Origin of the sequence: Sphingobium sp. SYK-6, assembly GCF_000283515.1 — a bacterium.
Classification (GTDB): Bacteria; Pseudomonadota; Alphaproteobacteria; order Sphingomonadales; family Sphingomonadaceae; genus Sphingobium; species Sphingobium lignivorans.
On sequence record NC_015976.1, the window covers coordinates 2590934 to 2821619 of the forward strand.

Genomic DNA, 230686 nt, shown 5'->3' on the forward strand with positions numbered 1-230686 from the left:
ATCTCATATTCCTTCCAGCCGAGCAGCGATTCCTCGATCAGCACTTCGGTGGTCGGCGAGGCATCGAGACCGGAGGTGACGATGCGGACGAACTCTTCCCGGTTATAGGCGACGCCGCCGCCGGTGCCGCCCATGGTGAAGCTGGGCCGGATGATCGCCGGCAGGCCGATGAACTCCAGCGCCGCCATCGCCTCGTCCATCGTGTGCGCGATGCGCGAACGGGCGCTTTCGAGGCCGATCTTGTCCATCGCGTCGCGGAACTTGAGCCGGTCTTCCGCCTTGTCGATCGCCTCGGCATCCGCGCCGATCATCTTTACGCCGTATTTCTCCAGCGTGCCGTCGTTGAACAGCGCGAGCGCGGTGTTGAGCGCGGTCTGGCCGCCCATGGTCGGCAGGATCGCGTCGGGGCGCTCCTTCTCGATGATCTTGGCGACGATCTCCGGCGTCACCGGCTCGACATAGGTCGCGTCCGCCATCTCCGGATCGGTCATGATCGTGGCCGGGTTCGAGTTCACCAGAATGATCCGGTAGCCCTCTTCCTTCAGCGCCTTGCAGGCCTGCGTGCCCGAATAATCGAACTCGCACGCCTGACCGATGATGATCGGGCCCGCGCCGACAATGAGGATGGAGGAGATGTCTGTTCTTTTGGGCATTAGTTTGCAAGCTTTTCGATTAGAACTGCCCAGTCTTCTGGGAGAATCTGCGACGTCTGAAAGGCAAAGTCCGCTCTCACTCTAAAGACATTGTTGAATGGCTGAGAGCTATGTTGAAAAGAAGGCAGGCTGGCTTTCGCATCTTCGATGGCCATTCTCTGATGGGGGTTGCCGAGCGGTTTTATCCTAAAGGGTAAAACCCATCTCTCCGGCCAAATATGTGTAACGCTCTCCACTTCATCGGGACGGGAATACACCACAAAAGGGACGGTCAACGCCTTGTCTTCGCTACTGTATAGAATACCCAACGCACCTATGGGCATCTTCCGTGCCTTAGTGATACGCCCTTTTTCCTGTGGTGAGCCTACTTCCATTGGACCAACCGCCCACGTCTCAGAACCCACGCCAGCCCAGATGTTGGTCATTGTTGAAGAAGCGAAGACGTAAATATCCATTACCTCAGCCCCTCCACGAACCGCTTGAACAGATAGAAGCTGTCCTGCGGCCCGGGCGATGCCTCGGGGTGGTACTGCACGCCGAAGACCGGCTTGTTCGTGAAGGCGATGCCGCAATTGGAGCCATCGAACAGGCTCACATGCGTCTGCACGACATTGGCCGGCAGGCTGTCGGCATCGATGGCGAAGCCGTGGTTCATGGAGGTGATCTCCACCACCCCGTCCTCCAGCCGCTTGACCGGATGATTGGCGCCGCGATGGCCCTGGTGCATCTTGCTGGTGTGCGCGCCCGCCGCGAGGCCGAGGAGCTGGTGGCCGAGGCAGATGCCGAAGATCGGCATGTCCTCGTCGATCAGCCGCCTGATGACGGGCACCGCATATTCGCCGGTCGCGGCGGGGTCGCCGGGGCCGTTCGACAGGAAGACGCCGGCGGGCCTGAGCGCCGTGATCTGCTCATAGGTCGCCGTCGCGGGCAGGACGGAGACCTTGGCGCCGGCCTTCACCAGATTGCGGAAGATATTGTCCTTGGCGCCATAATCGATGGCGACAACATGAGGCCTGTCTTCGACTGATCGCTCGCCCGTTTCCGTCGCCTCATAGCCGAAGCCAAGGCGCCAGGGCCCGCCGGTCCAGTCGCGCTGCTCGCCAGTGACTTCGACGGCCAGGTCCATGCCCTCGAGGCCAGGCCAGGCCTTCGCCTTCTCATGCAGGGCCTTGAGATCGAACTTGCCCTCGGGATCATGCGCGATCACCGCATTGGGCGCGCCGGCCATGCGGATGCGCCGGGTGAGCGCGCGCGTGTCGACACCCGCGAGACCGATGCGGCCATGCGCCTTCAGCCACTGGTTGAAGGGCTCGACATTGCGGAAGCTCGACGGCGCCGTCACGTCCTCGCGCACCACGCAGCCGAGCGCCCAGGGCGTATCGGCCTCCACATCCTCGGGATTGGTGCCGACATTGCCGATGTGCGGGAACGTGAAGGTGATGATCTGACCGGCGAAGCTCGGATCGGTCATGATCTCCTGATAGCCGGTCATGGCGGTGTGGAAGCAGAGCTCGCCCACCGCTTCCCCGCTCGCGCCGAAGCCGCGGCCGAAAATGACCGTGCCATCGGCAAGAACCAATACCCCCGTCGCTCCTTTGGGCACGGTCGGGTATCTGGCGTTCGCCATGGCACTGGGTTCCTTATGCTGTCGCTTGCAGGCCGGCGCCCGGAGCGCTGGCTAAACGGCCGGGTCACTAGGATTTCGGACCTGCATGGTCAATCCTATTAAAATTCATCGTGCCGCCTTATATGTCATCCTTTCCCACAAGGCGGAACGGAGGACGCGAAAATGATTCGCGACGGCATCAAGGCTGCGCAGATCCAGGCAATGAAGGGCGGCGACAAGGCCCGCCTCGCGGCCGTGCGCCTCATCCTCGCGAAGCTGAAGGATCGCGACATCGAGCTGCGCACCGCCACGCAGGTGCCGGATGACGACGTCATCGTGGTCGACGTCCTCCAGAAGATGGTGAAGCAGCGGCGCGAATCGATCGCCATGTACGAACAGGGCGGCCGCGCTGAACTCGCTGCGCAGGAGCAGGCGGAGCTGGACGTCATCGAGAGCTTCCTGCCCCGGCAGATGAGCGAGGACGAGACTCGCGCCGCGATCGAGGCGATCAAGACCGAGGTCGGCGCCTCGTCTGTGAAGGACATGGGCAAGGTCATGGCGGTGCTGAAGGATCGGCACGGCACCGTGCTCGACATGAGCAAGGCCAGCGCGATGGTGAAAGCCGCGCTGGCGAGTTAAACGCCACTTGGCTCATGCCGGGACATATAGCCTCGCGGTTTCGCGGATGCACAATTAACAGGTGCAATCATTCCTTAACCATGTTTCCTTGTTCCCGCGCCGCGCTCTTGCGGGGGCCGGCGCGTTCATCGTGGGACTGGACAGGGGATGATGATGAAACATGTGGGCGTGCTTGCCGCTGCAGCAGCGGCTCTTTTTTTCGCGGCGCCGGCACAGGCTGCGCTGCTCAACTTCACGCTGACCGGCGATTATTCGGCAAGCTTCCAGCTCGATTCGAGCCCGGTGCCGGACCTCTTCGACGAAAGCTCGTTCACGATCTGGGACGTCTCCGGCTTTCCGGACGCGGCGCTCGGTATCGTCGACCTCCAGTTCTGGACCGGCGACGAGGCGGGCGGCTTCTCGATCATCGACTTCTACGGAGACGCCTATCTGCTCGACGCCACGGGCAGCCAGCTCTTCTCGGGATCGACCGGTGCGCCGACCTTCCTGACCGGCACCTATGCCCTGGCGGACCTGTTCGGCCCGGGGAGCTACACGCTCGTCATCGCGGAAGCGGGCACGACGCCGGCCATTCCCGAACCCGCCACATGGGCCATGCTGATCGCCGGCTTCGCCATGGCCGGCGCAGCAATGCGCCAGAAACCGCGCAAGCTCGCCGTGGCTTTCCAGCAGGGCTGAACGACTGAAGACGGGCGGCAGGGGCACGCGCCCTTCCGCCCGCCCTCCAGCGGTGCTAGGGTGGCGGCTCAATGGTTCGCCTGGCGCCGTTTCCCCGTAGACTCCATGTTTTCCAGCCAGGGCAAGGCCCCCGGCGGGCGCATTCGTCATGAGCCTCTCGCCTCAATGGCTGGACGAGCTGCGCGCGCGCACAACGCTTTCGACCCTGATCGGCAAGACCATCAAGGTCCAGAAGGCCGGGCGGGAATACAAGGCCTGCTGCCCCTTCCACAACGAGAAGACGCCCAGCTTCACGATCAACGACGAGAAGGGCTTCTACCACTGCTTCGGCTGCGGTGCGCATGGCGACGCCATCCGCTGGATGACGGACCAGCGCGGCCTGCCCTTCCTCGATGCGGTGAAGGAACTGGCGGCGGCAGCGGGGATGGAGGTGCCGGCACCGGACCCGCGCGCGGCGAAACGGGCCGAGAAGGCGCGATCGCTGCACGACGTGACGGCGGCGGCGCAAGGCTGGTTCGAGGCGCAGCTCGCCGGCCAAGAGGGAACGCAGGCAACGGCCTATCTCGCCCGGCGCGGCATCTCGGACGCGACTCGCCGCAGCTTTGGCCTGGGCTACGCGCCGGATAGCCGGGGCAGGCTCAAGGCGGCCCTGCACGAGTTTCCCGAGGACATGCTGGTCGAAAGCGGCATGCTGATCCAGCCGGAAGACGGCAACCGCGACAGCTACGACCGTTTCCGCGGCCGGCTGATGATCCCGATTCGCGATCAGCGCGGCCGGGTCATCGCGTTCGGTGGCCGCATCCTGGGACCGGGCGAGCCCAAATATCTGAACTCGCCCGAGACGCCGCTGTTCGACAAGGGACGCACCCTCTACAATCTCGACAAGGCCGCACCGGCCGCGCGCAAGGCCGGCCGCGTGATCGTGGTCGAGGGCTATATGGACGTCATCATGATGGCGCAGGCCGGCATCTCCGAGACCGTCGCGCCGCTCGGGACCGCGCTGACCGAGCCCCAGATCGAGAAGCTCTGGACGATGGTCGAGACCCCGCTGCTCTGCTTCGACGGCGATGCCGCGGGCCAGCGCGCGGCCCTGCGCGCGGCCCATCGCGCGCTGCCGCTGCTGCGACCCGGCCACAGCCTCGCTTTCGCCACCCTGCCGGCCGGACAGGACCCGGACGACCTCATCCGGAGCGCGGGCACCCGGGCCCTGGAAGACGTGCTGTCCGGCGCTATCCCGCTCGTGGAGCTCATCTGGCGCCACGAGCATGAGGCGCTGCCGCTCGACACGCCGGAAGCGCGCGCCGGCTTCAAGCAGCGCCTCGCCGAGCTGTGCCGCACCATTTCGGACGGGGACATCCGCGCGCTTTACAGCCGGATGTTCAAGGAGCGCTACGACGCCCTGTTCTTCGCGCCGCGTCAGAATCCCTCCTTCAACGGACAGCCCGTCCGCAGGCCGGCGCGCGACCAGCGTGGCGGGCGGTGGACGCCCCCTCCCCCGCCGCCGACGGACGAAGCGCGGGCCATTGGCGCGAGCGGCAGCGACGCCATGCTGCTGCGCGCGGTGATTGCCGGCCTGCTGCGCTTTCCCGAGGAAATTGTCATCCATCGCGAGGCGCTGGCGAGCCTCACTCTTACCGACGAACGACTCGCGCGATTGCTCGACAGGCTGATTGAAGCGAGCGACATCCAAGAAACTGTTGAAACAGAGCGACTGCTTACCATATTGGGCGACAGTGAAGTGTATAATATGGCGAAGGGGTTGCTCCGCGCCGATGCGCTGCAGTTCACCTTCACCCGGGCCGAAACGGACAGGCAGCGCGCACAGCGTGACCTGGCGGAGGCTATCGCGGTGATTGTGGCGATGCCGCGAATCGACGCTGAGCTGGCGGCGGTCACAAGGGCGATGGCGGATCATCTGGACGAAGCGGGCTTTGCCCGTCAGCAGTCCCTGCGCAAGCTCAAGGCGGATTTGGCCGCGCGCGTGGCCGAACTGGCCCAACCCCCCGAAGAATGAACTTATGGCTGGTGCGTGATGCGACCGGCTTGGAGCAAGGCGACGCATGGCGAGCAAGATCAACCAGAATGAAGCAGGCACCGAAGAGAGCGGCGATGCACCGCTGCTCGACCTCAACGAGGCCTCGATCAAGAAGCTGATCGCCCGCGCCAAGAAGCGCGGCTACATCACTTATGACGAGCTGAACAACGCCCTGCCGCAGGACCAGATGTCTTCCGAGCAGATCGAGGACGTGATGTCCGCCCTCAACGACATGGGCGTCAATATCGTCGAGAACGACGAACAGGGCGATGACTCCGAGGATGGCGCCGAGCCCGAGGCTGACACGATCGACGGCGCAGCCGAGGACGAGGATGGCTCGGGCAATGTCGGCGAGAAGAAGAAGGAAACCGTCGACCGCACGGACGACCCCGTGCGCATGTACCTGCGCGAGATGGGCGCAGTCGAACTGCTCAGCCGCGAGGGCGAAATCGCCATCGCCAAGCGCATCGAGGCCGGTCGCGACACGATGATCCTGGGCCTGTGCGAGAGCCCGACCACGTTCAACGCGATCATCGAATGGTCCAACGCCCTCAACAATGGCGAGATGCAGCTGCGCGAGATTCTCGATCTCGACGCCATGCTCTCCAAGGACCCGGCGCCAGAATCGCTCTCCGAGGACGGCGAAGGCGACGATGACGGCGAGATCAGCGAGAAGACCGCCGGCCCCTCCTTCAAAGAGGAAGAGGACGTCGAGGAGGAATCCGCCGACGACGACGAGGAGTCCATGGTCGAGCGCCGTACGCCGCGCGCCGAGGAAGAGGACGAGGAGGACAACACGCTCTCCCTCGCCGCGATGGAAGAGCTGCTCAAGCCCGCCGCGCTCGAGAAATTCGCCAACATCACCCAGCTCTACAGCGCGTTCGGCAAGATCCAGCAGGCACGGCTGATCGCGCTGGGCAATGGCGTGGAATTCCCCGCCAAGGACGAAGCAAGCTACCACAAGCTGCGCGAGGACCTGACCGCGGAAGTGGAAAGCGTCCAGTTCCACCAGCAGAAGATCGAATATCTCGTCGATCAGCTCTATGCCTTCAATCGCCGGCTCACCACGCTGGGCGGCCAGATGCTGCGCCTCGCGGAGCGCCACAAAGTGCCCCGCAAGGACTTCCTGGACCAGTATGTCGGCCATGAGCTGGACGAGGCCTGGCTGGAGAAAGTCGGCAAGATCGACAAGAAATGGAGCGCCTTCGCGAGCGCGGAAGCAGGTGCCGTGGAGCGCATCCGTTCCGAGGTGGCCGAGATCGCGCAGGCAAGCGGCACCTCGCTGCCCGAGTTCCGCCGCATCGTGAACATGGTGCAGAAAGGCGAGCGCGAGGCACGCATCGCCAAGAAGGAGATGGTGGAAGCGAATCTGCGCCTCGTCATCTCCATCGCGAAGAAATACACGAACCGCGGCCTGCAGTTCCTCGACCTCATCCAGGAAGGCAATATCGGCCTGATGAAGGCAGTGGACAAGTTCGAGTATCGCCGCGGCTACAAGTTCTCGACCTATGCGACCTGGTGGATCCGGCAGGCGATCACGCGCTCCATCGCGGATCAGGCCCGCACGATCCGCATCCCGGTCCACATGATCGAGACCATCAACAAACTGGTGCGCACCAGCCGCCAGTTCCTCCACGAGCAGGGCCGCGAGCCTACGCCCGAGGAAATGGCCGAGCGGCTCTCCATGCCGCTGGAGAAGGTGCGCAAGGTGATGAAGATCGCCAAGGAGCCGATCTCCCTCGAAACGCCAATCGGCGACGAGGAGGATTCGCACCTGGGCGACTTCATCGAGGACAAGAACGCGATCATCCCCGTGGATGCGGCCATTCAGGCCAATCTCAAGGAGACGGTTACGCGGGTTCTGGCCTCGCTCACGCCGCGCGAGGAGCGCGTGCTGCGCATGCGCTTCGGCATCGGCATGAACACCGATCACACGCTCGAGGAAGTGGGCCAGCAGTTCAGCGTGACCCGCGAGCGCATCCGCCAGATCGAGGCGAAGGCGCTGCGCAAGCTCAAGCACCCGAGCCGCAGCCGCAAGATGCGCAGCTTCCTGGATCAATGAACGGGATTATGGGCCGGTCCTGAAAGGCCGGCCCTTTCCATCGCACTTCGGCTATCCACCACCGCGCGCCCGATGCGCGGCGACGCCTCTCGTCAGAAGCCGAAGTCCGGCCGGTCGGGTCGCTTGCCGGTAAGCCAGTCGTAGACCTCGACGACCTGCGCGGCCTTGCGTCCCCAACTGTAGAGCGCATCGATCCTCGCCCTGCCCCGTGCGGCCATCGCGGCGAGATCATGCTGCCCGGCCGCCATCTCCGCCAGCACCTGCGCCGCACGATCCCGCATGAGCTCCCGTGAGTCTATAGGCAGCCTGAAGCCCGTCTCGCCCGTTACGATCTCTGCAGGGCCGCCATAATCGGCGATGATCGGCACGAGCCCCAGCGCCATCGCCTCGATCACCGCGCCGCCACCGAATTCGCGCACGCTGGGGAACAGGAAAACGGACTTGTCCCGCGCGATCTCCGGCACTTTGCGATGTTCCACCCAGCCCGCGAAGGTGACGGCATCGGCCACGCCGAGCCGGGCGGCCAGCGCCTTGAGGTCGGCCATCATGGGGCCGTCGCCGATGATCGTGAGCCGAGCGGCGCCCGCCCGCAGCAGGTCCTGCGCCGCCTCGATCGCGACGTCCGGCCCCTTGTAGGGCACCAGCCGGCCGATGAAGCAGAGATCGAGCCGCGCGTAGCGGTCGGGCTGGCCATGGTCGGCGAAGCGCGCAGGATCGATCGCGTTTTCGGGGATATAGATGCACTTTCCGCGCGCGCCCTCTGGCAACTCCGAAGCGGTGTGCCGCGAGCCTGCGATGATCGCGGCCGACTGCCGCCACGTCCGCTTTATGCCGGGCATCGCCTTGTAGGCATTGCGGACATAAGACAGCCATTCCTTTTCCTGATGGCGCTCCCTGGTGAACGCACGCGGCCAGGGAATGCCGCCGTTCAGCGGACCGACGACGAACGGGACGCCGGCGCGGGCACAGCGGCCGGCAAGCAGGCTCGGCGCCGTGGGGCTGAGCGGCGTGATTCGGTGAACCACATCGAATTCGCCGACCCTGATCTGCTTGCCGAAGCGACGCCACACCATGCTCTCGAACAGCGGATAGAATAGGGACTGAAGCGCCGTCACCGTCGTCCACCCCTTGCCGGCCCCGCCGCGCAACTTGCCGATGATTGTCCAGAGCGGCTTCATGAGCGCTTCGGTATCAATAGCGGTGAAATCCCGGCCTTCGACGAGGCCGGCACGCTCGAAGGCGGCTTTGTTGCGAACCTGCGTCACGATATGGGCGTCCGCGACCGAGCGGATCGCATTTGCCAGCGACCAGCCGACCAGCGGCACGCTGACCCATTCCGGATTGGCCGCCTCGGCGATCAGCAGGACTCGATAGCGTGACGTCATCAGCGGGGAACTCCGTGCGGCCCGGGCCCTCAACAGGCCGACTCGCTCTCTCTATGGCACGGGATGGGAGGGCGCAAATCACGACTGAGATCGCCTCTCGCGCCGTAGCTGGCCCTTTGTCCAAGCGCGGTACAGGTCCCGTCTTGCCCGCTCAAAACGTCAGCCCGTGCCACAGGCCGGATGAGCCGTGGAACCAAATTTCCGCACCATTAACTGTGCCAATTCCGGCCGGTCCATGGTAGAATTTGGCTGGGCGCAGAGCACAATATCAATAGCTTGTTAACGTCCTCCGCTCTACTTCCGGTGTGGGGACGACGTCGATCCGGTAACGGACGACGCGATGAGGTTTGTCATGAACGAGCAGCCCCGCCAGTCGACCAATTCCAGCCTCGCTGCCGTGATCGCAGCCATAGTCGACCAGGACGGCTCCGCGGCTCACGGCTATTGCGCGCCCGCGGTGGCTGGAGAGCGCCATGCGTTCGTCCGCGACCTCGTCGACTTCGCCGACTTCGTCCATCTCGTCACGCTGCTCCATGGCCATGTGCCGGGCCTGGTCGATCATGCAGCCGCCCGGACGGTGGAAGTCTCGGCGCGCGGGTGGCTCATCAAGTCGATCGACGCGTTCGTGACCGAGCGGCAGTTCCTCAACCGGCTGAGCGTGGCGGTCGGACCGCTGCCAAGCACCGCCGGTCATAGCGAGACGAGCACCGTCGTCGCGCAGCAGCGGCACGCGATCGAGATGCTCGCACAATCCGACCGGCGGGGATGCGCCCTCGGAACAGCCGTGACGCTGACACTGGAATGGCACCCCATTCGCGCCATCCTCGATGCCGGTGCGGTTCGCCTCGGTATCGAGCCGTCGATCTGCACGGTGCCCAGCCGCGCGGAAACGCTGGCGCTACTGAACGATCTTCCCGACCCGGATCGCATCGCCCGGGCGGTGCAGTTCGGCGCGACACAGCTTGTCGGCCAGCATCGCGGCATGTGGGACCTGCTCCAGGCCCGCGCCGCCGTGCGCAAGATGCAGGACTGACAAACCGCCGACGACCCTTTAGGTGAGGCACCGGCGCGCCGCATCCGGCGGCGCGTGCCGGGTGGGAGCGCGTGCCGCGCAGGACTTCGATTCGATTCGATGCGGGCGGGCGCTACGCGCTTCGCGCGCATCCGCGCACGGTTGGAGGTCGCCCAGCCCGAGCGCGGACCGGCGGCATGGGTTTATGAGTTCCTGCTGTTCGGATGCGCGCGAAGGACTTGTCGTTACAGGTTCAGCAAAGCACGAATTTTCGCCTGAACCTCAACCAGCACACCCTGTGGCACCGCGCCTTTCCTGGAAGCGAGACGAGCCCGCCAGTCGAGACTCTTGATCTGATCGGCCAGCACCGCGCTTGGCGGAGTCTCGCTCACGACGACTTCGAACGGATATCCTTTTATCCTCGACGTCATCGGACAGCAGATCATCATCCCGCGCGCACGATTGTACGAAGCCGGCGACAGCACAACGGCCGGGCGATGGCCCGCTTGCTCATGGCCCGCCTGAGGGTCGAAATGAAGCCAGACAATATCGCCGAGCTCCGGAACATAAGCCCCCACTACCAGACTTCCTTGCCTGCCGGCGGACCAAAGTCGACTTCTTCCGGGAAGGTGTCAGGCGTCATGCCACTGAGCAGCGAGTCCAGGTCATAGGAAGGCGTGGAAACCGGCTCGATGATGATGCGTCCCTCTTCCTCGCGGACATCCACCTCCTGATCGATGCGCAGAGATGCCGATGCCATGATCGAGGCCGGGATTCTCACCGAGGCGCTATTGCCCCATTTCTTGACATGAACACGCATTGTCATTGCCCTTGATGTATCGACAATGATGATACGTGACTCGCGGGCAGAGTGTCAACAAATGTATCAACAGGGAATTGGCGCAAGGTTCTGAGTGGCAGCCCAGAGCGTCGTGACCAGCCCGTCTACGAAGGCGAACCGGATTGAGCAGTCCAGCAGACCACCCACTCAGTAAAGCAGATGCGCTGCCCTCGCCTGCGCCCAGGCGGCCTCGTCGGGCAGGGTCAGGGCGTCGAGATCGGCGGGGGTCGCAGCGGCATCGTCCACCCATTCGCGCAGCAGCGGCGAGCCATTGATCACGTCGATGGGCAACTTGCCAAGCTCATATTCGTAGGGGAAATCGCGCCAGAGGGGATAGTCCGGCAGCAGCTGCCGGATGGCTTTGAAGGCAAGCGCCTGCACGCGCCAGGGACGGAACGCATCATGGCGATAGGCAGGGCCCTCGGCATGGATATGGACGCCATTGCACAACGTGCCGACATGCTTGTGGAAGGTCGGCTCGAACCAGCAATCGCGCAGGATGCAGCCTTCCAGCCAGTGCGGCGCGAGCGCCCTCATGCGCGCGACCACGGCGCGGGCATCGATGTCCGGCGCGCCGAACAGTTCGAGCGGGCGCGTGGTCCCGCGCCCTTCCGAGAGCGTGGCGCCTTCCAGCATCACCGTGCCGGCGTAGCAGCGGGCCATGTTGAGATTGGGAGCATTGGGGCTGGGATTGACCCACAGCCGTCCGGACGGCCAGCCGAAGCCGGGCGCGGCATCCGGGTCATAGCCTTCCATCGCGATCACGCGATAGTCCAGGTCCAACCCGAAGTGATCGACGAACCAGTGGCCCAGTTCCCCCATGGTGAGGCCGTGGCGCATCGGCATCGGCCCCGCGCCGACGAAGCTCTCCCACCCGGCCCGCAGAGTCAGCCCCTCCACCGGACGCCCGGCGGGATTGGGGCGGTCCAGCACCCAGACCGCCTTGCCGAGCGGCGCTGCCGCTTCCAGCAGGTAAAGCAGGGTGGTGACAAAGGTGTAGATCCGGCAGCCCAGATCCTGAAGATCGACAAGGAAGATATCCGCGCTGTCCATCATCGCACGTGTCGGCCGGCGCACCTCCCCGTAGAGGCTGAACACCGGCACGCCATGGACCGGATCCTCATAATCCGGGGATTCCACCATATTGTCCTGCTTGTCGCCGCGCAGGCCGTGCTGCGGCCCCATGGCGGCGGCCAGCGTCACGTCGCCGCAGGCCGACAAGGCATCGAGCGCATGCGTGAGATCGGCTGTCACGGATGCGGGATGCGCCAGCAGGCAGACGCGCTTGCCGGCAAGGGGCCGGCGCAGGGCGGGATCGGCGAGAAGGCGGTCGAGACCGGTCTGGAAGCTCATGCGCTGCCCAGTGGCGGAAGCGCGAGCGCGAAGCAATCGCGATGATGAAAATCGGGCTTGCCCGGCGGATGCGCGAGCGCCCAGTAGCTGAGCCGCCCGCCCCGCTCCTCGATCACCGCCGAAATGCCGATCCTGCCGGTGCCGTCCCACGGCAGGCAATCCTCGCACAGGCGCGCCGTCATCACGAGCCGCTCCGTGCCGGCGGACATCGCGATTTCCGGCGCCGGCAAGTCGATGCGCGTCATGCCGGTGCGGTAATGATCGAAATGATAAGCGGCGAAAGCACCCGAGGGCGACAGGTTCAGCTCCGCATAGGCATCGCCCGGGCGAGCGAAGAACAATTCGAAGCAGGTCGTCTTCCACAGACCATCGCTATGCACCGGCGGCGCTGCCGGCGGCAGGCTGACCAGGGACGGATCGCCAGCCGCGATGAAGCTGATCTCCCACCCGAAATCCGCCGTCCGTGCGATCCGCGCGCCCAGCGCCACAATGGCCGCGCAGGGCGTCGCGGGATGGCATTGCAGGGCCCGCTCGGCCAAAATGCTACTCATGGTCCGGTTCCCATGCTAAGCGCGCCACCGTTTTCCTGACGGGCCGCCGCGAGAGAAGAAAATGGCAAGCTACAAGTCCGACCTGCTCAACCTGCTCGAAGAGCGGGGCTATATCCACCAGATCACCGATGCAAGCGGGCTCGACGCGCTTGCCTCCACGCAGGTCGTCCCGGGCTATATCGGCTTCGATCCCACCGCGCCCTCGCTGCATGTCGGCTCCATGGTGCAGATCATGCTCCTGCGCCGGCTGCAGCAGACCGGCCACAAGCCCATCGTGCTGATGGGTGGCGGCACGGGCAAGGTCGGCGACCCGAGCTTCAAGGACGAGGCACGCAAGCTGATGACCGTCGAGACGATCAACAGCAACATCGCCTCGATCAAGACGGTCTTCGAGAACTTCCTGACCTTCGGCGACGGGCCGACCGATGCCATCATGGTCGACAATGCGCAGTGGCTCGACGCGCTCGAATATCTGCCGTTCCTGCGCGATTACGGCCAGCATTTCTCGGTCAACCGGATGCTCAGCTTCGACTCGGTGAAGCTGAGGCTCGACCGCGAACAGTCGCTGAGCTTCCTAGAATTCAACTACATGATCCTCCAGGCCTATGACTTCCTGGAGCTCTCCCGTCGCGCCGGCTGCCGCCTGCAGATGGGCGGGTCGGACCAGTGGGGCAACATCGTCAACGGCATCGAGCTCTCGCGCCGCGTCGACGGCACCGAAGTCTATGGCGTCACCACGCCGCTCATCACCACGGCCGACGGCGGCAAGATGGGCAAGACGATGGCCGGCGCGGTCTGGCTGAACGAGGCGATGCTGCCGCATTTCGATTACTGGCAGTTCTGGCGGAACACGGACGATCGCGATGTCGGCCGCTTCCTGCGCCTGTTCACCGATCTCCCGCTCGATGAGATCGCGCGGCTCGAAGCGCTGGAGGGCGCGGAGATCAACGAGGCCAAGAAAATCCTCGCCAACGAGGCGACGGCGCTTTGCCGGGGCCGGGACGCAGCCGAGGGCGCCGCCGAGACGGCCCGGCTCACGTTCGAGGCAGGCGCGGCGGCGGCCGCCACCGACCTCCCCACGATCCAGGTATCCGGCGACAGCATCGGACTCGTCGCGGCCCTGACCGAGACCGGCCTTGCCGCGTCCAATGGCGAGGCGCGGCGCAAGATCGCCGAGGGCGCGGTGCGCGTGGATGACCAGCCGATCCGCGACGCCGCCCATCAGGTCGCGGTGGGCGAGGCGCCCGTCAAGCTGAGCCTGGGCAAGAAGCGCCACGCCCTGCTGACGCGCTGAGAGCCAACCGCGTCGCGCTCATCGTTTACGGCGCGCTAGGGATGATGATTGACCTCCGGTTCACGGATGGGGCGGACAATGGTCGGTCCTGAGCCGGAGGAATGTCGATGTCGCTTCCCTCAACCGAATATGAGCCCCGGCGCGCCGTTCGCGAGACCATCGCCTGCCCCGCGCGCATCTGGGGCCTCACGCTGCCGCCGAGCGACGTGGTCGTGGTCAATCTCTCCGCGAACGGATGCATGCTGCAGTCCGACATGCCGGCGTCGATCGGCGAGAGCCTGACGCTTGAGCTGCCGGACCTCGGCAGCCTGCGCGGCGTGGTCATATGGTCGACCGGCGCGCGCATCGGCCTCGAGTTCGAGGCCCTGATCCCGCAGGATGCCTATCTGGGCTTTCTTGAAAGACACCACGACGGGAGCGAGGGGTAAGCCCCTATTCTACCAAGAAAATGACAAAACGTCCGCACATATGACGGACGAGCTCATCTCAACCCATAAGTCGCAAGGAGAGAGAGAATGACCCAGGAGGCCCCTCGGATCGCACCGGACATGCCGCGCCAGCGTCGGGAGACGGCGCGCGATCTTGTCGATTTCCCCACCAGCATCGAACGAGGCGATACGCGGCTGGACGTCCGGCTGATCGATGTCTCGGCCCGGGGTTTCCATGCCCGTTGCAGCGACGCCCGCTTCGTCCGCGGGGAAGCGGTGAGCGTCTGGCTGCCCCAATGCGGCCTCGTCCAGGCGCGCGTGATGTGGGGATTGCGCGGCTGCTTCGGCGCCCAGTTCATGGTGCCGATCGATGCCCGGACCTATCCCGACATACTGGCGACGCTGCGCGGGCCTGCGCCTGCGAACAAGGCGCAAGGCGCGCTCCCGGACTGATCGATTTCGGGGCCGGCACGACCGCCCGCAATGCCGGTCCAGCACGGCGCTGCTGTCTGGAAGTTCACGAAGATGACGACCCGTCCGTCTCATCTTCCGCTCCCCGTGCGCTTTGCGGTGGACCGACGCGGCGGACGCCGGCGCCTGCTCCGGCAAGGCTGGACGGTCTCGCCGGATGATGGAAGGTCTCCAATGAACAAGAGCCGCGCATTGCCCTGTCTCCTTCGATGCGAAGAGGCGTTCGGCAGGGCTGCCACGGCGGAGGGGATGTAGGACAGGGAAAAACGAGGCTGAGGGGGGGGGAACCACCTCACGGCATACTTATCCCGGATGGCCAGCTCCTTCGGTGCCTTTGCCCCCTCCTGCACAGGCGGAGCCCCCTGGGGGGCGATGGCGTTGCCCCCTCTCCCAACCCTCTCCCCTGAAGGGGAGAGGGCTCTAATCCCTCCGTTGGGTCAGCCGCTCGAGAGGAGCGCGATGGCCGCGTCGCGCTCGAACAGGTAGAGGCAGGTGCGCGCAGCCTGCCCGCGCTCGGAATCGAGGCCTCCGTCCCGGTCCATCAGCAGTCGCGCATCGTCATGGGCGGCCGGCAGCAGGGCCTGGATCTGCTCCGGCGTGGCAAGGCGGAAGCGCTGCTCGCCGGACTGGCGCGTGCCGAGCAGCTCGCCCGCCCCGCGCAGGCGCAGGTCCTCCTCCGCGATGCGAAAGCCATCGCCGGTCTCGCGCATGAGGGACAGGCGGGCGCGCGCGGTTTCGGAGAGAGTCTGGCCATGCAGCAGCATGCAGAAGCTGCGCTGGTCGCCCCGGCCGACGCGCCCGCGAAGCTGGTGAAGCTGCGCGAGGCCGAAGCGCTCGGCGGCCTCGATGACCATCAAGGTCGCATTGGGCACGTCCACCCCGACCTCGATCACCGTGGTCGCGACGAGAAGGCTCAGCCTGCCCGACGCGAATGCCTCCATGACGGCATCCTTCTCCGCGCCCGGCATGCGGCCATGGACGACGCCGACCTTGTCCGCCCCGAACCGGGCCCTGAGCCCCGCCGCGCGCACCTCGGCCGCAGCTTCGTCGCCATCCTCGCTCTGCTCGACCAGCGGGCAGACCCAATAGGCCTGCCGCCCGGCATCGACATGCCGCCCGACCGCGGAGACGACCTCGTCGATGCGCGCATCCGAAATGACCCGCGTGTCGATCTGCTGCCGGCCCGGCGGCATCTCGTCCAGCCGCGAGACGTCCATGTCGCCATATTGCGTGAGAGTGAGCGTGCGGGGAATGGGCGTGGCGGTCATCACGAGGAGATGCGGCGTGCGCTCCGCCTTGGCAGTGAGCATGAGGCGCTGGGAGACGCCGAAGCGATGCTGCTCGTCGATGACGGTGAGGACGAGGTTACGATAGGTCACGGCCTCCTGGAAGATGGCGTGCGTGCCAACGAGGATGTGGATGCTGCCGTCCGCCAGCCCCATCAGCGTTGATTCGCGGGCCTTGCCCTTGTCCCGCCCGGTAAGCAGCGCGACATTCACCGGCAGGCCGGCGAGCATGGACTGGAGGCTCGCAAAATGCTGGCGCGCGAGAATCTCCGTCGGCGCGAGGAAAGCCGCCTGCCCGGACGCCTCCACCGCATTCAGAAGGGCCATGAGCGCGACAAGCGTCTTGCCCGATCCCACATCGCCCTGCAGCAGCCGCAGCATCGGGACGGGCTGGGCCATGTCCCCCTCAATCTCCGCGAAGGCGCGCCGCTGCGCACCGGTGGGCGAGAAGGGCAGCGCAAGCTTGTCCCGCAGGCGACGATCGCCGGCAACGGGCACGCCGCGCCGCCGCCGCGTCGAGGCCCGCAGCAGCATCAGGGCGAGCTGGCTGGCGAAGATCTCATCATAGGCAAGGCGTGTCCGCGCAGCCTGCGCGGCGGGATCATGATGCGCCGCCGCGAGCGCCTCGTGCCAGGCGGGCCATTGCTTGCGGGCGCGCAGCCCCGGCTCGATCCATTCCGGCAGCTGCGGCGCGCGGGCGAGCGCCTGCACCACCAGCTCGCGCATCCGCCCATTGGTGATGCCTTCGGACAGGCCGTAGACCGGCTCGCGATCAGCAATGCCGGCGGCTTCCTCGGGCGGCACGACATGATCGGGATGGACGATCTGCAGTTCATCGCCGAACCGGTCCAGCCGGCCGGAAACGAAGCGCGGCTCGCCGAGCGGAAAGAGCTTGCGCGGCCAGCCGGAATTCTTGCCGAAATAGACGATGCTCACCACATCGCCCGCCGCATCGACCGCGCGGATGCGGAACGGCGCACGCGCCGAGCCCGATGCGCGATAATCCTGGGCCGTGAGCACGACGCCCACCATGCGGCCGGTTTCCGCATCGGCGAGGCGATGGACGCGCTGCCGCTCGATCCAGCTCACGGGCAGATGGAAGGCGAGATCCACCGCGCGCGTGAGGCCGAGGCGCTCCAGCGGCCGGGCGAGCACATTCCCCACGCCCTTGAGGGCAGTGCTTTCCGTGAACAGCGGATTGAGAATATCGGGTCGCATGACTATGTGCGCCCTAGTCCAAGCCGACGGGACAGGAAAGCGCCCGCCGGCCTGCAAGCATGGCGGCCGGAACGGCGGCGGGCGGTAAGGGAGCCGTAAATGACTGACGAGAGCCGCCTGCGCAGGATGAAATTTCGCGCATGGCACCGGGGCACCAAGGAAGCCGACCTGATGATCGGCGGGTTCTTCGACACCCATGCCGCCGGCTGGAACAGCGACCAGATCGACTGGTTCGAGCAGATTCTCGAGGAAGATGACGTGGACATCATGGCCTGGGCGCTGGGAACCCTGCCCTGCCCTCCCGAGTTCGAAGGGTCGATGATGCAGGCCATGCGGGCACTCGACTATATCCCCATCGCAAAGTGACGACCGCGCCGCTGCCCGAATCCTCGCTGCGACCGCCCCCGGGCAGAAGCGCACGCGCGTGCCCGGCCGGCGGGCGCAAGCGCCACTCTCACCCGTCCCCGCAGGGGCATCAAGACCTGACATATGACTGACATCCAACGCATCCTTTCCGCCCGGGCGCCGCTCACCCTGTCCGGCGTCCCCAACGGCTTCCTGCCGGTGCTCCTCGCCGACCTCGCACGCGCGGCGAAGGGGCGGCTGTGCTTCATCGCACCCGACGCGCAGGCGATGGACGCCATCGAGCAGAGCGTGGGCTATTTCGCGCCGGAAATGGCCGTGGTGCGCATCCCGGCATGGGATTGCCTGCCTTATGACCGCGCCTCGCCCTCGCTGCGCGCCGCATCGGAAAGGCTGGCGGGACTGCAGGCGCTCCAGGCGCCGCTGAAAGGCCCACAGCTCGTCCTCACCACGATCAGCGCCATCACCCAGAAGACGCTGACGCCGTTCCGCATCCGCCAGATGGTGGCGCGGCTGGCGCCGGGCGAGCGCATCGCCATCGACCGGCTGGTCGCGCTGCTCCAGTCCAACGGCTATGTCCGCACCGACACCGTCCATGACGCGGGCGAATATGCGGTGCGCGGCGGCATCGTCGATCTCTTCCCCTCCGGCGAACCCGGCCCGCTGCGGCTCGACTTCTTCGGCGACGAGATCGAAACGCTGCGCCGCTTCGATCCTTCCACCCAGCGGACGATCGAGGCGGTGCCCGGCTTCATGCTGCTGCCGGCCTCCGAAGCGCTGCTGGACGAGGAAAGCATCAAGCGCTTCCGCAGCCGCTATCGCGAGATGTTCGGCGCCACGGCGACGGGCGACCCGCTCTATCAGGCCGTGAGCGACGGCCGCCGCCTCGCGGGCATGGAACACTGGCTGCCGCTGTTCGAGGAACGGCTGGTGCCGCTCTTCGAGCATCTCGCGGACGACACGCTCTGGCTGCGAGACGGCGGCGTTGCCAGTGCGGCGGACGCGCGGTTCGAGGCAATCCGCGATTATCATGCCAATCGGGTGAGCGCCGCCGGGGCGTCGCCGGGCAGCTACCGGCCGCTCCCGCCCGAGCAGCTCTATCTGGCCGGCGAGCAATGGGCGGACGCCATCACCGCTCTGCCGATCCATGCCACGTCATCCTTCCACGAACCGGAAAGTGCCAGCGTCCTCGACTTCGCGGTGGACAGCGCACGGGATTTCGCGCCCGAACGCGCACAGAACGCGAATGTCTACGAGGCCGTGGGACGGCATCTCGAACAGGCCGGGCGCAAAGGGCGCAAGCGCATCATCGCCAGCTATTCGGCCGGCGCGCGCGAGCGGCTGGCGGGCCTGCTCGCCGACCATGGCGTCAAGCGGCTGACGATAGTCGACAGCTGGCAGGAAGCGCAGGGCACGGCTGCCGGCGGCGCGGTGGCGCTCGCCGTGCTGCCGCTCGACCACGGCTTCGCCACCGCCGAGCTGGAAGTGCTGACCGAGCAGGACATGCTGGGCGACCGGCTGGTGCGCAGGGCCAAGCGCCGCAAGAGCGCCGATGCCTTCCTCGCCGAGCTGGCGACGCTCTCGCCGGGCGATCTCGTTGTCCATGCCGACCATGGCATCGGGCGCTACGAGGGCCTGACGAGCATCCCGGTCGGCAAGGAACCGCACGACTGCGTCGAGCTCCATTACGCGGGCGGTGACAAGCTCTACGTTCCGGTCGAGAATCTGGACGTGCTTTCCCGCTACGGATCGGGCGAGGAAGGTGTCTCGCTCGACAAGCTCGGCGGCGAGGCATGGCAGCGGCGCAAGGCGCGGATGAAGGAGCGCATCCGCGAGATCGCGGGTGAATTGCTGGCTACCGCCGCGCAGCGCGCATTGCGGCCCGCGCCCGTGTTCGAGCGGGAAAGCGCCGGCTACCCGGCCTTCGTCGATCGCTTCCCCTATGAAGAGACCGAGGATCAGGACCGGGCGATCGCCGATGTGCTGGAGGACCTGGCGGCGGGCAGGCCGATGGACCGGCTGGTGTGCGGCGATGTCGGCTTCGGCAAGACGGAAGTGGCGCTGCGCGCCGCGTTCGTGACGGCGATGGCGGGATCGCAGGTCGCGCTCATCTGCCCGACCACGCTGCTGGCGCGGCAGCATCATCTGAACTTCGAGGAGCGCTTCCGGGGCTTCCCCCTGAAGATCGGCCGGCTCTCGCGGCTCGTGGGCGCCAACGAGACCAAGGCGACGAAGGAAGGCCTCGCCGACGGATCGATCGACATCGTGATCGGCACTCATGCGCTGCTGGCCAAGGGGCTGACCTTCAAGCGGCTCGGGCTGGTCATCGTGGACGAGGAACAGCGCTTCGGCGTTACCCACAAGGAGCGGCTCAAGCAGCTCAAGGCGGACGTCCATGTGCTGACCCTGACGGCCACGCCGATCCCGCGCACGCTGCAGATGGCGATGAGCGGCCTGCGCGAGCTGAGCGTGATCCAGACGCCGCCGGTCGACCGGCTCGCGGTGCGCACCTACGTCATGCCATGGGATGACGTGGTGCTGCGCGAGGCCCTGCTGCGCGAGCATTATCGCGGCGGGCAGACCTATTTCGTGGTGCCGCGCATCTCCGATATGGCGGACATGGAAGACTTCCTGCGCGAGAAAGTGCCCGAGGTGCGCTTCATCTCCGCGCATGGGCAGATGTCCGCCAGCGAAGTCGAAGAGCGCATGTCTGCCTTCTACGAGCGCCGGTATGACGTGCTGCTCTCCACCACCATCGTGGAAAGCGGCCTCGACATCCCCAGCGCGAACACGATCATCATCCACCGCGCGGACCGGTTCGGCCTCGCCCAGCTCTATCAGCTGCGTGGCCGCGTGGGCCGGTCCAAGACGCGCGCTTATGCCTATATGACGACACCCGCCGACCGGGTGATGACCGAGACGGCGGACAAGCGGCTCAAGGTCCTCTCCGACCTCGACACGCTGGGCGCGGGCTTCCAGCTCGCCAGCCACGATCTCGACATTCGCGGCGCAGGCAATCTGGTGGGGGACGAACAATCCGGCCACATCAAGGAAGTCGGCTTCGAACTCTACCAGTCAATGCTGGAAGACGCGATCATGGAGGCCAAGGCGCAGGGCGCGAAGATGCCCCTCGCCCGGCAGGACTGGTCGCCCCAGATCAATGTCGAGGCGCCGATCCTGCTGCCCGAGGACTATGTGCCGGACCTCGACCTGCGCATGGGACTCTATCGCCGCATCAACGAGCTGGAGGACAAGGCCGAGATCGAGGCGTTCGCCGCCGAGCTCATCGATCGCTTCGGCCCGCTGCCGGACCCGACCCGCAATCTGCTCACATTGATCGAGGTGAAGCTCAATTGCCGCACCGCCGGCATCTCCCGCATGGACATCGGCCCGCGCGGCGCGCTGGTCTCGTTCCACAACGACCAGTGCCCTAATCTCGCCGGCCTGCTGGGCTATGTGCAGAAGATCGGCCAGATCGCGAAGCTCCGCCCGGACAGCAAGCTCGTCATCCAGCGGGCATGGGGCGATCCCAAGGCGCGCCTCAACGGGGCGCTGAAGCTCAGCCAGGGGCTGGCGAAGGCGATCGGCTGAGCAGTGGAGGGAGGATGGGCGCGATGATCTCCATGCCGGACATGCTCCCGTGATCGGCGCGATCGCGCTGCTCTGCCTGTGCCAGCTCGCGGGCGAGATCATCCATCGGCTGAGCGGCCTGCCCCTGCCCGGCCCGGTGATCGGCATGGTGCTGCTGCTCGTCTGGTTCGCCCTGATGCCGCGCGAGCGCCCGACGCTCAGCGCCGTCACGGGATGGCTCACTGCGCATCTCTCGATCATGTTCGTGCCGGCCGCGGTGGGCCTGGTCGAGCAAGGGCCGCTTCTCGCCCGCTACGGGCCCGCACTGGTCGTCGCGACAATGATCTCCACGCTGCTCACCCTCATCGTGGCGGTCACGGTCTTCCGCCTCGCCGCGCGGCGCATTCCGGCGGAGGACGAGGCCCCATGAGCGCCATCCTCGCGATCCCGATCTTCTGGCTCGTCGCCACGCTCATCATCTTCGAAGGCGCCGACATCCTCTCGCGGCGCAGCGGGCGGCATCCGCTCTGCCACCCCGTGCTGCTCGCGACTCCGGCGCTCATCGGCCTGCTGCTGGCGACCGGGACGCCTTATCCCGCCTATCGGGAATCCACTGCCCTGCTGAACTTCCTGCTCGGCCCGGCGGTGGTGGGCCTTGCCGTGCCGATCTGGCAACAGCGGCGCCTGATCCGGCGGCTCGCGAAGCCACTGGCCCTGGCGCTGCTCGCGGGCGCTGCGACGGCCATCACCAGCGTGGTGGGCATCCTGTGGCTGTTCGGAGCGCCATCGGAAATCCTCGCCTCCGCCGCGCCGCGCGCGACGACGACGCCGGTCGCGATCGAGATGGCGGCGCAGCTTGGCGGCGTGCCGGCCCTGGCGACCGCCATCGTCCTGTGTTCGGGCATCCTGGGTGCGATGATCGCAACGCCGATATTCGATGCGCTGAAGATCTCCGACTTCCGGGCGCGCGGCTTTTCGGTCGGCATTTCCGCGCATGGACTCGGGGCAGCGCGCGCCTTTCAGGTCAATTCCACGGCCGGCGCGTTCGCCAGCCTGGGCATGGCCCTGAACGCCGTCGCGACCTGCGTGATGCTGTCACTCATCGCCTTACTGGTCTGAACGCCTTGTTCCTGCGGCCCAAGGCTTTAAGAGCGGGCCCGTGAGCAATACCATCATCATCGGCAACGACCCTGCCGGCGCGCCGGTGCGCATCGACATCGAGGAACTGCTGGCGACCCGGCTGCTCGTGCAGGGCAATAGCGGCTCGGGCAAATCCCACCTGCTGCGGCGATTGCTGGAGCAGAGCGCCGCGCTCGTCCAGCAGGTGGTGATCGACCCGGAAGGCGATTTCGTCACGCTGGCCGCCCCTTTCGGGCATGTCGTGATCGACGGCGCGGCTTATGGCAGTGCCGAACTCGCTGAGCTGGCCGCGCGGATTCGCCGCCACCGCGCCTCGGTCGTGCTGGCGCTCGACGGGCTCGACCTGGAAGCGCAGATGCGCTGCGCGGCGCAGTTCCTCTCCGCGATGTTCGACGCGCCGCGCGACCAGTGGTTTCCCGCGCTCGTCGTGGTCGATGAAGCGCAGATGTTCGCGCCGGCCGCGGCCGGGGACGTGAGCGACGAGGCGCGCCGGCTTTCGCTGGCGGCCATGACCAACCTCATGTGCCGGGGCCGCAAGCGCGGGCTGGCCGGCGTCATCGCGACGCAGCGCCTCGCCAAGCTCGCCAAGAATGTCGCGGCCGAGGCCTCGAACTTCCTGATGGGGCGGACATTCCTGGACATCGACATGCTGCGCGCGGCGGACCTGCTCGGCATGGAGCGGCGGCAGGCCGAGCAGATCCGCGACCTGGAGCGCGGCCACTTCCTGGCGCTGGGCCCGGCCATCACCCGCCGCCCAATCTCCGCGCGGATCGGCCCGGCGCAGACGGCGCCGCGCACATCGATCAGCGGGCTCATCCCGCCGCCCGAGGCGCCGGCGCAGGACATGTTCGCGCTTCTCCACGCCGATCTGCAGGACGACACGCCGCCGCCCAACCGGCCCGCGCCGCCGCCACCGGAGAAGCTCGACAGCCTGATCGACCGCATATCATCGCCGCAGGCGCCGGACCTGCCCGCCGGCGCGCCGTCTGCCCCGGCCCCCGCCGAGACGCTCTCGAGGGAAGAGATGGACGCGGCGCTGGACGACATCCTTGCCGAGATGATCCAGGACGATGAAGCGCCCTATCGACCCGCGGCCGTGACTTATCAGGATTTCACCGTCCGCTGCCGCATGCTGCGCCTTCCCGCCAACAGCCTGAGCCTCGCCGGGTTCCGCCGCCGCTTCGCGATGGCGCTCGGCGGCTTCAACGTCTCGGGGGAGCAGAGCGAGGCAGAACAGGCGGTGCTCGACCTTGCCCGGGCCGTGCCGGACGATCTGCTGGCTCCCTTCCTGTGCATCGCGCGCGCCGCGATCGACCAGCAAAGCTGCCCCAACGACGAGCAGCTCGCCCATATCTACGGCACCCGCAGCCCCGGCCGCGTCCGCCGGATGCTGGAGCATCTCGAGAAAAGCGGGTTCATCGTGTTGCGGACCGACTTCGGCGGGCGCCGCTCGGTCGGCCTTCCCGGCCTCAACCTTTCCACCGCGCCGCAGGAGGCATGAGAGCGATGCTGGCCGATCCGGCGGCCCTGCTGCGAAGCGTCTTCGGGTTCGAGGGCTTCCGGGGCGTGCAGGCGCAGGTCGTCGAGCGCGTGCTGGCCGGCAACGCGACTCTGGCCATCATGCCCACCGGGGCAGGCAAGTCGCTCTGCTACCAGTTGCCGGCGGTGGCACTGCCGGGCTGCTGCGTGGTGATCTCGCCACTCATCGCCCTGATGCACGACCAGCTCCGCTCCGCCCGCGCGCTGGGCATTCGCGCCGCCAGCCTCACCTCGGTGGACAGCGACTGGCGCGAGACGCAGGAGCGGCTGCGCGCGGGCGATCTGGACCTGCTCTATGTCGCGCCCGAGCGCGCCTCTGGCACGGGCTTCCGCACCCTGCTGGAAAGCGCGCGCATCAGCCTGTTCGCCATCGACGAAGCGCATTGCGTCTCCGAATGGGGGCATGACTTCCGCCCGGACTATCGCCTGCTGCGGCCGCTGCTCGATGCTTTCCCGGACGTGCCGCGCCTCGCGCTCACCGCCACGGCGGACCGGCATACGCGCGAGGACATTCTCGCGCAGCTCGGCATCCCGCCCGAGGGCCTCATCATTTCCGGGTTCGACCGGCCCAATATCCGCTACGCCGTCCAGCCGCGCGACGGGCTGCAGCGCCAGCTCCAGGACGTGCTGGCGGCCAACAGCGGACCGGGCATCATCTATGCGCCGACCCGCGCCGCGACCGAACAGCTCGCGCAGGGACTGGCCCGGGGCGGACGCACGGTGCTGCCTTATCATGCCGGGCTCTCCAGCGAGGTTCGCGCCGCCAACCAGTCCGCCTTCCTCGCCAGCGAGGACATGGTGATGGTGGCCACGGTCGCGTTCGGCATGGGGATCGACAAGCCGGACGTGCGCTTCGTCGTCCATGCCGGCCTACCCAAGTCCATCGAGAGCTATTATCAGGAAAGCGGCCGCGCGGGCCGCGACGGGGAGCCCGCCATCGCGCTGCTGCTGTGGGGCGCGGAGGACTTCGTCCGGGCCCGCCAGCGGATCGCGGAAGTGGAGCCCGCCCGGCAATCAGGCGAGCGCGCCCGCATCGCCTCGCTTGGCGCGCTGGTCGAGACGGCAGGGTGCCGCCGCGCGGTCCTGCTGCGGCATTTCGGCGAGACGCCGCCGCCGCAGTGCGGCAACTGCGACAATTGCCTGGAGCCGCCCGCATGCATGGACGTGACGGAAACCGCCCAGAAGCTGCTCTCCGCCGTCCACCGCACGGGCCAGTCCTTCGGCCTGGGTCATCTCGAAGCCGTGCTCACCGGCAAGAGCAACGAGCGCATCGTCCAGCGCGGGCATGACGGCCTCTCGGTGTTCGGCATCGTCGGGCAGGAGGAAGCGCCGCTGCTCAAGCCGGTGGCCCGCGCCCTGCAGGTGCTCGACGCGCTCACGACCAATGACCATGGCGGGCTCGCCTTCGGCCCGGCCGCGCGCGATTATCTGCGCGGCGAGGAGAAAGTAAGCCTCGTCCTGCAACCGGCGAAATCCCGTGGCCGCAAGCGCGCCTCGGGCGGGCAGGACGTGAACGACCCCATTTTCGAGGCCCTGCGCGCCTGCCGGCGGGATCTGGCGAAGGAGGCCGGCGTCCCGCCCTATGTGATCTTCCACGACAGCACCCTGCACGAGATGGCACGCATCCGGCCGAAATCATTGCGGGACATGGGCCTGGTCAGCGGCGTAGGCGAGCGCAAGCTGGACGCCTATGGCGCAGCCTTCCTCGAGGCGATCCGCCGCTTCGGCTGAGCCGGGCGACCAACCGGCGCGTCCTTCGCGCGCATTGCCAGGCCTTAACCAATAATTTGCCGACGCCCCCCTATGTGCCGTGATCCCTTTCGATGTGGTGGGAACACGGATGAGGAAGACGATCGCACCCGGCGAGGTGAGGATGGGCATGAAGGTTCTCGGTTTCGAGGGCTCCTGGCTGCATCATCCCTTCTGGAAGAAGAACTTCCGCATCGATGATCCGGAAACGCTCCGCAAGGTGCAGGAAAGCGACGTTTCCGGCGTGGTCATCGAGATCGATATCGAGGACATCGCCGTGCCTGTGACAGCGCCCCGCCAGGCCCCTGCCCCGGCCAGCGCGCGTCCCCCGCGCCGGACGGAGGCGTTCGTGCCTGTCGCCCGCAGCGAGGCCCCGATCAATCAGGATCTGGAGCGCGCAAAAGCCGTGATGCAGCGCGCGCGGCGGATCATGTTCCGCGTCTTCGAGGAAGGACGCCTTGGCCGCGCGGTCAGGGGATCGGACGTCTCGGGACTGGTCGAGGAGATATCGGACGCCGTGATGCGCAACCCTGCCGCGATGCTGCACGTGGCGCGGATGAAGTCCAAGACCGAATATACCTACATGCATTCGGTCGCGGTGTGCACGCTGATGATCAACTTCGCCCGGACGCTCGACCTGCCCGAAGACAGCCATCGCAAGATCGGGATGGCGGGACTGTTGCATGACCTCGGCAAGGTCACCATGCCCATCGAGATCCTCAATAAGACCGGCCCCCTGACCGACGCCGAATTCGAGCAGATGAAGATGCACACCCTGAACGGGCGGGATCTCATCGCGGAAAGCACGGACATCCCGGAGATCGCGCTGGACGTCTGCGCGCACCATCACGAGAAGATGGATGGAACCGGCTATCCCTTCGGCCGGCAGGGCGCGCAGCTCAGCCTGCATGCCCGGATGGGCGCCATTTGCGACGTCTACGACGCGCTGACCTCCGATCGCCTCTACAAGCCGAGCTGGACGCCGCAACAGGCCCTCGCCGCCATGCAGGCGTGGGACGGGCATTTCGATGACCGGCTCTACTTCCAGTTTCTCCGTTCCGTCGGCATCTTTCCGCCCGGCATGCTGGTCGAACTCCGCTCGCAGCGGCTCGCGATGATCCTGCCGGGGGGGCGGCGCAACTCGCGGCCGCGCGCGCGCGCCTTCTACGACTTGCGGCAGCGGGATTTCATCGAGCCCGTCGATGTCCAGCTCGACGACAGCCTGCGGCACGATCAGGTCCTCCGGGAAGCGAGCCCGCTTACCCATGGCCTGCCGGACTGGGACCTGTTGAAGGCCGCGTTGCTGGGCGGCCGGGATCCAAGGCCAATGGTCGACAGGGCGGCCTGATCGGCGCGGGTGCCGGGCGCTCAGGGAAGGCGCGCGACCACTTCCCAGGCATAGCCCCGGAACAGCGCGCGCGCCTCCAGGCTGGCACCCTGCGCCGCCGCCACGCGCCGCGCTTCCTCGAAGAGATCCGCGCGCGGCGTGACGTGGAACCGATCGAGCCAGCCGCGCAGGGCCGAGCGGAACCAGCCCGGCAGCGCTTCCTGCTGGCCGAAATCCACGATGTGCAGCGATCCGCGCGGTTCGAGAAGCGTGATCGCCTGCGCCAGCGCCGCCTTCCAACCAGGGATCATCGACAAGGCGTAGCTGATATAGATGCGATCGAAGCCCGCTTCCCCGAACAGCGCCTGCGGATCGAACCGGGTGGCGTCAGCACGGGCCAGCAACGTCCGGCCATCAGCCCCGGCCCGGGCGAGATTCGCCTCCGCTGACTTCAGCATCTCAGCGGAGATATCGAGTCCGAACAGGCGGGCCTGGGGATAGCGCCGGGCGACGAGGGCAAGGTTCCTGCCGGTTCCCACCCCGATCTCCAGCACGCAGCCACCCGGCGGGACCGCCAGTCCACGGATGAGGCCGTCCCGGCCCAGCAGATAATATTTGCGCGTCAGGTCATAGAGATGCCGCTGCAGCGCATATTGCGCATCCATGGCGCGGGCATGATCCTCGCTGCCCGCGTCCATCCCCCGGCTGCCGGTCATCGCTCAGCCTTCCAGCGAATAGAGATGCACACCGCCATAGATGGACGAGCGATCCGCGCGCGTGAAGTCCAGCGATTCCGCCGCGTGATAGGTCCAGCGGTCGAGCAAGGCGGGCGAAAGGCGGCCGGGCAGCAGGCTGGGCTCGGCCGCGGTGCGGAAGAGCACACGGGCACCGGGCCGCGCGCAGCGGGTGATCTGCGTCCACAGCGCATCGAGCTGGGCATTGCTCATCCAGTCCTGCGCATCGAGCAGGACGTAGCGGTCGACGCTCTGGTCGGCCTGGGTCGCGAGCCAGTCGGTCATGTTGGCATGGCGGATGTCGACGCGGCCGGTGCGGCTGCGCACGGCGTCATAATGCCGTTCCTCCAGATATGGCGGCAAAGGCGCATCCTGATGGCGGCCATAAGCGCGGCCGAACGCCTGCCAGGCGAAATAGTTCGACTTGAGGTCATGGTCGCAGGCGAGTTTCTCCAGCCGCCGGCGCAGCACCGCCGCCATCTTCTCGTCCCCGGCGAGCGACTCATACTGGGCAGGCGGAATGCCGAGCCCGAACAGCGACGCGGGCTGGTCCGTCAGCCAGCGGACGAACTTCCGGTTGAACACCGGCGCGAGCTTCTCCTCGAAGATCCGCCGCTGCTCCTCCATGTTCCGCGCTTCGAGCAGGACGCGCGGATCGATGCGGTAAAGCTTCGCCACCAGATGCGCCGCGCCGATGAAGCCGCCGAGCAGCCCGCGCTTGTACGCGCCGCAGCGGAACATGCCGATGCGCCGGCGCCCGACCAGATCCCGCCCTTCCCAGTAGCGGCGCGAGGTCTCGTCGAGATAGGGGCGGATATAGGTCCGGTAGGCCGCGATGTTCGCGGCGCTGTCCGCATCGCCAAAGAAACGGCGGAAATGGGCGTAGTCAGGCAGGCTGACCGCCGCGACCTGCTTCAGGCGGTTGAGCGCGATATGCGCGGTGTTGAGATCGACCGCCGTGATCCGCGCGGGATTGGCGGTCAGATAGGAAAGGACGTTGCAGCCGCCGCTGGCGATGGTGACGACATGGCTCTGCGGCGTGATTGCCAGCGCCTCGATATCGACCACGGGGTCTTCCCAGATCTGGGCATAGACAAGGCCCCGGAACGCGAAGGCAAAGGCGCGCTCCAGCAGCCCTTCCCGGCTGAGCGCCTCGTGATTCACGACCGCCCGATCGATCACATGTCCCATGCCTTGCTCCACGTTTGACCCGTCTGGCCGGCCGCTAGCCTGCGCCGGTGTCGGGTTCGTGACGGTCCGATTGCAGATCGGTGACAGCCATCGCCCTCGCCGGATGGCGGCCCCATTGATACAAGGGCAGTCGATGGATCCGATGGTCTCCGATCTCGAACGTGCCTGGTATGCGCTGGAGTGGATCATCCGCATCGGCGCCCTGGCGATCGTGCCGCTGCGGCGCACGCCGGCCGCCGCGCGGGCCTGGCTGCTGCTGATCTTCTTCCTGCCCTTGCCGGGGCTGCTGCTGTTCCTCGCCATCGGCAGCCCGCGCTTCCCCGCCTGGCGGCGGGAGCGCTTCGCCGCTCTCACCCCCTTCCTGGCGCGGATCGCCGAGCGGCTGCGCACGCATGCGCCGGCACCGGGCGCCAGCGCGCCCGTCGCTGCGCTGGCCGAGACGCTGGGCCACATGCCGGCGACCGGCGGCAATCTGGTTGAGCTGATCGACGACTATGACGGGGTCATCGACCGGCTGATCGCCGACATCGACGGCGCGCGCAGGAGCGTCCACCTGCTTGTCTACATCTTCGCGGACGACGCGGTCGGCCGCAGGATCGCGGACGCGCTGGGCCGCGCCGTGCTGCGCGGGCTGGATGTACGCGTGCTGTTCGATCCGGTCGGCTCGCTGGCATGGCGGCGTGGCACGCAGAAGATGCTCCGGACGCGCGGCGTACGGGTCTGCGAGACGCTGCCGCTGCGTCTGCTGCGCGCCCGGACGCGGCGCGACATGCGCAATCACCGCAAGCTCTTCGTCATCGACGGGGAGATCGGCTATGCCGGCTCGCAGAACATCGTCGCCCGGGATTTCCGCCCCGGCGTCGTCAATCGCGAACTGGTGGCGCGGGTGCGGGGTCCGGTCGTCGCCAGCATGGACGCCATCGTGCGCGCGGACTGGAGCCTTGAATCGGGCGAACCCGCGGCGGCGCCCGAGGACCTGCCCGCGCCGGCAGGCGACGCCATCGTGCAGCTGCTCCCGAGCGGCGCGGACTATCCGCTTGCCGGGTTCGAGACCCTGCTGGTCTGGCAGCTCCACGAGGCACGGGAACGGGCCATCATCGTGACGCCCTACTTCATTCCTGACGAAAGCGTGCTGAACGCGATGATCTCGGCCGTGGCGCGAGGCGTGAGAGTGGACCTGATCGTCTCCGGCGTCATCGACCAGCGACTCGTCCATCTCTCCCAGAGTTCCTTCTACGACGAGCTGCTGGTCGCCGGAATCCACATCCACCTGTTCAACCGCTACCTGCTGCACGCCAAGAATGTCTCGATCGACCGCCAACTCGCCATTGTCGGATCAAGCAATGTCGACCTGCGCTCCTTCCAGCTCAATCAGGAAGCGAGCCTGCTTTTCCACGACGCGGAGTCGATCACCGCGGTTGCCGAGATCCAGCAGGATTATCTCGACAACAGCACGCCGCTGAAACTGGAAGTCTGGCGCAGCCGCTCGCGCCTGCGCCGGCCCGCCGAGAACATCGCGCGCATGATGAACTCACTGCTTTGATAGTACAGGCTATTCCCCGTTTTCCGATGAAGACTGTGCCGTCCCCAAACATCGCGGATGCAGAATGGTTTACAAATCATTAACCTTTATTTAGATTGCCGCCTGCTTCCTTCACCCGGAACCAGCCTCAAACGGTGGAGCTGCGGACGAACAGCGCGGACTGGATGGAGCATCAGATACCACGCAGCCCGTGGGAATCGAGCAGGATATTCGCCGGACGCAGCAGGGTCGTGGGCTGCATATGCGCAAGCGAATGTCCGTTGAGAGGAGCCGACCATCATAGGTCGGTATGTGGGAGACTATCATCATGAAGCGTTCAATCGCTGCGGCAGCCTGCGTGCTCGCCGCCTTTACGGCTGTCTCGGCCAATGCAGAGGTGATTTCGCTGAACTTCGCCGGCCTGGACGGCGACGCGCAGGAACTGGTTCTCGATTATTACAATGGCGGCACCGGCAGCCTCGGCTCCGGCCCCGGCACCAATTACGGCATCAGCTTTTCCGACAATGCCATCGCCTGCTCCGTGCAGCCCGGCGGCAGCTGCAACTCGGGCGGCCTGCCCACCGGCGGCAACCTGCTGTTCTTCCTGACCGGCGACGCGTCGACCATGAATGTTTCCGGCGGGTTCGATACCGGTTTCTCATTCTATTACAGCGCGATCAACAATCCCGCGTTCGTGAGCGTGTGGAGCGGCCTCGATGGGACCGGCGACCTGCTGGCGACCATCAACCTCGCGACCACGCCGAGCGATCCGGGCTCGGCTGCCTGCGCCGGTGGCGGATTCTGCCCGTTCGTCCCGATCGGCGTGGCCTTCGAGGGTATCGCGATGTCGGTGGACTTCGGCGGTTCGGCCAATCAGGTCGCTTTCGCCGCGATCACGCTGAACTCCGACGTGCCGGGACCGGCACCGGCCGTGCCGGAACCGGCGACCTGGGCAATGATGATCGGTGGCATGGGCCTCGTCGGCGCCTCGATGCGCCGTCGCCGCGTCAAGGTCGCTTTCGCAGCCTGATCGCCAAAGATCGAGAATGGAGAAGGGGTCGGCCATGCCGGCCCCTTTTTCGTTGCCCCCACGCGGCTCAGTCGGCGAGCAGGCGCAGAAAGGTCTCGCGGTCCACATTGCCGCCCGAGAGGGTGACGATGGTAGCGTCGGTCGCGTCCACCTTGCCGGCCAGCACGGCCGCCAGCGCAGCCGCGCCCCCGGGCTCGACCACGAGATGCAGCTTCTCGAACGCAAGGCGCATGGCGGCCGCCACGTCCGCCCGCGTCACGGCCGCGCCGCCGCTCACCCGCTCACGCAGCACCGCGAAGTTGATCGGGAATGTGCGCGGCGTCTGCAGCGCGTCGCAATCGGTGGGGTAAGTCATGTCCGCGACCGGCAGGATCTCGTCTGCGGCGAGCGAGCGCAGCACATCGTCCCATCCTTCCGGCTCGGCGATGTGGATCTCCGCGTCCGGGCAGGCGAGCGCGACGCCCGCCGTGAGCCCGCCGCCGCCGCAGCATGTGACGAACCGGTCCGGCTCGCGCCCGATGCGCGCGCGCAGCTGTGCCGCCGCCTCGATGGCCAGCGTCCCCTGCCCCTCGATGATCCACGGATCGCCATAGGCATGGACCAGCGTCGCGCCGGTCTGCGCCGTCATTTGCGCGGCGATGGCATCGCGATCCTCGCGTGCCCGGTCGTAGAGCACGACCTGCGCGCCCAGCGCCCGCGTCGCCTCCAGCTTCGCGCGGGGCGCATTGGAAGGCATGATGATCGTCGCGGCGATGCCGAGCCGGCGGGCCGACCAGGCGACGCCCTGGGCATGATTGCCGCTGGAGACGCCGACCACGCCGCAAGCGCGCTGCGCCTCGTCGAGATCGCTCAGCCGGTGCCATGCCCCCCTGATCTTGAAGGCGCCGACGGGTTGCAGAACCTCTGCCTTGCACCAGATCGTGCGTCCATCCAGCTCCAGCGGAAGCAGGGGCGTCGGCGGCAGCAGCGCCGCCACTTTCTCCGCCGCGCGCAACACGCCCTCGCGTCTTGGCGAACGGGTCGGGTCCAGCAATTCTTGTTCTGTCACAGAGCCCCCCTATATGCAGGCGCTTATCGATTCGATCTCACGGAGACTTACAGATGAGCAAGGTGCTGGTCATCGGCGCAGGCGGCGTCGGCTCGGTTGCCGTCCACAAGATGGCGATGAACCGGGACATCTTCAGCGATATTCACCTCGCAAGCCGTACCGTCTCCAAGTGCGACGCCATCGCGGCGTCCGTCAAGGAGCGCACGGGCGTCACGATCAGCACCTACGCGCTGGACGCCGACGATGTCGAGGCCACGACGGCGCTCATCCGGCAGATCGGCCCGAAGCTGGTCGTCAATCTCGCGCTGCCTTATCAGGACCTTGCCATCATGGACGCCTGCCTGGCGGCCGGCGTGCATTATATGGACACCGCGAATTACGAACCGCGCGACGAAGCGCATTTCGAATATTCCTGGCAATGGGCCTATCAGGACAAGTTCCGCGAGGCCGGGCTGATGGCGCTGCTCGGCTCGGGTTTCGACCCCGGCGTGACCAGTGTGTTCGCGACATGGCTGAAGAAGCATCATTTCGAGCGGATCGACACGCTCGATATCCTCGATTGCAACGGCGGCGACCATGGCCAGCATTTCGCCACCAACTTCAATCCCGAGATCAACATCCGCGAAGTGACCGCGCCGGCGCGGCACTGGGAGAATGGCGAATGGGTGACGACTCCGGCCCTCTCCTACAAGCAGACGTTCGACTTCGAGGCTGTCGGCCCCAAGAACATGTACCTCATGTATCATGAGGAGCTGGAGAGCCTCGCGAAGTTCTTCCCGGAGATCAAGCGCATCCGCTTCTGGATGACGTTCGGCGATGCTTATCTCAAGCATCTGGAAGTGCTGCAGAATGTCGGGATGACGCGGATCGACCCGGTCATCTACAATGGCGTGGAGATCATTCCGCTGCAGTTCCTCAAGGCCGTGCTGCCCGAGCCCGCCTCGCTCGGGCCGACGACCAAGGGCAAGACCAATATCGGCGACATCGCCACCGGCCTGGGCAAGGACGGCACCGAGAAGACGCTCTACGTCTACAATATCTGCGACCATGAGGACGCCTATGCTGAGACCGGCAATCAGGCGGTGAGCTACACCACCGGTGTGCCCGCGATGATCGGCGCAGCGCTGGTGCTGCAGGGCATCTGGTCCGGCGCGGGCGTGTTCAACATCGAGCAGCTCGATCCCGACCCGTTCATGGACATGCTGAACAAGCATGGCCTGCCCTGGCAAGTGAAGGAACTGGACGGCCCGCTGGGCTTCTGAGGCATGGCGCGGATCGGCACGCTCATCCTCGCTCTCGCGCTGGCGCCGCTCGCCGGCTGCTCGCCGCAGATCGGGCTGGTGGAAGGCGTGCCTTCGCCCGAGCTCAATGCCTGCGTCCGGCAGGGCGGGACACTGCAGGTGCGCGGCCGGGCGGGCACGGTGATGTGCGTCATCCCTTATGCGGATGCGGGCAAGAGCTGCGCGTCCAGCTCCGAATGCCGGGGCCGTTGCCTTGCCGCGCGGACCGACGGCGACCTGCCGAAGCGGGGCGAGGCAGCGCCCGGGCAATGCCAGCCCGAAAACCGGCTGTTCGGCTGCTTCGCCGAACTCAAGGACGGCAAGGTCGCCACCACCATGTGCATAGATTGAGCGAGCAGGATATGGAAACCAGAGCCGGCGACCCCGGAGCCTTCGCCCGTTTCGACCTCAACCGCGTGCCCTCGCCCGCTTTCGTGGTGGATGCGGCGGCCGTGCGGCGCAATCTCGCCATCCTGCGGGACGTGCGGGATCGCGGCGGCATCCGCATGCTTGCGGCGCTCAAGGCCTTCTCGATGTGGGCGCTCGGGCCGACCGTCTCCGCCTATCTCGACGGCGTATGCGCATCCGGCCTCTATGAAGCGCGCCTTGGCCGCGAGGAATATAGCGGGCTGGACGAAAAGGGCGAAGTGGCGACCTATTGCGCGGGATACAAGGCAGTCGACCTGCCGGAAATCTGCGCGCTTTCCGATCATATCATCTTCAACTCGCCCGGCCAGCACGACCGCTTCCGGCCGATCCTCGATGCCCAGCGCGCCAATGGCGGCCGGTTCGACATCGGCCTGCGAATCAATCCGCTCCACGCCGAGGGCGAGGTCGCCAAATATGACCCGTGCCAGCCACACAGCCGGCTCGGCTTCCCCATCGACCAGCTCCGGCCCGAGCATCTCGAAGGCGTGGAAGGCATTCACTTCCACTCGCTGTGCGAGCAGGACTTCGTGCCGCTGGCCCGCACCTGGGCAGCCGTCGAGCCCAGCCTGCGGCATTATTTCGGGCAACTCAAATGGCTGAACTTCGGCGGCGGGCACCACATCACGCGCGCCGACTATCAGCGCGAGGAGCTGATCGCCTTCCTCCAGCAAGTGCAGCAACAGACCGGGCTCGACGTCTATCTCGAGCCGGGCGAAGCCGTGGCGCTCGATGCGGGCATTCTGGTGGGCGAGCTTCTCGACGTGATTGACAATGGCATGCCGGTCGCGGTGACCGACATCTCGGCGACCTGCCATATGCCCGACGTGATCGAGGCGCCCTATCGCCCCGCCATGCTCGGCGAGCGCATCGCGGATCCGGCCGCACCGCTGGTGCGGCTGGGCGGCCCTTCGTGCCTCGCCGGCGACATCATCGGCGACTATGCGCTGCCGGTGCCGGCGGAACCGGGGCAGCGCATCGCCTTCCTCGATCAGGCGCATTATTCGATGGTGAAGACCAACAGTTTCAACGGCGTGCCGCTGCCCTCCATCTGGCTGTGGGACAGCGAGACGGACGAACTGCGCGAGGTGCGCAGCTTCGGCTATGAGGACTTCAAGAACCGGCTGAGCTGATCCGCCGCGGGTTCAGCGCAGCGCGGGACTGGCTTCGCGAAGCTGCTGCTCCTCCGCGCTCATCAGCGCCTGCGCGGCCAGCCGCTCGTTCTGGAAGGCGGTGAGCGAAGCAGCGGTCAGCGGGGTGGCGGTCATGTGCTGGATAAGGCTCTGCCGATCGCGCGCGCGCAGTTCCAGCTTCGCGGCGGCCGCCTCGGTCTTGCTGAACCCATTGCCCTCGCCCAGCGCGATGATGGCGAGGGCGCGGCCGCTGAGCGCCGTGAGGTCGGCCGTGTCCTTCCTGCCCGCGGCCCCATAGGCCTCGTCCAGCCCCTTGCGCATTTCGCCCGCAAGCGCCGCGCCGTCCTTGCCGGCATCGGCCTTCTCGGCCGCCGCGCGACGCGCCTGAATGGTGATGAGCACTTGCGAGGTTCCCGAGGCCCCGCTCGCTCCGCTCGCCCCGCTCTTGCCGGTGCCGGACGTCACGCGGGCGATGGTCTGCTGGACGGACAGCGCGGTGGGAGAAAGCGTGCCTGAGGACCCTGACGTGTCGGTCCCGAGATAGGCAATGAGCGACATGGACGCCTCCTGAAGATAACTGGCCGAACGCGACGTAAATGAAGAAGGTTAACGGGCGATAACCCTCCCCGCGTCCTGCGAACGGCTCGATTCGACCCATGCCGCCCGGCCGGGGGTTGATTGAGCCGGGAAGGCCGCCATTTCATGAAGTGCGCGGTAAAATCGCGGGAAATTCAGGATTTCCATCACGCGATTCTTTTGCCCCCGGTCTTTACAGACCCCCATGCAGGCCATATATGCGCACCCCTGCTGCCCCATGGGACTTCCACCGCAAGGCAGCTTTGTTTGGCTGATACCCACTGGAGGTCCCTTGAGTTGTACAAGCACCATAGCGCGCTGGGGGTAGCTCTTTCCCTCAAACCGGCAGCACCGGTAACGCTCATTCGCCCGCAGGCTGCGGCCCGCGCCGCCCGGTTCTTCTCGCAGAAGTTCCCGGGGCGCTCGCTCTATGCCGTCAAGGCCAATCCCTCGCCGGAACTCCTCAGGACGCTCTGGTCGGCGGGCATCACGCATTTCGACGTGGCGTCGATCACGGAAGTGCGGCTGGCCGCGCGGACCCTGCCCCGTGCGAAGCTCTGCTTCATGCACCCGGTGAAGGCCGAGGAGGCCATTCGCGAGGCCTATTTCCAGCACGGCGTGCGCACCTTCTCGCTCGATTCGATCGAGGAGCTGGAGAAGATCGTCCGCGCCACACGGGGCGCCACGGATCTTGAACTGTGCGTGCGCCTGCGCGTCTCCTCCGAGCACAGCAAGCTCAGCCTCGCGTCCAAGTTCGGTTGCGAGCTGGCCGATGCGCGCGACCTGCTGATGGCCACTCGCCAGGTGGCGGACGCTCTGGGCATCTGCTTCCATGTCGGCAGCCAGGCGATGTCGCCCCATGCCTACACGCAGGCCATCGAGCGCGTGCGCGCGGCGATCGTCGACGCGTCCGTCACGGTGGACATCGTGGATGTGGGCGGGGGCTTCCCCTCCAGCTATCCCGGCATGGAGCCGCCGCCGCTCGAGGACTATTTCCGCGCCATCCATCGCGCCTTCGAGAGCCTGCCGATTTCCTATTCGGCCGAGCTCTGGTGCGAGCCGGGCCGGGCCCTGAGCGCCGAGTACAGCTCCCTCCTCGTGCGGGTGGAGCGCCGTCGCGGCAATGAGCTCTACATCAACGACGGCGCTTATGGCGCGCTGTTCGACGCCGCGCATCTCGGATGGCGCTTCCCGGTGCAGCTGCTGCGGGCGGAAGCCAATGAGGCCGACATGGTGCCGTTCAGCTTCTACGGCCCGACCTGCGACGACATGGACCATATGGCCGGTCCCTTCATGCTGCCGGCCGACGTCAAGGCCGGCGACTTCGTGGAGATCGGCATGCTCGGCGCCTATGGCAGCGCCATGCGGACCGAGTTCAACGGCTTTGGCGCGGACACGATCTGCGAAGTCGCGGACGAGCCGATGGCGAGCCTCTATCGCGACGAGGTGCCGATGCCCTCGCTTTCCAACGTGGTGCAATTGCGCCGCTAATCAGTATCAATTGACAACTGAAATGCGTTGAGACAGCCTCCCCGGATCAACTCCGGGGAGGTTTTCCATGTCCACCAATCTGATCCCGCCGGTCCTCACGCTGGTGATCTGGTCGCTCATCATGCTGATCTGGATGGCGACGCTGCGAATGCCGGCACTGGCGCGGCTCAAGATTCCGCCGGATCAGGCGCGCGGGGGACGGGGGCAGGATCTCGACCGGGTGCTGCCGCGCGAGATCAACTGGCCCGCGCACAATTATGCGCATCTCATGGAACAGCCGACGATCTTCTATGCAACGGTGCTGGCGCTGGCTGTGCTGGGACAAGGCTCGCCCCTCAATGTCGGGCTCGCCTGGAGCTATGTCGCGCTCCGTGTCGTGCACAGCATCTGGCAGGCCACGGTGAACACTATCCCGGTGCGCGCGGGCCTGTTCTTTCTTTCCTCGCTGCTGCTGCTCGCACTCGCCGCCAACGGGCTGCTGGGGGCCCTCAACGCCTGAAGGTGCCGACCAGCTCGACATGCGTCGACCAGCGGAACTGCCCGACCGGCCGCGCCTGTTCAAGCACATAGCCGCTCTCGATCAGGGTGGCGGCATCGCGGGCGAAGCTTGCTGGATTGCATGAGACATAAGCAATGACCGGCACCTGGGCAGCCGCGAGCTGCAGCACCTGCTCGCGCGCGCCGGCGCGTGGCGGATCGAGGATCACGGCATCGAACCGGTCCAGCTCCTTCGGCGTGAGCGGACGGCGGAATAGATCGCGATGCTCGGGGAAGATGCGGCCGGGCAGACGATTTCCACCGGCCTGCAGCGCCAGCACCAGATCGCGCGCGGCCTCCGCGGCATAAACCTTGCGCCCGGGCACGTCATTCGCCAGCGACAGCGCGAACGTGCCGAGGCCGGCAAACAGGTCGGCCACCATGCGTGCATCGCCGATCGCGCTGCGGACCGCCGCGACCAGCGCGGCCTCACCGTCGCGCGTGGCCTGAAGGAAAGCGCGCGGCGGGAAGCCGACCGCGATCTCGCCGAAGCGGACGGTGACGGGATCGGGCTCCCACAAGGTCATGGGCGCGTCCCCATCGTCCAGCAGGAGCCGGGCCAGCTTGTTCTCGCGCGCGAAATCCAGCAGCGCCTCGGTCACGGCCAGCCCATCGACGGCAAGGCCGCTCAGCACCAGATCGACGCCCTGATCGACCAGCGCCATGTCTACCGTGGCGGGCTGGCGATCGCGCAGATGGCGGGCGAACAGGCTGCGCAGCGGCGCCACCAGCGCGAACAGGCGCGGCTCCAGAACCTCGCACTGCGCGAGATCGACCATGCGATGGCTGCCCTGTGCGCTGAACCCGACCTGCACTCGCTTGCCGAGTCGCAGCGCGCGCAGGCTGGCGCGTCGGCGGCTGCGCGGCGGCGAGACATAAGCGAGCGGGACGTCCCCCGCGCTCACGCCCTGCCCGGCCAGCGCGCCCGCGACGCGGCTACGCACATAATCGGCATAAGCCGCGTCAGAGAGGTGCTGGAGCTGGCAGCCGCCGCATTCCGGAAAGTGCCGGCAGACCGGGGCGACGTGATCGGGGCCCTTGATCAGCGTCCCATCCACGAGCAACCGGTCGCCCGGCGCGCTGCCCGCGACATGGCGCCCATCGGCCGTGACGCCGTCGCCCCGCGCCGCAATGCGCATGATGAGATCGGGATCGCTCACAGGGCACTCTCCAAAGCGGCGGGAAGATGGGCGAGAAGATCGTCCGCCACGAAGGCCGCGCCAGCGCGCCGTGCCGCCTCGCCCTGCAGCCAGACCGCCTCGCAAGCCGCGCGAAACGCATCGCCCGTGACCGCGAGGCGCCCGGCACACAGGCCTGCGAGCACGTCACCCGTGCCGGCCGTCGAAAGCCAGGCGGAGGCCGGGGGCGCAACGACGCAGCGGCCGTCCGGCGCGGCAATCACCGTGTCCGTTCCCTTGTGCACGATCACGGTCTCCATGTGCGTCGCGGCCTGCCGCGTACGATCGATCTTGTTGCCGGCGACTGTGCCGAACAGATGCGCGAACTCCCCCTCATGGGGCGTGAGGATCGCGGGGGACTGTGCCCATGCCGGCTTGCGCTCGCCGATCAGCCACAGGGCATCGGCGTCCGCCACAAGCGGGATGCCCGCCGCAAGCGCAGCAGACAGGCGCTGCCATGCCGTCTCCCCCCGGCCCAGTCCCGGCCCCACCAGCACGGCCCGCGCCCGATCGAATGCCAGCGCCTGGCTGCGCACGATCGCATGGCTGAGCACGGGCTCGGCCGCATCGCCGAGCAGACGGACATAGCCCGCGGCCGAGCGTGCCGCCGCTTCCGCCGACAGGCCCGACGCGCCGGGCATGTCACCGGCCACGACCGCCACCAGCCCGCGCGTATATTTGTGCGCATCCCGCGCCGGCGCATCAAAGCGTGGCGGCGCCAGCACCATCGCCCCCTCCGCCGGGGCCGCGATGCCGATGTCGACAAGCCAATGCTGCGCGGAGAGCGCGGCCGAGGGCATCAGCACATGGGCCGGCTTCCATGCGCCCAGCGAAATGCAATGCGTGAACGCCGGAACGGGAGACAAGGCGATCGCCGCATCGCTTTCCACACCGCTCGGCACGTCGATGGCATAGCTATGCTGCGCAGCATCGACGAGCTGGGCCAGCCTTTCCGCGAGATCGGGCGCGAGGCCGCGCGTCAGGCCGATGCCGAACAGCGCGTCGACCAGTTGCGCGGCAGGTGCCGCCTCTTCCAGCGTCTCCACAGAACCGCCCCATGCCGCGCGCGCCTTGCGGGCGCTGTCGGTCCCCGGCGCGGCCAGCGCGGCGACCCGGACCGGCACGCCCAGATCGCGCAGCGCACGCGCCACGACATAGCCATCCCCGCCATTGTTGCCCGGACCGCAGAGCACCAGCGTCTCGCGCAAATGGCCGGCGCGCCAGATCACCTCCGCCGCGCCTTCGCCTGCGCGGCACATCAGGGCGTAAGGATCGACGCCGGCATCGAACAGCGCCTGCTCCGCCGCCCGCATCTGCGCGACGGACAGGATGGGGCCGGCTCTCATGGCACGCGCCCGCCCTCGATCGCGCTCACCGGCAGCGCATAGCGCTCCTCGCCAAACAGGATCGCGACGGCGGAACCGCTCCGCGCGGTGCGCGGCTCGATGGCGCCATCCGCGGCGGCGAGCGTGCCATCGGCATCCAGTCGCACGCGGCGGAACCCGCCGTCGGGCCGCGACAGGATGAAGACCCGGCCCTGCGCATCCTCCACGGTTTCGATCCGGCAATCCTCCGCGAGGGGCGTATCCCGGTCCATGGCGCAGGGAATGCGAGTCCGCCCGTCAGTAGCGCCATCCACCCAGCGCTTCACAGCTTCAGCGGGAGAGACTGGGGGCGCGGCGGGATCGGCGTCGTTACCCGGTCCCGCCTGCCCGCACGCGCCGAGCAGCAGCGCAGTCGCGAAAACCAGCAAAGTGCCCGCCGACCGGGCGACGCTTGCCCCCGACCCGGACGGAGCCGGCGGAGCGGATCGTGCCAGACCAGTGCCGCTCCTAGATATCCGCATAGACATGCGTTTCGGCGCGAGCGCCGGGGTGCGTGACCGCGCCGGTGCGGGCCGGGCCGACATTGCGCGAATAACGCCACAGCGCGCCGGCCTGATAATCATTGGTGCGCGGCTGCCACTTCGCCCGGCGCTCGGCCAGCACGGCCTCGTCGACCAGCAGATCGATGGTGCCCGCTTCCGCGTCGATAGCGATGGTATCGCCATTTTCGATCAGCGCGATCGGGCCGCCATCCGCCGCTTCCGGCCCGACATGACCGATGCAGAAACCGCGCGTGCCGCCGGAGAAGCGGCCATCGGTGATGAGCGCGACCTTTTCGCCCAGCCCCTGCCCGTAAAGCGCCGCCGTGGTGGAGAGCATCTCGCGCATGCCGGGGCCACCCTTGGGCCCTTCATAGCGGATGACGACGACGTCGCCGTCCACGATCTGCTGCGCCTCGACCGCCGCGAACGCATCTTCCTCCCGCTCGAACACCTTGGCGGTGCCGGTGAACTGCAGGCGCTTCATGCCCGCCACCTTCACGATCGCGCCTTCCGGTGCGAGACTGCCCTTGAGGCCGACGACGCCCCCGGTCGGGGTGATCGGCGTCTTCGCGTCGTGGATCACTTTCTGGTCGGGGTTCCAGGTGACTTCGTCGATATTCTCGCCCAGCGTCTTGCCGGTCACGGTCATGCAGTCGAGATGCAGCAGGCCGGTCTGCGCCAGCGACTTCATCAGCATGTAGATGCCTCCGGCGGCATGCATGTCCTTCGCGACATAGCGGCCACCGGGCTTGAGATCCGCCATGTAGGGCGTGGTCTTGAAGATCTCCGCGACGTCGAACAGGTCGAACGCGATGCCGCATTCGTTCGCCATGGCGGGCAGGTGCAGCGCGCCGTTGGTGGAGCCGCCGGTCGCCGCGACGATGCGCGCGGCATTCTCGAACGCTTCGCGCGTGCAGATGTCGCGCGGGCGGATGTTGCGGGCCAGCACATCCATGATCTGCTTGCCGGCCGCCACGGCGATTTCCTGCCGGCTCTTGTAGGGCGCGGGCGCCATGTTGCTGTTGGGCAGCGAGAGGCCGATCGCCTCGGCCACGCAGGCCATGGTGTTGGCGGTATATTGCCCGCCGCACGCGCCATGACCGGGGCAGGCCGCCTTCTCGATAGCAACGACCTCGGCAAGCGGGCAATTACCGGCGGAATAGCGCCCGACGGCCTCGAACACGTCAATGACGGTGAGATCGTCGCGGTCCTTGTAGGTCCCCGGCAGGATCGAGCCGCCATAGACGAAGATGGCGGGCACATTGAGGCGCAGCATCGCCATCATCATGCCCGGGAGCGACTTGTCGCAGCCGGCGAAAGCGACCAGCGCGTCATAGCAGTGGCCGCGCACCGACAGCTCGACCGAATCCGCGATCACTTCCCGGCTCACCAGCGAGGACTTCATGCCCTGATGGCCCATGGCGATGCCGTCGGTCACGGTGATGGTATTGAAGCGGAACGGCGTGCCGCCCGCCGCCATCACGCCTTCCCGGGCCCAGTCGGCCTGCTGGTCGAGCGTGGTGTTGCAGGGAGCGGAATCATTGCCGGCAGAGGCGAGCGCCACGAAGGGCTTCGCAATATCCTCTTCCTTCCAGCCCATCGCATAATAATAGCTGCGGTGCGGGGCGCTCTCGACGCCGACCGAAACATGGCGGCTGGGGAGCTTCGACTTGTCGAACTGGTGGGTCATGGAGTCCTCTGCGTTTTGCGGGTCCCTTTCCACCTTTGGGCCCTTTCACGCAAGACTCTTGCGGCATTGCTCCAGAACCGGACCCAGAATTTCCGCGAAGCGCGCCTGCCCCGCCGCGTCGTTCACCAGGTCCTGCCGCATCTCCACGCCGAGATAAGGGCGACCATGCGCCTCGGCATGGCGGTTCATGGAGGCGTTGAGCAGCTTGCCCGAATAAGGCTGCTGGTCGCCCACCACGAGTCCGGCGGCCGAAAGCAGCGGAATAGCGATGCGCGCGGCGCGATCATCCTCATTGTAGAGAATGCCGATCTCCCACGGACGGGCTTCCTCCGGACGGCTGCGCAGGCCGGGCGTGAAGCTGTGCAGGGAAAGGATGAACGGCCGGTGCGCCTGCCCGGCGAGTCGCTCCACCTGCGCATGATAGGGGTCATAGAAACGCAGCAGCCGGTCGGCGACGTCAGCCGTGCCATTGCCCTCGACATGGTGGCCATCGCTGTGCACGGGAACAAGGCCGGCGGCATCGGGTTCGCGATTATAATCGATCACAAGGCGGGAGACGCCGCCCAGGATGGCGCAGCACCCGCCTCGCCGGACGAGCAGCGCGGCCACCTCGGCAACGCCGATATCCAGCGCGACATGCTCGTCCATGAGCGCCGGAGGCACGCCGAGATCGATACCCTCCGGCACCGCATTGGAGGCATGGTCCGCGACGATGAGGATCGGCGCGCCGCTGTCGCCGAGGATATGGAAGGGAGACGTCATCGGCCCATCCTAGAGGCAGGATCGCTTCGCCGGAAGAGGCTGTGCCGGCCGGAGAGTTGCCGCTCTTCAGCGCAGGCGCGTGGAGAGCGTCCACCAGTCGGGATGATCCCGGTCGATGCGCGTCGCGGCGGCATCCCGCTCGGCCGTGCTGGCGAACAGGCCGAAACAGGTGGCGCCCGAGCCGGACATCCGGGCGAGGCGTGGCAATTGCGCGCGCAGCACGGCCAGTACCTCGTCGATCTCCGGCACCAGGTCCATGGCGGGCGCGGCAAGATCGTTGCGCCCGCGCGCCCAGTCGCGCGGATCGAGCGGACCGCGATCCTCCCCGTCCCACGCCGCGAACACCGGGCCCGTCGGGCAGGCGACCAGCGGATTGACGAGCAGGACCGGCATGTCGGCCAGATCGAGCGCCACCGGCTCCAGCTTGTCGCCGATCCCCGCGCCGAACACAGTGTGCGAACCGAGGCAGGCCGGCACATCCGCGCCGAGCCCGGCGGCGATGCGCGCCAGATCAACATCAGCCGGGGAAATGCTCCACAGGCGCAGCAGGAGGCGCAGGGTCGCCGCCGCATCCGCCGAGCCGCCACCAATCCCGGACGCGACGGGAAGGCGCTTGTCGAGCATCAGATCGGCCCCGGACCGGATGCCCGCGGCCTCGCGCAGCGCCCGCGCCGCCCGCAGGACGAGATTGTCCTCCCCGGCGGACAGATCATCGGCGAACGGCCCCTCGATCGCCAGCGTCAGCGCGCCGTCCTCGCGCGCCGTCCCGCCCAGCACGTCGCCATCCGCGCAGAAGGCGAACAGGCTTTCCAGCTCATGATAGCCATCTGCCCGGCGCGCGCGGACATGGAGCGCCAGATTGACTTTCGCAAACGCTATTTCGGAAAGAGCCGGGACCTGCATGGACGCCCTCTTAGCGGCGCTCCCGGCCGCTTGTCTTGCGCTGATTGGGACAGGCGCGTCCACCGCTGGCGATCGGCTCGCGGAACTTTCCGGCGCCCGGACCGTCTCATGATGGTCTGTTCATCATTGATCGGGAGAATGCTCCATGCTCTGGACCATCATCGCCGTGCTGCTCGTGCTGTGGCTGCTCGGTTTCGTCGCTCAGGTCGGCGGCGGCCTCATTCACCTGCTGCTGCTGGTGGCAGGGGTGATTTTCGTGTTCCAGCTCATCACCGGACGCCGATCGCTATAATCGGCGCGCTGCCGGACGCGTGGAGAAGGTTCGCATCGCAACCTGCTCCACCGCCGGCTTGCCTTCGCCGCTCGCTCAGCCGAACGGCGCATCCATCGACGTTGGCGGCTCGGTAAACCATTTGGGACCCGTGGCCGTCATGTGGAAGCAATCTTCCAGCCGCATGCCGAACTGACCCGGCAGGTAGATGCCCGGTTCGTTCGAGAAGCACATGCCCTCGGCCAGCGGCGTTGTCTCGCCATGGACGAGATTGATCGGCTCATGCCCGTCCATGCCGATGCCATGGCCTGTGCGATGGGAGAGGCCGGGTAGCGTGTAGCGCGGCCCATAGCCCAGCGATTCATAGTAAGCGCGCACGGCATCGTCCACCTTGCCGGCAGGCGTGCCGATCTTTGCGGCCGCGTTTGCAACCTGCTGGCCGCGCGCCATCTCGCCCCACACCTTGCGCTGCAGTGCGCTGGGCGTCCCGTAGACGAATGTGCGCGAGATATCGGACGCATAGCCCTTCACCGAGCAGCCGCAATCGAACAGCACGACGCGCCCCTCGCCCACCGTTTCCGGCACGATGCTGCCATGCGGATAGGCTGTGCCTTCGCCAATGAGGATGAGCGAGCCCGGGGCTTCGCCGCCCAGCCTGATGCTCGCCGCCTCGATAAGCCCGGCAAGGTCCGCCTGGCTCATGCCTTTCTCGACACGCGGATAGACCCAGCGATAGGCCGCCATGGTCACGTCGTTCGCGCCCTGCATCAGCGCGATCTCGGCCGGCGTCTTGCGCATCCGGCAACCGCGCACCACGGGATTGGCCGACACCAGCTTCACGTCCGGCAAGGCGCGCTTCAATCCGTCGATGGCGAAATAGCGCACGGTCTCCTCGATGCCGACCGGCCGCCCGGCAAGGCCCCGATCCTTCAGGAACCCGGCGACAAGCTTGAGCGGATCCTCATCCTCCTGCCAGACGCGCACCTCCGCCTTGATGTCCAGCATCTGCTCGATGGAAGGCGCCTCGAAGAACGGCGTGACGATGCCTGCCTCGCCCTCGGCTGGTAGGATCACGGCGGTCAGCCGCTCGCTGCGCCACCATTTGATGCCGGTGAAATAGACGAGGCTCGAACCCGGCTCGATGAGCACCGCGCCGATCCCGTTCTCGCGCATGAGCGCCTGCGCCCGCTGCACGCGCGCAGCGCGCTCCGCCGTGCTGATGGGGGCAAGACCGCCGGTGAGGCTCTTGAGCTCCGCCAGATCCGGCTCGGCGGCCCGGACGACAGGGGAGCGCGCAAGGTTCGCTCCCAGGAAAAGCGCACCCCCCGCCCCGGCAAGCCACTGGCGGCGCGAAAGCCGCGGCAATTGTCCCATCATCGAGCCCCCTCAAGATCAAAAGATTGATCGTAGATCGTAGACGATCTGGATAACCGCATTATCCGTTCATCGGCAATGCCAATGTGCGGGGCCCGAAGCCATCGCTGACGAAAGCCGTCCCGGCGACGGTGCAGACCCTTCACATGTTCGGATAAGTCGGACCGCCGCCGCCCTCGGGCGCGACCCAATTGATGTTCTGCAACGGATCCTTGATGTCGCAGGTCTTGCAGTGGACGCAGTTCTGCGCGTTGATCTGGAACCGGGCCTCGCCTTCTTCGTCCGTCAGCACCTCATAGACGCCGGCCGGGCAGTAACGCTGGGCCGGCTCGTCATAGAGCGGCAGATTATAGCGGATCGGCACGTCCGGGTCCTTGAGCTGCAGATGGACCGGCTGGTCCTCCTCGTGATTCGTGCCCGAGAGAAACACCGACGAGAGGCGATCGAAGCTGATGACGCCATCGGGCCGGGGATAGTCGATCCTGTGGCACTGGTCCCTGCGCCAGAGCTTGGTGTGATCGGCCTTGTTGCGCAGCGTGATCGGCAGGCCGATGCGCAGCTGGCGCATCCACATGTCGATGCCCGCCGCCAGCGTGCCGAGCGTGTTGCCGAACCGGGCCAGCGCGGGCCCGGCATTGCGCACCATCTTGAGCTCGTCCGCCACCCAGCTCGTCTCGAGAGCAGCGGGATAGGCCTCCAGCGTGTCGCCGGAGCGATCCGCCGTGACCGCATCGAAAGCGGCGTCGGCCGCCAGCATCGCGGACTTCATGGCAGTATGCGTGCCCTTGATGCGCGGCACGTTCACGAAGCCGGCCGAGCAGCCGATGAGCGCCGCGCCGGGCATCACCAGACGGGGCACGGACTGCCAGCCGCCTTCATTGATGACGCGCGCGCCATAGGAAACGCGCTTGCCGCCTTCCAGGACCACGCGGATGGCGGGATGCTGCTTCCAGCGCTGGAATTCCTCGAACGGGCTGAGATGGGGATTGCGGTAACCCAGACCGACCACGAAGCCGAGCGCCACCTGCCCGTTCGCCTGATGATAAAGGAAGCCTCCGCCATAAGCGTCCGTCAGCGGCCAGCCCTGCGTGTGGATGACGCGGCCGGGCACATGCTTCGCCGGATCGATGTCCCACAGCTCCTTGCAGCCCAGCCCGTAGGTCTGGGGATCGCAATCCGCCTCCAGATCGAAGCGCGCCTTGAGCTGCTTGGTGAGATGGCCGCGCGCGCCCTCGGCAAAGAGCGTGTAGCGCGCGTGAAGCTCGAGACCGGGCTGATAATCGGGCTTGCGGCTGCCGTCGCGCGCGATGCCCATGTCGCCGGTGGCGACGCCCTTCACCGACCCGTCCTCATGATAGAGGATCTCGGCGGCCGGGAAGCCGGGGAAGATTTCCACGCCCATCCCTTCCGCCTGCTCCGCCAGCCAGCGGCACAGCGAACCCAGCGAACCTGTGTAGGTACCCTTGTTGTGCATGAAGGGCGGCGTGAAGATATGCGGGATCGCCACCTTGCCGGACGCACTGAGGAACCAGTGGACATTCTCGGTGACGGGCACCTGGGCGAGCGGGCAATCCGTGTTCCGCCAGTCCGGCAGAAGCTCGTCCAGCGCCCTGGGATCGATCACGGCGCCCGAGAGAATATGCGCGCCGATTTCCGAACCTTTTTCCAGCACGCAGACGCTGAGCTCGGCGCCGGTTTCGGCGGCGCGCTGCTTCAGGCGGATCGCGGCGCTCAGGCCCGCGGGCCCGCCGCCAACGATCACCACGTCATATGGCATGGATTCCCGTTCGGACATGATGGCTCTCCGTAGCATCGACCGGGGTCCGGTCGCCGCAATTCTCAAACGTCTTGCGGTCACCCGCGATGCGGCAGAGTTGACCGCGCCGTCAACCTCTGTCTCTTAGCAACGCGATGCGGGGTAGAGAACAAAGCAGTCTGGAGGAGGCGGTCCGGTCCTACGCGCTGTGGTGGCGCGATGCGGGACTGCACTGCGCGACCGAATCCGGCGCCCATGGCTGGCGGACGGCGCGTCCGGCGCCGTTCTGGCAGGAGACGCCGGGTGCCGATCGGGCGCAGCCGCCCGAAATATCGGCGGCGCCTGCCCTGACGACGAGCACGGTCGCGCACGCCCCTGCCCCGGCCGCCATTGCCACGCCGATGCCGGGCGATCTCCCCGCTTTCCTTGCCTGGCTCGCCAGTGATCCGGACCAGCCGGAAGCTACATGGAGCGGCCCGCAGATCCTGCCGCCGCTGCGCGAACAGATGCGCTTGCTGTTCATCGTCGAGATGCCATGGGCGCAGGCGAGCGACAGCGAGACGGTACTGGCGCCCGAGCAGCGGCATTTCGTCGAGGCGATGACGGCCAGCCTGGGGCTGAACGCCGATGACATGGCAATCGCCTCGCTCGCAACACGGCGCCCGCCCGGCTCCCTGCTCGACGAAGCGACGCTGGCGCAGCTCGCGGGGCGGATGACGCATTATCTGGGCCTTGCCCGGCCCGGCGGCGCCGTGATCCTGAGCGATCGCACCAGCCGCGCCCTGATCGGCGCGCCATGGCGGCCGGGCATGGACATCCTGCCCGAGATCGCCCATTCAGGCGGCGGGACGAGCGCGGTCGCGCTGCCCGGGCCGGATCTGCTGATGAACCGGCCGGCAGCGAAGGCCAGAAGCTGGCAGGCCCTGCGCCTGCTCCATGGGGTATTGAACGGATGACTCGCGCAAGGATGGCCGCGCTTCTCGCGGCGATAAGCTTCGGTGGACTCGCCGCTCCGGCAGCGGCGGCCCCGACGGCAGCGACGGCCATCGCGCAGAAAGGATCGGCGATCGTGCCGGTCAGCGCGGACGAGCGCGCGCGCTATGGCGTGGTGGTCGCCGCGCTCAATGACCAACGCTGGGCCGAGGCAAAGACCGCGATCCTCGCGCTCGACGAGACGGACAGCATGCGCGCGCACCTGCTCGCCGAACTCTATCTCGCCAAGGGCTCGCCGCGCGTCGAATTGTTCGACCTGCTCGACATTCTCGCCAAGGCGCCCACCCTGCCCCAGGCCGAGCGGCTCGCTGCCCTGGCCAAGAAGCGCGGCGCGCAGCTCCTGCCCGATCTGCCCGCGACCCGGCAGCTCATGTGGACCGGTACATCGCCCCAGCGGCGCATCCTGCGCGCGATCTCCGGCGATACCGCGGCCGACAAGCTGCGCGGCCAGCTTCTCCAGTATATCAAGGACGACAAGCCGGCGGACGGCGAATCCCTGCTCTCGATCGCCGAGGCGGACCTGACCATCGAGGGTCGCACCGAACTGCGCCAGCGGCTCGCCTGGTCCTATTATATCTGCGGTGACATCGCCAATGCCCGGCGCCTCGCCGACATGGCAGCGCAGGGCGGCAGCGGCGCCTTCCTTGCCCCGGCGCAATGGGTCGCCGGCCTCGCCGCCTGGCGCCAGAAGCAATGGAATGCCGCCGCCACCGCTTTCTACCAGGCCGCAGTCAACAGCGCCGACGCGGACATGCGCAGCGGCAGCTATTTCTGGGCGGCGCGCGCAGTGATGGCCGACCGGCGCCCCGAGCGCGTGAATGCCCTACTGCGCGCCGCCGCCCGCGACGAAGAGACCTTCTACGGGCTGCTCGCCCGCGAGACGCTGGGCCTCGGCCCGAGCGCCACGCTCGCGCGCGGGCATGTCTCGGCGGAGGAATGGGCCGCACTCTCGACACGCGCCAATGTCCGCAATGCCGTGATCCTCGCATCGCTCGGGCGCAGCGCGGAAGCCGACGAAGTGCTGCGTCACGAAGCGGCGCTGAGCGGTGATAGCCATTACACGGCGCTCGTCCATCTCGCGTCCGATCTCTCGCTGCCCACCACGCAGCTCTGGCTCGCGCAGCGATCGCCCAGCGGCCGCATGTCCGCCGCTTATGCACGCTATCCGCGCCCGGACTGGACTCCGGTGAATGGCTGGCAGGTCGACCGCGCGCTGGTCTATGCGCATGCCTTGCAGGAATCGCGCTTCCAGACCAACGCCCGCAGCCAGGCGGACGCACGCGGCGTGATGCAGGTGCGCCCCGGCACCGGCGGCGAACTGGCCGCCGACGCGGGCATGAGCTTCTCGGACGACCAGCTCTATGATCCCTCGGTCAGCCTCGCGCTGGGCCAGCTCTATCTCAAGAAGCTCAGCCGCATGCGCGCCACGGGCGGGCTGCTGCCCAAGGTCGTCGCCGCATACAATGCCGGGCCGGTGCCGATCGAGAAATGGAACGTCCAGGTGCGTGACGAGGGTGATCCGCTGCTCTTCATCGAATCCGTGCCTTATTACGAGACGCGGGCCTATCTGAACGCGGTGCTGCGCAATTACTGGATCTACCAGATGGACGAGAAAGGCACTTCGCCGGCGCTCGCGGCCATGGCGCAGGGCCTGTGGACCCGCTTCCCGGACAGCGGCCAGACCGTGGCGGTGCGCATGGAGCCCAGTGGGGTCGTCTTCGGTGCCCAATGATGACAGCCGGCCGTTTCTGCCGGTCAACATCGCGCTCCTGACCGTCTCGGACAGTCGCACTCGCCTCGACGACCGCTCCGGCGATCTCCTCGCCGAGCGCATCGCCACCGCCGGCCATGTGCTCAAGGCACGCGAGATCAGCCGGGACAGCGTCGAGGACATCCTCGCCCACATGCATCGCTGGATCGACGATCCGCAGATCGACGTCATCATCACCACGGGCGGCACCGGCGTGACCGGCCGCGACGTGACGCCCGAGGCGATCGAGAAGATCCAGGACAAGCCCATTCCCGGCTTCGGAGAGCTGTTCCGCTGGATCAGCTTCCAGTCGATCGGCACCTCGACCATCCAGTCCCGCGCCTGCGCCTGCGTCACGCGCGGCACTTATGTGTTCGCGCTCCCCGGTTCGACCGGCGCGGTGAAGGACGGCTGGGACCAGATCCTTGTGCACCAGCTCGACAGCCGGTTCCGGCCCTGCAACTTCGTGGAACTGATGCCGCGACTGCTAGAAAAATAAGGGCCCCCGCTGTCGCGGGAGCCCTTCGGACCGAGCCGTGCAGACCCGTGGCCCGGGAGCCCGGGGGCGAGCGCGGCCCGCCCCCAGGCGCTTACAAACCTTCGACGGCCTTGCTGACCAGAACGTTCACCGCGACGCGGCGGTTCTGCGCCTTGCCTTCTGGCGTCGTGTTGTCTGCCACCGGGTCCGCCATCGCCATACCGGTCGGCGTCAGCATGCGGTAGGGCTTCCAGCGGCAGGCCTGCTGCAGATAATTGACGACGCGCGCGGCGCGCTTCTCGCTCAGCACCTGATTGAAATCCTCGCTTCCGGTCGCATCGGTATATCCGATGACGAGCAGCAGGGCATTGTCCATGCCTTCGGCCGTCGCGGCGGCATTGCACAGATCGGCCTTCGCCTGCTCGGACAGGACGGCCTTGCCGGTATCGAAATTCACGTTGATCGTGTTCTTGACATTATACTGGTCAATATCGGCAACGCGGCCGCGCAGCGCTTCGGTGGCTGCGGTCTGCTCCTCGAAGCCCTGCGCCGTGCCGGTGCGGATCATCGCGGCGGTCTTGAAATCATTGTTCTTGAACGTGATCTGCCGTGCCACCAGCTCTCCGTTTTCCAGCTGGGCGGTCTTGATGGTCACCGGAAGACCATTGAGCAGCGATTCCGTCGTCGGCGTGGTGCGCCGGCCGAACAGGCCGCTGGTGGCCTTGAGCTTGGTCGCCTCGTCAAAGGCGACAACTGTCCGCGAGCCGTCCTCGGTCGTGACCTGCAGCCGGTTATCCTTGCGCGCGGAAATGAAGCCCTTGACCTCGGGTCCGTCGATCCGTTGCCCGTAGATATTGATGTCGTCGCCGGCGGCGACGTCGTCGCTGCCTGCAGCCTGCGTCTGCGCCATCAGGCCGCCGGAGACCGGCATGGCCAGCATGGCGAGCGCAAGAAGATGGTGACTGGGTTTTCCGGACATGAAACGCATAAAATTCTCCCTCGGACTCCCCTCCCTCGAACTGCCCCGGCTCAGGCTGTTCAGGGACACCTTTCTGCCAGATGAACCAACGAGGCGGAACGCGTGATCCTGCCGCCCATCAGAGTGGATCGTGCGACGACCTGATGCGAAACAGGGGCGCCGCTTCCGGATTCAGACCAGCAGAGTCCGCGCCCATGCCGCGATGCGCGCGGCCGGGATGGCTCCGGATCAGTAGCTCCGGCCGACGATCACCCGTTCCACCGCCGTCTCGCCGGTGAAGATGCAGGTGCCGGTGGCCGGCGCGGCGTCGAGCGGGGTGTTGCGCAGGGTGAGCTTCTCCCCCTTCAGCCACTCCTCGACCGCGTCGAGCGCGGCGCCGGTCGGCCTGGCCCATTCCACCTCGACCCAGCCGGGCTTGTCCCCTTCGAACGCGGCGGCGAGCGCGGCCTTGTCGGTCACGTCGCGGCGGATGTTCGCCTCGAGCCGGCTCTTCGCATCGGCGTGGAGCGTCGCCTGGATGTCCTTCAGCGTCTCGGCCGCGCGCGCGATGAAATCGTCCTTCGGGAGGATCGCGCTCGCGAGCTTGCCGGCGTCGTTGTAGAGCCGGTCGCGGCGCAGCACGGAGACGTTCCCCCCCGCGACATCACGCCCGCCCACCTCGACGATGATCGGTGCGCCCTTCTTCACCCAGGACCAGCGCTTGTTGGCGGCCTTGATCGGCTTGCGGTCCAGCAGCACGCGCAGCGGCTCGCGGAACACATCCACTTCGCCGAGCGCCTTCGCCAGCGCCGCGCAATAGGCAATCACCGCCTCGTCTTCCGGATTGTCGCGCAGCATCGGCACGATGACGACCTGCCACGGCGCGATCATCGGCGGGCAGCGCAGCCCGTCATCGTCGCCATGCACCATGATGACGCCGCCGATCATGCGGGTGGACGTGCCCCAGCTCGTGGTGTGCGCGAACTGCTGCTGCCCTTCCGCATCCTGATAGCGGATGTTCGCCGCTTCCGCGAAACCGGTGCCCAGATAATGGGACGTGCCGGCCTGCAGCGCCTTGCCGTCCTGCATCATCGCCTCGATGGAATAAGTGGCGACGGCGCCGGGGAAGCGCTCATTTTCCGGCTTCTCGCCCGCGATCACCGGCATGGCGAGCTCCGTCTCGGCGAAATCGCGATACATCTCCAGCGCGCGCATCGTCTCCTTGCGGGCATCCGCCTCGTCGACATGCGCAGTATGCCCTTCCTGCCAGAGGAACTCGCTGGTGCGCAGGAACATGCGGGTGCGCATTTCCCAGCGCACGACATTGGCCCACTGGTTGACCATGAGCGGCAGGTCCCGCCAGCTCTGCACCCAGCGGCTCATCGCCTGCCCGATCACCGTCTCCGATGTCGGCCGGACGACCAGCGGCTCCTCCAGCTTCGAATCCGGATCCGGCTGGAGCTTGCCGTCGATAGCCTTGAGCCGATGATGCGTGACGACCGCCATCTCCTTGGCAAAGCCATCGACATGGTCGGCCTCCTTCTCGAAAAAGGACAAGGGGATGAACAGCGGGAAGTAGCAGTTCTCAACCCCTGCCGCCTTGATGCGCGCATCCATCAGCTTCTGGATGCGCTCCCAGATGCCGTAGCCCCACGGGCGAATGACCATGCAGCCGCGCACGCCGCTTTCCTCGGCCAGATCGCCCTCGCTGATGACGGCCTGATACCAGGCGGCGAAATCCTTCTGGCGGGTGACGGGCAGGGCATGCTTGATATTGGGAATGCTCATCGCTGCGACTTCTTGGTGAGAAATGGACCGGAGACGGCCTTTAGAGCGGCCGGCCTCAAATAAAAAGCACTCGATAGGCCCGGGCTGCACGGGTGCAGCGATCGGGCAGTGGACCGCCGGCCGAGCGCGTCCCTCGGTGCAGCAAATGCATGTTTCGCAATCACCCGTGTCCTGCATGCAATAGCACGCGTCATAAAAGCAACAGGAGTTGGAAGATCGTCGATCTCCGGCGCCGTCAGCACGCCTTCCCGCTTGCATCGATCCACGCGCTTCGCTTGGGGGCAATCAGCCCGGGGCACCCACAACCTCGAGAGAAAGAGGAGAGAGACCATGAAGACATTGCTTGTTGCACCAGCGATTCTTCTCGCATCCACCAGCGCCTTCGCGCAGGGCACCCAGCCGCAAGGCTCCACCACCACCGCCGACACCTATGGCGACGAGATCATCGTCACGGCCCAGAAGCGCGAGCAGTCGCTTCAGGACGTGAGCGCCGCCGTGAGCGCGCTCAGCGCGGACCGCATCGTCAATGCGGGCGTGAGCAGCATCTCCGACCTGCAGACCATCGTCCCCTCCGTGAACTTCGGCAGCGACTTCAACCAGGCGAAGATCTTCATTCGCGGCGTGGGCGCCAACACGTCGACCACCGGCAGCTCGACCGGCGTCGCCTTCCATGTCGACGGCGCCTATGTGGCGCGCGCGGAAGCGCAGCTGACCTCGCTGTTCGACCTTGAGCGCCTCGAAGTGCTGCGCGGCCCCCAGGGCACGCTCTACGGCCGCAATGCCGTGGGCGGCTCGATCAACGTCATCACGGCCAAGCCCACCGCCACGCTGCAGGGCTATGGCCGCTTTTCCTACGGCAACTACAATGCCCTGACCGCGGAAGCGGCGGTGAGCGGACCGATCACCGACAGCATCCGCGCCCGCCTCGCGATCAAGACCGAGGATCGGGACGGCTTCGGCATGAATCCGGTCTCCGGCAAGGATGTCGACGATCTCAACCGGCGGATGGGCCGTGCGCAGATTGAGTTCGACCTCGGGCCGGAAGCCTCGCTGCTGCTCGCCGGCGAATATTTCCGCCAGAGCGACGCATCCGGCGCGATCCATTATCTGCGCGCGTCCTTCCCGGGCGTGGCGCGCCTCGCACCGCTCGGCGTGGGCGGCTATGCCACGCATCCGCGCGACCTCGCGACCGAATCCGATCCCGGCACCGAGACCGAGACCTATGCCTTCACCGGCACGCTCGAAGTGCCGCTGAACGATGCCCTCACGATCAGCAACATCGCGAATTACCGCTCGTTCAAGAGCTCGCTGTTCCAGGACCTCGACCTGTCCGCCGTCATCGACAGCCTGCCGACCAACGGCCAGGCAACGACCGTGCAGGAGCGCCGCATCGACAGCAAGCAGTGGAGCAACGAGCTGCGGCTGGGCCTGAGCTCGGAGTGGATCAACGGCACCATCGGCGTCTTCTACTTCCATGAGCGTCAGCGCCCGATCGACAATGTCGGCCTGCAGAACCGCAACGGCATGGCGCAGAACATCGCCGTGCTGGAAGCTGCCGGCATCAGTCTCGCTGAAGCCTATAATCTGTGCGGCTACTCGCCCGACGGCGTGACCGGCGGCAGCACGATCATCGCGCCCAAACGCGTGTGCACCAAGTCCAACCTGTCGACGGACGCCTTCTCCATCTTCGGCCAGTATGCCATCGGCCTTGGCATGTTCGGGGATGCGCTCTCCGCCTTCACGGTCAAGCTCGGCGGGCGCTGGAGCAGCGAGCATGTGGAATCGGAAAACCCGTCGATCATCATCACGCGCAATGGCCTTGGCCCCATCGTGCGCCACACGCCGGAAAGCACGCATGTCGAGAAGACGTTCCGCGACTTCACGCCGGAAGCGGGCATCGAGTGGAAGGCCAGCGACGACATCCTCGTCTATTACACCTACTCGGAAGGCTTCAAGGCGGGCTCCGGCGAGAATGCCTCGGGCAGCCGCACCATCGTGGACCCCGAGACGATCACCAACCACGAAGTCGGCATCAAGGCGAGCTTCGGCCGCATGCTCACGGTCAATCTCTCCGGCTACAGCTACACGCTGGACGGCCTGCAGCTGAACAAGACGATCGCCGGTGGCCCCAGCGGCTACACGACGATCTTCGAGAATGCGGCCAAGACCCGCGCCAAGGGCATCGAGATGGATGTGCTGCTGCGCCCTGCTCGCGGCCTGCGCCTGAGCGGCGCGGTGTCCTACACGGACGCCCACTTCGTCGACTATCTGACGCTCGATCCGCTCAATCCCGCCAACATCGCCGGCGGCACGCCCTATGATCCGGTGACCAATCCCGACCCGACCGCCTTCGGTGCGCCGGGCGGCGGCGAGATCCAGCTCGCGGGCAACGACACGCGCAACAGCCCGCGCTGGTCGTGGAACGTCCATGGGGAATATGACGTGGTTGCGCCGGTCGGCACCTTCACGCCGAGCGTCGACGTCTCGTACAAGAGCCGCACATATTTCAGCGAGTATATGCGGGAGATCGAGAGCAGCGCGGCTTATGCCATGGTCGACGCCTCGCTGGCCTATGAGACCAACGACGGGCGCATCCGGGCGCAGCTCTGGGCGAAGAACCTGTTCGACGTGTTCCGGCCGAGCAGCACCTTCGCGCTCGCAACGGGCCGCCTGATCGGCGTCACCTGGCTGCCGCCGCGCACTTATGGCGTGTCGATCGGCTACAAGTTCTGACGACGGAATTCCCGGGCGGCGTTCTTCGCGTCGCCCGGGAATGATTCATCCGGCGCTCTGCAGACGCCGTGGCCGACTACCGCCAGAAACCCCACGACTGGCGGCAGTGCCCTTTCACGCTTTCATGTGATGCTTCTCGCACGGGCGAGACAGGCTGTCGGTGCGCGCTTCCCCTTCGGATGAAGGCGCTCTTCCGGCAGCGATCAGCCGCCGGGCACCTCAGCGGCGATGGAAGGCTTCAGCCCCCGAGCTTGTCAATCTTGGCATTGAGCGCCGCCAGCTGCGCCTTGAGCTCGGCGACCTCGTCCGTGGCCGTCTCGGCCTTCGGCTTGACGGCGCCACCGGGCTTGAAGGCATTTGCGGCGGCATTCAGCATTTCCATGTTCCGCTTGGCAATCTCCGCGAAGGGGCCGCCGGCAAACGCGCCCTGCATGGCTTCCTGAAACTGCTGCTGGTTCTTGCGGAAGGCTTCCATGCTCGCTTCGAGATATTGCGGCACCATCGACTGCATGGAATCGCCATAGAGCGATATGAGCTGGCGCAGGAAGCTGACCGGCAGCAGGTTCTCGCCCCGCTGCTCTTCCTCCATGATGATCTGGGTCAGCACGCTGTGCGTGATGTCTTCCCCGGACTTGGCGTCCACGACGACGAAGTCGCGGCCTTCCCGGGTCATCTGCGAAAGAAGTTCTAGCGTGATATAACTGGAGGTTTCCGTGTCATAGAGGCGGCGGTTGGCGTACTTCTTGATGACAATGGTACCTGATTCGCCACCCGATTTCGTCCGCGCCATATCTGATCCTCCAACCTCCGGAGGCCGCAGCATAGCATCGATTCTTTCCGCATCGCAACATGGACCGCGTCCGCTCCCGCTGTTTCTTTCCATTTTGTGGTCCGTGACGGCACAGGATGCCGAATTGCGGCGACGCGCCTTCGCCGGCCTGCGGCGATATCAGAGCGCGCCGCGGCGGATCGAGCCCGATCCTCCAAGCCCCGTTGCGCAACATGGACGCGCCACCTTGCTCACGCGAAACGGCGATGCACAACAGGGCGCGAGGCCGGAAAGCGGGCGATCGCCGGTGATCCTCGTGCCCTCGCTCATCAATCCGCCCGATGTGCTGGACCTGACGCCGCGGCGGTCATTGCTGCGCTTCCTGCTGCGCGAAGGGCATGACGCCTATCTGCTGGACTGGGGACATCCCTCGCAGGCCGATGCACCAAGCGACTTGGCCGATCATGTCGAGGCGCTGCTGCTGCCGCTGGCCACGCGATGGGAACGGCCGCCGCTGCTCGTGGGCTATTGCCTGGGCGGCACGCTCGCTCTGGGTGCGGCTGCCCGGCTCGCCGCGCAGGGCCGACCCGCGGCAGGCGTCGCGACCATCGCCGCGCCATGGGACTTCTCCCGCTATGACGAAGCCTTCCGCACCCGGCTGGCGGCGACATGGGACAATGCCCGGGCCGGCTGCGAAGCGCTTGGGCTCGTGCCGATGGAAGTTTTCCAGTCGGGTTTCTGGTCGCTCGATCCCGAGCGCACGATCGCCAAATATGCAAAGTTCGGCGAGATGGAGGAAGATACCCCCGCTTATCACGGCTTCATCGCGCTGGAGGACTGGGCCAATGAAGGCGCGCCACTGACGCTCGGGGCCGGCCGTGATCTTGCGGAACGATGCTACGGCGCCAATATGACAGGGGGCGGCGCGTGGTCGATCAACGGCACGCGCGTCGATCCGGCGGCGCTGGACTGCCCGACGCTCGCGGTGGCGTCCACCACGGACCGGATCGTCCCCGCGACGACCACGCCACCCGCCGGCGAACGCATCGACCTCGCGCTCGGCCATGTCGGCATGATGATCGGCGGACGGGCGCAGGAAAGCCTCTGGAGAGGACTGAGCGACTGGCTTTCACGCTGCGGCGGCTGATGCTACAGGCGCCCGCGGACGACTGACACGCGCGCGGGCATGCCCTGCCCGCGCCTCAACCAAGGGATTCGTCAAGCATGACCGATATCGTCATCACTGCCGCCAAGCGCACACCGGTCGGCAGCTTCCTCGGCAGCTTCGCCGCCACCCCGGCCCATGAACTTGGCCGTGTCGCCATCCTCGCCGCGCTGGAGCAGGCGGGCGTTTCCCCGGCCGAAGTCTCGGAAGTGATCTTCGGGCAAGTGCTCACCGCCGCGCAGGGCCAGAACCCGGTGCGCCAGGCGGCCGTCAATGCCGGCATCCCGGTTGACCGGACGGCCTTCACGATCAATCAGGTCTGCGGTTCGGGCCTGCGCTCCGTCGCGCTCGCCGCCCAGGCGATCCGCACCGGCGACGCCGCGATCATGATCGCTGGCGGACAGGAAAGCATGTCGCTGTCCCCCCATGCGCAGCAGCTGCGCGGCGGCACCAAGATGGGCAATGTCAGCCTGATCGACACCATGGTGAATGACGGTCTGATGGATGCCTTCAATGGCTATCACATGGGCATCACGGCCGAGAATGTCGCCGAGAAATATCAGATCACGCGTGAGGCGCAGGATGCCTTTGCCACCGCCAGCCAGAACAAGGCGGAAGCCGCGCGCGCGGCGGGGCGGTTCGTGGACGAGATCGCGGCCGTCACCGTCAAGGGCCGCAAGGGCGACACCATCGTCGATACCGACGAATATATCCGCGCCGGGGCAACCATCGAGGCGATGGCCGGGCTGCGGGCTGCCTTCAAGAAGGACGGCACTGTCACGGCCGGCAATGCCAGCGGCCTCAACGACGGCGCGGCGGCGCTGGTGCTGATGAGCGCCGAGGAAGCCGCGCGGCGCGGCGCACCGGTGCTGGCCCGCATCGCAAGCTGGGCGACCTGCGGCGTCGATCCCTCCGTCATGGGCATCGGCCCGGCGCCCGCCTCCCGCAAGGCGCTCGAGAAGGCGGGCTGGTCCCTCGCCGACCTCGATCTCATCGAAGCGAACGAAGCCTTCGCCGCGCAAGCGCTGGCCGTAGGCAAGGAACTGGGCTGGAACCCCGACATCGTGAACGTGAACGGCGGCGCAATCGCCATCGGCCACCCGATCGGCGCCTCGGGCGCCCGCATCCTCACGACCCTTCTCTACGAAATGGGCCGCCGCGACGCGAAGAAAGGCCTCGCCACGCTGTGCATCGGCGGCGGCATGGGCATCGCGATGTGCGTGGAGCGCTGAAGGCGGATCGCGCCGGGGATCCCTGATTCCCGGCGCTTGTCCACCGACCTGAATAGCAGGGCCAGACCCCGCCATCCTTTTCCGGACAATTCTGCTCGCGGCCGCCGGAAAGCGACCTGTGGCATTCCGCAAACAAAGTGAGCGGCATTGCCTGTACAAGCGCCGCGCAGAATATCTTTTTTAGTTCTGCTTTCTAGCCAACGCAGTTACAAGCGAAGTGGAACATAACGAATCAATGGACGGGAGTGCTCGTCTATGCTGCCTGGTTCGACCGACGGCGACGTCACGCAAGTACAGAAGCTCGATCGGCTTCAGGCGATCATTGCTTCTGCCATGGATGCGATCATCAGCATCGATGCCGCGCAGCGCGTGATCTTTTTCAATCCCGCCGCCGAGCAGATGTTCGGCATTTCAGCGCCTGAAGCCATGGGTGCGCCGATCGAGCAGTTCATTCCGGAACGTTTCCGTGCGGGCCATGCGGCACATATCGTCCGCTTTGCCACGACCGGGGAGACCGGACGGCGCATGGGCGCGCTCGGCGCCATCAGCGCCCTGCGCGCGAATGGCGAGGAATTCCCCGTCGAGGCATCGATCTCGCAAGCCCAGGTGGGCGGCGAGCGCCTCTCGACCGTGATCCTGCGCGACATCACAGAACGAAAGGCCAATGAGGAAGCCCAGGCCTTGCTGGCCCGGGAAGTCGATCACCGGGCCAAGAACATCCTCGCGATCGTGTCCTCCCTCGTGTCACTCACCGAGGCCCCGACGCGCGAGGCTTATGCCGAATCGCTGGCAGGGCGCATCGCCGCCATGTCCCGCGCCCACGGCCTGCTGGCACGCGGACGCTGGAAAGGTGCGTCCCTGCGTCAGGTGGCGGACGACGAGCTCGGCACCTATGCCGATCTGGCGAACTTCACTTGCGAGGGTCCGGACGTCAAGCTCTCGCCCCGGGCGGTCCAGCCGGTGGGCATGCTCATCCACGAGCTGGCCACCAACGCCGTCAAATATGGCGCGCTGTCCATGTACAATGGCCATGTCCATCTCAGCTGGCAGCAGGTGCCTGGGAACGGCATCCATCTGAGCTGGCAGGAAAGCGGCGGCCCGCCGGTAACCGCCCCGGCGGAAATGGGTTTCGGCACCAACCTGATCCAGCAGATCGTGGACAATCAGCTCTGCGGTGACTTTGAGCATCATTGGGCCCGCGATGGCTATCGCCTGGAACTGAATCTGCCGGAGAGCGTTTTGCAAATCGGCACGGAGAGACGGCCGAGAGAAGGCAGGCCTGCAATGGGGGAACCGGTAAGACAGGAAGGCGCGTCCCAGCGCACTGACGACAGCGAGAAACTCGGCACGTTGCTCATCGTCGAGGACGAACCGCTGCTCGCGATGCAGATGTCCAAGTCACTGGAGGAGTATGGTTGGTCCGTTGTCGGCGTGGCCGGTTCCATCGAGGACGCCAATCGCATTCTTTCCGAAAAGAGCCGGCCGGATGTGGCCATACTGGATGTCGATCTCGGCGGAATGCCGGTGTTTCCCTTGGCGCGCTCCTTGCGGCGCCTCGGCATCCCCTTCCTGTTCTGCACCGGCTACGAGGATCTTGGCTACAGCCAGGAATTCGCCAATTGCCGCGCGATCAGGAAGCCGGCGACGGTGCTGCAGCTGATCCGCGGGTTGCGGGAAGCCGTGCGCGGGGCGCATGGCACCCTGACCATGGCGCCCAGCTCCTGATCAGCGCCAGACGCGCTCGTAGCGCGCGCCAAGGCCCGTCAACAACTCATATTGCGAGAGACCGGACTGGGCCGCCGCCAGCGTCAGATCATAGTCCAGCTCCACCCAGTCCCCCTCGCCCAGCGAAGGCACCTGGCTGACATCGACGATCAGGAGATCCATCGAGACGCGGCCGAGCACGGGCAGGCGCACGCCGTCGGCAAGCGCCGCGCCGGTAGAGGAGAAACCACGCAGATAGCCGTCCGCATAGCCGACGTTCAGCACCGCCACCTCCCGCTGATCGGGCGCGCGGAACGTCGCGCCATAGCCGACGATCGCACCACTCTTCACGGTTCGCCGCTGGAGGATCTGGGCACGCGGCCGCACGACCTGCGCGAGATGACCCGCCGCCTCCGGGCGCGGCACGCCGCCATAAAGCGCGAGGCCGGGCCGCGTGAGGTCGAAATGATAATCCGGTCCGAGCAGGATGCCGGCACTGTTGGCGAGGCTCAGGCGCTTCGCCGGCACCCGCGCCGCCACGTCATGAAACAGCGCGCACTGCGCCGCATTGAGCGGATGATCCTCGTCGGCGCAGGCCAGATGGCTCAGCAGCGTCTCGATTTCGAGCCCTTCCAGAAGATCGGCGGAGATATCCTGCGGATCGAGGCCCAGCCGGCTCATTCCGGTATCGACCATGAGGTCGCAGGGCCCGCCCCCGGCCGCTTTCCAGCGTGCGACCTGCCCGACACTGTTGAGCACCGGGCGCACCGGACAACCGCGCGCAAAAGCCATGTCCTCGGCGCGAACGCCATGCAGGACGGAAAGCGAGGCATCGCCCCGATGCGGCATCAGCGCTGCGGCTTCCCGCCAAGTCGCCACGAAGAAATCGCGGCAACCGGCAGCCTTCAGGTGCCTCATGACCTCGATGGCGCCGAGGCCATAGCCATTCGCCTTGATGGCCGCGCCGCAGCGGGCATCGCCGCTCCGCCGCGCGAGCCACTGCCAGTTGGACTTGAGCGCGGCACTGTCCAGATGCAGCGCGAGCGGCGCAGATGGAAGCTCGGTCATCGATGGGGCGTTAGCGCGCGCCGCTCCCTGCGTCGAGATCATTCCGCCAGGAGCGCCCTGCACCCCACAGGATCACAACGAGCGCTAGCGCCACCACGCCGAGCGTATACCAGAGGCCCGCATAAGGATCGCCCGTCCGCGCCACGATATAGCTCGCGATGAAGGGCTGGAACCCGCCGAAATAGCCGGTGCCCACATGATAGGGGATGGAAAGCGAGCTGTAGCGCACGGCGGGAGGGAACATCTCGCTGAGCAGCGCCGCCACCGGGCCGTAAGTCATGCCGGAGAGCAGGCTCAGCCCGACGACGCCGAGCATGATGATGAGCAGGCTGCGCAGCGGCGGGGTCTGCGGCGTGAGGTCATAGCCGGCAACATCGAGCGCGGCGTCCATCCCCTCTCCCTCCGGATCTGCAACGACGGTGCCGCCCACGGTCACGCGCAGCTCCTTGCCATGCTGGACCGTATAAGAAAGGCCCTTTGCCGTCAGCCGGTCCAGCACCCGGCTGCAGGGTGTCGCCTGCCCCCCGCTTGCGAAGGGGTCGTAGCGGCATTGCGCGCCCGTCACGACGATGGGCGCACGTGCGCTCGTCGCCGCCAGCGCGGGATTGGCCTGGCTGCCGATCAGCCAGAAGGCAGGCACGAGCAGCACGAGAGTCAGCGCATATCCGATAGCGATGACGCGCCTGCGGCCCCATGTATCGGACAGATGGCCGAACAGGATGAACCAGACCGATCCGATCAGGGCGGCCAGCGCCACGATCACCTGCGCCGTCGTCGCGGAGACCTTCATCGGCCCCTGGAGGAAGGAGAGTACGGAGAACATCGAGGTGTACCAGATCACCGTCAGCCCCGCCGCCACGCCGAACAGGGCGACAAACAGGCGCCGCCCGTTGCCGGGATAGGTGAAGCTCTCAACGAAGGGATTGCGCGCCATCCGCCCTTCCGCCCGCATCTCCTCGAACACCGGGCTTTCGCGCAGCTTGCTGCGCATCCAGACTGAGATGACGAGAAGGACGATGGACAGCAGGAACGGCACGCGCCAGCCCCAGGCATCCCATGTCGCGGCCGACATGACGCCCTTGACCCCAAGCACGACGAACAGCGACAGGACGAAACCGCCCGCCACTGCCGCCTGGATGAAGCTCGTGTAGAAGCCAGCGCGTCCCTGCGGCGCATGCTCGGCCACGAAGACCGCCGCGCCGCCATATTCCCCGCCCAGCGCGAGGCCCTGGCAGATGCGCAGAAGGATGATGAGGACTGGCGCGGCCAGCCCGATCGTCTCGGCCGACGGCACAAGACCGACGCCTGCCGTCGCAACGCCCATCAGCACGATCGTCACGAGGAAAGTATATTTCCGGCCCAGCCTGTCGCCGAGATAGCCGAATATGATCGCGCCCAGGGGGCGGAAGCCGAAGCCGATCGCGAAGCCCGCCCAGGCAAGCAGGGTCTGCAGCGTCTCGCTGCCGGTCGGGAAGAAGACCCGCCCGATGATGCCGCTGGCCGCCAGGGTCCCGTAGATGAAGAAATCATACCATTCGAACATGGTGCCGAGCGACGAAGCGCCGATCACCAGCGGAATGGATTGCGTCGTCTCGCCGGTCTCCCCCTGCGCCGCAGCCGTTGCCATGTCCCCTCCATTCCCCTGCCCCGTCGCGACTTCTACGGGAGTTAAGGCGGGTTGTGAACGCCTCGCGACGCTCGGCCGGAAGGCCCTATTCCAGTTCGAGGATCACGTCATCCAGCGCCAGCGTCGCGCCGGACAGGGCCACGATGCTGGCGACGGTGCCGGCCTTGCCCGCGCGCAGGACATTCTCCATCTTCATCGCCTCGACGACCGCCAGCGGCTGGCCTGCCTCCACCTTGTCCCCCTCTTCCACGTGCAGCGCGACGAGCCGGCCGGGCATCGGGCTCATGAGGAAGCGCGAGAGATCGGGCGCGGGATGCTCGATCATGTGGACGGCATGGCGCGCGACATGCGCCGGCAGCACGCGCGCTTCATGAGACGCGCCGCGCGTGGTGAGGCGCCAGCCGGTCCGAACGGGCGCGATCCGCACGGCGAGCCCTTCCTGCGCGCCGTCCGTGCCGAACTCGGCTTCCACCAGCCGGTCGCCGGGCGTGTAGTCCAGCGCCATGAACAGCGGCGCGCCATCCACGGTGAGGTCATCGCCATGGATGGTCACCGCATGATCCTCGTCCCCGATCCGGACCTGCCAGTCCGTCGGCGGCGCGAGAGGGCGGCCGAGCTGGCCGTCGATCCGCCGCGCCCGGTCCGCCTGCGCCATCGAAACGAAGGCCGCGATCGCGGCGAGACGGCGCCTGAGGCCCGGCGCGGCCGGCGCACCGGCAAAACCGTCCGGATATTCCGTGGCGATGAAGGCGGTCGTGATGTCCCCCGCGCGGAAGCGCTCGTGCTGCATCAGAGCGGACAGGAAATCGATATTGTGATTGAGACCCTCGATCTCGAACCGGTCGAGCGCATCGATCTGGAGATCGATGGCGCCGGTGCGCGTGGGCGCGTGCGTCACCAGCTTGGCGATCATCGGATCGTAGAACATTGAGACGTCGCTGCCCTCGGCCACGCCATCGTCCAGCCGGATCTCGCCGCCGCGCGGGGTATCCTGGCCGGGGACGACTTCAAGCTCGGTAGCGTCGAGTTCATCGGCATCTGCCTCCACTACGCCGGTCTCCGGCCGCGTGTAGCGCACCAGACGCCCGGTGCTGGGCAGGAAACCGCGATAGGGGTCTTCCGCATAGACGCGGCTTTCGACCGCCCAGCCGTCCAGCCGCACGTCCGCCTGCGTGAAGCCAAGCGCCTCGCCATTGGCGACGCGGATCATCTGCTCGACCAGATCGAGGCCGGTCACCATCTCCGTCACCGGATGCTCGACCTGAAGCCGCGTGTTCATTTCGAGGAAGTAGAAGCTCTCCCCCGTCCTGTCCGCGCCGGAGACGATGAGTTCCACCGTGCCGGCGCTGTAATAGCCCACGGCCCGCGCGAGCGCGACGGCCTGCTCCCCCATCGCCCTGCGCATGTCCGGCGTCACGAACGGCGACGGCGCTTCCTCGATGACTTTCTGGTGGCGCCGCTGGATCGAGCATTCGCGCTCGCCCAGATAAAGGATGTTGCCATGCTGGTCCCCCAGCACCTGGATCTCGATATGGCGCGGCTGCTCGATGAACTTCTCGATGAACACGCGATCGTCGCCGAAGCTCGCCAGCCCCTCGCGCTTGACGGCGGGAAAGCCCTCGCGCACCTCGGCTTCCGAATAAGCGAGCCGCATGCCCTTGCCGCCGCCGCCGGCCGACGCCTTCATCATCACCGGATAGCCGATCTCGCCCGCAATCCGCACGGCATGATCGGTGTCGTCGATCTCGCCGACATGGCCCGGCACGACATTGACCCCGGCGGCGAGCGCCAGCTTCTTGGATTCGATCTTGTCGCCCATCGCGGCGATGGCATTGGGCGGCGGGCCAATGAAGACGATGTCATTCTCGGCGCAGGCCCGCGCGAAGCTTTCGCGCTCGGACAGGAAGCCATAGCCCGGATGCACCGCGTCCGCGCCGGTCGCCTTGCAAGCCGCGATGATCGCATCGGCGAGCAGATAGGATTGCGCAGCCGGCGGCGGGCCGAGCAGCACCGCCTCGTCCGCCATGAGCACATGCGGCGCGCGCGCATCCGCCTCGGAATAGACCGCGACCGTGGCGATACCCATCCGGCGCGCCGTGCGGATGACGCGGCAGGCGATCTCGCCGCGATTGGCGATGAGGATTTTGGAGATCATGGCAGCTTCCGTCCTCGAACAATGCGATGGATCGCCAGGGAGCCCGCTCCGGACACCAAAGGTGCGCCCCGCGTCATGAGCAACATGATAAAACTGACCCTGGGCACTGCGATTCAGCGACCGCCAGCCACGCCGCCGCTTCCCCGTCCGTCGTCATGCCGGACTTGATCCGGCATCCCGCTTTCTTGCCACGCGACATCAAGGAAGCTGGACTGCGGATCAAGTCCGGAGTGACGAAGAAGGTGCGGGGGAGCCTCACTCCGCAGCTTCTTCCAGATGCCCGTGCGGCGCGGCGTGCATCGCCGCGATGCCGAGCTTCGCCAGCAGCGCGCCATCGCTGTCGTCGCCCGCATTGGGCGCCGTGAGGAGCTTGTCGCCGGTGAAGATGCTGTTCGCGCCCGCCATGAAGCAGAGCGCCTGGCAGGCCTCGCTCATGCTCTCGCGGCCGGCGGAGAGGCGCACCATGCTCGCCGGCATGGTGATGCGCGCCACCGCTACCGTGCGCACGAACTCGATCTCGTCAATTTTGGCGAGCGGCGTGTCGGCCAGCATGTCGCCCAGGACCGTGCCTTTCACCGGCACCAGCGCGTTGATCGGCACGCTCTCGGGATGCGGCATGGTGGCGAGCGCGTGGATGAAGCCGATGCGGTCCTCCCGCGTCTCGCCCATGCCCACGATGCCGCCGCAGCACACATTGATGCCCGCCGCGCGCACCGCTTCCAGCGTGTCGATCCGCTCCGCGAAACTGCGGGTAGTGATCACCTCGCCATATTTCTCCGGCGCGGTATCGATATTGTGGTTGTAATAATCGAGGCCGGCCTGCGCGAGCATCTCCGCCTGCGCGGGCGTCAGCATGCCGAGCGTCATGCAGGTCTCCATGCCCATGGCGCGCACGCCCTTCACCATCTCGATGAGGGCCGGCATGTCGCGATCCTTGGGATTGCGCCAAGCCGCGCCCATACAGAAGCGGCCCGAGCCGTTATCCTTGGCCATGGCGGCGGACTGGAGCACGGCGCGCACGTCCATAAGCTTGGTCGCCTTGAGCCCCGTCTCGGCATGCACCGACTGGCTGCAATAGCCGCAATCCTCCGGGCAGCCGCCGGTCTTGATGGACAGCAGCGTCGAAAGCTGCACCGCGTTGCGCGGGTGGCCGGCGCGGTGGACGGTCTGCGCCTCGTAGAGCAGGTCCATGAACGGCAGGTCGAACAGGGCGGCAATCTCTGCCCGGGTCCAGTCTGTGCGGGGCTCAGTCATCAAAATCTCCATGCAGGGCGAGCGCTGCGCCCACCCCGCCTATTCCCTGGAAGAGAGCATGAGCGCGGGCAAGCCCCGACGGGGGCAATTGCTGTGCATGAAACGGCCGCGCCCTGCTCATCGCTCACAGCTGGTCCAGCGCCTGCGCCATGTCCGCGATGATGTCGTCGATATGCTCGATGCCGACGGAGACGCGCACGACGTCCGCCCCGGCGCCGGCGAGCACCAGCTCGTCATCGGAAAGCTGGCTGTGCGTCGTCGAGGCGGGGTGGATGATGAGCGAGCGCGTATCGCCGATATTGGCGAGATGGCTGAAGAGCTTCACCGAGGAAACCAGCTTCACGCCCGCCTCGCGCCCGCCCTTGAGGCCGAAGGTGAAGACCGCGCCGCCCTTGCCGCCCATGTAGCGCTGCGCCAGCGCATGATAGCGGTCCTCGGGCAGGCCGGCATAGGACACCCAGTCCACCTTGGGATGCGTGCGCAGCCACTGCGCCAGCATGAGGGCATTGCTGCAATGCCGCTCCATGCGCAGGGGCAGCGTCTCCATGCCGGTGAGCACGAGGAAAGCGTTCATCGGCGCCAGCGTCGGCCCCAGATCGCGCAGGCCCAGCGCCCGGCAAGCGAGAATGAAGGCGATGTTGCCGAACGCCTCGGTGAAGCGCTTGCCGTGATAGCTCGGGTTCGGCTCGCTGAGATATGGATATTTGCCGTTCTTCGCCCAGTCGAACCGGCCCGCGTCCACGATCACCCCGGCCAGCGAATTGCCATGGCCGCCAAGGAACTTGGTCGCGGAATGGACGACGATGTCCGCGCCATATTCGATCGGGCGGCACAGCATCGGCGTGGCCAGCGTGTTGTCGACGATGAGCGGCACGCCGGCCGCATGCGCGATCCGGGCGATGGCCTCGATATCCTGAACCACGCCGCCGGGATTGGCGAGGCTCTCGATGAAGACGGCGCGGGTCTTGTCGGTAATGGCGGCAGCGACATTGTCGGGCTCGTCCGCGTCGACGAACGTCGAATCCCAGCTCATCTTGCGGAAGCTGTGGCCGATCTGGTTGAGCGAGCCGCCGTAGAGCTTCTTCGCCGCCACGATGTGGCAGCCCGGCTCCATCAGCGTGTGGAAAGCGAGGAACTGCGCGGCATGGCCCGATGCCGTGGCCAGTGCCGCCGCGCCGCCTTCCATCGCCGCGATCTTGCCCTCGAACGCCCCGGTCGTGGGGTTCATCAGGCGCGTGTAGATGTTGCCGAACTCGTTGAGTCCGAACAGCGCCGCCGCATGCTCCGGACTATCGAACACATAGGATGTGGTCTGGTAGATCGGCGTGATGCGCGCCTTGGTCGTCGGGTCCGGCTCGGTCCCGGCGTGGATGGCGAGAGTCTCGATATGGTCGGTCATCGGCAATCACTTCTCCTGATGTCTGGTCGGTCTTTGGCCGATCAGACCGATTCCGGCGAGGGCATATTATGCCCGAGCAGGCGCAGCACGTCCTCGACCGAATCGAGCACATTGGTGCCGGGACCGTAGATCCCCTGCACGCCCGCTGCCCGCAACGCCTCATAATCCTGCGGCGGAATGACGCCGCCCACGATCACCCTGATATCCGCCCGCCCGGCCTCGCGAAGCCGCCCGATCAGCTCAGGGATCAGCGTCTTGTGCCCCGCGGCGAGGCTGGACGCGCCCACCACGTCCACATCCTTCTCCAGCGCCAGTGCGGCCGTCTCTTCCGGCGTCTGGAACAGCGGGCCGCTGGTCACCTCGAAGCCCAGATCCCCGAAGGCAGAGGCAATCACATTGGCGCCGCGATCATGCCCGTCCTGCCCCATCTTGGCGACGAGGATGCGCGGCTTGCGGCCAAGGCGCCGCTCCACGGCCTGCACGCCATCGACGACATTCGCCCAGCGCTGGTCCTCGCGGTAAGGCGCGGCGTAGACGCCTTTGACCGGCTGGGGGACCGTGGCGTAACGCCCGAACACCTCTTCCATCGCCGCGGAAATCTCGCCCAGCGTCGCGCGGGCCCGCGCCGCGTCCACCGCCAGGGCAAGGAGATTGCCGGTGCCCGCCGCGCCGGCCTTCAGCGCCGCGAGCGCCGCACTGCACGCCGCCTCGTCACGCTGCGCCTTCACCTGCCGGATGCGCGCGACCTGCGCGTCCCGCACGGCGTGATTATCCACTTCCAGGATCTCGATGGGCGCCTCGCCCGGCAGGCGATATCTGTTGACGCCCACGATCACGTCATCGCCCCGGTCGACCCGCGCCTGGCGGGCAGCGGCGGCTTCCTCGATCATCGCCTTGGGCCAGCCGGCGGCCACGGCCCGCGCCATGCCGCCTTCCGCCTCGACCCGGTCGATGATCGCCTGCGCGGCTTCGGCCAGCTCATGCGTGAGCGCCTCGACATAATAGCTGCCGCCGAGCGGATCGACGACCTTCGTCATCCCCGTCTCCTCCTGCAGCACGATCTGCGTGTTGCGGGCGATGCGGGCGGAAAAGTCCGTCGGCAGGGCAATGGCCTCATCGAGCGCATTGGTGTGCAGCGACTGGGTGCCGCCCAGCATCGCCGCCATCGCCTCGATGGTGGTGCGGATGACGTTGTTGTACGGGTCCTGCTCGGTCAACGAGACGCCGGACGTCTGGCAATGCGTGCGCAGCATCTTCGAGCGCTCGTCCTGTGCGCCGAGCGTCGTCATCGCCCTGTGCCAGAGCAGCCGCGCCGCGCGCAGCTTGGCGACTTCCATGAAGAAGTTCATGCCGATGGCGAAGAAGAAGCTGAGGCGGCCGGCGAAACGATCGATATCCAGCCCGGACGCCACGCCATATTTCACATATTCGATGCCGTCCGCGATGGTGAAGGCCAGTTCCTGCACCGCCGTCGCCCCGGCTTCCTGCATATGGTAGCCGGATATGGAGATGCTGTTGAAGCGGGGCATGTGGTCCGCCGTATAGGCGAAGATGTCCGAGATGATCCGCATGCTGGGCGCGGGCGGATAGATATAGGTATTGCGGACCATGAACTCCTTGAGGATGTCGTTCTGGATGGTCCCTTCCAGCTTCTCCTGAGCGACGCCCTGCTCCTGCGCCGCGACGATGAAGAAAGCGAGGACCGGGATCACCGCGCCGTTCATGGTCATGGAAACGGACATCTGGTCGAGCGGAATGCCGTCGAACAGGATCTTCATGTCCTCGACGGTATCGATCGCCACCCCTGCCTTGCCGACATCGCCCGTCACGCGCGGATGGTCGCTGTCGTAGCCGCGATGGGTGGCGAGATCGAAAGCGACGGACAGCCCCTTCTGCCCGGCCGCGAGATTGCGCTTGTAGAAGGCGTTGGATTCCTCGGCGGTCGAGAAGCCGGCATATTGGCGGACCGTCCAGGGCCGCCCCGCATACATGGAAGCACGCACGCCGCGCGTGAACGGCGCGAAGCCCGGCAGGCCGGGGTCCAGCCCTTCGATGTCCGCCGGCGTGTAGAGCGGGCGGACGTCAATGCCTTCCGGCGTGTGCCAGGCGAGATCGCGCCCCTTCACTTCCTGCGCGGCGCGCTGCTGCCAGTCCTCGATCGTGGGCCGGTCGGTCATCATTCGCCCCGGAAAATCGGTGCGCGCTTCTCGACGAAGGCGGCGACGCCTTCGCGGAAATCCTCGGTGCGCCCCGCAGCGCTCTGGTTTGCCGCTTCCACCGTCATCGTCTCGGGCAGCGTATGCGTGAGCGCCGCCGCCACCTGCTTGCGGATCAGGCCGATGGCCACGCCCGGCCCACGGGCGAGACGATGCGCGATCGCATCCGCTTCGCTCGCCAGTGCCTCATCATCGAAGACCCGCGCGACCAGCCCGGCATCCACGGCGTCCTGCGCGCTCATCTGCTCGCCCAGCAGCGCCATCTCCAGCGCCTTGGCCCGGCCCGCGCTCTTGGCGACCAGCCATGTCGCGCCGGCATCCGGCACCAGCCCGATATTGACGAAGCCAAGCTGGAGATAGGCCGAGCGCGCGATGAGGGCGATGTCCGCCGCCAGCGCCAGTGCCACGCCCGCGCCCACTGCGGGACCGTTGATGGCGCTCACCACCGGGATATCCAGCCCGGCAAGGCGCAGGAACAGGGGATGATAATAAGTCGCCAGCGTCTCGCCCAGATCGCGCACCACGCCGCCGCTGCCCGCCAGATCCGCTCCGGCACAGAAGGCGCGGCCGGCGCCGGTGAGGAGCACCGCGCGGGCCCCGGCCGCCACGCCGTCGTCCAGCGCATGCGTCAAGGCTGCCAGCAATTCGGTGGAAAGGGCATTGAGCCGCTCCGGCCGGTTGAGCGTTAGCGTCAGGACGCCTTCCTGCAGGGAAGAGATGAGGATCTGGGTCAATGTCCCGCTCCCTTGGGGGTTTCCATGATCTCGGTCAGCACGCCGCCCATGTCCCGGGGATGGACGAAGAAGACCGGCGTGCCGTGCGCGCCAAGGCGCGGCTCGCCCAGCACCCGCTTGCCCTGCCGCTCGAACCAGTCCTTCGCGGCCGCTATGTCCGGCACTTCGAACGCGAGATGATGCTGCCCGCCCTGCGGGTTCTTCGCGAGGAAGGCCGCAATGGGCGAGGCATCCCCAAGCGGCTCCAGCAATTCGATCTGCGTGCCCGCCGTGCCGTCCGCCCCGGGCGTCTCGACGAAGCAGACGCGCACGCCCTGCCCGGCCATGTCGAACGGTTCGCGAATGATCTGCGCGCCCATGACATCACGCCAGAAGGCGATCGCCGCCTCCAGCGAAGGCGTCGCCACGCCGACATGATTGAGGCGCCCCAGCTTCATCAGAGCAGTTCCACCGCCATCGCCGTCGCCTCGCCGCCGCCAATGCACAGCGACGCGATGCCGCGTCGTCCGCCGGTGCGCTCCAGCGCGGAGAGCAGGGTCGCCACGATGCGCGCGCCGGACGCGCCGACCGGATGGCCGAGCGCCGTCGCCCCGCCATGGATGTTCACCTTCTCGTGCGGAATGGAGAGGTCATGCATCGCCGCCATGGTGACGACGGCGAATGCCTCGTTGATCTCGAACAGGTCGACATCCTCGACGCGCCAGCCGGTCTTCGCCAGCAGCTTCTCGATCGCCCCGACAGGGGCGGTGGTGAAATGGGCGGGCAGCCGGGCATGCGCTGTATGGGCCACAATCCGCGCGACCGGGCGCACGCCGTTGGCCGCTACCCAGCCCTCGCCCGCCAGCACCAGCGCGGCCGCGCCGTCCGAAATGGAGCTGGCATTGGCGGCAGTGATCGTACCGTCCTTTGCAAATGCCGGCCGCAGGCTCGGGATCTTCGCGGGATCGCCCTTCAGCGGCTGCTCGTCCTGCGCGACGGTTTGCGAGCCCTTGCGGCTTGTCACTTCGACCGGGACGATTTCCTTTTCGAACCAGCCGCCTGCCTGCGCCTTCTGCGCCCGGGTCAGGGATTCGATCGCATAGGCATCCTGCGCCTCGCGCGTGAACTGATAGTCGCGCGCCGTGCCCTCGGCGAAGACGCCCATCGCCTTGCCCGGCTCATAGGCATCCTCCAGCCCATCGAGCATCATGTGGTCATAAATGACATCATGGCCAATGCGGGCGCCGGCCCGGTGCTTCTTCATGAGATAGGGCGCGTTGGACATGCTCTCCATGCCACCCGCGACGATCAGCTCGGCCGACCCCGCCGCGATGGCGTCCGCCGCCATCATCGCTGCCTTCATGCCGCTGCCGCACATCTTGTTGATGGTGGTCGCCTCGACATGATCGGGCAGCCCTGCCCCGCGCGCGGCCTGGCGCGCCGGCGCCTGCCCGAGCCCCGCCGGCAGCACGCAGCCCATATAGCAGCGTTCGACCGCCGCCGGATCGACGCCCGCGCGCTCGACCGCAGCCCTGACGGCGGCGGTGCCGAGCTCCGTCGCGCTGGCGCCGGAAAGGTTGCCCTGGAATCCACCCATCGGCGTGCGGGCATAAGAGAGAATGAGCGTGGCGTTCGTCGTCATGTCCGGAAATCCATCATTCAACCAGCATCCTCCCCGCAAAGCGGGGAAAGACGAACCGGTGCGGAAACATCAATTCAGCAGGCCCAAGCACAGGATGGAGAGAGACATCACACTCAGTCCGATCCATGGCACGGCGCGTAACAGTTTCAGTTCAACCTCGAACCGACGGGGATCATCGCCTCTTCTAATAACCTGCTCCCCGATCAGACCGCGAACCCGAAAACGCAGTTCTCCCGACCTGGATGCTTCCCGAGCCTTCATGAGAGGGATGACGCAAGCCGCAGCCAGTGCGACCCCGCCTCCCAGAACAAGAAAAAGTGAACTATCCATCACAGCGGTATGTTATCATGCTTCTTCCACGGATTCTCGAGCTGCTTGTTGCGCAGCTTCCGCAGCCCGAGCGCGACGCGCCGCCGCGTGGAATGAGGCATGATGACCTCGTCGATGAAACCCTTGGAGGCGGCGACGAAGGGGTTGGCGAAGCGATCCTCATATTCCTTCGTGCGCGCGGCGATCTTCTCGGGGTCGCCGATATCCTTGCGGAAGATGATCTCCACTGCGCCCTTGGCGCCCATCACGGCGATCTCGGCGGTCGGCCAGGCATAATTGAGGTCCCCGCGCAGATGCTTGGAAGCCATCACGTCATAGGCACCGCCATAGGCCTTGCGCGTAATGACGGTGATCTTGGGCACCGTCGCCTCGGCATAAGCGAAGAGCAGCTTGGCGCCATGCTTGATGATGCCGGCATGCTCCTGCGCCGTGCCGGGCAGGAAGCCGGGGACGTCGACGAAGGTGAGGATCGGGATCTCGAACGCGTCGCAGAAGCGCACGAAGCGCGCGGCCTTCTTCGAGGAATTGATGTCGAGCACGCCCGCGAGGACCATCGGCTGGTTCGCGACCACGCCGACCGTGCGGCCCTCGATCCGCCCGAAACCGCAGATGATATTGCCGGCATGGGCGGGCTGGATCTCAAAGAAATCGCCTTCGTCCAGCGCCTTGCGGATGACCTCGTGCATGTCATAGGGCTGGTTGGCGCTTGCCGGGATGAGCGTATCCAGTCCCGGCTCCTCGCGATCCCACGGGTCGGCGGTGGGACGATCGGGCACGGGATCGCGATTGTTCGCGGGAAGAAAGTCCACGAAGTCGCGCGCCGCCAGCAACGCCTCGATGTCATTCTCGAAAGCGACGTCGGCGACGCCCGACTTCGTGGTGTGAGTCACGGCGCCCCCGAGTTCCTCCTGCGAAACCATTTCGTTCGTGACGGTTTTCACGACATCGGGGCCGGTGACGAACATGTAGCTCGAATGTTTCACCATGAAGATGAAGTCGGTCATGGCCGGGGAATAGACCGCGCCGCCGGCACAGGGCCCCATCACCAGACTGATCTGCGGGACCACGCCGGACGCCAGCACGTTGCGCTGGAACACCTCGGCATAGCCACCGAGCGACGCCACCCCTTCCTGGATGCGGGCGCCGCCACTGTCGTTGAGGCCGATCACCGGCGCGCCGACCTTCATCGCCATGTCCATGATCTTGCAGATCTTCTGAGCATGCCGTTCGGACAGCGACCCGCCGAAGACCGTGAAATCCTGGCTGAAGACGAAGACCAGCCGGCCATTGATCGTGCCCGAGCCCGTGACGACGCCGTCGCCGGGCATGCGCTGCGCATCCATGCCGAAATCGGTGCAGTTATGCTCGACATACATGTCGAGCTCCTCGAACGAGCCTTCGTCCAGCAGCACGTCGAGCCGTTCGCGCGCCGTCAGCTTGCCCTTGGCGTGCTGCGCGGCGATGCGCGCCTCGCCGCCGCCAAGCCTTGCCGCGGCGCGCTTGGCCTCAAGCTGCTCGATGATGGGCAGATCGGACACGGGCTCTCCATCCTGCGAAACGGACTGTTTGCGAAACGCGCTGGTGCCTGAATATGGCCCCGGCAGGGCTTTGTCACGCGTAGCGCTTTGCAAACTTGCGGAGTTGCGAAGCGTCGGTTTGCGGATTAGGCAGCGCGCATGTCCCGCGGCACCCGCCTCTTCGTCGGCCAGAAGGTCCGGCAGCTTCGCCTCGACAATCGCATGGACCAGAAGGCCATGGCGCGGCTGCTCGACATCTCCGTTTCCTATCTTTCCCAGCTCGAGAATAACGACCGCCCCCTCACCGCCAAGGTGAAGGCCGCGCTCGCGAGCGCCTTCCCGCTGGACTGGTCCGCGTTTGACGAGCGGCAGGAGGAGCAGTTGCTGGGCGCGTTCAACTGGGCGCTCGCCAATCCCGGCCTCGGCTCGCCGCCGCCCGATCCGGAACGCGCCGAGCGGCTGCATCTCCATTATCCGGACTTCGCGGCGCGCTATGTCGAGCTGCACCATGCGTTGCGCCAGACGCAGGAACGGCTCGCGATGATGGAAGAGGCCATCGCGTCCGACGCTGCGCCGGCCGCGCGGGCACCCTGGGAGACAGTGCGCGACTGGTTCCACGAGTCAGGCAATTACATCCATGCACTCGATGTCGCGGCCGAGGATCTCTGCGCACGGCTGGGGCTTGGCGGGCCGGACAATGAAGCACGGCTGCTGCGCGCGCTGGAGGAACGGCACCAGTGCCGCGTCAGCCCCAGCGAAAGCGACCGCACCATGCTGCGCCGCTACGATGCCGCCGGACGGCAGCTCAGCATCAATGCCGCCCTGCCCCTCCCCAGTCGCGCCTTCCAGATCGCCAACCAGTTGATGCAGTTCGAGCTGGGGGGAGACATGGCGGCGATCATGGCCGAGGCCCAGCTTGGCGATCCGGTGGCAGACCAGCTGCTCCTGCTCGGTCTCGCCAATTATGCCGCCGGTGCGCTGCTGATGCCTTATGGTCATTTCCGCCAGTCCGCCCGGTCCCTGCGCCACGATATCGATCCGCTCGCCCGCCAGTTCGGCGTGAGCTTCGAGCAGGCCTGCCACCGGCTCTCGACCCTCCAGCGGCCGGGGCAGCGCGGCATTCCCTTCTTCTTCTGCCGGGTCGACATGGCCGGCAACATCACCAAGCGGCACAGCGCCACGCGCCTGCAATTCGCCCGGTTCGGCGGCGCCTGCCCGCTCTGGGGGGTGCATGAGGCTGTAGCGATCCCCGACCGGATCATCGTGCAGCTCGCCGAGATGCCGGACGGAATGCGCTATGTCTCCATGGCGCGGGGTCTTGTGAAGCCCTCGGGCAGCTATGCCCGCGCGCCGCGCCGCTATGCCGTGGTGCTTGGCTGCGAGATCGAGCATGCCGGCAACTTCATCTATGCCGATGGCCTGCGCCTCACCGACGAGGCCGCCGCCACACCCATCGGCATGTCCTGCCGCCTCTGCCCGCGCGAAGGCTGCGACCAGCGCGCCTTTCCCCCGCTCGACCGACCGATCCACATCGAGCGCGATCATCGCGGCATCGTGCCTTACGGGATCGGGTGAGCGCGGGAAGCAGCGCCCTCAGCGCATCAGGACGAGCTCTTCCGCCATGCTGGGATGCAGCGCCACCGTGGCATCGAAATCGGCCTTGGTGAGGCCGGCCTTCACCGCGATGGCGGCGGCCTGCAGAATCTCGGGCGCATCGGGCGAAAGCATGTGGATGCCGACGACCTGGTCCGTCAGGCCATTGCAGACCAGCTTGTAGAGGCTGCGCTCGTTGCGATTGGCCAGCGTGTTCTTCATCGGCCGGAAATCGGACGTATAGACCTTCACATTGCCGAGCTTGTTGCGCGCCTCGCCTTCCGTCATCCCCACCGCGCCGATCGGCGGGTGGCTGAACACGGCGGAGGGAATGCAGTCATAATCCACCGTGCGCGGATTGCCGCCGAACACCGTGTCCGCAAAGGCATGGCCCTCGCGGATCGCCACGGGCGTGAGCTGCACGCGGTTGGTGACGTCCCCCACGGCATAGATGCTCTCGACATTGGTGCGGCTGTGGGCATCCACCTTGATCGCGCCCTTCTCGATCTCGACGCCGGCATTCTCCAGCCCGAGCCCGTCGATCTTGGGATTGCGCCCGGTGGCAAAAAGCACGAGATCCGTCTCGATGGGCGCGCCGCCAGTGATGAAGACCTTGAGCGAGCCGTCTTCCTGCTTCTCGATCTTCTCCAGCGGCGCGTTGAAGCGGAACTGGATGCCCTTGGACATGCTGATCTGCAGCAGACGGTCACGAATCTGTTCGTCATAGCCGCGCAGGATCTGGTCGCCGCGCAGCACCAGCGTCACCTGGCAGGCGAATTCGTGGAAGATGCCGGCAAATTCATTGGCGATATAGCCGCCGCCGAAGATGGCGACGCGGCGCGGCATCTTTTCCAGGTGGAAGACTTCGTTCGAGGTAATGCCCAGCTCCGCGCCGGGCACGTCCGGCACGTTCGGCCAGGCACCGGTAGCGACGAGGATATATTTCGCCTTCACCAGCCTGCCGCTGGCAAGGCGCACCTCATGCGGCCCCTCGATCGTGGCGCGTTCGTGGAACGTGATGACCTTGTTGTTGTCCAGCGTCTGCTGGTACAGCCCCTCCAGTCGCGACACTTCCCCGATCACATTGTCGCGCAGCGTCGGCCAGTCGAAGGCGCAATCCGGCACATTCCAGCCGAAGCGGCGCGCGTCCTTGAGATCCTCGGCGAAATGCGCGCCATAGACGAGAAGCTTCTTGGGCACGCAGCCCCGGATGACACAGGTCCCGCCGACCTTGTGCTCCTCAGCCACGGCGACCCGCGCACCATGCCCGGCCGCCACGCGCGAGGCCCGGACGCCCCCCGAGCCTGCGCCGATCACGAACAGGTCGAAATCATAGTCGTCGCTCATGGGATATCCTCACCGGGCTGATTATCGGTCACGCGCATATGGGCAGGCACAAGCGGCGGCGCAAAGCAATTTTGCTTGCGAGGTTGATAGTGTCCGGCAGGAACCACCACCCTCGCCGCGCATGGCCTTATCCCAGCGCCAGCTCGATCAGCGCCATCGTGCTCGGATCGAAGCCCTGCGCGCCTTCCTGCTCGATGCTCCTGGCGATCTCCTTGCCCAGCTCCACGCCGAACTGATCGAAGCTGTTGATCTCCATCAGCACGCCATTGGCAAAGGTGCGGTGCTCGTAGAACGCGATCAGCGCGCCCAGGGTATGGGGCGTGAGCGCATCGATGAGGATCGTCGTCGAGGGGCGATTGCCGGGATAGGCCCGGGCGGGATCGGCGGCATTCTCGCGCCCCTGCATCAGCGCCGCGCCCTGCGCGAAGCAGTTGACCAGCAAGGTCTGGTGATGAGCGGGATCGAGATTGTCGCCCGCTTCCGTGACCGCCACGAACTCGACCGGCACGACATGCGTGCCCTGATGGAGAAGCTGGAACACGGCATGCTGGGCATCGGTGCCCACGCCGCCCCAGGTGATGGCCGCCGTCGGCCCGTCCACCGGCGTGCCATCCGCCTTCACCGATTTGCCGTTGCTCTCCATCTCCAGCTGCTGGAGATAGTCGGGCAGCAGACGCAGGCGCTCGTCATAAGCGAAGACGGCGCGGGTCTGGCAACCCATGACACGCGCATAATATTGATCGACGAAAGCCGCGCGCAGCGGTGCGTTCGCCAGCGGGCCGGCATGGCGGAAATGCCGGTCCATGGCGGCGGCGCCTTCCAGCAGCGCTTCGAACCCGTCCCAGCCCAGTGCCAGCGCGGCGGGAAAGCCGATGGACGACCAGAGCGAATAGCGCCCGCCCACACTCTCGGAAAAGCCGAGAATGCGCGTCTCGTCCACGCCCCATTCGATCGCCTTGTCCGGCGCGGCGGTGAGCGCGACCACCTGTCCATAAGGGTCTTCCACGCCCGCGCGTGTCATCCAGTCGATGGCGCTTGCCGCGTTGAGCATCGTTTCGGTGGTGGTGAAGGTCTTGGACGCGATGACGAGCAAGGTGCAGGCCGGATCGAAGCGGGCCATCGCTTCCTCCAGCGCCACCCCGTCGACATTGGACACGATGGCGACGTCATAGCGGTCCGCGCTGCGGGCCAGCGCATCTACGAGCAGATCCGGCCCGAGCGCCGATCCGCCGATGCCGACATGGAGGATGTGGCGAATCTCGCCCAGCGCACCGGCCTCGATCGCGTCGATGAGCGTGCGCATCCGGGCCTTGTGCTCGCGCGCCGCTTCCACGCTCGCCGCCTTGCCTTCGCCGCGCTCGGCACTGTGCTCGACCGCGCGCCCTTCGGTGACGTTGATCGCCTCGCCATTGAACATCGCCGCGCGCCGGCCGGAAAAATCCACCGCCTCGGCAAGCTCCGCGAACAGCGCGAGCGCCTCGCCGGTCAGATGCGTCTTGGAGAAATCGAAGCGCAGTGCCCCTTCCTCCACTACATGCGCGGCCAGCCGCCCGAAATCCGCCCCGAAAAGCGCCCGCAGGTCGGGGACATCAAGGGCTTTGAGAGCGTTCCAGCAAGCGGCAATGCGATCAGTCTCAGCCATGCGATCCTTCTTTCCCCTCGGGTTTCACCGGGGGGCATATCCAATCGCAGGCCCCATTGCACCCCCTCAGGCCGGTCGCGCAAACGCAGTCCGTCCGATGCCCGGCGCTTGACGCCGCACGCATGGGCCCGCAAAGACGGCGAACGGGCCGTCCGGCCCCGGCCAACTCCAGGAAAGCGCGCGTTCCATGTCCCAGAAATCCGAAACGCGGGATCTCCTGACGTTTCTGCTCAAGCTGGCGCTGGTCGTTCTGCTGATCCGCTCGCTGCTCGTCGCGCCGTTCAACATCCCGTCCGAATCGATGCAGCCCCGCCTGCTGATCGGGGATTATCTGCTCGTCTCGAAATGGCCTTATGGCTATTCGCGCTACAGCTTCCCCTTCCATCCCGACCTGTTCGAGGGCCGCATCATGGGCAGCGACCCCGAGCGCGGCGATGTCGTGGTGTTCGCCTCGCCCCGCAATCCGCGCGAGGACTGGATCAAGCGCGTGATCGGCCTGCCGGGCGATACGGTGCAGGTGCGCGAAGGCACGGTCTATCTCAATGGCCAGCCCGTTCCCCGGCGCCGGGTGGACGATCTCGTCATTCCGGTGACGGCCAACATGACCAGCGCAGCGCGCAACGAGCGGGCGCTCTCGCCCTGCTTCCGCTCCGATTTCGAGTTCACCGACCCCAAGGGGGATGCATTCTGCCGCTATCCGCGGTTCCGCGAGACGCTGCCCAACGGCAAGAGCTACGAAGTGCTGGACCTGATCGACAGCGCGGCCGACAATACCGGCGTCTATGTGGTTCCGGAGGACCATGTGTTCGTCATGGGTGACAATCGCGATCGCAGCGCCGACAGCCGCATCCCGCAGGAAGAAGGCGGCGTGGGCGCCTTGCCGATCGACCATCTGATCGGCCGCGCGATGGTCAGCTTCTTCTCCACCGACGGGTCGGCCAATCTGCTGCTCCCCTGGACCTGGCTCACCGCCGCCCGGGCCGAACGCATCGGCGAGGGCTTTTGAGCGGCGCCGCGCCAGACGCATGGCTTGCCGGCCTCATTGGCCGCGCGCCGCGCGACAAGGCGCTGTATGAGCAGGCGCTCACCCATGGCAGTGCCAGCGCCGATCATTATGAGCGGCTGGAATTCCTCGGCGACCGGGTGCTGGGCCTCGTCATGGCGGACTGGCTCTACCAGCGCTTCCCTCAGGAAAAGGAAGGCCAGCTTTCCCGCCGCTTCAACCATCTGGTAGCCGGCGGCACCTGCGCCCGGGTGGCCCGGGCGATCGGCGTGCGCGCGCATCTGCGCCTCGGCAAGCAGGCACGCGACGATGGCGCGGTGGACAGCGACAATGTGCTCGGTGACGTGATGGAAGCGCTCATCGGCGCGCTTTATCTCGATGCCGGCATGGACGCGGCGACCGGCTTCGTGCGGCGGCTGTGGGAAGGCGAGCTGGACAGTCAGGCCAGCGCGCCCAAGCATCCCAAGTCCGCACTCCAGGAATGGGCGGCCGCGAACAATCGCCGCCCCCCGGAATACAGCCTTGTCGAGCGCAGCGGACCCCAGCATGCATTGCGCTTCACGGTCAGCGTCACCATCAAGGGCGCTGGCGAGGCGCGCGGAGAAGGCCATTCCAAGCAGGAAGCGGAAACCGCTGCTGCCACGGCGCTGCTGACGAAATTGTCGGGATGAAGCCCTCGGCGCTTCGACCGGCCGAACAGGAACACGGAACCCGGGCAGGACGGCGGTTCCGGACGAACGGAGACATGATTGAACGCGAATGAAAAGCCCCAGCATTGCGGCGTGATTGCCGTCGTGGGTGCGCCCAATGCGGGCAAGTCGACGCTGGTGAATGCGCTGGTGGGCCAGAAGGTGGCGATCACCAGCCCCAAGGCCCAGACGACGCGCACACGCGTACTGGGCATCGCCATCCAGGACGAGACCCAGCTCGTGCTGGTGGACACGCCCGGCATCTTCCAGCCCTCCCGGCGGCTCGACCGCGCGATGGTGCAGGCCGCATGGGGCGGCACGCAGGATGCGGACCTGATCGCGCTCGTCGTCGATGGGCGTGCCGGGCTCGGCCCCAAGATGGAGCCGATCCTCGAAGGTCTGGCGACGCGCCCCGAGGCGAAGTGGCTCATCCTCAACAAGGTCGACATCGCCGCCAAGGACAAGCTGCTGGCGCTGACCAGCAAGCTGCACGAGCGCGTGCCCTTCGCCGAAATCTTCTTCGTGAGCGCGGCAACCGGTGACGGCCTGCCCGAACTGCGCACCGCGATGATGGCGGCGATGCCCGAAGGTCCCTGGCATTTCCCCGCCGATCAGGTGTCGGACGCGACCGACCGCCTCCTCGCCACGGAGATCACCCGCGAGCAGCTCTATCACCAGCTGCACGACGAGCTGCCCTATCAGAGCGCGGTGGAGACCGAGCAGTACAAGGAGCGCGAGGACGGATCAGTCGAGATCCACCAGCAGATCCTCGTCGCGCGTCCCACGCAGCGCGGGATCATCCTGGGCAAGGGCGGGCAGCGGTTGAAGGAGATCGGCTCAAAGGCCCGTGCCGAGCTTGCCGCCCTGCTCGGCTGCAAGGTGCATCTCTACCTGCACGTCAAGGTGAAGGAAGGCTGGGACGAGGACCGCCAGGTGTGGCGCGACATCGGTATGGACTGGGTGGAGTAAGGCCGGCCGGTCACCGGCTGTAGGCATAGGGTCCGCCCTTCTCCAGCGCCGTCCGATAAGCCGGCCGGGCATGCACCTTGTCCAGCCACGCGGTAATATTCGGTCGCTCCTCGCTAAGCCCGCCGCGCGCACGGGCGGCCTCCAGCGGAAAGCTCATCATGATGTCGGCGCCACTGATCTGCTCGCCGGCGAACCAGGGACGCTGCGCAAGCTCTGCTTCGATATAGTCCAGATGCACGTCGATCATCGGCTGGATGCGGCGCATCGCGATCCTGCCCATGATCGGCACGCGGCTGAGCACCAGCTTCACGAGGAGCGGCGGCATCACCGATCCTTCCGCATAATGCAGGAACATCCGGTAGCGCAGCGCCGCGTCCCGCCCCGCCGGCGGCCCGAACCGTCCGTCCGCCTTCTCGACCAGATACTCCACGATGGCGCCGCTCTCGGCGATCACGCGCCCCTCATCCTCGATCACCGGCGCCTTGCCGAGTGGATGGACGCGCCGCAGCTCGGGCGGCGCGAAGAGCGTCGCGGGATCGCGCTGATAGCGCCGGATCTCATAAGGCAGACCCAGTTCCTCCAGCAGCCACAGCACACGCTGCGAGCGGGAATTGTCGAGATGGTGGACGATGATCATGGCGACCTTTCCGAAAGCGCGATCCAGCGCGCCGTCTGATTTCCCTTCGCACCCCCGCATACAACGCGCGAGGCGGCGCGCCTATCCGCCTCCGCGACAGGATGACCAGGAGCGCGTCCCGGAAGTTCCGCTCCGATAGACAAAATCAACGTCACCGCTTGACCCCATGCCGCCCAGCAGGCAGCACGCCGCCTGTAGCGTCGGAACGCGCCGAAATCGATTTGTACGCAGTCAGGAGAGAAGCATGAGCAATCGCCGCATGGTCACGATCGCGCCCACCGGGGGCACGACCTTCAAGAGCGCCAATCCGGCGCTGCCGACCCAGCCGCAGGAAATCGCCGACGACGTCTATGCCTGCTACAAGGCCGGCGCCGCCATCGCCGCGATCCACGCGCGCCGGCCGGACGACGAGGCGACCTGCAATCCGGCGATCTATCGCGACATCAATGACCGCATCCGCGCGAAATGCGACATCATCCTCAACAACTCCACTGGCGGCGGCAACAGCGGCGACATGCTGATCGAGCGGCCCGATGGCATGTTCGAGAACAGCTTCGAGGAGCGATTGAAGGGCACCGAGGGCGGCGCGGAAATGTGCACCTTCGACGGCGTGACCGTGGTCGACACGATCAGCGGCAAGGATGTGCTTGTCATCACCCCGCCCTCGCGCTGCGAGACGCTGGTCAAGGCCATGGTCGACAAGGGTATCAAGCCGGAATGGGAAGTCTTCTCGCCCGAGCACATCCTGCAGGACGTCACCCGGCTCATCCAGAAAGGCTATGACAAGCCGCCTTATTACATCAACATCGTGCTGGGCGGCGAGAAGGGCTTTCAGGGCGCCATGCCCTATACGCCCGACATCCTCGATTTCATGGTGAAGTGCCTGCCGCCCCAGTCGATCTGGTGCATCTCCGGCATCGGGCCGGCGCAGCTCCCGGCCACCACCCAGGCGCTGCTGCTCGGCGGCCATGTCCGCGTCGGCCTGGAGGACAATCATTATTATTCGCGCGGGGTAAAGGCGACCAATCTCATGCTGATCGAGCGGCAGGTCCGCATCATGGCTGAGATGGGCTACGAGCCCATGTCCGCCGCGGAATCGCGCGAACTGCTCGGCCTGAATCCGGTCTGAGGATGCCCCTCCCCGCCGGACCGAGCGTAGCGCCGGTTCTGCGGGGATTGCGGGGCGCATGATCGTTCCCCCCGCAGCGCGCGACTGCCCAGATTTGACTTGCCGCACCGGGCATCTGATACCGGCAGCGCAGCCCCGTGCCGACTGGGAGAGCGCTCCGTGAGGAACCATGACGCGATATCCGCCATGAGCGGCCTCGCCACAGAATTCGCCAACGCCGCCCGCCTCTTCGCGCAGGCGGCCGATCTGCGCGCGGCGCAGGGCGCCGCCGAGGAGGCCGAGACCCTGCGCCGGTCCAGCGCGCTCAGGCAGGGCATCGCGGACAGGTTGCTCGCCGCCAGCGATAGCGCGCAAGGGCCAGCCGAAGGATCATGGCTTCCCACGCCCGAAGAGATCGAATTCGGTATCAAGGCGCGCCTGATGGGCGGCCGCGGCACCAGCGCGCTCAACGCCGCCGACCAGCAGCTCTTCGCACGGATCGACGATCTCCTGACCCATGGCGCGCCCTCGCGCGACACGCGGGAGATAGTCGCGGCCGCCAGGGAAATGTTGTCGACGGATTCGCGCGCCATTGCGAAGCCATCCGGCTTGCCGCATCAACCGGGCTGACGCTCGCGAGCAGGGAAAGGGAAGCATGGCCGACGCTGCCGGATATGGACTGGAACAGGCGGTCGTGCTGCTCGGCGCGGCGGTGGCGGCCGTGCCTCTCTTCCGGAAGCTCGGCCTGGGCTCGGTGCTGGGCTATCTCGCCGCCGGGCTCATCATTGGCCCCTTCGGCCTGCGCCTGGTGAGCGACGCCGAGACGCTGCTCCACATCTCGGAGCTCGGCGTCGTGATGTTCCTCTTCATCATCGGCCTCGAGATGCGGCCAAGGAAGCTGTGGAACCTGCGGCGGCAGATCTTCGGCCTCGGCGCGGCGCAAGTGCTGACCTGCGGCGCGCTGCTGACTCTGCTCGGCATGGTGGCCGGCGGCCTTCCTCCCGCCGTTGCGGCGGCGGCCGCCATGGGCTTCGTCCTCTCCTCGACTGCCGTCATCATGCAGATGCTGGAGGAAGCGGGCGACACCGCCACGGAGGAAGGGCAGAAAGCGATCTCGATCCTGCTGCTGGAAGATCTGGCGATCGTCCCGCTGCTGGCGCTCGTGGCGCTCTGGGCCGCGTTCAACGGACACGGCACGAACGATGCGGTGCCGGTATGGCAAAGCATCGCCATCGCGCTGGGCGCACTAGCGGTGCTGATCGCGGCGGGCATCTGGCTGCTCGATCCGCTATTCGGGCTTATCGCCCGGTCCGGGGCCCGGGAAGTCCTGACGGCTGCGGCTCTTCTCATCGTGCTGGGATCGGCGCTGTTCATGCAGTCGGCCGGCCTCTCGATGGCAATGGGCGCTTTCCTCGCGGGCGTCCTGCTTTCCGAATCGAGCTATCGCCACCAGCTCGAGGCGGACATCGAGCCGTTTCGCGGCATCCTGCTCGGCCTCTTCTTCATCAGCGTGGGCATGTCGCTCGATCTCGCCACGGTAGTGCGGGAATGGCCGTTCGTCATTGCCGGCGTGCTGGGCTTCATGGCCCTCAAGGGCGCAGGCATCTATGTCATCGCGCGCCTCTCCGGCTCCGTGCATGGCGCGGCGCTGCATCGCGCGGCGCTGTTCGCGCAGGGCGGCGAATTCGCTTTCGTCCTCTATGCGGCAGCGCTGGGCGTCGGCCTGTTCGATGCGCGGGTCGCGGCGATCATGGCGGCCATCGTCATCCTTTCGATGGCACTGACGCCGCTCGTCCTGATCGCGCAGCGCCGGCTGACCCGCGACGCGCCGGTCTCGCTGGATGGGATAGACGCTGCGGACGGCCTGCGAGGCCAGGTGCTGTGCATCGGCTTCGGCCGCTTCGGCCAGATCGTCAGCCAGACCTTGCTGGCGCGGCGCGTGGAAATGGCCGTGATCGAGACCGACGTGGAGATGATCCACGCGGCGGGCAATTTCGGCTTCAAGGTTCACTATGGCGACGGCACGCGACTGGATGTGCTCCATGCTTCCGGCGCCGGGCGCGTCGACGCCATTCTGGTGTGCGTGGACAAGCCCGAGGCAGCGGACAGGATCGTCGAGCTGTGCCGGTCCGAATTTCCCCATGCCAGGCTGTTCGTGCGATCCTTCGACCGGGGCCATGCGCTGCGCCTCATCGAGGCAGGCGTCGCGTTCCAGATCCGCGAGACATTCGAGTCCGCCCTGCTGTTCGGCCACGAAGTGCTGAAGGATCTCGGCTTCGACGAAAGCGAAGCCGACGATGCGGTCGACGACGTGAGGGATCGCGACGATCAGCGGGTGAAGCTCGAACTGGTCGGCGGCATCGCGGCGGGGCGCAAGCTGCTGCGCAACAACATGACGACGCCCGAGCCAGAGCCGTTCTTCCCGCGCGCACGGTCCGGCGAGGACACACCGGCCGCGCCACAAGCCGCGCTCGAACGGGACTAGCGGCCGGCGCCGGACCTCCCTCCAGCGCCGGCCCTGTTCAGCTGCTTCCTTTCAGGCGGCCTTGACCGTAGCGCGCTGGCCCGGCCTCGCCTCAGGAACCTGCGTCGTCTCGATCTCGCGGGAAATCTCGGTCACGACCTGCGAACTGACCTCGACGCTTTTCCGGGCTTCCTGCGAATAATCGTCCGAGGCGCGCTTGAAGAAGTTCGAGACGATCCCCGGCAGGTCCGTCATGTCTTCCGTTTTGCTGAGCTGCTCCAGAAGCTCCATGTCGCGCTCGCAGCGCAGCGTCAGGAAGCTCAGCCATTCCTTCTGCTGCTGAAGCGCGATGTGGGCGAGGGATGCCTGCATCCGGGGCAGCGTGAAGGCGAAGCGCCGTACCTGCGGCAGCATGGCTTCCACGGCGGAAAAATCGGGATTGAATGAAACGCTGCTGACCATCTCAGTCTCCTTGGTGAACGTGGCTGGCAAGCGGCGGCATGTCACCGCCTCGAAAGCGACCGATCCCGGCTTCGCGGGTGCGGTTCTCTTGTTGCGTCCGTGGCCACGCTCGACAGGACATTTCCTGGCAGCGGGGCCTATCTCCCGAGGGCGCCCTGCCCTTCCGTGGTCATCGGCAACCATTTCGGGCGGGCCTCAGGCCATGCGCCCTGCAAGAGGCCTTGAGACCTCCGCATCGTTTGAGCCGCAAGATGGCAGAGGCGTGCTTCGGTCCATATCCGCAATTCTACGGAGGCGAGCATGGCGCCGTTATCGCTGGACAGCCGGACGGAAAGCCTGTCGTTTCATGCAGTAAGGGCTTTTACCGATATGATTCGCATGAGGTTTGCAGGATGGCGACACTCATGACCGCACCGCTGACTGCCGAGCCCGACCAGGGGCATGATCCGCTGGATGGCCTCGCGGAAACCATGGACCGCGCGTCCTTCGCCGCCATCGCGCAAATGACGCACGGCCTCTCGCCGGCCACGCTGGCGCAGGCCTTTTCCGACTGGGCAATGCATCTCGCCGTTTCCCCCGGCAAGCGCGCGCAGCTCGCCGCGAAAGCCGTGCGCAAGAATCTCCGCCTCGCCGAGCATCTGACGGACGGCAAGCCGGCCATTCTCCCGCTCCCGCAGGACCACCGCTTCGACGATCCTGCCTGGCAAGCGCAGCCCTGGTCGCTGCTTTCCCAGGCCTTCCTGCTCAATCAGCAATGGTGGCATGCCGCCACCACCGGCGTGATGGGCGTGACGGCGCATCATGAGGCGATCGTCGAGTTCGTCGCGCGGCAGATGCTCGACATGATGGCGCCCTCCAACTTCCTCCTCACCAACCCGGTGCTCCAGCAGCGTATCGCCGACACGGGCGGACAGTGTCTGGTCGAAGGCGCGCACCTGCTGCTTGAGGACATGGTGAATGCCATGCGCGGAGATCCCTCGCCGGGCAGCGACGGCTTCATCGCGGGCGAGACCGTGGCCGTGACGCCCGGCAAGGTCGTGTATCGCAACCGGCTGATGGAGATGATCCAGTATGCGCCGACGACAGGCACCGTGCGTCCCGAGCCGGTGCTCATCATCCCGGCCTGGATCATGAAATATTATATTCTCGATCTCTCGCCGGAGAACTCGCTGATCCGCTGGCTGGTCGGCCAGGGCTACACCGTCTTCGCGATCTCCTGGCACAATCCCGAAAGCGCGGACCGGGATCTCGATATGGACGCCTATCGTCGGTTCGGCCCGCTGGCCGCGCTCGATGCGATCGGCGCGATCACGGGCGCCGCGAAAACCCACGCGCTCGGCTATTGCCTCGGCGGCACCTTGCTCGCCGTCACGGCGGCGGCCATGGCGCGCGACGGGGACGAGCGGCTCGCCAGCCTCACGCTGCTGGCCGCGCAGACGGACTTCTCGGAGCCCGGCGAACTCGGCCTGTTCATTGACGAGGCGCAGATCAACCTGCTGGAAAGCCTGATGTGGAGCCGTGGTTATCTGGACAGCGGCCAGATGGGCGGCGCCTTCCAGCTCCTGCGCTCGAACGATCTCATCTGGTCGCGCGTGCTGAACACCTATCTGATGGGCAAGCGCGAGCCGCTGAACGACCTCATGGCCTGGAATGCGGACGGGACGCGCATGCCCTATGCCATGCACAGCGGCTATCTGCGCAGTTTCTTCCTGGAGGATTCGCTTGCCGAGGGGCAATATGAAGTGGACGGGCGCGCGATCAGCCTGACGGCCCTGCATGCGCCGATGTTCGTCGTGGGCACGGAGCGGGATCATGTCGCGCCCTGGCGATCGGTGTACAAGATCCACGGGCTGACCCCGGCCGACATCATGTTCGTGCTCACCAGCGGCGGGCACAATGCCGGCATCGTGTCCGAGCCCGGTCATCCGGGGCGGCACTTCAGCATGCTCGAGCGACCGGCGCAGGCCCATTCCCTCTCCCCTGACGAGTGGCTGGCGAGCGCGCCCGGTCATGACGGCTCGTGGTGGCTCGCATGGAGCGACTGGCTGGGCGCGCATTCCGGCGAGCCCGTGCCCCCGCCGCCGATGGGCGCGGCGGACAAGGGCTATCCCCCGCTGGGCGATGCGCCCGGCCTTTATGTCCTGGAGCGATGATCCGATGACCAAGCCGGACATGATCGAGAACCGGACGTTCGACGAGATTGCTGTCGGCGACCATGCGAGCCTCTCGCGCACGCTGGGCGAGCGGGAGATCCAGCTCTTCGCCCTCGCCTCGGGTGACGTCAATCCGGCGCATCTCGACCCGGACTATGCCGCCACGGACATCTTCCAGCGCGTCATTGCGCACGGCCTGTGGGGCGGCGGGCTCATCTCAGCCGTGCTCGGCACGGAACTGCCCGGCCCCGGCACCATCTATCTGAGCCAGAGCCTGCGCTTCGTGCGCCCCGTCTGCCTGGGCGACACCATCACCGCGTCCGTCACGGTGAAGGAAAAGCGCGCGAAGACGCACGACCTCGTTCTTGATTGCCGGTGCAGCAACCAGCGCAACGAGGACGTCATCACCGGCGAGGCGCTGGTACGCGCACCGACGGAGAAAGTGTGCCGGCCGCGCATCGCGTTGCCCGACGTGCGGGTGCCCGACCATGACGACTATCGGCGGCTCATCGAGGCGACCCGGGGCGGCGCCCCCGTGCCCACGGCCGTCGCGCATCCCTGCTCGGCAGCGGCCATCGCGGCGGCAGCGGAAGCCGCCGAAGCCGGCCTCATCGTCCCCATACTCGTCGGGCCGGAAAGCAGGATCAGGGCGGCAGCGCAGGAAGCGGAAGTAGATATCAGCGCCTTCCGCCTCGTGCCAGCCCCGCACAGCCATGCCGCCGCGGCGCAAGCGGTTGCGCTGGTGCGGGCGGGCGAAGCGCAACTGCTGATGAAGGGCTCGCTGCATACCGACGAGTTGATGAGCGCGATCGTGGCCCGCGAGACGGGCCTGCGCACGGAGCGGCGGATCAGCCATGTCTACATCATGGACGTGCCCGGCCATCCCACGCCCCTGCTGATCACGGATGCGGCCATCAACATCGCGCCGACGCTGGAGGAGAAAGCCGACATCATCCGCAACGCCATCGACCTTGCGCATGTCATCGGCATCCAGACGCCCCGGGTCGCCATTCTCTCGGCCGTGGAGACGGTCAATCCTGCCCTCGCCTCCACGTTGGACGCCGCAGCGCTCTGCAAGATGGCGGATCGCGGCCAGATCGCCGGGGGCGTGCTCGACGGCCCCCTTGCCTTCGACAATGCGATCAGCGAGGCCGCCGCGAAGGAGAAAGGCATCGTCTCGCCAGTCGCCGGCAAGGCCGAGATCCTGATCGTGCCCAATATCGAGGCGGGGAACATGCTGGCCAAACAGCTCACGTTCCTCGGTGGAGCCGATGCGGCGGGCATCGTGCTGGGCGCGCGCGTGCCGGTCATCCTCACCAGCCGCGCCGATTCCGCGCGCACCCGCATGGCCTCCTGCGCGGTGGCCGTGCTGCTGGCCCGCGCCGCAACGAAGGCCGCGCCGGGCGTGGCAAGCCAGCCCGCATGAGCCAGGCGATCATCAGCCTCAATTCCGGTTCCTCCAGCATCAAGTTCGGCCTGTTCTCGCTGGAAGGCGGCGTGCCGGTCCATGCCGCCGGGGGCAAGCTGGAGAAGATCGGCATCGCGCCCCAGCTCACCATCCGGGACGGCGAGGGCAGCATCATCGCGGAGAAGCAATGGCCGCAGGGCGCGGGCCTTACGCATCAGGCGCTGCTCGACGATCTCTATGACTGGGCGGGCAGCCATCTGGCCGGGCACGAGATCATCACGGTCGGGCATCGTGTCGTGCATGGCGGCGCCGATTTCGCCGCGCCGGTGCGGGTGGACGCGGCCATTCTGGCGCGGCTGGAAGCACTCTGCCCGCTGGCACCTCTGCATCAGCCGCACAATCTTGCCGCCATCCGGGCCATTGCCGCCCTGTCTCCCGACCTTCCCCAGATCGCCTGTTTCGACACTGCCTTCCATCATGCCATGGAGCCGGTGGCGACGCGGCTCGCCCTGCCCCGCGCGATGTCCGACAGGGGCATTCGCCGCTATGGTTTCCATGGCCTGTCCTACGATTATATCGCGCGCCGGCTGCGCGAGATCGACCCTGAGCTGGCAAGCGGCCGCGTGATCGCGGGGCATCTCGGTAACGGCGCGTCGCTCTGCGCGATCCATGAGGGCCGCAGCGTCGACACGACAATGGGCTTCACGGCGCTCGACGGCCTGATGATGGGCACGCGCAGCGGCGCGCTCGATCCCGGCGTCGTCATCCACCTGATGAAGCAGGAAGGCATGAGCGCCGATGAGATCGAGACGCTGCTCTATCGCGAGAGCGGCTTGCTCGGCGTGTCCGGCATTTCGAGCGACATGCGCACGCTCCACGCGAGCGACGATCCGCGCGCGGCCGAGGCCATCGCGCTTTTCGTGTGGCGCGCCGCACGGGAAGCCGGCGCCCTCATCAGCAGCATGGGCGGGATCGACGGCATCGTGTTCACGGCCGGCATCGGCGAGAATGATCCGGCCATCCGCGCCGCCATCGCCCGGCGCCTCGCCTGGACGGGCCTTGAAATCGACGAGACCGCCAATCGCGCCAGTGCGCCGCTCATCAGCACCCCCGGCAGCCGCGTGACGGCCCGGGTCATTCCCACGGACGAGGAACGGATGATCGCCCTGCACACGCTGGCGACCCTGCAAGCGGAGGCAGCGTCCCGGCCATAACCACCGGTGCCTTCCGGCTTTTCAGGCCCGGGACAGAAGGCGCCTTCCAGCCCGCTCAGCCATAGCGTTCCTCATTCCAGGGGTCGCCGCGCATGTGATAGCCGTTCTGCTCCCAGAAGCCCGGCTTGTCGCCACCGAGGAAATCGATGCCGCCGAGCCATTTGGCGCTTTTCCAGAAATAGAGATGCGGAATGACCAGCCGGACCGGCCCGCCATGGTCCCGCGTCAGCGGCTTCCCGTCCCAGCCATGGGCCAGCAAAGCGTCGGGCGCGGCGAAATCCTCCAGCGGGACATTGGTCGTATACCCGTCATAGCCGTGCAGCATGACATGCGTCGCCTCGTCGGCCGGGCGGACCATGTCCAGCAGGTCACGGGTCGCCACGCCCGTCCAGTCATTGTCGTAGCGCGACCAGGTGGTGACGCAGTGGATATCCGAGCGGACCTGGGCCTGGGGCAAGGCCATGAAGGCGGCCCAGTCCAGCGACACGGGCTCCCCGACCATCCCGCCGATCCTCAGGCGCCAACGCTCGGTGGAGACCTCCGGCTGCCGGCCAAGATCGAGCACCGGCCAGTTGCGCACCAGATGCTGGCCAGGCGGCAGGCGCTCCTCCGCCGGGCGAGAGGGCGCGCCGGTGATGAACTTGTGTTCGCTCGCCCAGCGCCGCTTGGAGCGCGTCAGCTTGCTGTCCGGCGGAGTCGTCTCATCGTCCATAGGCGGTTCCCGGAAGAGGCGCGGCGTGCCGGCGCAGCATCCGCCAAACCGCAGCCGCGCGCAAGGCCGGAACGCGCAGGGAGCGCGCTGCCCCATCCGCCTGCCCTCCCGATTTCCCACGATGAACGCAGCCCATTTCTGCTATACCGAGGCTTGATATGACGGCCCCAAGCTGCTTTCTATCATGATAGGAAAAGCCGGCGGCGAATATCGACCGCCGGCGCAGCGCGCAGGAGAGTAACCGTGCTCATCAAACGGCTCGATCACGTCAATATCCGCACGCGTGACCTGCCGCCGGTCGTCGCTTTCTATCGCGACATACTGGAGCTGGAAGAACGCGACCCACCATCCAATCTCGACAAGACGATGGTGCGGTGGATGTACGATCACAAGGATGATCCGATCGTCCACATCAGCACGCCAGGCGCGCTCAGCGAGCATGGCATCTACGACAATATCACCGGGACGACCGGCGGGCTCGATCATGTCGCCTTCCAGTGCGTGGGCCTCGCGCCCCTTGTGGAGCGGCTGAAGAAGCATGGCGTCCCCTGGCGCGAGAACCGGGTGGACGTCATCAGGATGACACAGGTGTTCCTGCACGATCCCACCGGCGTGCAGATCGAGCTCAATGTGTTCGACGAGGATCCCGGCCCCTGAGCGGCGGGGCCGCTCCACACGAACAAAGAAGAAACAGAACCAAAATCAGAACCATAATCATCAGGAGAGAGACCATGAACAAGCCTGAGGTGAAGATGACGGCTCCTCCCAGTCAGGAGCGCAAGATTGTCAACGTCCCCGAACTCTTTCCGGACCTGATCGCGAAGCATGCCCATCCCGGGCGGTTCGTCCATTATGACGAGAAGGACAGTCCCTGGGTCCCCTTCGGCGAGAATGCGGCGATCAAGCACCTGCTCTTCGACACGCGCCACAACATCTATTCCAACATCCTCTGGATGAAGGGGCCGGCCGTGGTCGGCACGCACAAGCACCGGGGCTATGTGGTGATGATGTGCCTGGAAGGCAGCGTCCATTATCTCGAATATGACTGGCTCGCGACGCCCGGCTGCTTCATCTACGAAACGCCCGGCGAGGCCCACACGCTGGTCACCGACCATCCCGAGGGCTGCAAGCTGTTCGGCTGGATGCAGGGGCCCAACGAGTTCTACGATCCCGACGGCAATCTCGTCATGACCGCCGATGTCTGGTGGTTCATGGATCATTACGAGAGCTACTGCCGCGAGCACGGCATCCCGCTCAATCCCGAACTCTATCTCTGACGCCGCGCGCGCCAATCCCGTCGCCTATCCTTTCGAAAGGACATCATGGTGAGCCACCCTCCCAAAGCGCTCGAACAGTTCGACATTGCCGGCCGCAGTGCCATCGTGACCGGTGCCGCCTCCGGCATCGGCCTTGCCTATGCCGAGACCATGGCCGAGGCCGGCGCCCGCGTGACGCTCACCGATGTGGACGGCGCGGCGGCGGAGCGCGAGGCGGCGCGGTTGCGCGCGGAAGGATATGATGCGCGCGCCGCTCAGCTCGACGTCTCCGACCGTGCACGCACCACGCAGGTCTTCGACGAGCATGAAGCGGCCTATGGCGGCCTCGATATCGCTTTCGCCAATGCGGGCGTCGGCATCGGGCCCGGCTTCTGGGACCCCAACGGCCACCGCGCACCCGATGGCCAGGTGGACAGCTACAATCCCGAATATTGGGACCGGATCATCGCCATCAATCTCACCGGTGCCTACAACACGATGCGCGATGCCGTCCGGCTGATGAAGAAGGGCGGCAAGGGCGGATCGATCATCGCCACCTCATCCAACGCAGCCGTCATCTGCGAGGCGATCGTCCCCCTGCCCTACATGCCCGCCAAGGCCGGCGTCAGCCACATGGTGAAGCATCTCGCCTTCGAGCTGGCGGAATATCATATCCGGGTGAACGCCATCCTGCCCGGCCCCTTCGTCACCAACATCGCCGATGGCTCGCTCAAGGACCCGGTGGTGCGCGAGGCGTGGGACAAGTCGACGCCGATGGGCCGCATCGCCGAACCCTACCAGATCAAGCCGCTCGCGCTCTATCTCGCCTCGGATGCAGCGAGCTACGTCACGGGTGCACAGATGTTGATTGACGGCGGCATGGCGCTGGGGAAATTCCACTAGTCGCAAGCCGCGCGCCGCCACTGGCCGGACCGGCCATACGGGCCTGCACGGCAAGCCAAGGAGCAAGACATGACCACGACCACCCGCGCCGCCATCTGCTATGGGGCGGAAAAGCCCTTCTCCATAGAGGATGTCACGCTGGACGATCCGCGCGAGGACGAAGTGCTGGTGCGCATCCACGCCTGCGGCATCTGCCATACCGACATGGCCGCGCGCGACAGCCAGATCCCGACGCCGTTGCCGATGGTGCTGGGCCATGAGGGTGCGGGCGTGGTCGAGAAGGTCGGTGCGGCAATCACGCATGTGAAGCCGGGTGACCGCGTCATCATGAGCTTCAACAGCTGCGGCCATTGCCCCTCCTGCGCCATCGACCGGCCGACCTACTGCTATAATTTCGTGCCGGAGAACTGGACCGGCAAGCGCGCCGACGGGAGCGCGACCGCGCATCAGGACGGGACGGACGTCAACGCCAATTTCTTCGGCCAGTCCTCTTTCGCCGCCCACGCGCTGGCGCATGCCCGCAATGTGGTGAAAGTGCCCGAGAGCGCGGCCGCTATTCCCCTCGCGACGCTGGCACCGCTGGGCTGCGGGCTGATGACCGGTGCGGGCGCCGTGCTGCGCAGCATGAATGTGCGCGCGGGCATGCCGATCGCTATCTTCGGGTCGGGCGCGGTCGGCCTCGCCGCGGTGATGGCGGCGAAGATCGCCGGGGCGAACCCGATCATCGCCGTCGACGTGCATGACAATCGCCTTGCCCTCGCTCGCGAGATGGGCGCGACGCACAGCATCAACGGCAGGACGCAGAATGCCGTGGAGGAAATCCGCAGGATCTCCCCGCAGGGCCTGGCCTATGCCTTCGACACGACGGGCCTAAAGTCCATCATCGAGCAGGCCTTCGGGCTGCTGCTGCCGCTGGGTGTGCTGGGCCTTGTCGGCGCCTCGGCTCCCACGGAAATGCTGAACTTCAACGAATCCAGCCTGATGGGCGGCGGCAAGCGGGTGATCGGCATCCTCGGCGGCGATTCCGATCTCCAGACCTTCCTGCCGGAGCTGATCGAGCACCATCTCGCGGGGCGCTTCCCCCACGAGCGCCTGATCCGCACCTTCCCCTTCAGCCAGATCAACGAGGCTTTCCATGCCGGCGAGAGCGGCGAAGTGGTGAAGCCCGTGCTGGTGATGGAAGACTGAACCTATCGTTCGCGCGCGCCGGCAAGGGCAGCCCTGCAAGAGGCCGCCCCCGGGCACGCGCCGAACATGCCGAGAGGATGACACAGATATGCGCGCCGCCATCATGCAGGGCCTGAACAAGCCCCTTCGCGTGGATACGCTTCCCGATCCCGTGCCCGGCGAAGGCGAGCTGGTGGTGAAGGTCGGCCGCTGCGGCATCTGCGGCTCCGACCTGCACATGACGGAAGACCCTGGCTACGGGAAAGGCGCGGGCGACGTGCTTGGCCACGAGTTCGCCGGCGAGATCGTCGCTCTGGGCAAGGGCGTCACCGGTTTTCGCACCGGCGAGCTTGTCTCGGTCAGTCCGCTCAGGAGCTGCGGGCACTGCGCGGCCTGCCGGGCGGGCGATGTCGCCTGGTGCGCGCAGTTCGGACTGCAGGCGGGCGGCTATGCGGAATATGCGCTCACCCGCCCCAATCAGTGCGTGAAGCTCCCCGATACGCTCAGCCTTGCGGACGGCGCCATCGTCGAACCGCTGGCCGTGGCACGGCACGGCATTGCCTTGTCCGGCATCCGCGCGGGCGACCGGGTGCTGGTGCTGGGCGCCGGGCCGATCGGCCTCGCCGTGGCCTTCTGGGCCCGCCGGGCCGGCGCGGCGGCCGTGATCGTGCAGGACATCGCCGACTGGCAGCGCGAGCGCGCGCTCATCATGGGCGCGACCGGTTTCATCGTCGACCGGGACGATCCGGTGGGTGCCGCGACCCGCGCGCTCGGCGGCCCGGCGGACATCGTGTTCGAGTGCGTCGGCGTGCCCGGCCTCATCGCGCAGGCCGTGCAGCAGGTGCGCCCGCGCGGCACCATCCTGCTGCTTGGCCTGTGCAACCAGCCCGACACGTTCAACAGCTTCGCCATGCTTTCCAAGGAGATCCGGCTGGTCACCTCGGCCTTCTTCACGCAGGGCGAATATGAGGCGGCGCTTGACGCGCTGGACCGGGGCGCCGCCGAACCGCGCGCGCTCGTGACCGAAACGATCAGCCTCGCCCGGACGCCGGAGATCTTCGAAAGCCTCAAGCGCCGCACGCATCAGTGCAAGGTGATGATCGCACCGGGCGAATAGCCCCACCCCCGCAGGGACCGGAATGGCGCTTTCGGGCCACTATTTCCTTCGCATATGTGATCGCTTCATATACGGCGAACCCGGAATCAAGAACCATGAGTCTCGGGTAAGCGGAGTAAGGACATGACGGCACGCGGTCTGACGGTGGAAAAACCAGCACGGGCGGAAGGCCCCACGGTGCGCGATGCGGTGATGACCCTGCTGCGCGATCTCGGCATGACCACCCTGTTCGGCAATCCCGGCTCCACCGAGCTTCCGCTGTTTCGCGACATGCCGCAGGATTTTCGCTATATCCTCGGCCTGCAGGAAAGCGTCGTCGTGGGCATGGCGGACGGTTTCGCACAGATGAGCGGCAATGCCGCCTTCGTGAACCTGCACAGCTCGGCCGGCACGGGCCATGCGCTGGGCAATATCTTCACGGCCTTTCGCAACCAGACGCCGCTGGTCATCACCGCCGGGCAGCAGGCGCGCAGCATCTTCCCCTACGATCCCTTCCTCTATGCCGAGCGCGCCACGGAATTTCCGCAGCCCTTCGTCAAGTGGACCTGCGAGCCGGCCCGCGCCGAGGACGTGCCACTCGCGATCCTGCGCGCCTATCACATGGCGATGCAGGCACCGCGCGGCCCGGTGTTCGTCTCCGTGCCCATCGATGACTGGGATCGTGCCTGCACGCCCATCGACGTCTCGACCGTCTCGCAGGACGTGATGGCCTCGCCCGCGCTGATCGGCGCGGCCGCCGAAGCGCTCGACAAGGCAAGGTCGCCGGTCATCGTGGCTGGCGCAGGCGTGGGCCGCGAGAATGCGCGCGCCGCGCTCGCCAAGCTCGCCGAGGCGCACAAGGCGCGTGTCTTCGTCGCGCCGATGGCCGCGCGCGCGGTGTTCCCGGAGGATCACCCGCTGTTCGCCGGTTTCCTCCCGGCCTCGCGCGAGGCGGTCGTCTCCGCGCTCAAGGGGCATGATCTGGTGCTGGTGCTGGGCGCGCCGGTCTTCACTTATCATGTCGAGGGCTTCGGCCCTTATGTGCCCGAGGGGGCCTCGCTCATCCAGATCGTCGATGACCCGTCGGTCGCCGCCCGCACGCCGGTGGGCACGGCGATCATCGGCAATGTCGCCGACGCCATCGCCCGGCTGAGTGCCGCCACGAGCCCCGCCCCACCGCGCGCCGTGCCGGACGCCGCTCTCCCCGCGCCCAATGTCGTGGGCAGCGGAACGGCCATCGAGGAAGCATTGCTGATGCAGCAGCTCGCGACGCTGCGCCCGAAAGGCATCATCATCAGCGAGGAAGCACCCAGCACGCGCGGGCCGATGCATGATCATTTCCCGATCCGGCTCGAGGACGAGTTCATGGCAACGGCGAGCGGCGGCCTGGGCTTCGCGCTGCCGGCCGCGGTCGGCGCAGCGATCGCGCAGCCCGATCGCACGGTTCTCTGCCTGCTCGGTGACGGATCGTCCATGTATTCGATCCAGGGTCTGTGGACGGCCGCCGAGATGGGCCTCGATGTGCGCTTCCTCATCGTCAACAATGGCGGCTATGCCGCGCTCGACCAGTTCGGCGCGCTGTTCGACATCGAAGTGGTGGGAAGCAAGCTGCCCGGCCTCGATTTCGTGAAGATCGCCGAGGGCATGGGCGTACCGGGCGCGCGTGTCTCGACCGTCGATGCGCTCGACGAGGCGATCCGCGAACTGTTCGCCGGAAAGGGCCCGCGACTGCTCGAAGTCGTGGTCCAGCGCCCGGCATGAGCATGTGCCTTGTGCGCAGCATCGCCTGCAGCAAATGCGGGCCTGCGCACGGCACGACCATAATCACAGGAGAGCGATAACATGGCCAAGACCTTCATCACCTGCGCGATCACCGGCGCCTCCCCGATGCCCAAGCATCCCAATTTCCCCTTCCGTCCGGAACATGTCGCGCAGGAAGCGCTCGACGCGGCGGCGGCCGGCGCCTCGATCATCCATGTCCATGTGCGCAACGGCGCGGACGGCACGCCGAGCCAGGAACTTGAGGATTATCGCAAGGTCGTGGGCCTCATCCGCGAGAAGAACACCGACGTAATCCTGAACGTCACCACCGGGCCCGGCTGCATGTGGTTCCCCAAGAGCGCCGAGGAGCCGGCCGTGCCGGACATGGAAAAGACGCTGATGTTCACGGCCGAGCGGCGCATCGAGCATATCCTCGAGCTCAAGCCGGACATGTGCACGCTCGACATCTGCACGATGAACCTGTGGGGCGGCATCGCGATGAACCTGGAGATGATCGTCGGCAAGATGGGCACCATGTTGCAGGATGCGGGCGTGCTCACCGAGATCGAATGCTTCGAGGCCGGGGATTTCGTGTTCGCGGACGATCTGATGGCCAAGGGCCTCATCCCGAAGAACTCGCCCTTCACCTTCGTGCTCGGCACGAAATACGGCCTGCCCGCCACGCCCGAGGCCATGATGTATTCCAGGAACCAGATCCCGCGCGGCGCGCACTTCACCGGTTTCGGCGTCTCGCGGCACAGCTTCCCCATGGCCGCGCAGTCCGTGCTGCTCGGCGGGCACATGCGCGTCGGCTTCGAGGACACGATCTACCTGCGCAAGGGTGTGCTCGCGAACAGCAATGCCGAGCTGGTCGAATGGGGCGCGGACATCGTGAACAAGCTGGGCGGTGAAGTGGCCACCCCGGGCGAGACGCGCGAGATGCTCGGCCTCAAGGGCTGAGCGACGGCGCATTGCCGGGAGGGGGCGGAAACATGATCCAGAAGGTGGACTCGTCGTCGGTCAAGTCGGCGACGCGCACGCTCGATATCCTCGAGTTCGTGGTCGGCTGCGGCCGGGCCGTCAGCGCCGCCGAGATCGCGGCGGCCCTCGCGATCCCGGTGAGCAGCCTCTCCTATCTGCTCGGCACGCTGGTCGAGCGGGGCTATCTCACCCGCAACGGCCGCCTCCATTTGCCGGGGCCGGCGCTTGCGCGCCTGAGTGCCGGGGAACGCAGCGCGACACTGGCGGAGCGCGTTTATCCCGTCGTCCGCTCGGTCTCGCTACAGCTCAACGAGACGGCCTCCTTCTTCGTGCGGCATGGCCATGAGATGGAAGCCATCACGGGCGAAGTCGCGCCGCAAGCCCTGCGCTATACGATCGAGGTGGGGCGGCCCGTGCCGCTCCATGCCTTCGCGGCCGGCAAGGCCATTCTCGCGACGTTCGACGAAGCGGAGCTGAACGCCTATTTCGCCGCCAGCCGCCGCGATGCCTTCACCGCCCACACCCTGACCAGCGAGGCCGACCTGCGCCGGGAAGTGGCCGCCATCGCCCGCACCGGCACCGCCCGCACCATCGAAGAGTATACGCCCGGCATCATCGGCATCGGCCGCGCGGTCATTTCCGGCGGGCAATTGCTGGGCGCGATCAGCGTGGCGATCCCGGCCGCACGCACGACCCCGCAGCTTGAGGAACGGGCCATCCAGATGCTCCAGCGCGCTGCCGAAGCGCTTGGCGACCGCTGAAGGCGCGGGCCCCGTGAACCTGCTCCACCCCCTGCCCCTGGCACGGCATGAGGAGAGCTTCACGGATATCCTCGCCCGGCCCGGCCTGCGCATCGAGCGGATCGTCTCGCATGGCCAGGTCACGCCGCCCGACGCGCCCTATGACCAGTCCCACGAGGAATGGGTCCTGTTGCTTGCCGGCGCCGCGCGGCTGTGGCTGGAGGATCACGGCGAGGTCGCGCTCGAGCCGGGCGACAGCCTGCTCATCCCGGCCCATGTCCGCCATCGCGTCATCTATACGCAGGCCGACCCGCCCACTATATGGCTTGCCGTCCATCTGGAGGGCTGAGGCCATGGCCGAGATCATCAATCTGCGCATGGCCCGCAAGGCGAAGAAGCGCGCCGACGCCGCGCAGCAGGCGGCCGAAAACCGGGCGAAGTTCGGGCGAACCAAAGAGCGCAAGCAGCAGGAGCGCATGGCAGCCGAGCGCGCGGCACGCACCATCGAGAGCGCGCGACGCGAAGGCCCGGCTGCCGAGGCGCCGCCGCGCGAGGACGACTGAGGCCAGCCGTCCCTCGCGCCCATGATCGGGCGCTCGGGATATGCGGACAAGCGAACGGCCGCCGAATCGCTCCGGCGGCCGCCTGTCATGCGCTTTCTGGCGAACCGGCCCGATCAGGCCTTCTTGGTGCGCCAGCTGTCGGCATAGCCCGTGCGCGCCACGGCCGAGTACGGCACCGGCGCCACGACCGCCTTGATCTCCGTCTGCTCGTGCGGCTCGACGGTCGGCTTGGAGGTGCCGCCATTGGGCTCGCCCCAGAGCAGCGAGACTTCCGTGCCGGGCTTGGCATATTTGGGATCGATCATCGCGAGCGTGAGCATCTTGCCCTCGTTCGACGAGTAGCCGACCCAGGTCGAGACGCCGACATGCTTGCCGTCGACCAGCACCGAGTCATAGGGGTGCATCGAGTAGACCGCGCTCGGGAACTCGAAATATTTCGCACGACCGGAGTCCGAGAAATAGCTGCTCATCACGCGCAGCATGTCCTCGTCGTCCAGCGCCAGCGTCACCTTCTCGAGGTGCGGCTCGTTCGCCATCTTCTCCAGCGCTTCCTTGCCGATGAAGTCATGGTCGAACTTGACGATGATGCCATAGCCGATGTCCCAGGGCGTCAGGCCATAGCCTTCCAGGCTCTCGGGCACATAGGAACCGCCGATGGAGCACTTGGCGCCATAGCTGTTCTCGCCGGCCCACTTGCGGAAGTCGGCCGAGCCTTCGCCGAAGAGATAGCCCGGGAACGGCGAGGGCACCCAGCCGGATTCCAGCGTGTTGGACGAATAGGCACGGCCGCCGACGAGCGCCAGCCCATGGTTCTTGCCGGCCGCGACCAGCGCCGAATGAACCGCCTCATAATCCGCCCAGGGACCATAGAGCTCATAGCCCGGCTGACCGGCCATGCCGTGACGCAGCGCGCCGACGGTCTTCCCGGCGATCTGGATGTCCGCCATGTTGAAGAATTTGAGGTCCGGCGGGGTCTGGCCCATCGCGTCCGTTAGGATCGCCATGGCGTTGGGGCCCTGCAGCTGGAAGCGATAGTGGCGACGCACGCCGTCGGTGCGCAGCGCGGTGCGCTCGTCACGGGTGAGCGTCACGTTCCACTTGCCGGTGGCGGCATGGAACTCGGCCCACTCGATGGCCGGCGCGCGGCCGACGAGGTTGAACTGGTTCTCGGCGAGATAGAACAGGATCACGTCGCCGATGACATAGCCCTCGGCCGTCACCGGAACCCACTGCTTGGCCTTGCCGGGCGCGAAGTTCTTGAAGCTGTTGATGCCGAGATAGTTGAGGAAGGCGAAGGCGTCGGGGCCTTCGACCATCAGCTCGACCATGTGGTAGCTCTGGTTGAAGAGCACGGCGGTCTTGGCCCATGCGCGCTGCTCGTTGCGCCAGTTGGAATATTCCGCCGGGACGCCGGGATAGACGTTCGGGCCGGTCTGCTGGTTGCGCAGGAAATCGACTGCATTTCCGGCATTGTCCAGCACATCTTGAAGACTTTTCGCCATTCTACTCTCCTTCAGACTAAAGTTCAGGAATTCAGGATTCTGTCTTTTTCCGCGGCGTGCGCCGCATCCAGCCAGGACGCGAGGACCCGCGTCATCGCCGCTGGCTGCTCGACCGGGACCATGTGGCCCGCGTCGGGAATGATCGTCAGCGTCGCGCCGGGAATCGCGGCGGCGATGGCTTCATGCTGCACCGGCGGTGCCCAGGCATCATCGGCGCCGGTGGCCACGAGCACGGGGCAGCGGATGGCCGGCAGCAGGCTTTCCACTTCCGGGCGCGCAAGCAGGGCGCGCATCTGCCGCTCATACATGTCGAGACCGGCATCGCTGCACATCTGCCACAGCATGTCCATCAGGCCCGGGCGCGAGCGATTGGCCTCGCCGACCATCGGGGGAAGCCATGCATCGATGAGGGCATCCATGCCCTGCTCCACGCCGCGCGCCAGCAGGGCAAAGCGACCATCGGCCTCGCCGGGCCGGGGCAAGTGAATGCCGGTGCTGATGAGGCCAAGGCCCGCAACCCGCTCCGGTGCGCGGCGAATGATCTCCAGCGCGACCCGGCCGCCCATGGAATGGCCGACCACGACAAAGCGCTCCGGCGCCTGCGCAAGCACCTGCTCGGCCATGGCGCCAAGGCTGTCCGCTTCCCCATAGCCCGCAACCGCCGTCACCGGCTGATGCGCGCCCAGGGCCTCGGCCTGCGGTGCCCAGATACGGTCATCGCAGATCAGGCCGGGCAACAACAGCAGGGGCGCTGCCTTGGAAGGCGAGTGACTCATGGAAATCCGATGTTCTTCGTATATACGAAGATTTCATCTACTCGAAGACCGGCGTGAATGCCAGCCCCAAATGTGCAGCACGCGCACAATTGAAAGGTCATGCTGCGGCACGACGCGCAGCATTTGCCGCACGTCGTGCAGAGGGAAACCGGTCAGTCCACCAGCATCAGGGCGTCGAGCGCAATGGCCCCCTGCCCCTCGGGATAGACGACCACCGGATTGAGATCGAGTTCCTGGATGCGCGGTTCGCCGCGCAGCAATCGGCCGACCTGGCCGATCAGCTCCGCCACCGCCCCCACGTCCAGCGCGGGCGATCCGCGATAACCGTGCAGCAAAGCGGCCTGCTTGAGCTTGCCGAGCTCGGCGACGATCGCCTCCTTCGTCATGTCCGGCGAGAGCAGGCGCACATCCTGCAGGATCTCGGCCGTCACGCCCCCGAAGCCGGCGAGGATCACCGGACCCCATTGCGGATCGTTCTTCGCGCCGACGATCAGTTCCAGACCCCGCGCGCCCATCGCCTCGATCAGCACGCCGTCGAGAATGATGGAGGCGTCATAGCGCTTCACGTCCGCGAACATCTTGTCCCAGGCCGCGCGGATCGCCTCGGCCCCGACGAGATTGAGCGCCACGCCACCGGCATCGCTCTTGTGGCTGAGCGCGGCGGCCTGCGCCTTCATCACCACCGGGCCGCCGATCGCTTCTGCCGCGGCGATGGCATCCTCGACCGTTGCAGCAAACTGGCCCTTGGGAAAGCTGATGCCGAGCGGGGCAAGCAGCGCCTTCGCCTTATATTCGGGCACGACGCCCTTCTCGCTCGCCAGCGCGGGCACGCTTGCCGGCGCCGCATCCGTCCTGCTCGCATCGCGCGCACCGGCAGCGGAAAGGCGGCGGATGGCACGCAGCGCGCGCTCCGTGGTCGGGAAATAGGGAATGCCTTCGGCGCGCAGTTGCTCGATCCAGTCGGCAGGCACATCGGCGCCTTCGTCCACGCCGCCGAAGATCACCGGCTTGGTCGCCTTGAGCTCGCGCACGGCCTTGAGGAACGGCGGCAGCTTGATGCCGATGGTCGCCGGATTGGTCTGGATGATCCCGGCGAAGATCGTGCCGACACGATCATCCTCGAACAGGGCCGCCAGCGTGCGATAATACATGTCCGGATCGACCAGCCCCTGTGCGGTCAGGTCGAGCGGATTGCTGACCGGCACGAACTCGGGCAGCGCCGCCCGCAGCGCCGGCGCATTACCGTCATCGAGGGTCGGCAGCGCCAGCTCCAACTCCTCGGCCAGATCGAGCGTCAGCGCCTTGAGCGCGCCGGACTCGCCCAGCACCGCCGTGCCGCCGCTCGGCAGCGCGGGGCAGCGCGCGGCGATCTCGGTGATGTCGCCCAGTTCCTCCAGCGTCTCGGCCACGACCACGCCGGCCCGCTCCACCTTGGCGCGCATCAGCTTGTAGTCGCCGGCCATGGCGCCGGTATGCGTCGCGGCGGATTCGCGCGCGGCGCTGCTCTTGCCGGGGTGCAGCAGGACGACCAGCTTGCCCGCCGCATTCGCCTTGTCCATCAGTGCGAGGAAGCGGGCGGGATCGCGGAACTGCTCGACGATCATCGCGATGATCCGCGTCTTCTCGTCGGCGATCATGAACTCGACATAATCCTCGACGCCGCTGCCGGCCTCGTTGCCGGTCGAGACGGAGTAAGTGAGGTCGAGCGTGCGGCTCTCCAGCATCACGGCGAGCACGGCCGCCATGGCGCCGCTCTGCGAGACGATGCCCACGCCCCCGGGGCTCGGCGCCTTGATGTCGGTATCGATGAAGGTCAGCGGGATGCGGTCGAGATAATTTACCGAGCCGAGGCAATTGGGCCCTTCCACCACGATGCCCGCCTCATGCGCGATGCGGCCGATCTCCTGCTGGTCGGCCATGCCCTGCTCGCCGCCCTCGGCGAAGCCCGCGGCAAAGATGATCGCGGCGCCGGCCTTGCGCGCGGCAAGCTGGCGCATGGTGTCGAGCACGGCGACGCGCGGAATGGCGAGGATCGCGCAGTCGACGCCTTCGGGCAGCGCGTCAACGCTCGGCACCGCAGGGCGTCCGCTGATCGTCTCGCGCTTGGGATTGACGAGATGGATGTCGCCGGGGAATTCGTTTCGGACGAGGTTGGCAAGCACGCTCGCGCCAAGCGAGCCGGGCGTTTCCGATGCTCCGACGATCGCGATGGACCGGGGGCGCAGCAGGCGATTGATGTCACGCGCCCCAGCCTGGGGACGCACTCCGGCCTCAACCGTCATATCTCAACTCTCCTTAGCGGAACCAAATACTGGCAGATCAAGCCATTTCCCGCGTGGCGACGGGCGGCGCAAACCGGGATGGACGAGGCGGCCGGGAAGATGCCCGGCCGCCTCCTGTCATCAGACCTCGGTCTTGGTCTTGTCATAGTGCCCGAGACCGGGCTTGAACGTCTTGTCGTCGAGGAACTGCTTCATCGCGACATGCCGGCCGTCCGACTTGTCGAACCAGTTGAGGCCTTCCTGCAGGCGGATCAGATAGTCTTCCGCATTGTCGTACGTCATTTCCTTGACCCGACGCACGGCATCCTTCGTGTACTTCACCGTCGCCCAGTTCTTCTGGATGAGCGTCTCGGCGACCTGCTTCACACGGGCCTTGAGCTGATCGGCGGGCATCGACTCATTGACGAGATTGTAGCGCGCCGCGTCCTGGCCCGAGAGATTCTCGCCCATCATGGCGTGGTACATGGCGACCCGCATCGGCATGAGGTCGACCGCGACTTTCGTCGCGCCGCCGCCGGGCAGGATACCCCAGTTCACTTCGGAAAGACCGAACTGCGCCTCGTCCGCCGCGAAGGCGAGATCGCAAGCGAAGAGCGGGCCATAAGCGCCGCCGAAGCACCAGCCATGGACCATGGCGATGGTCGGCTTCTGATACCAGCGCAGACGCTCCCACCAGGTATAGGCCTCGCGCTGTGCCTTGCGCGTGCCGGCCAGACCCTCGGCCTCCGTCTCGCGAAAATATTCCTTGAGGTCCATGCCCGCGCACCAGGCCGGACCTTCGCCGCCGAGCACCAGCACGCCGACATCGTCGCGGAACTCGAGCTCGGTGAGCACCTTCAGCATCTGGCGGTTGAGCTTGGGGCTCTGCGCATTCCGCTTGGTGGGGCGGTTATAATAGACCCACGCCACGTTGTTCACGATCTCGTAGCGGACGGTATCCTCTTCCCGTTCCACCGGCTTATTCTCCTCGGACATGCGATTTTCCTTTTCAGGCCAATTATGCTATAAGCCATAGCATTCACCGCCGATGGGAGCAAGCCATCGAACGAGGTCAGGGAAACATGGGCGAACGAATGAGGCAGGACGATCAGGACGCCGGGACCGGCAGCACGGATGCACCGGCAGCGCTGCTCCCCAGCCCGCTCGACAATATGCTGGGCTATCGCATCCGGCGCGCCTCGATGGCCATGATGCATGATCTGGCCCATGCGCTGCGGCCCTTCGACATCAGCGTGGGTGAAGCGTCCCTGCTCATCATGGTCGGCGCTAATCCCGGCTGCCGACAAAGCGATCTCGGCCGCGCCCTCGAGATCAAGCGCGCGAACATGACGCCGCTCGTCGGCCGCCTGAAGGCCCGGGGCCTCATCACCGACGCGCCGATCGACGGGCGATCGCTCAGCCTCACGCTCACGGAAGAGGGAGAAGCCCTGCAGAAAGTCCTGCTGGCGCATGCCCAGACCAGCAACGACCGCTTCCGCAAACGCCTCGCGCTCGACGAAAAGGATCTGATCGCCGCCATGGCCGCCCTGGCACGCTGAGGCGCCGCGCGGACAGGCCTCGAAAAAGCCCGTCGCTTTGCTCTTCCCCCCGCAACGCAAAGCTGATAGCGGGCCTCTCCACGCACTCGTAGCTCAGCTGGATAGAGCGCTGCCCTCCGAAGGCAGAGGCCACAGGTTCGAATCCTGTCGAGTGCGCCAAAGCCTCCCCATGAAATCAGCACGTCAAGCGGGACTCCCCAGCGGCCTTTGAGTTCGACCTGGCGGGCGCCTCGCAAACCCGGACGACGTTGGCGCGGCCAGCGGGCTTTCCCACGACCTTTGCGAGCTGCCTCCACAATTCACGAGCCTCGCAGCCGTCAGCGACGTTCGCTGCCAACCTTTTCCGATTGGGGCGATTACGTATTGATCCTGACACGATGTCAGACCCTACATCGTCATGCGTCGGAAGGAGCAAGACGATGAACGAAGCGGAACCTGCGGCGCACGGCGCGAGCGACCGCGCCGGACATGAAGCGACGAAGGTCGAAGCGGATGTCCAGGATCCGGTCTGCGGGATGACGGTCGATCCCGCCAGGACTGCGCACCATGCCCGCCATGGTAGCGAGACCTATCATTTCTGCAGCGCCGGGTGCCGCTCGAAGTTCGTCGACGAACCTGCCCGCTATCTCGGCCCGCCTCCAGCCCCGATCGCGGCGCCCGAAGGCACGATCTGGACATGCCCGATGCATCCGGAAATCAGGCAGGACCATCCGGGCGCGTGCCCGATCTGCGGCATGGCGCTCGAACCGGCAACCGTGACGGCCGATACCGGCCCCAGCCACGAGCTGATCGACATGACGCGGCGCTTCTGGATCGGCCTGGCGCTCGCCATCCCGGTCTTCATCCTCGAGATGGGCGCGCATCTCTCTCCAGGGATGCATCGCCTGGTGCCCATGTCCGTCTCGGTGTGGGTCCAGTTCGTCCTGGCGACTCCCGTGGTCCTGTGGGCCGGCTGGCCCTTCTTCGAGCGGGGCTGGGCGTCGCTGCGAACGCGCAATCTCAACATGTTCACGCTCATTGCCATGGGCACCGGCGTGGCCTGGACCTACAGCGTCGTCGCGACACTTGCGCCGCAGCTCTTCCCGCCCGCGTTCCGCAACGCCGACGGGATGGTCGCGGTCTATTTCGAGGCCGCAGCCGTCATCACTGTCCTCGTGCTGCTGGGCCAGGTGCTCGAGCTACGCGCCCGCGAGCGCACCTCCGGGGCGATCAAGGCACTTCTCAACCTGGCTCCCAAGACCGCACGCCGGATCGCCCCGGACGGCAGCGAGGAGGAAGTGACGCTTGATCTCGTCGCGGTGGGTGACCGGCTGCGCGTGCGACCCGGCGAGAAGGTGCCTGTCGACGGCGTGGTTGCCGAGGGCCGTTCCTCCCTCGATGAGTCCATGGTCACCGGCGAGTCCATGCCGGTGACCAAGGCGGTCGAAGACAAGGTCATCGGCGGCACGCTCAACCAGACCGGCGTCCTTGTCATCGTCGCCGACAAGGTGGGACGGGATACCATGCTGGCCCGCATCGTCCAGATGGTCGCCGAAGCTCAGCGCTCGCGCGCGCCGATCCAGCGCATGGCTGATCAGGTCTCCGGCTGGTTCGTGCCCGTCGTCATCGGCATCGCGGTGATCGCCTTTGCCGCCTGGAGCATCTGGGGCCCCGAGCCGCGTTTCGCCTACGGGCTCGTTGCGGCCGTTGCCGTCCTCATCATCGCCTGCCCGTGTGCGCTGGGGCTGGCGACGCCGATGTCGATCATGGTGGGAGTCGGCAGGGGTGCCGGGCTCGGCGTCCTCATCAAGAATGCCGAGGCGCTCGAGCATATGGAGAAGGTCGACACACTGGTCGTCGACAAGACCGGCACGCTGACCGAAGGGCGCCCCGCCGTCACCGGGATCGTCGAGGCCGAAGGGTTCGACGCGACCGAACTGCTGCGTCTCGCCGCTTCGGTCGAGCGTGCATCCGAGCATCCGCTCGCGCTCGCGATCGTCGAGGCGGCGAAGGACCGCGGCATCGCGACCAGCGAAGTCAGCGCGTTCGACTCCCCGACCGGACGCGGGGCCCTGGGCATGGTCGACGGCCGACGGATCGTGCTCGGCAATGCCCGCTTCCTGGGCGAGGAAGGCATCGCCACCCAGTCGCTCGCCGAGCAGGCCGACGCGCTTCGCCGTGGCGGCGCCACAGCGATCTTCATCGGCCTCGACGGCAAGGTCGCGGGCGCGTTCGCGATCGCCGATCCGGTGAAGAAGACGACCCCCGAGGCACTGGCCGCGCTGAAGGCGGAGGGGATACGCGTCGTCATGCTGACCGGCGACAACCGCACGACCGCCGAGGCAGTCGCCGCGCAGCTCGGCATCGACGAGGTCGAGGCGGAAGTCCTGCCGGATCAGAAGAGCGCGGTGGTCGCGCGTCTCAAGAGCGAAGGCCGCGTAGTCGCCATGGCCGGCGACGGCGTCAACGATGCGCCCGCACTCGCCGCCGCCGATGTCGGCATCGCCATGGGCTCGGGCACCGATGTCGCGATCGAAAGCGCCGGCGTCACGCTGCTGAAGGGCGATCTCACCGGAATCGTGCACGCCCGGCGGCTCAGTCAGGCGACCATGTCCAACATCCGGCAGAACCTCGTCTTCGCCTTCATCTACAATGCCGCAGGCGTGCCGGTCGCGGCAGGAGCGCTCTATCCGACGTTCGGCATCCTGCTCTCGCCGATCATCGCGGCGGCGGCCATGGCATTGTCTTCGGTCAGCGTGGTCACCAACGCGCTCCGGCTGAACAGGCACGCGCTGTGAACATCGGGCAGGCGTCGAAAGCGAGCGGAGTCTCGCAGCGCATGATCCGCCGCGGTGGATAGACGCAAGCAGCTTCACCTGCTCGCGCGATGAGGCTCGTGACAGGGCGCAGTCCCGCTGCCCGCTTCGCGGCTTTCAGTCCCCCGCGCCTTCCAATGTCCTGAGGCCCATCACTTTCTCGACGGCATCTTCCAGCAGGACCGGAAACATCTCGTCCTCCAGGAACACGGGGCCTGGCCTGTTCAGAAGGCTGTTGTTCAACGCGGCGAGGAGCATCTGCACGGCAAAGCGGATTGCCGGTTCCTTCACCGAAGCCTGATCGATCGTGGACTCCGCCCTGATCCGTTCCAGCAGATAATTGGCAAGCTCGTGACTGTTCCTGCGAAACGGCTCCCAGGCTTCGGGATCCTCCAGGGACACCTTCACGGCACTGCGCAGGAAGATCGCGTTCGCCAGATAGGCCCGCACCATTCGCCGGATGGTCGCCCCGAGCATATCCCGGAACGGGACGGCATCCAGCTGCGCCTGGGACTGGGCACGGGAGCTCATCGCATGCTTGATGATCAGGGCCTTGAAGAACGAGACCTTGTCGGGAAAGCGCGCATAGAAAGCGCCTGTCGAACAGCCGGCGTCCGCGCAGATCCGCGCGACGGACAGGTCTTCGAAATCCACCCGCCTGGCGAGCGCCAGACCGGTCTCCAGGAGCGCGTCGCGCATCTGCTTGCTGCGCTGCTGCTGCGCCGGGAATGCGCCGGCCGTCCTGAGCTGCTCTTCCAGATCACCCGCCAAAAGCTACTTGCTCCTCATTTTCCGCACGGTTGACACAGAAGCGTCCCTATCGCAAATGCCCACAAAACATAATGAGAGTCTGATTCTTTTTTAGGAGGGGTTATGTTTTCTCGTCGCGCATTCCTTGGAACGGCCGCCGCACTGCCTCTCGCGGCCCGTGTCGAGGCCGCCCCCGCCCGCCCGCCCCACATCGTGTTCATCATGGCCGATGACCTCGGCTATGCGGACCTGAGCTTCACGGGCCGGACCGAATACGCCACGCCGCACATCGACAGCATTGCCGAGCAGGGCTGCTTCTTCTCAGATGCCTATGCCAATTCGTCCGTCTGTTCGCCGACCCGCATGGCGCTGGCGACGGGTCGCTACCAGTATCGGCTTCGCGGCGGTCTCGACGAACCCATAGGCGGTGGCCCGGAGCCTGTCGGCCTTCCGCCCGAGCATCCGACGATCGCCTCTCGCTTGCGGGAGGCTGGATACCGGACGGTCCTGGTCGGGAAGTGGCATCTGGGGTCCCCTCCCCGGTTCAGCCCGTTGCTGAGCGGCTATGACCGCTTCTTCGGCATTCACGGCGGCGGCGCGGACTATTTCACGCACAGCCAGTCCATGCAGGGCGGCGGCTCCAGCGATCTGTACGACGGCAGCAGCGTCACGGACCGTCACGGCTATCTCACCGACATCCTGACCGAGCGGGCCGTGGCGGAAATCGATCTTGCGGCGAGGACGCGCAAGCCGCTGTTTCTCAGCCTCCATTACACGGCCCCGCATTGGCCATGGGAGGGCCCCGAGGACGAAGCGCTCGCCGCGCAGATCAAGTCGCTGCTCAACTATGACGGCGGCAGCGATTCGACCTTCGCGAAGATGGTGCAGGCGCTCGACAAGGGGGTCGGCAAAGTGCTCGCCGCTCTGGAAGCCCAGGGCATGACCCAGGACACGATCGTCGTGTTCACCAGCGACAATGGCGGCGAGCGCTTCTCCAAGGTCTGGCCGTTCGACGGCATGAAGGGCGATCTGCTCGAGGGCGGCATCAGAGTGCCGATGATGATGCGCTGGCCGGGGAAGATTCCCGCCGGTTCCCGGAGCGCCCAGATCGCGATGACCATGGACTATATGCCGACATTCCTCGCGACCGCGGGCGGTTCGGCGGATCCCGCCTTTCCCAGCGATGGGATCAACCTGATGCCGGCGGCCCTCGGCCAGAGCGCTCCGGCCCCGCGAACAGTCTTCTGGCGCTACAAGGCAGGCGAACAGGCGGCCGCCCGCTCCGGCGACTGGAAAATGCTCAGCGTGAACGGGCATGAATATCTGTTCAATCTGGCCGACGACAAACAGGAACGCGCCAATCTCAAGGATTCAAATCCTGAGTTGTTCAGCAAACTCAAGGACGAATGGCGCGCCTGGAATGAGACCATGCTGCCTTATCCCGACAATTCCCCCAGCTATTCGAGCAGAGGCAAAGGATATCTGGCGGTTCATGATTGAAACGAAACGATATAATAAAAGGGAGGACATAGGTGAGACCATTTTCCGCATTTCGTTCACTTGGCACGACATCGTCCATCATCGCGATGGCGTTTTGCCACCATGCGCCGCTCATGGCCCAGCAGGATGATGCGGCGACCTCTTCGACGGCTGACAACGCGCCGTCCACGGAAGCCATCGTCGTCACCGGCAGTCGCCTGGCCCGGGGAGGCTTTCAGGCTCCCACGCCCGTCACCGTACTCGGGCAGGAGGAAATCGCACGGCAGGGTTCGGCGAATATCGGTGACGCGCTGAATCAGCTGCCGTCGTTCCGCGCGCAGTCCACGCCGGCCACGGCCGGTGTGTCCCTCGCCAACGCGGGCGCACAACTCTCCGACCTTCGGGGCCTTGGCGCCAACCGCACTCTGGTGCTGGTCAATGGACGGCGCTTCATTTCGGGCACGGTCGCTGGCAATCCCCTCTCCCCGGCCGGCGCGGTTGACCTCAACATGATCCCGACCTCGCTGGTGGCCCGGACGGAGGTGGTGACGGGCGGCGCGTCGGCGGCCTACGGCTCGGATGCCGTGGCCGGCGTGGTCAACCTGATCCTCGATGACCGGCTGGAAGGCCTGCGCGGTTCGGCGCAGCTCGGCATGGCCGAGCGCGGGGACAATGTGGAGCGCTTCTACTCCCTCGCCGCAGGAACCAGCTTCGCGGGCGGCGCCGGGCACATCGTCCTTGCCGGCGAATATGCCGGTTCCGATGGCATCGGCTCCTGTTACGATCGCCCGTTCTGCGCGGCGGAAGTCGCGCCCATCACCAACCCGAACCCCCAGGCGAACGGCCTGCCCCGGCAGATCCTGCTCCCCAATGCGCGGCCTGCCACGGCCTCATGGGGCGGCCTCATCGTGTCCGGGCCATTGCGCGGCACCGAGTTCGCGGATGACGGGTCCACCTTCCAGCATGATTATGGCACCTATTATGGGGCGGGCCTGTTCCAGTCCGGCGGCAGCGCGGATCCCCGCAATGCCTATTTTGACAATTTCCCGCTCGTCGCGCCCGTCGAGCGCTATTCGCTCTACGGGCAGTTGCGCTACGATCTGGGGTCGGACCTCGAATTCAAGATGGATGCATCCTACGGGCGCGTGACGGCGGAACTCGTCGGCGCGCAGACCCGGGATACCAACATCGTCATCCAGCGCGACAACCCCTTCCTGCCGGAGGCGGTGGTCGACCGCATGACCGCGCTCGGGCTGACGTCCTTCACCTTCGGCCGCATCGGCCAGGATCTGGGGCCGATGGTCGGCAGGACGACGCGCGAGACGGCCCGGATCGCCGCCGGGCTGGAGGGCCGGATCGGCCAGGGCTGGTCATGGGACGTCTATTATCAGTACGGCCAGACCGATTATGCGCAGACCGCCTCCAACAACCGCATCAACGACAATTTCCTTCGCGCGGTGGACGCCGTCGAGGCGAGCGATGGATCGATCGTCTGCCGCTCGACGCTGACCGACCCGACCAATCCGCTCGTTCAGGGCTGCGCGCCGCTGAACCTGTTCGGCCAGAACAACTTCTCGGCGGCAGCAAAGGCCTATGCCTATGGCACGGCGCAGCAGAACACCAAGCTCACCCAGCATGTCGTGGCAGCCACGCTGCGCGGCGACCTTTTCGAAGGCTGGGCGGGCGCCATCCCGGTCGCGATCGGCGCCGAATACCGGGTGGAGGATGCCGAAGGATCGGCCGATCCGGTCTCCACGGCCCTGCGCTTCTACACCAGCCCGGGCTCCGGCATCACCGGCCCCGCCGTCGAAGTGAAGGAAGCCTTTGCCGAGGCCGCACTGCCGCTGGCCCGTGACCTGCCCTTCATGCAGAGCCTGGAACTGAACGGCGCCGTGCGCGTGACCGATTATTCCACGAGCGGCACGGTCACGACGTGGAAGGTCGGCGGCGTCTGGGACGTCTCCAGCCTCTTGCGCGTCCGTGCGACACGGTCGCGTGATATCCGTGCGCCCAATTTCTTCGAGCTCTACAGCCCGCCCAGCAGCTCCTTCCAGCGCATCGACGACCCGCGCTTCGGCGGCGCCAGCGAACTCGTACCCGTGCTGATCGGGGGGAATGAGCAGCTGAGGCCGGAAACGGCGGACACCTTCACGGCCGGCGTTGTGGTGTCCCCGATGCGTGGCCTGCGCATCGCGGCCGACTATTACGACATCAGGCTCGACGGCGCGATCTCCACGCTGGGCGGCGGGACGATCGTCGCGCGGTGCGAACAGGGTGCGGCCGAGTTCTGCGCGCTGATCGATCGTGATCCCGCAACCCAGCAATTGCTGGGCGTGCGGAACATCAATCTCAACGTCAATTCCCTCAAGGTCCGGGGCGTTGACTTCGAAGCCAGCTACCGCACTCGGCTGGCGGACGGGACGCTGGATATCCGCCTGCTCGGCACGCATGTGATCGATCTCATCACCGTCGACAGCGGCGGGACCGTCGATCGCGCCGGCATGAATGGTGCCCCGACATCGCAGACATCAGGCGTCCCGAGCTGGACGGTGACCGGCAATGTCGGATGGTCCAAAGGACCCTTCGCCGCCCAGCTGCAGGGCCGCTATGTCTCGTCCGGCGTGTATAATGCGCTGCTCATCGGCCCCGGCGAGGAGGGATATGCCCCGACCGCATCGAACAGCATCAGCGACAACAGGATCGGCGCGCGGGTCTATCTCAACCTGAATTCGCAGATCACCGTCTATGAATCGGGCAGGCAGAAGCTGGAGCTGTTCGGCGTCGCGAACAATCTGCTCGATACGATGCCGCCCAACAACACCCCGTCGAGCTCCGGCCCCGGCAATGCCGTGCTCTACGACGTGATCGGCCGCGCCTACAAGATCGGCGTCCGCTTCGCTTATTGAGCGAAAGACCATCTGGTCGTGAGGCAGCCGATCATGATCGGCTGCCTCCGGTCGGATCATAAAGCGATTTTCATGTCGAGCCGGACGAACCGTCCGAGCGGATCGTAGAATTGCGGGAAGGTGTTGCCGTTGCCGAGCACGCCGATCAGCGAGTCCGCAGCGACCAGAGGCGGGTCGCGGTCCAGCACATTGAGCACCGACAGGCTGAGCGTCAGGCGACTGGAGGCCGGGATGGCCAGGCTCAGGTCAAAATAGTCCTGGCGCGGGATCTTCCCGCGATCGGGCGAAACGGCCCCGGCGAGAAGCGGATCGGCACTGCTCCGGTCGACCCGGACGGCGCCCAGCCGACGCCAGGTCAGCATCGTGGAGATTGCCCCGTCCGTCACCCAGGTGACCGATGCACGCTGGCGCCAGCGAGGCGTCGGTAGACCGCACACCAGCCCATACAGCCCCACACAATCGAAGCGGCCAAGTTCAGGCGCGCGCTCGGCCTGCTGACGGAAGACGTGGCTGGCGACGAGCGAGAGCCGTATCTCCCCGCCCGGCCCGGGCGGAAGCGCCGTGGTGTAGCGCACACCGATATCCACACCGGACGTCGCCAGGGCGCCGATGTTGCGCAGCGGATCGGCGACATAGCCGTCGTTGCCAAGGTCGAGCGAGCCGTTGATGGGCGAGCGATGGACCAGCTGACACAGGCTCGGGACGCCGGTCTGTACGCAGTTGGAGAGGATCAGATTGGCCCCGATCTGGCCGATCGCGTTGCGCACGCGGATGTCGAAATAATCCAGGCTCAGGCTGAAGCGCGGCATCTCCGGCGGCGCGATGCTGACGCCGAGCGTGAGAGTGTCGGCTATCTCGGGCTGCAACGCCGGGTTCCCACCGGTGCGAATGTTGAACAGCCGGGCCGGGTTGACGGCGATATTGCCGAACTGGGCTGTCGTGACGCCCGATGCCGCGCAGGCCGCGAAGTCATTGCCGTTCACGCGGCCGTTCGTCGCGGGGCCGGCGCAGGGATCCCAGCCGCTGAAGGTCGGATTGCGGGCTGGCGCAAACAGTTCGGCCACATTCGGCGCGCGCACGGCGCGATTATAGCTTCCCCGCAAGCTCAGTCCGCGCCTTGCCCAGGTGAAACCGGCCTTGCGACTGTGTGACCAGCCCGATGTCGAATAGCGGCTGATGCGCCCCCCGAATTCCAGCGTGATCCGTCCGACCGCATGGGCCGCGCCGGTCAGCGGCAATTGCAGTTCACCGAAGGCTTCCACCACGTCGAACGCGCCATGCTGGTCGAGCCGGCGAGTCCCGCTCTGGCCCGAAAGGTCGCCGCTTTCGAAAGTCCCGTTGAAGTCGAGGGCGAGTATCTCACGACGATATTCACCGCCGATCACCACGCCGACCGCCTCGCCAGCCCATGGGCTGCGGATTCCCGCCGCGTCCAACCGACCGGTCAGAGCCACATTTGCCACCCACTCCTCAGTGCGCCCACGCATCGAGGCCGTCGCGGCAAGATAGTCCACGGCTTGCCGGTCGGCCGGGCCCACGCGCCAGACATCATAGGGGCGGCAGGCCAGGTCGATTCCGGTCAGGACGGCAGCGCAGACCGGGCGCCCGACAGTCGGGCTGGCAGGCCTGTCATCCAGTCTCACGTCAAGGGCCCGCCCGATGCGCGTCCGGGAGAGATCGCCGGTGAAGACTTCCCGAAGATCGACCCGGCCATATTGCACATGGCTTTCATACTGCCAGTCCGCGTTCGCTTCGCCCCGCAGCCCCACAATGGCGCGGAACGAGCGATGCCGGATATCGTCCACCCTCGGCCCGCCTTCGACATTGCGGCGCCCGATCGACACGAGACGCCGCGCGCCCGTCCCCGCGGCGATTCCACAGACGGCGTCCTGCTGGCTCGCGGAAAGCAGCGGATTGTCGCACGCGATGGGGAAGAGCTCACCGAATATGCCCGAGGGCGCTATGCGGGCCCGGGTGTGGTCATCCGCGATCATGAATTCCGCGAAAGGGACGAAAGCGGAGCTCAACTCGTAATGACCGATCAGCCCTGCCGCGATCCGACGATCGGGCCGCTGGAGGTGATTGTCGGGCGCGTAGTTGAAGGAATCGCGACTGGTCACATAAGGGCGGAATCCGTCCGAACCCGGATCGAGCGTGACCGCCGGCCCAGCCCCACCGTCCAGGATGAAACGGGCCGGGACCGTCGTGCTGGAGCCCAGGCAGCTCAGCGCATCGTCGGTCGCGCGGGCCCTGCTCAGCCCGCAGGCGCTGTAATCCCGCTGTCGCTGCAAGACCCCATCCACCTGCCGGAACGTGCCATAGGCGATGACATGCCCTCGGTCCCCCAGCCGCGAGCCCGCCTGAAGAGTCACTTCACGGCTCCATCCGTCAGCGACCAGTCCCGCCGGGGACGCATAGCCCGCTCTCGTCACGATGGCTCGCGCCGGACTGTCATTGTCATGGATATAGGCGCCGAGGCTCGCGGAGGCAGTCGCGCCCTCGAAATGATCGTCGGTAATGAAATTGATCACGCCGGCGACGGCATCGGACCCGTAGATGCTCGATCCGCCGCCGGAAACCACCTCCATCCGCTTCACGACGGGTAGGGGAATGCTATTAAGGTCGGGCACCAGAGCCAGCGGGTCGCCCGGCATCATGCGGCGTCCGTTGATGAGCAGCAGCGTGCGCGCGCTGCCCAGGCCGCGCAAATTGACCGTGGCGGTGCCGGTCGCCTGGCCGGAAAGGAAGGCGCCCTGCTCGGTGCCGGCGAATGGAAGGCTGGCGACCAGATCCTCGGCCCTGAGCGTCTGCCCCGGATGCTGCGCAACGAGATCCAGCGAGAAGACTGGGCCGACCGGCTCATCGCTCGGGGGGCGGATGCGCGAGCCGGTGAGGATGATCGTTTCCTCAGCGGGCGCCGCACCCACCTGAGCGAGCGATGGCGGTGCCCGTGCAGGCCTCGTCGCGATGCTGGCCCGTCTCGCCCTCGTGATCACGAAAATGCCGCTGGGCCTGCGCGCAGCCCGCAATCCGGTTCCGGCCAGCATCCGGCGCAGAGCCTCGGCCGTGCCCAGCCGTCCCGCAATCGCTTGCGTGCGGAAGCCGGCCACCTCTTCTTCCCGAAAAGCAATCTGTGCGCCGGTAAGGCGGCCAAGGGTGCGCAGAGCGTCGCCGGCCGGACCCGAGGCGACCCGCACGACGTCCTCGCGTGTCTGGGCCCGGGCAGCAACCGGACTGGCCATCGGCCCCGCGACCGCCAGCACGAGACAGGACGAACGGAAAAGCAGGGCGTGAACCGACAAGGCCCTCGCCCGAACTCTGCAGATGAGACACGTCAACTGCTTCTCCGCATGTGCCCGGCTCAGCGTCTCCCGGGTTCGAAGCGGATCACCTTGCCATCGGTCTCTGCCCGTACGTCGAGCAGAGACGTCACGGCGTCCACGAAGCCGTCGATCTCCCCGGATCGGAATACGCCGCTCACCTTGAAGGATGCGACGGCAGGGTCAACCTCGATCTGCCTCGTCGCCATGCGATTGACGCGCTGGACGGCGATAGCCAGCGTTTCGTCGACAAGGACCACCTCGCCCGTGACCCAGGCCCTGCTGCGATCGTCCAGCAGTCGCTCCATGAGCGCCGGCCGGCCATCGCCATGGATCACGAGCCGCGTCCCCGGCTTCAGCGCCTGCTCGAAGCGATGTGCCGGCGACCGCACGATGACGCCCCCTTCATACAGTTCGACCTGGATCTGGTCGTCCAGACGCTCGACCGAGAACAATGTCCCCGTTGCGGTGACGCTGATCCCGCTCGCCGCCACCACGAAAGGCCTCGCCTTGTCCGATCGGACGGCGAAGAGGGCCCGGCCGCCCGCCAGTTCGAGCGCGCGTGACTGGCTCGTATCGCGCACCAGAACCCTGCTGTCGCCATCGAGCGTGACGACAGATCCGTCGGGCAATGTGGTCACCCTGCGCTCTCCGGCCGCCGTGCGCAGATCGACAGGCGCGGTCGGGGACACCCCGGAAGGGATCATGACCAGCGCCAGGGAGGCGGCCAGGGCCATCGCGGCAACGGCGCCACCGCCAAGGAACCATCGCCGGTCGATGCGCCGCACCTCAGGTGCCGGCTCTGCCGGTGCAGGCTCTGCCGGTGCCATCGCCTCCGGGCGCTCTTCCAGTTCATCCCAGGTTTCGCTCACCCGCGTGAACGCCTCCAGGTTGGCCGGCGCTGCGGCGAGCCACCGGTCAAAGGCAGCGCCTTCTTCCGCCGTCAGCCGCCCCTGCAGCAGCAGGGCATACCACTGTGCGGCCGCATCGATGGGGTCGTGGGGGGCATGCATCGTCATTTCGGATCCCCCAGCCGACGCACCAGATGGGCGATGGCCTGCGCGAGTCCCTTCTCCACCGTGCTCAGTGACACGCCGAGCCGATCGGCGATTTCGCGCTGGGAGACATTCTCGAACCGGGCGAGCATGAAAATCGTGCGCGTCCGTTCGCTCAGTTCCTGCAGGGCCTGGGTGACGATGGCCAGTCGCTCCCGACCAATCAGCACACGCTCAGGATCGATCACGTCGATGTCCGATGAAACAGCGGCAATATCCTTGCTGTGGCGCATCCGGACCGCCAGCCTGCGCGAGCGATCCGCCAGCAGATTGGCCGCGACACCGAACAGATAGGCGTCGACGCGATCGGCCCCTTCACCGTGCCTGTCCGTCCGGATCAAGACTTCCTGCGCCATGTCCTCGGCATCGGCATAGGCGACGCCCCGACGCAAGAAATAAGTGATGAGTGGCAACCGAAAACGGCCGTTGAGCGCGGTCATGGTGGCGCCCGGCACATCCGTGCCGCCGCATAGCCTCAGCCGGTCAGCAGCGGCCATGGCCAGCGTTCCTCCCCGGCCGGACGCAGGCGAACGGGATGCCGGGGCCATATGCCGCGCGATCTCTGCTTCCCGTCCGCCTGTCCGTCATGTCGTTTCCGATACCCTATTCGTCAGCGGCCCTGCCAGCCGTCCGGCTGACCATAAGGCAAGCCGACTTCGACCGCCTCGATCGCCCGGATGCTGTTGTCACGGATATTGAAGGCTTCCGCGATCAGCACATGGCTTGGTATCCGCGCATTAGCCGGCATCGCGACCTTGCCGTGCGTGGGCGAGTCGACTTCCCTGATCGTCCCCGGATGGACGAACATGAACATGCCCACCACATTGCCCCGCTCCTCGTCGACCAGCACATAACGGCGCGGTTCGACGCGCTGGATGTAGCGCCAGAGCCCGGTCTTCATGTTCTGGTCGCAGGTCATGTTGAAGGGGTTGAAGGCCGGATCCGGAAAACTCGGCGACTTGTGCTCCGGATTGTTCGTGGTCTGGATGCCGTTCTCGACCCTGTTGCAATCGCTGGTGAATGCCACCGGAGCACCGCTGGTCAAGCCGTTGAAGTAGCTGTCCGCGGCCTTCACCAGCGCGTCACGCGACGGCCGCTGCCCCTTGGGAAGCGCTTCATCGAAAGCGGGCATCTTGGCGCGCGCCTCCAGCTTCGCGACGTGCTCGGCATTGCGATAAATCAGCATCTCGGCTTCGGCGACCTTGCGATCGACCACCTTGAGGCGCAGCGAGACGAGCACCGGGCGATCCGCCTCACGCGCCGTGCCGAACCAGACCACCTGGCCGGCCGGAACGTCCGCGAAATAACGGCTGTAACTGCCCTTGTTCTGGTATGTCGCCCAGAAGCCGTCTCCGAGCGTCAGCGGCACGCTGTTCTCGGTGTAGTGAAATCCGGCCGCGACCGGAACCTTCGCGGGATCCTTGGCATCCATGGCCGCCATGAAGCCGGCGGCAACACCCTCCAGGCACGCACGGTCGCAGCTCACCTGAGCCAGGGCCGGTGATGCCGCGATGGCGGCGAAGCTCAGCAGCGCAGTGGCGATCGTCTTCCTCAAACCCATTCTCGATACTCCCGCAACCATCATCGATCCCATCCGCTTCCGCGGCCATAAGCATAGCTCGTGCCGATCGCCTCGATCCGGCGAACGCCAGTCCTGTCGACCTTGAACGCCTCGAAAATGCCCACACTGCTGGGGCGGAGAAGGTTGGGGGGCACCGCCACCGGGCCGCCCTTCGTGTCGAGCGTCTTCTTGTCCCCGTCATGCTCGAACAGCGCCATGCCCACCACGATGCCGCGTTCCTCGTCGATGATCGTGTAGCGGCGATACTGGATGCGGCTGACGAAATCGAAGAAGCGACTGTCGATATTGTCCTTGCAGTTGAGGCTGTAAGGCTGGAACTCGGACTCGAAGCTGCGCGACCGATAGGTGGGATTGCTGGTGGTCTGAAGGCCGTTTTCAAGGCGGAAGCAGTCGCTGGCAAAGGTGATGCCGGCAGAACTGTCCTGTTCGATCGCGTCGAAATAGCGATCGGCCACCTGGATGAGGCTATTGCGCGAGAGGCGCTGGGCCGCCGGAACCGGCTGGTTCCAGAGAGGGTCCACGCCTTTGGCATTGAGTGCCGCTACATGGGGTGCATTGCGCACGGCAATGATCTCCGACTCCCGGATCGCCTTGTTCACGACCTTGAGGCGAACGGTCAGCAGCCCGTCGATGCCATTCTCCTGCATGGTGGCGAAGGCGTTTATCTCGCCGCGCGCCACGTCCGAGAAGTTGATGCGATAGGCGCCGAGATGGCTCGCGAGCGCCCAGAATCCCTTGTCCAGCGGGATTTCGACACCGTTCTCCGTGTGACGGAAGTCGCGCGCCAGCGGCAGGCTCGAGGCATCATGTGCGCGCATCGCCTTGAGATAGGCGTCCATCACGCTCTCGAGGCAGGACCGCTCGCAATCCATCTCGCCCGGCTTGGGCGGCGTGCCGTGCGGGGCGGGAGATGCAACCGAGGCACCCGGCGGCGCCACGGCAAGCAGAGCGGCGACAACGGACAGACGGATCATGGTCGTTTCTCCACCCAGCCTGAAGGCATCTTGTAGGGCACGGCGAGATGCGCGGCCTCGATCTGCCGGATCTTCCCTTCCTCGATCTTGAAGAGCTCGCCCATCATCAGCGTGAAGGGCCGCGTGAACGGATAAGGCACTTTCATCACTTTGCCGTCGGCAAGCGTGACCTGCGGGATGTTGCCGCGGTGATCCCAGAACATGATCGAGTAGACGAGCCCCCGCTCCTCATCGACGATGGGGAAGCGACGCTCCCGAACGTCCGTTACGAACTTCGAGAAGCCGCTGTCGAACTGTGCCTGACAGCCCACAGCATGCAGTGTCCCCACATATCGCTCGGCCTTGCTGCTGGTGGTCTGGGTGCCGTTCTCGAACCGTATGCAGTCCGGATGGAACGGCGTCAGCTTGCCGGTCGCCTGCACGATGCCCTCGAAATAGGAGTCCGCGATCCGGATCAGCTCGGCGCGCGACGACCGCTTTGCCGGCGGGACGACCGCGTGAAAGGCCGGCTTGTCGTAGGATGCTTCGAGCGGGCGCTTGTCCTCCCGCGCAACGATCGCTTCCATCTCGCTGATCTTGCGATCAACGACCCTGAGGCGGAGATTGAGCAGGGCACGCGTGCCGTTTTCCTCGACCTCGGCGAACAGCGCCGTCTCGCCGGTCTTCACGTCCGAAAAGTGCAGCCGGTATGGGCCAACACCGGTGACGCTGGCCCACATGCCATCGCCGAGCGCCATCGTCTGGCCGTTCTCGGTGTAGCGCGCGCCGGCAGAGAGCGGCAGGCCCGCCGCGTCCTTGGCGGCCAGGGCTGCCAGATAGGCATTGCCCAGCCCTTCCAGACAGGCACGATCGCAGTCTGCGCCTGCCTCGGCCTTCCCTGCCTGCGCCATCAGCAGCAAGGGTGCTGCGAGCAGAGCCAATCTCCGTTTCTTCATCGATTTCTGGTTCCTCGAAAAAGGCGGCGGGATCGCGAACGACCCCGCCCCGTCTCGTTCAGAATGTGACCGTGGCGCCAACATAGATGTAGCGGCCGAGAGGGTCATAGACCTGCGGGTAGGTGTTGCCGTTGCCGAGAACGCCGGTGAGCGAGCTCGTGCTGATCAGCGGCGGTGCCTTGTCGAACAGGTTGTTCACGCCGGCGCGGAGATTGAACTGGCCGGCCACGTTGGTCGAATAGGCCAGGTCGAAATAATGGCGATCGCCCACGCGGCGGTCGACTTCCGCGACGCGTCCGGTCAGCAGGGGATCGCTGCTGGCGCGATCGACGGTGACGGCACCGATATAGCGCCAGTTGAGCGAGAAATCGCCGACCCAGGGCGTCGCCCAGACCAGCCGCGCGCGGTGCCGCCATTCCGGCGAGGGTACGCCGCAGGTCAGGCCGAAATAGCCCTTGCACTCGTAGGTGCCGAGACCCGGCAGCGGCTCGGTCTTGAGCGAACCCAGCCATGTGCCGTTGAACGACATGGCGAGGGAACCGACATTGCCGAGGCCGACCTCGTCGAGCGCCAGCCGGTAATCGACGGAAAGATCAATGCCGCTGGTCGATTTCGAACCCGTGTTGCGACGAATGTCGAGCACATAGCCGTCATTGCCGAGATAGATGGAACCGTTGACGGGCGACCGCAGGACGAGGTCGCAGTAGAAGGGGTCAGCCGTCTGCACGCACTGGCGCAGGATCAGGTTCCCGCCGATCACGTCGATCGTGTCCTCGACGCGGATGTTGAAATAGTCGGCGGTGATCGAGAGCCCCGGAAGGAATGTCGGCGTGGCGACGAAGCCCGCCGTCCAGGTATAGGCCGTCTCCGGCCTCAGGCCGGGGTTGCCGCCCGTGCGGCTGTTGTACTGGCCCGCCGGATTGGCGATAATCGTGCCGAACTGCGCTTCCGTAACGCCGGAAGCCGCGCACTGGGCGAAGGTGTAGCCGTTCACGCGGCCATCGACGGCCGGGCCCGCGCAGGGGTCCGTGCCGGTGAACCCGGGGGCGCCAAGCGGCGAGAAGAGCTCGGAGACGTTCGGCGCGCGAACCGCCTTGTTGTAGCCGGCACGGAACCGGATGTCGCGGCTGGGTGCCCAGTCGCCGCCGATCTTGAAGGTGTGCGTCGAACCGGCCGTGCTGTATTCCGAGAACCGGTAGCCCATGTTCAGCGACAGGGAGTGGAGCAGCGGCCGCTCCTCCACGATCGGCACATTGGCTTCGCCGAACAACTCGAAGACGTCGAACTTGCCGTCCATGTTGACGCGGCGGCTGCCATTCTGGCCCGCCAGCTCGCCGTTACGGAAGGTCTCGTCGAAGCGACTGGAGAGGGACTCCTCGCGATATTCCGCGCCAAGCGCCACGCTGACGCCATTCTCGGCCCAGGGAAGCTGCACGCCATATTTGCCCAGGTCGCCAGAGAACGAAAGGCCGGCCACCTTCTCCTTCGTATCGCCGGTCCAGAAGGCCGCGATCTGGAGGTAGTTCACGGCCTGCGGTGTCACGCCGTTCACGGACCAGACGTTGTAGGGGACGCAGTTCGGGTCCACACCGTTCAGAACCGCCGCGCAGACCGGGCTGCCGAACGTCGCGCTGCCCGCGCGCGTGTCGGTGACGACATTCAGCGCACGGCCGATACGCGAGAGGGCGAAGTCACGCTGGAACATCTCGGTGAGCGTCGTGAGGCCGAACTGCCCGTACACGTCGTAGCTCCAAGCATCGCCCAGGTCGCCCCGCGCACCGGCGACGATGCGGTAGGACTGGTGGCGAAGATCGTCGAGCCGGCCGCCGCCTTCCACGTTGCGCTTGCCGATCGAGACTCCCCTCGTCGCGCTCGTCCCGCTGGCGGCGCCGCAGATGGCGCTCATCTGGCTCGCGGAGAGCAGCGGATTGTTGCAGTTGATCTGGAAGATCTGGCCGAAGATGCCGGAAGGCGCGAGCTGGGCGACCGTGCGGTCGTCCATGTACATCACGTCGAGATAGGGGACGAAAGCCTTGCTCACTTCATAGCTTGCGAAGGCGCCCATGGTGTAGCGCCGGTCGGGGCGCTGGAAGTAGTTGATGGGCGTGTAATTGTAGGAGTCCCGCAGCACATTGTAGGCACGGAACGTGTTGCCGTCGCCAGCCGGGTCCAACGTGACCTCCGCACCCGAACCACTGTTCAGGACGAACCGCGCGGGACTGGTTGTGCTCGATCCCAGGCAGGCATGCGTGCTGCCGGTCGGGCCCGTGGCGCCAAGTGCGCAGGCGACATAGTCGCGATTGCCCTGGAACGACGCGTCCAGCTTGCGATAGCCGCCATAGACCGTGATGTTGCCGCGGCCGCCTTCCAGATTGATGCCGATCTTGGCTGACAGATCCAGGCCATGGCCGTCTGTCACGCTGCCCGTCGGCACGTCGTAGCCGGCCGCCCGGGCGAGCGGCGCGACGATGCTGTCGCGATTATTATGCTGATAGAAGCTGTGCTGGGCGGAGATCTGCACGCCCTCGAACCTTCGATCCATGATGAAGTTCACCACGCCCGCCACGGCATCGGAGCCATAAACCGCAGAGGCGCCGCCCGTCACCACGTCGACGCGGCGGATCATGTTGCCGGGAATGAAGTTCAGGTCCGGCACCAGCGCCATCGGGCTGCCAGGCATCAGGCGCTTGCCGTCGATCAGGACCAGCGTTCGCGTCGACCCGAGATTACGGAGATTGGCGTTAGCGGTACCGGTTGCCTGACCGCCGATGAAGGCGCCCTGCCCGGCCGTGAACGCCGGAAGCGTGTTGACCACGTCCTCGATGCGCATGGCGCCCGTCAGCTTGATGTCTTCCTCGCCCACTGTCGTCACGGGGCTCAGCGCGGAGAGACCGGGCTGACGAATGCGCGAGCCGGTAACGACGATGGAGCTGGTGCTCGCAGCGCCATCCTCGTCCTGCGCCCAGGCGGGTCCGCCCGGGATCGCGACGATAGCCGACGCCAGCATGAGAGAAAGAACACTCTTCTTCATGATAAACCCCCTGTTTGTTTCTTTGATGACGGCATGCGCCGCACTCACTGGCGAGGCGGCGGCAATTTGCTGAAGGTTCTGGGCAGGTCGGCGTCGCGCGCGCCGGGCCAGCCCGAAGGCATTCCGTAAGGTGCTGCCGTGAGGACCGCCTCGATCGTCCGGATCTTGCCGCTCTCGAGCTTGAAGGCCTCGGCGATCTCCCAGGTCATCGGCGTGTCGGGACCGAAGTCCTTCAGCATCGTTCCGTCCGCCAGCGGGAAGTTGCGGATCGTGCCGCTGTGGTCGAAGAAGCCGAACGCGAAGACGGCGCCGCGCTCGACGTCCACGACCGGAAAGCGGCGGTCCCGGACCCGGTCTACAAAGCGAAAAAAGCCTGTCTTGAACTGCGCGGTGCAACTCAACGCCGAGAGGCGCGCGATCGGGTTCGCGGCGGCAGCGGCCTCGCCCTGCTGGCCCGCGAGGCGGCGATTGATGTCGGCATAGTCGATGTCGGGATTGTTCGTAGTCTGAACGCCGTTCTCGTGCCGCAGACAGTCATCCGTGAAAGGGTAGTCGGCGTGGCCGTCATTGAGCTCGATCGCCGCGAAATAATTGTTCGCACCCCGGACGAGTTGTTCGCGCGTCTCGCGGCGCTCGGCCGGAATGATTTCACTCCAGGAAGGATGCGGCGCACCGCGCTCCTCCAGCATGGCCGGGCCGCGACTGATGTTGCCCGAGCCGCTCGACCGCGAGATGATCGTCTCGACCTCGGTGAACTTGCCATCCTTGACCTGAAGCCGCCCCGCATAGAGCGCGAGCTTCTTGGCCTCCTTCATCACGACGATGAAGCCGATCTGCTGCGTATCGGTATCGATGAAGATGTTGCGATATCGCCCGGCGCCTTCGACCGTGCCCCAGAAACCGTCCCCCGCAGACAGGGTCTGGCCGTTTTCGGTCAGCCGGACATCTGCCGCGAGAGGCAAGTTCGCGGTCTTCTTCCCGCCGACCGCATCGACGAACTGGTCCGCCATTCCCTGAAGACAGGACCGATCGCATTCCGACGCGGCTTGGACCGGAGCCGCCACAAAGGCGGCCGCCAGCGCGGCACCAAGGGTGATAACATGTGCGCGCCGATAACGGAGCGCTGCCGCGCTGCGGATGTTCATAGTCGCCTCCCGGTCCGCCCCTTGTCGGGCGATCACGGAGAAGACGCGCGACCGTCACAAACCCGTAAGATTTTTTATCCGGCCGGCTCGGGCCTCCGGGCGGCATGCCGCATAGTCCGCTTCTGCACCCGCCGAACGACCTGCCAGGGAAGGGAAGGAAAGGACTCGCCTGCCTACGGCATGCGGGAAGCATCCGCGCCGGCCGCGTCCGCTTCCCGGAGCCGCCACCGCGGGTCATCGGCGCAGCGTGCCTCCAGGCCCCGGCCCAGCTCCGCGAGGCTCACCGCGCCCAGCCGCTCGACCATCAACGCCTCCGCATCGCGAAGCACATCTTCCACCGCGGCGTTGACGAGTTGCTCGACCGCGCAGGCCGGGTTGGAATGCTCGTTCCCGATCGCGAAAAGCCGGGGGCCGCCCACCGCGCGATAGACATCCAGGAGCGACACGCGCTCCAGGTCGCAGGCAATGGCCCAGCCGCCGCCATGCCCTTTCTCCGAGCGGACATAGCCCGCATCGCGCAGGCCCGCCAAGGTGCGCCGGACGACGACCGGGTTGGTCCCCAGCATCATGCCGATCGCTTCCGATTTCATGGGGCCGTCATGCCGCGCCATGTGGAGCAGCACGTGCAGCATGCGGGAAAGGCGGCTGTCGTTTCGCATGGGTCGATCTTCGCAGGTCTCCGCCCGTTGGCAAGGGCACGCCATCATGATACTTATGAAGTTACATGATTCGCGAGGGAAAGACATGCGAGAATTCGAGAATCCGGACCATTGGGACAATGCGGCGCGCCATTATCAGCAGACCGCCCATCCTTTCACGGCGCTCTTTGCGGAGGACGCGCTGGCGCGGCTGCCCCTGACGCCCGGAAGCCGCGTGCTCGATGTCGCGGCCGGCACCGGCGCGCTCGCTCTCGCCGCCGCGCGCAGCGGTGCGCAGGTGCTGGCAACCGATTTCTCCCCCGGCATGGTGGAGTGCATTGCCGCTGCCGGCCTGCCCAATGTCGAGGCGCGCGTGATGGACGGGCAGGCGCTGGACCTGCCGGACGCGCAGTTCGATGCCGTCTTTTCGATCTTCGGCGTCATCATGTTTCCCGACTGGCGCAAGGGCCTTGCGGAAATGGCCCGGGTGACGCGACCCGGCGGGCATGGCGTGATCGCCACATGGCAGTCCCGGGGCGCGGCGACGTTCCTCCTGCTGGGCGAGATCCGGCAGAAGCTGTTCCCGGAGCGGCCGGGCATGGCCATGCCCGAAGCCGTCCAGGCGCTCAGCGATCCGGACGATTTCGCCCGCGCCCTCGTCGCGGCCGGCTATCGCGATCCCCGCATCGAGGCCGTGACGCATGATTATCGGCTGGACGTGGCGGCGCTCGATGCCCCCGATACGCTGTTCGGCATGTCGCCCGACTGGACCAGTCTGGACGACGGCGAAAAGGCTGCGGTGGTCGCCAAGGTGCGGGACCGGGCGGCTGATCGCCCAATCCTGCCCATCCCCTCGACCGCCCTTATCGGCGTGGCGGAACGGTGAGGATCGCACGAAACCTCAGGGCTTGATCTCGAGCGAGGCGATCCTGTCGTCCCGAAGGCCGAAGACGTATCGCAGGTCGACGGGGAATGAGCGCATGGCTCCGGCGCCTTCCGGGACGCCGGATCATGGAGATCACATCGCGGCGCTGATCGGCCGCCGCCGATATCACCGCCTGCGCACAGCGTTCTTGAACTGCCGGCCCGACGGGCTCATTCCTGATGGACGGCTCCACCCCTTCGCAGCGGGAGAGGAGTCCGGAACGGGGCAGTCATGGCACAGCAGGAGGCAAGTCCAGTCTCGCGCAGCCGTCGGATCGGACGATGGCTTGCCGTCATGGTCGGCATCGCGGCCGCCGGCCTGCTCGTGCGCCATCTCACGGACCTTGAGCATTTCGCGATTCTGGTGCGGCAGGCTCAGCCGCTCTGGCTTCTGGTCGGCCTCGGCCTTCAGGTTTCCACTTATGTGATGGTTGCGCTGAGCTGGAAACTCGTCCTGCTCCGCGCGGGATTGCGCCGGAAGCTGCATGTCCTGCTGCCAGTCTCGATCTCCAAGCTGTTCGCCGACCAGGCCCTGCCAGGCGCGGGCCTGGGTGGCCATGTGCTGCTGGTCGATCGCCTCATGGCGCTGGGCGCGCCGCGGGGGGCGGCGGCCGCGACGCTGCTCATCTCCATGATCGGCTATTATCTCGCTTACATGGTGCTTGCGCTGGCCATGCTGCTGGTTCTCTGGCTGCATCATCGCGCGACGCCGCTGCTGTCCGGGCTGGTCACGACTTTCCTTCTCGTCGCCCTTGCCATTCCCCTGCTGGCCCTGTGGCTGCGGCATCGTGGCAGCCAGCCCCTGCCGCCCTGGCTGGAGCGAGTGGGTCCGGTCCGCTCGATCCTCACCACCATCGGCGAGGCGCCGGTGGACCTCGTCGGTGATCGGCGCCTGCTGGTCCGGGTATCTCTGCTGAATGGCGGCGTCTTTCTGGCCGATGCGGCGACGCTTGCCGTCTGCATGCGGGCGCTGGGCATGCCTTGGGATCCGGCCACTGCCTTTCTGGCTCTCATGGCCGGGTCGATCGCAGCCACGCTGGCGCCCATTCCGCTGGGATTGGGTAGCTTCGAGGCCAGCTCGACGGCCATGATGGCGTCTCTCGGCGTTCCGGTCGAGGCGGCCTTGACGGCCACGCTTCTCCTGCGCGGGCTCACGCTCTGGCTCCCCCTGTTGCCGGGCCTGGTCCTGATGCGGACGGGATGGCACGGGAAAGGCGAGCGGCGATGATCCAGGGTTTCTGGAGCATGTCCGGCGAGCAGGCGCTCACGGCTTTGCGCAGCACGCCGGCGGGGCTCGGGTCCGGCGATGCCGCTGCCCGGCTCGAAGCGGACGGGCCGAACGCCATCGAGGAGGCCCGTTCATTTCCCGCCCTGCGGCTGCTGGCAAGGCAGTTCAAAAGCCCGCTGATGCTGATCCTCGTCTTCGGGGCAATGGTTTCGATGGCACTGCGCGAGTGGCTCGACGCGACGATCATCCTGCTGATCGTGAACGGAAGCTGCCTGCTGAGCTTCCTCCAGGAATATCGGGCATCGAAAGCCGTTGCCGCGCTGCGTGACCGGCTGGCGCTCAAGGCCCGCGTGCTGCGTGACGGACAGGAAATCGAGATCCCGACGCGCGAGATCGTGCCCGGCGACATCGTGCTGCTGTCGGCTGGCAACATGGTGCCTGCCGATGGCCTGCTGATCGCCGCACAGGATTGCCTCGTCAATCAGGCCGCCCTGACCGGGGAGTCGCTCCCAGTGGAGAAGGCGCCCTGCGTGCTCCCCGCGGCGGCGGCGATGGGCGAGCGCACCAATGCCCTGTTCGCCGGCTCGTCCCTGCGCAGCGGCACCGCGAGGATGCTGGTCGTCCAGACCGGGTCGCGCACTGCATTCGGCCAGATCACCAGCCGGATCGGTGCCGCTGACGAGGAGACGGAGTTCGAACGGGGCGTGCGGACCTTCGGCATGATGCTTGTCCGCGTGATGATCGTCATGGTGCTCGCGGTGTTGACCGTGAACCAGTTGATGGACCGCCCGTTCGTGGAGTCCCTGCTGTTCGCCGTCGCGCTGGCGGTCGGGCTGTCGCCGGAGCTGCTGCCGGCGATCATCAGCGTCACACTCGCCAAGGGCGCGCGTCATCTGGCCGCGCGCGGCGTGATCGTCCGGCGACTGGACGCGATCGAGAATCTGGGCAGCATGGATATTCTCTGCACCGACAAGACCGGCACGCTCACCAGCGGCAAGGTCAGGCTGGAGGCAGCGGTCGATCTTGAGGGCGTGCCCTCGACGCAGGTTCTGCAGGCGGCGTTCCTCAATGCCTGCTTCGAGACCGGGATCGTCAACCCGCTGGACGAAGCGATCGTGGAGGCCGCGCCGGCCGTGCATCTTTCGAGCGAGGCCTGGCGCAAGCTCGACGAGATCCCTTATGATTTCAGCCGGCGGCGGCTCAGCATCCTGGTCGAGGAAAAAGGCGCGCCGGGCCAGTCCCGCCTGGTCACCAAGGGCGCCTTTGCAGAAATGCTCGCCGTCTCCGGTCGCCTCCGGGAGGGCGGCACGGACCGGCCCCTGCTCGACGAGGACAGGCGCCGGATAGAAGCTCTGTTCGAGGCGAAGGGAAAGGCCGGTTTCCGCGTGCTGGCTGTGGCCGAGCGGCAGTTCGGCACTGGCCATGACCGGGTGACTCACGAGGATGAGGCCGATCTCACACTCCTTGGCCTGCTGCTGTTCCTCGATCCTCCCAAGGAGGGTGTGGAGCGGACCATCCGCGATCTGCGGGACCTGGGCATCACCACCAAGATGATCAGTGGCGACAACCGGCACGTTGCCGCCCATGTCGCGGCCCAGGTGGGGCTCGATGCCACCGCCGTGCTGACCGGCGACGAGATCGCCGGCATGTCGAGCGAGGCCCTGTGTCATCGCGCCGGGCAGGTCGCGGTGTTCGCCGAGATCGATCCGCAGCAGAAGGAGCAGATCATCCATGCGCTGCAAAAGGCGGGACATGCCGTCGGCTACATGGGTGACGGCATCAACGATGCCCCTGCCCTGCGCCTCGCCGATGTCGGGATTTCGGTGGATCAGGCCGTCGATGTCGCACGTGAGAGCGCCGACATCGTGCTCCTGCAGCAGGATCTGAACGTGCTGCGCCAGGGCGTCGTTGATGGCCGCCATACCTTCGCCAACACGCTCAAATATATCTCGATCACCACGAGCGCCAATTTCGGCAACATGGTGAGCATGGCACTGGCCACGCCTTTGCTGCCGTTCCTGCCGCTGCTTCCCAAGCAGATCCTGCTCAACAACTTCCTGTCCGACATTCCCTCGATCGCGATCTCCAGCGACAATGTCGACCCCGAGCATCTCGAGGCGCCGCAGCGCTGGAGCATCCGGAATGTTCAGGCCTTCATGATCGTGTTCGGTCTCGTCAGCTCGGTTTTCGACTTGCTGACCTTCGGCGCGCTGCTCTGGATATTCCGGACGGACGCGGCGACTTTCCAGACCGTCTGGTTCGTGATTTCCCTGTTCACGGAACTGGTCGTCGTACTGGTCCTGCGCACGCGGCGGCTGAGCTGGAAGAGTCGGCCTGGGGGCCTGTTGCTCCGCACGACGCTGGTCATGATCGCGGTCGGGCTCATCCTGCCGTTCGTGCCCGGTCTCGACGGCCTGTTCGGTTTCGAGCGACCATCCGCCCGGATCATGGGCTTCAGCATCGCTATCGTAGCCTGCTATGCGCTGGCGACAGAAGTCACCAAGCGCCTGTTCTTCCCCCGACGCGAGAAGCAGGCCTGACGCAGAGCGGCCTTGACTAGACCGCCCCGGCAGGAAAAGGCTGGCGCGTGATCGTTCGCTCCAAACCCGGCCTGCGCGAGATACTCTTCGCGCTTCACGGCACCATCCTGGTGCAGATCGTCGGTCGCCTGTCCATCATCGCGGTGGTGTGCGTCTGCGCCGTTCTGGCTGCGCTGACCTGGCCGGGTCTGTTCGCGCAGATCAGGGGCATCCCCTTCGCGCTGATCGGCATCTCGCTCTCGATCTTCATGAGCTTCCGCAACGGCGCCTGCTATGATCGCTGGTGGGAGGCGCGCAAGCTGTGGGGCGCGCTGGTCATCGCCTGCCGATCCTTCGCCCGCCAGAGCGGCACGCTGGACGAGGCGGACCGGGCGGTGCTGCTGCGTTATCTCTGCGGCTTCACGGCAGGGCTCGCCGCCCGGCTGCGCGGTAATGAAGAGCCTGCCGTCATCCGCGCCCATTGCGGCGAGGGATCGTGGACGACGTCGCCCAACCCGACCGACGCCGTGCTGCAGCAGGCGGGCCGGCATTGCCTCGAACTTGCCGCGAGCGGGAAGATCACGTCCATCCACCATTCGCTGCTTGAGGGGCAGCTCGTCGCGCTCAGCCAGGTCCAGGCCGGGTGCGAGCGGATCGTCACGACGCCGATCCCCTTCACTTACTCGCTGGTCCTGCACCGCACGACATACATCTTCTGCCTGCTGCTGCCTTTCGCGCTGGCCGGGATGCTCGGCTGGTGGACGCTGCTGCCCGTGCTGCTGGCGAGCTACACCTTCTTCGGCCTCGATGCGCTGGCCGACCAGCTTGAGGACCCCTTCGGCCTTGAGCCCAACGACTTGCCGATCGATGCGATCACGCGGACCGTGGAGCGCGAGATGCTGGCGTTGCTGGGCGAGGCGGACCTGCCCCCGCCGCTGGAGCCGCAGCGCTACATCCTGACCTGAAAGAGCCCGCCCTCCATGGCATCGACGGGGACGGCCATGCCTTCCAGCGCCAGCAGATAGCGCTTGGCCGCAAGGCCGCCGGCAAATCCCGTCAGCGCGCCATCGGCCCCGACCACGCGATGGCAGGGCGCCACGATGGAGATGGGGTTCCTGCCATTGGCCGCGCCGACCGCGCGCACTGCGCTCGGCCGGCCGATCGCGCGGGCGATATCCGCATAGCTGCGCGTCTCGCCGAACGGGATCGCGAGCAGCGCCGCCCAGACCTGTTTCTGGAAATCCGTCCCCTCGAAGTCGAGCGGAAGATCGAAGTGCTGGCGCGTGCCGTCGAAATAGCCGTCCAGCTGGCGCGCCGCCTCGTCGAGCACCGGATGATCGTCCGCCTCCACGCGTGGCCCGCGCTTCACCCGCGCCGGATCGTCATCCTCCCAGAGGACCGCCGAAAGGCCACGCTCGCTCGCGAGCAGAGTGAGCACGCCGAGCGGCGAATTCATGGTGCGGACTGCGTAACTCATGCCGGGCTCCTGTCATGGAAATGCCGCCATAAAGGCACGGGCGCGCAGGTACATCCCGCAGCTTGCGTTCAAACCGGACCGGCGAAGGCGCCACCGGGCATCGTCATCGGGCGAGATCGGGAAGGTTGCTTGACTTAGCGCCATTCGTTTCCTAAACGTTCACTGTCCGTTCCAACTTTCAGGGCCATGCCATGCTGACCGCCAAGCAACAGCAACTGCTAAGCTATATCAAGCAGCATCTCGACCAGGGCGGCGTCTCGCCCAGCTTCGAGGAAATGAAGGAAGCGCTGGACCTCAAGTCGAAGTCGGGCATCCATCGACTGATCAGCGCGCTCGAGGAGCGCGGCTTCATTCGCCGCCTGCCCAATCGCGCGCGGGCGCTGGAGATCGTCAAGCTGCCGGACAGCCTCTCGTCGGCCGCGCATGCCGCGCCGGGCGCGAATGTCGTCCCGCTTCGCAAGCCCACCCCTGCCCCGCTCACCGCGTCGACGATCGCCGCCAATGACGTGGTGGAGATTCCGCTCCACGGGCGCATCGCCGCCGGTGTGCCGATCGAAGCGATGGAAGGCCAGACCATGCTGTCCGTGCCTGCCGCGCTGCTCGGATCGGGCGATCATTATGCGCTGGAAGTGTCCGGCGATTCCATGATCGAGGCCGGCATCCTCGATGGCGATTTCGCGCTGATCCAGCGCGCGGACACCGCCCGGCCGGGCCAGATCGTCGTCGCGCTGATCGACGAGAACGAGGCGACGCTCAAATATTTCCAGCCCGAAGGCCGCAAGATCCGTCTGGCGCCCGCCAATCGCGATTATGATCCGCAGGTCTATGATGCCGATCAGGTGCAGGTGCAGGGCAGGCTTGCGGGACTGCTGCGCCGTTATAACTGAACGCGGCTTCCGGCGGGGGCGGCGTCCTCGCTGAACCGGCGCGGACGACGGGCCGGCAACCGAACGCCCCCTGGCGCTGCGCTGAGTTCCTTACCCGGGATCCAGCCGCGCCTGCGGTCCGGCCCCCGACGAGGCGCGCCGGCCCGCCCACGGAAAATGCCGATCATCTGTCGCGGATGATCCAGGGATGCTCGTCCCGGGGGTCGCGCCCGCCGATGATCCTTCGTTCCTTGAGGGAGATCATCGCGCCGCCCATCGCGGCCAGCACCGGCCGGTCGAGCTTTGCCCAGCGGGGCAGGCAGGCATTGGGCAGCCTGCGATCGGCAATGGCGATGTCCGCCCGGGCACAGGCAGCGACGAGCGCCTGCCACGGCACGCGCAGGCTGGACCGGGTCATCAGCAGCCGGACGGGCTCGGCATCGGCGCGCCGGAGCCTCACTTCGCACAGGTCCCGCGAACAGGCCGCCTCGCCGGTGTCGGCCAGCGCGGCGAATGCGCCTTCATAGCCCGCCGCCTCGGCAAGGGTCGTGCGCACATAGTCCCCGGCGCGGTCGCGCAGCAGGGCCATCTCGCCATTCGCGACGCGCAGGGCCACATGCCGCCCGTCCGCGGTGACCAGCACGTCGGGCGCGGGCGCGGCCAGCGTGAACGCGAGGCCGATCGCCGCGGCCGGCGCGCCCAGCCAGCGGATACGGCTGCGCCAGAGCATCAGCCAGATGAAGCCGATCATCGCCAGCGCGAAGGCGAAATTCCCCGATGTCGGCCGGACCATCGTGGCGAAGGGCTGGTTCGCCACGAAATGCGCGAGCGCCAGCAGCAGTGCCAGCGCCGTTTCCACGATCCACCAGGCCGGCTTCCCAAGGCCGACGATGTCCAGCATCAGCGCGAGCGCCTCGAAGGGCATGATGACGAAGCTCGTCAGCGGAATGGCGATCATGTTCGCCAGCGCGCCAAGCAGGCCGGCGCGGTGGAAATGCGCGAAAGCGATCGGCGTGAGCACGATCTCGACGACGAGCCCGGTGGCGAGCAACGCACCCAGATGGCGCAGGAGCCGCCGCCAGCGCGCTTCCTCCCGACGCGCGAAGAACGCCCGCGCCGGCGGATATTCGTAAAGCGCGACGATCGCGGTGACGGCGGCGAAGCTCATCTGGAAGCTGGGTCCCGGCACGCTTTCCGGCCAGAAGAGCATGACGATGAGGGCGCCGACCGCGATCATGCGCAGGCTGATCGCCTCACGCCCCAGCGCCAGCCCGCAGATGACGAGCAGCGCCGCGATGCACGAGCGGACCGTGGGCACTTCGGCGCCAGTGAACAGGGTGTAGGCGATTCCCGCCACCCCGCCGAGGCACGCGGCCACGAGGAGGATCGGCCATCGCAGCGCCAGTCCCGGCGAGAGCGCGAGCAATCGCATCGCCACGAGCATCACGCCGCCGATGAGCGCGGAGACATGGAGGCCGCTGATCGAGAGCAGATGTGCAAGGCCGCTGCGGCGCATCGCTTCCGCGTCCGCCTCGCTGATGCGCGTGCGGTCCCCGGTCGCCAGCGTCACGGCGATCGCGCCTTCGCCGCCGGGGAGGCGCTCGGCGATGTGCGCGGCCATCCGCGCCCGCGCGCCGGGCCCGTTCTCGCCCCCGCTGACCCGGCGGACCGTGCCGATCACCCGGCCGGACGCGCCGATCCCCGCGAAATAGGCCCGCTCGGCAAAGTCATAGGCGCCGGGCACGGCGGAAGGCGCCGGCGGCATCAGCCGCGTGCGCAGCGCGACGACATCGCCCCGCCCCGGGCTTTGGGGCAATTGCGCAGGTTCCGCGTTCACGCGAATGCGCTGGGGCAGGTCCGGCCGGTCCAGCGGCGCGAGATCGAGCCGGACGAGCCCGCGCGAGAGCAGCGACTCGACCCCCGTCACGCGTGCGTTCAGTTCCACCATGGCCGGCCGGGCGAGCGGCGGGGCGCCCATCAGCAGCGCCTTGGCCCATATCAGCAGGCAGCCTGCCGCCAGCAGCATGGCGCCTGTCGCAAGTGTCGGCGCCAGCCGCCCGCCCCGACCCAGCATCCCGACCGCCATCGCGAAGCCCAGCCAGCCGACGACCCAGGCGACCCAGTGCAACGATGTCGGCAGGGCAAACCACGCGCAGATGCCCGCGCCAAGCGCGACCGGGCACCACAAGGGCAGTTGGGCGCGCTCATCCTCCAGCCAAGCTTCCACCCATGTGCGCAGGCGCGAGACAGCGGCGCTGCTGCGGTGCAACAGCGGGATTTGTCGACTGGAAAAAGCCGTGCTAGGGGCGTGCTCGTTCAATGGACCCCATCCCCCCTGGAGCTGAGCATAGCGTGACGGACGGTTTGAAAACAACGAGCAAGGTCGTCACCCGCTTCGCCCCCTCGCCCACGGGTTTCCTGCATATCGGCGGTGCCCGCACCGCATTGTTCAATTATCTCTTCGCCCGGCATCATGGCGGCCGATTCCTGCTGCGGATCGAGGATACCGATCGCGCTCGCTCCACCGAGCAGGCGATCGAGGCGATCTTCGACGGGCTGGGCTGGCTGGGCCTGGAAGGCGACGAGGAGCCGGTCTTCCAGTTCGCCCGCCTCCATCGCCATGCCGAAGTCGCGCAGCAGATGCTGGCGGCCGGTCATGCCTATAAATGCTTCGCGACCCCCGAGGAGCTGGCCGAGCTGCGCGAGCAGCAGCGCGCCGCCCGGCAGCCGATGCGCTATGACGGGCGCTGGCGCGACCGCGATCCCGCCGAGGGTGGCGACAAGCCCTTCGTGATCCGCCTCAAGGCACCGCGGGACGGCGAAACGGTGATCGAGGACGCGGTGCAGGGCCGCGTCGTCGTCCAGAACAACGAGCTGGACGACATGATCCTGCTCCGCTCGGACGGCACGCCGACCTACATGCTCGCCGTAGTGGTGGACGATCACGACATGGGCATCACGCATGTCATCCGGGGCGACGATCATCTCAACAACGCCTTCCGCCAGCTCGGCATCATCCGCGCGATGGGCTGGCCCGAGCCGGTTTATGCCCACATCCCGCTCATCCACGGGGCCGATGGCGCCAAGCTTTCCAAGCGCCATGGCGCCATGGGCGTCGATGCCTATCGCGACGAGCTGGGCATGCTGCCCGAGGCCGTGAACAATTATCTGCTCCGGCTGGGCTGGGGCCATGGCGACGAAGAGATCATCGATCGCGCGCGCGCCGTCGAGCTGTTCGACCTCTCCGGCGTGGGCCGCTCTCCCTCCCGCTTCGACATCAAGAAGCTGGAAAGCCTCAATGGCCATTATATCCGCGAGGCCGACGACGGTCGCCTTGCCCTGCTGGTCGCGGAGCGCATGGCGCCGCTGGACGACAGTGCCGCTGCCCAAGCGCGCCTCCACAAGCTGGCCGACATCATGCCCGCCCTCAAGCCCCGCGCGAAGACGCTGCAGGAATTGACCGAGGGCGCCGCTTTCCTCTTTGCCACGCGACCGATTCATGTCGACGAGGCCGCCGCGAAGTTGCTAGACACAGACGCGCGGACCTTGATCAAGACCGTGGCCGATGCCCTTGGAAAGCTGCCGGACTGGTCGCTCGAAGGCATCGAGACCGCGATACGGACCGTGGCTGAGGATGCCGGTCTGGGACTTGGCAAGGTGGCACAACCGCTGCGCGCCGCATTGACCGGGCGAACGACTTCGCCTGGTATTTTCGACGTGCTCTACCATCTTGGACAGGAAGAGACACTCGGGCGTCTTGGTGACCAGATCCGGGACTGACCAGCCGCGAACAAAGGAACGAGGGGTGAAGGAATGACCGATAATGTCAAACTGAACGTCGACGCTAAAGAGGTGGACCTCAAGGTGCTCTCCGGTTCGGTGGGCCCGCAGGTCATCGACGTGCGCAAGCTTTATGCGCAGACGGGGATGTTCACTTACGATCCCGGCTTCACCTCCACGGCGAGCTGCGATTCGGCTCTGACGTACATCGATGGCGACAAGGGCGTCCTGCTCCACCGCGGTTACCCGATCGAGGAACTGTCCGAGCATTCGAGCTTCATGGAAGTCGCCTATCTCCTGCTGCGCGGGGATCTGCCTTCCAAGGACGAGCTGGACAAGTTCGTGTGGACCATCACGCGCCACACGATGGTGCATGAACAGCTCAGCACGTTCTTCCGCGGTTTCCGGCGGGATGCGCACCCGATGGCGATCATGTGCGGCGTCGTCGGCGCCCTGTCGGCCTTCTATCACGATTCGACCGACATCACGGATCCCGTGCAGCGGATGATCGCGAGCCACCGCCTCATCGCGAAGATGCCGACGCTGGCTGCCATGGCCTACAAATATTCGGTCGGCCAGCCCTTCGTCTATCCGCGCAATGACCTGAGCTACACCGGCAATTTCCTGCACATGACCTTCTCGGTCCCGGCCGAGGAATATGTCGTGAACCCGGTGATCGAGCGGGCGCTGGACCGCATCTTCATCCTGCACGCGGATCATGAGCAGAACGCGTCGACCTCGACCGTCCGCCTCGCCGGCTCGTCGGGCGCGAATCCCTTCGCCTGCATCGCGGCAGGCATCGCGTGCCTGTGGGGCCCCGCGCATGGCGGCGCCAACGAAGCGGCGCTGAACATGCTCCGCGAGATCGGAACGCCCGAGCGCATTCCGGCCTATATCGCCCGCGCCAAGAACAAGGACGATCCCTTCCGGCTGATGGGCTTTGGCCATCGCGTCTACAAGAATTACGATCCGCGCGCGACCGTGATGCAGAAGACGGTTCGCGAAGTGCTCTCCGAGCTCAAGGTAAGCGACCCGATCTTCGACGTCGCCCTGCAGCTTGAGGAAATGGCGCTCAAGGACGATTATTTCGCCGAGAAGAAGCTCTTCCCGAACGTCGATTTCTATTCGGGCATCATCCTTTCGGCCATCGGCTTCCCGACCGACATGTTCACGGTGCTTTTCGCGCTGGCGCGGACCGTCGGCTGGGTCGCGCACTGGAACGAAATGATCTCGGATCCAGAGCAGAAGATCGGCCGCCCCCGCCAGCTCTACACCGGCCCGGCGCAGCGCCCCTACGTGCCTGTCGCCGAGCGCTGAGGACAGTTATCGGCCGGACGGCAGCGAGCCTGTCGTCCGGCTTCTTCCATGGATCGCCCCGGGGCTCCACTCGCGAGGCTCCGCTTTCCCGCCCCTCCCCGTCCGCTCCCTCGCTCAGCCTCTCCACGCGGCTGGGCGATTGCCGTTCGTCGAAAGATCGGCTACCGGTCGCCGCAGGGTCAGCAGTTCACCCAGGCGTCACCGTCCCGCAAGGGAAGCTAAACCTGCCGAAAACCAGACAGACGACTCCAGCCCTCGTGCCGCGTCGCAAGCCGGTGACCCTCGATATCCAGCAGGCACATGCGAGGATTGGCCATGTCCAGAACGATCTTGCCGTTCGCTGCTCCGGATTTTTCCGCTCTTGCCCGCTCGCTGCGCCAGCAGCTTGTCGGGCGCACCGCAGCGCCCGGTCATCTTGAACTCATGAACATGCTGGCGCGTGCCGCCGGCAGCCGCAATTACCAGCATTACCGGGCGCAGGCACTCACCACGCCCGCGCCGCAAGCGCACGCTGCGCCCCCGGCCACGCACGACATCGAGGCGGCCGACACCCCGCCCGTGCGCCCCGAACGCCTCGAAAAAGCCCTGCGCTGCTTCGATCGGGACGGCCGGCTCACTCGCTGGCCGGCGCGCACCGTGCTCCAGCATCTCTGCCTGTGGCCGCTCTGGGCGGATTTCCCCCCGGCCCGCACGCTCGATGAGAAGCAGGTCAATGACTATCTCAAGAGCCGCAACAGCTTCTTGGACCACGCCATCCTGCGGCGGGAGATGTGCAACATCGGGCTGCTCAGCCGCACGCGCGACGGCCGGGCCTATCGACGGCTGGAGCGGCGCCCGCCGCCCGAAGCACTCATGATGATCCGCCTGCAGGCCGACAAATGCCGCAAGGCGGGGTGACAGGGGAATGAACGTCAGCAGGAAGGTTCGGGGCCCATGCCCCGGCCTTTCCGGCCTCAGGCAGCCTTGCGAGTCTTCGCCAGCTTCTTGAGCAGCATGTCCCGCTTCAGGCGCGAGAGATGGTCGATGAAGAGAATGCCTTCGAGATGATCCATCTCATGCTGGAGGCAGGTGGCGAGCAGCCCTTCCAGCTCTTCCTCGTGGATGCGGCCCTGCCGGTCCATCCAGCTCGCCCGGATGCGCGCGGGGCGATCCACCTCGGCATATTGGTCGGGCACCGAAAGGCAGCCCTCATTGTAGACCGAGTGCTCGGCCGAGCCCTCGAGAATGCGCGGATTGATGAACACCAGCGGGTTCTTCACCGGCGGCGCGCCTTCCTCGTCCGATTCGGGCTCCTGCAGGTCGATCACGAGCACGCGCTTGGGAACGCCGATCTGGATGGCCGCAAGGCCGATGCCGGGCGCGGCGTACATCGTCTCGAACATGTCGTCGATCAGCGTCTGCAACGCATCGTCGATGGTCTCGACGGGCGTCGAAATCGTCCGCAAGCGCGGATCGGGCGTCTCGATGATAGGACGGATGGCCATGAGGGGGAGATATGAGAGGGGCCACGCAAGATCAAGGGTGGCGTTGATGCTTTGTTCCGATCAATCTGATCGAACGCAAAGACAGGCCTCGTGCGTTACACCATTGTTTCGGCGGCAAACGGGCCTTTCGCAAGGCGGATGACGGGACGGGCAATGCGCGACAGCCAGAGCCAGCAGGCAGTGATCGACTTTCTCTCGGGCCCCGGCGTGCTGGGTCCCGGCCGCCCTGAGCGAATCGATACCCATGGCGCTATCGTCTTCCTCGCCGGCGACCGGGTGTTCAAGCTCAAGCGCGCCGTTCGCTATGCCTATCTCGATTTCTCGACGCCCGAGAAGCGGCGCTGTGTCTGCGAGGCGGAACTGCGCCTCAATCGCCGCACCGCGCCCGACCTCTATCTGGAAGTGCGCAGCGTCAATGCGCAGGCGGACGGCAGGCTGGGCTTCGAGCCCGGCACGCCGGTCGACTGGCTGGTGGTGATGCGCCGCTTCGGGGCGGAGGACCTGCTCGAGAGCGTCGCCGCGCGCGGCGGACTGACGGCGCCTCTTACCCGGCTGCTCGCGGACCGGATCGCGGCCTTTCACCGGGAGGCGGAGGTGGCGGTCGTCCCGGACGGCGCCGCGCGGGTGCGGGCGATCATCGAGGGCAATCGCACGAGCATGGCCGCATGCGATGGTGCGGTGCTACCGCCGGACGACTGCGCCCGCCTGCTTCAGCGCAGCCTCGCCGCGCTCAAAGAGCTTGTCCCCTGCCTCGATGCGCGCGGCAGCAGCGGCCATGTCCGCCACTGCCATGGCGACTTGCATCTGGCCAATATCTGCCTGTGGCGCGGCGTGCCGACCTTGTTCGACTGTCTGGAATTCAGCACCGACCTCGCCACGACCGACGTGCTTTACGATCTCGCTTTCCTCGTCATGGACATGTGGGAAAAGGGCCTTCACGCGCAGGCCTCGCTGCTGTTCAATCGCTATCTGGACCTGACCGGCGAAGAGGACGGCATCCCCGCGATCCCGCTCTTCCTCTCCATGCGAGCAGCGATCCGCGCGCATGTCAGCGCCGTGGCGGCGCAGACGCAGGGCGATGCGGCCGCAGCGGAGGGGAAGCGCCGGTCCGCTGGCACCTATCTGCGCGCAGCGCTTGCCTTTCTCGATCAGCCGCCGCCGGTGCTGGTCGCCGTCGGCGGCTTCAGCGGCACGGGCAAATCGACGCTCGCGGGGGCGCTGGCGCCGGGCCTCGGTGGCGCGCCGGGCGCGCGGTGGCTGCGCACGGACGTGCTGCGCAAGCGACTCGCGGGGCTGGCGCCCGAGGAGCGCCTGCCCGCCGCCGCCTACACGCCGGAGCAGTCGGCGCGGGTTTACGAGGCGCTCGGCGAATCCGCCGGCGCGAGCCTCGCAGCGGGCAGAAGCGTCATCGTGGACGGCGTCCTCGCCAGCCCGGAAGAGCGCGCCGCGATCCGCGCGGTGGCAGCAGCCCATGGTGCGCCGTTCATCGGCCTGTGGCTCGAAGCGCCCGCCGCCCTGCTCATGGACCGCGTGTCCGCCCGGCAAGGCGATGCCTCGGATGCGGACGCGCGCGTCGTTTCCCTGCAATTTCAATATGATCCCGGCGATCTTTCGGACTGGCGGCGGATCGATGCGTCCGGCTCCCCGGAGGATGTCGCGCGCCGGGCAATGTCGGCACTGGAGGAGGATCAACGCTCATGGCCCTGATGCATGCCATGCAACTCGATGCGCCGGGCGAACGGCTGCGCCCCGTCGCGCGCCCGCTGCCCGAGCCGGCGGCGGGGCAGATCCGCCTCGCCATTTCCGCCTGCGGCGTCTGCCGCACGGACCTGCATGTGATGGACGGGGACATCCACGGCGTCCTGCCGATCATCCCGGGGCACGAGATCGTCGGCCGCGTCGATGCGCTCGGGCCCGGCGTGACCGGCCTCGCGCCCGGTGACCGCGTCGGCGTGCCCTGGCTCGGCCATAGCTGCGGCACCTGCCGCTTCTGCCTGAACGGGCAGGAGAATCTGTGCGACGCCCCGCTCTTCACCGGCTTCACGCGCGATGGCGGCTATGCGAGTCATTGCATCGCGGACGCGCGCTATTGCTTCCCCATTCCGGACATGTTCGACGATGTCCATGCCGCACCGCTGCTCTGCGCGGGGCTGATCGGCTATCGCGCTTACCGGCTTGCCGGGGATGCGCCCACGCTCGGGCTCTATGGCTTCGGCGCCGCCGCGCACATCCTTGCCCAGCTCGCCATCTGGCAGGGGCGCCGCGTGCTCGCCTTTACCCGCGAGGGGGACGCGCGCAGCCAGCATTTCGCCCGCGCGCTCGGCTGCGCCTGGGCCGGGTCGTCCACGCAGTCCTCGCCCGAGCCGCTCGACGCCGCCATCATCTTCGCGCCGGATGGAGCGCTGGTGCCGCGCGCGCTCAAGGCGGTCCGCAAGGGCGGACGCGTGGTCTGCGCCGGCATCCACATGTCCGACATCCCGGCCTTTCCCTATGCCGATCTGTGGGAGGAGCGCAGCATCCTCTCCGTCGCCAACCTGACGCGCGCCGACGGGCTGGCGTTCCTGCCTCTCGCCGCCCGGGCCGCCATCCGCACCAGCGTGACGGCGCTGCCGCTCGATCAGGCGAACGAAGCGCTCGACCGCCTGCGGCGCGGCGATGTCGACGGCGCGCTCGTCCTCACCATGTGAGGCGCGCTCAGCCGGCCGTCACATTGTAGCCGCTGTCCACATAGATGGTCTGCCCGGTGATCGTGCGCGCCTTGTCCGAGAGGAGGAAGGCCGCCATCTCCCCTACCTGCTCGATGGTGACGAGCTGGTGCAGCGGCGCATTCTCCGCCGCCCGGCACATGAGCGCATCGAAATGGCCGAGGCCGGATGCCGCCCGGGTCTTCACCGGCCCCGTCGACAGGGCATTCACTCTTATGCCGCCGGGTCCCAGTTCCGCCGCGAGATAGCGCACCATCGCTTCCAGCGCGGCCTTGACCGGTCCCATGATGCCATAGCCCGGCACGACCTTCTCCGATCCGTAGAAGCTCATCGTGAGGATGGAGCCGCCGTCGGTCATCAGCGGTTCGGCGAGATGCGCCAGCCGCGCCAGCGAATGGCAGGAAATGTCCATCGCGGTGGCGAACCCGGCCGCGGAGCTGTCGACCACCCGCCCCGCGAGGTCCTCCTTCGGGGCGAAAGCGATGGAATGGAGCAGGAAATCCAGCTTCCCCCAGCGCCGGCCGATCTCGGCGAACACGGCTTCCGCCTGATCCTGCCGCGTGACGTCGAGCGGCATCAGCAGCGGCGCGTCCAGCACCTCGGCGAGCGGCGCGGTGAAATCGCGGGTCCGCTCGTTGAGATAGGTCAGCGCGATTTCCGCCCCCGCCGCGCGCAACGCCCGCGCGCATCCCCATGCCAGCGACTGGTCGTTGGCCAAACCGATGATGAGTCCGCGCAAAGCCGTCTCCTTCCTGCTGCTGCGTGGTTTCCCCCGGGCAGCAGTTTTCAATTTTTCCAATCATCCGGCGCCCCTTCCCGGGCGCGCGCTCAGTCGATCGGGCGGCGGGCGCGCAGGGCCTGCGCGAGCGTGCCTTCGTCCAGATAATCGAGCTCGCCGCCGATCGGCACGCCATGGGCAAGCTGGGTCAGCCGCACCGGATAGGCTTCCAGCCGCTCCGCGATGTAGTGCGCCGTCGTCTGCCCCTCGAGCGTCGCGTTCATCGCGAGCACGACTTCATCGATGCCGCCCTGCGCGACCCGCTGCACCAGCGGCGCGATCGCCAGATCCTCGGGGCGCACCCCTTCGAGCGCGGAAAGCCGCCCGCCCAGCACATGGAAGCGGCCGGGGAACAGGCGCGACTTCTCCAGTGCCCAGAGATCGGCCACATCCTCGACCACGCACAGCGCGCGTCCGTCGCGGCGCGGGTCCGCGCAGATGCCGCAGGGATCGATCGTGTCGATATTGCCGCAGATGGCGCACTGGACCATACGCTCGTTCACGGATTCGAGCGCACGCAGCAGCGGCGCCAGTGCGGTCTCCCGCTTCTGCAGGAGATGCAGCACCGCGCGCCGGGCGGATCGGGGCCCCAGACCGGGGAGCCGGGCAAGCGCCTGCGTGAGCGCGTCGATCTCGGGTGAAGACATAAGCGCCAAATAAGGGCTTGCACTCGCGCCGCACAAGCGTTTCAGAGCAAGCCATGCGGATCACCTTCATGGGCACGCCCGATTTCGCCGTGCCGACGCTCGACGCGCTGGTCGATGCCGGCCATGCCGTCGCGGCTGTCTACACCCAGCCCCCGCGCCCGGCCGGCCGGGGCAAGGCGCCGCGCCCCAGCCCCGTGCAGATGCGGGCGGAAGCGCTTGGCCTTCCCGTCCGCACGCCGCTCAGCCTGCGCGAGGAAGCCGAGCAGCTCGCCTTCGACGATCTTGAGCCGGATGTCGCGGTCGTCGCCGCTTATGGGCTCATCCTGCCGCCGCCGGTCCTGCATGCGCCGCGCCTGGGTTGCCTCAACGTCCATGCCTCGCTGCTTCCCCGCTGGCGCGGCGCTGCGCCCATCCAGCGCGCCATTCTCGCGGGCGATGCGGAGACCGGCGTCACCATCATGGCCATGGGCAAGGGGCTCGATACCGGGCCGATGCTGGCCGCCCTGCGCACGCCCGTCGACGGCAAGACCGCGGGCGACCTCACGGGCGAGCTGGCCGTGAAGGGCGCGGCCCTGATGATCGAGGTTCTCGCCAATCTCGGCGCTTATCCGCCCGTGGTGCAGCCCGAGGACGGCGTCACTTATGCCGAGAAGATCGGCAAGGCGGAGGCGCGGCTCGATTTCACGCGCCCGGCCGATCTGGTGCAGCGGCAGGTCCAGGCCTTCAATCCCCCCGGCGCCTGGTTCGAGCTGGGCGGCGAGAGGATCCGGATCCTCGATGCCGTGCCGGCGCCGGATAGCGGTCCGCCGGGCACCGTCCTGGCGAGCGAGGGCGAGATGCTGATCGCGTGCGGCACCGGCGCGCTCGCGCCGCGCCTTGTCCAGCGCGCCGGCCGCAATCCGATGCCGACGGCCGAGCTGCTGCGCGGCTTTCCCATTCCCGCCGGCACGATGCTCGGATGACCCGCTTCGCGCTCACCGTGGAATTTGACGGCCGTCCCTATATGGGCTGGCAGCGTCAGGCCCATGGGCCGAGCGTGCAGCAGCATATCGAGGAAGCGCTGGGCCGGATCGTCGGCGCGCCGCCGGTCGTCCATTGCGCGGGCCGCACCGATGCCGGCGTTCACGCCCTCGCCATGCGGGCCCATGTCGATCTGGACAGCGCGATCACCCCGTTCCGCCTGATGGAGGCCCTGAACGCGCATCTGCGCCCGGAGCCGATCGCCATCATCGGCTGCGAAACGGTCGCCGATGACTGGCATGCCCGCTTTTCCTGCCTCGCCCGGTCCTATGATTATCGCATCCTCAATCGCCGCGCGCCGCTCACTTTCGAGCAGGGACTGGTCTGGCGCGTGCCGCAACCGCTGGACAGCGGACGCATGCACGAGGCCGCGCAGCAGCTGGTGGGCCGGCATGACTTCACCACCTTTCGCTCCGCCCAGTGCCAGGCCGACAGCCCGGTGCGGACGCTGGACCGGCTCGACGTGATCCGCACCGGCGAGCGCATCAGCGTCCTCGCCCGGGCTCGCAGCTTCCTGCATCATCAGGTCCGGTCCATGGTTGGCTGCCTCGTCATGGTCGGCGCCGGAAGCTGGTCCGTTTCCGATCTCAAGGCCGCGCTCGATGCCCGCGACCGCGCCGCGCTCGGGCATAACGCGCCGCCGGACGGCCTCTATTTCGTCGCCGCTTTCTATCCCGGGGAGCCGTCCCGCTAAGGAATTGTCAATCTTGTGAGAATAGGCCGGCACGCTGGGCGCTCGACGACGGCCGCCTTTCCTGCACTGGCTCAATGGATGGAACTCGATTTCTTCAAGGCGGAACACGCCGTGCTGCTCGATCTCCGGCAGCGACTGCTGGACGGCATGGACGATGGACGGAGCGATCTCGCCCGGCTCCGCGCCCGCTTGAGCGGCCTCCTCCTCAAGCATCTCGCCAAGGAGGATCGTCACCTTTACCCGTCCCTCAAGCGGCTGGACGAGAGCGTCGCAGCCCTGCTTGCCGCGAAATATGAACGCGAGATGGGCGATCTGGCGGCGCGCTGGTGCGCCGCGTTGTCGGACTGGCCGGAAGACCGGATCGCGCAGGACCGGAACGGCTTCTGCACGCGCATGCGTCCGTTGCTCGATGCGCTGGCCAGTCGCATCCACCGCGAGGAGCATGATCTCTATCCCGCTTATGCCGCGGCGCTCGCGGACGCGGCCGCCGCCACGCACTGAGGCGGTCAGCCGAGCCCGAAGAGCCGGCCCAGCGCCTTGTCGAGCATGACCAGCTGCCAGAGCAGGCGTCCATGATCGCTCAGGCCGCTGCGATGCGTCTCGGCGAGGCGACCGATCCGGCGCATGTCGAACCATTCTGTCCGCGCAAGGGCGGATCCGCCCGCGATCGCCCGCGCCTCGCCCGCGAGCGCACCCCGGAACCATTCGCTGACCGGCGTCGAAAAGCCCATTTTGGGCCGGTAGAGCAGGTCCAGCGGCAGCCGGTCCTCCATGCTCTTCTTGAGCAGATATTTGCCCGAGCGCCCGCGAATGCGCTGGCGGACCGGCAGGCGCGCCGCGAACTCGACCAGCCGATGGTCGAGCATCGGCTCGCGCGCTTCCAGGCTCACGGCCATGCTCATGCGGTCGGTCTTGGTGAGGATGTCGCCCGGCAGCCAGATCTTGATGTCCGCATATTGCGCCCGGTCGATGGCGTCGCGTGCCGGCGCATTCCGCATGGCGGCCACATAGCGGTCCTCGGCGCGATGGCCCTGCAGGCCTGACCGGGCGAGATCGGTGAAAAGCGCGGCGCGCAGCGGCGCGGGCGTCACACCCACCGATGCGGCATAGGCCTCCGCCCCGTCGGCCGCGAGCGCCTGCAGCGTGGTGCGGGCGCGCAGGAAGCGCGGCGCCCAGTCCGCCTTGGGATAGATCGCGCCCAGCGATCCGAACACCGCGCGGCGGACGCCCGCAGGCAGGACGCGCCGCGCCATTTCCTCGCGATGCTGGAACAGGTGGCGCCGATAGCCGGCGAAGGCCTCGTCCGCCCCGTCGCCGGACAGCGCGACGGTGACGGTCTCGCGCGCCAGCTCGCAGACCCGGAAGGTCGGCAGGGCCGAGGCATCCGCGAACGGCTCGTCGAAATGGTCGGCGATCCGGTCGATCAGCGAAAAATCGTCGGGCGAGACGATCCGGCTGCGATGATCGGTGCCGAAGCGCCGGGCAACGCGCTCGGCATGCGCGGTCTCGTCCAGCGCGGCGACGTCGAAGCCAATGGTGCAGGTCCGGACCGGCTGCCGGCTGTTTTCCGCCATCAGCGCGACCACCGCGCTGCTGTCCACGCCGCCGGAAAGGAAAGCGCCGAGCGGCACGTCGGCCACCATCCGCGAGCGGACGGCGTCACGCAGCTTCTCCCGCAATGTCTCTTCCAGCACCTCAGGCCGCGCGGTCTCGCGATCGGCGAAGCTGATGTCCCAGTAGCGGCGCGGCGCGGGCAGCGGGCGCCCCCGCACCGCCAGCAGATGCTCGCCCGCCGCGAGCTTCTTGACGCCTTTCACGATGCAACTGTCGTCCGGCACATAGCCATAGGCCAGATAGTCCTCGACGGCGGTCAGCTCCGGCTCGCGCCGCAGGCCGGGATGCGCGAGCAGGCCCTTGAGTTCCGAGGCGAAGATCAGGCTGCCATCGGCCAGCGAGGCATAATGGAGCGGCTTCACGCCGAACCGGTCGCGCACCAGCCACAGCGATTGCGTGCGCAGGTCGTACAGCGCGAAGGCGAACATGCCGTTGAGGCGATCGACGCATTGCTCGCCCCATTGCCGCCAGCCATGCAGGATGACTTCGGTGTCGCTCTGCGTACGGAACACATGGCCGCGTTCTTCCAGCTCGCGGCGCAGTTCCGCGAAATTGTAGATCTCGCCATTGAAGGTGACGACGATGTCGCCCTCGCTCGTCGCCATGGGCTGCGCGCCGCCGCCCAGATCGATGATGGAGAGGCGCAGATGCCCCAGCCCGATGCCGGGCCCCATCCACAGGCCCGATCCGTCCGGCCCGCGATGCTCCATCGGCGCGAGCATGGCGCGCACGCGCGCTTCCTCGACCGGCTTGGCCGTCCCGACGTGAAAGATGCCTGCGATGCCGCACATGAGCTGCGCGCCTAGCGGATCGCGAGGCTGCGGTCAGCCAAATCTTCGATCGGCCCGAGCGCCTTCGTGAAATCGGCCAGCGCCCGCTGCGCCTGAGCCTCTCCCTGCGGGCCGGGCGGGACCGGCGTGCTGAGCAGGATCGCCATCGCGCGCTGGTCGCGCCCGAGCAGCCTTGCCTTGAGCGTCTCCAGCTTGACGCGCCCGGCCTGTCCGGTGAGCTGGCCGCCGACGCGATAATATGTGTGGACGAGGCGCCGTTGCGGCTTGGGTCCGGCAAGCATGTCGCCCCGTGCCCGGTCCGGCGCGCGGGCGGGCGATTCCCAGGCCCAGTCCCCGCCTTCGTCTTCCGGCGCGACGGCCCCCTGGCCGAAGCCGACCAGTTCCTTCCCGTCCTCCTGCCAGGCGAAGAACACCAGCGCGAGGTCGACGACGCGGTCCGCCCCGTCGCGATAATGAGTCATCACGATGCGGTCGGCGCCCCGGTAATGCGGGTCCCAGCGCGGCAGCAGCGGCAGGCGCTCCTGCGTCCAGCCCGCGACTTGCGGCGGCGTGGTGACGGGCGGCAGCGCGGTCGAGAGCGCGCTGCTGGCGCTCGCCCAGCCCACTGGCGCGAGCATCGCCAGCGCAGCCGCCGGCAGAATGGCGGCGCTGGCCCTTGGCGCGCCCGCCGCACCCTGCAGCCGGGCCGGATCGAACCACGGATCTGACGGCGCCCGGTCGAAGAACGGCCGACCCGCCACCAGCACCAGCACCAGCACCAGCGCGAAGAAGAGCCAGCCATAGAACACATGGTCCACCACTACGGCGGCATCCACGCTGCTGTGATAGGCGACCAGCATGATGCCGAAGGCGCGCACGCCATTCGCCAGCAGGCAGATCGCCAGCGCCCCCGCCACGAAAAGCAGCCGGCGCAATGTGCTGCGAAAGCAGAGATGCGCCACCAGCGTGGAGAAGGCGGCCATGGCGATGAGGAATCCGGTGCCGCTGCACGCTTCGGCCACGCGGAAATAGGCATTGGGCGTGGTGATGAAGATGCCCGATATCTCCGCCGGCACGCCCGCCAGCCAGAGCAGGCCGATCGCCATGCGGGCGGTGAGAATCTGCAGCACCGGCTCGGCCTCGGTGCCGAACGGGATCATGAACAGCGCATAGAACAGCGGGAAGGCCAGCGCGCGGCCGACCGCGGGCCCAAGCACCGTCAGCACGATGCCCTGCGCCATCACCACCAAAGCGGCATGGCGGAACAGCGCCACGCCGCCCGCCCAGCCGAGCAGCCAGGCGAACGCGCCCAGCCCCAGCCACGCCAGCGCGGGCCACCAGCCGACCGCCTCGAGCTGCCGGAGCGCCGGGACGCGCTGCCGCACCAGCCAGCCGATGATGAAGGGAAGGAACACGCAATGCCCGTAGGAACTGCTGCGCAGCCACACCTGCACCATGTCGATGATGTCGGCATGGAAGAGCAGCGCGAACAGCACGCCGAGCACCGCCAGCCGCACCAGAGCGGCGCGCCATTCGCCGCTCTGCCGGATGACCTGCGGCGCCCGCATGTGCTGGAAGGCCGGTCTCATGTTCATGCCGCCGCGCCGGTCTGCCGGTCGCCGAAGAGCATGTCTTCCAGCGGCGCCATCGCGGCCGCCCAGCCATAGCGCGCCTGCACGCGGGCGCGGGCAGCAGCGCCCAGCGCTGCCCGGCGCGCGGGGTCGGCCAGCAGGCCCAGCACGAGCGCGGCCAGCGCATCCGGTCCCGACGCAACCAGCAGGTCGCGCCCGTCGATCGCGTCGATGCCTTCCGCCGCCGGGGCCGAGGCCACGACCGCGCGGCCCATCGCCATCGCTTCCAGCACCTTGTTCTGGATCCCGCGCGCCAGCTGCAGCGGCACGACGACGACTTGCGCGGCGGCGAGCCATGGCCGCACGTCCGGCACGGCGCCGGTCACGATCAGCCCCGGCAGGTCCGCCAGCGCCCGTATCTCGGCGGTGGGATCGCGCCCCACCACCGCGAACTGCGCCGTCTCGTCAGCCTGCCGGATGGCGGGAAAGCCGTGGCGCGCGAAGTCGATCACGGCCTCGATATTGGGCCGGTAATCCATCTGGCCGGTGAAGACGATCAGCGGCCCGGTCACCGGCAGCGCGTTGAGAGCGATCGGCGAGACCTTCGCCGGATCGAAATAGGCCGTGTCGACGCCGTTCTCCAGCGCGCGCACCCGCTCCGGCGGCAGCGCCGCGCCCTCGCGGAACAGGCGCGCCTCGGCATCGGAGACGAATAGCGAGACGTCCGCCCGCGCGGCGACTTCCCGCTCATAAGCGGCAAGCAGGCGCCCCTCACGCCGGTGGATCCACGCCATCGCCCCCCGCTCCGCCGCGCCATAAGCCGCGAACTTGGCCGAATCGACATCCACGAAATCCATCACGAAGCGGCAACCGGGCGGCAGGTCGCGCGCATATTGGGCCACTTGTCCGGAGAAGGCGAACACCGCGCGGATCGGCCGCTCCGCCAGCACCTGCCGCACCCAGTCGCGCATCTGTGCGCTTTCGAACAGCGAGACGGACAGGGGCGCGCGCCGCGCCAGTCCGCGCAGGGCCGCCTTCGCCCGGCCACCCGGCCGCCGCACCACGCACTGGCTGGCGGTGAGATTGGCCATTTCCGGCGCGAAGCTCTCGTCCCGCGCATCGTCCGCGAAGCAGCCGACATGCACCGGCGCCAGCGCCGCCAGCGCGCGCAGCTCATGATGCGAGCGGATCTTGTCGCCCCGGTCCGGCGGCCAGGGAATGCGATGGCTGAGGAACAGGATCTCGCCGCGCCCGCTGTCGTCCATCAGCCGAGCCCCCGCGCGATCAGTGGCCCGAGCCGGTCCGCGATGGCAGGCGGCAGCGCTTTCCACAGCGCCACCTTGCGCCGATATTGCGGCGAGAGCGGATTGATGTCGCGCGCCTCATGCCCCGGCGCGGCATGGATATGATAAGCCAGCGGCACGCCCTCGAAGCCCCAGTTCTTCTTGTAGGCCGCCGTCCCGGTGCCGACCTTGGACCGGCCGAAATCGAACTGCGCGCAGCCGCGCTCGCGTCCCCGGCGCATCAGCGCGAAATAGGCGACTTCATTGGCGCGGGCGAGGCGCGCATCCCGGTCCGCGCCTTGCCAATAGGGCATGATCCGGTCGCCATGATATAGCGCCAGCACCGCCGAGAGCGGTTGCCCCTGCCCGGAGACGAGCACGATCTCGGCATCCTCGCCAAAGGCGTCCAGCACTTCGTCGAACATCGCGCGGGGGAAGACAGGCGTGCCCAGATTGTGGACGCTGCGGCAATAGAGCGCATAGAAGGGATCACGGAACGCCGCATCCCGGCCGAAGCGGATATCGAGGTCATTCGCCAGCCCCTTGCGCACTTCCGCGCGATGCTTGCGGGGAATGGCGTCGAGCTCCGCCTGATCGTCCGTCGCGAGCGGGCGCACGAAGCCGAGATAGGCATTCGCGCTGGTGTGCCAGCCCGGGCCCGGCGAAGGACCGCCGCGCAGTTCCACCGTGGGGCAGACCCGGCGCGCGGCAAGGCGCACCGCTGCATCGGCCAGCGCGGCGGCAACCGCCGGATCGTCCGCCAGGATGCCGCCATCGACTGCGAAGCCGGAAGAGACCAGCGCGCGGCCGAACAGCGGGCTGTGGATGAGATTGAGCGGCAGGATGCCCGCCGGCGTGCCCGATATGTCCCCGGCGACCAGCATGATCGCCTGCTGTCCCGTGCCCCGCGCCACCGCGCTGATCCAGGCGGGCCGGTGAAAGGGCGTCGCATCGGCGCGCCCGGCGATCCAGCGCTCCAGCGCCGCCCGGGCGCGCGGATCGTCGGGATCGATCTCATATATGGGGACGCTGCCCGCCATGGATAGGCCAGCCCTCAAGACGCGGGCGGGAACGGCACGGCCCGCGCCCGCTCCGCCGCCACCAGCCCGTCGATCCGCGCCCACTGGAAATCGTTCAGCAGGCGGCGCAGCTTGCCGGCCATCGCGCCGAGATTGGTGTAGTGCCGCAGGCGCGAGCGCAAGGGCGCCGAGGCGACGCGCGGCTGGCCGGGATCGATTTCCCAGGGGTGGAAATAGAGGATCGCCGGGCGCCCGTCCCGCTGCGTCACCTGCCGGAGCGCCCAGCGGGAAAAGCCGTAGGGCAGCAGGCGGAAGAAGCCCCCGCCCCCGGCCGGCACGATGCGCCCGCCAAGGCGCGCCGTCGTCACCGGCAGCTCGACCAGATAGCTACCCGGCACCGGCAGGAAGGAGAAGCGCGGCGCCTGCGGCCAGCCATAATGATCATGCACGATCGGCGCGACGCTGCTCGAATAGGCATAGCCGGCCTCGGCGAGGATGGGGTGCGCCCAGGGCGTGCGGGCATCGATGGAGAAGCTCGGCGCGCGATAGCCGGTGACCGCCACGCCGCCGGCCTGCTCCAGCAGGTCGCGCGCTCTGGCGAGGTCCGCGCGGAATTCGTCCGGGCTCATCAGGAACACGCGCTTGTGGTCATAGCCATGGCTGGCCAGTTCATGGCCAGCATCGACCACGCGCCGGATCAGCCGCGGGAAGCGCTCCGCGACCCAGCCGAGCGTGAAGAAGGTGCCGACCACACCCGCCTGCGCGAACATCTCCAGCACGGCCTCGCTGTTGCGCTCGATCCGGCTTTCGCATCCGTCCCAGGCGGCGCGATCGATGCACCGCTCGAATGCCCCGACCTGAAACCAGTCCTCAATGTCGACCGACAACCCATTGAGCACCGGCTCTTTCCCCCATGCGAGATCGGTTGATGACTGCCTCTCAGGCGACTCGGCTCGTGAACGGCCCGTTGCGCGCGTCCCGCTCCACCCATTCGATGAGTTTGGAGAGGATGCGGCGCAGCACTTCGTCCTGTTCGTCCAGCCGCTGCTCGGCGCTGGCGAGCCGGGCCTCGAGCTCGGCGATCCGCTCTTCCGCCGCCTCGGGGAGGCGCGTTTCCTGCGGCGACATGGCAGGATCGCGATGTCGCTCGCCCCGGGCAATCGCCGCGTTCAGCGTCTCGACCTCGCTTTGCAGTTCGCGCAGATGATCGACATCGGCCGCTTCGTTGCCCTCTTCCGCCTCGGCCATCAGCGCCGCGCGCGCGGCTTGCGTGGCGGGCGGCGTCTCGCTGTCCGGCGCCGCGAAATCATTGCCGAGATCAGCGACGACGGCCTCCACCACCCGCTCGTCGATGATGTCGAGCTGGTCGATCGCGCCGAGCAGCAGCACGCGGCTCACCAGCGCGTTGAGGCGCCGGGGCACGCAGCCGCTGGCCTGCGCCAGCAGGGAATGCGCATCGCTCGTGAAGCGCGGATTGCCCGTCCAGCCCACCACCTTGAGGCGATGCTCGATATAGGGGCCGACTTCCTCGGGCTGCATGGGGTCGAGATGATGGGTGGCGATGATCCGCTGGCGCAGCTGCTCGAGCCCTTCCGAGCCCGAGATGCGCTCGCGGAACTCGGGCTGGCCGAGCAGGAAGATCTGCAGCAGCGACTGGCCGCCGAGCTGGAAATTGCTGAGCATGCGCAGCTCTTCCAGCGCCGTGGGGGAGAGATTCTGCGCCTCGTCCACCACCAGCAGCGTCCGCCGGCCGGCACGGGCCTGATGATGGAGGAACGCCTCGATGCGGCTCAGGACATGCGCCTTTTCGACATGATCGGTGGCGATGCCGAAGGCCTGGGCAGCCAGACGCAGCATGTCGTCGCCCTCGACCTGCGTCGAGACGATCTTGACCGCGGTGAGCCGCTGCGGATCGATGGTGGCCATGAGATGGCCGACCAGCGTGGTCTTGCCCGCGCCGATGTCGCCGGTGATGACGATGAAGCCCTCGCCCTGCGCGAGGCCATAGCCGAGATAGGACATCGCCTTGCGATGCGTGGCGCTCTCGAAATAGAAAGCCGGGTCCGGCGTGAGCTGGAAGGGCCGTCCGGTGAAGCGATAATATTTTTCGTACATGATCGAAGTCTCCGGAAGGACGCTCAGAACTGATACCGCAGCCCGATCTGGGCAAGCAACGAGATGAAGGATTGCTGCGCCTGGGTATCGATCGAATCGATGCCGATCGCGGCCGAGGCGCTGAGACGCCGCCAGATCATGCGCCGATAGCCGACATTGGCGCCGATATTGGTGACATCGCCGATCCCCGGCGTGCCGGAGTCGAAATAATTGACATAGCCCATGACGTCGAAGGCCGCATCCGAGCCATAAGCCCGCGAGGCGCCCAGCATGGCGAAATAATTCTGGTCGGCAAGCCCGTTGGCCGGCGCCAGCACCGATTGGCCGTCGCTGATGAACTTGCGGTGCGCATAGCCCGCCGCCGCGCTGACCGTCCAGGCATCGGCGCGCCGGGCGATCTGCGCCACCACCCCGCGATTGCGGAAGTTCGCGCTGGTGATGCCGGTGAGCGTATCCGTGAAGCAGGCGCCGCCCGCCTGCGCATCGCCGAAGGCGCAGCCGGTCAGGTCACCCGAGAAAGGATTGCGCACCACGTAGAAGTCCGTGCCGATATTGGCGAGCGCGCCGTTGAGCGCGCGGCCGAAACTATCCACGCTGTCGAACAGCACGACATTCACCGCCGTGTTGCGCCCGCGCCAGGCAAGGCTGCCGGTATAGCTCATCGAGCCGTAGCGATGGCCCACGCGCAGTTCCGCTTCCAGGCGCGGATTGGGGCGCCAGAGCACGCCGGCATCCCAGATGATCCCGTCCTGATCGTAGGAGAGGCGCCGTGGCGACGCGGAATCGGTCACGAAACGGCCATTCTCGTCACGAACCGGCACGCCATTGGCATCGCGCAGGGCATCGCGATTGCTGATCTCGATCTTCTCGTAGCCGACGCCGCCGACCAGCGCGACCGTGGGCGAAATCGGCACCGTGATGTCGGCCCGCGCATATTTGTCGTCGAAGCGCTGGTCGAGCTGCGAGGCATCCTCGCGGATCCAGCCAACGCCGAGCGACCAGCCCACGGGCAGCACGCCGGGCTGCATCCCCACCGCGGCATTGGCGACATGCAGCCAGCTCTCGTCGAAATAGCCCGCGACGGGCGCGCCGACGGCCGCTGCGGCGCCGAAATCCGTGTCCACCCGGTTATAGCCGAGGCGATAGGCGCCGGTCACCGTGAGGTCGCCCACCGGCACCGAGAGATTGGGGCCGATATAGGCGGAATAGGTATGCGCCGTGTTCGTCACGTCCGCCAGCGTCGTGTTGGCGCCGATATAGCCATCCGCCCGCACCCGGGTCGCCAGCGCGCCCGCCTCGATGCTGAGCACATTGCGCACCGCGTCGATGCGGCCATTCACGATGCCGCTCAGGATATCCTGGTCGGTCCGCCCGCCGCCCCATGCGAACTGATGCTCGTAGCGCACGTCCGCACCCAGCGCGGCATTGGCCGTCTCGATCGAGGCCGTGACGCCGGCCGCCACGCTCGTATAAGTGACTGTGTCGCCGTCGCCGCCCTTGAGGTTCCAGATCGCCGTCTGGTCCACTTCCAGATAAGGCGAGATGGCGATATCGCGGCGGGACTTGCGGGACTTGCGGTCGCCGCGCCCCTCGCGAGCGGCCGAGGGCGTTGCCGAGCCCCCCTGCCCCGCCGTCACGTCGCTGTCTCCGAGCAGGCCGCCCATCTGCGCCTGCAGCGGCGTTGCGGACATCGCGCAGGCAAGCGCGGCCGCGAGGCCGGCGAGGTTCCCCCGGCACGCAAGCGTCATGACGCGGCCTTTCCGTAATAAGTGCCGAACTGGCGGCCACTGGACGAGAATTTGACGCCATTGAGCAGCAGCCGGATGAGGGGGCACTGGCCGATGAGGTTCACCGCATCGCGCAGCGCCGCCTCGCTCGTGCGATCGGCGCGCACGACCATCACGGTCTGGCCGACATGGCGTGCCAGCTCGGAGGCGAGCGAGGCCGCCAGCGCAGGCGGCGAATCGAAGATCACGATGCGGCGGGCATTGTCCGCCACCAGCCGGTCCATCACCTGCCGCGTCCGGCCCGAGGCGAGGAATTCCGTATCGTTGCGGACATGGCGCCCGGCCGGCAGCACGCTCAGCGAGGGGACGTCCGTGCGCAAGATCGACTGGCCGATCGGCATCTGCGGATCGACCAGCGCATCCATGAAGCCGGGGCCTTCCGGGAGACCCAGCAATTCGCACAGCTCCGGCTTGCCGAAATCGGCATCGACCAGAAGCACGTCCATGTCCTGTTCGGCGGCCAGCGACATCGCCAGATTGATGGCGCACCAGGTCTTGCCTTCGCCCGGATGCGCGGAATTGACGAGCACGAAGTTTCCGCGTCCCTTGGTGGCGCCGGTCTCGCTGTCGAAGGCGGCGGCGAGGACCCGGCGCTTGACGATGCGGAATTCCTCGCCCGTGCCGGTGATTTCGCCATCCGGCAGGATGATGCCCAGCGCTTCGAGCCGGTCCCGATCGATCGCATGGCGCATGCCGGACCAGACGGGCACCGGCGGCGTCAGCGCCTCGGCCGACTGAAGCGGCGCCGGACCGTCGATGTGCGGCGCGGCTGCCGTGGCATTGGCGACCGCCGGCTCGGGCAACGGATCAGCTGCGGCATCGCTCTCGGCGGGCGCCGGTGCCGCCCCGGCACCGGGCACGACGGCATGGGGCGTGACGCTCTGCAAGGCCGCCGCGAGATCGAAATGATCGGCGGCGCGCTCAAGGAGCGAGGGCGGCTTCCGTTCGGCGGATGGGCCAGTCATGTCCTTCTCGCTCCCGCTCACGCGCTCATGCCGCGCTGGATGAACTCGACGGCGAGCAGGACGAAGCACATCGCCCCCAGCCCGCCGCACCCCGCATAGAACCAGCGGGCATGCTGCCGGATGCGCTGCGCCCGCGCCGGCGTCTCGACTTCCGAGATGCCGCCGATCACCGGCAGGCCCGTCGCTTTCTCCAGCCGCCCCGTGGTGGGGTAGGTCGTGCGGATCTGGCTGAGCGCGAACGCCGCGGCAATGCCGGCGCCGATGCCCGTGACCAGCACGGCGAACAGCAGCAGCGGCCGGTTCGGCGAGGCCGGGATCGGCGAAAGCGACGGCGGATCGATGACGCGGAACTTGAAGGCGCCGCCTTCGCTCTGCACATCCCCGCGCAGCCGGACCGCTTCCCGGTCCGCCAGCAGCTTGTCATATTGCTGCTTCACCGCATCATAGTCGCGATTGAGCCGGTCCTGCTCGGCGGCAAGGCCGGGCTCGTCGATCTGCTTGCGCGTGAGCGCGTTGAGATCGCCCTCCAGCTGCGCCTTGCGCGCCTGCAGCGCGGAGACGGTCGAGCCGCGTTCGGCCTGCATCGCCCTCAGCGAAAGATAGGCCGGGTTGGGCGTCCGCGTGCCGCCGGCAGCGCCGCTGCCCAGCTTGCGCAGGGTCTCGATCTGCCGCTTGAGCGCCACGACGTCGGGGTGATTGTCCGTCCAGCCCTGCGCACGCGCGGAGGCGAGCTGTCCCTCGGCCTGCGCCAGCGCCGAAAGGCCGCCGGTCGGCCCGACCGCCGAGACGATGTCGGCCGGCGTGCCCGCAAGCTGTCCATTGATGCCCGCCAGCGCACTGCGCGCGGACACCAGTTGCGAGTCGATCTGCGAGACTTCCGCGCGCATCGCCTCGGCCCGGGCACTGATCGATCCGCCGCCGGGCACCGAGCCCAGATGCTGCTGCTCGAAGGCGACGCGCTTCTGCTCGGTGCTCTCCAACTCCTTCGCGCGCGCCGCGATCTGCGCATCGAGGAACTTGAGCGAATGGCTGGCATCGGCAATGCCGCCCGCTGCGTTGGTTTCCTGGAAGGCCTGGATGAGCCCCGCCACGACCTGCGCCGCCATACGCGCATTCTCGCCGGCGCCGAGCGCCCGGTCCGACCAGTTGGCGGTGATCTCGAAGAGATTGTCCTGCTGGGAAAGGACCTGCACATTCTGCCGCAGCAGGCCGACTTTCGCGCCGATGTCGCGATCGCTGACCGCACCGGCACCCAGATCGGTGTTGCGCACCACACGGTCCAGCACCTCGGCGCTGGTCATCGTCTGGCGCACCTGATCCAGTGCCTTCTGCTGGTCGAGCGGCGAGTCGTTGAGGCTGCCGGGTAGCACCGAGTCCATCTGGACGAACACCCGCGCGCGCGACTGATAGACATTGGGCACGAGCGCGACGGCAAGCCAGCCCAGCAGGCATACGCCCCACGCAACCGACAGCGCGACCCAGCGCCGCTGCCAGATGCCGTGGAGGATGATCTGCAGTTCTTCGTAAAGATTGTTCATGCCGGTTCGATACCCCCGCGCCGCGCCATGGCGCCGCTCCTAGAACATGCTCTCGGGAATGATGATGACGTCGCCCGGCGCCAGCCGCACATTGGCGCGGGAATCGCCGCGCTTGAGCAGGTCGCCGAGGCGCACCTTATATTCCTTCTGCCGGCCGCTCTCGCGATCATAGCGGATGAGGCGCGCCCTGTTGCCCGCCGCATATTCGGACAGGCCACCGACCGCGATCATGGCATCGAGCAATGTCATGTTGGCCCGGTAAGGCAGCGAGGCCGGCTTTTCCGTGGCGCCGACGATGCGGATCTGCTGCGAATAGGTGCCGGCGAAATTGTTGACGATCACCGAGACGATCGGATTCTCGATATATTGCGAGAGCTGGATCTTGATGTCGTCCGCAAGCATGGCGGGCGTCTTGCCCACGGCGGGCATGTCCGAGATGAGCGGCGTGGTGATGCGTCCGTCCGGGCGCACCTGCACTTTCGCGCCCAGTTCCGCATTGCGCCAGACGAAGATCGTCAGCTCGTCGAGCGGCCCGATCACATATTCCTCGCCCGGCCCCTCGCTTGTCGAGACGAAGGCGGCCGGCGGCAGCTCGGCGCCCGACGATGCGCCGCCCGCAGCGCATCCGGTCAGGAGCGCAGGCAGGGCGAGGCCCAGCAGCGAAGCCGCGATGAAAGTTCGCTTGAAGCGCATGCAGATCACTTTCTCTTCAACACCGCAAGGAAGCGGAACGGCGCGCGCAAGGCCCCGAGGCGCCGCTGCCCGCAGGCTCCGGCTATGTCGAAAAACCGTGAAGATAGCGTTAGGAATGCCCCCACCCGCCCGGGCCCGGACGCGCCTCAGTCCTCCACCAGCAATTCCATGGCCGGCGCATGCCCCAGAAAAGCGGAAGGACTGGCGCTGGCGCCATAGGCCCCCGCGAGGAAAACCGCCACCAGATCGCCCGGCTCCACCGGCGGCAGGGCAAGGGAATCGCCCAGTCGGTCGAGCGGCGTGCAGAGGCAGCCGATGACCGTGAGAGGCTCGGCGCAGATCGGCCCATCGAAGCGATTGGCGATCGCGAGCGGATAATTGCGCCGCACCACCGTGCCGAAATTGCCGCTCGCCGCAAGCTGATGATGCAGGCCCCCGTCAACGACCGCGAACCGCTCGCCATGGCTGGTTTTCACGTCCACCACGCGCGTCAGATACACGCCCGCCTCCGCGACCAGATAGCGGCCCAGTTCCAGCGCGAAGCGGCTCTCGGCAAGAATGGCGGGCCGGCTTTCCAGCGTCTCGCCCAGCGCCGTGCCGATCAGGCCGATGTCGAGGGGCATGTCGCCGGGGAAGTAGGGGACGCCGAAGCCGCCCCCCAGATTCACCAGCGGCGGGGCCGCGCCGACCTCTTCGGAGAGGCGCGCGGCAAGCGCGACAGTCTGGGACTGGGCTGCGATGATCGCCTCTGCATCGAGCGACTGGGAGCCCGCGAAGATGTGCCAGCCCCGCCAGAGCGCGCCTTGCGCGATCACATGACGGGCCAGCGCCGCTGCCCTGTCGGCATCCACGCCGAAGGGCCGGGCGCCGCCCCCCATGCGCATGCCCGATCCCTTGAGTTCGAAATCCGGGTTGACCCGCACCGCGAGGCGCGGCCGCACGCCAAGCCGCTGGCCGATGGCAAGGGCGCGCGCCGCTTCCCCTTCCGATTCCAGATTGATGGCGACGCCCGCCGCAATGGCGGCTTCCAGTTCCCGGTCCTGCTTGCCGGGCCCGGCAAAGCTGATCCGCTCGCCTGCGACATGGGCGCCCAGCGCCAGCGACAGCTCGCCAGAGGACGCGATGTCGAAGCCATCCACCAGTCCCGCCATCAATGCGAGCAGCGGCGGGAAGGGATTTGCCTTCATGGCATAATGGAGATCGACACCGTGCGGCATCACCTCGCGCAGCGCCGCGATGCGCGCGCGGATCATCCCGGCATCATAAGCGAACAGGGGCGTGTCGCCCGCCTCGTCGACCAGCGCCGCCGCGCCACGCCCGCCAATCAGCAGCATGCCCTGCTCGCTCTGGAAGCCGGGCGGGATCGGGCCCATCGGCTTCACTTTCATGGTCATGCCCCTTCCCCTCCCTGCGCCAGGGCGGCCAGCGCCACACGGTCAATCTTGCCGTTCGGATTACGCGGCATCGCTTCGAGACGAAGGATGTCCGCCGGTTGCATGAATGTCGGCAGGAGCTGCCGCAAGGCGCCCCGCACCCGGTCCACGAGCGCCGCCTGATCCTCCGCGCAAAGCGAAGCCTCGCCGCGCAGGAACAGCACGATCGCCTGCCCCAGCCGCTCATCCGGTCGCCCGAGCGCGCAGGCTTCCGCCACGCCCGAGACGGCGAGCGCCGCTTCCTCGATCTCGCTGGGGCTGATGCGATTGCCCGCGCTCTTGATCATGGCATCGTCCCGCCCGACGAAGCGCAGCAGCCCGTCCCGATCCCGCACCACCGTGTCGCCGGACCACACCGCCATGCCGCCATAGCGCGAAGTCGCCGGTGCGGGACGGAAGCGCTCCGCCGTACGTGCCGCGTCGCGCCAGTAGCCCTGCGCCACCAGCGGACCGCAATGGACCAGCTCGCCCGGCTCCTCGTCCGCCGCGAGCGTGCCATCCGGCCGCACCACCAGCACTTCCGCGTCCGGGATCGCGCGGCCGATGCTGTCGGGATGGTCCGCCAGCATGGCAGGGGGCAGGAATGTGGAGCGGAAAGCCTCGGTCAGCCCATACATCGCGAAAATGTCCACCTCGGGGAACGTCTCGCGCAGCCGGGCGATGAGCGGCCGGGTCAGCGCGCCGCCGCTGTTGGTGATCCTGCGCAGGGATTGCACCGCTTCGGTCGGCCATGCCGTCTCGACAAGCTGCGTCCAGAGCGGCGGCACGCCCGCGAGCGTCGTGATCCGATGAGTCCCGATGGCCTTCACCACCTCGCGCGGCAGCAGATAATCCAGCGGCACGACGCACCCGCCCGCCCACCATGTGGAGAAGAGCTGGTTCTGGCCGTAATCGAAACTGAGCGGCAGCACGGCGAGCGTGCGATCCTGCGCCGCAAGGCCGAGATACGTGGCCACGGCCCGCGCGCCGATCATGAGATTGGCGTGGCTCAGCATCACGCCCTTGGGGCGCCCCGTCGAACCGGACGTGTAGAGGATCTCGACAAGCCGGTCCGGTGGCGCATCGCCGGGCGGCAAGGCAGGCGCGCCGTCCCGGCCCATGACAGCTTCCAGAGCGCCTTCCTCGACCACAAGAAGGCCCGGCGGCGTATCGCCCGGCTCCAGCGTCGCGAGGCGGGCCGGCGCCGAGACAAGCATCGCGGCCTCGCTGTCGGCCAGGATATGCGCCACCTGCGCGCGCCTGAGCAGCGGATTGACCGGCACATAGACGAAGCCCGCGCGCGCCGCCGCGAGCGGCAGGACCACCGTCGCCACGCCTTTCGGCAGCCAGGCGGCGATCCGGCTCCCGCCGGGGAAGCCATGCCCCGCCAGCCAATGGGCGAGCCGGCCGGTCATGGCGTCCAGCCCGGCATAGTCGATCACGCCGAATTTCCCGGCCAGCGCGGGTGCATCGGGCCGTCCGCAACGGGGAAGATGGTCGAGAGGTGGGATCATCGCTGGCCCATTAACATGATCGATGGACTTTTGGGGATAGGTGTCGCGCGGAACCGCGCCATGACGAACGACACCATCCATGTGAGCCTCTTCAGCAGCTTCGCGCACGCGCGGGCGGCGGCGGGCGGCGCATTGGACGGAGCGGCCCAGCCCGGCCCGTTCGATCGGCTCGGCTGGTTCGAGGCGCTCCACGCCAGCGCCTTTCCCGAGGCCACGCCCCTTATCCTGTGCGCGAAGGCCGGATCCGCGATGGCATGGCTCTTCCTGACCGGCGGACAGGACGGCCCGGTCGACGGCATCACCAACTGGTACAGCTTCCTGTTCCGCCCGCAGTTCGTGAGCGCACCTTTGCGGGAGACCCGGCTGCGCCTGCTGAGCGCGCTTGCCGCCCGGCTGCGCGGCGTCACCCCGCATCTGCGCTTCCATCCGATCACGGACGAGGGAGGGAGTGACCGTGCCTTGCTGAGCGATGCTCTCCGGACCGCAGGCTGGCGCGTGATCCCCCGCGTCATGGCCCATAAGCGGATGCTCCATCTCGCCCCCGGCATGCGGTTCGATGCCTATTGGGCTGCCCGTCCGGGCTCGCTCCGGTCCACCTTCCGGCGCAAGGCGAGGCAGCGGCCGGTCGTGGTGGACATCCACCACAGGCTGGATGAGGGCCTCTGGTCCATCTTCGAGTCCGTATTCGCCGCCAGCTGGAAGCCCGAGGGCGACGACTTCGCTTTCCTTCGCGCCTTCGCGCAGGCGGAAGCCGAGGGCGGCCGGCTGCGGCTCGGCGTGGCATGGCTGGATGGCGCACCCGCCGCCGTGGAATTATGGACTGTCGAGCAGGGCTGCGCCTACATTCACAAGCTCGCCTTCGATGAACGCTTCGCCGATGCCTCGCCCGGCACCCAGCTCAGCCACGCCATGTTCCGGCAGGCCATCGATCTCGATCATGCCACCCGCATCGATTTCGGCACGGGCGACAATGGCTACAAGGCCGCCTGGATGCCGGAGACCGTGCCCATGTGGCAGATCGACGCCTTCGACCTTCGTCATGCCGCGAGCTGGCGGCCGGCCTTCGCGACATGGCTCTCGGCCCTGTCCCAGCCCACCGGCAGCCATGCACGTCAGAGCGGCCCGCCCAGCGGCCGGCGTGCGGCACTGGACGCGGCCTGGCCTCCCTGAGCGCGAGCGGTTCGGCGCTTTTCAAAGCGGCTGGAAGCCGCTAGGGGCGCCGCCATGCGCATGAACGAGACCAGCGGCACGACGCACGCCCGGGATTCCATGGCCGATACCGCATTGCGCCGCTCGCTTGCCGAGGCACTGGGGCTGGACGAGGCGCGCGTGGCCGCCTTCGATGCGCAGACCCCCCTGTTCGGCGCGCTGCCGGAGCTCGACTCCATGGCGGTGGCCACCTTGCTCACGGACCTCGAGGACCGGCTTTCCATCATCATCGACGACGATGATATCGATATGGAAAGCTTCGAGACCTTCGGCGGCCTGCACACCCTTCTGGCGCGCAAACTCGACGCAAAACTGGGCTGAATATAGGCCACCGCTAGCCAATACCCCGGGACCGGCAACGCGCCCTACCCCCTTCGCGCCTGTGCGAATGCAAAAAGTGCAATCGCGATTCCGGCTTTTGCGGTTGCTGATTCATTCGCAATGCAACAATTTCACACTGCAAAACAAAACAGGATGCTGGACGGCTCTTTTGTCAACCTCACAAAGGAGTTTGTTCGTGAAAACTCTCTCTATCGCCGCAACGGCACTCTCTCTTTCGCTCGTTTCTCCCGCACTTGCGAACGACGAACCCGTCAAGTTCGTCCATGACGGCGTCAGCTACGTCTACAGCGTCAAGGCAATCGGCGAGACCAAGCGCGTCATCACCGGCCGTGCCACCCCCGGCTCGTCGTTCCGTCTGGTCGTCTCGGGCGATCAGGTGACCGGCACCGCCAATGGCATTCCGGTCGCCTTCAGTGTTGCGGAAGCCAAGGGCCAGGCCACGCCGAGCGTCACCGTCGCATCGCGCGCCGACTGATCGGACCGAGCCAGAATTCAAAAGGGCTGATCTGTCCTGGAATGTCCGGACAGATCAGCCCTTTTTTCATGTCCGCAGTTTTTCGCATAAGCCCGAGCGGCAGGCGCCGCACCGGCGAAAGCACGGAAATATAGACGTTTCCCTGCCATGGGCATGCGGCGACACATCGCCGTCGCGCTCCGCGTTCGCGCCTCAAGGAGCGCCGCGAAACTGTCCGGCTTATCGCATGACCTCCCGGACCCGGATCTCGCCCGCCAGCGCTTGAGCGCGCCGCCCGGCCAAAGGCTCAGGCGTGGGCCATTGCCTCGAAATCCGCTTCGGCCAGGAAGCGTTCCGCATCCAGGGCAGCCATGCATCCCATCCCCGCCGCCGTGACGGCCTGGCGATAGACCTTGTCGGTCACGTCGCCTGCCGCGAACACGCCGGGAATGCTGGTCCGGCTGGTGCCCTTCTCCACGACCAGATAACCCTCGTCCAACGGCAGCTTGCCGTCGAACAGCTCGGTCGCGGGCTTGTGCCCGATGGCGACGAAGGCCCCGTCGGCCTTTTCGTGGCTCTTCTCTCCGGTCACCGTGTCGACCAGATCGACGCCGACAAGCCCTTCCGGATCACCTTCACCGACGAAGCGCTCGACGGCCTTGTTCCACAGCACCTTGATGTTCGGGTGCGCGAACAGGCGATCCTGCAGGATCTTCTCCGCACGAAACGAATCGCGGCGATGGATCAGCGTCACGTCATGGCTGTGGTTGGTGAGATAGAGCGCTTCCTCGACGGCGGTGTTCCCGCCACCGATCACCACCACCTTCTTGCCGCGATAGAAGAAGCCGTCGCAGGTCGCGCAGGCCGAAACGCCTTTGCCCTGCAGCAGATGTTCGCTTTCGAGCCCCAGCCACTTGGCCTGCGCGCCGGTCGCGATGACCAGCGTGTCGCCATAATATTCCGTGCCACCGTCGCCGGTCAGCTTGAAGGGACGCCGGGACAGATCGACATCGACAATCTGGTCGTACATCATCTGCGCGCCGACATGCTCGGCTTGCGCCTGCATCTCCTCCATCAGCCACGGCCCCTGGATGACATCCCGGAACCCCGGATAATTCTCGACGTCGGTGGTGATCGTGAGCTGGCCGCCCGGCTGGATTCCCTGCACGACGATCGGTGCCATGCCGGCGCGCGCGGCATAGATGGCGGCCGAAAGACCGGCCGGGCCGGACCCGAGGATGATCATGCGGGAACTGTGCGTGGCGGTCATATCGGGGTCGACTCTTTCTGCTGGAGCTGGATGGCGCTTCCGATCCGCTGGAGAGCGGGCGGGACAGGCCTGCACTTAGGAAATTCCGTCATAATCGCAAGAGGCGCCCGGCTGGCCGGTCATCTCCGCGCGGCCTGTCTATGCCGGCCAGCCCGAGCCGCCAAATCGATCCTTCAAATATCTCTGACCGATGGAGATCGTTTTCCAAGCCCGTGCGGCACGCGTATCCTCCGTTCATTCTTCAGAACAAGGCGAGAGGAGTCAGCCATGGATGCCAAGACAAGCGGAAGTCCCCTGAGCGACCCGTCCAAGGAACTGGCCGCCCTGCGCAACCTGCTGGGCCGTACGAATCGGGACTGGTGGCCCAACCAGCTCTCGCTCGATATTCTGCAGCAAAATGGGCTCAGCGGTAATCCGATGGGCGATGACTTCGACTATGCGAAGGAATTCCAGGCGATCGACTATCAGGCGCTCAAAAGAGACCTCACAGCTCTGATGACCGACAGCCAGCCCTGGTGGCCGGCGGACTATGGCCATTACGGCCCCTTCTTCATTCGCATGGCCTGGCACAGCGCCGGCACCTATCGCACCGGCGACGGGCGCGGGGGCGCCTCCTCGGGCTCGCAGCGCTTCGCCCCGCTCAACAGCTGGCCGGACAATGCCAATCTCGACAAGGCCCGGCGCCTGTTGTGGCCGATCAAGCAGAAATATGGACGGCAGCTCTCCTGGGCGGACCTCCTCATCCTGGCCGGCAATGTGGCTATCGAATCGATGGGTGGCCCGGTCTTCGGCTTCGGCGGGGGACGCGAGGACGTCTACGAACCGGCGAAGGACATCTACTGGGGCACCGAGGAGGAGTGGCTGGGCGCAACCCGCATCGAGGAGGAGTCGGGCCGTGCGCTGGAAAATCCCCTCGCCGCGATCCAGATGGGCCTCATCTACGTCAATCCCGAAGGCCCGGGCGGCAAGCCCGATCCCCTGCTCTCCGCCCGCGACATCCGCGAGACCTTTGCCCGTATGGCCATGAACGATGAGGAAACCGTCGCGCTGACCGCGGGCGGCCACACCTTCGGCAAGTGCCATGGTGCCGGCGATGCATCCAAGGTCGGGCTGGAGCCCGAAGGCGCGGACATCGCCATGCAGGGGCTTGGCTGGCAAAGCGGCCATGGCAGCGGAATGGGCGACGACACCATCACCAGCGGACTGGAAGGCGCCTGGACGCCCACGCCCATCCGCTGGTCCATGAACTATTTCCGCATGCTGCTCGACTATGATTATGAGCTGGTGAAGAGCCCGGCGGGCGCGTGGCAATGGCAGCCGATCAACCAGAAGCCGGAAGACATGGCACCGGGCGCCCACAATCCCGCCAAGCGCCTGCCCACGATGATGACGACAGCCGACATGGCCTTCAAGATGGACCCGGAATACCGCAAGATTTCCGAGCGCTTCCATGCCGATCCCGCGCTGTTCGCCGATGCCTTCGCTCGCGCATGGTTCAAGCTCACCCATCGCGACATGGGGCCGAAAGCCCGCTATCTGGGCCCCGAGGTGCCGGACGAGGACCTGATCTGGCAGGACCCCGTGCCCGCCGGCGCACCGCTGAGCGACGCCGACGTTGCGACGCTCAAGGCGCGGATCGCAAGCTCTGGCCTCAGCATCGGCCAGCTGGTGAAGACGGCCTGGGCCTCGGCAGCGACGTTCCGCGGATCGGACAAGCGCGGCGGCGCCAATGGCGCGCGCATCCGTCTCGCGCCACAAAAGGACTGGGCCGTCAACGAGCCGGCCGAGCTGGCAAAGGTCCTCGCAGTCTATGAGGACATCAAGGCTGGTTTCGACGGCACGGTGAGCATGGCGGATCTGATCGTGCTGGGCGGCTCCGTGGGCATCGAGCAGGCGGCCAGGGCTGCGGGTCATGACGTGACCGTGCCCTTCACCTCCGGGCGGGGCGATGCCACGCAGGAGCAGACCGATGTGCACAGCTTCGAGCCGCTCGAACCCAAGGCCGAGGGCTTCCGCAATTATCTCTCGACCCGCTTCAGCGTCCCCACCGAGGAGCTTCTGATCGACCGCGCACAGCTTCTGGGACTGAGTGCCCCGGAAATGACCGTGCTGGTCGGCGGGCTGCGTGTGCTGGGGGCGAACCATGGCAACGCGCCGCATGGCGTCCTGACCGACCGCCCCGAACAGCTCACCAACGACTTCTTCGTGAACCTGCTGGACATGGGCACGGCCTGGAAGCAGGTCGATGATCGCGGCGATGAGGTGTTCGTCGGCACGGACCGCGCCACCGACGAAGAACGCTGGACCGCAACTCGCACCGATCTGGTGTTCGGGTCCAACTCGCAGTTGCGGGCGCTCACCGAAGTCTATGCCGCGGCTGACGCGGGCGAGAAATTCGTCGCCGACTTCGTGAAGGCCTGGACCAAAGTGATGAACGCAGATCGCTTCGACCTGGCAGCCTGACGGTCGGCACCGGGCAGCTCCGATGCCGACCGGCGCCTCCCCCCTCGCTCCCACGGCGAAGGGGGGAGGACGTCAGTCGATCAGGGACGGCAGCGAATCGAATCCGGCCTTGAGGACCGCGCCCCACTCGCTGGAAATCTGCGAGAATTCAGGGTCGTTCGCCTCGATCCTGCGGCGCAGGCTGAATTTATAGCTGTCGCGCGGAATGATGCTGAGATCGAGCGGCATGCCGACCGACAGATTGGACCGCAAGGTCGAGTCCATCGACACGCAGACGGCCTTCGCGGCATCCGACAGTGAAGTGTTCGGCCGGATCATCCGGTCCAGGATCGGCTTGCCATATTTGTGCTCGCCGATCTGGAAGAAAGGGGTATCCGCTGTCGCCTCGATGAAATTGCCCTCGGAATAAACCATATAGAGGCGCAGCTTGCCGCCCTTGCGCTGGCCGCAGACGAGAATGGAAGCGCCGAGCGAGACATTGCTCGCGCTCATGCCGGTGCGCATTTCCTTCTGCACGGTCTTCATGGCATCGCCGACCAGATGCGCGACCCGATGCATGGTCGCGCAATTGAGCAATGTCTCGATCTCCGGATCCTCCACGGAATCCTTCATGGCGCGCGAAAGCTTGGTGCGGACTTCCTGCGTAACGGACAGGTTTCCCGAGCAAAGAAGGGCGATCGCCCGCTCGCCGGGCTTTTCGTAAGTGAAGGTCTTGCGGAACATGCCGATATTATCGAGCCCCGCATTGGTCCTCGTATCCGAGAGCATCACGAGGCCGGCCTCGACCCGCAAGGCCACGCAATAGGTCATTGAACTTCCCTTCTTCCGCTATCCCGGCGGCATGGGCCGGCAGGACCGCGACTCACTGCTGCGTCTGCGCCTGTGCGGCGTCGTCCGGCGGCAGACTGGCAATCAGAACGTCATGCGACAATTTGGTTTCAGCCACCGGCAGCATGACGCCGCGAATTGGTGCGGCATCTGCGGCATCAAGGCCACAGCAAAGGCGGACATGGCCTTCCACCGGGCAATGGCCGAGAGCAGGATCAAAGCCGATCCAGCCCAGCCCCTCCACGAAGGCCTCGGCCCAGGCATGCGGGTCATGTTCGCCGTCCGGCCGCTCAGGATCGCGCAGATAGCCCACGACATAGCGCGCCGGAATGCCGAGGCTGCGCGCTGCCGCAATGAAGATGTGGGACTGGTCCTGGCATACGCCGGCCCGCTGGGCGAAAGCCTCGGCCGCCACGGTGTCGACAGTCGTGCTGTCCGCGCGCCAGGCGATGTCCTCATGCACGAGCTGGCAAAGGGCGTGGAGGCTGGCAAGCGGGCCATCGGGACTGCGCGCCCGCTCGGCGAACGCCGCGATCGCCTCGTCCGCCGCGGTCAGCGGCGTCGGCCGCAGGAACAGGCGGGGACGCAATTCGCCGCCGCTCGGCTTGAGCACGCCGGCCGTGTCGCTCGTGCGCACTGTCCCTTCCGCGAGGATGACGACCGACTCGACCCTGCCCGGCGCGCGCCACACCGCCTCGGCATCGCCATGCCCGTTGCTTATCCAGCGCTCGACAGGCTCTCCATTGACGCTGACCGCCCAGCGCTCGACCACCTGCGCATTGCTGCTTGCGGGCGCGAGACACAGGCGCATGACCACGCCTGCCGCCGGCTCGGCATAGTCATATCGCGTTTCGTGACGGATGCTGATCCGCATGATGTCGTCGTCTTTCCGGTTCAACCGAAATGATAAGCTTCGGCGATTTCCTGCCCAAGCATGTTGCACTGGACGATCTTGCTCTGGATCGTCTCATGCAAGCCTTTTTCGAAGATCGCGCCGCTGCTCGTCTGGGCCAGGGCTTCCACCATCTCCTCGCCGCGCAGGTTCGCCGGCGTACGCTGCCCGTGCCAGTGCGCCAGCCGCTGGAGCCGATAGGCAAGCTGGTCGAAGCAGTAGAGGACGCTGCGAGGAAACTGCCGGTTGAGCATCAGGAAATCGGTGATCTGCCAGGGCGAGTAGGAGCCGCCATAGACATGGTGATAGGCCCGGCTGCCCGACAGCGCATGCAGCACGGACGTCCACTGATAATGGTCGCGATGCCCCCCGACGACTTCGGTTTCCGGCAGAAGGACATAATATTTGACGTCCAGCAGCCGCAACGTCATCTGCGCCCGCTCCAGCGCCCCCCCGGCGCGCAGGAAATCGTGGCCCTCGTTGCGCAAGTGACTGCTTTCCGTGGCGCCGCGGAACATCATCGCCCGGTTCTTCACCCAGTCGACCAGTTCGGCGAAGTCGCGACGGGCATCGGCAACGCCATAGGTCTCCAGCTTGCGCCAGCCCTCGTTCAGCGACTCCCACATCTCCTGCGTGAGCGCCGTGCGCACCGACTTGCCGTTCTGCCGCGCCCGGGCGAGGCATGAGCGGATCGACGCGGGATTGTCCGGGTCGAGCATCAGATGTTCGACGATATCGCTCTCGCGGATGATCGCATCCTTGCCAAAGGCATCCTCGCAGCCGGTGACGCGGACGACGGACCGCCATTCGTCGCGCATGGTCGCGGCGGGCAGGATCGCCATGCGCTGGCCCATGGTGAGCAGTCGCGCCGTGGACTCGGCGCGCTCCATGTAACGCGCCATCCAGAAAAGATTCTCGGCGGTGCGGCTCAGCATGGGCAGCCCTCCGTCATCGCAGCACCCGTCATCCCACCACCCTTCATCGCAGCACCCAGGTATCCTTGACCCCGCCGCCCTGACTTGAATTGACGACCAGCGACCCTTCCGCCAGGGCCACGCGGGTCAGGCCGCCCGGTACCAGCCGGATCTCCTTGCCGACGAGGCAATAGGGCCGGAAATCGACATGGCGCTGCACCAGCCCGGATGGCCCCAGCGTCGGCGATGTGGACAGGTCGAGCGTGGGCTGCGCAATGAACTCGGCGGGATTGGCGCGGATCCGTTCGGCATAGGTCGCGACTTCCTGTGCGGTAGCCTGCGGGCCGATGAGCATCCCATAGCCGCCCGAGCCATGGACTTCCTTCACCACAAGCTCGGGCAGATGGTCCATGACATAGGCATAATGGTCCGGCAGGCCGCACTGCCATGTCGGCACATTCTGGAGGATCGCCGTTTCGCCGAGGTAGAAGCGGATCATCTCGGGCACATAGACATAGACGGCCTTGTCGTCCGCAATGCCCGCGCCGGGCGCCGAGCAGAGCGTGACGCCACCGCCGCGATAGGCATTGAAGAGTCCGGGCACGCCCAGCATGCTGTCCGGCCGGAAAGCCAGCGGATCGAGGAAATCATCGTCGATGCGCCGGTAGATGACGTCCACCCGGCGCGGCCCGGACGTCGTCTTCATGTAGACGAGCCCTTCGTCCACGAAGAGATCGGCCGGCTCCACCAGCTCCACGCCCATGAGATCGGCGAGATAGCTGTGTTCATAATAAGCGCTGTTGAACGCCCCCGGCGTCAGGACGACGACCTGGGGCTTGTCCTTGCAGGCGGGCGGCGCGACTTCCTGGAGAGACTTGAGGAGCTGGCTGGGATAATCGTCCACCGGTGCCACGCGTTCCAGCGCGAACAGCTCGGGGAACATGCGCGTCATGATCTCGCGGTTCTCGAGCATGTAGGAGACACCGGACGGCGTCCGGCAATTGTCCTCCAGCACCATGAAATCGGACAGGCCCGTGCGCACGATGTCGATGCCGACGATGTGGCTGTAGACCCGGCCGGGCGGCGTGAAGCCGGCCATCTCGGGCTTGTAGGCCTTGTTCTGATACACAATGTCGGCCGGAACGATCCCGGCACGGATGATCTCGCCGCGATTGTAGACATCGAGCAGGAAGGCGTTGAGCGCCGCCGCCCGCTGGCGAATCCCCGCTTCGAGCCGCTGCCATTCCATCGCCGTGAAAATGCGCGGCAGGAGATCGAACGGGATCAGGCGTTCGGGGTCACCGCCCTCCCCATAGACCGCGAAAGTGATGCCGATGCGCCGGAAGATCGCTTCTGCTTCGCCGAGCCTGCGATGCAGCCCCTCTATTCCTGTTTCCTCCACCCATTGCTGGATGACCGCATAGCAGTCCCGAATTTCCCCGGCGTCGCCCAGCATCTCGGAAAAGGTCATAGGCTTTTGTTTTTCTCGGCCTCATTGTGCATCGCAGCATAGTGCGCGCGCCATTTCCAAAATCAAGCCGAAAAATCACCTGCCTTGCCGCTGGCCCGACGCCGCACCTCTTTTTGCGTCCTTGAGCCTTACAGGGCCCTGATGCCCTGCCGTGGCGCGTGCTCGGGCGGTGATGAAAAAGATTTCGCGACCTTGTTCGATTATTGCTGGACGTGACGGCCTTTTCGGGGCATTTTCACCCATGATGCTGTACCGGATCTCGATCATCCGCCTTACGCGACTTACGCGCCCTTAGGCGCGACCATGCGGTTGCCGCAGGCGGCACCCTGCGCCTAAGGGCATTCGGAAAGTCACAATCGAGACTCAAACGACCGGAGCGAGTCGGCGCGGCCTGTCCGCTGCTTTTTCCGGCAAAGGCGAAATAGCTGACCCATGATGCTGATCGATCCTTCCCGTAAGTACCGCCCTTTCCCGCAAGTCGACCTGCCGGACCGGCAATGGCCCTCGCGCACGATCACCAAGCCGCCCCGCTGGCTCTCCACGGACATGCGCGACGGCAATCAGGCCCTCATCGATCCGATGGATACGGAGAAGAAGACTCGCTTCTTCGAGCTCCTGACCCGGATCGGGCTCAAGGAGATCGAGGTCGGCTTCCCTTCCGCGGGCGCGACCGAATTTGATTTCATTTCCGGGCTGGTGCGCTCGGGGCGCATTCCAGACGATGTGATCGTGCAGGTGCTGACACAGGCGCGCCGTGACCTGATCGAACGAACCTTCGAGAGCCTGGAAGGCGCGAAGCAGGCGATCGTGCATGTCTACAACGCCGTGTCTCCGGCCTGGCGGCGGATCGTGTTCAACATGGACCGACCGCAGATCAAGGACATCGCGATCAACGCCGCGAAGATCATCCGCGACGAAGCGGCAAAGCAGCCGAACACGGACTGGTCCTTCGAATATAGTCCCGAGACCTTCTCGACCGCCGAGCTGGATTTCAGCCTGGAATGCTGCGAGGCGGTGATGGACATTCTGCGCCCCACGCCCGAGAAGCCGCTGATCCTCAATCTCCCGGCGACCGTGGAAGCAGCGACGCCCAATATCTACGCCGACCAGATCGAGTGGTTCTGCCGCCACATCCGGGATCGGGACAGCGTCGTCATCTCCCTCCATCCGCACAATGACCGGGGCACGGGTGTCGCCGCCGCCGAACTGGGGCTGCTCGCGGGCGCCGACCGCGTCGAAGGCTGCCTGTTCGGCAATGGCGAGCGCACCGGCAATTGCGACCTCGTGACCGTCGCCCTCAACATGTACACGCAGGGCGTCGCGCCCGGGCTCGACTTCTCCAACATGGAGGAAGTCGTGCAGACCGTCACTTACTGCAACCAGCTCCCCGTCCACCCGCGCCATCCCTATGCAGGCGATCTGGTGTTCACGGCGTTCTCCGGCAGTCACCAGGATGCGATCAAGAAGGGCTTTGCGGCGCAGGAACAGCGCAATGACGAATATTGGGACGTGCCTTATCTGCCGATCGACCCGGCCGACATCGGCTGCTCCTACGAAGCAGTGATCCGCGTCAACTCGCAGTCCGGCAAGGGTGGCGTCGCGTGGGTCCTGCAGCAGGACAAGGGCCTGAAGCTTCCCAAGCGCATGCAGGGCGACTTCTCGAAAGTGGTGCAGGACCTGGCCGACTCGTCGAGCCGCGAACTGCATGCGAGCGACATCTGGGATGCGTTCGAGCAGCATTATTGCCTCACCGGCCCCCAGCCCTATTCGCTGGTCGATTATTTCGAGAGCGGACCGGCGGGTCAGCGCGTCTTCACCGGCAAGATCGCCCATAATGGCGAGGAGCGCAGCATTTCCGGGCGCGGCAATGGCCTGATCTCCTCGGTGCTCTCCGCCCTGCGCGAGGAACTGGGCATCGGCCTCGACGTCGTCGACTATAGCGAGCATGCCATCGGCACGGGTCGCGATGTCCATGCGGCGGCCTATGTCGAATGCCGTACCGATGACGGGCACACGGTGTTCGGCGTCGGCCTCGACGAGGACATCGCCACGGCGTCCGTACAGGCCGTGCTCTCGGTCGCCAACGGGCTGGAACGGCGCGTGCTGACCTCCGCCAGCGCCGCATGATGCGCGGACCGGCCGGAAAGGCGCGCGCTTCGTTTCTCGCGGCGGCGCTGGCGTTCCTTTCGGCAGCGCCGGCCGGTGCCGCGGAGCCCTGGACCCTGCTGATCCATGGCGGGGCCGGCGTCATCGAGCGCGCGAACATGACGCCGGAACGGGACGCCGAGATTCGCGCGGCTCTCAGGAGCGCGCTCGAAGCCGGCGGGGCCGTGCTCGATCGGGGCGGGACCGCGCTCGATGCGGTGGAAGCAACCGTGCGCGTTCTTGAGGATTCCCCTCATTTCAATGCAGCGCGCGGCGCAGTGTTCACGTCCGCCGGCACCAACGAAATGGACGCGGCGATCATGGAAGGTTCGACACGCCGGGCGGGCGCGGTCGCCGGCGTGACGCGCACGAAAAATCCCGTCTCGCTCGCGCGCGCGGTGATGGAGAAGAGCAGGCACGTCATGTTCGTCGGCCCCGGGGCGGACGCATTCTCGATCGAGGCCGGGCTGGAGCAGGCCGATCCGGCCTATTTCCGCACCGAGCTGCGCTGGCAGCAGCTTCAGGATCTGCGGGCTCGGGGTCAGGGCGCGGCGCGGCTTACGAATCCGGAGTTCAAGTACGGGACGGTGGGCGCCGTTGCCCGGGACAGCCGGGGCCATCTCGCCGCCGCCACCTCCACGGGCGGACTAACCGGCAAGACTCCCGGACGCGTGGGCGACTCGCCCGTCATCGGCGCCGGCACTTATGCGGACGACCGCGCCTGCGCGGTCTCGGCAACGGGCGCCGGTGAATATTATATCCGGGAAGGCGTGGCGCACGAGATCTGCGCGCGCATCCGCTTCGCCGGGGAGAATGCGCAGGTCGCCGCCGACACGGTGCAGGCGGAAACGCTGGCCATGGGCGGCGATGGCGGCGTCATCGTGGTGCCGGCCAAAGGGGAAGGCGCCTTCTCCTTCAACACGCCGGGCATGTACCGCGGCCGCATGACGGCGGGGCAAGCGCCGCAGGTTGCCATCTACGGCGACGAATAAGGCCGCCCGGGACAGCGCGGCTTCCGGAGCCTCAGGCCCCGATCCGCAGGCCGAGCCAGAAGGTCTGCGGCGTGCCGAGGTCGATGCTCTCGCCTACCTTGCGCGTGAGGATGGTCGCATCCAGCAGATTCTCGACGCGGCCCACCAGCGCAACGTTGGGCGTGAGCGGCACGCGCGCATAGCCGTCGAACGTGAGCACGCCCGGCATCCGGTCCGTTTCCAGATCGTCCTCGAATTGCGGCCCCACATAGCGCGCCGTGAGCGCGAGCCGGGCCTGCGCCGGTGCGCGCCATCCCAGGGTGGCGCTGGCGCTGTGGCGCGGGCTCTGCGCCGGCCGCATGCCGTCCAGCGGCGCGGCATTGCCGCTCGCCTCGACCTTGCTGTCATTGAAGGCATAAGAGGCGGAGAGATCGAATGTGCCGGCCTCTATCGCCCCGGTCAGTTCCACGCCCTTGCTGACGATGGCGTCCACATTGCGCCGCTGGCGCGTGTTGGTGCCGATCGTCACATTAGCGATGGCGTTCTCCAGCCGGTTGTAGAAGCCGGTCAGGGACAGGCGAACGCCGGGAACGGGCGTCAGGTCGATTCCCCCTTCCCCGCCCTTCAGCCGTTCGGGCGAGAGCGCGGCATTGGCCTGCGTCACCACCGGGAACACGGTGAAGCCGCGATACAGCTCATTGATGGTGGGCAGGCGGAAGCTCGTATACCCCGCCGCGCGCAGGGAAAGCCCCTCGGATGTCCGCCAGAGCAGCCCGCCGCGCACGCTTGCCTCCCAGTCGCTGCGGTCGGGATGAACGGTCGTGCTCACGGCGCCGGTCGTCGCGTTGCGTTCCGTGAACCGCCCGCGGCTGATCTCCCAGCGATCCGCGCGCGCGCCGGCTGTCAGCACGACGTCGCCGAGCGTCCAGTCATCCTCGATATAGACGCCGCTGGTGACCTGCCGGCCGGTCGCATCCCGCCGCACCATGGCGGCGCCGGTCGTGGCGTTCAGGGTCTCCTCATACATGTCGGCCGTGGCGAAACGGCTGTCCACACCGATGCGCAGCACGTGATCGGCTCCAACGGGCGGGCGGATCTCTACCTTGCCGCCAAGGCCGGTCGAAGGCGTGTTGCGTTGATCGAGCGTCGGGCGGAAGCTGCTGGAACTGATGACGATGTTGTCGAAATTGCGAAGCTGGACATAAGCGAGGGCTTCGACCTGCCAGCGCCCGCGCGACAGGTAGCGCAGGCTGGCATCCTGCCCCGCCTGTCCGTTATCGGCCCCGGCGAACCGCAGGGTACGATCATCCCGCATGAGATTGACGCGGGCCTGTATCTCGCCCGTGTCCCCCACCGGCGCGACGCCCCGTAGCGTCACGGACCAGCTCCGGTAGCGAGCGGGCACATCTGCCGGGCCGCGCTGGTCGGCCGGCGTCGTCCAGAAGCCGTCGCCCCGGGAGAAGCTCCCCGAAAGAGAAACGAAGCCCGCCCCCAGATCGGGCGAGAATGATGCGTTCACTTGCTGGGCATCGCGCGAGCCGTAAAGCGCCGTGGCGCCAAACAGCGGAAGCTGCGCCCGGTCCGCGCTGAACAGCTCGATGGTGCCGGCCACCGTCCCCGCCCCGAATGCGCCGGCGCCGCCGCCGCGCGTGATGCGAACCGCGCCGATGGTCTCGAGCGGCAAGGCGTTGAACGGGATGGACCCAAAGAAAGGATCGGCCAGCGGTACGCCATCAAGGAGCACGAGCGCCCGGCTGGTGGCATTGCCCCCCAGCGCGCGGAGCGTGACACCCTGCGCCGAGGGATTGGCGGAGCGACTGTCCGACCGGCGGAACTGCTGAAAGCCGGCGACGTCCGCCAGAGCGTGCTCGACGCTTCCGGAGGCGTCTTCCTCCAGCCGCTCCCGCCCGATCGTGACTGATCCGTAAGCCGGAGTGCCGGGCGGCAAGTCCAGCCCTCGCCCCAGCACGATGATATCCTCCGGCGAGGGAGGCGCCTCCGCCAGCAATGGGTCGGGTGCGGCCATGGCAGCGGTCGCGCAAAGGGAAATACTGAGCTTACGAAGGATCATGGGGGCCTCTTGCCGCATGGCCGGTGGCTTGGCAACTCGGCGCCGGAACGCAGTCGGCCTGCAGCGCTCATGCAACCCCGTTCCATTTCTTGCGATCGTGTTGCACCGCACCGCCTTATCTCTTTGACACGTCTTGCTCTTTGGCCGATGGTCAGGAAAGGACGGATAAGAAAATGGGCACAGTGAACCTGGAGGGGCTCTCATCGGTCGTCGACCTGAGCGGGGTCGAGGGAGAACGGCGCGCGGACATATGGACCGGTGCGGCGCCGGCCATCTTTCCTGGCCTGCGTATCGACACCATCGAACCGCATCCGAGCATCGGATCGATCCAGCATAGCCGCATGGGCCAGGGCGCCCTTTTCGCCATTACCTCCGCGCCGGCCGAAGTGGCTTATGTCCCGCGGGCCGTCAACGAAACGGGCCAGCATCTCACGCTGATGCTGCAGACAGATGGCTCGATGGTGGCCTTTCAGCGCCAGCGTCATTGCGAGCTCGGCCCGGGCGACATCTGCTTCATCGACGAACGCCAGCCTTTCCGGCTGATCGGCACGGGCTGCAGCCAGTTCATGCTGCTGCGCATGCCCCGCATGCTTGCGCTCAATCGCTTCCCCGAACTGGAGCATCTCGTCGCGACGATCATTTCGTGCCGCGATCCGGGCACGCAGCTGCTGGCGCAGACGCTGATCCATCTCCTGCACGTCGCCAACGAACTGCGCGAGGCGCAGCAGAACGCCGCGATGAATGCGATCATTCACATGCTGGGCGCCACCTCGGGCCTCGCCTGCGATCTGGAGACGGTCCACTGGCGCGTTCAGAAGGCGCTGGACTTCATCGAGATGAACCTGCCGAGCCCGGATCTTTCCGCCGAACAGGTCGCCCGGGCGCAGCATATCAGCCGGCGGCGACTCGACCAGCTCATGCGGGACGCGCTGGGCCTCTCGATCACCGGTCAGATCTGGAACCGCCGCCTGCAGCGCGCGGCGGACGACCTGCGCGATCCCCGCTGGGCCAATGCCCCGATCTCGCAGATCGCCTTCGCCAACGGTTTCGAGGACCCTGCGCATTTCGCCCGCGCCTTCAAGCGGCGGTTCGAGGAAACGCCGGGCCAGTGGCGCGCCCGGGTGCGCATACCGCACTGAAGACGCTGCCCCGGCAGGCGCCAGGCAAGCCTCCCTCTCTACAGCGCGCGGGTCGGCATGCTGATCGTCCGCCAGATATGCGCGGCCGGGCTGTGATCGAAGCCGAGGCCCTCCTCCGGCTGCCGGAAATTGCGACCGATGACGTCCTCGAATTCCTCGAGTTCCACCATCACCTCGGGATCGAACGCATAATAGTCGTTGAGGCAGATCAGGCGGCCGGTCATGTAGTAACGATGGTCGCGGAAGCGCTCATAGGCTTCGCGGACATAGGGTTCGGGGACGAAGTCGGCCCCGAAATATTTGATATAGGCTTCCGGATAGGCGTAGCCCACGGACGGATCGGGGAAGAAGCGCAGCACCTGATGGGCGCGGATGGCCCAGCTCACTTCCTCATCGACATAAGGCTCGACCATCGCCGCGCCCCAATAGCCGTGATCGCCGCAGATGAAGCCGGTGACGCTGATGTCATGCAGCAGGCAGGCCAGCACCACTTTCTCGTCATGCCCATTCTTCATGGCAAGGCGCGCGCTCTGCATGACATGCTGGGTATTGCCGAAACGCAAGCGGAAGAAGTCCATGAGCGTCGGCTTTTCCGGCATCGGGGGAATGCGCGGGTCCGGCCCCATGAGGAACTTCTTGCCGGCCGCCAGCGCATCGAACAGGTCGTGTCCGGGGCCGGAAGGATCATGCTCGCCCGACCGATAGATGGCCGAGCGGATGGGCTGGCGCTGCGCCACCTTGCGCTCCAGCTCCATGCTCATTTCATGTTCGAGCGCATCGGCACGCTCGGAAAGGGAAGCCATGCCGCTCTCCTGAAAAAATGCGTTTCCCAACTCTAGCGCTCGCGGCCGGCGGAGGCCAGCCCATCACGGCCGATGAACAGCAACATGGGGTGGGCGGGGCACAGGCGCTTCCTTTTACAGGACGTCCCGTGCCTCCGCCTCCGAAATACCGTCGCGCTGGCCAATCGCCGTCGTGACGGAGATGTCCATCATGACATTCCCGAGCGTGCGGAAAATGTCCGGTATCGTTTCCACGGCCAGCAGCAGCGCGAGCGGCTCCACCGGTGCGCCCAGCACGATGCAGATCGGTGCGATCGCCGTCACGAAGCTGATCTGCCCCGGCAAGCTGACCGAGCTGAGCGAGGTGAGCACGCAGACGAGGATCGCCATCGCAAGCTGTGCGGGGCCGACCGTCACGCCGAACCAGTGCGCGACATACAGCGCGACGCCGATGTTCATGGCCGGCCCCGTCGCGCGCAGCAGCGCCACTGCCATCGGCAGCACGACATCGGCCGTGGACTCATGGACGCCGAGCTGGCGGGCCTTGCGCAGCATGATCGGCAGGCACGCCAGCGAGGATTGGGTACTGATCGCCAGCGCCTGGACAGGCACGATCTCGCGCGCATAGTCCCGCAACGCGATGCGGCCGCCCAGCACCGCCACCAGATAAGCGACCAGCGCGATGAAGATGCCGACCGACGAGAGAACGATCACATAATGGAGCACGGCGCCGAAGATCGCGGCGCCGGAGCGGGCACCGACACCGAAGGCCAGCGCGAAGACGCCGATCGGAGCCAGCCGCAGCACCCAGCCGATGACGATGATGAGCGCATCCGCCGTCGCGGCGAAGAAACCGGTGAGCTGGCCGCGCGACGCCTCCGGCAACCGCGTGATGGCAAAAGCGAAAGCGCCGGTGAACACCAGCAGCGGCAGGATGGCGTCGCTTGCCGCTGCCGCCACCGGGTTTGTCGGCACGATGGTGGTCAGGAACTCACCGAAGGGCGGCACGGCCGCGACCTCGACGCCACTACCGAGCGCCGCCTTCAGGGCATCGGCCGATCCGGCAGGCATCGGCCAGAGCTGGATGAGGAGAGGCGTCAGAAACGCCCCCGTGGTGCCGGAGATCGCCATGGCCGCGAGGATCCACCCCAGCGCCAGTCCCGCGATGCGTCCCGCCCGCGCCGCCCGCGCCGCCTGCGCCACGCCCGTGATGAGCAGGGAAACGACGAGAGGGACGACCGTCATGCGCAAGCCGTTGAGCCACAGGCTCCCCACGGGATCGGTCACTGCCGTGATGCCGGACGCCAGACCCGTGGCATAGGCATCCCCCAATAGCCCGAGGACAAGGCCCAGGATCAGGGCAATGAGGATGAACCCGGCATTGGACATGCAGCAGAGCCTCGCGATCAGACGGCTCTCGCCGCTCACAGAAAAACGCGCCACTGCGCGGCGATACCGCGTCCGGGCTCGCTTTCAGTATCGGAAATCCGGAAAGGAGCAATGCCCCGCTGCCTTCAGCGGTTCCGTGACGACCCGGCGGCCTCGCTTTCCCCTGTCCTACACCCCCTCTGTCATGGCAGCCTTGCCGAATAGCTCTTCCTGCCGACAGGAGGAGCAAGACAGGGCTCTTTCTTATTGAAGCGTTCCAACGTCCGGTCAGGCTGCGCAGGCCTGCCGGGGCGGGGTCTGGCGCCCGCCGCATCGGACCCGCCGCAAAGTTCAGGGAAGCGGAAGATGAGGCCGACGTGTCCTCATCTTTGTCAACTTCCAGACCGCTGTGCGGTCTTGGAGCGTCATTCAGTCACGCGTGGAGCGGTCGCGCAATCCGCGGCCGCCATCCCATCCTGATGGGTGCCAGTCCCGCGACGACCTCGCGAATCAGCCTGCGGCGCTTATCCCGCGCTGGCTGCCGGGGGACTCTCCCCGCCATTCGAGTCCATGCCGCCCGCGAACCTGTCGCACAGGAACATCATCAGTGCTTCCACATGCGGGTTGGCCAGCCGATAGTAGATCGTCTGCGCTTCTCGTCGGGTCTGGAGGATGCCCCCCTCGCGCATCTTGGCCAGGTGCTGGGAGACACTGGATTGGGAAAGGCTGCACAGGCCCACCAGTTCGCCGACGGATGCCTCGCCCTCGCGCAACCGGCAAAGCAGCAGCAGCCGTTGCTCGTTGGCGACCAGCTTGAGCAGGCCGGCGACTTCCGTCGCCCGCTCGCAGAGCTGGCCCATCGCCATGTGGGACATCATCATCATTCGGTCGCGGGCCTCCCGTCATCCCTGAGCACGATATAGATGGCCGGAATAACCAGCACGGTCAGCAGCGTCGAGGAGGCAAGGCCGAACAGAAGCGAAATCGCGAGGCCCTGAAAGATCGGATCGGTGAGGATCACCGCCGCGCCGATCATCGCGGCCGCCGCCGTCAGCACGATCGGCTTGAAGCGGATGGTGCCCGCCTCCAGCAGCACGGCGCGCAGCGGCTTGTCCGGCGCGGCGGTGTGGCGGATGAAATCGACGAGCAGGATCGAATTGCGCACGATGATGCCAGCGAGCGCGATGAAGCCGATCATCGAGGTGGCCGTGAACGGCGCGCCGAACAGCATATGGCCGATGACGATGCCCACCAGGGTCAGCGGCACGGGCGTGAGGATGACCAGCGGCAGCTTGAAGTTGCGGAACTGGGCGACGACCAGAATATAGATGCCGAGCAGCGCGACCATGAATGCGGCGCCCATGTCGCGGAACGTCACCCAGGTGATTTCCCACTCACCATCCCACAACAGGCTGGGCTTCGATTCATCCTGCGGTTGACCGTTGAGGCGTATCTCCGGTTTCACCAGCCCCTTGCCTGCCCAGTCATAGGCATCCACGGCGCGATTGACTTCGATCATGCCATAGATCGGCGCTTCATAGGCACCGGCCAGCTCGGCCGTCACCATGTCGGCGAAGCGCCCGTCCCGGCGGAAGATCGCGCGGCTGCCCTGTTCCATCCGCGCGTCCGCCACGGCGCCCAGATCGATGAGCTGGCCGCCGGGCCCCTGCGCCACCGGGGTTTCGGCAAGGCCCTGCGTCCAGCTGCGATCCTTCTGTTCCAGCGCGATGGTGATGGGGAGCGGCGTGCGCCCGTCACCGCGCGGCGCGTAACCGATGGTCTGGCTGCCCATTAGCATGCCGACACTGTCCGCCACCTGCCGCTCGGACAGGCCATAATAGTCGATCCGGTCGCGTTTGAACTCCAGCCGCAGCCGGGGCCGCTCGGTTCCAAAGCTGTTGTCCACGTCGACGATGAAGGGCACGGACCGGAAGATCGCTTCCAGCTCCGTCGCTGTTTTCTGGCGTGTGGCGGCGTCAGGGCCATAGACCTCTGCCAGCAGCGTGGCGAGCACGGGCGGCCCGGGCGGCGTCTCGACCACCTTGACCGAAGCGCCCGCCGGCAGCCCGAGGGCGCTCAGCCGCTCGCGCAGGTCCAGCGCGATGGCATGGCTGGAACGGTCACGATCGCCCTTCGGCAGCAGCGTGACCATGATGTCGCCCATCTCGGGCTGCGCGCGCAGGAAATAATGGCGCACGAGCCCATTGAAGTTGAACGGCGCGGAGGTGCCGACATAGGCTTCCATCGCCGTCGCTTCCGGCAGCGCGCGCACGACCGCGGCGACATCCTCCAGCACCCTGCCCGTGCCTTCCAGCGACGTGCCTTCGGGCATGTCGACAATCACCTGCACTTCCGACTTGTTGTCGAAGGGGAGCAGCTTCACGGTCACGGCCTTGAAGTAGAACATCGAGCAGGCAACCAGCGTGGCGATGCCGACACCGATGAGGAAGCGCCAGGCGGATTTGCGGCTGTCGATCACCTGATGCGCGACCCTGGCGTAGATCTGACCAAGCCGGCCGCCACTTTCGTCATGGCCATGTCCGGCGGCCAGCGTCTTGCGAGCGAAGCGGATCATCAGCCACGGCGCGATCACCACCGCCACGAAGAAGGAGAAGATCATCGCCGCCGAGGCATTGACCGGGATGGGCGCCATATAAGGGCCCATCAGCCCGGAAACGAACAGCATGGGCAGCAGCGCGGCGACCACGGTGAGCGTCGCCACCACCGTGGGGTTGCCCACTTCGGCCACCGCCTCGATCGCACCCTGCGTCGGCGTGCGCCCGTCGTTCATGGCCCAGTGGCGGGCAATGTTCTCGATCATCACGATCGCATCATCGACGAGGATGCCGATGGAGAAGATCAGCGCGAACAGGCTGACGCGATTGATCGTGTAGCCCATCAGGTTCGAGGCGAACATCGTGAGCAGGATCGTGGTGGGAATGACCACCGCCGTCACGGCCGCTTCCCGCCAGCCGATGGCAAAGCCGATCAGCGCGACGATGGAGACTGTCGCGAGGCCGAGATGGAAGAGCAGTTCGTTCGCCTTCTCGTTCGCCGTCTCGCCGTAGTTGCGCGTGACCGAGACCTCCACGCTCTGCGGCAGCAGCGTACCGCGCAGGCTCTCGACGCGCTCCAGGATCGCGTCAGAAACCACGACCGCGTTGGCGCCCGCCCGCTTGGCGATGGCCAGGCTGACCGCCGGAGCGGAATGCCATGCCTCGCCCGTCTTGGCCCAGCGCCATGCGCGCGCCTGATCCTCTCGCGGCCCCTGCGTTACCTGTGCCACATCGCGCAGATAGACCGGCGCGCCGGAGGCCGCGCGCACGGTGAGCAGGCCGACGTCCTGCGCCGAGGAGAGCGTGCGCCCCGCCGTCACCGTCACGGCCTTGCCGTCCTCCCGCACCGTGCCCAGCGGGAAGCTGCGGTTGGCCTGCGAAGCCGCTTCGATGAGGCTGCCGAGCGGCACACCATATTGGCGCAGTTTCGCGGGATCGGGCGCGATGCGGATTTCCTCGGGACGGCCGCCCACGATGAAGGTCAGCCCCACATCATCCACCTTCGCGATCTCCGTTCTCAGCCGGGCGGCAAGTTCATAGAGGCTCGCATCCGTCCACTGGCCCGCGGCATCCGGACGCGGGGTGAGCGTCAGCACGACTGCCGGGACGTCATTGATTCCGCGCACGGTCACTTTGGGATCGGGCACGCCGATCGGCTTGCGATCCCAGTTCGCCCGGAGCTTCTCCTCGATGCGGATGGCTGCATCCTCCGGGTCCGATCCGACCAGGAAGCGCGCGGTCACCATCACGCCGTCGTCCTGCGCCTGGGTGTAGACATGCTCCACCCCGTCCACGCTCTTGACGATCGTTTCCAGCGGAATGCCGACCAGCTCGGTGGCGTCCGCCGCACTCAGGCCCGGCGCCATCACCTGAATGTCGACCATCGGCACGCTGATCTGCGGCTCCTCCTCGCGGGGGATGGAGAAGAGAGCCAGCAGACCAACGGCCAACGCCGCAAGCAGGAACAGCGGCGTCAGGGGAGAATCGATCGTGGCGCGCGTGAGGCGCCCGGAGATGCCGAGATTCATCAGCCCGGCACCTTGTCGGCAGGCTGGGGACTCGCGGTTCCGGGGCGCGCGCCCTGCGGCGCAAACAGCGTGTCGCCAGGCGAAACGCCGCTCAGAATCTCGACCTTCCCGGCCTCGGCAGTTGGCGCGATCTGGACCGGGACCATGCTCAACCGCTTGTCGGCGGTCACGACCTGCACCTGATCGATGCCATAGCGCGTGGTGACGAAGCGTTTCGGCACGACCAGCGCGCTGCGCCGCCCCACGGCGATCGACGCCCCGACGCGCCGCCCGACGAGATCGGCTGCAAGGCCGGGCAGCGTCGCATCGACACGCACCTGGCCGCCCGTCACGGCGGGATAGACCTGCACGACCCGGCCTTCGCGCCCGCCTTCCGGCATGTCGCTTGCATCCACCAGCACCGGCGCGCCGATTTGCACCTGCGGAGCGACAGTCTCGGGCAGCATCAGCCGCAGGATCGGCGGACCGGCGGTCACCGTGGCGATCGACATGCCCGGCGCGACCACGGAACCGGCGGGAATGTCTGCACGCAGCACCCGTCCCGTTGCGGGGGCCAGCACCGCGCCCTGGCCGGCCACGCTGGCGCTGGCGCCCTGCTGCGCCCGGGTCGCGGCGACCTGCGCATTGGCGGCGCGGGCCATGGCGACTGCCTGATCGAGCCGGGCTTTGGCATAGACGCCATTGTCATAGAGGTCGCGTATCCGCGCGAGATCGGCATTGGCGCGCGCCTCTTCCGCCTGCGCGGCCGCGACCTGCGCGCCATAAGCCGAAGTCTCGTAGCCGAGCCGTGCATCCACGATCATGCCGATGCGCTGCCCTTTGCGCACCATGTCGCCAGCACGAATGGAGAGGCTCGTGAGCGTGCCGGGAATGCGGGCAAGCGCTTCCGCCTGATCGCGGGTCGCGATTTCCGCGCCGATCGCTTTCAGGTCGGCAATTTCGGCTGGCACCAGCCGCAGTGTCTCCCCGGCGGGCAGCGCGGCGGTCGCCGCCGGATCGCGCGCCTGTTCACCGCCACAGGCCGACAGCGTGAGTGCCGCCCCTGCCAGCCAGAGCCACTTCGCCATGATCCGCCCTCCTCGCTCGCGCCCGTTCGCTCAATCCTGAACCACCGGGAGGCCGGCTGCCTTCCACGCGCCGATGCCCCCGGCGAGATGCGTGTCGATGGACGCCTGCGCCTGCGCACAACGTTCCAGCGCCATGCCGGACCGCTTGCCGCCAGCACATTGCAGCACAACCGTGCGGCCCTGAGCATCCGGAATCTTACGAGGTGAAAAATCGGAGAGTGGCAGGTTTAATGCGCCCGGGATGTGGCCGGATGCGAACTCGTCGGCTTCACGGACGTCGACCAGCATAACCGACCCGTCCCGCAGCATGGCGTCAAGCGCTTGAGGGTCGATTTCCCGATGAGCCTTGCCTTTTCCGAATCCAAACATGATTGCCTCCTTCAATTTGTTGATTGCATATATCGCATAATCATTATATTAGTCAATGACGATTGACGCGACGGAAGGGTGATCCGATGGGCAAACCAAAGATAGTAGTGCTGGGGGCTGGCCTCGGCGGAACAATCGCCGCTTATGAGATCAAGGCTGCAGTCCGCGACAAGGCCGATGTTCTCACCATATCCGACTCAGAAACTTACAGTTTCGTGCCGTCGAATCCCTGGGTCGCCGTGCGCTGGCGCGAGCCTGAAGCGATTCAGGTCCACTTGCCGCCTGTCTTCCACAAGAAAAAGATCGACTTTACGGCGGTCGGTGCCAAGCGGCTGGATGCCGCCGGCAAGCAGATCGAGCTCAACGACGGGAGCATAATCAATTACGATTATCTTGTAATTGCAACCGGCCCTGACCTCGCGTTCGACGAGATCGAAGGTCTGGGGCCCCATGGCGGCCACACCGTGTCCATCTGCCAGACATCTCATGCGACGAGCGCGGCCGACGCCTTCGATCGCTTCACGCAATCGCCCGGCCCCATCGTGGTCGGCGCGGTACAGGGCGCGTCTTGCTTCGGCCCCGCCTATGAGTTCGCGCTCATCCTCGACACGGAACTGCGCCGCCGCAAGATCCGCGACAAGGTGCCCATGACCTTCGTGACGTCCGAGCCCTATATCGGGCACCTCGGCCTTGACGGCGTTGGCGACACGAAGTCGCTGCTCGAAAGCGAAATGCGTGACCGGCATATCAAGTGGGTCACCAATGCCCGCGTCACCAAGGTGGACCCGGATGTCATGCACATTGAGGAAATCGGCGAGGACGGGGCCGTCAGGAAGACACATGATCTGCCGTTCGGCTTTTCTATGATGCTGCCCGCCTTCCGTGGCGTCCCCGCCGTGCGGGGCATCGAGGGCCTCACCAATCCACGCGGGTTCATCATCGTGGACAAGCAGCAGCGCAACCCGACATTTCCTGAAATCTTTGCGCTCGGCGTCTGCGTCGCCATTCCGCCGACCGGCCCGACGCCGGTGCCGGTGGGCGTCCCCAAGACCGGTTTCATGATCGAAAGCATGGTGACCGCCATTGCCACCAACCTCTCCGCGATCCTGGAGGGCCGCGAGCCCACCGCCGAAGCGACATGGAACGCGGTTTGCCTCGCCGATTTCGGCGATGGCGGCGTGGCCTTCGTCGCGCAGCCGCAGATTCCGCCCCGGAATGTCAACTGGTCGTCCAGCGGTAAATGGGTCCACCTCGCCAAGATCGGCTTCGAGAAATATTTCCTGCGCAAGGTCCGCAAGGGCGAGAGCGAGCCCTTCTACGAGAAGCTGGCGCTGCATGTGATGGGGATCCGCAAGCTGCGCCTGTGATGCCCGGTCTGTTTTCCCAGTCTTTCAAGGAGATCATGTCATGACTCTCGATCGTGCCGTTATGTGCTTTGCCGGCTTCGTCGTGTTGCTCGGCGTCATCCTGTCGCTCACCGTCCATCCCTGGTGGCTGGCGCTGACGGCGTTTGCCGGCTTCAACATGATTCAGGCGAGCTTCACGGGCTTCTGCCCCGCCGCGATGATCTTCAAGGCGATGGGCGTTCGTCCGGGGACTGCCTTCAGATGAATCTTGCGCGGACCGTTCTGCTCGGCCTGCTGGCGAGCGTCGCCCTGCCCGCGCAGGCCGTGACGCTCGATCAGGCGATCGCGGCGGCCATGACCCATGCGCCCGACATTGCGGCGGCCCGGGCCGACTCCGACACGGCCGACGCACGCGTGCGCGAAGCGCGCGCCGGCGGCCTGCCGAGCGCGACGGTGACCGGGTCGATCGGCCTCGGGCGGCTCGACCCGCAGAATTTCTTCGGCCTGGGCGCTGCCGATGTGACACCCCGGGTCGCGCAAGTGACTGTCGAGCAACCGCTCTTCGCGGGCGGGCGGGTTCACAATGGCATCGCCCGTGCGAAGGCCGGCAGCGACGCCGCGCAGGCAGGAGAAAGCGCCACGCGCAGCCAGGTCGTTGCGGCGGTTGCACAGGCCTATGGGGAAGTGCTGACCAGCCGGCGACTGGTGGACCTGCATGAAGAGCTGCTCACGCAGATGCAGGAAATCCAGCGGCAGGCGCAATTGCGCTACCGGGCCGGCGAAAGCCCGAGCACCGACATCGCGCAGGCGGCCGCCCGCCTTGCCGAGGCACAGGCCGGGCTGGCGCGCGCGCAGGGCATGGCTGTCTCCGCGCAAGCGCGCTTCACCAGCCTGACTGGCCTGATGCCGGATTCGCTCGAGCCCCTGCCCGCCAGTCCGGACCTGCCCGGCGCGCTCGATGAAGCCATCGACCTTGCCATGCAGCATAATCCCTGGCTGATGCAGGCCGAAGCCGGCCTGCGCGCTGCGCGCGCGGAGGCGAAAGGCGCGCGCTCGGAATTGCTGCCTACAGTGGGCGCCTTCGCGGAAGGCGCGGTGGTGCGTGACCAGTTCTTCCCCGATTACCGCGCAGACAGCGCCACGGTGGGCATCCGCGCCCGCTGGCAAATTTTCAGTCCCGGGACCTATGCGAAGATTTCGGGCAGCGACAGCGCCGAGCGCGCGGCGCAAGCGCGGGCCGAAGCGGTGCGCTCGCAGGTCCGCGAGCAGGTGATTGCCGGGTTCCAGGCCGTGCAGACCGCCGCTCTGGTCGAGGATGCATCCCGGAAACAGGCTGAGGCCGCCGCGCAGGCCCGGGACAGCGTCCGCCATGAAGTACGCGTGGGCATGAAGCCGCAGCTCGATCTGCTGGACGCGGAGCGCGAAGCCACGGCGGCCGCGGCTGCCCAGGCCCGTGCATCCACCGATCGGATCGTCGCTGCCTACCGGCTGCTCAGCATGATCGGCCGATAGGCCAGAGGACAAGGAGCAACATAATGCACAAGGACTGGCCAGAAATGGCCCGGGAACTCAGCCACGCCATCAAGGACGTGCGCCTCGGCACGCCCGAGGTCATGAAATCCTTTTCGGCCATGGCCAAGGCAGCGACCGAGGCGGGGGCCCTGGATGTCAAGACCAAGGAGCTGATCGCACTCGCCATCGCGGTGGCGATCCGCTGCGACGGCTGCGTTGCCTTTCATGCGCAGGCCGCGGTGAAACAGGGTGCCACGCGCGACGAGATCATGGAGACGATGGGCATGGCACTCTACATGGGCGCTGGCCCCAGCCTCATGTATGCCGCGCAGGCCGTGGAGGCTTACGACCAGTTTGCTGCTGAAGCCGGCTGACCCACGCCCGAAGGCTGTATCAGCGAGCGGGAAGAAAGGGTGCCAACTGTTCGACGAAGCGATCGACGCTGTCCGTTCGTAGACCGGCAATGTTGATGCGCCCGCTGTCGGCCATGTAAATCCCATGGTCCGCACGCAGGACAGCCACATCGGCCGGGGTTACCGGCAGCAGCGCGAACATGCCGCGCTGCCGGCCGATCGGTGCCAGCGCGGGGTGCAGGGCAGCGAGCGCAGCGCGCAATCCATTGATCCGCCCGCGCATGGTCTCCAGCTCGGCCTTCCAGTCCTCCTTCAGGACCGAGTCCGTCAGGATTTCCCGGACGATGGCGGCGCCATGATCCGGCGGCATCGACCACATGCTGCGCGCGAGAGCCTGCAGATGGCCGCGCACCAGCGTCGCCGAGCCTGACGTCGCCGTCTGCACCCAGAGCGCCCCGACCCTGTCGCGGTAGAGCCCGAAATTCTTGTCGCAGCTATAGGCCAGCAGGGCCTCAGGCATCGCCTCCAGCAGTGCCAGCGTGGGCGCGACGTCCGCTTCCGGCCCGTCGCCGAGACCATGATAAGCGAGATCCACGAAGGGCACGAGACCGCGTGTCGAACAGAACCGGACAACCAAAGCCCATTGCGCCGCGGTGAGCGTCACGCCCGTGGGATTGTGGCAGCAGCCATGCAGCACCACGACGTCCCCCGGGCGGGCATTCGCCAGATCGGCCAGCATGGCATCGAGATCGACGTCGGACCGGGACGGATCGAAGAAGCGATGCATGCGCACCGACAGGCCCGCCTGCCGGAAGATCGGCGCGTGATTGGGCCATGTCGGCGTGCCGATCCAGACCGTGGCGTCCGGCCGCGCGCCTGCAAGCAACTCCGCGCCAAGGCGCAGGGCGCCGGTTCCGCCGGGTGTCTGGATGCCGGCAAGACGCGCATCGTCCGCACGCGCGGAGCCGAGGACGAGATCGGCAAGGCGGCGGACGAACAGCGGATCACCTTCGGTCCCCAGATAGCTCTTGGTATCCTGCCGCTCCAGAAGGCGTCGCTCGGCCGCTTTCACTGCCCGCATGATCGGGGTGTCGCCCTGCTCGTCCCGAAACACGCCCACGCCCAGATCGAGCCGGTCGGGTCGGCGGTCCGCCTCGAACAGGGCCGTCAGACCCAACAGCGGATCGGCGGGCTGACGCGTGAGCCCATCGAACAGCGCTCCCTGGTCAGCGGGAGCGGGTTTGCGCGGCATGAGAAGAATGGTCATGCGGCCAGTTTTCCAGAAAAGCCGCGTGATTGCTTTTCAAAACACACGCGCCAGAGCTATAAACTGAAATAAATATTATTCAGAGAGCCTATCTATGAAAAAAATCGTCAAACTCGATGAGCTGGACCGCCGCATTGTCTCGGAACTTCAACAGGATGGCGGCCTCAGTAATGCTGAGCTGGCCGAACGCGTGGGCAGCACAGGTCCCTCATGCTGGCGCAGGGTGCGGCAACTGGAAGAGACCGGCGTGCTGCGCGCGACCGTGCGCCTCGCCGATCCCCGCTTGCTCGGGCATGGCGTGAATGTCCTGTGCAATGTGCGACTACGCAATCATGACCCAGAAACATCGCGCCGGTTCATCGACTTCATTGACAGCGAAGCCCGGATCATGGAGTGCTATTCGATGTCCGGAGAATGGGATTATCTGATGCGCGTCGTCGCCAGCGACGTGGCCGATTACGAGGATTTCCTGCTGCACCGGCTCCTCACGCATCCGGTTGTCGCCAATGCCGCCTCGCACTTCGCGCTCTCCATCGCCAAGTACAAGACAGCCCTCCCCATCTTCACGGAGCACTGAACGCCACTCGGTTGAGCGCCCGTCGCCAATCCGGCGAAGTTGAGCCGGGGGGTCTTCGTGCGAATGCAGAACAGCTGCAGGCCCGCCACGTACCAGAGGAGGCGGTCATCGTTCAGCCCACCAGAGTGAGCCTCATTCTGCGAGCTCCTCGAACCAGCCGAGGCGCCGCATCAGCCGCTTTTCCATTTCCAGCACGAGAAGCAACGCCACGCCGATGCCGATGATCAATGCCCCGTCCACAAATGCCAGAGGCCGGCTGCCGAAGATCTCGTTCATCACCGGCAGATAAGTGAAGGCGAGCTGACCAGCGACGACGGCAGCGATCGCGGCCAACACAACCGGGGTGCCCAGCATGCCCCGCCAGGTGATCGAGCCGACATGCAGGTAGCGGACATTGAACAGGTAGAAGATCTCTCCGACGATTACCATGTTGACGACCATCGTGCGGGCAACCTCGATCTCGCGGCCCTGGCCCAGCGTCAGGAAGAAGACGCCGAGCGCCATCCCGGCAAACAGCAGCGATACCAGAACGACGCGCCACAGCAGGAAAGGCGACAGCAGCGGGGCATTCGATTTCCGCGGCGGGCGCCGCATGACGCCCGGCTCGGACGGTTCGAACGCCAGCGCGAGGCCAAGCGTCGCACCCAGGATGAGATTGACCCACAGGATCTGCGTGGCCGTCATCGGCAGCGCGAAGCCGACGAAGATTGCCAGAATGACGATCAGCGCCTCGCCGCCATTGGTGGGGATCGTCCAGGCCGTGACCTTGCGGATATTGTCGTAGACCGTGCGCCCTTCATGCACGGCGTTGACGATCGAGGCGAAATTGTCGTCCAGCAGCACCATCTGCGCGGCTTCCTTGGCTGCCTCGGTGCCCTTTCGGCCCATGGCAGTGCCGACATCGGCCTGCTTGAGCGACGGCGCATCGTTCACGCCATCGCCCGTCATGGCGACGATCGCCCCGTCCGCCTGCAAGGCCCGTACGATCCGCAGCTTGTGCTCCGGGCTGGTGCGAGCGAACACTGAGACATGCCGGACAAGATCGGCAAGCTCGCCATCGGACAAATCCTCGATCTGCGCCCCGGTAACGGCGCGCGGATCGTCGGCAATGCCGAGCTGTCGACCGATAGCCAGCGCGGTCGCCGCATGATCGCCCGTAATCATCTTCACGTCGATTCCCGCCGAGCGGCACTGCGCGATGGCATCCACCGCTTCCGGCCGGGGGGGATCGATGAAGCCGATCAGACCGAGCAGCTCGATTTCCGCGACATCCTCGAACGAGAGGCGCTGAAGCCCGGCGGGCTTGCGCAGGGCACCGAAAGCGAGGAGGCGCTCCCCCTCGCCCGCTGCCTCGTCGATCCGTGCGTTCCAGTATTCGAGATCGAGGGGTGCCTTCGCCATGGCAAACAGCGCCTCGGGCGCACCCTTGACGAAAATGACCATCTCCCCCGTGGGCGAGCGGTGCAGCGACGCCATGAAGCGGTGCGCGGCATCGAAAGGAATCTCGTCGATCCGCGGCCACTCGGCCCGCACTTCCGTCGGCTCCAGCCCCGCCTTCATGGCGAGCGCGACGAGCGCGCCTTCCATGGGATCGCCATCGACCATCCAGTGCCCGGCGGATTCGCGCAGATGCGCATCGTTGCACAGCAATCCGCAGCGCAGCATCGGCATGGCAGCATCCAGCGCCGCGGCGTCGTCATCGGTCCCCTGCGCGATGATCTCGCCCTCCGGCGCATAGCCGGCCCCTCCCACGAGCAGCCTGTGCGCGGGCAGGATGAGCTGCCGCGCGGTCATCTCGTTGCGGGTCAACGTGCCGGTCTTGTCAGAGCAGATCACCGAAGTGGCGCCGAGCGTCTCTACCGCGGGAAGCTTGCGGATAACGGCATTGCGCGCAGCCATGCGGCGAACGCCGATCGCCAGCGTGATCGTGATGACCGCCGGCAGGCCCTCCGGGATCACCCCCACGGCAAGCGCGACGATGAAGATGAGCGCTTCATCCCAGGCAAAGCCGCGGACCAGCACCGCGAAGGCGAACAGCAGCACCGCCGCCACCAGCACGACCGCAGTGAAGTGCCGGGCGAAATGCTCAATCTGCCGTAGCAGGGGCGTGGTCAGTTCCTCGACCGACTGAAGCAGCTTGCTGATCCGGCCGATTTCGGTCCCGATGCCGGTCTCGACGACGACGCCCGTGCCTTGCCCGGCCGCGACCAGCGTGCCGGAGAATGTCATGTTCGAGCGGTCGCCAAGCGGCGCGTCCGCTTCCACGGTGCCTTCATGCTTCTCCGCCGCGACGGATTCGCCGGTCAGCGCGGCCTCGTCGACCAACAAACCACGTGCGCGGAGCAACCTCATGTCGGCGGGCACGCGGTCGCCCGCCTCCAGCAGCACGATGTCGCCGGGCACCAGATCACGCACGCCCACCTGGGTGCGCACACCGTCACGCAGCGTGAGTGCATGCGGCGCGATCAGGTCCCGGATGGAATCGAGCGCCTGCTCGGCCTTGCCTTCCTGAATGAAGCCGACCGTCGCATTGACCAGCACGACGGCAAGAATGACCGCGGCATCAACCAGATGCCCGAGCAGCGTCGCGGCAACACCGCCCGCGAGCAGGAAATAGATGAGAGCGCTATGGAACTGCCGCAGAAAGCGGATGATCGGGCTTTGGGGCCGGGCGGCAGGCAGCACATTGGGACCATGAATAGCAAGGCGCCGCTGCGCATCCTCGGACGAAAGGCCCGTGGGCGTCGTGCCAAGCGCCGAAAACAGGTCTGCTGCCGGCATGCTGTGCCAGGCCTCGTTTCGCCGATCCTGCTTTGCAATCCGGGAAATGACCGCCTCCTTTTGCCGACACTGTTCCTGCAGATGCCGGGAGAAAAGCGGCCGACCCGCCCGTTTCGTCCGGTGGCATCATCATGACCCCACCGATAGGGCGGATGCAAGTGCTGGCAGAATAAGGATATTCCCGTAGAACCAGCAGGCGCGACGGTTCGGAAGTTCACAAGGATGGCGGCCGGGAGCCTCGATAAGGACAGCTCAGTCGCCTGTCAGCGCTGCGACCAGGGCGCGGACTTTCTTCTGTCGCCACTGCGGCAGGGGCGCGATGAGCCAGTAGCCGGGACCGGGCTGCGACTCGCCAATGATCTCCACGCGACCTGCAGCGACATCCGCCCCGGCCAGCAGCGCGGGCACGCAGGCCCGGCCGAAGCCGCTGGCGGCAGCATCGATGGCAAGGCCCGCATCGCCGACGCGCATGACTGCCTGACCATCCGCGACCGGACAGCCGGGCCAGGCGATCTGCGCATCGAGGCCGCGGCCACCGGGTGCCTGCACAGTCACGAACCGCCCCTCGCCAAGCGCGATGCCTTCATGCTGACCCGGACCATCGGCGAGGCAGATGGCCAGATCCAGATTGGCCTCGGTAAAGTCGAGCGCGTCGTCGGCAGCGACCAGCAGGAAATGAAGCCCCGGCTCGGCATCGGCATGGACAGCGAGACGCTCGCTCAGCCATTTGGCGGTGAGATCGCGCGGGGCGGCAATGGCGAGGTGCTGGGAACTCTGCCCGGCCTGCATCGCCCGGACCGATTCCTCCAGCTCCAGAAAGCCACCCCGCAGAGCCGGCAGCCCCGCCTCCGCCTCCGGCGTCAGCTCCAGCCCGCGCGGCGTGCGGCGGAACAGGACGACGCCCAGCAGGTCCTCAAGCGCGCGGATCTGCTGGCCGACCGCCGCCGGCGTGACCGCAAGCTCGTCCGCCGCGCGCGTGAAGGAAAGATGGCGCGCCGCCGCGTCGAACACGCGCAGGCCGTTCAAGGGCAGATGCGTTCGCTTCAATTCGACACCGCCGGGGCCAGAAGCGCGAAGCGGGGGATCGCCACCTCAATAATACTGCCGCCCGCCTCGAGCATGATGTAGCTGCCTTCCATCCAGCCGGTCGGCGTGGTGAGCGGGCAACCGGACACATAATCATAGGAAGCGCCGGGCTGGATCACCGGCTCCTCACCCACGACGCCGCGCCCCTCGCGCTTGTAGAGGGCCCCGCGTCCGTCCGCGATGGTCCAGCGGCGCGTGAGGAGTTGCACCGGCGAGGCGCGGCCATTCTCGATGCGGATATGATAGGCCCAGAACCATTTGCCCATGTCCGGCTCCGATTGCTCGGCCAGAAAGGCGACAGACACGCGCACGGTGATGTCGTGCGTCGTCTCTGCATAAGGGAAGAAGGCGTCCATCATGCGAGCATCCCATGAGCCGTCCCCGGGCCGACCCTAGTCAAAGGCCCACGGCGGTCAATGCCTGATCCAGATCGTCGATGATATCCTGCGGATCCTCGAGGCCAACGTTGATGCGCACCATGCCTTCCTCGACCCCCGCCTCGGCGCGGCCGACGGGGCCCATATTGTTATGCGTCGTCGAGGCCGGATGACACAGCAAAGTCCGGGAATCCCCGATATTGTTGGAGATGTCCGCCAGCTCAAGGCCATTGAGCATCGCCATCGCCTGCGCGCGATCCTCCAGGATGAAGGAGAAGATCGGCCCTGCCGCCGTCATCTGGCTCATCGCCAGATCGTGCTGTGGATGCGTCGGAAGGCCCGGATAGAGGATGCGCGGCACCCGCTTCTCCAGGAAGCGCGCCACTTTCATCGCATTCTCGGACTGGCGATGCGCGCGCAGGTCCAGCGTTTCCAGCCCCTTGAGGACCACCCACGCGTTGAAGGGCGAGCAGACGGGCCCCGTGTTCCGCTGGAAAGGCGAGAGCTTGCCGTTGATCCATTCGTCCGTGCCGCAGACAGCGCCCGCCAGCACCCGGCCCTGCCCGTCCATCAGCTTGGTCGCGCTGTAGGCGACGACATCCGCGCCGAACTCCAGCGGCCGCTGGAGGACCGGCGTCGCAAAGGCATTGTCGACCACCGTGGTAATGCCATGCGCTCGCGCCAGGCCGCAGACATGCGCCAGATCCACCACGTCCATGGTGGGATTGGCCGGCGTCTCGAAGAAGAAGGCCTTCGTATTGGACTGGATCGCCTTCTCCCACGCGTCATTGTCGCGCGCATCGACGATACTATGCGTGATGCCGAAGCGATTGAGCACATTGTCCAAAATCCAGCGGCACGAACCGAACGCGGCACGGCCCGCGACCACATGGTCTCCCGCGCTCAGCATGCAGAGCAGTGCGCTCGTCATCGCCGCCATGCCGGACGCCTGCACCTTGCACGCCTCTGCGCCTTCCATCAGCGCGATGCGCTCTTCCAGCATCTGCACCGTAGGGTTCTGGAAACGCGAATATTGCATGCCCGACGCTTCCCCGGCGAACCGGGCGGCCACCGTTTCCGCATCGTCGTAGCAATAACCCGAGGTGAGGAAGATCGCCTCGCTCGTTTCGCCCTGCTCGGATCGCCATGTGCCGCCGCGTACGGCACGGGTCGCCGCACGCCAGCGACTTGTGAGGGATCGGTCCTGTCCGCTATGCTTCTTCATGCGGCCGCTTCTAGCCGCTCACCCCGCGCGGTCAATCCGGCGCAAACATGAGAGATGCGGACGCCACCATGACCGCACAGGCCGCCAGACCCTTCATCGCGCCCGGTTGGCGTGATGTCGCCATCGCCGCATGCTTCTTGGCAATTGCCCTCGCCCTGTTCCTTTTTCGCCTCGGCGACCCGGCGAAGATCAATTTCGACGAAAGCCATTATGTGCCGGCGGCGCGAATCCTGACCGCCTTTTCCGGCCTGCCCAATCCCGAACATCCGCCGCTCGGCAAGCTGCTGATCGGCGCGGGCATGGCGATGCTCGGCGACAATCCGCTGGGCTGGCGAATCATGAGCGCGCTGTTCGGCGCGGCACTGGTCGGGGCCGGAGTGATGGCCGCGCGCTGGCTGCTCGGCACCCGGCCGGCAGCGGTGATGACCGGCTCGCTGCTGCTGCTCAGCCCCATGCTGTTCGTGCAAGCCCGCATCGCCATGCTGGACATCTTCATGGCGAGTTTTCTCATGCTCGCCTTCTGGATGCTGGCGGCGGCGGGCCGCACCGGCTTTCGCGACCGCTGGCGACTGGTGCTGGCAGGTATTTTCCTCGGCCTCGCCACTGCCTGCAAATGGACGGCGATCCCGCTCGTCGGCGTCGCCCTGCTGCTCTGGCTCGCGGTGCGCCCACGTCTCGGCACCCCCCGCTCGCTCGCAGCAAGGCCCGTCTCCCTGCTGGAGGGATTGTTCTGGCTCGGCCCGTTCGCCGTGCTCATCTATCTTGCGACTTTCCTCCCGCTCGGCTGGCTCGAGACGGACGCGGTGCCGCCATGGCGGATCGTCCACCAGCAATTCGAGATGCTTCGCTTGCAGAGCGCGCCGATGGCTTCGCACGGCTATCAGAGCCAATGGTGGCAATGGGTGCTGAGCATCCGGCCGATCTGGTATTTCTACGAGCCGGTCGACGGTATCCAGCGCGGCGTGCTGCTGATTGGCAATCCCGCGATCAGCTGGGGCGGCCTCGTGGCCCTGATCGCATGCCTGTACGCGGGGCTGAGGCAAGGGGCATGGCCCCTGTTGATCGTGGTACTGCTCTGGGCTGCCTCGCTCGGCTTCTTCATCGTCATCCCCAAGCCCGTGATGTTCTATTATCATTATTTCCCGGCCTCGCTGCTGCTCTGCTTCGCAACTGCCGGCGCGCTCGACCACTGGTTCTGGCAGCGCGGGAACAGGCTGGCGCCGGCCCTGTGCATCGGCTTCGCCGCGTTGCTGTTCGCCGAATTCAATCCGATCATTTCCGCCGCGCCGCTGAGCGACCCGCAGGATTTCAATCGCTGGATGTGGCTGGACAGCTGGCGATAGAGCGATCGGAGATATCGGCTGTGTCAGTCGCTCCCCCACAAGCCTTCACATCGGCGGCGGCGTCTGCCCCGCGAGCACCGTGGCGGCTTGGCTCATGTCCAGATTGCCGCCGGAGAGGATGACGGCGACTTTCCGGCCCTGCATCGCTTCCCGCTCCTGCATCAGCGCGGCCATGGCGGCGGCGCCGGCGCCTTCGGCGAGATTATGCGTATCCTGCCAGAGCACGCGAATCGCCTCGGCGATCTCGTCATCGTCGACCGCGACGAAGCGCTCGGCGCGCGACGTCAGATAATCCAGCGCGGCCTGAACCGGCGTGCACACCGCGATGCCGTCCGCGAAGGTGTGCGCCGTCTCGGTGCCGATCAGGCGCCCCTGCTCGAAGCTCTGCTTGGCGCCGTCCACTGCCGAGGAGACGACGCCGACGACCTTCGTCGCCAGCCCCAGCGCATCGCGCGCGGCAATGGTGCCGCACAGACCCGAGCCGCAGCCGACCGGAACATAGACCGTATCGAGATCCGGCACGGCGGCCAGCAGTTCCAGCCCGTAGCTCGCGACACCGCGCACAAGCTGCTCGTGAAAGGCCGGTACCATGAACAGGCCATATTGCGCGGCCCGGGCCATCGCTTCCGCCTTCGCCTCGTCAAATGTCGCGCCATGCTCGATCAGATCGGCGCCGAACGCGCGCATGGCGGCATTCTTCTCACGGGCATTGCCGAACGGCACGACGATCGTCGCCGAAAGGCCCGCCGCCCGCGCCGCGCGCACCTGCGCCTGTCCGTGATTGCCGCGCGTGGCAGTGATGATGCCCTTCACCTCCGGATGGGTGCGCCGCAGCCAGTCCATGTAAGTGATCGCGCCGCGCGCCTTGAAAGCGCCGGTGGGCGTGTGATTCTCATGCTTTACCCAGACCTCGCAGCCCAGCCGCCGGGCCAGCAGGGGCCACGCGAACTGCGCGGTGGGTGCCATCTGCGCATGGACGAGCGCAGCGGCATCGCGCAGCGAGGCGAGCGAGACGTCCATGCCTAGAGCGCGGCCAGAACCGCGTCACCCATGGCGCTGGTCGACATGGTGCCGCCGAGATCGGCCGTGCGTGCGCCGCTCGCCAGCGCCTTGCCGACGGCAGCCTCGATCCGATCCGCAGCCTCGGACTGCCCCAGCGAGAAGCGCAGCATCATCGCGGCCGACAGGATCGTCGCGAGCGGATTGGCCTTGCCCTGCCCGGCGATATCCGGCGCGGACCCATGGATGGGCTCGTAAAGTCCCTTGCCGTTCGCATCGAGCGAAGCGGAGGCCAGCATGCCGATGGACCCCACGCACATGCTCGCCTGATCGGACAGTATGTCGCCGAACAGATTGCCGGTCACGATCACGTCGAACTGACCCGGATTGCGCACGAGCTGCATCGCGGCATTGTCCACATACATGTGGCTGAGCGCCACATCGGTATATTCGGTCGCCACCTCGATGACGATGTCGCGCCAGAGCTGGCTCGTTTCCAGCACATTGGCCTTGTCCACCGAGCAGAGCAGGCCGCGCCGGGCTCGTGCCGCCCGGAACGCGCTGTGCGCGATGCGGCGGACCTCGGCCTCGTTATAGGACATGATGTCATAGCCTTCGCGCAGCCCATCCTCGGTGCGGCGCATGCCTTTCTCGCCGAAATAGACGTCGCCGTTCAGCTCGCGCACGATCAGCAGATCGATCGCCTCGGCGACTTCCCGGCGGAGGGTTGAAGCATCGGCCAGCTCGGGGAACATCTTCGCCGGGCGCAGGTTCGAGAACAGGTTCAGCTCCTTGCGCAGGCCCAAGATCGCCTGCTCCGGGCGCAGGGAACGCTCCAGCGCGTCGCAGCGCGGATCGCCCACGGCGCCGAACAGGATGGCATCGGCCCGACGCGCCAGCGAAAGCGTCTCGGGCGGCAGGGGATGCCCATATTCGTGATAGCCCGCGCCGCCGACCAGCGCGTCCTCATAAGCAAGCCCGGGAATCGCCAGCGCATCGAGCACGCGCTTTGCCTCCGCCACGACTTCGGGGCCAATGCCGTCTCCGGGAAGCAGCGCGATCAACATGGAACTCACCTTTCTTGTGCCCCGCACGCGCGGGAATGGGGAAGGGCCATAATGGCGGCGAACGCTCTCACGCAACCGCTCTTTTGAGCCGTTCGATCAGGCGTTCGCGCGCGGCGAGCACGTCCTGCCGGCGCGGATCGAAAAGATTCTGGAGGAGGAAATGGCCGGTGAGCGAGAAGCCGGCGAAGATTTCCGGCCAGCCGGCCTCGCCGCCCTGGGTGAGGAAAGCTGGCAAGGGCAGCAACCGCTCCTGCCGCCCGCCTGCCCCTTCCTCGGTCACCGCCCGGCCGGTGCGCGGGCTGATCCAGACGAGCCCCTCGCGCGCGCCGGTGACGGCACATTCCGCCAGATCGAGCCCGAAGCCGAGTTCAGCGAGCAGCAATTGCTCGTAGCGCACCAGCGCCACGGCCCAGCCGCGCGCGGCCGGGGCGGCTTCCACGGCGTCCAGAACGGCGCCGAGCCCGCTCCAGAGCGAGGGATAAGGCTGATGCTCGGGCAATGTCGCGGCCGTGAGCGCGCAAGCCCAGTCAATGGCCGCCGCCGGCAAGGGCTCTGCAAGCAGCGGACCGCGGCTGCGCTCCAGCTCGACCGAGAGGCCTGCGAGCTGCTCCGCCGTCCGGGCGCGGAAGAGGCCGCGCACGACATTGCCGGGAATCAACACCGGCCGCATCCGGCTCGATCGTCCGCCCTGCACATAGCCGGCCAGGAGCCCTGCCTCCTCCGTCAGCGCGCGCACGATGGCGCCGTGCTCGCCATGCGGCCGGACCGCGCAGATGATGGCCGTAGCGGCAAGGCTGGTCATCGCTCTTCCTTACCCGGCCTTCGCGCGATCGCGAAGAGCACGACGATTGACCGGCACGCGCTTTCCCGCGATGGCGGCGGCAACTGGCAATGAAAGGAACGGCAGGTGCAGCGAATCATGCGTTGGGGCGTCGCGGGAGTAGCGGCCGTGACTCTGGGCGCCCTCGCCTTCGCGCAGGACGAGCCCAGCGCACCCGACGTCGCGCAAAGCGCGCAGTGGCACAATCAGCAGGCGCTCGCTCTGGCGAAGCTGCGCTGGCAGGATGGCTGGCGAGTACTGCCCGGCGGACTGCGCTGGCGACCCGTCAGTGGCGACGGCTCGGGAGTTCATCCGACTGTCGAGGATGCGGTGACGCTCCATTATGAGGGCCGCCTCGTCGACGGCACGGTGTTCGACAGCAGCTACGCGCGCGGCGAACCGGCCACCTTCCCGCTCGGCCGGCTCATCAAGGCCTGGCAGATGGCGGTGCCGCAGATGGGCGTGGGCGACACGATCGAGATCGCGGTGCCGGCAGAGCTGGGCTATGGCCCCCGCGGCAAGGGCCCGATACCGGGCGGCGCGACCATGTTCTTCAAGATCGAGCTGCTCGGCATCGAGGGCCGGTAAAAGGCGCTTTCGCCCGGCGTCAGGCTGCCGCGATGATCGGCGCGAACTTCGCGACCGAGAGGCTGGCGCCGCCGACCAGCGCGCCGTCGACATTGTCGAGATGAAGGATATCGGCCGCATTGTCGCCCGAGACCGAGCCGCCATAGAGAATGCGCATCGCCTGCCCGTCCGCGCCCAGCGCTTCCACCAGAGCGGCACGAAGCGCGCCATGCATGGCGGCGACCTGCGCGGGGGTGGCGACCTTGCCTGTGCCGATCGCCCAGACTGGCTCATAGGCGATGGTCAGCCAGCCCGAACCCGCGCCTTCCGGCAAGGATGCCAGCAGCTGATCGACCACCCAGCCATGGGCGGCCTCGTCGCCCTGCTCGCGCGTATCGAGCGTCTCGCCCACGCAAAGCACCACTTCGAGCCCGTGCTGGCTGGCGCGCGCGGCCTTGGCGGCGACATCCGCATTGGTCTCATGCTGATAAGTGCGCCGTTCGCTGTGGCCGACGAGCGTGCCGCCCGCACCGGCACCCAACAGCATGGGTGCGGAGATGCATCCCGTGAACGCGCCCGCTTCCTCATGATGGCAATCCTGCCCGCCGACAAGGACGGTCCCGGCGAGCGGCGCGGCGGCGGAAATGAGCGTCGCGGGCAGAAACAGCGCCACGTCGATATCCGGACGCCCCGCAGCCAGCTCCGCAATGGCCGAAACCTCGCCGAGCTGCGCCTTCAGCCCGTTCATCTTCCAGTTTCCCGCGATCAGCTTGCGCCTGCCGGTCATCGTCCGAACTCTCCTCTCGCTGTCCAGTCTTCCACGATACAGTCGGTCCGGATGGACGGCGCGGGCGGCTTTGTCCAGTGCTTCCACCCGCATTGCCCGCTTGATGCCGCTGGTGCGCGGCCCTAAAGCGACCGGACCTTTCCTTCCCGCCAGCTCCTGGACCCTACGACATGAATTTCTTCCGGCGCATCCTCAAGTCCAAGTTCGGCGGGGTTTTCGCGGCCGTGTTCCTTGGCCTGATCGCGCTCGCCTTCGTCTCGGGGGACCTCACCTCGGGCGGCATGAACCTGTTCGGCCCCTCCTCCGCCGAGGTGGCGAAGATCGGCGGACGGACCATCACCGTCAACGACGTGCAGACCCGCACGCAGATGGTGTTCGAGCGGATGCGCAACGAAAACCCGGCTCTCACCATGGACCAGTTCCTTGCCGAAGGCGGGCTGCGCAACGTGGCGAGCGAGATGATCGCGATGCAATCGCTCATCGCTTATGGCGAGAAGCACGGAATGCAGATCAGCAAGGCGCTGATCGACGCCGAGATCGCATCCAATCCCGCCTTCGTGGACGCGACCGGCAATTTCAGCGAGACCGTGTTCCGCCAGATGCTGGCCCAGCAAGGCATTGCCGAGAAGGATCTGCGCGAGGACATCATCGCCAGCATCGTCCAGCGGCAGATGCTGGCGCCGGTGAGTGCCGGCGCGCGGACGCCCGCCAGCATGGTCCCGCCCTATGCGGCAATGTTGATCGAGGAACGCAGCGGCGAGATGATCTCCATTCCTTCCGCCGCGTTCGCACCCTCGACGCCGCCAGGCGATGCCGAGCTGCAGGCTTATTACCGCAGCAATCCCGGCCAGTTCACCGTGCCCGAACAGCGCAAGCTGCGCTATGCGACAGTGAACCTCTCGCGTTTCGAGGCCCAGGCCGCCCCGACGGAGGAAGAGCTTGCGCAGGCCTACAAGGCACGGTCGCAGGAATTTCAGGCGCGGCAGACGCGCGACGTGAGCCAGCTCATTCTCGCCACCGAGAACGCGGCCCGCGACGCCGCCGCCAAGGCCAAGGCCGGAACCCCGCTCGCCGATGTGGCGCGCGGCCTCGGCCTCGCCGCCACGCGGATGGACGGGCAGGACGAGAAGGCGCTTGCCAGCCAGACGACGCCGGAGATCGCCAAAGCCGTCTATGCTGCCGCGAAGGACGCCGTGATCGGCCCGGTGCGCTCACCGCTCGGCTGGGCGGTGGTGCGGGTGGAGGACGTGCGCGCCGTGCCGGGCAAGACGCTCGATCAGGCCCGCCCTGAGCTTACGGCCGAGATCCGCAAGTCCAAGGAACAGCAGCTTTTCAGTGCCTTCCTGAACGATATCGACGGCAAGATCGGCGAAGGCCTCAGCTTCGCCGAACTGGCCAAGGCGCACAACCTGACGATGGTCGAGACCCCGCTTGTTCTCAAGGACGGTACGGCGCTGCGCGATCCGGCCTTCAAGGCCGACGCGACGCTTGCCGCACTGCTCGACCAGGGCTTCTCCATGTCGGCCGACGATGATGCGCAGGTCGTCTCGGTAAAGCCCGACGAGGAAGCGGCCATTCTCGCGGTCGAGGACGTGGTGGCGGAGGGCCCGCCGCCGTTCAACGAAGTGAAGTCCGCCGTGCAGGTCGCATGGGGTCTTTCCAAGGGCGCGGAGCGCGCGCGTCAGCTCGCCACGCAGCTCGCGGCGGAGCTGGGCAAGGGCGCTGACCCGGCCGCTGTGCTCGCCAAACTCGGCCTCGCGCAGCAGGCGGAACGCCAGACACTCTCGGTGCGCCGCGCCGACATCAACAATCGTGAAGACGGCCGCATTCCGCCGCCACTTGAAGCCCTGTTCACCATCAAGGTCGGCGCAACGCGCCTGCTGCCGCTGGAGAACAACCAGGGCTTCTCGGTCGTGCGCCTGGACAAGATCACCCCGAACGATCCCTCACAGGTGCCGCAGCTGCTGGCTTCGACCCGCGCCGGGCTCAGCAATGTGCTGGGTGGCGAATATGCTCGCCAGTTCATGGTCGCCGTCCAGAAGGAACTGGGCGTCCAGCGAAACGAATCCGCGCTGGCGGCAGTCGAGAAAGCCTTGCGCAGCGCGAATGGCGGCGGCGAATAGGATCGGCGCTTGACCCGCAGCAACAGCAGCATGGAAGCCGCGCGCGCGGCGCTCTCCCACGGGCGGCCCGCGCTGCTCTGGCAACGCGTCATCGCCGATACCGAGACCCCCGTCTCGGCGGCGCTCAAGCTCATCGAGCCGGAACGCGGGGACTTCATCCTCGAATCCGTGGAAGGCGGTGCGGTGCGCGGGCGCTACAGCCTCATCGGGCTGGCACCGGACCTCGTCTTCCGCGCCACGGGCCGCACGAGCGAGATCAACCGGGACTGGCAGACCGACCGGGAAGCCTTCACGCCGCTCGGCACCGATCCGCTCGATGCCTTGCGCGCGCTCGTCGCCGAATGCCGGGCCGAAGTCGATCCCGAGTTGCCCCCGGCGCTCGCCTGCCTCGTGGGCTATTTCGCCTATGAGACGATCGGCCTTGTGGAGAAGCTCCCGCGCCCTGCGGACAATGGCCTGGGCACGCCGGACATGTTGTTCGTGCGCCCTACGGTCGTGCTGGTCTTTGACCGTCTGGCCGATGCCCTGACCATCGTCGCACCGGTCTGGTCAGCGCAGGAAGACCATATCGACCGCGCGCTGGAGGCGGCGCAGGACCGGATCGAGCAGACCGCCGCCCGGCTCGCCCGCCCTCTCCCACGCGCACAGGCGCCGGACTTCGACCCCGCCGACATCGCGGTGGAGCCAGTCCTCGGGCCCGGTCGTTATGCGGACATGGTGCGGGCGGCGAAGGATTATATCGTCGCGGGCGATATCTTCCAGGTCGTGCTGGCGCAGCGCTTTACCACGCCTTTCACGCTGCCGCCGATCGATCTCTATCGTGCGCTGCGGCGGATCAACCCGTCGCCCTTCCTCTACCATCTCGACTTGCCCGGCTTCGCACTCACCGGATCCAGCCCGGAAATCCTCGTGCGGGTGCGCGACGGGGAAGTCACGATCCGGCCGATCGCGGGGACGCGTCCGCGCGGCCGCACCGCGACGGAAGATGCCGCGAACCGCGATTCCCTGCTGGACGATCCCAAGGAACGGGCCGAGCATCTCATGTTGCTGGACCTGGGCCGCAACGACGTGGGCCGCGTGGCGGCCGCCGGCAGCGTGACGGTGACGGACAGCTACATGGTGGAGTTCTACAGCCATGTGATGCACATCGTCTCGAATGTCGTGGGCCGCCTCGCGCCGGGCAAGGATGCCCTGGACGCGCTGTTTGCCGGCTTCCCCGCAGGCACGGTATCCGGCGCGCCCAAGGTACGGGCCTGCGAGATCATTGCCGAGCTGGAACCTGAGACGCGCGGCCCTTATGCGGGCGGCGTCGGCTATTTCTCGCCGGACGGGAACATGGACAGCTGCATCGTCCTGCGCACCGCGCTGGTGAAGGACGGCGTGCTCCATGCGCAGGCCGGCGCCGGCATCGTGGCGGACTCAGAGCCCGCCTACGAGCAGCGCGAATGCGAGCACAAGTCCGGCGCGCTGTTCGCGGCGGCACGCGAGGCCGTCCAGATCGCGCGCGAGGGCCGGTTCGGGCAGTGAACCAGCCCCTTGGACCGGCGACGACGCTCTGATAGCAAGGGCCGGACAAGCCAGACGGGACGGCCATTCTTGGGACTGCACGATCACGCCCATGACAACCACGGCCACGACGGGGCCGATCAGCATGACCATGGCCCGGATCACGTCCATGGCCCGGGCGGCCATCATCACGCACCCGCATCCTTCGGCCGGGCTTTCGCGATCGGCATCGTGCTCAACACCGCTTTCGTGGTCATTGAAGCGGTTTATGGCTTTCTCTCCGGCTCGATGGCGCTGGTCGCCGATGCCGGGCACAATCTCTCGGACGTCCTCGGCCTCGTCATAGCCTGGGGCGCGACCGTGCTCTCGGCACGATCGCCCTCCAGCCGCTTCACTTATGGATTCAAGAGCTCGTCCATTCTCGCCGCGCTGCTGAACGCAGTGCTGCTGATGATCGCCGTGGGGGCGATTGCGCTGGAAAGCATCCAGCGCTTCATCAATCCGGCGCCCATCAACAGTGGCACGGTCGTCATCGTGGCGGGCATCGGCATCGTCATCAACGGCTTCACCGCATTGCTCTTCATGCGCGGCGGCAGGGACGACATCAATATCCACGGCGCCTTCCTGCATATGGCGGCAGATGCGCTGGTCTCGCTGGGCGTGGTGGTCGCCGGTGTGCTGATCGGCCTCACTGGCCTGCTGTGGATCGACCCGCTGACCAGCCTCGTGATCGTGCTGGTCATCACGATCGGCACCTGGGGGCTGCTGCGGGATTCCGTGAAGATGAGCCTGCTCGCCGTGCCGGACCGGGTGGATCACGAAGCGGTCGAAGCCTGGCTGCGCGCCCAGCCCGGCGTGACGAAAGTCCATCACATCCACATCTGGCCGCTTGGTACCACGGACACTGCGATGACGGCGCATCTCCAGATGCCGGACGGGCATCCGGGCGACGCCTTCCTGCAGCGGCTGGACGCGGAGATGAGCCGGCGTTTCCGCATCGGCCATTCAACGTTCCAGATCGAGATCGACGCTGCCGAGGGGCGCGTGCCCGGCTGCCCGGCCTGACGGCGCTCCGTTCAGCCGGGCTTGCGGCCGCTCGCCCACCACACACGATGCGGCACGAGCAGAGGCTCCGCACTGAAATCAGCGGCGAGCAGAGCGCGCAGGCGCTTTTCGAAGCGATCCGTCGCGGCCGGGTCGAGACTGGCGCGGATGCCCGCGCTGGCCCGGATACGCCCGCACCAGCCATCATGACTGTATGGCTGCGTCACATCGAAGGAGCATGTCTCGATATCCGTGAAGCCCGCACCGCTCAAATCGCCGGGCCATTGCGGATAGATGCCGGTGCCACCGCCCATGGTCCAGGCCGGGTTCGCCTCCAGGATCAGTCCCTCGGTCGCTTCCACGACGGAACCGCGCAATGGCAGCCAGTCGAAATGAGCAATGACCATGAGGCCGCGGGGGCGCAGCACGCGGAAGGCTTCGGCGGCGGCCTGCGCGCGATCGAACCAATGCCAGCACTGGCCGGCAGTCACCATGTCGAAGGCAGCATCAGGAAATGGCAGGCTCTCGGCCGTCCCCTGCCGATAGTCCACGGTGACGCCCGCTTCCCGGTCGAGTCTCGCTGCTTCGTCCAGCAGGGCCGGCGCCGGATCGAGCCCCGTCACACGCATGCCGCGCCGCGCGAAGCCCCGCGCCAGCGTGCCGGTCCCGGTCCCGACGTCGAGTATGGTGGCGACACCCGAAAGCGCACCAGCGCCAGCCACCCGGTCGACGAACGCCTCGGGAAAGCCTGCCCGGAAAGTGCCGTAGTCCGATGCCGTGCGTCCGAAATCCACCTGCGCGCCGAAACGGGCGGTAGCCTCGATGTCCGGGCCGCGATCCGCCGACGCCGTCCGCACACCGGGCTGGATCATGGCATCGCCACGAATGCACCCTGCGCCCGGTCCTTCACCACCTCGGCGGCACGAAACACCGTGCCGTTCATGGTGATGTAGACGCCCGGCGGCGCGATCTGCGCCGTCGCGAAGGCCATGCCCAGATTGAACGGCGCATCGCTCTCCGCAAAGCGGGCGGGCGCAAGCGCGCCAACCAGGACGACAGCACGGTCCTGCGCCAGCGGGGCCAGCTCCGCAGCCGTCTGCGTCATCGTATCGGTGCCGTGCGTGATGACGACAGGCCGGCCGGGCGCCGCCGCGACGCGCTCTGTGATGAGCGCGCGATCGGCATCGTCGAGATCGAGACTGTCCTTGCGCAGCAGTTCCACGATCTCGACCGGATGCGTAACCCGCGCAGCGTCGAGCACGCGCGCGAGAATCGACTCGCCAATGCGGTATTCGCTCAGCGCGTCGAAATAGAGCTTGTCGATGGTGCCGCCGGTGGTGAGCACGAGGATGGGATCGCGGGATTTGGTCATGTCTCGTCCATAGCGCGGAACACCGCCGCCCCGCTACCCGTGCGAAGCGATTGCGCACCGGCCCGCCAGCCCGTAGAGCAACGCGCCATGATCCTCGTCATCGACAATTATGACAGCTTCACCTGGAACCTGGTCCATTATCTGATGGAACTGGGCGCGCAGGTGGAAGTGGTGCGCAATGACGCCATGTCCGCCGGGCAGGCGCTGTCCAGCGGCGCGCAGGCCTTCCTGCTCTCGCCCGGGCCCTGCACGCCCAATGAAGCGGGGATCAGCCTCGATCTGGTGGCTGCATGCGCGGATGCCGGCAAGCCGCTGCTGGGCGTATGCCTCGGGCACCAGGCGATCGGACAGCATTTCGGCGGCACGGTCGTGCGTGGCGGACTGATGCACGGCAAGACATCGCCGGTGAGGCATGACGGCACCGGCCTGTTCGCGGGCATCCCCTCCCCCTTCATCGCGACGCGCTATCATTCGCTGATCGTGGAGGACATTCCGGAAGCGCTGATCGTGAACGCGACCAGCGAGGACGGCTCCGTCATGGGTTTCCGCCACGCGAGCCTGCCTATCCACAGCGTCCAGTTCCACCCCGAGAGCATCGCGACGGAACATGGCCATGCCATGCTGGCCAACTTCATGAAGATCGCGGGCATGAAGGTGACGGAGCGCGCCTGATCTTGCGGCGAAAAGCGGTTCCCACCCGTCACGACCCGTCCATCGCTTTTGAAGTTTGATCTTCTGCCATGCGGGCGCGCGAAGCGATGCCCCCTGCGTCGCAGACACCTGCCATATGGACAATGATTGTATTTCGTATACTAAACTTCGAGTCGAGGATTCGAAGGGGAAGCGGACATGCGCAGGCACTGGTTCATCGCGGCGGCACTGGTCGCCGCATCGGCATCCACGGGGGCGCTGGCCCAGAGCCCTGCTGACCAGCAGCTCAAGGCCCTCTACGACGCCGAGTGGCAGTGGCGAGTCAGCGAGAATATGGCGCGGGGCGAGGGTCCGCCAAATCCGCACATGCCGCATGTCGACGCCGCGTCGCAGGCGCGGCGCGCTGCTTACTGGAGCGATGCCCTCAAGAAGCTGGACGCCCTCCCGCTCGACCAGCTCTCGCCGGAAGAGCGCATCAATGCCGAAGTGTTCCGGGAAGCGCTGCAGGGCTTCCTGACCGAATATCGCTTCAAGGAATATGAGGACGCGTTCGGCTTCTGGACCTGGATGGCGCCCAATTATGGCTTCGGCTCGGTCGAGGGCTACAAGGCCTATCTGTCGCGCCTTTCCGAGATGCCGCGCTATGTGGACGAGCAGATCGCCAACATGCGCGCGGGAATCAAGCGTGGGTTCACGCGTTCGGCGATCGCCGTGAAGGGTCGCGAGAAGGCGGTGGAGCCGCTGGCGAGCACGGACGCCACAGCCAACCCCCTCTACCAGCCCTTCACCATGATGCCTGCCAGCATCCCCGCCGACCAGGTCGCGCCGCTACAGGCGCAGGGCAAGGCCGCCGTCGCTGAGACATCGAAGGCGTTCGCGAAGCTGCTGACTTTCCTCCAGACCGAATATATGCCCAAGGCCCGCACCGAGACCTCCGCCGAGGCGCTCCCGGACGGCAAGGCCTATTATGCCGCCAAGCTGCGGCAATATACCACGCTGGACCTGACGCCGGACGAGATCCACGAGATCGGCCTCAAGGAAGTGGCCCGCATCAAGGCGGACATGGACCGGACCATGAAGGAATCCGGCTGGACCGGCGATTTCGCGGGCTTCCTGCACTTCCTGAAGACCGACCCGCAATTCTACGCGAAGACGCCTTACGAACTGCTCGCCAAGTCCTCTTATGTCGCCAACAAGATCAATGGCGAACTCAAGAACACGATCGGCCTGCTGCCGCGCTATCGCTTCACCATCCGGCCAACGCCGGACAATATCGCGCCCTTCGCGACCGGCGGCAATGGCGGCCTCGAAAGCTGCAAGATGAACACCTACAATCTGCCGGCGCGGCCGCTCTATACCATCCCGCCGCTCACCGCGCATGAATGCGCGCCAGGCCACAGCTTCCAGGCCGCCCTGGCTCTGGAAGGCCCGGACCGGCCGGAGATCCGCAAGAACACCTATTTCTCCGGCTATGGCGAAGGCTGGGCGCTCTACATGGAATGGCTGGGCACCAAATGGGGCATCTATGAGACGCCTTATGACGAATTCGGCCGCCAGACCTACGAGATGTGGCGCGCCACTCGCCTCGTGATCGACACCGGGCTGCATCACAAGGGCTGGACCCGCCAGCAGGCCTATGATTATCTCAGGAACCACACGGCCCTGTCCGACCATGAGGTCACGATCGAGACGGACCGCTACATCACCAGCCCGGGCCAGGCCAATGCCTACAAGCTGGGCGAACTGCTCATCCGCCGCAAGCGTGCCGAGGCGGAAAAGGCGCTGGGCGACAGGTTCGACCAGCGGTGGTTCCATGACGTGATCCTTGGCCTGGGCGCGGTGCCCCTGCCCACGCTGGAGCGCGTGATCGACGAATGGATTGCGGACGGCGGCAAGAACCCCAATCCGGACCTCGTCGCGAACTGAGGCATGGAGCGGCGCGTGTCCGGCGCCGCTCTTCCTGCCGCGAGGGCGCCGTCCCCGCCCCGGCGGCTTTCCACCTTTCCCGGGTAATCCTCGCGCGCTGGCGAAACCGGGCATGAACGGGCTCGACTTTTTCGATCCACGGCCCTTATGGCAACGACCATGAGCGCGATGACCTCCCTGCCCGACCCCACCGCACCGCTACCCGAGGCGGACGCAGCCCGCGCCTTTGCGGCCATTCTCGATGGCACGGTCAGCGATGAGGCCATTGCCGCCTTTCTCGTCGCCCTCTCCGACCGGGGCGAGACGGCAACCGAAATCGCCGCCGCAGCGCGGGAAATGCGCGCGCGGCTGAGCCCTGTCACCGCACCGTCCGGCGCGATCGACGTGTGCGGCACCGGCGGCGACGGGCATCATACGCTCAACGTCTCCACGGCCGTCAGCCTCGTCGTCGCGGCATGCGGGGTGCCAGTCGCCAAGCACGGCAATCGCGCCGCCTCATCCAAGGCGGGCGCGGCCGACACGCTGGAAGCACTGGGACTCGATCTCGACCGCGCGGCGCAAACCGCCGAGCGCAGCCTCGCCGAGATCGGCATCTGCTTCCTCTTCGCGCAGAAGCACCACCCTGCCCTGGCGCGGCTGGGTCCGATCCGCCGCGCGATCGGGCGGCGCACCATCTTCAACCTCATGGGGCCGCTCGCCAATCCCGCCGGGGTGACGCGCCAGCTCATCGGGATCGCGCGGCCGGCCTATGTGCCGATCTATGCGCAGGCGCTCGCATCGCTGGGCGTCGAGCGGGCCATGGTCGTCTCGGGCGACGAGGGGCTGGACGAACTGAGCATGGCCGGAGGCAACGACGTCGCGGACGTGACAGCTGACGGTATCGTGGCGATGCGCCGCGTGAGCGCGGCCGACGCCGGGCTGCCGTCCCACCCCATCGATGCCATCCGGGGCGGCGACCCGGCGTATAACGCGGCGGCGCTGCAAGCGCTCCTGCTGGGCGAGCATGGTCCCTATCGCGACGCCGTGCTGCTCAACGCGGCCGCGGCGCTCATGGTCGCCGGACGCGCGGAGACGTTGGTCGAGGGTGTCGCGCAGGCGGCCGAGGTCATCGACAAGGGCCTTGCCAAGGCCCTCCTCCAGTGCTGGATCGCTTACGAATGAACAAGCTCGACGAAATCTGCGCCACCAAGCGCGAGGAAGTTGCCGCGCGCAAGGCGGCGATCAGCCTCGCGGACCTCGAGAGACGCGCCGCCGCGCAGACGCCGCCGCGCGGCTTCCGCCGGGCGCTGGACGAGAAAGTGGTCGCAGGAGGCTATGGCCTCATCGCCGAGGTGAAGAAGGCCAGCCCTTCCAAGGGGCTCATTCGCGCCGATTTCGATCCGCCGGCTCATGCCCGCGCTTATGAAGCCGGCGGCGCGGCCTGCCTCTCCGTTCTGACCGATGCACCCTATTTCCAAGGCCATGAGGATTATCTGGTGGCCGCCCGCGCCGCCTGCGCCCTGCCGGTGCTGCGCAAGGATTTCATGGTCGATCCATGGCAGGTCCTGGAAAGCCGCGCGATCGGCGCCGACGCGATCCTCATCATCGTCGCAGCCTTGAGCGACCAGCAGATGCGCGAGATCGAGGACGTCGCTATCGGCCTGGGCATGGACGCGCTGGTGGAAGTGCATGATGCCCACGAGTTGGAACGGGCGCTTACCCTGCGCTCGCGCCTCATCGGCGTCAATAATCGCAATCTCAAGGACTTCACCGTCGATTTTGCCCGAACATATGAGCTGGTGGGCAGCGCGCCGCAGGGCTGCACCTTCGTCGCCGAAAGCGGCCTCACCACACGCGCCGATCTCGATGCCATGGCAGAGCATGCTGTGCGCTGCTTCCTCGTTGGCGAATCGCTCATGCGGCAGGCGGACGTCGAATCCGCAACCCGCGCGTTGATCGGCGCCGCATGACCGGGCTCAGCCATACCGACGAAGCGGGGGCCGCACGCATGGTGGATGTCTCCGCCAAGGCGGACACTGCCCGCACCGCTGTCGCGACCGGCCGGATCGACATGAATGACGCGGCGCGCGGCGCGATTGCCGAGGGAAGCGCCGCCAAGGGCGATGTGTTCGCCGCGGCACGCATCGCCGGGATCATGGCGGCCAAGCGCACGAGCGACATTATTCCACTTTGCCACCCGCTGCCACTCACTGGCATCACGCTCGATCTTGCGCTCGACGAGAAAGGCGCGATTGCCACGGCGACCGTGAAGACGGCAGGCAAGACCGGGGTGGAAATGGAGGCGCTCACGGCCGTTTCTGCAGCCCTCCTCACCTTGTATGACATGCTCAAGGCAGTCGACAAGCACATGATCATGAAGGACATTCACGTCTCTGCAAAGAGCGGCGGAAAATCCGGCGACTGGTCGGCATGAACCTGCTCCCCGTCGAGGAGGCGCAGGCCCGGCTGCTCGCGATGGCGAGCCCCCTGCCCGCCTGCCTCGCGCCCCTCGCCGAGGCTGCCAGCCGCTACCTTGCCGAACCGCTCGCCGCCGCGCGCGATCAGCCCTGGACGGATCTCTCCGCCATGGATGGCTATGCCATGCGCCATGCGGACATGCCCGGCCCCTGGCGCGTCGTGGGCGAAATGGCGGCGGGTGCCGTACCGGGCCGTGCGCCTCTTGGCGAAGGCGAGGCGATGCGCATCTTCACCGGCGCGCCATTGCCGCCCGGTGCGGACACGGTCGTGGTGCAGGAGGACGTTCACGTCGATGGAACGCTGGTCCGCCTCACCGGCGAGGGACCCAGGGGACGGGGACGCCATGTCCGTCCGCGCGCCAGCGACTTCGCACAAGGCGCTACCCTGCTGCCCGCCGGCATCCGCCTCGGCCCAGCTCAGGTCGCGCTGGCCGCACTGGCGGGACACGGAGCGATGCCGCTGGGGGGGCGCCCGCGCATCAGCATCCTTTCAACCGGAAGCGAGCTGATCCCGCCCGGCGCGCCTTGCCCGCCGGGCCGCCTGCCCGCCTCCAACGGAGTCATGCTGCGCGCGATGGCCGAGGGTGCCGGCGCGACCGTGGCCGGGGAAACGCTGGTTCCCGACGATCTCGGCTTGCTGACACAGGCCCTGCGGCACGCCGCCGAAGCGGATGAGGCGCATGTCATCGTCACCTCGGGCGGCGCCTCGGTCGGCGACCACGATCTCGTCCGGCCTGCACTGGAAGCCGCGGGCGGCAGCATCGATTTCTGGCGGATCGCCATGCGGCCGGGCAAGCCGCTGATCGTGGGCAGGATCGGCGGCGCCATCCTCCTCGGCCTGCCGGGCAACCCCGTATCGGCCATGGTGACCAGCGCACTGTTCCTGCTCCCGCTGGTCCGCCACCTCGCAGGCGCCGCCGAACCGCTGCCCCGGACGCGCGACGCGGTGCTTGCCACCGACATGCCGGCGGTGGGCGGCCGCACCGATTTTGTGCGTGCGACCGTGGCAGGCGAGACCGTCACGCCCATCGCGTTCCAGGACAGCGCGGCCATGCATGCGGCCGCCAGAGCGAATGCGCTCATCGTCCGCCCCGCAGCTTCGCCCGCGGCCCGTGCCGGCGAAAAGGCCCCGATCCTCGACTGGCCCGCCCTCGGCCTCGCCGGCTGAGCGATCTCCTGCGATTTTCCCCAACGGACTCGTTGACAAGCCCGCTCGCGCCCGCTACCCGCGCCCACCTACCCAACAGGCAGTCCACTGCCCCGTGCCCAGATGGCGGAATTGGTAGACGCACCAGCTTCAGGTGCTGGCGATCGCAAGGTCGTGGAGGTTCGAGTCCTCTTCTGGGCACCAATCCTGGCTCTGGATACGTCCAGCAGCGTCCAGTAAGCGGCTGGTTTCACAGCATTTTTAGACCGAGAATCGCCAGACACCGTCCGGCGAAATCCGGCTAAGAGCACCAGCAGCAGCAACAAATGTTGCTCTTTTTGGGGCTCTCGGATCGACCCGGCTTTGCTGGGAAACCGACCATGCTGACCTACATCCAGATCAATGCCGCAAAACCGAGGGACAAGGCCTGGAACCTCTCCGATTCTCAAGGCCTCTACCTAATCATCCAGCCAAACGGCTCGAAGCTTTGGCGATTTCGATATCGCTTTCTTGACAGACAAAAGACCCTTCACCTCGGTGGCTGGCCGCAGATCAGCCTCGCTGATGCTCGGACGCGGCGAGACGACGCCAAGAAGCTGGTCGCCAACGGGATCGATCCGGCGCTGGAAAAGAAGCGCGCGCGGATCGCCGCCAAACATGCTGCGGCGAACACCTTTGAGGCTGTGGCCCAGGAATGGCTGGTGAAGTGCGAACGGGACGGCCTCGCGCCGGTGACGATCGAAAAGATCAGCTGGCTGCTCGACAAGGCCTACCCAATGATCGGCAACATCCCGATCGCCCAGATCACGCCCCATGAGGCGCTCGCCGTCCTGCGCAAGATCGAGGCCACGGGCGCCTACGAGAGCGCCCGTCGCATGCGCAGCGTCCTCAGCCGGGTGTTCCGCTATGGCGTGGCGACGGTCCGTTGCGACAAGGACGTCGCCGCCGACCTTCGCGGCGCGATCGCGGTGCCGAAGGTGAAGCATTTCGCTGCCATCACCCGACCTTCCGAGGTCGGTACGCTGCTCCGAGCAATCGATGGCTATACCGGGCACAAGGTGACGGTCATGGCCATGCGCCTGTCGCCGCATGTGCTGCTACGTCCCGGCGAACTCCGACAGGCCGAGTGGACCGACATCGATTTCGACGAGGCTATCTGGTTCATTCCGGCCGAGCGGATGAAGATGCGACGCCCGCACCGCGTCCCGCTCTCGCGACAGGTGATCGAGATGCTCAAGGAGCTTCACGAGCACACGCATTGGTGGAAGTATCTGTTTCCGTGCCTCGGCAAGCCGCGCAAGGCGATGTCGGAGAATGCCGTCAATCAGGGCCTGCGCAAGCTTGGCTACACGACCGACCAGATGACCGCACACGGATTCCGGGCGATGGCAGCGACGCTGCTCAACGAAATGGGCGAGTGGAACCCCGACGCTATCGAACGACAGCTCGCACATGTCGACACCAATCAGGTCCGGCGCGCCTATGCGCGCGGCGAGTATTGGGACGAGCGCGTGCGGATGATGCAGTACTGGTCCGACTATCTCGATACGCTGCGGGACGGCGGGAAAGTGCTGTGGGGCAGCTTCGGCAAAGACGGAACTTCCGGCTGAATTTTCTTTCCGGCGCTGACACGGGGCAGCATCGTCTCGTGTCAGCGCCACTGACCGCTTTGCCGGTCACTCCCGACATTGCGACCGCAGTATCGGTCATTCCCCGTGTTTCGTACCGCTGCCTGACGCGGACATGGCTGAAGCCTCGTTGCCCGTCAGGACCTTCAGGCTCCGATACTGGACGAGCGTCGCGCGCCCGACCTTCGTTGTTTCAAGGTCGCCGGACTGGATGAGCTCGTAGATCCGGGATCGGCTGAGACCTGTAATCCGGACGGCCGTGGACACACGCACCGTCAGGGGCTCAATCTTCTTTTCCCATCCCCGCTCGATCATTTCTGCCCCCTTAGCGCAGCGTCACGGGCCCTGAGAAATCCGCGATCGGTTTCAAGGAATGCCGCGAGCATCGCGGGAATGAGTTCGGTCAGCGGCTCGGGTGCGCCATAGGCTTGCTCATAGGCACGGGCATAAGCCTTGAGCGCCTGATGCAGCTCGGGTGAGAGCGTGATGCCGAGCTTGACCGGCGTCCGATCGGGAAGCTTTCCCAGTTTCAGGTCCGCCATGTCAGTCTCCTTGTTCATGCCAGGGCGCCAGGATCAGATCCTTGTGAACGACCAGGCGCACGGGCGCGCCGGGCCGGATCGTGATAGTCGGCTGGATGTTGAGATTGCGCTGGGTGATCCGGTCGCCGGCGCGCGATACTGTATCCTGTGTCGCCATGCGGAGCGCCTTCACAAGATCGCTCTGACCGGAGAAGGCCAGCTCGGAACTGACGCCGAGCAAGGTCGACAGAGCGACGCCTTTCAATAGCTGCCAAGTGTGAAAATCCACCTTGTCCTGCAATCCGGCATAGCCGGAGGGATCGGTCGCCGGCACGTTGTCGATACGAAGCGAGCTGCCGTCTGGCAGCATGATCCGTTGCCAGACGACCAGCGCACGCTTCTGCCCGAAAGCCACCACGCTGTCATAGCTGCCGATTAGCCGCGCGCCCTGCGGCACGAGCAGAATACCGCCGGTGGCGCTGTCATAGACATTCTCGGTCACCTGGGCGGTGACCAGCCCGGGCAGGTCAGATCTGATGCCCGTTATGAGGCTGGCCGCGATCACACTGCCGGCCGACAATGTGTAAGGCGACGGGGCCGGGACGAGTGGGTGCGGATTCGTGTCACCGCGCGGATCGAGGCCGCTCACGAATTCGGCCTTGCGCCCCTGGGCGTTTGGATCGCGCTCGGGATCGAGCGCGACCTTGCCATTGTCCGCCGAGGAGGCCGGCGCGGGGGCGGCCGGCACCGCAGGCAGGCTGTCGACTGTGCCGCTACCCTGCCGGCTCTGCACCAGCACATCCGATTCCCGCGCAGCTTTCTGCTCGGCGATCCGGCGCTCGCTGTTGGCCGCGTCGATCTGCTGCGCCTGCTGATCTATCGGGCCGGCCATCGCAGCCATGGCCTGCTGATGCTCGAGGATCGGCCTGCCGAGATCGCCCGGCAGCGGCGGACCCAGCCTTGGCACATCGCCATAGCTGGCCGGCGCTCCCCTCAGCGCATCGCTCGTCAGACGTGCATTCGGCTGCGACAATTCTTCCTGAGCATCGAGGTGCCGGAATATGCGCGGCTTCAGTGCCAGCCAGGCGACCGCAATAAGACTGGCGGAGCCGATCGCGGCGATGGCGATGATGATGCCGCGCCTGAACCGGATCGCGCGCGGCGGCCTGGCGCGCAAGACCAGCGTCTCTGGGTCGACCTTGGGCGCGGGCTGGAGGGCTGCTTCGCTCATGATCCCCTCCGACGCCGGCCGTTGTCGCTCGCGCGGGCGATGCGGACGATCTGCTGATGCCTGAGCCCCAGCCGCAGCTCGGCCATGTCGAACAGGCGATCGACCACATAGAAACGGCCCTGGACGCGGTAGTTGACGAGGCTTGCCTCGCCTCTCGCATCGACGAGGAACAACGGCGGCGCTTCGCCGGTGCCCAGGCTCGCCGGGAACTCGATGAAAGTCTGCCGCCCGTCGTCGAATGCGCGCAGCGGCCGCCAGGCCGGATTGTCGCCGGTGATCGCATAGCTGAAATTGAGCTGCTCGACCGCAAGCCCCGAGGCGACCGGCCGGGCGGCCGCAGCTTCGGCCTGCTGGCGCCGGATCGCGATCAGCTCATCCTGCGGATAGGTCCAGGACAGCGCCGCCATCGCGGTCGTCGCGGTGCTTTCCATTTGCAGATGATAGGCGCGCCGGTCCGTAGTGATGATGAGGTTGGTCGACAGGCCGGCCGCGAACGGCTTGACGAGGATGTGTGCGCGTTTCGTGTCGCCGGTGCCGCTGCTCGTATCGCCGACCGTCCAGCGCGCGGTGTCTCCCGCGGCGATCGAGACGATCGTCTCCCCCGGCTGAAGCGCGATGTCGGACACGTGCTCGGGCGCCGCGAAGAGCCGGTAGAGCACGCCGTCGCTATAGGGGTAGATCTGGACGGCGTTGATGAAGGCGTGCGCGGCCGGTTCCTGCGTTGCCTGCGCGTTTGCCGCACGCACGCGCAGCTCGGCCGCCGATGGTCGCGCCCGCCGATGCTGGACAGGCGGTGTCGCTGCCACCGGCACCGGGGGAGCTGGCGGAATCGCTGTCGGGGCGGCAGGCGGCCTCGCTGCGGCAGCCTGCGGCTCGACCGTCGTCGGGGGCGTAGCTTGGGCATGGGCGGTGGCGGCCAGCACGGCCGTCGCGAGGATCGCATATTTCATGGACGGGTCTCCGGTTGGGGCTGCGCGGGAGCATCAGGGTTGGCGTCGAGCGGGGAGCCGAGTGGCAGATTGGCCGGAGGCCGCGGTGGTGCCGGGGCCGGCCGGTCGGCCGGCGTCTCAAGCTCGCGACTCCAGTCGATCGCATCGACATAGAGGCCGAGCGGATTCTTCCTCAGCGTGTCGGCTGTCTTCGGCGGCCTGACCGTCACGGTGAGGATGGCTGTCCAGCGCGACCTGCCTGCGAGCGCGCCGCGCTCCCAAGCCGTCTCGGTCCATTTCACCTGAAAGCTCGTGTCGGATGCGCGCACAACGCTCGTCACCTGAACCGACACGGTCCTGTCGCCGAGACCCGCGAAGGGATTGGCCGAGCGGGCATACTCGCCGAGGAAGACGCTTCCACGCGTCGTCACGAAATCATAGGCTGACAGCCAATTCTGGCGCATCAGCACGGGATCGAGCGAGCGACCGCGGACATCCGCGATGAAGCGGCTGAGGAACCAGGCGATCTGCGGATCAGTCGGCCGATATGTCGCATCCGCCGGACTGACAGCGCGGGGTTCTCCGAGCTGGTCCACCTCGACCACATAAGGGACAACGCGGCTCTGCATCGACTGCCACAGCAGGCCGCCGGACAGCGCGGCAGCGAGGCCCAGCCCGCCGAATGCCATCAGCCGCCAGTTGCGGGCCTGGACGCGGGCTGAGCCAATCCTTTCGTCCCAGAGCTGGCCGGCACGCTGAAACGGTGTTTCCGGTTCGGGGGTTCGTCCATAACGCTGGACCGGACGCCTGAAGATCATGAGGATCAGTCCTCCCTTTGCTTGATGTCGGGGGTGGCGCCATGACCGCCGCGGTCGCCGGATTGCAGCGCATGGATCGCCATCTGACGGTGATGACGGGCGGCCTGCGTGGACTGGAGCCGGCGTGCCCAGCCGGGGGGCCTATCGGATACCGGCCCGCCTGCGGTCGCGCCGGCTGACGCGGGCGCGGTGCTCCCCGTTGCCCAGGCCGCTTGCTGGCCCCGTTCGGCAGCGGCGCGAACGCCGAAAGCATTGTTCAGGCGCTGCGCCGCTGTACCGCGCGCGGCTGTGGCGAGGCCGCCCAGACCAGCACCGACCGTGTTGGAGCCGGATGTTTCCTGGCCGAGCCTCCAAGCCGTGGACGCGGCTGATCCCATCGTAGTGCCGGCGCGGATCGCGCCAAGGCCCGCGCCCGCGAAACCCCGCGCCGCGGAGACACCGGCACCACCAGCGGCGGCGAATCCGCCTGCCGCCAGTGCTGTCGTGGCGATCGCCGATCCGGCACCGAGCTGTGGGGCGCCTGCGACCAGGCCGGACGCGATGCCGGGGCCGAAAATGCCAAGCCCGAACAGGGCGAGGCTCGCCAGCACGAGGCTCATCGCCTGCCCGATGTCGGGTTCCTGACCCTGCAGCGCGGTCGTGAACTGGGTGAAATAACTGGAGCCGATGCCGACGATGACGGCGAGCACCATCACCTTGATGCCGGAGCTGACGACATTGCCAAGCACCCGTTCGGCGAGGAAGCTGGTGCGGTTCCAGAAGGCGAACGGCACGAGGATGAAGCCGGCCAGGCTGGTCAGCTTAAACTCGAGGATCGTCACGAACATCTGCACCGCAAGGATGAAGAAGGCGAGGATGACGATGACCCAGGCGATCAGCAGGATCATGATCGTCAGGAAATTCTCGAAGAAGCCGGTGAAGGTGGTGAGCTTCGATGCCTGATCGAGCAGCGGCCAGGCTGCCGAAAATCCGATGCCGGCGAGACGGCCGGGTTTCAGGAGATCGTCCGCCGTCAGCGTGCCGCCGCCCGCCGTGAGCCCGGCCTGCGCGAACGAGCGGAAGATGATGTCGGCGAGCGTCGAGAAGCTGTTCAGGATGAACGCGAAGGCACCGATATAGAGCACCTTGCGGATCAGGCGCCCCAGCACATTGTCTTCGCCGCCCAGCGCCCAGAACAGGCCAGCCAGGGTGATGTCGATCGCGATCAGCGTGCGGGCAAGGAAGCTGACATCCCCGCCGAGCACACCGAACCCGCTGTCGATGTAGCGGATGAACGCCTGCATGAAGCTGTCGATGACGTTGAGGTCGTTCAAATTCGTTGTCCTGTTGAAGCGGGATGCCGCGGGACGTGCCTGGGGAGCTGAGGGCGACACGCCCCGCGGCGACGGCGGCGGGAGGCGAACCGCCGCCGCCTGATCCGGCGCAGCCTATTGGGGGGTGTAGGCGTTACCGGAACCGAGGAACCTGGCGGTTGCCGCCTGCCCGTCCGCCTTGGACTGCGCACGCTGCGCCTGCTCGATCGCCTGCGCGCGATATTGCGCGGCCATCAGGTTCTGAATCTGGAACTGCTGCTTGGCGGTGAGCGCCAGAAGCTGGTTGGTGGCCTGTTGCGCCTGAAGCGCGCCCTGTGCGCCCTGGCTGCGCGCGACGATGCCGGCGAGCGCCTGCGCGTCAGTCTGCACATTCTCGACAACCTGCGACTGGACCGTCATGGTCTGCTGGAATGCCGCCTTTGCCGTATCCATGCGGGCGCGGGCACTCTGCACCTGCTGGTTGGTGGTGAATGCCTGGTTCAAGCTGTCGGGGAAAAGCTGGTGGAACTGCTGGTCGAGATTGGCGACACGGAACTGGATGCCCTGCGCCTGTCCCATGAGCTGGTCGATCTGCTGGATTGTCTGGGTGATCGTCTGAAGCTCGGGAAAGCTGATCGTCGTCAGGTTTTTCGCCTGGTAGATGAGACTCTGCGCCTGGTTCTGCAGCATCTGGATCTGGTTGTTGATCTGCTGCAGCGTCCGGGCGGCCGTCAGGATATTCTGGCTATAGTTCGAGGGATCGAACACGGTCCATTGCGCCTGGGCAGGCGTGCTGGTGGTCACAGCGATGATGAGCGCGCCGGTCGCGCCGAGACCGAGCGCGGACGCGATCAGATATTCGCGTGGGACGATACGCATTACAGGACTCCTTCTTTGGGGGCATGGGGGGCGGTAAAGTCAGCGAGCAGCTCAGCGGCCCAGTCGAGGCCAGTGGAAGCGAGGAAGTGGGTCGCGAACTGATCCGGCCCTTGCTCGGCCAGGATGCTGTCGATCCGCTCCTGCGTGGCGGGATCGGACGCACCGCACAGCGCCAGCGCAATCGGTCCCAATCCCAGCTCGAACAGCCGATTGCCCCGCGCCGATTGCAGATAATAGTGCCGCTTCGGCGTGGCGCGGGCGATCAGTTCGATCTGGCGGTCGTTGAGACCGAACCGCTCATAGGCGGCGCGCGCCTGCGGCTCGATCGCGCGATCATTGGGCAGCAGGATACGCTGCGGGCAACTCTCGATGATGGCCGGGGCAATGCTGCTTTCGGCCACGTCGGCGAGGCTCTGGCTGGCGAAGACGACACCGACATTCTTCTTTCTGAGCGTCTTCAGCCATTCGCGGATGCGCGCGGCGAACAGCGGATGGTCGAGGAACTTCCAGGCCTCGTCGAGGATGAGCAGCGTTGGCCGTCCGTCGAACCGCTCCTCCAGGCGGTGGAAGAGATAGGTCAGCACCGGCGCCACCGCGCCCGTGCTGTTCATCAACGTCTCGGTCTCGAAGCACTGCATATCGGCAAGCGCGAGCCGGCTTTCCGCCGCATCGAGCAGCCGTCCATAAGGGCCTTCGAGCGTATAGCTGGCGATCGCGGACCGGAGCGCATTGGACTGAAGCAGGAGGGCCAGGCCGGTGATTGTCCGTTCATCGGGCGGGGCCGACGCCAGGCTGCCAAGTGCCGACCAGACCGCTTCCTTGATGGCCGGATCGACCACAACCTTTTGCTGGTCGAGCAAAGCCACGATCCATTCGGACGCCCAGGCCCGTTCCGCCATGTCGTCGATCGCGCGCAGTGGCTGGAAGGCCAGACCGCCCTCGTCGTCGCCGGACCCGAGCGCGTGGTGAGCGCCACCGCATGCCAGCGTCGCAGCGCGGGCCGAACGCCCCATGTCGAAGATATAGATCTGGCTCGCTGCATAGCGCCGGAACTGGAGCGCGATCAGCGCCAGAAGAACCGACTTGCCGGCGCCCGTCGGCCCAACGACCATCATGTGACCGACGTCGCCGACATGGGTCGAGAGCCGGAACGGGGTCGAGCCAGCGGTCTGCGCCACGAGCAGTGGCGGCCCGTCGAGATGAGCATTGCGCGCCGGTCCCGCCCATACCGACGAGAGCGGCATGAGATGGGCCAGGTTCAGCGTGTGGACGATGGGCTGGCGGACATTGGCATAGGTCTGGCCGGGGAGCGACGACAGCCATGCCTCGACCGCGTTCACACCCTCGCGGATCGTGGTGAAGCCCAGCCCGTTGATGATCCGCTCGACGTTGCGGACCTTGTCCTCCACGCGCACGCGATCCTCATCCGCCACGGTGATCGTGGCGGTGAGATAGCCGAACGCGACATGATCGCCGCCCAAAGCCTGCAGCGCGAGATCGGCATCGATCACCTTGTTGTCGGCATCGCTGTCGAGGAGCTGCGCCGGCTGGTTATACATCACCTCGCGCAGCAGCGCGGTGATCGACTTGCGCTTGTTGAACCATTGCCGCCGGAGCCTGGTCAGCACCCTGGTCGCATCGGCCTTGTCGAGACTGATGAAGCGCGTCACCCAGCGATAGGGAAAAGCGGCCTCATTGAGCGCGTCGAGAATGCCCGGCCGGCTCATATTCGGGAAGCCGGTGACGGTCAGGGTGCGGATATGACTGAGCCCCAGCATCGGCTCGAGGCCACCGATGAGCGGCGTGTCGGCCAACAGTCCATCCAGATAGATGGGCGTATCGGGCATCGCGATCGGATGCGGCCGCTCCGATATGGCGCCATGCAGATAGGTCAGCGTTTCAGCCGAGGAGAGCGCGCGCATCTCGGGCATGAAGGCGCCGAACAGGTCGAGCGCGCGATCGGTTTCGGCGACGAAAGATGCGAGCACGCTGCGCCAGTCGCGGCCTTCATGGGCATCGGGACGCTCCACAAGCGACCGGCCGGCGGCGTCGCTGCTATCGGCGGGCGGCAGCCAGACCAGCGTCAGATGGAAGCGGCTCTCATAATGCTCGCCTTCGCCTTCGAATCCAGCGCGCCGTTCCTCATCGAGCAGCCAGGACGCCGCATCGGGAAAGGCGCTATCGGGATAGCCTTGGCTCTCGCGCCGTTCCGCCTCGAAGAACAGCGCCCACCCGGTCCCGAAGCGTTTGAGGACATTGTTGGCCCGCGCGCAGGCCGAGATCAGCTCCGCTTCGGTCGCGCTTCCGAGGTCGGGGCCGCGAAACGCCAGGGTGCGCTGGAAGCTGCCATCCTTGTTCAGAACGACGCCGTCCGCGACCAGCCCCGCCCAGGGCAGATGGTCGGCCAGACGGTCGGCGCGGTGGCGATATTCGCGCAGGTTCAGCATGTGAAATGGCTCCTCTGCCTGAGATGGCGGATGAGGACTGGCGCGAAATCGGGGTCACGGCGGGCGGCGAACACGGCAAGGCTGTGTCCGGCCGCCCACAGCACCAGCCCCGCCACCCATTGCTGGAGACCGAGACCGATCGCGGCCGCGATCGTGCCGTTCACGATCGCGATCATCCGCGGTGCGCCGCCCAGCAGGATCGGCGAGCCCAGGGCGCCGTGAATTGGCGCCTCGAAGCCCTCGATGTGGGCCCCGGCGATATGCGGCGAAGCTGGCATGGCGGTCGTCACGCAATCAGCGCCCCGCCGCCAAACGAGAAGAAGGACAGGAAAAAGCTCGACGCGGCAAAGGCGATCGACAGACCGAATACGATCTGGATCAGGCGCCGGAAGCCACCGCTGGTCTCGCCGAACGCGAGCGTCAGGCCGGTGACGATGATGATGATCACCGCGACGATCTTGGCGACCGGCCCTTGCACCGAATCCAGAATCTGCTGGAGCGGTTGCTCCCACGGCATTCCGGTGCCGGACGCAAAGGCGCGGGTCTTTATGGTCAGCGTCAGGCCGATCACGGCACCGACGAGGAAGGTGGAACGGCGATCAGGAATCTTCAAAGTGCGCATGTCATTCTCCTTGGGGTTGGATGGCAGGGGTGATGTCGAGAACGGCGTAGGCACCGTCGGGATCGAGGCCGGCGACGCGGGCAATCGTCTCAATGCGGCGGGCCAGGCCACGCCCGGCGATGAACACGATCAGGTCGATCGCCTCGGCGATCAGCCGGCGCGGCACGGTGACCACCGCCTCCTGCACGAGCTGTTCGATCCGATAGAGGGCGGAGGCGGCGCTGTTGGCATGGACGGTGGCGATCCCGCCGGGATGCCCGGTGCTCCAAGCTTTCAGCATGTCGAGGGCTTCGGGACCGCGAACCTCGCCGACGATGATGCGATCCGGCCGCAGCCGGAGCGTCGAGCGGACAAGGTCGGCCATCGTCACCGAGCCGGCACGGGTACGTAGCGCCACCACATCGGGCGCCGCGCATTGCAGCTCGCGCGTATCCTCGATCAGGATGACCCGCTCGTCGAGATGCGCCATCTCCGATAAGAGCGCATTGGCGAGTGTCGTCTTGCCCGAGGACGTGCCGCCGACGACGAGGATGTTCCTGCGATCGACGACGGCGCGGGACAGCAGCCGGGCGGATTCCGCCGGCATGATGCCGTCGCGCACATAATCGAGCAGCGTGTAGATGCGCGCGGCAGGCTTGCGGATCGAGAAGCAGGGCGCGGTCGATACCGGCGGCAGCAATCCTTCGAACCGCTCACCGGCGCCGTCACCGTGCGGCGGCAGCTCGGCCGAGACGATCGGCCGTTCGCCATGCACCTCGCTGCGGGCATGGCTGGCAACGAGCCGGATGATCCGCTCGACCTGCGCGGGATCGAGCCGCACGTCCGTATCGACCCGACCTTCGCCGAGAATATCAACACGCAGCGCGCCGTCGGGATTGACCATCACCTCGACCACGCGGGGATCTCCAAGGGCGGCGGCGATGGCTGACCCCATCGCCGTGCGCAGCATCGCGCGACGCCGGTCGACGGACAAAGCGGATGCCGCGGTCATGGCTGCACCTCGCCAGCGTCAGCGCCGCGCAATGTGTGCTTGCCAGCCGCGATCTGACGGCCGAGCTGGGCGATGAAACGCTCGAACCGTTCGTTGCCGGTCGCGAGCGCGGCGGTATCGGCTTCGGGGAGCGGCGCGGTTACGGTGAGCTGGTAGCGCACGAATAGCGCGAAGGCTTCGAGCACAACCTCGATATCGCGGCGGCACGATCCGATCTCGCGCGAGATGCGGTCGAGCCGGACCTTGAGCAAATCGTCGACTTCCCTGGTAGCCCTGCGGGCCAGCCAGGTGCCGAGTGCCTCATTGACGATGCGCGACTTGTTGCCGCCGGGGCGCAACGCCAGCGCTTCGAGCGCGTCGGCCAGCTCCCGGTCGATATAGAGGTTCTGCCGGATCTTCATGGATCAGAACCCTGGCAGCAGGTCCTGGGCCTGCCCCTGGTTTATCGCATGGCCGCGCACCAGCGAGGCACGGGCGCGATCCATCACGCGCTTGTCGACGGCGGCGTCCGTGTCGTCACGCTCGGTCTCGGGAAGATCGGACTGCCTCTCCGTCCCGGTCCGGTCTGTTTTCTCCTCAATACCGGGGTGGCGCTGCTGCTGGAGGCCGCCTTCGTCCTCGGCCGCACCGGCCTCGTCACTGGCAGCCCCGAGCCGCGCATCCGGCGTGCGGACGATACCAGCCCAATCGTCGGGACGGGCCTGCGGCCGGTCGACATAGGCGCCACGGGTCAGTTCGGGCGGCGGGGCGAGACGTGTTCGGAAGTTGCGATCTTCATAATAGCGCAGCTTCTTCGCGCGGATCGGTGCCAGGCCCGCAATCAGCACCAACTCTTCGGCCGGCGGAAGCTGCATGACCTCGCCCTGGGTCAGGAGCGGCCGGGCGGTCTCCTGCCGGCTGACCATGACGTGCGCGAGCCAGGGCGCGAGCCGGTGCCCGGCATAGTTACGCATCGCGCGCTGCTCGGTCGCCTGTCCCAGCGCATCGGAAATCCGCTTGGCTGTGCGCTCGTCATTGGTCGCGAAGGCGACGCGGACGTGGCAATTGTCGAGGATGGAATTGTGCTCGCCATAGGCTTTGTCCACCTGATTCAGGGACTGCGCGATCAGGAAAACGCGGACACCATAGCCAGCGAGAAACGCGAGACTGGTCTCGAAAAAGTCGAGCCGCCCCAGCGCCGGGAACTCGTCGAGCATCATCAGAAGCTGGTGCTTGCGGCTCCGGTTGCGGTCGGCGTCCAGTTTCTCGGTCAGGCGGCGGCCAATCTGGTTGAGCACCAGCCGGACCAGCGGTTTGGTGCGGCTGATGTCGGATGGCGGGATGACCAGATAGAGCGACACCGGTTGCGGCGCCTCGACGAGATCGGCGATCCGCCAGTCGCAGCGCGACGTGACCTCGGCTATGGTCGGATCGCGGTACAGCCCGAGGAACGAGATGGCGGTCGACAGCACGCCGCTGCGCTCGTTGTCGGACTTGTTGAGCACCTCGCGCGCGGCCGATGCGACGACGGGATGTACCCTCGGGGCATCCTTGCTGCCGAGATGATTGGTGGTCATCATCTGCCGGAGCGTGGCGGTAAACGGGCGCTGGGGATCTGACAGGAAGGTGGCGACGCGGGCGAGCGTCTTCTCTCCTTCGGCATAGAGGATGTGGAGGATCGCGCCGACCAGTAGCGAATGGCTCGTCTTCTCCCAATGCGAACGACGCTCGAGCGCGCCTTCCGGATCGACGAGAATGTCGGCGATGTTCTGGACGTCGCGGACCTCGTTCTCGCCGCGGCGGACCTCGAGCAGGGGATTATATTTGGCCGAGCGCGGGTCGGTGGGATTGAACAGCAGCACATGGCTGAAGCGCGACCGCCAGCCGGCGGTGAGCTGCCAGTTCTCGCCCTTGATGTCGTGGATGACCGCCGAGCCGGCCCAGCTCAGCAGCGTCGGAACAACAAGGCCGACACCTTTGCCGCTCCTCGTCGGCGCGAAGGCCATGACATGCTCCGGCCCGTTATGACGAAGATAGTGACCATCCAGGCGCCCGAGGAAGACGCCGGCATCACGGTGCAGGCCGGCACGCGCAATCTCGCCGGCTCTTGCCCAGCGCGCGGAGCCGTAGGTGGTGACGTTGCGCGACTGGCGAGCCCGCCAGAGCGAACCGGCGATCGCGGCGCCGCAGCCCAGGAAGCCGCTGGCGCCGGCAAGCGTGCCGGCCTTGTCGAAGACATGCGGCGCATAGGCATCGTAGTGATACCACCAGAGGAAGATTGCCCAGGGCCGATAGATCGGCATGCCGTCGATCACGAACCAGGCAGCGCCGAGCTGCGGCTGGTAGCCGAGCATCGCCGCGCACCATTGCGTCGATGCCCAGACGCCGGCGACGACGATCGCGAAGACGATGACAATCTGGCCGATCAGCAGCTTGGTTGGGGTCATATTCCAGCTCCGGGAAGGACGGTTGTCCTGACCGGGCAAGAATTCCATCCTCAGCCTGCGAGCGTTATCGCCTCGCTGCCGACAGGGGCCGCCTTTCTGCCGACAGCCGTTCAATCATGCGCGGTGATTGACTCGTTGTTCCATTTTTGTTCTCATGGTTGGCATGACTCGAGTCGATGACGATATGCTCTCGCTGCATCTCGAAATGGCCCTTTGTAGCGCAGTCCCTTCGTTGCTCGATAGCCTGACCGATTCCGACGGACGGCGGCGTCATGCCGCAGTCGGCGAGATTGTGCGGCAACTGTTGGAACGGTTGCACTTCTTTGACATCCGCGCCGAGCGCGATGAGACCGGGGTATCGGGGCAGCTGCTGCTCTTCCCTCCCGATATGAGGCCGCTAGGCTAGGTTCGGACATATCGGACATTATGGACAAAATGGATACTCATTCCTATATCCATTCGGGAAGGAGCGATGAACATGGCGACCCAATTGCACAATGCCGATACCCGCGCCGGATTGCGCCGGTTGGTGGCGAGCGAGGTGAATGAAGCGCTCACCCGACAGCCTGGCCTTGCCAAGTCCGCGGCCGCCAATACGGCGCAGATCGTCGCCGCCGTCGCCGCCGTCGTGGTCGCGCTACCCCCGGCGCAGCAGAAACGGCTGAAGAGCAAGAGCGCTGACGTCGCCGACATGATCGCCGCCCTGGCCCGGGAAGATGCGCCTGTCCGAATCGAGATTCCCGAGCCGACTAAGATTGAGCTCGGCAAGGGCAGCGGTATCGGCGAGTTGATCGACATCGAGGAGGGCCGGCGTCGGCTGGCCGCTTATGCGACCAGGGTTCCGCTCGAGGATTGGGCGGGGCCTGTCGCCGGATCGAGCGCGCTGAGCGATCAGGGCATTGCCCGCTCGACGCTCCATGACTGGCAGAAGCGTGGACAGGTCGTGGCGTTGCTTGCAGGCGCGCGTAAGCACGC

199 protein-coding genes and 2 tRNA genes (2 of these 201 cut by a window edge) are annotated in these 230686 nt (G+C 66.6%); 95 read left to right on the forward strand and 106 right to left on the reverse strand.

Features of this window, described 5'->3' with window-relative positions; genetic code table 11:
• The 3 genes in view from carB to carA are tightly spaced (at most 29 nt apart) and all read right to left on the reverse strand, a layout consistent with a single transcriptional unit that may run on beyond the window.
• On the reverse strand, positions 1-653 hold the beginning of the coding sequence (carB, locus tag SLG_RS11945) for a carbamoyl-phosphate synthase large subunit (protein ID WP_014076730.1). It extends 2686 nt beyond the left edge of the window; the window shows 653 of its 3339 coding nt (coding positions 1-653); the start codon lies at positions 651-653; its stop codon lies off the left edge, out of view.
• Entirely contained in the window at positions 653-1078 is a 426-nt protein-coding gene (locus tag SLG_RS11950; protein WP_148276577.1) for a hypothetical protein, read from the reverse strand. The genes carB and SLG_RS11950 overlap by 1 nt, the downstream gene beginning before the upstream one ends.
• A 29-nt stretch (positions 1079-1107) precedes the next feature.
• The gene (gene carA, locus SLG_RS11955) at positions 1108-2280 is read right to left on the reverse strand and encodes a glutamine-hydrolyzing carbamoyl-phosphate synthase small subunit (protein WP_014076731.1); all 1173 of its coding nucleotides are present in this window, start codon (positions 2278-2280) and stop codon (positions 1108-1110) included.
• A gap of 162 nt (positions 2281-2442) precedes the next feature.
• Here carA and SLG_RS11960 point away from each other — a divergent pair, with 162 nt between their 5' ends.
• The 4 genes from SLG_RS11960 to rpoD all read left to right on the forward strand — a co-directional run bounded on the left by SLG_RS11960 (position 2443) and on the right by rpoD (position 7673).
• Positions 2443-2898 (forward strand): GatB/YqeY domain-containing protein, encoded by a 456-nt coding sequence (locus SLG_RS11960; protein ID WP_014076732.1) that lies wholly within the window; start codon positions 2443-2445, stop codon positions 2896-2898.
• A gap of 147 nt (positions 2899-3045) precedes the next feature.
• On the forward strand, positions 3046-3576 hold the full coding sequence (locus SLG_RS11965; RefSeq protein ID WP_014076733.1) for a PEPxxWA-CTERM sorting domain-containing protein: 531 nt from the start codon (positions 3046-3048) through the stop codon (positions 3574-3576).
• Between the two features lie 148 nt (positions 3577-3724).
• Positions 3725-5590, forward strand: coding sequence for a DNA primase (dnaG, locus tag SLG_RS11970; RefSeq protein WP_014076734.1), 1866 nt, complete (start codon positions 3725-3727; stop codon positions 5588-5590).
• 46 nt (positions 5591-5636) lie between these two features.
• Complete coding sequence (rpoD, locus tag SLG_RS11975; protein WP_014076735.1) at positions 5637-7673, forward strand: RNA polymerase sigma factor RpoD; 2037 nt, start codon at positions 5637-5639, stop codon at positions 7671-7673.
• Positions 7674-7765: 92 nt separating this feature from the next.
• Here the strand turns inward: rpoD and SLG_RS11980 are convergent, their stop codons facing one another.
• Positions 7766-9058: a glycosyltransferase family 4 protein gene (locus SLG_RS11980; RefSeq protein WP_014076736.1), complete on the reverse strand. Its 1293-nt coding sequence runs from the start codon at positions 9056-9058 to the stop codon at positions 7766-7768.
• Positions 9059-9410: 352 nt separating this feature from the next.
• On the opposite strand from SLG_RS11980, the gene SLG_RS11985 reads away from it, so the two are divergent.
• Positions 9411-10091: a DUF6975 family protein gene (locus SLG_RS11985; RefSeq protein ID WP_041391976.1), complete on the forward strand. Its 681-nt coding sequence runs from the start codon at positions 9411-9413 to the stop codon at positions 10089-10091.
• Between the two features lie 224 nt (positions 10092-10315).
• Here SLG_RS11985 and mazF read toward each other — a convergent pair whose 3' ends face one another.
• The 4 genes from mazF to SLG_RS12005 all read right to left on the reverse strand — a co-directional run bounded on the left by mazF (position 10316) and on the right by SLG_RS12005 (position 12815).
• Complete coding sequence (gene mazF / locus SLG_RS11990) at positions 10316-10648, reverse strand: endoribonuclease MazF (protein ID WP_014076738.1); 333 nt, start codon at positions 10646-10648, stop codon at positions 10316-10318.
• Entirely contained in the window at positions 10648-10896 is a 249-nt protein-coding gene (locus tag SLG_RS11995; RefSeq protein WP_014076739.1) for an AbrB/MazE/SpoVT family DNA-binding domain-containing protein, read from the reverse strand. The genes mazF and SLG_RS11995 overlap by 1 nt, the downstream gene beginning before the upstream one ends.
• A 162-nt stretch (positions 10897-11058) precedes the next feature.
• Positions 11059-12264, reverse strand: coding sequence for an exo-beta-N-acetylmuramidase NamZ family protein (locus tag SLG_RS12000; protein ID WP_014076740.1), 1206 nt, complete (start codon positions 12262-12264; stop codon positions 11059-11061).
• Entirely contained in the window at positions 12261-12815 is a 555-nt protein-coding gene (locus SLG_RS12005; RefSeq protein ID WP_014076741.1) for a DOMON-like domain-containing protein, read from the reverse strand. The genes SLG_RS12000 and SLG_RS12005 overlap by 4 nt, the downstream gene beginning before the upstream one ends.
• A 61-nt stretch (positions 12816-12876) precedes the next feature.
• Here SLG_RS12005 and tyrS point away from each other — a divergent pair, with 61 nt between their 5' ends.
• The 3 genes from tyrS (at position 12877) to SLG_RS12020 (ending at position 14990) form a co-directional block, all read left to right on the forward strand.
• Entirely contained in the window at positions 12877-14109 is a 1233-nt protein-coding gene (tyrS, locus tag SLG_RS12010) for a tyrosine--tRNA ligase (RefSeq protein WP_014076742.1), read from the forward strand.
• Between the two features lie 107 nt (positions 14110-14216).
• Positions 14217-14537 (forward strand): PilZ domain-containing protein, encoded by a 321-nt coding sequence (locus SLG_RS12015; RefSeq protein WP_014076743.1) that lies wholly within the window; start codon positions 14217-14219, stop codon positions 14535-14537.
• Positions 14538-14624: 87 nt separating this feature from the next.
• A complete protein-coding gene (locus SLG_RS12020) occupies positions 14625-14990 on the forward strand; it encodes a PilZ domain-containing protein (RefSeq protein ID WP_014076744.1) in 366 nt (121 codons plus the stop codon).
• Positions 14991-15445: 455 nt separating this feature from the next.
• Here the strand turns inward: SLG_RS12020 and recG are convergent, their stop codons facing one another.
• Complete coding sequence (recG, locus tag SLG_RS12025) at positions 15446-17512, reverse strand: ATP-dependent DNA helicase RecG (RefSeq protein ID WP_014076746.1); 2067 nt, start codon at positions 17510-17512, stop codon at positions 15446-15448.
• 99 nt (positions 17513-17611) lie between these two features.
• On the opposite strand from recG, the gene SLG_RS12030 reads away from it, so the two are divergent.
• From SLG_RS12030 to SLG_RS12060, 7 genes are all read left to right on the forward strand, one after another.
• The gene (locus SLG_RS12030; RefSeq protein WP_014076747.1) at positions 17612-17878 is read left to right on the forward strand and encodes an FAD assembly factor SdhE; all 267 of its coding nucleotides are present in this window, start codon (positions 17612-17614) and stop codon (positions 17876-17878) included.
• A 123-nt stretch (positions 17879-18001) separates the two neighbouring features.
• Positions 18002-21466 carry a transcription-repair coupling factor gene (mfd, locus tag SLG_RS12035; protein WP_014076748.1) on the forward strand — a complete coding sequence of 1155 codons (3465 nt, stop codon included), beginning with the start codon at positions 18002-18004 and terminating at the stop codon, positions 21464-21466.
• 49 nt (positions 21467-21515) lie between these two features.
• Positions 21516-21875, forward strand: coding sequence for a CidA/LrgA family protein (locus SLG_RS12040; RefSeq protein ID WP_014076749.1), 360 nt, complete (start codon positions 21516-21518; stop codon positions 21873-21875).
• A complete protein-coding gene (locus SLG_RS12045) occupies positions 21872-22564 on the forward strand; it encodes an LrgB family protein (protein WP_014076750.1) in 693 nt (230 codons plus the stop codon). Before SLG_RS12040 ends, SLG_RS12045 begins: the two co-directional genes overlap by 4 nt.
• A 40-nt stretch (positions 22565-22604) precedes the next feature.
• Complete coding sequence (locus SLG_RS12050; protein WP_014076751.1) at positions 22605-24086, forward strand: ATP-binding protein; 1482 nt, start codon at positions 22605-22607, stop codon at positions 24084-24086.
• 5 nt (positions 24087-24091) lie between these two features.
• On the forward strand, positions 24092-25855 hold the full coding sequence (recQ, locus tag SLG_RS12055; RefSeq protein ID WP_014076752.1) for a DNA helicase RecQ: 1764 nt from the start codon (positions 24092-24094) through the stop codon (positions 25853-25855).
• A gap of 109 nt (positions 25856-25964) precedes the next feature.
• On the forward strand, positions 25965-27221 hold the full coding sequence (locus SLG_RS12060) for an HD-GYP domain-containing protein (protein ID WP_014076753.1): 1257 nt from the start codon (positions 25965-25967) through the stop codon (positions 27219-27221).
• A 20-nt stretch (positions 27222-27241) separates the two neighbouring features.
• Here the strand turns inward: SLG_RS12060 and SLG_RS12065 are convergent, their stop codons facing one another.
• Both SLG_RS12065 and SLG_RS12070 read right to left on the reverse strand, forming a co-directional pair.
• Complete coding sequence (locus tag SLG_RS12065; RefSeq protein WP_014076754.1) at positions 27242-27916, reverse strand: class I SAM-dependent methyltransferase; 675 nt, start codon at positions 27914-27916, stop codon at positions 27242-27244.
• Positions 27917-27919: 3 nt separating this feature from the next.
• The gene (locus SLG_RS12070; RefSeq protein ID WP_014076755.1) at positions 27920-29125 is read right to left on the reverse strand and encodes a DUF3419 family protein; all 1206 of its coding nucleotides are present in this window, start codon (positions 29123-29125) and stop codon (positions 27920-27922) included.
• A gap of 133 nt (positions 29126-29258) precedes the next feature.
• Here SLG_RS12070 and SLG_RS12075 point away from each other — a divergent pair, with 133 nt between their 5' ends.
• Together SLG_RS12075 and SLG_RS22200 are read left to right on the forward strand one after the other, a co-directional pair.
• Complete coding sequence (locus tag SLG_RS12075) at positions 29259-30668, forward strand: phospholipase D-like domain-containing protein (RefSeq protein ID WP_014076756.1); 1410 nt, start codon at positions 29259-29261, stop codon at positions 30666-30668.
• 307 nt (positions 30669-30975) lie between these two features.
• Positions 30976-31677 (forward strand): PEPxxWA-CTERM sorting domain-containing protein, encoded by a 702-nt coding sequence (locus SLG_RS22200; protein WP_231848669.1) that lies wholly within the window; start codon positions 30976-30978, stop codon positions 31675-31677.
• Positions 31678-31744: 67 nt separating this feature from the next.
• On the opposite strand, the gene SLG_RS12085 is transcribed toward SLG_RS22200, so the two are convergent.
• Positions 31745-32725, reverse strand: a complete 981-nt coding sequence (locus SLG_RS12085; protein ID WP_041391980.1) for a threonine ammonia-lyase — start codon at positions 32723-32725, stop codon at positions 31745-31747.
• Positions 32726-32778: 53 nt separating this feature from the next.
• On the opposite strand from SLG_RS12085, the gene SLG_RS12090 reads away from it, so the two are divergent.
• From SLG_RS12090 to SLG_RS12100, 3 genes are read left to right on the forward strand one after another with little or no spacing between them, the layout of a single operon-like run.
• A complete protein-coding gene (locus tag SLG_RS12090) occupies positions 32779-33987 on the forward strand; it encodes a saccharopine dehydrogenase family protein (protein WP_014076759.1) in 1209 nt (402 codons plus the stop codon).
• A 3-nt stretch (positions 33988-33990) separates the two neighbouring features.
• Positions 33991-34356: a hypothetical protein gene (locus tag SLG_RS12095; protein ID WP_014076760.1), complete on the forward strand. Its 366-nt coding sequence runs from the start codon at positions 33991-33993 to the stop codon at positions 34354-34356.
• 11 nt (positions 34357-34367) lie between these two features.
• Positions 34368-35564, forward strand: a complete 1197-nt coding sequence (locus SLG_RS12100) for a carboxynorspermidine decarboxylase (RefSeq protein ID WP_014076761.1) — start codon at positions 34368-34370, stop codon at positions 35562-35564.
• Positions 35565-35576: 12 nt separating this feature from the next.
• Here the strand turns inward: SLG_RS12100 and SLG_RS12105 are convergent, their stop codons facing one another.
• On the reverse strand, positions 35577-36122 hold the full coding sequence (locus tag SLG_RS12105) for a hypothetical protein (RefSeq protein ID WP_014076762.1): 546 nt from the start codon (positions 36120-36122) through the stop codon (positions 35577-35579).
• Positions 36123-36437: 315 nt separating this feature from the next.
• On the opposite strand from SLG_RS12105, the gene SLG_RS12110 reads away from it, so the two are divergent.
• The gene (locus tag SLG_RS12110) at positions 36438-37631 is read left to right on the forward strand and encodes a type III PLP-dependent enzyme (RefSeq protein WP_014076764.1); all 1194 of its coding nucleotides are present in this window, start codon (positions 36438-36440) and stop codon (positions 37629-37631) included.
• 67 nt (positions 37632-37698) lie between these two features.
• The gene (locus tag SLG_RS12115; RefSeq protein ID WP_014076765.1) at positions 37699-38130 is read left to right on the forward strand and encodes an MAPEG family protein; all 432 of its coding nucleotides are present in this window, start codon (positions 37699-37701) and stop codon (positions 38128-38130) included.
• Here the strand turns inward: SLG_RS12115 and SLG_RS12120 are convergent.
• The 6 genes from SLG_RS12120 to SLG_RS12145 all read right to left on the reverse strand — a co-directional run bounded on the left by SLG_RS12120 (position 38120) and on the right by SLG_RS12145 (position 44568).
• A complete protein-coding gene (locus tag SLG_RS12120) occupies positions 38120-39307 on the reverse strand; it encodes a class I SAM-dependent RNA methyltransferase (RefSeq protein WP_041393230.1) in 1188 nt (395 codons plus the stop codon). The genes SLG_RS12115 and SLG_RS12120 overlap by 11 nt on opposite strands.
• 17 nt (positions 39308-39324) lie before the next feature.
• Positions 39325-40692: a bifunctional ADP-dependent NAD(P)H-hydrate dehydratase/NAD(P)H-hydrate epimerase gene (locus SLG_RS12125; RefSeq protein WP_014076767.1), complete on the reverse strand. Its 1368-nt coding sequence runs from the start codon at positions 40690-40692 to the stop codon at positions 39325-39327.
• Positions 40689-41099 (reverse strand): hypothetical protein, encoded by a 411-nt coding sequence (locus tag SLG_RS21400; RefSeq protein ID WP_014076768.1) that lies wholly within the window; start codon positions 41097-41099, stop codon positions 40689-40691. The genes SLG_RS12125 and SLG_RS21400 overlap by 4 nt, the downstream gene beginning before the upstream one ends.
• Before the next feature lie 79 nt (positions 41100-41178).
• Complete coding sequence (ilvD, locus tag SLG_RS12135) at positions 41179-42903, reverse strand: dihydroxy-acid dehydratase (RefSeq protein WP_014076769.1); 1725 nt, start codon at positions 42901-42903, stop codon at positions 41179-41181.
• 45 nt (positions 42904-42948) lie between these two features.
• On the reverse strand, positions 42949-43665 hold the full coding sequence (locus SLG_RS12140; RefSeq protein ID WP_014076770.1) for an N-formylglutamate amidohydrolase: 717 nt from the start codon (positions 43663-43665) through the stop codon (positions 42949-42951).
• Positions 43666-43731: 66 nt separating this feature from the next.
• The gene (locus SLG_RS12145) at positions 43732-44568 is read right to left on the reverse strand and encodes a 4-(cytidine 5'-diphospho)-2-C-methyl-D-erythritol kinase (protein ID WP_014076771.1); all 837 of its coding nucleotides are present in this window, start codon (positions 44566-44568) and stop codon (positions 43732-43734) included.
• Between the two features lie 145 nt (positions 44569-44713).
• On the opposite strand from SLG_RS12145, the gene SLG_RS21405 reads away from it, so the two are divergent.
• Positions 44714-44860 carry a lmo0937 family membrane protein gene (locus SLG_RS21405; RefSeq protein ID WP_014076772.1) on the forward strand — a complete coding sequence of 49 codons (147 nt, stop codon included), beginning with the start codon at positions 44714-44716 and terminating at the stop codon, positions 44858-44860.
• A gap of 75 nt (positions 44861-44935) precedes the next feature.
• Here the strand turns inward: SLG_RS21405 and SLG_RS12150 are convergent, their stop codons facing one another.
• Positions 44936-46216, reverse strand: a complete 1281-nt coding sequence (locus SLG_RS12150) for a M24 family metallopeptidase (protein ID WP_014076773.1) — start codon at positions 46214-46216, stop codon at positions 44936-44938.
• 139 nt (positions 46217-46355) lie between these two features.
• A complete protein-coding gene (locus tag SLG_RS12155; RefSeq protein WP_014076774.1) occupies positions 46356-48008 on the reverse strand; it encodes an electron transfer flavoprotein-ubiquinone oxidoreductase in 1653 nt (550 codons plus the stop codon).
• Positions 48009-48124: 116 nt separating this feature from the next.
• Here SLG_RS12155 and SLG_RS12160 point away from each other — a divergent pair, with 116 nt between their 5' ends.
• Genes SLG_RS12160 through moaB form a run of 3 tightly spaced genes read left to right on the forward strand, consistent with a single transcriptional unit; the run spans position 48125 to position 51211 of the window.
• Positions 48125-48925, forward strand: a complete 801-nt coding sequence (locus tag SLG_RS12160; protein WP_014076775.1) for a hypothetical protein — start codon at positions 48125-48127, stop codon at positions 48923-48925.
• An 11-nt stretch (positions 48926-48936) separates the two neighbouring features.
• Complete coding sequence (locus SLG_RS12165) at positions 48937-50694, forward strand: lytic transglycosylase domain-containing protein (RefSeq protein ID WP_014076776.1); 1758 nt, start codon at positions 48937-48939, stop codon at positions 50692-50694.
• A complete protein-coding gene (gene moaB, locus SLG_RS12170) occupies positions 50684-51211 on the forward strand; it encodes a molybdenum cofactor biosynthesis protein B (protein WP_014076777.1) in 528 nt (175 codons plus the stop codon). Before SLG_RS12165 ends, moaB begins: the two co-directional genes overlap by 11 nt.
• A gap of 91 nt (positions 51212-51302) precedes the next feature.
• Here moaB and SLG_RS12175 read toward each other — a convergent pair whose 3' ends face one another.
• Positions 51303-52178, reverse strand: coding sequence for an OmpA family protein (locus SLG_RS12175; RefSeq protein ID WP_014076778.1), 876 nt, complete (start codon positions 52176-52178; stop codon positions 51303-51305).
• A gap of 219 nt (positions 52179-52397) precedes the next feature.
• On the reverse strand, positions 52398-53936 hold the full coding sequence (gene proS, locus SLG_RS12180) for a proline--tRNA ligase (RefSeq protein WP_014076779.1): 1539 nt from the start codon (positions 53934-53936) through the stop codon (positions 52398-52400).
• A gap of 330 nt (positions 53937-54266) precedes the next feature.
• Between proS and SLG_RS12185 the strand changes: the two genes are divergently transcribed.
• Entirely contained in the window at positions 54267-56669 is a 2403-nt protein-coding gene (locus SLG_RS12185; RefSeq protein WP_014076780.1) for a TonB-dependent receptor, read from the forward strand.
• A 238-nt stretch (positions 56670-56907) separates the two neighbouring features.
• Here SLG_RS12185 and phaR read toward each other — a convergent pair whose 3' ends face one another.
• The gene (phaR, locus tag SLG_RS12190; RefSeq protein ID WP_014076781.1) at positions 56908-57459 is read right to left on the reverse strand and encodes a polyhydroxyalkanoate synthesis repressor PhaR; all 552 of its coding nucleotides are present in this window, start codon (positions 57457-57459) and stop codon (positions 56908-56910) included.
• Positions 57460-57562: 103 nt separating this feature from the next.
• Between phaR and SLG_RS12195 the strand changes: the two genes are divergently transcribed.
• The 3 genes from SLG_RS12195 to SLG_RS12205 all read left to right on the forward strand — a co-directional run bounded on the left by SLG_RS12195 (position 57563) and on the right by SLG_RS12205 (position 61560).
• Positions 57563-58585: a thioesterase domain-containing protein gene (locus SLG_RS12195; protein WP_014076782.1), complete on the forward strand. Its 1023-nt coding sequence runs from the start codon at positions 57563-57565 to the stop codon at positions 58583-58585.
• Between the two features lie 77 nt (positions 58586-58662).
• Entirely contained in the window at positions 58663-59835 is a 1173-nt protein-coding gene (locus SLG_RS12200) for an acetyl-CoA C-acetyltransferase (RefSeq protein WP_014076783.1), read from the forward strand.
• A gap of 255 nt (positions 59836-60090) precedes the next feature.
• Positions 60091-61560: an HWE histidine kinase domain-containing protein gene (locus SLG_RS12205; RefSeq protein WP_014076784.1), complete on the forward strand. Its 1470-nt coding sequence runs from the start codon at positions 60091-60093 to the stop codon at positions 61558-61560.
• Here SLG_RS12205 and alr read toward each other — a convergent pair whose 3' ends face one another.
• From alr to SLG_RS12255, 10 genes are all read right to left on the reverse strand, one after another.
• Positions 61561-62607 (reverse strand): alanine racemase, encoded by a 1047-nt coding sequence (gene alr / locus SLG_RS12210; protein ID WP_014076785.1) that lies wholly within the window; start codon positions 62605-62607, stop codon positions 61561-61563.
• A gap of 10 nt (positions 62608-62617) precedes the next feature.
• Positions 62618-64234 (reverse strand): MFS transporter, encoded by a 1617-nt coding sequence (locus tag SLG_RS12215; RefSeq protein WP_014076786.1) that lies wholly within the window; start codon positions 64232-64234, stop codon positions 62618-62620.
• A gap of 85 nt (positions 64235-64319) precedes the next feature.
• On the reverse strand, positions 64320-66389 hold the full coding sequence (locus SLG_RS12220; RefSeq protein ID WP_014076787.1) for an acetyl-CoA carboxylase biotin carboxylase subunit: 2070 nt from the start codon (positions 66387-66389) through the stop codon (positions 64320-64322).
• A 255-nt stretch (positions 66390-66644) separates the two neighbouring features.
• On the reverse strand, positions 66645-67643 hold the full coding sequence (bioB, locus tag SLG_RS12225) for a biotin synthase BioB (protein WP_148276579.1): 999 nt from the start codon (positions 67641-67643) through the stop codon (positions 66645-66647).
• A gap of 124 nt (positions 67644-67767) precedes the next feature.
• The gene (locus tag SLG_RS12230) at positions 67768-69042 is read right to left on the reverse strand and encodes an O-acetylhomoserine aminocarboxypropyltransferase (RefSeq protein ID WP_014076789.1); all 1275 of its coding nucleotides are present in this window, start codon (positions 69040-69042) and stop codon (positions 67768-67770) included.
• A 41-nt stretch (positions 69043-69083) separates the two neighbouring features.
• The gene (gene scpA, locus SLG_RS12235; protein ID WP_041391987.1) at positions 69084-71219 is read right to left on the reverse strand and encodes a methylmalonyl-CoA mutase; all 2136 of its coding nucleotides are present in this window, start codon (positions 71217-71219) and stop codon (positions 69084-69086) included.
• Positions 71219-71992 (reverse strand): enoyl-CoA hydratase-related protein, encoded by a 774-nt coding sequence (locus SLG_RS12240; protein ID WP_014076791.1) that lies wholly within the window; start codon positions 71990-71992, stop codon positions 71219-71221. The genes scpA and SLG_RS12240 overlap by 1 nt, the downstream gene beginning before the upstream one ends.
• A complete protein-coding gene (gene mce, locus SLG_RS12245) occupies positions 71989-72429 on the reverse strand; it encodes a methylmalonyl-CoA epimerase (protein ID WP_014076792.1) in 441 nt (146 codons plus the stop codon). Before mce ends, SLG_RS12240 begins: the two co-directional genes overlap by 4 nt.
• Complete coding sequence (locus SLG_RS12250) at positions 72429-73613, reverse strand: acetyl-CoA C-acyltransferase (RefSeq protein ID WP_041393240.1); 1185 nt, start codon at positions 73611-73613, stop codon at positions 72429-72431. The genes mce and SLG_RS12250 overlap by 1 nt, the downstream gene beginning before the upstream one ends.
• A 329-nt stretch (positions 73614-73942) precedes the next feature.
• Complete coding sequence (locus tag SLG_RS12255) at positions 73943-75481, reverse strand: acyl-CoA carboxylase subunit beta (RefSeq protein ID WP_014076794.1); 1539 nt, start codon at positions 75479-75481, stop codon at positions 73943-73945.
• A gap of 138 nt (positions 75482-75619) precedes the next feature.
• Here SLG_RS12255 and SLG_RS12260 point away from each other — a divergent pair, with 138 nt between their 5' ends.
• Positions 75620-77035, forward strand: a complete 1416-nt coding sequence (locus SLG_RS12260) for a helix-turn-helix domain-containing protein (RefSeq protein ID WP_014076795.1) — start codon at positions 75620-75622, stop codon at positions 77033-77035.
• Between the two features lie 18 nt (positions 77036-77053).
• Here the strand turns inward: SLG_RS12260 and gorA are convergent, their stop codons facing one another.
• Positions 77054-78400 (reverse strand): glutathione-disulfide reductase, encoded by a 1347-nt coding sequence (gorA, locus tag SLG_RS12265; protein ID WP_014076796.1) that lies wholly within the window; start codon positions 78398-78400, stop codon positions 77054-77056.
• A 127-nt stretch (positions 78401-78527) separates the two neighbouring features.
• Entirely contained in the window at positions 78528-80042 is a 1515-nt protein-coding gene (gene pgi / locus SLG_RS12270; RefSeq protein WP_014076797.1) for a glucose-6-phosphate isomerase, read from the reverse strand.
• Between the two features lie 187 nt (positions 80043-80229).
• Here pgi and lepB point away from each other — a divergent pair, with 187 nt between their 5' ends.
• From lepB to era, 3 genes are all read left to right on the forward strand, one after another.
• Positions 80230-81048 carry a signal peptidase I gene (gene lepB, locus SLG_RS12275; protein ID WP_014076798.1) on the forward strand — a complete coding sequence of 273 codons (819 nt, stop codon included), beginning with the start codon at positions 80230-80232 and terminating at the stop codon, positions 81046-81048.
• Positions 81045-81716 carry a ribonuclease III gene (gene rnc, locus SLG_RS12280; protein WP_014076799.1) on the forward strand — a complete coding sequence of 224 codons (672 nt, stop codon included), beginning with the start codon at positions 81045-81047 and terminating at the stop codon, positions 81714-81716. The genes lepB and rnc overlap by 4 nt, the downstream gene beginning before the upstream one ends.
• Before the next feature lie 78 nt (positions 81717-81794).
• The gene (gene era, locus SLG_RS12285) at positions 81795-82703 is read left to right on the forward strand and encodes a GTPase Era (RefSeq protein WP_014076800.1); all 909 of its coding nucleotides are present in this window, start codon (positions 81795-81797) and stop codon (positions 82701-82703) included.
• A gap of 10 nt (positions 82704-82713) precedes the next feature.
• Here era and SLG_RS12290 read toward each other — a convergent pair whose 3' ends face one another.
• Positions 82714-83340 carry a glutathione S-transferase family protein gene (locus SLG_RS12290; protein WP_014076801.1) on the reverse strand — a complete coding sequence of 209 codons (627 nt, stop codon included), beginning with the start codon at positions 83338-83340 and terminating at the stop codon, positions 82714-82716.
• A 244-nt stretch (positions 83341-83584) separates the two neighbouring features.
• Here SLG_RS12290 and SLG_RS12295 point away from each other — a divergent pair, with 244 nt between their 5' ends.
• The 3 genes from SLG_RS12295 to SLG_RS12305 all read left to right on the forward strand — a co-directional run bounded on the left by SLG_RS12295 (position 83585) and on the right by SLG_RS12305 (position 86933).
• Positions 83585-84469, forward strand: coding sequence for a 3-keto-5-aminohexanoate cleavage protein (locus SLG_RS12295; RefSeq protein ID WP_014076802.1), 885 nt, complete (start codon positions 83585-83587; stop codon positions 84467-84469).
• A gap of 159 nt (positions 84470-84628) precedes the next feature.
• The gene (locus tag SLG_RS12300; RefSeq protein WP_148276580.1) at positions 84629-85078 is read left to right on the forward strand and encodes a hypothetical protein; all 450 of its coding nucleotides are present in this window, start codon (positions 84629-84631) and stop codon (positions 85076-85078) included.
• A 25-nt stretch (positions 85079-85103) separates the two neighbouring features.
• The gene (locus tag SLG_RS12305; protein ID WP_014076804.1) at positions 85104-86933 is read left to right on the forward strand and encodes a monovalent cation:proton antiporter-2 (CPA2) family protein; all 1830 of its coding nucleotides are present in this window, start codon (positions 85104-85106) and stop codon (positions 86931-86933) included.
• 51 nt (positions 86934-86984) lie between these two features.
• Here the strand turns inward: SLG_RS12305 and SLG_RS12310 are convergent, their stop codons facing one another.
• Positions 86985-87374 carry a phasin family protein gene (locus SLG_RS12310; RefSeq protein ID WP_014076805.1) on the reverse strand — a complete coding sequence of 130 codons (390 nt, stop codon included), beginning with the start codon at positions 87372-87374 and terminating at the stop codon, positions 86985-86987.
• A gap of 392 nt (positions 87375-87766) precedes the next feature.
• Here SLG_RS12310 and SLG_RS12315 point away from each other — a divergent pair, with 392 nt between their 5' ends.
• The 3 genes from SLG_RS12315 to SLG_RS12325 are packed head-to-tail and all read left to right on the forward strand — an operon-like array spanning position 87767 to position 92149.
• Positions 87767-89527, forward strand: coding sequence for a PHA/PHB synthase family protein (locus tag SLG_RS12315; protein WP_014076806.1), 1761 nt, complete (start codon positions 87767-87769; stop codon positions 89525-89527).
• Between the two features lie 4 nt (positions 89528-89531).
• Positions 89532-90953, forward strand: coding sequence for a bifunctional enoyl-CoA hydratase/phosphate acetyltransferase (locus SLG_RS12320; protein ID WP_014076807.1), 1422 nt, complete (start codon positions 89532-89534; stop codon positions 90951-90953).
• Positions 90950-92149: an acetate/propionate family kinase gene (locus SLG_RS12325; protein WP_014076808.1), complete on the forward strand. Its 1200-nt coding sequence runs from the start codon at positions 90950-90952 to the stop codon at positions 92147-92149. The genes SLG_RS12320 and SLG_RS12325 overlap by 4 nt, the downstream gene beginning before the upstream one ends.
• A gap of 55 nt (positions 92150-92204) precedes the next feature.
• Here the strand turns inward: SLG_RS12325 and SLG_RS12330 are convergent, their stop codons facing one another.
• Positions 92205-92861, reverse strand: coding sequence for a sulfite oxidase-like oxidoreductase (locus tag SLG_RS12330; protein WP_014076809.1), 657 nt, complete (start codon positions 92859-92861; stop codon positions 92205-92207).
• Positions 92862-93104: 243 nt separating this feature from the next.
• On the opposite strand from SLG_RS12330, the gene SLG_RS12335 reads away from it, so the two are divergent.
• The 10 genes from SLG_RS12335 (at position 93105) to SLG_RS12380 (ending at position 101328) form a co-directional block, all read left to right on the forward strand.
• A complete protein-coding gene (locus SLG_RS12335; protein WP_014076810.1) occupies positions 93105-93518 on the forward strand; it encodes a VOC family protein in 414 nt (137 codons plus the stop codon).
• A 74-nt stretch (positions 93519-93592) separates the two neighbouring features.
• Positions 93593-94138, forward strand: coding sequence for a 2,4'-dihydroxyacetophenone dioxygenase family protein (locus tag SLG_RS12340; RefSeq protein ID WP_014076811.1), 546 nt, complete (start codon positions 93593-93595; stop codon positions 94136-94138).
• A 45-nt stretch (positions 94139-94183) separates the two neighbouring features.
• Complete coding sequence (locus SLG_RS12345; protein WP_014076812.1) at positions 94184-95020, forward strand: SDR family NAD(P)-dependent oxidoreductase; 837 nt, start codon at positions 94184-94186, stop codon at positions 95018-95020.
• A 69-nt stretch (positions 95021-95089) separates the two neighbouring features.
• On the forward strand, positions 95090-96208 hold the full coding sequence (locus tag SLG_RS12350; protein WP_014076813.1) for an NAD(P)-dependent alcohol dehydrogenase: 1119 nt from the start codon (positions 95090-95092) through the stop codon (positions 96206-96208).
• 88 nt (positions 96209-96296) lie between these two features.
• On the forward strand, positions 96297-97304 hold the full coding sequence (locus SLG_RS12355) for an alcohol dehydrogenase catalytic domain-containing protein (protein ID WP_014076814.1): 1008 nt from the start codon (positions 96297-96299) through the stop codon (positions 97302-97304).
• Between the two features lie 123 nt (positions 97305-97427).
• Positions 97428-99044, forward strand: coding sequence for a benzoylformate decarboxylase (gene mdlC / locus SLG_RS12360; protein WP_014076815.1), 1617 nt, complete (start codon positions 97428-97430; stop codon positions 99042-99044).
• Between the two features lie 81 nt (positions 99045-99125).
• On the forward strand, positions 99126-100004 hold the full coding sequence (locus tag SLG_RS12365; protein ID WP_014076816.1) for a 3-keto-5-aminohexanoate cleavage protein: 879 nt from the start codon (positions 99126-99128) through the stop codon (positions 100002-100004).
• A 32-nt stretch (positions 100005-100036) separates the two neighbouring features.
• Complete coding sequence (locus SLG_RS12370) at positions 100037-100786, forward strand: IclR family transcriptional regulator (protein WP_014076817.1); 750 nt, start codon at positions 100037-100039, stop codon at positions 100784-100786.
• Positions 100787-100799: 13 nt separating this feature from the next.
• A complete protein-coding gene (locus SLG_RS12375) occupies positions 100800-101114 on the forward strand; it encodes a cupin domain-containing protein (RefSeq protein WP_014076818.1) in 315 nt (104 codons plus the stop codon).
• A 4-nt stretch (positions 101115-101118) separates the two neighbouring features.
• On the forward strand, positions 101119-101328 hold the full coding sequence (locus SLG_RS12380) for a DUF4169 family protein (RefSeq protein WP_014076819.1): 210 nt from the start codon (positions 101119-101121) through the stop codon (positions 101326-101328).
• Between the two features lie 113 nt (positions 101329-101441).
• Here SLG_RS12380 and desA read toward each other — a convergent pair whose 3' ends face one another.
• The 4 genes from desA to SLG_RS12400 form a co-directional block, all read right to left on the reverse strand.
• Positions 101442-102830, reverse strand: coding sequence for a syringate O-demethylase (gene desA, locus SLG_RS12385; RefSeq protein WP_014076820.1), 1389 nt, complete (start codon positions 102828-102830; stop codon positions 101442-101444).
• Positions 102831-102853: 23 nt separating this feature from the next.
• Positions 102854-103606: an alpha/beta fold hydrolase gene (locus SLG_RS12390; protein WP_014076821.1), complete on the reverse strand. Its 753-nt coding sequence runs from the start codon at positions 103604-103606 to the stop codon at positions 102854-102856.
• 152 nt (positions 103607-103758) lie between these two features.
• Positions 103759-105888, reverse strand: coding sequence for an acetate--CoA ligase family protein (locus tag SLG_RS12395; protein ID WP_014076822.1), 2130 nt, complete (start codon positions 105886-105888; stop codon positions 103759-103761).
• Positions 105889-106008: 120 nt separating this feature from the next.
• Positions 106009-106863: a p-hydroxycinnamoyl CoA hydratase/lyase gene (locus SLG_RS12400; protein WP_014076823.1), complete on the reverse strand. Its 855-nt coding sequence runs from the start codon at positions 106861-106863 to the stop codon at positions 106009-106011.
• 98 nt (positions 106864-106961) lie between these two features.
• Between SLG_RS12400 and SLG_RS12405 the strand changes: the two genes are divergently transcribed.
• The 3 genes from SLG_RS12405 to SLG_RS12415 all read left to right on the forward strand — a co-directional run bounded on the left by SLG_RS12405 (position 106962) and on the right by SLG_RS12415 (position 110203).
• Positions 106962-107426 carry a MarR family winged helix-turn-helix transcriptional regulator gene (locus tag SLG_RS12405; protein WP_051003754.1) on the forward strand — a complete coding sequence of 155 codons (465 nt, stop codon included), beginning with the start codon at positions 106962-106964 and terminating at the stop codon, positions 107424-107426.
• Positions 107427-107508: 82 nt separating this feature from the next.
• Positions 107509-107585, forward strand: a tRNA-Arg gene (locus tag SLG_RS12410).
• Positions 107586-107845: 260 nt separating this feature from the next.
• Positions 107846-110203 carry a heavy metal translocating P-type ATPase gene (locus SLG_RS12415; protein WP_041391991.1) on the forward strand — a complete coding sequence of 786 codons (2358 nt, stop codon included), beginning with the start codon at positions 107846-107848 and terminating at the stop codon, positions 110201-110203.
• Positions 110204-110338: 135 nt separating this feature from the next.
• Here the strand turns inward: SLG_RS12415 and SLG_RS12420 are convergent, their stop codons facing one another.
• Entirely contained in the window at positions 110339-110992 is a 654-nt protein-coding gene (locus SLG_RS12420) for a TetR/AcrR family transcriptional regulator (protein ID WP_014076826.1), read from the reverse strand.
• A gap of 102 nt (positions 110993-111094) precedes the next feature.
• Between SLG_RS12420 and SLG_RS12425 the strand changes: the two genes are divergently transcribed.
• Entirely contained in the window at positions 111095-112471 is a 1377-nt protein-coding gene (locus tag SLG_RS12425) for a sulfatase family protein (RefSeq protein WP_014076827.1), read from the forward strand.
• Positions 112472-112503: 32 nt separating this feature from the next.
• Positions 112504-115356 carry a TonB-dependent receptor plug domain-containing protein gene (locus SLG_RS12430; RefSeq protein WP_148276581.1) on the forward strand — a complete coding sequence of 951 codons (2853 nt, stop codon included), beginning with the start codon at positions 112504-112506 and terminating at the stop codon, positions 115354-115356.
• A 56-nt stretch (positions 115357-115412) separates the two neighbouring features.
• Here SLG_RS12430 and SLG_RS12435 read toward each other — a convergent pair whose 3' ends face one another.
• The 9 genes from SLG_RS12435 to SLG_RS12475 form a co-directional block, all read right to left on the reverse strand.
• Positions 115413-118658, reverse strand: a complete 3246-nt coding sequence (locus SLG_RS12435; protein ID WP_014076829.1) for a TonB-dependent receptor domain-containing protein — start codon at positions 118656-118658, stop codon at positions 115413-115415.
• A gap of 59 nt (positions 118659-118717) precedes the next feature.
• Positions 118718-119695: a FecR family protein gene (locus SLG_RS20430; RefSeq protein ID WP_014076830.1), complete on the reverse strand. Its 978-nt coding sequence runs from the start codon at positions 119693-119695 to the stop codon at positions 118718-118720.
• Complete coding sequence (locus SLG_RS12445; RefSeq protein ID WP_014076831.1) at positions 119692-120228, reverse strand: RNA polymerase sigma factor; 537 nt, start codon at positions 120226-120228, stop codon at positions 119692-119694. Before SLG_RS12445 ends, SLG_RS20430 begins: the two co-directional genes overlap by 4 nt.
• A 113-nt stretch (positions 120229-120341) precedes the next feature.
• Positions 120342-121292, reverse strand: coding sequence for a hypothetical protein (locus tag SLG_RS12450; protein ID WP_014076832.1), 951 nt, complete (start codon positions 121290-121292; stop codon positions 120342-120344).
• 20 nt (positions 121293-121312) lie between these two features.
• Positions 121313-122287 carry a hypothetical protein gene (locus SLG_RS12455; protein WP_014076833.1) on the reverse strand — a complete coding sequence of 325 codons (975 nt, stop codon included), beginning with the start codon at positions 122285-122287 and terminating at the stop codon, positions 121313-121315.
• The gene (locus SLG_RS12460) at positions 122284-123222 is read right to left on the reverse strand and encodes a hypothetical protein (RefSeq protein WP_014076834.1); all 939 of its coding nucleotides are present in this window, start codon (positions 123220-123222) and stop codon (positions 122284-122286) included. Before SLG_RS12460 ends, SLG_RS12455 begins: the two co-directional genes overlap by 4 nt.
• A gap of 58 nt (positions 123223-123280) precedes the next feature.
• The gene (locus tag SLG_RS12465) at positions 123281-126253 is read right to left on the reverse strand and encodes a TonB-dependent receptor plug domain-containing protein (RefSeq protein WP_014076835.1); all 2973 of its coding nucleotides are present in this window, start codon (positions 126251-126253) and stop codon (positions 123281-123283) included.
• A gap of 44 nt (positions 126254-126297) precedes the next feature.
• Complete coding sequence (locus tag SLG_RS12470; RefSeq protein WP_148276582.1) at positions 126298-127263, reverse strand: hypothetical protein; 966 nt, start codon at positions 127261-127263, stop codon at positions 126298-126300.
• A gap of 308 nt (positions 127264-127571) precedes the next feature.
• Complete coding sequence (locus tag SLG_RS12475) at positions 127572-128057, reverse strand: Rrf2 family transcriptional regulator (protein WP_014076837.1); 486 nt, start codon at positions 128055-128057, stop codon at positions 127572-127574.
• A gap of 85 nt (positions 128058-128142) precedes the next feature.
• Here SLG_RS12475 and SLG_RS12480 point away from each other — a divergent pair, with 85 nt between their 5' ends.
• The 4 genes from SLG_RS12480 (at position 128143) to SLG_RS12495 (ending at position 133672) form a co-directional block, all read left to right on the forward strand.
• Complete coding sequence (locus SLG_RS12480; RefSeq protein WP_014076838.1) at positions 128143-128922, forward strand: class I SAM-dependent methyltransferase; 780 nt, start codon at positions 128143-128145, stop codon at positions 128920-128922.
• Positions 128923-129255: 333 nt separating this feature from the next.
• Positions 129256-130188, forward strand: a complete 933-nt coding sequence (locus SLG_RS12485; RefSeq protein WP_231848671.1) for a lysylphosphatidylglycerol synthase transmembrane domain-containing protein — start codon at positions 129256-129258, stop codon at positions 130186-130188.
• Positions 130185-132728 carry a magnesium-translocating P-type ATPase gene (mgtA, locus tag SLG_RS12490; RefSeq protein ID WP_014076840.1) on the forward strand — a complete coding sequence of 848 codons (2544 nt, stop codon included), beginning with the start codon at positions 130185-130187 and terminating at the stop codon, positions 132726-132728. Before SLG_RS12485 ends, mgtA begins: the two co-directional genes overlap by 4 nt.
• Before the next feature lie 47 nt (positions 132729-132775).
• A complete protein-coding gene (locus tag SLG_RS12495; RefSeq protein WP_014076841.1) occupies positions 132776-133672 on the forward strand; it encodes a bestrophin family protein in 897 nt (298 codons plus the stop codon).
• Here the strand turns inward: SLG_RS12495 and SLG_RS12500 are convergent.
• On the reverse strand, positions 133657-134184 hold the full coding sequence (locus SLG_RS12500) for a methylated-DNA--[protein]-cysteine S-methyltransferase (RefSeq protein WP_014076842.1): 528 nt from the start codon (positions 134182-134184) through the stop codon (positions 133657-133659). The two genes, SLG_RS12495 and SLG_RS12500, sit on opposite strands and share 16 nt — an antisense overlap.
• A gap of 191 nt (positions 134185-134375) precedes the next feature.
• Between SLG_RS12500 and lexA the strand changes: the two genes are divergently transcribed.
• The gene (lexA, locus tag SLG_RS12505; RefSeq protein ID WP_014076843.1) at positions 134376-135071 is read left to right on the forward strand and encodes a transcriptional repressor LexA; all 696 of its coding nucleotides are present in this window, start codon (positions 134376-134378) and stop codon (positions 135069-135071) included.
• A gap of 163 nt (positions 135072-135234) precedes the next feature.
• On the opposite strand, the gene SLG_RS12510 is transcribed toward lexA, so the two are convergent.
• Complete coding sequence (locus SLG_RS12510; RefSeq protein WP_014076844.1) at positions 135235-137319, reverse strand: ComEC/Rec2 family competence protein; 2085 nt, start codon at positions 137317-137319, stop codon at positions 135235-135237.
• 50 nt (positions 137320-137369) lie between these two features.
• On the opposite strand from SLG_RS12510, the gene gltX reads away from it, so the two are divergent.
• From gltX to SLG_RS12525, 3 genes are all read left to right on the forward strand, one after another.
• On the forward strand, positions 137370-138830 hold the full coding sequence (gene gltX / locus SLG_RS12515; RefSeq protein WP_083853384.1) for a glutamate--tRNA ligase: 1461 nt from the start codon (positions 137370-137372) through the stop codon (positions 138828-138830).
• A 33-nt stretch (positions 138831-138863) separates the two neighbouring features.
• Positions 138864-140147, forward strand: a complete 1284-nt coding sequence (locus SLG_RS12520; protein WP_014076846.1) for a citrate synthase — start codon at positions 138864-138866, stop codon at positions 140145-140147.
• A 315-nt stretch (positions 140148-140462) separates the two neighbouring features.
• Positions 140463-141044 (forward strand): DUF2087 domain-containing protein, encoded by a 582-nt coding sequence (locus SLG_RS12525; protein ID WP_014076847.1) that lies wholly within the window; start codon positions 140463-140465, stop codon positions 141042-141044.
• 56 nt (positions 141045-141100) lie between these two features.
• On the opposite strand, the gene def is transcribed toward SLG_RS12525, so the two are convergent.
• Entirely contained in the window at positions 141101-141631 is a 531-nt protein-coding gene (def, locus tag SLG_RS12530; protein ID WP_014076848.1) for a peptide deformylase, read from the reverse strand.
• A 138-nt stretch (positions 141632-141769) separates the two neighbouring features.
• Here def and SLG_RS12535 point away from each other — a divergent pair, with 138 nt between their 5' ends.
• Together SLG_RS12535 and SLG_RS12540 are read left to right on the forward strand one after the other, a co-directional pair.
• Positions 141770-143338: a bifunctional aminoglycoside phosphotransferase/ATP-binding protein gene (locus SLG_RS12535; protein WP_014076849.1), complete on the forward strand. Its 1569-nt coding sequence runs from the start codon at positions 141770-141772 to the stop codon at positions 143336-143338.
• Positions 143329-144318 carry a zinc-dependent alcohol dehydrogenase family protein gene (locus tag SLG_RS12540; RefSeq protein WP_014076850.1) on the forward strand — a complete coding sequence of 330 codons (990 nt, stop codon included), beginning with the start codon at positions 143329-143331 and terminating at the stop codon, positions 144316-144318. The genes SLG_RS12535 and SLG_RS12540 overlap by 10 nt, the downstream gene beginning before the upstream one ends.
• A 7-nt stretch (positions 144319-144325) precedes the next feature.
• Here SLG_RS12540 and fabI read toward each other — a convergent pair whose 3' ends face one another.
• Together fabI and recR are read right to left on the reverse strand one after the other, a co-directional pair.
• Positions 144326-145075, reverse strand: coding sequence for an enoyl-ACP reductase FabI (fabI, locus tag SLG_RS12545; protein ID WP_014076851.1), 750 nt, complete (start codon positions 145073-145075; stop codon positions 144326-144328).
• An 89-nt stretch (positions 145076-145164) separates the two neighbouring features.
• On the reverse strand, positions 145165-145761 hold the full coding sequence (recR, locus tag SLG_RS12550; protein ID WP_014076852.1) for a recombination mediator RecR: 597 nt from the start codon (positions 145759-145761) through the stop codon (positions 145165-145167).
• Positions 145762-145814: 53 nt separating this feature from the next.
• Here recR and fmt point away from each other — a divergent pair, with 53 nt between their 5' ends.
• From fmt to SLG_RS12565, 3 genes are all read left to right on the forward strand, one after another.
• Complete coding sequence (gene fmt / locus SLG_RS12555; RefSeq protein ID WP_014076853.1) at positions 145815-146723, forward strand: methionyl-tRNA formyltransferase; 909 nt, start codon at positions 145815-145817, stop codon at positions 146721-146723.
• The gene (gene truA, locus SLG_RS12560; protein ID WP_014076854.1) at positions 146720-147475 is read left to right on the forward strand and encodes a tRNA pseudouridine(38-40) synthase TruA; all 756 of its coding nucleotides are present in this window, start codon (positions 146720-146722) and stop codon (positions 147473-147475) included. Before fmt ends, truA begins: the two co-directional genes overlap by 4 nt.
• 78 nt (positions 147476-147553) lie before the next feature.
• Positions 147554-147976: a hemerythrin domain-containing protein gene (locus SLG_RS12565; RefSeq protein WP_014076855.1), complete on the forward strand. Its 423-nt coding sequence runs from the start codon at positions 147554-147556 to the stop codon at positions 147974-147976.
• Positions 147977-147981: 5 nt separating this feature from the next.
• Here the strand turns inward: SLG_RS12565 and SLG_RS12570 are convergent, their stop codons facing one another.
• The 12 genes from SLG_RS12570 to SLG_RS12625 form a co-directional block, all read right to left on the reverse strand.
• The gene (locus SLG_RS12570; protein ID WP_014076856.1) at positions 147982-149880 is read right to left on the reverse strand and encodes an XrtA/PEP-CTERM system amidotransferase; all 1899 of its coding nucleotides are present in this window, start codon (positions 149878-149880) and stop codon (positions 147982-147984) included.
• A gap of 11 nt (positions 149881-149891) precedes the next feature.
• Complete coding sequence (xrtA, locus tag SLG_RS12575) at positions 149892-151454, reverse strand: exosortase A (RefSeq protein WP_014076857.1); 1563 nt, start codon at positions 151452-151454, stop codon at positions 149892-149894.
• The gene (locus SLG_RS12580; RefSeq protein WP_014076858.1) at positions 151451-152695 is read right to left on the reverse strand and encodes a TIGR03087 family PEP-CTERM/XrtA system glycosyltransferase; all 1245 of its coding nucleotides are present in this window, start codon (positions 152693-152695) and stop codon (positions 151451-151453) included. The genes xrtA and SLG_RS12580 overlap by 4 nt, the downstream gene beginning before the upstream one ends.
• The gene (locus SLG_RS12585; protein WP_014076859.1) at positions 152695-153753 is read right to left on the reverse strand and encodes a FemAB family XrtA/PEP-CTERM system-associated protein; all 1059 of its coding nucleotides are present in this window, start codon (positions 153751-153753) and stop codon (positions 152695-152697) included. The genes SLG_RS12580 and SLG_RS12585 overlap by 1 nt, the downstream gene beginning before the upstream one ends.
• 14 nt (positions 153754-153767) lie before the next feature.
• Positions 153768-154631: an XrtA system polysaccharide deacetylase gene (locus SLG_RS12590; RefSeq protein ID WP_014076860.1), complete on the reverse strand. Its 864-nt coding sequence runs from the start codon at positions 154629-154631 to the stop codon at positions 153768-153770.
• 40 nt (positions 154632-154671) lie between these two features.
• Complete coding sequence (locus tag SLG_RS12595; RefSeq protein ID WP_014076861.1) at positions 154672-155847, reverse strand: XrtA/PEP-CTERM system-associated ATPase; 1176 nt, start codon at positions 155845-155847, stop codon at positions 154672-154674.
• Between the two features lie 23 nt (positions 155848-155870).
• Complete coding sequence (locus SLG_RS12600) at positions 155871-157595, reverse strand: hypothetical protein (RefSeq protein ID WP_014076862.1); 1725 nt, start codon at positions 157593-157595, stop codon at positions 155871-155873.
• Entirely contained in the window at positions 157592-158599 is a 1008-nt protein-coding gene (locus SLG_RS12605) for an AAA family ATPase (RefSeq protein ID WP_070098789.1), read from the reverse strand. The genes SLG_RS12600 and SLG_RS12605 overlap by 4 nt, the downstream gene beginning before the upstream one ends.
• A 17-nt stretch (positions 158600-158616) precedes the next feature.
• A complete protein-coding gene (locus SLG_RS12610; protein ID WP_014076864.1) occupies positions 158617-160137 on the reverse strand; it encodes an XrtA system polysaccharide chain length determinant in 1521 nt (506 codons plus the stop codon).
• A gap of 39 nt (positions 160138-160176) precedes the next feature.
• Entirely contained in the window at positions 160177-160830 is a 654-nt protein-coding gene (locus SLG_RS12615) for an XrtA/PEP-CTERM system exopolysaccharide export protein (protein WP_014076865.1), read from the reverse strand.
• 146 nt (positions 160831-160976) lie between these two features.
• Positions 160977-162212, reverse strand: coding sequence for a pyridoxal-dependent decarboxylase, exosortase A system-associated (locus tag SLG_RS12620; protein ID WP_041393272.1), 1236 nt, complete (start codon positions 162210-162212; stop codon positions 160977-160979).
• Positions 162213-162220: 8 nt separating this feature from the next.
• The gene (locus tag SLG_RS12625) at positions 162221-163756 is read right to left on the reverse strand and encodes an acyl-CoA ligase (AMP-forming), exosortase A system-associated (RefSeq protein ID WP_014076867.1); all 1536 of its coding nucleotides are present in this window, start codon (positions 163754-163756) and stop codon (positions 162221-162223) included.
• A gap of 60 nt (positions 163757-163816) precedes the next feature.
• Here SLG_RS12625 and SLG_RS12630 point away from each other — a divergent pair, with 60 nt between their 5' ends.
• From SLG_RS12630 to SLG_RS12640, 3 genes are all read left to right on the forward strand, one after another.
• The gene (locus SLG_RS12630) at positions 163817-164926 is read left to right on the forward strand and encodes a GNAT family N-acetyltransferase (protein WP_014076868.1); all 1110 of its coding nucleotides are present in this window, start codon (positions 163817-163819) and stop codon (positions 164924-164926) included.
• A gap of 99 nt (positions 164927-165025) precedes the next feature.
• The gene (locus tag SLG_RS12635) at positions 165026-165286 is read left to right on the forward strand and encodes a phosphopantetheine-binding protein (protein ID WP_041393275.1); all 261 of its coding nucleotides are present in this window, start codon (positions 165026-165028) and stop codon (positions 165284-165286) included.
• Positions 165287-165482: 196 nt separating this feature from the next.
• Entirely contained in the window at positions 165483-165782 is a 300-nt protein-coding gene (locus SLG_RS12640) for a hypothetical protein (RefSeq protein ID WP_070098790.1), read from the forward strand.
• 286 nt (positions 165783-166068) lie between these two features.
• On the opposite strand, the gene trxB is transcribed toward SLG_RS12640, so the two are convergent.
• Complete coding sequence (gene trxB / locus SLG_RS12645) at positions 166069-167031, reverse strand: thioredoxin-disulfide reductase (protein ID WP_014076871.1); 963 nt, start codon at positions 167029-167031, stop codon at positions 166069-166071.
• Between the two features lie 267 nt (positions 167032-167298).
• On the opposite strand from trxB, the gene katG reads away from it, so the two are divergent.
• Entirely contained in the window at positions 167299-169494 is a 2196-nt protein-coding gene (gene katG / locus SLG_RS12650) for a catalase/peroxidase HPI (RefSeq protein ID WP_014076872.1), read from the forward strand.
• Between the two features lie 72 nt (positions 169495-169566).
• On the opposite strand, the gene SLG_RS12655 is transcribed toward katG, so the two are convergent.
• From SLG_RS12655 to SLG_RS12670, 4 genes are read right to left on the reverse strand one after another with little or no spacing between them, the layout of a single operon-like run.
• The gene (locus tag SLG_RS12655; protein WP_014076873.1) at positions 169567-170304 is read right to left on the reverse strand and encodes a peptidase; all 738 of its coding nucleotides are present in this window, start codon (positions 170302-170304) and stop codon (positions 169567-169569) included.
• Between the two features lie 52 nt (positions 170305-170356).
• Entirely contained in the window at positions 170357-171196 is an 840-nt protein-coding gene (locus SLG_RS12660) for a transglutaminase family protein (protein WP_014076874.1), read from the reverse strand.
• A gap of 20 nt (positions 171197-171216) precedes the next feature.
• Entirely contained in the window at positions 171217-172149 is a 933-nt protein-coding gene (locus tag SLG_RS12665) for an alpha-E domain-containing protein (protein ID WP_014076875.1), read from the reverse strand.
• Between the two features lie 43 nt (positions 172150-172192).
• On the reverse strand, positions 172193-173599 hold the full coding sequence (locus tag SLG_RS12670; protein ID WP_014076876.1) for a circularly permuted type 2 ATP-grasp protein: 1407 nt from the start codon (positions 173597-173599) through the stop codon (positions 172193-172195).
• A 432-nt stretch (positions 173600-174031) separates the two neighbouring features.
• Here SLG_RS12670 and leuA point away from each other — a divergent pair, with 432 nt between their 5' ends.
• Positions 174032-175726, forward strand: a complete 1695-nt coding sequence (gene leuA / locus SLG_RS12675; RefSeq protein WP_014076877.1) for a 2-isopropylmalate synthase — start codon at positions 174032-174034, stop codon at positions 175724-175726.
• Positions 175723-176736, forward strand: coding sequence for an isoaspartyl peptidase/L-asparaginase family protein (locus tag SLG_RS12680; RefSeq protein ID WP_014076878.1), 1014 nt, complete (start codon positions 175723-175725; stop codon positions 176734-176736). Before leuA ends, SLG_RS12680 begins: the two co-directional genes overlap by 4 nt.
• 31 nt (positions 176737-176767) lie before the next feature.
• Here the strand turns inward: SLG_RS12680 and SLG_RS12685 are convergent, their stop codons facing one another.
• Entirely contained in the window at positions 176768-178786 is a 2019-nt protein-coding gene (locus SLG_RS12685) for a TonB-dependent receptor (RefSeq protein ID WP_041392004.1), read from the reverse strand.
• Positions 178787-178959: 173 nt separating this feature from the next.
• Here SLG_RS12685 and SLG_RS20435 point away from each other — a divergent pair, with 173 nt between their 5' ends.
• Complete coding sequence (locus tag SLG_RS20435; RefSeq protein WP_014076880.1) at positions 178960-179925, forward strand: helix-turn-helix domain-containing protein; 966 nt, start codon at positions 178960-178962, stop codon at positions 179923-179925.
• 38 nt (positions 179926-179963) lie between these two features.
• Here SLG_RS20435 and SLG_RS12695 read toward each other — a convergent pair whose 3' ends face one another.
• The 6 genes from SLG_RS12695 to SLG_RS12720 all read right to left on the reverse strand — a co-directional run bounded on the left by SLG_RS12695 (position 179964) and on the right by SLG_RS12720 (position 187595).
• Entirely contained in the window at positions 179964-180728 is a 765-nt protein-coding gene (locus tag SLG_RS12695) for an HD domain-containing protein (protein WP_014076881.1), read from the reverse strand.
• A 114-nt stretch (positions 180729-180842) separates the two neighbouring features.
• Entirely contained in the window at positions 180843-182150 is a 1308-nt protein-coding gene (locus SLG_RS12700; protein ID WP_014076882.1) for a dicarboxylate/amino acid:cation symporter, read from the reverse strand.
• A 449-nt stretch (positions 182151-182599) separates the two neighbouring features.
• A complete protein-coding gene (locus SLG_RS12705; protein WP_014076883.1) occupies positions 182600-182959 on the reverse strand; it encodes an ArsR/SmtB family transcription factor in 360 nt (119 codons plus the stop codon).
• Positions 182956-186159, reverse strand: coding sequence for an efflux RND transporter permease subunit (locus SLG_RS12710; protein WP_014076884.1), 3204 nt, complete (start codon positions 186157-186159; stop codon positions 182956-182958). The genes SLG_RS12705 and SLG_RS12710 overlap by 4 nt, the downstream gene beginning before the upstream one ends.
• The gene (locus SLG_RS12715) at positions 186159-187226 is read right to left on the reverse strand and encodes an efflux RND transporter periplasmic adaptor subunit (protein ID WP_014076885.1); all 1068 of its coding nucleotides are present in this window, start codon (positions 187224-187226) and stop codon (positions 186159-186161) included. The genes SLG_RS12710 and SLG_RS12715 overlap by 1 nt, the downstream gene beginning before the upstream one ends.
• Positions 187227-187256: 30 nt before the next feature.
• Entirely contained in the window at positions 187257-187595 is a 339-nt protein-coding gene (locus tag SLG_RS12720) for a rhodanese-like domain-containing protein (RefSeq protein ID WP_014076886.1), read from the reverse strand.
• A gap of 86 nt (positions 187596-187681) precedes the next feature.
• Between SLG_RS12720 and SLG_RS12725 the strand changes: the two genes are divergently transcribed.
• The 4 genes from SLG_RS12725 to SLG_RS12740 are packed head-to-tail and all read left to right on the forward strand — an operon-like array spanning position 187682 to position 190827.
• Positions 187682-188962, forward strand: coding sequence for an NAD(P)/FAD-dependent oxidoreductase (locus tag SLG_RS12725; protein WP_041392006.1), 1281 nt, complete (start codon positions 187682-187684; stop codon positions 188960-188962).
• A 40-nt stretch (positions 188963-189002) separates the two neighbouring features.
• Positions 189003-189206, forward strand: coding sequence for a YgaP family membrane protein (locus SLG_RS12730; RefSeq protein WP_014076888.1), 204 nt, complete (start codon positions 189003-189005; stop codon positions 189204-189206).
• Positions 189203-190453 carry a TolC family protein gene (locus tag SLG_RS12735; protein ID WP_014076889.1) on the forward strand — a complete coding sequence of 417 codons (1251 nt, stop codon included), beginning with the start codon at positions 189203-189205 and terminating at the stop codon, positions 190451-190453. The genes SLG_RS12730 and SLG_RS12735 overlap by 4 nt, the downstream gene beginning before the upstream one ends.
• Before the next feature lie 23 nt (positions 190454-190476).
• Positions 190477-190827 (forward strand): carboxymuconolactone decarboxylase family protein, encoded by a 351-nt coding sequence (locus tag SLG_RS12740; RefSeq protein ID WP_041392008.1) that lies wholly within the window; start codon positions 190477-190479, stop codon positions 190825-190827.
• A gap of 19 nt (positions 190828-190846) precedes the next feature.
• Here SLG_RS12740 and SLG_RS12745 read toward each other — a convergent pair whose 3' ends face one another.
• Complete coding sequence (locus SLG_RS12745) at positions 190847-192073, reverse strand: amino acid aminotransferase (RefSeq protein ID WP_014076891.1); 1227 nt, start codon at positions 192071-192073, stop codon at positions 190847-190849.
• Positions 192074-192167: 94 nt separating this feature from the next.
• Here SLG_RS12745 and SLG_RS12750 point away from each other — a divergent pair, with 94 nt between their 5' ends.
• Positions 192168-192650 (forward strand): Lrp/AsnC family transcriptional regulator, encoded by a 483-nt coding sequence (locus tag SLG_RS12750; RefSeq protein ID WP_014076892.1) that lies wholly within the window; start codon positions 192168-192170, stop codon positions 192648-192650.
• A 132-nt stretch (positions 192651-192782) separates the two neighbouring features.
• Here SLG_RS12750 and SLG_RS12755 read toward each other — a convergent pair whose 3' ends face one another.
• From SLG_RS12755 to SLG_RS12770, 4 genes are all read right to left on the reverse strand, one after another.
• On the reverse strand, positions 192783-195431 hold the full coding sequence (locus tag SLG_RS12755) for an HAD-IC family P-type ATPase (RefSeq protein WP_014076893.1): 2649 nt from the start codon (positions 195429-195431) through the stop codon (positions 192783-192785).
• 252 nt (positions 195432-195683) lie between these two features.
• Complete coding sequence (locus SLG_RS12760) at positions 195684-196478, reverse strand: LysR family transcriptional regulator (RefSeq protein ID WP_014076894.1); 795 nt, start codon at positions 196476-196478, stop codon at positions 195684-195686.
• On the reverse strand, positions 196475-196873 hold the full coding sequence (apaG, locus tag SLG_RS12765; RefSeq protein WP_041393289.1) for a Co2+/Mg2+ efflux protein ApaG: 399 nt from the start codon (positions 196871-196873) through the stop codon (positions 196475-196477). Before apaG ends, SLG_RS12760 begins: the two co-directional genes overlap by 4 nt.
• Before the next feature lie 40 nt (positions 196874-196913).
• Positions 196914-198119 carry a trans-sulfuration enzyme family protein gene (locus SLG_RS12770; RefSeq protein WP_014076896.1) on the reverse strand — a complete coding sequence of 402 codons (1206 nt, stop codon included), beginning with the start codon at positions 198117-198119 and terminating at the stop codon, positions 196914-196916.
• Positions 198120-198166: 47 nt separating this feature from the next.
• Here SLG_RS12770 and SLG_RS12775 point away from each other — a divergent pair, with 47 nt between their 5' ends.
• Positions 198167-199462 (forward strand): glycosyltransferase family 39 protein, encoded by a 1296-nt coding sequence (locus tag SLG_RS12775; RefSeq protein ID WP_014076897.1) that lies wholly within the window; start codon positions 198167-198169, stop codon positions 199460-199462.
• Between the two features lie 45 nt (positions 199463-199507).
• Here the strand turns inward: SLG_RS12775 and SLG_RS12780 are convergent, their stop codons facing one another.
• The 3 genes from SLG_RS12780 to recO all read right to left on the reverse strand — a co-directional run bounded on the left by SLG_RS12780 (position 199508) and on the right by recO (position 202330).
• Entirely contained in the window at positions 199508-200482 is a 975-nt protein-coding gene (locus SLG_RS12780; protein ID WP_014076898.1) for a threonine dehydratase, read from the reverse strand.
• Between the two features lie 2 nt (positions 200483-200484).
• Positions 200485-201528 (reverse strand): 3-isopropylmalate dehydrogenase, encoded by a 1044-nt coding sequence (leuB, locus tag SLG_RS12785; RefSeq protein WP_014076899.1) that lies wholly within the window; start codon positions 201526-201528, stop codon positions 200485-200487.
• A 67-nt stretch (positions 201529-201595) separates the two neighbouring features.
• Entirely contained in the window at positions 201596-202330 is a 735-nt protein-coding gene (recO, locus tag SLG_RS12790) for a DNA repair protein RecO (protein WP_014076900.1), read from the reverse strand.
• Positions 202331-202435: 105 nt separating this feature from the next.
• Between recO and SLG_RS12795 the strand changes: the two genes are divergently transcribed.
• Entirely contained in the window at positions 202436-202936 is a 501-nt protein-coding gene (locus SLG_RS12795; RefSeq protein WP_014076901.1) for an FKBP-type peptidyl-prolyl cis-trans isomerase, read from the forward strand.
• 19 nt (positions 202937-202955) lie between these two features.
• Here the strand turns inward: SLG_RS12795 and tpiA are convergent, their stop codons facing one another.
• Complete coding sequence (tpiA, locus tag SLG_RS12800; RefSeq protein WP_014076902.1) at positions 202956-203702, reverse strand: triose-phosphate isomerase; 747 nt, start codon at positions 203700-203702, stop codon at positions 202956-202958.
• A gap of 170 nt (positions 203703-203872) precedes the next feature.
• Here tpiA and SLG_RS12805 point away from each other — a divergent pair, with 170 nt between their 5' ends.
• From SLG_RS12805 to SLG_RS12815, 3 genes are all read left to right on the forward strand, one after another.
• Positions 203873-205825, forward strand: a complete 1953-nt coding sequence (locus SLG_RS12805; RefSeq protein WP_014076903.1) for a peptidylprolyl isomerase — start codon at positions 203873-203875, stop codon at positions 205823-205825.
• Positions 205826-205855: 30 nt separating this feature from the next.
• A complete protein-coding gene (trpE, locus tag SLG_RS12810; RefSeq protein ID WP_041393293.1) occupies positions 205856-207352 on the forward strand; it encodes an anthranilate synthase component I in 1497 nt (498 codons plus the stop codon).
• A 69-nt stretch (positions 207353-207421) separates the two neighbouring features.
• Positions 207422-208396 carry a cation diffusion facilitator family transporter gene (locus SLG_RS12815; protein WP_014076905.1) on the forward strand — a complete coding sequence of 325 codons (975 nt, stop codon included), beginning with the start codon at positions 207422-207424 and terminating at the stop codon, positions 208394-208396.
• 11 nt (positions 208397-208407) lie between these two features.
• Here the strand turns inward: SLG_RS12815 and SLG_RS12820 are convergent, their stop codons facing one another.
• Complete coding sequence (locus tag SLG_RS12820; protein ID WP_014076906.1) at positions 208408-209247, reverse strand: class I SAM-dependent methyltransferase; 840 nt, start codon at positions 209245-209247, stop codon at positions 208408-208410.
• Positions 209244-209747, reverse strand: a complete 504-nt coding sequence (locus tag SLG_RS12825) for an asparaginase domain-containing protein (RefSeq protein ID WP_014076907.1) — start codon at positions 209745-209747, stop codon at positions 209244-209246. Before SLG_RS12825 ends, SLG_RS12820 begins: the two co-directional genes overlap by 4 nt.
• A gap of 87 nt (positions 209748-209834) precedes the next feature.
• Here SLG_RS12825 and SLG_RS12830 point away from each other — a divergent pair, with 87 nt between their 5' ends.
• The 8 genes from SLG_RS12830 to SLG_RS12865 all read left to right on the forward strand — a co-directional run bounded on the left by SLG_RS12830 (position 209835) and on the right by SLG_RS12865 (position 217537).
• Positions 209835-210419 carry an anthranilate synthase component II gene (locus tag SLG_RS12830; protein ID WP_014076908.1) on the forward strand — a complete coding sequence of 195 codons (585 nt, stop codon included), beginning with the start codon at positions 209835-209837 and terminating at the stop codon, positions 210417-210419.
• Positions 210420-210596: 177 nt separating this feature from the next.
• On the forward strand, positions 210597-212324 hold the full coding sequence (locus SLG_RS12835; RefSeq protein ID WP_014076909.1) for a DUF885 domain-containing protein: 1728 nt from the start codon (positions 210597-210599) through the stop codon (positions 212322-212324).
• A 168-nt stretch (positions 212325-212492) separates the two neighbouring features.
• Positions 212493-213485 carry an anthranilate phosphoribosyltransferase gene (gene trpD / locus SLG_RS12840; RefSeq protein WP_041393297.1) on the forward strand — a complete coding sequence of 331 codons (993 nt, stop codon included), beginning with the start codon at positions 212493-212495 and terminating at the stop codon, positions 213483-213485.
• Positions 213482-214273, forward strand: coding sequence for an indole-3-glycerol phosphate synthase TrpC (trpC, locus tag SLG_RS12845; protein WP_014076911.1), 792 nt, complete (start codon positions 213482-213484; stop codon positions 214271-214273). Before trpD ends, trpC begins: the two co-directional genes overlap by 4 nt.
• On the forward strand, positions 214270-214737 hold the full coding sequence (gene moaC / locus SLG_RS12850) for a cyclic pyranopterin monophosphate synthase MoaC (RefSeq protein ID WP_014076912.1): 468 nt from the start codon (positions 214270-214272) through the stop codon (positions 214735-214737). The genes trpC and moaC overlap by 4 nt, the downstream gene beginning before the upstream one ends.
• Positions 214734-215948, forward strand: coding sequence for a molybdopterin molybdotransferase MoeA (locus SLG_RS12855; protein WP_014076913.1), 1215 nt, complete (start codon positions 214734-214736; stop codon positions 215946-215948). Before moaC ends, SLG_RS12855 begins: the two co-directional genes overlap by 4 nt.
• A 96-nt stretch (positions 215949-216044) precedes the next feature.
• Positions 216045-216131, forward strand: a tRNA-Leu gene (locus SLG_RS12860).
• 176 nt (positions 216132-216307) lie between these two features.
• Positions 216308-217537 carry a tyrosine-type recombinase/integrase gene (locus tag SLG_RS12865; RefSeq protein WP_014076914.1) on the forward strand — a complete coding sequence of 410 codons (1230 nt, stop codon included), beginning with the start codon at positions 216308-216310 and terminating at the stop codon, positions 217535-217537.
• 96 nt (positions 217538-217633) lie between these two features.
• On the opposite strand, the gene SLG_RS12870 is transcribed toward SLG_RS12865, so the two are convergent.
• The 13 genes from SLG_RS12870 to SLG_RS12930 form a co-directional block, all read right to left on the reverse strand.
• Positions 217634-217870, reverse strand: coding sequence for a hypothetical protein (locus tag SLG_RS12870; protein WP_014076915.1), 237 nt, complete (start codon positions 217868-217870; stop codon positions 217634-217636).
• Positions 217867-218097 (reverse strand): DUF2274 domain-containing protein, encoded by a 231-nt coding sequence (locus tag SLG_RS12875; RefSeq protein ID WP_014076916.1) that lies wholly within the window; start codon positions 218095-218097, stop codon positions 217867-217869. Before SLG_RS12875 ends, SLG_RS12870 begins: the two co-directional genes overlap by 4 nt.
• 1 nt (position 218098) lies before the next feature.
• Positions 218099-219307, reverse strand: coding sequence for a TrbI/VirB10 family protein (locus tag SLG_RS12880; protein ID WP_014076917.1), 1209 nt, complete (start codon positions 219305-219307; stop codon positions 218099-218101).
• Positions 219304-220257: a P-type conjugative transfer protein TrbG gene (trbG, locus tag SLG_RS12885; protein WP_014076918.1), complete on the reverse strand. Its 954-nt coding sequence runs from the start codon at positions 220255-220257 to the stop codon at positions 219304-219306. Before trbG ends, SLG_RS12880 begins: the two co-directional genes overlap by 4 nt.
• The gene (trbF, locus tag SLG_RS12890) at positions 220254-221054 is read right to left on the reverse strand and encodes a conjugal transfer protein TrbF (RefSeq protein ID WP_014076919.1); all 801 of its coding nucleotides are present in this window, start codon (positions 221052-221054) and stop codon (positions 220254-220256) included. Before trbF ends, trbG begins: the two co-directional genes overlap by 4 nt.
• A 5-nt stretch (positions 221055-221059) precedes the next feature.
• Complete coding sequence (gene trbL / locus SLG_RS12895; protein WP_014076920.1) at positions 221060-222367, reverse strand: P-type conjugative transfer protein TrbL; 1308 nt, start codon at positions 222365-222367, stop codon at positions 221060-221062.
• A gap of 114 nt (positions 222368-222481) precedes the next feature.
• A complete protein-coding gene (gene trbJ, locus SLG_RS12900; RefSeq protein ID WP_014076921.1) occupies positions 222482-223225 on the reverse strand; it encodes a P-type conjugative transfer protein TrbJ in 744 nt (247 codons plus the stop codon).
• A complete protein-coding gene (gene trbE, locus SLG_RS12905) occupies positions 223225-225672 on the reverse strand; it encodes a conjugal transfer protein TrbE (protein ID WP_014076922.1) in 2448 nt (815 codons plus the stop codon). Before trbE ends, trbJ begins: the two co-directional genes overlap by 1 nt.
• Positions 225666-225950, reverse strand: a complete 285-nt coding sequence (locus SLG_RS12910; RefSeq protein WP_014076923.1) for a VirB3 family type IV secretion system protein — start codon at positions 225948-225950, stop codon at positions 225666-225668. The genes trbE and SLG_RS12910 overlap by 7 nt, the downstream gene beginning before the upstream one ends.
• 8 nt (positions 225951-225958) lie before the next feature.
• Positions 225959-226294 (reverse strand): TrbC/VirB2 family protein, encoded by a 336-nt coding sequence (locus SLG_RS12915; RefSeq protein ID WP_014076924.1) that lies wholly within the window; start codon positions 226292-226294, stop codon positions 225959-225961.
• Position 226295: 1 nt separating this feature from the next.
• Positions 226296-227285, reverse strand: a complete 990-nt coding sequence (gene trbB / locus SLG_RS12920) for a P-type conjugative transfer ATPase TrbB (protein ID WP_014076925.1) — start codon at positions 227283-227285, stop codon at positions 226296-226298.
• Complete coding sequence (locus tag SLG_RS12925) at positions 227282-227686, reverse strand: hypothetical protein (protein ID WP_014076926.1); 405 nt, start codon at positions 227684-227686, stop codon at positions 227282-227284. Before SLG_RS12925 ends, trbB begins: the two co-directional genes overlap by 4 nt.
• 3 nt (positions 227687-227689) lie before the next feature.
• Positions 227690-229711 carry a conjugal transfer protein TraG gene (locus SLG_RS12930; RefSeq protein ID WP_014076927.1) on the reverse strand — a complete coding sequence of 674 codons (2022 nt, stop codon included), beginning with the start codon at positions 229709-229711 and terminating at the stop codon, positions 227690-227692.
• A gap of 163 nt (positions 229712-229874) precedes the next feature.
• On the opposite strand from SLG_RS12930, the gene SLG_RS12935 reads away from it, so the two are divergent.
• Both SLG_RS12935 and SLG_RS12940 read left to right on the forward strand, forming a co-directional pair.
• Complete coding sequence (locus SLG_RS12935) at positions 229875-230117, forward strand: hypothetical protein (protein WP_148276583.1); 243 nt, start codon at positions 229875-229877, stop codon at positions 230115-230117.
• Between the two features lie 72 nt (positions 230118-230189).
• Positions 230190-230686, forward strand: partial view of an antitoxin Xre/MbcA/ParS-like domain-containing protein gene (locus tag SLG_RS12940; RefSeq protein WP_041393299.1) — the 5' portion only. It continues 205 nt past the right edge of the window; the window shows 497 of its 702 coding nt (coding positions 1-497); its start codon is at positions 230190-230192; its stop codon lies off the right edge, out of view.

Excerpts from the sequence above, each read along its gene's own strand:
- SLG_RS11950 (WP_148276577.1), bottom strand. The coding sequence starts at position 1,078 with ATGACCAACATCTGGGCTGGCGTGGGTTCTGAGACGTGGGCGGTTGGT.
- carA (WP_014076731.1), bottom strand. The coding sequence starts at position 2,280 with ATGGCGAACGCCAGATACCCGACCGTGCCCAAAGGAGCGACGGGGGTA.
- SLG_RS11960 (WP_014076732.1), top strand. The coding sequence starts at position 2,443 with ATGATTCGCGACGGCATCAAGGCTGCGCAGATCCAGGCAATGAAGGGC.
- SLG_RS11965 (WP_014076733.1), top strand. The coding sequence starts at position 3,046 with ATGATGATGAAACATGTGGGCGTGCTTGCCGCTGCAGCAGCGGCTCTT.
- dnaG (WP_014076734.1), top strand. The coding sequence starts at position 3,725 with ATGAGCCTCTCGCCTCAATGGCTGGACGAGCTGCGCGCGCGCACAACG.
- rpoD (WP_014076735.1), top strand. The coding sequence starts at position 5,637 with ATGGCGAGCAAGATCAACCAGAATGAAGCAGGCACCGAAGAGAGCGGC.
- SLG_RS11980 (WP_014076736.1), bottom strand. The coding sequence starts at position 9,058 with ATGACGTCACGCTATCGAGTCCTGCTGATCGCCGAGGCGGCCAATCCG.
- SLG_RS11985 (WP_041391976.1), top strand. The coding sequence starts at position 9,411 with ATGAACGAGCAGCCCCGCCAGTCGACCAATTCCAGCCTCGCTGCCGTG.
- SLG_RS11995 (WP_014076739.1), bottom strand. The coding sequence starts at position 10,896 with ATGACAATGCGTGTTCATGTCAAGAAATGGGGCAATAGCGCCTCGGTG.
- SLG_RS12000 (WP_014076740.1), bottom strand. The coding sequence starts at position 12,264 with ATGAGCTTCCAGACCGGTCTCGACCGCCTTCTCGCCGATCCCGCCCTG.
- SLG_RS12005 (WP_014076741.1), bottom strand. The coding sequence starts at position 12,815 with ATGAGTAGCATTTTGGCCGAGCGGGCCCTGCAATGCCATCCCGCGACG.
- tyrS (WP_014076742.1), top strand. The coding sequence starts at position 12,877 with ATGGCAAGCTACAAGTCCGACCTGCTCAACCTGCTCGAAGAGCGGGGC.
- SLG_RS12015 (WP_014076743.1), top strand. The coding sequence starts at position 14,217 with ATGTCGCTTCCCTCAACCGAATATGAGCCCCGGCGCGCCGTTCGCGAG.
- SLG_RS12020 (WP_014076744.1), top strand. The coding sequence starts at position 14,625 with ATGACCCAGGAGGCCCCTCGGATCGCACCGGACATGCCGCGCCAGCGT.
- recG (WP_014076746.1), bottom strand. The coding sequence starts at position 17,512 with ATGCGACCCGATATTCTCAATCCGCTGTTCACGGAAAGCACTGCCCTC.
- SLG_RS12030 (WP_014076747.1), top strand. The coding sequence starts at position 17,612 with ATGACTGACGAGAGCCGCCTGCGCAGGATGAAATTTCGCGCATGGCAC.
- mfd (WP_014076748.1), top strand. The coding sequence starts at position 18,002 with ATGACTGACATCCAACGCATCCTTTCCGCCCGGGCGCCGCTCACCCTG.
- SLG_RS12045 (WP_014076750.1), top strand. The coding sequence starts at position 21,872 with ATGAGCGCCATCCTCGCGATCCCGATCTTCTGGCTCGTCGCCACGCTC.
- recQ (WP_014076752.1), top strand. The coding sequence starts at position 24,092 with ATGCTGGCCGATCCGGCGGCCCTGCTGCGAAGCGTCTTCGGGTTCGAG.
- SLG_RS12060 (WP_014076753.1), top strand. The coding sequence starts at position 25,965 with ATGAGGAAGACGATCGCACCCGGCGAGGTGAGGATGGGCATGAAGGTT.
- SLG_RS12065 (WP_014076754.1), bottom strand. The coding sequence starts at position 27,916 with ATGACCGGCAGCCGGGGGATGGACGCGGGCAGCGAGGATCATGCCCGC.
- SLG_RS12070 (WP_014076755.1), bottom strand. The coding sequence starts at position 29,125 with ATGGGACATGTGATCGATCGGGCGGTCGTGAATCACGAGGCGCTCAGC.
- SLG_RS12075 (WP_014076756.1), top strand. The coding sequence starts at position 29,259 with ATGGATCCGATGGTCTCCGATCTCGAACGTGCCTGGTATGCGCTGGAG.
- SLG_RS22200 (WP_231848669.1), top strand. The coding sequence starts at position 30,976 with ATGAAGCGTTCAATCGCTGCGGCAGCCTGCGTGCTCGCCGCCTTTACG.
- SLG_RS12090 (WP_014076759.1), top strand. The coding sequence starts at position 32,779 with ATGAGCAAGGTGCTGGTCATCGGCGCAGGCGGCGTCGGCTCGGTTGCC.
- SLG_RS12095 (WP_014076760.1), top strand. The coding sequence starts at position 33,991 with ATGGCGCGGATCGGCACGCTCATCCTCGCTCTCGCGCTGGCGCCGCTC.
- SLG_RS12100 (WP_014076761.1), top strand. The coding sequence starts at position 34,368 with ATGGAAACCAGAGCCGGCGACCCCGGAGCCTTCGCCCGTTTCGACCTC.
- SLG_RS12105 (WP_014076762.1), bottom strand. The coding sequence starts at position 36,122 with ATGTCGCTCATTGCCTATCTCGGGACCGACACGTCAGGGTCCTCAGGC.
- SLG_RS12115 (WP_014076765.1), top strand. The coding sequence starts at position 37,699 with ATGTCCACCAATCTGATCCCGCCGGTCCTCACGCTGGTGATCTGGTCG.
- SLG_RS12120 (WP_041393230.1), bottom strand. The coding sequence starts at position 39,307 with ATGCGCATTGCGGCGCGGGGCGACGGCGTCACGGCCGATGGGCGCCAT.
- SLG_RS12125 (WP_014076767.1), bottom strand. The coding sequence starts at position 40,692 with ATGAGAGCCGGCCCCATCCTGTCCGTCGCGCAGATGCGGGCGGCGGAG.
- ilvD (WP_014076769.1), bottom strand. The coding sequence starts at position 42,903 with ATGACCCACCAGTTCGACAAGTCGAAGCTCCCCAGCCGCCATGTTTCG.
- SLG_RS12140 (WP_014076770.1), bottom strand. The coding sequence starts at position 43,665 with ATGACGTCTCCCTTCCATATCCTCGGCGACAGCGGCGCGCCGATCCTC.
- SLG_RS12145 (WP_014076771.1), bottom strand. The coding sequence starts at position 44,568 with ATGCAGGTCCCGGCTCTTTCCGAAATAGCGTTTGCGAAAGTCAATCTG.
- SLG_RS21405 (WP_014076772.1), top strand. The coding sequence starts at position 44,714 with ATGCTCTGGACCATCATCGCCGTGCTGCTCGTGCTGTGGCTGCTCGGT.
- SLG_RS12150 (WP_014076773.1), bottom strand. The coding sequence starts at position 46,216 with ATGATGGGACAATTGCCGCGGCTTTCGCGCCGCCAGTGGCTTGCCGGG.
- SLG_RS12155 (WP_014076774.1), bottom strand. The coding sequence starts at position 48,008 with ATGTCCGAACGGGAATCCATGCCATATGACGTGGTGATCGTTGGCGGC.
- SLG_RS12160 (WP_014076775.1), top strand. The coding sequence starts at position 48,125 with ATGCGGGGTAGAGAACAAAGCAGTCTGGAGGAGGCGGTCCGGTCCTAC.
- SLG_RS12165 (WP_014076776.1), top strand. The coding sequence starts at position 48,937 with ATGGCCGCGCTTCTCGCGGCGATAAGCTTCGGTGGACTCGCCGCTCCG.
- SLG_RS12175 (WP_014076778.1), bottom strand. The coding sequence starts at position 52,178 with ATGCGTTTCATGTCCGGAAAACCCAGTCACCATCTTCTTGCGCTCGCC.
- proS (WP_014076779.1), bottom strand. The coding sequence starts at position 53,936 with ATGAGCATTCCCAATATCAAGCATGCCCTGCCCGTCACCCGCCAGAAG.
- SLG_RS12185 (WP_014076780.1), top strand. The coding sequence starts at position 54,267 with ATGAAGACATTGCTTGTTGCACCAGCGATTCTTCTCGCATCCACCAGC.
- phaR (WP_014076781.1), bottom strand. The coding sequence starts at position 57,459 with ATGGCGCGGACGAAATCGGGTGGCGAATCAGGTACCATTGTCATCAAG.
- SLG_RS12200 (WP_014076783.1), top strand. The coding sequence starts at position 58,663 with ATGACCGATATCGTCATCACTGCCGCCAAGCGCACACCGGTCGGCAGC.
- SLG_RS12205 (WP_014076784.1), top strand. The coding sequence starts at position 60,091 with ATGCTGCCTGGTTCGACCGACGGCGACGTCACGCAAGTACAGAAGCTC.
- alr (WP_014076785.1), bottom strand. The coding sequence starts at position 62,607 with ATGACCGAGCTTCCATCTGCGCCGCTCGCGCTGCATCTGGACAGTGCC.
- SLG_RS12215 (WP_014076786.1), bottom strand. The coding sequence starts at position 64,234 with ATGGCAACGGCTGCGGCGCAGGGGGAGACCGGCGAGACGACGCAATCC.
- SLG_RS12220 (WP_014076787.1), bottom strand. The coding sequence starts at position 66,389 with ATGATCTCCAAAATCCTCATCGCCAATCGCGGCGAGATCGCCTGCCGC.
- bioB (WP_148276579.1), bottom strand. The coding sequence starts at position 67,643 with ATGACTGAGCCCCGCACAGACTGGACCCGGGCAGAGATTGCCGCCCTG.
- SLG_RS12230 (WP_014076789.1), bottom strand. The coding sequence starts at position 69,042 with ATGACCGACCATATCGAGACTCTCGCCATCCACGCCGGGACCGAGCCG.
- scpA (WP_041391987.1), bottom strand. The coding sequence starts at position 71,219 with ATGACCGACCGGCCCACGATCGAGGACTGGCAGCAGCGCGCCGCGCAG.
- mce (WP_014076792.1), bottom strand. The coding sequence starts at position 72,429 with ATGAAGCTGGGGCGCCTCAATCATGTCGGCGTGGCGACGCCTTCGCTG.
- SLG_RS12250 (WP_041393240.1), bottom strand. The coding sequence starts at position 73,613 with ATGACGACGAACGCCACGCTCATTCTCTCTTATGCCCGCACGCCGATG.
- SLG_RS12260 (WP_014076795.1), top strand. The coding sequence starts at position 75,620 with ATGTCCCGCGGCACCCGCCTCTTCGTCGGCCAGAAGGTCCGGCAGCTT.
- gorA (WP_014076796.1), bottom strand. The coding sequence starts at position 78,400 with ATGAGCGACGACTATGATTTCGACCTGTTCGTGATCGGCGCAGGCTCG.
- pgi (WP_014076797.1), bottom strand. The coding sequence starts at position 80,042 with ATGGCTGAGACTGATCGCATTGCCGCTTGCTGGAACGCTCTCAAAGCC.
- lepB (WP_014076798.1), top strand. The coding sequence starts at position 80,230 with ATGTCCCAGAAATCCGAAACGCGGGATCTCCTGACGTTTCTGCTCAAG.
- SLG_RS12290 (WP_014076801.1), bottom strand. The coding sequence starts at position 83,340 with ATGATCATCGTCCACCATCTCGACAATTCCCGCTCGCAGCGTGTGCTG.
- SLG_RS12295 (WP_014076802.1), top strand. The coding sequence starts at position 83,585 with ATGAGCAATCGCCGCATGGTCACGATCGCGCCCACCGGGGGCACGACC.
- SLG_RS12305 (WP_014076804.1), top strand. The coding sequence starts at position 85,104 with ATGGCCGACGCTGCCGGATATGGACTGGAACAGGCGGTCGTGCTGCTC.
- SLG_RS12310 (WP_014076805.1), bottom strand. The coding sequence starts at position 87,374 with ATGGTCAGCAGCGTTTCATTCAATCCCGATTTTTCCGCCGTGGAAGCC.
- SLG_RS12315 (WP_014076806.1), top strand. The coding sequence starts at position 87,767 with ATGGCGACACTCATGACCGCACCGCTGACTGCCGAGCCCGACCAGGGG.
- SLG_RS12320 (WP_014076807.1), top strand. The coding sequence starts at position 89,532 with ATGACCAAGCCGGACATGATCGAGAACCGGACGTTCGACGAGATTGCT.
- SLG_RS12325 (WP_014076808.1), top strand. The coding sequence starts at position 90,950 with ATGAGCCAGGCGATCATCAGCCTCAATTCCGGTTCCTCCAGCATCAAG.
- SLG_RS12330 (WP_014076809.1), bottom strand. The coding sequence starts at position 92,861 with ATGGACGATGAGACGACTCCGCCGGACAGCAAGCTGACGCGCTCCAAG.
- SLG_RS12340 (WP_014076811.1), top strand. The coding sequence starts at position 93,593 with ATGAACAAGCCTGAGGTGAAGATGACGGCTCCTCCCAGTCAGGAGCGC.
- SLG_RS12345 (WP_014076812.1), top strand. The coding sequence starts at position 94,184 with ATGGTGAGCCACCCTCCCAAAGCGCTCGAACAGTTCGACATTGCCGGC.
- SLG_RS12350 (WP_014076813.1), top strand. The coding sequence starts at position 95,090 with ATGACCACGACCACCCGCGCCGCCATCTGCTATGGGGCGGAAAAGCCC.
- SLG_RS12355 (WP_014076814.1), top strand. The coding sequence starts at position 96,297 with ATGCGCGCCGCCATCATGCAGGGCCTGAACAAGCCCCTTCGCGTGGAT.
- mdlC (WP_014076815.1), top strand. The coding sequence starts at position 97,428 with ATGACGGCACGCGGTCTGACGGTGGAAAAACCAGCACGGGCGGAAGGC.
- SLG_RS12365 (WP_014076816.1), top strand. The coding sequence starts at position 99,126 with ATGGCCAAGACCTTCATCACCTGCGCGATCACCGGCGCCTCCCCGATG.
- SLG_RS12370 (WP_014076817.1), top strand. The coding sequence starts at position 100,037 with ATGATCCAGAAGGTGGACTCGTCGTCGGTCAAGTCGGCGACGCGCACG.
- SLG_RS12380 (WP_014076819.1), top strand. The coding sequence starts at position 101,119 with ATGGCCGAGATCATCAATCTGCGCATGGCCCGCAAGGCGAAGAAGCGC.
- desA (WP_014076820.1), bottom strand. The coding sequence starts at position 102,830 with ATGGCGAAAAGTCTTCAAGATGTGCTGGACAATGCCGGAAATGCAGTC.
- SLG_RS12390 (WP_014076821.1), bottom strand. The coding sequence starts at position 103,606 with ATGAGTCACTCGCCTTCCAAGGCAGCGCCCCTGCTGTTGTTGCCCGGC.
- SLG_RS12395 (WP_014076822.1), bottom strand. The coding sequence starts at position 105,888 with ATGACGGTTGAGGCCGGAGTGCGTCCCCAGGCTGGGGCGCGTGACATC.
- SLG_RS12400 (WP_014076823.1), bottom strand. The coding sequence starts at position 106,863 with ATGTCCGAGGAGAATAAGCCGGTGGAACGGGAAGAGGATACCGTCCGC.
- SLG_RS12405 (WP_051003754.1), top strand. The coding sequence starts at position 106,962 with ATGAGGCAGGACGATCAGGACGCCGGGACCGGCAGCACGGATGCACCG.
- SLG_RS12415 (WP_041391991.1), top strand. The coding sequence starts at position 107,846 with ATGAACGAAGCGGAACCTGCGGCGCACGGCGCGAGCGACCGCGCCGGA.
- SLG_RS12425 (WP_014076827.1), top strand. The coding sequence starts at position 111,095 with ATGTTTTCTCGTCGCGCATTCCTTGGAACGGCCGCCGCACTGCCTCTC.
- SLG_RS20430 (WP_014076830.1), bottom strand. The coding sequence starts at position 119,695 with ATGACGATGCATGCCCCCCACGACCCCATCGATGCGGCCGCACAGTGG.
- SLG_RS12445 (WP_014076831.1), bottom strand. The coding sequence starts at position 120,228 with ATGGCCGCTGCTGACCGGCTGAGGCTATGCGGCGGCACGGATGTGCCG.
- SLG_RS12450 (WP_014076832.1), bottom strand. The coding sequence starts at position 121,292 with ATGGGTTTGAGGAAGACGATCGCCACTGCGCTGCTGAGCTTCGCCGCC.
- SLG_RS12455 (WP_014076833.1), bottom strand. The coding sequence starts at position 122,287 with ATGATCCGTCTGTCCGTTGTCGCCGCTCTGCTTGCCGTGGCGCCGCCG.
- SLG_RS12460 (WP_014076834.1), bottom strand. The coding sequence starts at position 123,222 with ATGAAGAAACGGAGATTGGCTCTGCTCGCAGCACCCTTGCTGCTGATG.
- SLG_RS12465 (WP_014076835.1), bottom strand. The coding sequence starts at position 126,253 with ATGAAGAAGAGTGTTCTTTCTCTCATGCTGGCGTCGGCTATCGTCGCG.
- SLG_RS12470 (WP_148276582.1), bottom strand. The coding sequence starts at position 127,263 with ATGGCGGACCAGTTCGTCGATGCGGTCGGCGGGAAGAAGACCGCGAAC.
- SLG_RS12475 (WP_014076837.1), bottom strand. The coding sequence starts at position 128,057 with ATGCGAAACGACAGCCGCCTTTCCCGCATGCTGCACGTGCTGCTCCAC.
- SLG_RS12480 (WP_014076838.1), top strand. The coding sequence starts at position 128,143 with ATGCGAGAATTCGAGAATCCGGACCATTGGGACAATGCGGCGCGCCAT.
- SLG_RS12485 (WP_231848671.1), top strand. The coding sequence starts at position 129,256 with ATGGTCGGCATCGCGGCCGCCGGCCTGCTCGTGCGCCATCTCACGGAC.
- mgtA (WP_014076840.1), top strand. The coding sequence starts at position 130,185 with ATGATCCAGGGTTTCTGGAGCATGTCCGGCGAGCAGGCGCTCACGGCT.
- SLG_RS12500 (WP_014076842.1), bottom strand. The coding sequence starts at position 134,184 with ATGAGTTACGCAGTCCGCACCATGAATTCGCCGCTCGGCGTGCTCACT.
- lexA (WP_014076843.1), top strand. The coding sequence starts at position 134,376 with ATGCTGACCGCCAAGCAACAGCAACTGCTAAGCTATATCAAGCAGCAT.
- gltX (WP_083853384.1), top strand. The coding sequence starts at position 137,370 with ATGGACCCCATCCCCCCTGGAGCTGAGCATAGCGTGACGGACGGTTTG.
- SLG_RS12520 (WP_014076846.1), top strand. The coding sequence starts at position 138,864 with ATGACCGATAATGTCAAACTGAACGTCGACGCTAAAGAGGTGGACCTC.
- SLG_RS12525 (WP_014076847.1), top strand. The coding sequence starts at position 140,463 with ATGTCCAGAACGATCTTGCCGTTCGCTGCTCCGGATTTTTCCGCTCTT.
- def (WP_014076848.1), bottom strand. The coding sequence starts at position 141,631 with ATGGCCATCCGTCCTATCATCGAGACGCCCGATCCGCGCTTGCGGACG.
- SLG_RS12535 (WP_014076849.1), top strand. The coding sequence starts at position 141,770 with ATGACGGGACGGGCAATGCGCGACAGCCAGAGCCAGCAGGCAGTGATC.
- SLG_RS12540 (WP_014076850.1), top strand. The coding sequence starts at position 143,329 with ATGGCCCTGATGCATGCCATGCAACTCGATGCGCCGGGCGAACGGCTG.
- recR (WP_014076852.1), bottom strand. The coding sequence starts at position 145,761 with ATGTCTTCACCCGAGATCGACGCGCTCACGCAGGCGCTTGCCCGGCTC.
- fmt (WP_014076853.1), top strand. The coding sequence starts at position 145,815 with ATGCGGATCACCTTCATGGGCACGCCCGATTTCGCCGTGCCGACGCTC.
- truA (WP_014076854.1), top strand. The coding sequence starts at position 146,720 with ATGACCCGCTTCGCGCTCACCGTGGAATTTGACGGCCGTCCCTATATG.
- SLG_RS12565 (WP_014076855.1), top strand. The coding sequence starts at position 147,554 with ATGGAACTCGATTTCTTCAAGGCGGAACACGCCGTGCTGCTCGATCTC.
- SLG_RS12570 (WP_014076856.1), bottom strand. The coding sequence starts at position 149,880 with ATGTGCGGCATCGCAGGCATCTTTCACGTCGGGACGGCCAAGCCGGTC.
- xrtA (WP_014076857.1), bottom strand. The coding sequence starts at position 151,454 with ATGAACATGAGACCGGCCTTCCAGCACATGCGGGCGCCGCAGGTCATC.
- SLG_RS12580 (WP_014076858.1), bottom strand. The coding sequence starts at position 152,695 with ATGGACGACAGCGGGCGCGGCGAGATCCTGTTCCTCAGCCATCGCATT.
- SLG_RS12585 (WP_014076859.1), bottom strand. The coding sequence starts at position 153,753 with ATGGCGGGCAGCGTCCCCATATATGAGATCGATCCCGACGATCCGCGC.
- SLG_RS12595 (WP_014076861.1), bottom strand. The coding sequence starts at position 155,847 with ATGTACGAAAAATATTATCGCTTCACCGGACGGCCCTTCCAGCTCACG.
- SLG_RS12600 (WP_014076862.1), bottom strand. The coding sequence starts at position 157,595 with ATGACGCTTGCGTGCCGGGGGAACCTCGCCGGCCTCGCGGCCGCGCTT.
- SLG_RS12605 (WP_070098789.1), bottom strand. The coding sequence starts at position 158,599 with ATGACTGGCCCATCCGCCGAACGGAAGCCGCCCTCGCTCCTTGAGCGC.
- SLG_RS12610 (WP_014076864.1), bottom strand. The coding sequence starts at position 160,137 with ATGAACAATCTTTACGAAGAACTGCAGATCATCCTCCACGGCATCTGG.
- SLG_RS12615 (WP_014076865.1), bottom strand. The coding sequence starts at position 160,830 with ATGCGCTTCAAGCGAACTTTCATCGCGGCTTCGCTGCTGGGCCTCGCC.
- SLG_RS12625 (WP_014076867.1), bottom strand. The coding sequence starts at position 163,756 with ATGATCCCACCTCTCGACCATCTTCCCCGTTGCGGACGGCCCGATGCA.
- SLG_RS12630 (WP_014076868.1), top strand. The coding sequence starts at position 163,817 with ATGACGAACGACACCATCCATGTGAGCCTCTTCAGCAGCTTCGCGCAC.
- SLG_RS12635 (WP_041393275.1), top strand. The coding sequence starts at position 165,026 with ATGGCCGATACCGCATTGCGCCGCTCGCTTGCCGAGGCACTGGGGCTG.
- trxB (WP_014076871.1), bottom strand. The coding sequence starts at position 167,031 with ATGACCGCCACGCACAGTTCCCGCATGATCATCCTCGGGTCCGGCCCG.
- katG (WP_014076872.1), top strand. The coding sequence starts at position 167,299 with ATGGATGCCAAGACAAGCGGAAGTCCCCTGAGCGACCCGTCCAAGGAA.
- SLG_RS12655 (WP_014076873.1), bottom strand. The coding sequence starts at position 170,304 with ATGACCTATTGCGTGGCCTTGCGGGTCGAGGCCGGCCTCGTGATGCTC.
- SLG_RS12660 (WP_014076874.1), bottom strand. The coding sequence starts at position 171,196 with ATGCGGATCAGCATCCGTCACGAAACGCGATATGACTATGCCGAGCCG.
- SLG_RS12665 (WP_014076875.1), bottom strand. The coding sequence starts at position 172,149 with ATGCTGAGCCGCACCGCCGAGAATCTTTTCTGGATGGCGCGTTACATG.
- SLG_RS12670 (WP_014076876.1), bottom strand. The coding sequence starts at position 173,599 with ATGACCTTTTCCGAGATGCTGGGCGACGCCGGGGAAATTCGGGACTGC.
- leuA (WP_014076877.1), top strand. The coding sequence starts at position 174,032 with ATGATGCTGATCGATCCTTCCCGTAAGTACCGCCCTTTCCCGCAAGTC.
- SLG_RS12680 (WP_014076878.1), top strand. The coding sequence starts at position 175,723 with ATGATGCGCGGACCGGCCGGAAAGGCGCGCGCTTCGTTTCTCGCGGCG.
- SLG_RS12685 (WP_041392004.1), bottom strand. The coding sequence starts at position 178,786 with ATGATCCTTCGTAAGCTCAGTATTTCCCTTTGCGCGACCGCTGCCATG.
- SLG_RS20435 (WP_014076880.1), top strand. The coding sequence starts at position 178,960 with ATGGGCACAGTGAACCTGGAGGGGCTCTCATCGGTCGTCGACCTGAGC.
- SLG_RS12695 (WP_014076881.1), bottom strand. The coding sequence starts at position 180,728 with ATGGCTTCCCTTTCCGAGCGTGCCGATGCGCTCGAACATGAAATGAGC.
- SLG_RS12705 (WP_014076883.1), bottom strand. The coding sequence starts at position 182,959 with ATGATGATGATGTCCCACATGGCGATGGGCCAGCTCTGCGAGCGGGCG.
- SLG_RS12710 (WP_014076884.1), bottom strand. The coding sequence starts at position 186,159 with ATGAATCTCGGCATCTCCGGGCGCCTCACGCGCGCCACGATCGATTCT.
- SLG_RS12715 (WP_014076885.1), bottom strand. The coding sequence starts at position 187,226 with ATGGCGAAGTGGCTCTGGCTGGCAGGGGCGGCACTCACGCTGTCGGCC.
- SLG_RS12720 (WP_014076886.1), bottom strand. The coding sequence starts at position 187,595 with ATGTTTGGATTCGGAAAAGGCAAGGCTCATCGGGAAATCGACCCTCAA.
- SLG_RS12725 (WP_041392006.1), top strand. The coding sequence starts at position 187,682 with ATGGGCAAACCAAAGATAGTAGTGCTGGGGGCTGGCCTCGGCGGAACA.
- SLG_RS12730 (WP_014076888.1), top strand. The coding sequence starts at position 189,003 with ATGACTCTCGATCGTGCCGTTATGTGCTTTGCCGGCTTCGTCGTGTTG.
- SLG_RS12735 (WP_014076889.1), top strand. The coding sequence starts at position 189,203 with ATGAATCTTGCGCGGACCGTTCTGCTCGGCCTGCTGGCGAGCGTCGCC.
- SLG_RS12740 (WP_041392008.1), top strand. The coding sequence starts at position 190,477 with ATGCACAAGGACTGGCCAGAAATGGCCCGGGAACTCAGCCACGCCATC.
- SLG_RS12745 (WP_014076891.1), bottom strand. The coding sequence starts at position 192,073 with ATGACCATTCTTCTCATGCCGCGCAAACCCGCTCCCGCTGACCAGGGA.
- SLG_RS12750 (WP_014076892.1), top strand. The coding sequence starts at position 192,168 with ATGAAAAAAATCGTCAAACTCGATGAGCTGGACCGCCGCATTGTCTCG.
- SLG_RS12755 (WP_014076893.1), bottom strand. The coding sequence starts at position 195,431 with ATGCCGGCAGCAGACCTGTTTTCGGCGCTTGGCACGACGCCCACGGGC.
- apaG (WP_041393289.1), bottom strand. The coding sequence starts at position 196,873 with ATGGACGCCTTCTTCCCTTATGCAGAGACGACGCACGACATCACCGTG.
- SLG_RS12770 (WP_014076896.1), bottom strand. The coding sequence starts at position 198,119 with ATGAAGAAGCATAGCGGACAGGACCGATCCCTCACAAGTCGCTGGCGT.
- SLG_RS12775 (WP_014076897.1), top strand. The coding sequence starts at position 198,167 with ATGAGAGATGCGGACGCCACCATGACCGCACAGGCCGCCAGACCCTTC.
- SLG_RS12780 (WP_014076898.1), bottom strand. The coding sequence starts at position 200,482 with ATGGACGTCTCGCTCGCCTCGCTGCGCGATGCCGCTGCGCTCGTCCAT.
- leuB (WP_014076899.1), bottom strand. The coding sequence starts at position 201,528 with ATGTTGATCGCGCTGCTTCCCGGAGACGGCATTGGCCCCGAAGTCGTG.
- recO (WP_014076900.1), bottom strand. The coding sequence starts at position 202,330 with ATGACCAGCCTTGCCGCTACGGCCATCATCTGCGCGGTCCGGCCGCAT.
- tpiA (WP_014076902.1), bottom strand. The coding sequence starts at position 203,702 with ATGACCGGCAGGCGCAAGCTGATCGCGGGAAACTGGAAGATGAACGGG.
- SLG_RS12805 (WP_014076903.1), top strand. The coding sequence starts at position 203,873 with ATGAATTTCTTCCGGCGCATCCTCAAGTCCAAGTTCGGCGGGGTTTTC.
- trpE (WP_041393293.1), top strand. The coding sequence starts at position 205,856 with ATGGAAGCCGCGCGCGCGGCGCTCTCCCACGGGCGGCCCGCGCTGCTC.
- SLG_RS12820 (WP_014076906.1), bottom strand. The coding sequence starts at position 209,247 with ATGATCCAGCCCGGTGTGCGGACGGCGTCGGCGGATCGCGGCCCGGAC.
- SLG_RS12825 (WP_014076907.1), bottom strand. The coding sequence starts at position 209,747 with ATGACCAAATCCCGCGATCCCATCCTCGTGCTCACCACCGGCGGCACC.
- SLG_RS12830 (WP_014076908.1), top strand. The coding sequence starts at position 209,835 with ATGATCCTCGTCATCGACAATTATGACAGCTTCACCTGGAACCTGGTC.
- SLG_RS12835 (WP_014076909.1), top strand. The coding sequence starts at position 210,597 with ATGCGCAGGCACTGGTTCATCGCGGCGGCACTGGTCGCCGCATCGGCA.
- trpD (WP_041393297.1), top strand. The coding sequence starts at position 212,493 with ATGACCTCCCTGCCCGACCCCACCGCACCGCTACCCGAGGCGGACGCA.
- trpC (WP_014076911.1), top strand. The coding sequence starts at position 213,482 with ATGAACAAGCTCGACGAAATCTGCGCCACCAAGCGCGAGGAAGTTGCC.
- moaC (WP_014076912.1), top strand. The coding sequence starts at position 214,270 with ATGACCGGGCTCAGCCATACCGACGAAGCGGGGGCCGCACGCATGGTG.
- SLG_RS12855 (WP_014076913.1), top strand. The coding sequence starts at position 214,734 with ATGAACCTGCTCCCCGTCGAGGAGGCGCAGGCCCGGCTGCTCGCGATG.
- SLG_RS12865 (WP_014076914.1), top strand. The coding sequence starts at position 216,308 with ATGCTGACCTACATCCAGATCAATGCCGCAAAACCGAGGGACAAGGCC.
- SLG_RS12870 (WP_014076915.1), bottom strand. The coding sequence starts at position 217,870 with ATGATCGAGCGGGGATGGGAAAAGAAGATTGAGCCCCTGACGGTGCGT.
- SLG_RS12875 (WP_014076916.1), bottom strand. The coding sequence starts at position 218,097 with ATGGCGGACCTGAAACTGGGAAAGCTTCCCGATCGGACGCCGGTCAAG.
- SLG_RS12880 (WP_014076917.1), bottom strand. The coding sequence starts at position 219,307 with ATGAGCGAAGCAGCCCTCCAGCCCGCGCCCAAGGTCGACCCAGAGACG.
- trbG (WP_014076918.1), bottom strand. The coding sequence starts at position 220,257 with ATGAAATATGCGATCCTCGCGACGGCCGTGCTGGCCGCCACCGCCCAT.
- trbF (WP_014076919.1), bottom strand. The coding sequence starts at position 221,054 with ATGATCTTCAGGCGTCCGGTCCAGCGTTATGGACGAACCCCCGAACCG.
- trbJ (WP_014076921.1), bottom strand. The coding sequence starts at position 223,225 with ATGCGTATCGTCCCACGCGAATATCTGATCGCGTCCGCGCTCGGTCTC.
- trbE (WP_014076922.1), bottom strand. The coding sequence starts at position 225,672 with ATGCTGAACCTGCGCGAATATCGCCACCGCGCCGACCGTCTGGCCGAC.
- SLG_RS12910 (WP_014076923.1), bottom strand. The coding sequence starts at position 225,950 with ATGCCAGCTTCGCCGCATATCGCCGGGGCCCACATCGAGGGCTTCGAG.
- SLG_RS12915 (WP_014076924.1), bottom strand. The coding sequence starts at position 226,294 with ATGCGCACTTTGAAGATTCCTGATCGCCGTTCCACCTTCCTCGTCGGT.
- trbB (WP_014076925.1), bottom strand. The coding sequence starts at position 227,285 with ATGACCGCGGCATCCGCTTTGTCCGTCGACCGGCGTCGCGCGATGCTG.
- SLG_RS12925 (WP_014076926.1), bottom strand. The coding sequence starts at position 227,686 with ATGAAGATCCGGCAGAACCTCTATATCGACCGGGAGCTGGCCGACGCG.
- SLG_RS12930 (WP_014076927.1), bottom strand. The coding sequence starts at position 229,711 with ATGACCCCAACCAAGCTGCTGATCGGCCAGATTGTCATCGTCTTCGCG.
- SLG_RS12935 (WP_148276583.1), top strand. The coding sequence starts at position 229,875 with ATGACTCGAGTCGATGACGATATGCTCTCGCTGCATCTCGAAATGGCC.